This window comes from Pirellulales bacterium (assembly GCA_019694435.1).
Taxonomy (GTDB): domain Bacteria; phylum Planctomycetota; class Planctomycetia; order Pirellulales; family JAEUIK01; genus JAIBBZ01.
Map to the genome: position 1 here is coordinate 57,672 of JAIBBZ010000001.1, position 230,686 is coordinate 288,357.

At 65.8% G+C, this 230,686-nt stretch carries 189 protein-coding genes (2 of these 189 only partly in view); 65 read left to right on the plus strand and 124 right to left on the minus strand.

All coding sequences use genetic code 11. From position 1 onward, the window contains the following. Positions 1-489, minus strand: partial view of an ABC transporter permease gene (locus K1X74_00195; GenBank protein MBX7164738.1) — the 5' portion only. Its footprint begins 345 nt before the window's first position; the window shows 489 of its 834 coding nt (coding positions 1-489); it begins with the start codon at positions 487-489; its stop codon lies beyond the left edge, outside the window. A gap of 91 nt (positions 490-580) precedes the next feature. Continuing rightward, positions 581-1,291 (minus strand): DUF1698 domain-containing protein, encoded by a 711-nt coding sequence (locus tag K1X74_00200; GenBank protein ID MBX7164739.1) that lies wholly within the window; start codon positions 1,289-1,291, stop codon positions 581-583. Positions 1,292-1,590: 299 nt separating this feature from the next. Between K1X74_00200 and K1X74_00205 the strand changes: the two genes are divergently transcribed. Then, positions 1,591-2,745 carry a glycosyltransferase gene (locus tag K1X74_00205; GenBank protein MBX7164740.1) on the plus strand — a complete coding sequence of 385 codons (1,155 nt, stop codon included), beginning with the start codon at positions 1,591-1,593 and terminating at the stop codon, positions 2,743-2,745. Between the two features lie 80 nt (positions 2,746-2,825). Here the strand turns inward: K1X74_00205 and K1X74_00210 are convergent, their stop codons facing one another. The 6 genes from K1X74_00210 to K1X74_00235 all read right to left on the minus strand — a co-directional run bounded on the left by K1X74_00210 (position 2,826) and on the right by K1X74_00235 (position 13,403). Continuing rightward, complete coding sequence (locus tag K1X74_00210) at positions 2,826-3,572, minus strand: DUF1698 domain-containing protein (protein ID MBX7164741.1); 747 nt, start codon at positions 3,570-3,572, stop codon at positions 2,826-2,828. A 120-nt stretch (positions 3,573-3,692) separates the two neighbouring features. After that, on the minus strand, positions 3,693-6,497 hold the full coding sequence (locus K1X74_00215; protein ID MBX7164742.1) for a DUF4214 domain-containing protein: 2,805 nt from the start codon (positions 6,495-6,497) through the stop codon (positions 3,693-3,695). 201 nt (positions 6,498-6,698) lie between these two features. Beyond that, positions 6,699-8,345, minus strand: coding sequence for a glycosyltransferase (locus K1X74_00220; protein MBX7164743.1), 1,647 nt, complete (start codon positions 8,343-8,345; stop codon positions 6,699-6,701). A 151-nt stretch (positions 8,346-8,496) separates the two neighbouring features. After that, a complete protein-coding gene (locus tag K1X74_00225) occupies positions 8,497-10,680 on the minus strand; it encodes a S8 family serine peptidase (protein MBX7164744.1) in 2,184 nt (727 codons plus the stop codon). Between the two features lie 333 nt (positions 10,681-11,013). Further along, entirely contained in the window at positions 11,014-11,775 is a 762-nt protein-coding gene (locus K1X74_00230; protein MBX7164745.1) for a class I SAM-dependent methyltransferase, read from the minus strand. Further along, complete coding sequence (locus K1X74_00235; GenBank protein MBX7164746.1) at positions 11,772-13,403, minus strand: glycosyltransferase family 39 protein; 1,632 nt, start codon at positions 13,401-13,403, stop codon at positions 11,772-11,774. The genes K1X74_00230 and K1X74_00235 overlap by 4 nt, the downstream gene beginning before the upstream one ends. A gap of 405 nt (positions 13,404-13,808) precedes the next feature. Between K1X74_00235 and wecB the strand changes: the two genes are divergently transcribed. Genes wecB through K1X74_00250 form a run of 3 tightly spaced genes read left to right on the plus strand, consistent with a single transcriptional unit; the run spans position 13,809 to position 16,975 of the window. Then, positions 13,809-14,990: a UDP-N-acetylglucosamine 2-epimerase (non-hydrolyzing) gene (gene wecB, locus K1X74_00240; protein ID MBX7164747.1), complete on the plus strand. Its 1,182-nt coding sequence runs from the start codon at positions 13,809-13,811 to the stop codon at positions 14,988-14,990. Continuing rightward, a complete protein-coding gene (locus K1X74_00245; protein ID MBX7164748.1) occupies positions 14,990-16,063 on the plus strand; it encodes a glycosyltransferase family 2 protein in 1,074 nt (357 codons plus the stop codon). The genes wecB and K1X74_00245 overlap by 1 nt, the downstream gene beginning before the upstream one ends. Before the next feature lie 36 nt (positions 16,064-16,099). Beyond that, a complete protein-coding gene (locus tag K1X74_00250) occupies positions 16,100-16,975 on the plus strand; it encodes a glycosyltransferase (protein ID MBX7164749.1) in 876 nt (291 codons plus the stop codon). 26 nt (positions 16,976-17,001) lie between these two features. Here the strand turns inward: K1X74_00250 and K1X74_00255 are convergent, their stop codons facing one another. Next, positions 17,002-17,769 carry a hypothetical protein gene (locus tag K1X74_00255; protein MBX7164750.1) on the minus strand — a complete coding sequence of 256 codons (768 nt, stop codon included), beginning with the start codon at positions 17,767-17,769 and terminating at the stop codon, positions 17,002-17,004. Between the two features lie 637 nt (positions 17,770-18,406). Between K1X74_00255 and K1X74_00260 the strand changes: the two genes are divergently transcribed. Continuing rightward, positions 18,407-21,529 carry a sigma 54-interacting transcriptional regulator gene (locus K1X74_00260; GenBank protein ID MBX7164751.1) on the plus strand — a complete coding sequence of 1,041 codons (3,123 nt, stop codon included), beginning with the start codon at positions 18,407-18,409 and terminating at the stop codon, positions 21,527-21,529. Positions 21,530-21,580: 51 nt separating this feature from the next. On the opposite strand, the gene K1X74_00265 is transcribed toward K1X74_00260, so the two are convergent. The 6 genes from K1X74_00265 to K1X74_00290 form a co-directional block, all read right to left on the minus strand. Continuing rightward, complete coding sequence (locus tag K1X74_00265) at positions 21,581-22,183, minus strand: CvpA family protein (protein MBX7164752.1); 603 nt, start codon at positions 22,181-22,183, stop codon at positions 21,581-21,583. Between the two features lie 39 nt (positions 22,184-22,222). Beyond that, the gene (tadA, locus tag K1X74_00270) at positions 22,223-24,010 is read right to left on the minus strand and encodes a Flp pilus assembly complex ATPase component TadA (GenBank protein ID MBX7164753.1); all 1,788 of its coding nucleotides are present in this window, start codon (positions 24,008-24,010) and stop codon (positions 22,223-22,225) included. Further along, complete coding sequence (locus K1X74_00275; protein ID MBX7164754.1) at positions 24,010-25,158, minus strand: PilT/PilU family type 4a pilus ATPase; 1,149 nt, start codon at positions 25,156-25,158, stop codon at positions 24,010-24,012. The genes tadA and K1X74_00275 overlap by 1 nt, the downstream gene beginning before the upstream one ends. Positions 25,159-25,202: 44 nt before the next feature. Further along, positions 25,203-25,976 carry an imidazole glycerol phosphate synthase subunit HisF gene (gene hisF, locus K1X74_00280; GenBank protein MBX7164755.1) on the minus strand — a complete coding sequence of 258 codons (774 nt, stop codon included), beginning with the start codon at positions 25,974-25,976 and terminating at the stop codon, positions 25,203-25,205. Between the two features lie 792 nt (positions 25,977-26,768). Then, complete coding sequence (locus K1X74_00285; protein MBX7164756.1) at positions 26,769-27,371, minus strand: hypothetical protein; 603 nt, start codon at positions 27,369-27,371, stop codon at positions 26,769-26,771. Between the two features lies 1 nt (position 27,372). Beyond that, positions 27,373-28,170, minus strand: coding sequence for an isoprenylcysteine carboxylmethyltransferase family protein (locus K1X74_00290; protein ID MBX7164757.1), 798 nt, complete (start codon positions 28,168-28,170; stop codon positions 27,373-27,375). Positions 28,171-28,382: 212 nt separating this feature from the next. Here K1X74_00290 and K1X74_00295 point away from each other — a divergent pair, with 212 nt between their 5' ends. Then, the gene (locus K1X74_00295; protein MBX7164758.1) at positions 28,383-28,910 is read left to right on the plus strand and encodes a TetR/AcrR family transcriptional regulator; all 528 of its coding nucleotides are present in this window, start codon (positions 28,383-28,385) and stop codon (positions 28,908-28,910) included. Between the two features lie 369 nt (positions 28,911-29,279). On the opposite strand, the gene K1X74_00300 is transcribed toward K1X74_00295, so the two are convergent. Together K1X74_00300 and K1X74_00305 are read right to left on the minus strand one after the other, a co-directional pair. After that, the gene (locus K1X74_00300) at positions 29,280-30,314 is read right to left on the minus strand and encodes a hypothetical protein (GenBank protein ID MBX7164759.1); all 1,035 of its coding nucleotides are present in this window, start codon (positions 30,312-30,314) and stop codon (positions 29,280-29,282) included. 314 nt (positions 30,315-30,628) lie between these two features. Further along, on the minus strand, positions 30,629-32,620 hold the full coding sequence (locus K1X74_00305; GenBank protein ID MBX7164760.1) for a DEAD/DEAH box helicase: 1,992 nt from the start codon (positions 32,618-32,620) through the stop codon (positions 30,629-30,631). Positions 32,621-32,828: 208 nt separating this feature from the next. Here K1X74_00305 and K1X74_00310 point away from each other — a divergent pair, with 208 nt between their 5' ends. Genes K1X74_00310 through K1X74_00320 form a run of 3 tightly spaced genes read left to right on the plus strand, consistent with a single transcriptional unit; the run spans position 32,829 to position 35,688 of the window. Then, positions 32,829-33,719: a YIP1 family protein gene (locus tag K1X74_00310; GenBank protein MBX7164761.1), complete on the plus strand. Its 891-nt coding sequence runs from the start codon at positions 32,829-32,831 to the stop codon at positions 33,717-33,719. Between the two features lie 28 nt (positions 33,720-33,747). After that, positions 33,748-34,704, plus strand: coding sequence for a hypothetical protein (locus K1X74_00315; GenBank protein MBX7164762.1), 957 nt, complete (start codon positions 33,748-33,750; stop codon positions 34,702-34,704). Positions 34,705-34,710: 6 nt separating this feature from the next. Beyond that, on the plus strand, positions 34,711-35,688 hold the full coding sequence (locus K1X74_00320; GenBank protein MBX7164763.1) for a hypothetical protein: 978 nt from the start codon (positions 34,711-34,713) through the stop codon (positions 35,686-35,688). A 151-nt stretch (positions 35,689-35,839) separates the two neighbouring features. Here K1X74_00320 and K1X74_00325 read toward each other — a convergent pair whose 3' ends face one another. From K1X74_00325 to K1X74_00335, 3 genes are all read right to left on the minus strand, one after another. After that, positions 35,840-36,706 carry a thiazole synthase gene (locus K1X74_00325; protein ID MBX7164764.1) on the minus strand — a complete coding sequence of 289 codons (867 nt, stop codon included), beginning with the start codon at positions 36,704-36,706 and terminating at the stop codon, positions 35,840-35,842. 7 nt (positions 36,707-36,713) lie between these two features. After that, positions 36,714-36,914, minus strand: a complete 201-nt coding sequence (gene thiS, locus K1X74_00330) for a sulfur carrier protein ThiS (protein ID MBX7164765.1) — start codon at positions 36,912-36,914, stop codon at positions 36,714-36,716. A gap of 71 nt (positions 36,915-36,985) precedes the next feature. Continuing rightward, positions 36,986-37,534, minus strand: coding sequence for a hypothetical protein (locus tag K1X74_00335; protein MBX7164766.1), 549 nt, complete (start codon positions 37,532-37,534; stop codon positions 36,986-36,988). A gap of 200 nt (positions 37,535-37,734) precedes the next feature. Here K1X74_00335 and K1X74_00340 point away from each other — a divergent pair, with 200 nt between their 5' ends. Further along, the gene (locus tag K1X74_00340) at positions 37,735-38,895 is read left to right on the plus strand and encodes a Gfo/Idh/MocA family oxidoreductase (GenBank protein ID MBX7164767.1); all 1,161 of its coding nucleotides are present in this window, start codon (positions 37,735-37,737) and stop codon (positions 38,893-38,895) included. Between the two features lie 162 nt (positions 38,896-39,057). Here the strand turns inward: K1X74_00340 and K1X74_00345 are convergent, their stop codons facing one another. Both K1X74_00345 and K1X74_00350 read right to left on the minus strand, forming a co-directional pair. Then, on the minus strand, positions 39,058-39,771 hold the full coding sequence (locus tag K1X74_00345; GenBank protein ID MBX7164768.1) for a zinc metallopeptidase: 714 nt from the start codon (positions 39,769-39,771) through the stop codon (positions 39,058-39,060). A gap of 210 nt (positions 39,772-39,981) precedes the next feature. Beyond that, positions 39,982-41,451, minus strand: a complete 1,470-nt coding sequence (locus K1X74_00350) for a PAS domain S-box protein (GenBank protein ID MBX7164769.1) — start codon at positions 41,449-41,451, stop codon at positions 39,982-39,984. Between the two features lie 428 nt (positions 41,452-41,879). Here K1X74_00350 and K1X74_00355 point away from each other — a divergent pair, with 428 nt between their 5' ends. Beyond that, a complete protein-coding gene (locus K1X74_00355) occupies positions 41,880-42,974 on the plus strand; it encodes an ADP-ribosylation factor-directed GTPase activating protein isoform b (protein MBX7164770.1) in 1,095 nt (364 codons plus the stop codon). A 36-nt stretch (positions 42,975-43,010) separates the two neighbouring features. Here K1X74_00355 and K1X74_00360 read toward each other — a convergent pair whose 3' ends face one another. The 7 genes from K1X74_00360 to K1X74_00390 form a co-directional block, all read right to left on the minus strand. Beyond that, positions 43,011-43,712, minus strand: a complete 702-nt coding sequence (locus K1X74_00360; GenBank protein ID MBX7164771.1) for a hypothetical protein — start codon at positions 43,710-43,712, stop codon at positions 43,011-43,013. A 118-nt stretch (positions 43,713-43,830) separates the two neighbouring features. Next, positions 43,831-44,817, minus strand: coding sequence for a chemotaxis protein (locus K1X74_00365; protein MBX7164772.1), 987 nt, complete (start codon positions 44,815-44,817; stop codon positions 43,831-43,833). A 54-nt stretch (positions 44,818-44,871) separates the two neighbouring features. Then, positions 44,872-45,066, minus strand: coding sequence for a hypothetical protein (locus K1X74_00370; GenBank protein MBX7164773.1), 195 nt, complete (start codon positions 45,064-45,066; stop codon positions 44,872-44,874). A 217-nt stretch (positions 45,067-45,283) separates the two neighbouring features. After that, complete coding sequence (locus K1X74_00375) at positions 45,284-47,641, minus strand: tetratricopeptide repeat protein (protein ID MBX7164774.1); 2,358 nt, start codon at positions 47,639-47,641, stop codon at positions 45,284-45,286. Positions 47,642-47,722: 81 nt separating this feature from the next. Beyond that, positions 47,723-48,322 (minus strand): hypothetical protein, encoded by a 600-nt coding sequence (locus K1X74_00380; protein ID MBX7164775.1) that lies wholly within the window; start codon positions 48,320-48,322, stop codon positions 47,723-47,725. An 889-nt stretch (positions 48,323-49,211) separates the two neighbouring features. Further along, on the minus strand, positions 49,212-50,225 hold the full coding sequence (locus K1X74_00385; GenBank protein ID MBX7164776.1) for a fatty acid desaturase: 1,014 nt from the start codon (positions 50,223-50,225) through the stop codon (positions 49,212-49,214). Positions 50,226-50,532: 307 nt separating this feature from the next. Then, a complete protein-coding gene (locus K1X74_00390) occupies positions 50,533-51,708 on the minus strand; it encodes an aminotransferase class I/II-fold pyridoxal phosphate-dependent enzyme (protein ID MBX7164777.1) in 1,176 nt (391 codons plus the stop codon). Between the two features lie 74 nt (positions 51,709-51,782). Between K1X74_00390 and K1X74_00395 the strand changes: the two genes are divergently transcribed. Next, positions 51,783-53,225, plus strand: a complete 1,443-nt coding sequence (locus K1X74_00395) for an amino acid permease (GenBank protein MBX7164778.1) — start codon at positions 51,783-51,785, stop codon at positions 53,223-53,225. Here K1X74_00395 and K1X74_00400 read toward each other — a convergent pair. The 6 genes from K1X74_00400 to K1X74_00425 all read right to left on the minus strand — a co-directional run bounded on the left by K1X74_00400 (position 53,188) and on the right by K1X74_00425 (position 60,502). Continuing rightward, entirely contained in the window at positions 53,188-54,021 is an 834-nt protein-coding gene (locus tag K1X74_00400; protein ID MBX7164779.1) for a hypothetical protein, read from the minus strand. The genes K1X74_00395 and K1X74_00400 overlap by 38 nt on opposite strands. A 51-nt stretch (positions 54,022-54,072) precedes the next feature. Beyond that, positions 54,073-55,509, minus strand: coding sequence for a selenium-binding family protein (locus tag K1X74_00405; GenBank protein MBX7164780.1), 1,437 nt, complete (start codon positions 55,507-55,509; stop codon positions 54,073-54,075). 12 nt (positions 55,510-55,521) lie between these two features. Further along, positions 55,522-57,306, minus strand: coding sequence for a hypothetical protein (locus tag K1X74_00410; protein MBX7164781.1), 1,785 nt, complete (start codon positions 57,304-57,306; stop codon positions 55,522-55,524). Next, the gene (locus tag K1X74_00415) at positions 57,294-58,088 is read right to left on the minus strand and encodes an enoyl-CoA hydratase (protein ID MBX7164782.1); all 795 of its coding nucleotides are present in this window, start codon (positions 58,086-58,088) and stop codon (positions 57,294-57,296) included. Before K1X74_00415 ends, K1X74_00410 begins: the two co-directional genes overlap by 13 nt. A 52-nt stretch (positions 58,089-58,140) precedes the next feature. Then, complete coding sequence (locus K1X74_00420) at positions 58,141-59,763, minus strand: acyl-CoA synthetase (protein ID MBX7164783.1); 1,623 nt, start codon at positions 59,761-59,763, stop codon at positions 58,141-58,143. A gap of 136 nt (positions 59,764-59,899) precedes the next feature. Beyond that, complete coding sequence (locus K1X74_00425) at positions 59,900-60,502, minus strand: glycosyltransferase (protein MBX7164784.1); 603 nt, start codon at positions 60,500-60,502, stop codon at positions 59,900-59,902. Between the two features lie 594 nt (positions 60,503-61,096). On the opposite strand from K1X74_00425, the gene K1X74_00430 reads away from it, so the two are divergent. From K1X74_00430 to K1X74_00440, 3 genes are read left to right on the plus strand one after another with little or no spacing between them, the layout of a single operon-like run. Further along, positions 61,097-63,121: an HlyD family efflux transporter periplasmic adaptor subunit gene (locus K1X74_00430; GenBank protein ID MBX7164785.1), complete on the plus strand. Its 2,025-nt coding sequence runs from the start codon at positions 61,097-61,099 to the stop codon at positions 63,119-63,121. A gap of 56 nt (positions 63,122-63,177) precedes the next feature. Next, entirely contained in the window at positions 63,178-64,173 is a 996-nt protein-coding gene (locus tag K1X74_00435; GenBank protein ID MBX7164786.1) for an HlyD family efflux transporter periplasmic adaptor subunit, read from the plus strand. A gap of 52 nt (positions 64,174-64,225) precedes the next feature. Continuing rightward, on the plus strand, positions 64,226-66,463 hold the full coding sequence (locus K1X74_00440) for a biotin/lipoyl-binding protein (GenBank protein ID MBX7164787.1): 2,238 nt from the start codon (positions 64,226-64,228) through the stop codon (positions 66,461-66,463). 55 nt (positions 66,464-66,518) lie between these two features. Here K1X74_00440 and K1X74_00445 read toward each other — a convergent pair whose 3' ends face one another. From K1X74_00445 to K1X74_00470, 6 genes are all read right to left on the minus strand, one after another. Further along, positions 66,519-66,971, minus strand: coding sequence for an acyl-CoA thioesterase (locus K1X74_00445; protein ID MBX7164788.1), 453 nt, complete (start codon positions 66,969-66,971; stop codon positions 66,519-66,521). A gap of 124 nt (positions 66,972-67,095) precedes the next feature. Next, positions 67,096-68,127 carry a glutaminase A gene (glsA, locus tag K1X74_00450; protein MBX7164789.1) on the minus strand — a complete coding sequence of 344 codons (1,032 nt, stop codon included), beginning with the start codon at positions 68,125-68,127 and terminating at the stop codon, positions 67,096-67,098. A 35-nt stretch (positions 68,128-68,162) separates the two neighbouring features. Then, on the minus strand, positions 68,163-68,933 hold the full coding sequence (locus K1X74_00455) for a MinD/ParA family protein (protein ID MBX7164790.1): 771 nt from the start codon (positions 68,931-68,933) through the stop codon (positions 68,163-68,165). Positions 68,934-68,999: 66 nt separating this feature from the next. After that, the gene (locus tag K1X74_00460) at positions 69,000-69,542 is read right to left on the minus strand and encodes an FHA domain-containing protein (GenBank protein MBX7164791.1); all 543 of its coding nucleotides are present in this window, start codon (positions 69,540-69,542) and stop codon (positions 69,000-69,002) included. 189 nt (positions 69,543-69,731) lie between these two features. Beyond that, on the minus strand, positions 69,732-71,039 hold the full coding sequence (locus K1X74_00465; protein MBX7164792.1) for a nickel-dependent lactate racemase: 1,308 nt from the start codon (positions 71,037-71,039) through the stop codon (positions 69,732-69,734). 166 nt (positions 71,040-71,205) lie between these two features. Beyond that, the gene (locus K1X74_00470) at positions 71,206-72,315 is read right to left on the minus strand and encodes a hypothetical protein (GenBank protein ID MBX7164793.1); all 1,110 of its coding nucleotides are present in this window, start codon (positions 72,313-72,315) and stop codon (positions 71,206-71,208) included. A gap of 814 nt (positions 72,316-73,129) precedes the next feature. Here K1X74_00470 and K1X74_00475 point away from each other — a divergent pair. After that, positions 73,130-73,375, plus strand: coding sequence for a hypothetical protein (locus K1X74_00475; protein ID MBX7164794.1), 246 nt, complete (start codon positions 73,130-73,132; stop codon positions 73,373-73,375). 21 nt (positions 73,376-73,396) lie between these two features. Here K1X74_00475 and K1X74_00480 read toward each other — a convergent pair whose 3' ends face one another. From K1X74_00480 to K1X74_00500, 5 genes are all read right to left on the minus strand, one after another. Then, a complete protein-coding gene (locus tag K1X74_00480; protein MBX7164795.1) occupies positions 73,397-74,782 on the minus strand; it encodes an undecaprenyl-phosphate glucose phosphotransferase in 1,386 nt (461 codons plus the stop codon). Between the two features lie 114 nt (positions 74,783-74,896). Continuing rightward, the gene (locus tag K1X74_00485) at positions 74,897-75,637 is read right to left on the minus strand and encodes an MBL fold metallo-hydrolase (GenBank protein ID MBX7164796.1); all 741 of its coding nucleotides are present in this window, start codon (positions 75,635-75,637) and stop codon (positions 74,897-74,899) included. Positions 75,638-75,678: 41 nt separating this feature from the next. After that, positions 75,679-79,188, minus strand: coding sequence for a hypothetical protein (locus K1X74_00490; GenBank protein MBX7164797.1), 3,510 nt, complete (start codon positions 79,186-79,188; stop codon positions 75,679-75,681). Between the two features lie 106 nt (positions 79,189-79,294). Continuing rightward, positions 79,295-79,774: a hypothetical protein gene (locus K1X74_00495; protein MBX7164798.1), complete on the minus strand. Its 480-nt coding sequence runs from the start codon at positions 79,772-79,774 to the stop codon at positions 79,295-79,297. Next, complete coding sequence (locus K1X74_00500) at positions 79,771-80,733, minus strand: cobalamin-binding protein (protein MBX7164799.1); 963 nt, start codon at positions 80,731-80,733, stop codon at positions 79,771-79,773. Before K1X74_00500 ends, K1X74_00495 begins: the two co-directional genes overlap by 4 nt. A gap of 249 nt (positions 80,734-80,982) precedes the next feature. On the opposite strand from K1X74_00500, the gene K1X74_00505 reads away from it, so the two are divergent. Next, the gene (locus K1X74_00505; protein ID MBX7164800.1) at positions 80,983-82,152 is read left to right on the plus strand and encodes a sugar phosphate isomerase/epimerase; all 1,170 of its coding nucleotides are present in this window, start codon (positions 80,983-80,985) and stop codon (positions 82,150-82,152) included. A gap of 66 nt (positions 82,153-82,218) precedes the next feature. Here K1X74_00505 and K1X74_00510 read toward each other — a convergent pair whose 3' ends face one another. Continuing rightward, positions 82,219-83,250, minus strand: a complete 1,032-nt coding sequence (locus tag K1X74_00510; protein ID MBX7164801.1) for a glycosyltransferase — start codon at positions 83,248-83,250, stop codon at positions 82,219-82,221. A 205-nt stretch (positions 83,251-83,455) separates the two neighbouring features. Here K1X74_00510 and K1X74_00515 point away from each other — a divergent pair, with 205 nt between their 5' ends. Both K1X74_00515 and K1X74_00520 read left to right on the plus strand, forming a co-directional pair. Beyond that, positions 83,456-84,304 (plus strand): 3'-5' exonuclease, encoded by an 849-nt coding sequence (locus tag K1X74_00515; protein ID MBX7164802.1) that lies wholly within the window; start codon positions 83,456-83,458, stop codon positions 84,302-84,304. A 130-nt stretch (positions 84,305-84,434) separates the two neighbouring features. Next, on the plus strand, positions 84,435-85,001 hold the full coding sequence (locus K1X74_00520) for a helix-turn-helix domain-containing protein (GenBank protein ID MBX7164803.1): 567 nt from the start codon (positions 84,435-84,437) through the stop codon (positions 84,999-85,001). Between the two features lie 18 nt (positions 85,002-85,019). On the opposite strand, the gene K1X74_00525 is transcribed toward K1X74_00520, so the two are convergent. The 15 genes from K1X74_00525 to K1X74_00595 all read right to left on the minus strand — a co-directional run bounded on the left by K1X74_00525 (position 85,020) and on the right by K1X74_00595 (position 96,171). Further along, positions 85,020-86,945 (minus strand): FkbM family methyltransferase, encoded by a 1,926-nt coding sequence (locus tag K1X74_00525; GenBank protein ID MBX7164804.1) that lies wholly within the window; start codon positions 86,943-86,945, stop codon positions 85,020-85,022. Between the two features lie 2 nt (positions 86,946-86,947). Beyond that, entirely contained in the window at positions 86,948-87,442 is a 495-nt protein-coding gene (locus tag K1X74_00530; protein MBX7164805.1) for a hypothetical protein, read from the minus strand. A gap of 76 nt (positions 87,443-87,518) precedes the next feature. Further along, entirely contained in the window at positions 87,519-87,890 is a 372-nt protein-coding gene (locus K1X74_00535) for a hypothetical protein (GenBank protein MBX7164806.1), read from the minus strand. Positions 87,891-87,924: 34 nt separating this feature from the next. After that, the gene (locus K1X74_00540) at positions 87,925-88,785 is read right to left on the minus strand and encodes a hypothetical protein (protein ID MBX7164807.1); all 861 of its coding nucleotides are present in this window, start codon (positions 88,783-88,785) and stop codon (positions 87,925-87,927) included. Between the two features lie 33 nt (positions 88,786-88,818). After that, positions 88,819-89,205 carry a hypothetical protein gene (locus K1X74_00545; protein ID MBX7164808.1) on the minus strand — a complete coding sequence of 129 codons (387 nt, stop codon included), beginning with the start codon at positions 89,203-89,205 and terminating at the stop codon, positions 88,819-88,821. Between the two features lie 62 nt (positions 89,206-89,267). After that, entirely contained in the window at positions 89,268-89,780 is a 513-nt protein-coding gene (locus K1X74_00550; protein ID MBX7164809.1) for a hypothetical protein, read from the minus strand. Positions 89,781-89,805: 25 nt separating this feature from the next. Continuing rightward, on the minus strand, positions 89,806-90,201 hold the full coding sequence (locus K1X74_00555; protein MBX7164810.1) for a DUF3168 domain-containing protein: 396 nt from the start codon (positions 90,199-90,201) through the stop codon (positions 89,806-89,808). After that, complete coding sequence (locus K1X74_00560; protein ID MBX7164811.1) at positions 90,198-90,827, minus strand: hypothetical protein; 630 nt, start codon at positions 90,825-90,827, stop codon at positions 90,198-90,200. The genes K1X74_00555 and K1X74_00560 overlap by 4 nt, the downstream gene beginning before the upstream one ends. Continuing rightward, positions 90,824-91,045, minus strand: coding sequence for a hypothetical protein (locus K1X74_00565; GenBank protein ID MBX7164812.1), 222 nt, complete (start codon positions 91,043-91,045; stop codon positions 90,824-90,826). The genes K1X74_00560 and K1X74_00565 overlap by 4 nt, the downstream gene beginning before the upstream one ends. Before the next feature lie 55 nt (positions 91,046-91,100). Further along, positions 91,101-92,729, minus strand: coding sequence for a LamG domain-containing protein (locus tag K1X74_00570; GenBank protein MBX7164813.1), 1,629 nt, complete (start codon positions 92,727-92,729; stop codon positions 91,101-91,103). A 1-nt stretch (position 92,730) separates the two neighbouring features. Further along, positions 92,731-93,024 carry a hypothetical protein gene (locus tag K1X74_00575; GenBank protein ID MBX7164814.1) on the minus strand — a complete coding sequence of 98 codons (294 nt, stop codon included), beginning with the start codon at positions 93,022-93,024 and terminating at the stop codon, positions 92,731-92,733. 78 nt (positions 93,025-93,102) lie between these two features. Continuing rightward, complete coding sequence (locus K1X74_00580) at positions 93,103-94,275, minus strand: hypothetical protein (protein ID MBX7164815.1); 1,173 nt, start codon at positions 94,273-94,275, stop codon at positions 93,103-93,105. Between the two features lie 69 nt (positions 94,276-94,344). Beyond that, the gene (locus tag K1X74_00585) at positions 94,345-94,830 is read right to left on the minus strand and encodes a hypothetical protein (GenBank protein MBX7164816.1); all 486 of its coding nucleotides are present in this window, start codon (positions 94,828-94,830) and stop codon (positions 94,345-94,347) included. Positions 94,831-94,888: 58 nt separating this feature from the next. Beyond that, the gene (locus K1X74_00590; GenBank protein ID MBX7164817.1) at positions 94,889-95,869 is read right to left on the minus strand and encodes a hypothetical protein; all 981 of its coding nucleotides are present in this window, start codon (positions 95,867-95,869) and stop codon (positions 94,889-94,891) included. 104 nt (positions 95,870-95,973) lie between these two features. Next, positions 95,974-96,171 (minus strand): hypothetical protein, encoded by a 198-nt coding sequence (locus tag K1X74_00595; GenBank protein ID MBX7164818.1) that lies wholly within the window; start codon positions 96,169-96,171, stop codon positions 95,974-95,976. Positions 96,172-96,668: 497 nt separating this feature from the next. Here K1X74_00595 and K1X74_00600 point away from each other — a divergent pair, with 497 nt between their 5' ends. Next, positions 96,669-97,343 carry a PEP-CTERM sorting domain-containing protein gene (locus tag K1X74_00600; protein MBX7164819.1) on the plus strand — a complete coding sequence of 225 codons (675 nt, stop codon included), beginning with the start codon at positions 96,669-96,671 and terminating at the stop codon, positions 97,341-97,343. On the opposite strand, the gene K1X74_00605 is transcribed toward K1X74_00600, so the two are convergent. The 13 genes from K1X74_00605 to K1X74_00665 all read right to left on the minus strand — a co-directional run bounded on the left by K1X74_00605 (position 97,324) and on the right by K1X74_00665 (position 108,849). Then, positions 97,324-98,748 carry a phage portal protein gene (locus K1X74_00605; GenBank protein ID MBX7164820.1) on the minus strand — a complete coding sequence of 475 codons (1,425 nt, stop codon included), beginning with the start codon at positions 98,746-98,748 and terminating at the stop codon, positions 97,324-97,326. The genes K1X74_00600 and K1X74_00605 overlap by 20 nt on opposite strands. A 49-nt stretch (positions 98,749-98,797) precedes the next feature. After that, positions 98,798-100,450 (minus strand): hypothetical protein, encoded by a 1,653-nt coding sequence (locus K1X74_00610; GenBank protein ID MBX7164821.1) that lies wholly within the window; start codon positions 100,448-100,450, stop codon positions 98,798-98,800. After that, a complete protein-coding gene (locus K1X74_00615) occupies positions 100,447-100,920 on the minus strand; it encodes a hypothetical protein (protein MBX7164822.1) in 474 nt (157 codons plus the stop codon). The genes K1X74_00610 and K1X74_00615 overlap by 4 nt, the downstream gene beginning before the upstream one ends. A 6-nt stretch (positions 100,921-100,926) precedes the next feature. Then, positions 100,927-102,078 (minus strand): GNAT family N-acetyltransferase, encoded by a 1,152-nt coding sequence (locus K1X74_00620; GenBank protein ID MBX7164823.1) that lies wholly within the window; start codon positions 102,076-102,078, stop codon positions 100,927-100,929. Beyond that, complete coding sequence (locus K1X74_00625; GenBank protein MBX7164824.1) at positions 102,057-102,626, minus strand: hypothetical protein; 570 nt, start codon at positions 102,624-102,626, stop codon at positions 102,057-102,059. The genes K1X74_00620 and K1X74_00625 overlap by 22 nt, the downstream gene beginning before the upstream one ends. 134 nt (positions 102,627-102,760) lie before the next feature. Further along, a complete protein-coding gene (locus K1X74_00630; protein MBX7164825.1) occupies positions 102,761-103,117 on the minus strand; it encodes a hypothetical protein in 357 nt (118 codons plus the stop codon). A gap of 38 nt (positions 103,118-103,155) precedes the next feature. Then, entirely contained in the window at positions 103,156-103,632 is a 477-nt protein-coding gene (locus K1X74_00635) for a hypothetical protein (GenBank protein MBX7164826.1), read from the minus strand. Between the two features lie 41 nt (positions 103,633-103,673). Beyond that, positions 103,674-105,074: a hypothetical protein gene (locus tag K1X74_00640; protein ID MBX7164827.1), complete on the minus strand. Its 1,401-nt coding sequence runs from the start codon at positions 105,072-105,074 to the stop codon at positions 103,674-103,676. A gap of 21 nt (positions 105,075-105,095) precedes the next feature. Next, positions 105,096-106,136, minus strand: a complete 1,041-nt coding sequence (locus K1X74_00645; GenBank protein MBX7164828.1) for a S8 family peptidase — start codon at positions 106,134-106,136, stop codon at positions 105,096-105,098. A 43-nt stretch (positions 106,137-106,179) separates the two neighbouring features. Continuing rightward, positions 106,180-106,524 carry a hypothetical protein gene (locus tag K1X74_00650; protein MBX7164829.1) on the minus strand — a complete coding sequence of 115 codons (345 nt, stop codon included), beginning with the start codon at positions 106,522-106,524 and terminating at the stop codon, positions 106,180-106,182. Between the two features lie 39 nt (positions 106,525-106,563). After that, positions 106,564-106,911, minus strand: coding sequence for a hypothetical protein (locus K1X74_00655; protein ID MBX7164830.1), 348 nt, complete (start codon positions 106,909-106,911; stop codon positions 106,564-106,566). Positions 106,912-107,125: 214 nt separating this feature from the next. Continuing rightward, positions 107,126-108,139 (minus strand): endonuclease/exonuclease/phosphatase family protein, encoded by a 1,014-nt coding sequence (locus K1X74_00660; GenBank protein ID MBX7164831.1) that lies wholly within the window; start codon positions 108,137-108,139, stop codon positions 107,126-107,128. Positions 108,140-108,339: 200 nt separating this feature from the next. Continuing rightward, positions 108,340-108,849, minus strand: coding sequence for a MogA/MoaB family molybdenum cofactor biosynthesis protein (locus K1X74_00665; GenBank protein ID MBX7164832.1), 510 nt, complete (start codon positions 108,847-108,849; stop codon positions 108,340-108,342). 199 nt (positions 108,850-109,048) lie between these two features. On the opposite strand from K1X74_00665, the gene K1X74_00670 reads away from it, so the two are divergent. Continuing rightward, positions 109,049-110,266, plus strand: a complete 1,218-nt coding sequence (locus K1X74_00670; protein ID MBX7164833.1) for a HEAT repeat domain-containing protein — start codon at positions 109,049-109,051, stop codon at positions 110,264-110,266. 10 nt (positions 110,267-110,276) lie between these two features. On the opposite strand, the gene K1X74_00675 is transcribed toward K1X74_00670, so the two are convergent. Beyond that, positions 110,277-111,620, minus strand: a complete 1,344-nt coding sequence (locus K1X74_00675; GenBank protein MBX7164834.1) for a hypothetical protein — start codon at positions 111,618-111,620, stop codon at positions 110,277-110,279. 261 nt (positions 111,621-111,881) lie between these two features. On the opposite strand from K1X74_00675, the gene K1X74_00680 reads away from it, so the two are divergent. Then, a complete protein-coding gene (locus tag K1X74_00680; protein ID MBX7164835.1) occupies positions 111,882-112,262 on the plus strand; it encodes a CoA-binding protein in 381 nt (126 codons plus the stop codon). Between the two features lie 108 nt (positions 112,263-112,370). Beyond that, a complete protein-coding gene (locus K1X74_00685; protein ID MBX7164836.1) occupies positions 112,371-112,754 on the plus strand; it encodes a PaaI family thioesterase in 384 nt (127 codons plus the stop codon). Between the two features lie 55 nt (positions 112,755-112,809). Here K1X74_00685 and K1X74_00690 read toward each other — a convergent pair whose 3' ends face one another. Continuing rightward, positions 112,810-114,282 carry a hypothetical protein gene (locus tag K1X74_00690; GenBank protein ID MBX7164837.1) on the minus strand — a complete coding sequence of 491 codons (1,473 nt, stop codon included), beginning with the start codon at positions 114,280-114,282 and terminating at the stop codon, positions 112,810-112,812. Continuing rightward, positions 114,279-115,187 (minus strand): nuclear transport factor 2 family protein, encoded by a 909-nt coding sequence (locus K1X74_00695; protein MBX7164838.1) that lies wholly within the window; start codon positions 115,185-115,187, stop codon positions 114,279-114,281. Before K1X74_00695 ends, K1X74_00690 begins: the two co-directional genes overlap by 4 nt. Before the next feature lie 665 nt (positions 115,188-115,852). On the opposite strand from K1X74_00695, the gene raiA reads away from it, so the two are divergent. From raiA to K1X74_00745, 10 genes are all read left to right on the plus strand, one after another. Further along, positions 115,853-116,206, plus strand: coding sequence for a ribosome-associated translation inhibitor RaiA (gene raiA / locus K1X74_00700; GenBank protein ID MBX7164839.1), 354 nt, complete (start codon positions 115,853-115,855; stop codon positions 116,204-116,206). 96 nt (positions 116,207-116,302) lie between these two features. Beyond that, positions 116,303-116,779, plus strand: a complete 477-nt coding sequence (locus K1X74_00705) for a PTS sugar transporter subunit IIA (protein ID MBX7164840.1) — start codon at positions 116,303-116,305, stop codon at positions 116,777-116,779. Between the two features lie 121 nt (positions 116,780-116,900). Then, positions 116,901-117,197, plus strand: coding sequence for an HPr family phosphocarrier protein (locus tag K1X74_00710; protein MBX7164841.1), 297 nt, complete (start codon positions 116,901-116,903; stop codon positions 117,195-117,197). A 295-nt stretch (positions 117,198-117,492) separates the two neighbouring features. Beyond that, positions 117,493-119,235 carry a phosphoenolpyruvate--protein phosphotransferase gene (gene ptsP / locus K1X74_00715; protein ID MBX7164842.1) on the plus strand — a complete coding sequence of 581 codons (1,743 nt, stop codon included), beginning with the start codon at positions 117,493-117,495 and terminating at the stop codon, positions 119,233-119,235. Between the two features lie 151 nt (positions 119,236-119,386). Further along, a complete protein-coding gene (locus tag K1X74_00720; GenBank protein MBX7164843.1) occupies positions 119,387-120,016 on the plus strand; it encodes a TIGR03936 family radical SAM-associated protein in 630 nt (209 codons plus the stop codon). 80 nt (positions 120,017-120,096) lie between these two features. Further along, the gene (locus tag K1X74_00725) at positions 120,097-121,785 is read left to right on the plus strand and encodes an Rne/Rng family ribonuclease (GenBank protein MBX7164844.1); all 1,689 of its coding nucleotides are present in this window, start codon (positions 120,097-120,099) and stop codon (positions 121,783-121,785) included. Between the two features lie 154 nt (positions 121,786-121,939). Beyond that, entirely contained in the window at positions 121,940-122,254 is a 315-nt protein-coding gene (gene rplU, locus K1X74_00730) for a 50S ribosomal protein L21 (protein ID MBX7164845.1), read from the plus strand. Positions 122,255-122,450: 196 nt separating this feature from the next. Beyond that, positions 122,451-123,683 carry an alpha/beta fold hydrolase gene (locus K1X74_00735; GenBank protein ID MBX7164846.1) on the plus strand — a complete coding sequence of 411 codons (1,233 nt, stop codon included), beginning with the start codon at positions 122,451-122,453 and terminating at the stop codon, positions 123,681-123,683. Positions 123,684-124,120: 437 nt separating this feature from the next. Beyond that, positions 124,121-127,183 (plus strand): vitamin B12-dependent ribonucleotide reductase, encoded by a 3,063-nt coding sequence (locus K1X74_00740; GenBank protein ID MBX7164847.1) that lies wholly within the window; start codon positions 124,121-124,123, stop codon positions 127,181-127,183. Positions 127,184-127,513: 330 nt separating this feature from the next. Then, positions 127,514-128,320 carry a dienelactone hydrolase family protein gene (locus tag K1X74_00745; GenBank protein ID MBX7164848.1) on the plus strand — a complete coding sequence of 269 codons (807 nt, stop codon included), beginning with the start codon at positions 127,514-127,516 and terminating at the stop codon, positions 128,318-128,320. Between the two features lie 25 nt (positions 128,321-128,345). Here the strand turns inward: K1X74_00745 and K1X74_00750 are convergent, their stop codons facing one another. The 3 genes from K1X74_00750 to K1X74_00760 all read right to left on the minus strand — a co-directional run bounded on the left by K1X74_00750 (position 128,346) and on the right by K1X74_00760 (position 133,191). Beyond that, entirely contained in the window at positions 128,346-128,726 is a 381-nt protein-coding gene (locus K1X74_00750) for a diacylglycerol kinase family protein (GenBank protein ID MBX7164849.1), read from the minus strand. A gap of 13 nt (positions 128,727-128,739) precedes the next feature. Further along, a complete protein-coding gene (locus tag K1X74_00755) occupies positions 128,740-131,709 on the minus strand; it encodes an organic solvent tolerance protein OstA (GenBank protein ID MBX7164850.1) in 2,970 nt (989 codons plus the stop codon). A 225-nt stretch (positions 131,710-131,934) separates the two neighbouring features. Further along, positions 131,935-133,191, minus strand: a complete 1,257-nt coding sequence (locus K1X74_00760) for a phospholipid carrier-dependent glycosyltransferase (GenBank protein ID MBX7164851.1) — start codon at positions 133,189-133,191, stop codon at positions 131,935-131,937. Between the two features lie 180 nt (positions 133,192-133,371). Between K1X74_00760 and K1X74_00765 the strand changes: the two genes are divergently transcribed. Then, entirely contained in the window at positions 133,372-135,642 is a 2,271-nt protein-coding gene (locus K1X74_00765; protein ID MBX7164852.1) for an MMPL family transporter, read from the plus strand. A 63-nt stretch (positions 135,643-135,705) separates the two neighbouring features. On the opposite strand, the gene K1X74_00770 is transcribed toward K1X74_00765, so the two are convergent. Continuing rightward, positions 135,706-137,970 carry a DUF4159 domain-containing protein gene (locus K1X74_00770; protein MBX7164853.1) on the minus strand — a complete coding sequence of 755 codons (2,265 nt, stop codon included), beginning with the start codon at positions 137,968-137,970 and terminating at the stop codon, positions 135,706-135,708. 326 nt (positions 137,971-138,296) lie between these two features. Between K1X74_00770 and K1X74_00775 the strand changes: the two genes are divergently transcribed. The 4 genes from K1X74_00775 (at position 138,297) to K1X74_00790 (ending at position 144,664) form a co-directional block, all read left to right on the plus strand. Then, positions 138,297-139,253: a MoxR family ATPase gene (locus K1X74_00775; protein ID MBX7164854.1), complete on the plus strand. Its 957-nt coding sequence runs from the start codon at positions 138,297-138,299 to the stop codon at positions 139,251-139,253. A 67-nt stretch (positions 139,254-139,320) separates the two neighbouring features. Then, positions 139,321-140,217 (plus strand): DUF58 domain-containing protein, encoded by an 897-nt coding sequence (locus K1X74_00780; protein ID MBX7164855.1) that lies wholly within the window; start codon positions 139,321-139,323, stop codon positions 140,215-140,217. 4 nt (positions 140,218-140,221) lie between these two features. Next, positions 140,222-142,405 carry a BatA and WFA domain-containing protein gene (locus tag K1X74_00785; protein ID MBX7164856.1) on the plus strand — a complete coding sequence of 728 codons (2,184 nt, stop codon included), beginning with the start codon at positions 140,222-140,224 and terminating at the stop codon, positions 142,403-142,405. 15 nt (positions 142,406-142,420) lie between these two features. Continuing rightward, complete coding sequence (locus tag K1X74_00790; protein MBX7164857.1) at positions 142,421-144,664, plus strand: glutamine amidotransferase; 2,244 nt, start codon at positions 142,421-142,423, stop codon at positions 144,662-144,664. 14 nt (positions 144,665-144,678) lie between these two features. On the opposite strand, the gene K1X74_00795 is transcribed toward K1X74_00790, so the two are convergent. Next, positions 144,679-145,398 (minus strand): hypothetical protein, encoded by a 720-nt coding sequence (locus K1X74_00795; GenBank protein ID MBX7164858.1) that lies wholly within the window; start codon positions 145,396-145,398, stop codon positions 144,679-144,681. A gap of 144 nt (positions 145,399-145,542) precedes the next feature. Here K1X74_00795 and K1X74_00800 point away from each other — a divergent pair, with 144 nt between their 5' ends. The 3 genes from K1X74_00800 (at position 145,543) to K1X74_00810 (ending at position 149,056) form a co-directional block, all read left to right on the plus strand. After that, positions 145,543-146,001 carry a ferritin-like domain-containing protein gene (locus K1X74_00800; protein MBX7164859.1) on the plus strand — a complete coding sequence of 153 codons (459 nt, stop codon included), beginning with the start codon at positions 145,543-145,545 and terminating at the stop codon, positions 145,999-146,001. A 332-nt stretch (positions 146,002-146,333) separates the two neighbouring features. Further along, a complete protein-coding gene (locus K1X74_00805) occupies positions 146,334-147,701 on the plus strand; it encodes a hypothetical protein (protein ID MBX7164860.1) in 1,368 nt (455 codons plus the stop codon). 134 nt (positions 147,702-147,835) lie between these two features. Beyond that, positions 147,836-149,056: a tetratricopeptide repeat protein gene (locus K1X74_00810; GenBank protein MBX7164861.1), complete on the plus strand. Its 1,221-nt coding sequence runs from the start codon at positions 147,836-147,838 to the stop codon at positions 149,054-149,056. A gap of 36 nt (positions 149,057-149,092) precedes the next feature. On the opposite strand, the gene K1X74_00815 is transcribed toward K1X74_00810, so the two are convergent. Together K1X74_00815 and K1X74_00820 are read right to left on the minus strand one after the other, a co-directional pair. Beyond that, complete coding sequence (locus K1X74_00815; protein MBX7164862.1) at positions 149,093-149,542, minus strand: DUF4281 domain-containing protein; 450 nt, start codon at positions 149,540-149,542, stop codon at positions 149,093-149,095. Between the two features lie 20 nt (positions 149,543-149,562). Then, positions 149,563-150,291, minus strand: coding sequence for a DUF1028 domain-containing protein (locus K1X74_00820; GenBank protein MBX7164863.1), 729 nt, complete (start codon positions 150,289-150,291; stop codon positions 149,563-149,565). Between the two features lie 349 nt (positions 150,292-150,640). On the opposite strand from K1X74_00820, the gene K1X74_00825 reads away from it, so the two are divergent. The 3 genes from K1X74_00825 (at position 150,641) to K1X74_00835 (ending at position 154,593) form a co-directional block, all read left to right on the plus strand. Continuing rightward, on the plus strand, positions 150,641-151,915 hold the full coding sequence (locus K1X74_00825) for a hypothetical protein (protein MBX7164864.1): 1,275 nt from the start codon (positions 150,641-150,643) through the stop codon (positions 151,913-151,915). A 64-nt stretch (positions 151,916-151,979) separates the two neighbouring features. Beyond that, a complete protein-coding gene (gene cls / locus K1X74_00830; GenBank protein ID MBX7164865.1) occupies positions 151,980-153,398 on the plus strand; it encodes a cardiolipin synthase in 1,419 nt (472 codons plus the stop codon). A gap of 160 nt (positions 153,399-153,558) precedes the next feature. Further along, positions 153,559-154,593, plus strand: coding sequence for a hypothetical protein (locus K1X74_00835; protein MBX7164866.1), 1,035 nt, complete (start codon positions 153,559-153,561; stop codon positions 154,591-154,593). Between the two features lie 100 nt (positions 154,594-154,693). Here K1X74_00835 and K1X74_00840 read toward each other — a convergent pair whose 3' ends face one another. Next, positions 154,694-155,809 carry a choloylglycine hydrolase family protein gene (locus K1X74_00840; protein ID MBX7164867.1) on the minus strand — a complete coding sequence of 372 codons (1,116 nt, stop codon included), beginning with the start codon at positions 155,807-155,809 and terminating at the stop codon, positions 154,694-154,696. On the opposite strand from K1X74_00840, the gene K1X74_00845 reads away from it, so the two are divergent. Further along, positions 155,808-156,041 (plus strand): hypothetical protein, encoded by a 234-nt coding sequence (locus tag K1X74_00845; GenBank protein ID MBX7164868.1) that lies wholly within the window; start codon positions 155,808-155,810, stop codon positions 156,039-156,041. The two genes, K1X74_00840 and K1X74_00845, sit on opposite strands and share 2 nt — an antisense overlap. 272 nt (positions 156,042-156,313) lie before the next feature. Here the strand turns inward: K1X74_00845 and K1X74_00850 are convergent, their stop codons facing one another. From K1X74_00850 to K1X74_00875, 6 genes are all read right to left on the minus strand, one after another. Continuing rightward, positions 156,314-160,075 (minus strand): hypothetical protein, encoded by a 3,762-nt coding sequence (locus K1X74_00850; protein ID MBX7164869.1) that lies wholly within the window; start codon positions 160,073-160,075, stop codon positions 156,314-156,316. A gap of 314 nt (positions 160,076-160,389) precedes the next feature. After that, on the minus strand, positions 160,390-160,986 hold the full coding sequence (locus K1X74_00855; GenBank protein MBX7164870.1) for a pyridoxamine 5'-phosphate oxidase family protein: 597 nt from the start codon (positions 160,984-160,986) through the stop codon (positions 160,390-160,392). A gap of 74 nt (positions 160,987-161,060) precedes the next feature. After that, positions 161,061-162,071, minus strand: coding sequence for an alpha/beta hydrolase (locus tag K1X74_00860; GenBank protein MBX7164871.1), 1,011 nt, complete (start codon positions 162,069-162,071; stop codon positions 161,061-161,063). A gap of 58 nt (positions 162,072-162,129) precedes the next feature. Then, positions 162,130-162,504: a DsrE family protein gene (locus K1X74_00865; GenBank protein ID MBX7164872.1), complete on the minus strand. Its 375-nt coding sequence runs from the start codon at positions 162,502-162,504 to the stop codon at positions 162,130-162,132. A 61-nt stretch (positions 162,505-162,565) separates the two neighbouring features. Next, positions 162,566-163,036: a nuclear transport factor 2 family protein gene (locus tag K1X74_00870; protein ID MBX7164873.1), complete on the minus strand. Its 471-nt coding sequence runs from the start codon at positions 163,034-163,036 to the stop codon at positions 162,566-162,568. A gap of 66 nt (positions 163,037-163,102) precedes the next feature. After that, positions 163,103-163,690 (minus strand): peroxidase-related enzyme, encoded by a 588-nt coding sequence (locus K1X74_00875; GenBank protein MBX7164874.1) that lies wholly within the window; start codon positions 163,688-163,690, stop codon positions 163,103-163,105. Positions 163,691-163,907: 217 nt separating this feature from the next. Here K1X74_00875 and K1X74_00880 point away from each other — a divergent pair, with 217 nt between their 5' ends. After that, positions 163,908-165,512 carry a sigma 54-interacting transcriptional regulator gene (locus K1X74_00880; protein ID MBX7164875.1) on the plus strand — a complete coding sequence of 535 codons (1,605 nt, stop codon included), beginning with the start codon at positions 163,908-163,910 and terminating at the stop codon, positions 165,510-165,512. A gap of 1,088 nt (positions 165,513-166,600) precedes the next feature. On the opposite strand, the gene K1X74_00885 is transcribed toward K1X74_00880, so the two are convergent. The 3 genes from K1X74_00885 to K1X74_00895 form a co-directional block, all read right to left on the minus strand. Then, positions 166,601-168,109, minus strand: a complete 1,509-nt coding sequence (locus K1X74_00885) for an Nramp family divalent metal transporter (GenBank protein ID MBX7164876.1) — start codon at positions 168,107-168,109, stop codon at positions 166,601-166,603. Between the two features lie 163 nt (positions 168,110-168,272). Further along, entirely contained in the window at positions 168,273-170,534 is a 2,262-nt protein-coding gene (locus K1X74_00890; GenBank protein MBX7164877.1) for a hypothetical protein, read from the minus strand. Positions 170,535-170,712: 178 nt separating this feature from the next. Continuing rightward, positions 170,713-171,030, minus strand: coding sequence for a hypothetical protein (locus K1X74_00895; protein ID MBX7164878.1), 318 nt, complete (start codon positions 171,028-171,030; stop codon positions 170,713-170,715). A 432-nt stretch (positions 171,031-171,462) separates the two neighbouring features. Between K1X74_00895 and K1X74_00900 the strand changes: the two genes are divergently transcribed. After that, positions 171,463-172,389 carry an HDOD domain-containing protein gene (locus K1X74_00900; GenBank protein MBX7164879.1) on the plus strand — a complete coding sequence of 309 codons (927 nt, stop codon included), beginning with the start codon at positions 171,463-171,465 and terminating at the stop codon, positions 172,387-172,389. 283 nt (positions 172,390-172,672) lie between these two features. After that, complete coding sequence (locus K1X74_00905; protein ID MBX7164880.1) at positions 172,673-173,185, plus strand: tetratricopeptide repeat protein; 513 nt, start codon at positions 172,673-172,675, stop codon at positions 173,183-173,185. A 190-nt stretch (positions 173,186-173,375) separates the two neighbouring features. Here K1X74_00905 and K1X74_00910 read toward each other — a convergent pair whose 3' ends face one another. Both K1X74_00910 and K1X74_00915 read right to left on the minus strand, forming a co-directional pair. Then, entirely contained in the window at positions 173,376-174,698 is a 1,323-nt protein-coding gene (locus K1X74_00910) for a hypothetical protein (GenBank protein ID MBX7164881.1), read from the minus strand. A 300-nt stretch (positions 174,699-174,998) separates the two neighbouring features. Next, the gene (locus tag K1X74_00915; protein ID MBX7164882.1) at positions 174,999-175,865 is read right to left on the minus strand and encodes an AAA family ATPase; all 867 of its coding nucleotides are present in this window, start codon (positions 175,863-175,865) and stop codon (positions 174,999-175,001) included. Positions 175,866-176,269: 404 nt separating this feature from the next. On the opposite strand from K1X74_00915, the gene nagB reads away from it, so the two are divergent. The 3 genes from nagB (at position 176,270) to K1X74_00930 (ending at position 179,775) form a co-directional block, all read left to right on the plus strand. Next, a complete protein-coding gene (gene nagB / locus K1X74_00920) occupies positions 176,270-177,073 on the plus strand; it encodes a glucosamine-6-phosphate deaminase (GenBank protein ID MBX7164883.1) in 804 nt (267 codons plus the stop codon). A gap of 142 nt (positions 177,074-177,215) precedes the next feature. Further along, on the plus strand, positions 177,216-178,736 hold the full coding sequence (locus K1X74_00925) for a hypothetical protein (GenBank protein MBX7164884.1): 1,521 nt from the start codon (positions 177,216-177,218) through the stop codon (positions 178,734-178,736). Between the two features lie 22 nt (positions 178,737-178,758). Next, complete coding sequence (locus K1X74_00930) at positions 178,759-179,775, plus strand: hypothetical protein (protein MBX7164885.1); 1,017 nt, start codon at positions 178,759-178,761, stop codon at positions 179,773-179,775. 141 nt (positions 179,776-179,916) lie between these two features. On the opposite strand, the gene K1X74_00935 is transcribed toward K1X74_00930, so the two are convergent. After that, positions 179,917-181,170: a hypothetical protein gene (locus K1X74_00935; protein ID MBX7164886.1), complete on the minus strand. Its 1,254-nt coding sequence runs from the start codon at positions 181,168-181,170 to the stop codon at positions 179,917-179,919. A 453-nt stretch (positions 181,171-181,623) separates the two neighbouring features. Here K1X74_00935 and K1X74_00940 point away from each other — a divergent pair, with 453 nt between their 5' ends. Next, complete coding sequence (locus K1X74_00940; GenBank protein MBX7164887.1) at positions 181,624-182,079, plus strand: hypothetical protein; 456 nt, start codon at positions 181,624-181,626, stop codon at positions 182,077-182,079. Between the two features lie 289 nt (positions 182,080-182,368). Further along, positions 182,369-184,609, plus strand: coding sequence for a molybdopterin-dependent oxidoreductase (locus K1X74_00945; GenBank protein MBX7164888.1), 2,241 nt, complete (start codon positions 182,369-182,371; stop codon positions 184,607-184,609). 81 nt (positions 184,610-184,690) lie between these two features. Here K1X74_00945 and K1X74_00950 read toward each other — a convergent pair whose 3' ends face one another. Next, the gene (locus K1X74_00950) at positions 184,691-185,620 is read right to left on the minus strand and encodes a glucosamine-6-phosphate isomerase (protein MBX7164889.1); all 930 of its coding nucleotides are present in this window, start codon (positions 185,618-185,620) and stop codon (positions 184,691-184,693) included. A 188-nt stretch (positions 185,621-185,808) separates the two neighbouring features. Here K1X74_00950 and K1X74_00955 point away from each other — a divergent pair, with 188 nt between their 5' ends. Next, on the plus strand, positions 185,809-187,191 hold the full coding sequence (locus K1X74_00955) for an aspartate aminotransferase family protein (GenBank protein ID MBX7164890.1): 1,383 nt from the start codon (positions 185,809-185,811) through the stop codon (positions 187,189-187,191). Between the two features lie 37 nt (positions 187,192-187,228). Here K1X74_00955 and K1X74_00960 read toward each other — a convergent pair whose 3' ends face one another. The 6 genes from K1X74_00960 to K1X74_00985 all read right to left on the minus strand — a co-directional run bounded on the left by K1X74_00960 (position 187,229) and on the right by K1X74_00985 (position 193,355). Beyond that, the gene (locus K1X74_00960; protein ID MBX7164891.1) at positions 187,229-188,482 is read right to left on the minus strand and encodes a cysteine desulfurase; all 1,254 of its coding nucleotides are present in this window, start codon (positions 188,480-188,482) and stop codon (positions 187,229-187,231) included. A 26-nt stretch (positions 188,483-188,508) separates the two neighbouring features. Then, entirely contained in the window at positions 188,509-188,931 is a 423-nt protein-coding gene (locus K1X74_00965; GenBank protein MBX7164892.1) for an iron-sulfur cluster assembly scaffold protein, read from the minus strand. 271 nt (positions 188,932-189,202) lie between these two features. Next, positions 189,203-190,324, minus strand: a complete 1,122-nt coding sequence (locus K1X74_00970) for a c-type cytochrome (GenBank protein MBX7164893.1) — start codon at positions 190,322-190,324, stop codon at positions 189,203-189,205. 443 nt (positions 190,325-190,767) lie between these two features. Continuing rightward, on the minus strand, positions 190,768-191,355 hold the full coding sequence (locus tag K1X74_00975) for a DUF3501 family protein (GenBank protein ID MBX7164894.1): 588 nt from the start codon (positions 191,353-191,355) through the stop codon (positions 190,768-190,770). Between the two features lie 26 nt (positions 191,356-191,381). After that, the gene (locus K1X74_00980) at positions 191,382-192,815 is read right to left on the minus strand and encodes an anaerobic glycerol-3-phosphate dehydrogenase subunit C (GenBank protein ID MBX7164895.1); all 1,434 of its coding nucleotides are present in this window, start codon (positions 192,813-192,815) and stop codon (positions 191,382-191,384) included. A gap of 120 nt (positions 192,816-192,935) precedes the next feature. Continuing rightward, positions 192,936-193,355 carry a rubrerythrin family protein gene (locus K1X74_00985; protein ID MBX7164896.1) on the minus strand — a complete coding sequence of 140 codons (420 nt, stop codon included), beginning with the start codon at positions 193,353-193,355 and terminating at the stop codon, positions 192,936-192,938. Positions 193,356-193,669: 314 nt separating this feature from the next. Here K1X74_00985 and K1X74_00990 point away from each other — a divergent pair, with 314 nt between their 5' ends. Continuing rightward, positions 193,670-194,155, plus strand: a complete 486-nt coding sequence (locus tag K1X74_00990) for a VOC family protein (protein MBX7164897.1) — start codon at positions 193,670-193,672, stop codon at positions 194,153-194,155. Between the two features lie 208 nt (positions 194,156-194,363). Beyond that, a complete protein-coding gene (locus tag K1X74_00995; GenBank protein MBX7164898.1) occupies positions 194,364-194,636 on the plus strand; it encodes a hypothetical protein in 273 nt (90 codons plus the stop codon). Between the two features lie 130 nt (positions 194,637-194,766). On the opposite strand, the gene K1X74_01000 is transcribed toward K1X74_00995, so the two are convergent. Then, positions 194,767-195,759, minus strand: a complete 993-nt coding sequence (locus K1X74_01000) for an AraC family transcriptional regulator (protein ID MBX7164899.1) — start codon at positions 195,757-195,759, stop codon at positions 194,767-194,769. A 386-nt stretch (positions 195,760-196,145) separates the two neighbouring features. Between K1X74_01000 and K1X74_01005 the strand changes: the two genes are divergently transcribed. Further along, complete coding sequence (locus K1X74_01005) at positions 196,146-198,623, plus strand: arylsulfatase (protein MBX7164900.1); 2,478 nt, start codon at positions 196,146-196,148, stop codon at positions 198,621-198,623. Positions 198,624-198,731: 108 nt separating this feature from the next. Here K1X74_01005 and K1X74_01010 read toward each other — a convergent pair whose 3' ends face one another. From K1X74_01010 to K1X74_01020, 3 genes are all read right to left on the minus strand, one after another. Beyond that, a complete protein-coding gene (locus K1X74_01010) occupies positions 198,732-200,096 on the minus strand; it encodes a permease prefix domain 1-containing protein (GenBank protein MBX7164901.1) in 1,365 nt (454 codons plus the stop codon). A 3-nt stretch (positions 200,097-200,099) separates the two neighbouring features. After that, entirely contained in the window at positions 200,100-200,474 is a 375-nt protein-coding gene (locus K1X74_01015) for a helix-turn-helix transcriptional regulator (protein MBX7164902.1), read from the minus strand. 789 nt (positions 200,475-201,263) lie between these two features. Next, entirely contained in the window at positions 201,264-202,394 is a 1,131-nt protein-coding gene (locus K1X74_01020) for a hypothetical protein (GenBank protein ID MBX7164903.1), read from the minus strand. Between the two features lie 533 nt (positions 202,395-202,927). Here K1X74_01020 and K1X74_01025 point away from each other — a divergent pair. Further along, the gene (locus K1X74_01025; protein ID MBX7164904.1) at positions 202,928-203,530 is read left to right on the plus strand and encodes a hypothetical protein; all 603 of its coding nucleotides are present in this window, start codon (positions 202,928-202,930) and stop codon (positions 203,528-203,530) included. 461 nt (positions 203,531-203,991) lie between these two features. Here the strand turns inward: K1X74_01025 and K1X74_01030 are convergent, their stop codons facing one another. From K1X74_01030 to K1X74_01060, 7 genes are all read right to left on the minus strand, one after another. Next, complete coding sequence (locus tag K1X74_01030; protein ID MBX7164905.1) at positions 203,992-204,483, minus strand: dTDP-4-dehydrorhamnose 3,5-epimerase family protein; 492 nt, start codon at positions 204,481-204,483, stop codon at positions 203,992-203,994. A gap of 232 nt (positions 204,484-204,715) precedes the next feature. Then, positions 204,716-205,540 (minus strand): rhomboid family intramembrane serine protease, encoded by an 825-nt coding sequence (locus K1X74_01035; protein MBX7164906.1) that lies wholly within the window; start codon positions 205,538-205,540, stop codon positions 204,716-204,718. A 41-nt stretch (positions 205,541-205,581) separates the two neighbouring features. After that, positions 205,582-206,868, minus strand: coding sequence for an iron-containing alcohol dehydrogenase (locus tag K1X74_01040; protein ID MBX7164907.1), 1,287 nt, complete (start codon positions 206,866-206,868; stop codon positions 205,582-205,584). Next, a complete protein-coding gene (locus tag K1X74_01045) occupies positions 206,865-207,758 on the minus strand; it encodes an energy transducer TonB (GenBank protein ID MBX7164908.1) in 894 nt (297 codons plus the stop codon). Before K1X74_01045 ends, K1X74_01040 begins: the two co-directional genes overlap by 4 nt. Before the next feature lie 64 nt (positions 207,759-207,822). Continuing rightward, on the minus strand, positions 207,823-210,087 hold the full coding sequence (locus K1X74_01050; protein MBX7164909.1) for a TonB-dependent receptor: 2,265 nt from the start codon (positions 210,085-210,087) through the stop codon (positions 207,823-207,825). A gap of 281 nt (positions 210,088-210,368) precedes the next feature. Then, the gene (locus K1X74_01055; GenBank protein MBX7164910.1) at positions 210,369-211,823 is read right to left on the minus strand and encodes a zf-HC2 domain-containing protein; all 1,455 of its coding nucleotides are present in this window, start codon (positions 211,821-211,823) and stop codon (positions 210,369-210,371) included. 54 nt (positions 211,824-211,877) lie between these two features. Continuing rightward, positions 211,878-212,438, minus strand: coding sequence for a sigma-70 family RNA polymerase sigma factor (locus K1X74_01060; protein ID MBX7164911.1), 561 nt, complete (start codon positions 212,436-212,438; stop codon positions 211,878-211,880). Between the two features lie 250 nt (positions 212,439-212,688). On the opposite strand from K1X74_01060, the gene K1X74_01065 reads away from it, so the two are divergent. After that, positions 212,689-213,714 (plus strand): amidohydrolase family protein, encoded by a 1,026-nt coding sequence (locus K1X74_01065; protein MBX7164912.1) that lies wholly within the window; start codon positions 212,689-212,691, stop codon positions 213,712-213,714. A 27-nt stretch (positions 213,715-213,741) separates the two neighbouring features. Further along, complete coding sequence (locus tag K1X74_01070) at positions 213,742-215,082, plus strand: sulfatase-like hydrolase/transferase (GenBank protein MBX7164913.1); 1,341 nt, start codon at positions 213,742-213,744, stop codon at positions 215,080-215,082. Positions 215,083-215,090: 8 nt separating this feature from the next. Here K1X74_01070 and K1X74_01075 read toward each other — a convergent pair whose 3' ends face one another. Further along, entirely contained in the window at positions 215,091-216,476 is a 1,386-nt protein-coding gene (locus K1X74_01075) for a matrixin family metalloprotease (protein MBX7164914.1), read from the minus strand. 438 nt (positions 216,477-216,914) lie between these two features. On the opposite strand from K1X74_01075, the gene K1X74_01080 reads away from it, so the two are divergent. Continuing rightward, positions 216,915-218,420, plus strand: coding sequence for a DUF1501 domain-containing protein (locus K1X74_01080; protein MBX7164915.1), 1,506 nt, complete (start codon positions 216,915-216,917; stop codon positions 218,418-218,420). Positions 218,421-218,455: 35 nt separating this feature from the next. On the opposite strand, the gene K1X74_01085 is transcribed toward K1X74_01080, so the two are convergent. From K1X74_01085 to K1X74_01105, 5 genes are all read right to left on the minus strand, one after another. Continuing rightward, positions 218,456-219,730 carry a prolipoprotein diacylglyceryl transferase gene (locus tag K1X74_01085; protein MBX7164916.1) on the minus strand — a complete coding sequence of 425 codons (1,275 nt, stop codon included), beginning with the start codon at positions 219,728-219,730 and terminating at the stop codon, positions 218,456-218,458. Between the two features lie 41 nt (positions 219,731-219,771). Continuing rightward, on the minus strand, positions 219,772-220,626 hold the full coding sequence (gene panC, locus K1X74_01090; protein MBX7164917.1) for a pantoate--beta-alanine ligase: 855 nt from the start codon (positions 220,624-220,626) through the stop codon (positions 219,772-219,774). Between the two features lie 41 nt (positions 220,627-220,667). Continuing rightward, positions 220,668-221,513, minus strand: coding sequence for a 2-amino-4-hydroxy-6-hydroxymethyldihydropteridine diphosphokinase (gene folK, locus K1X74_01095; protein ID MBX7164918.1), 846 nt, complete (start codon positions 221,511-221,513; stop codon positions 220,668-220,670). A 623-nt stretch (positions 221,514-222,136) separates the two neighbouring features. After that, positions 222,137-222,973, minus strand: a complete 837-nt coding sequence (locus tag K1X74_01100) for a carbon-nitrogen hydrolase family protein (GenBank protein ID MBX7164919.1) — start codon at positions 222,971-222,973, stop codon at positions 222,137-222,139. Positions 222,974-223,103: 130 nt separating this feature from the next. Next, complete coding sequence (locus K1X74_01105) at positions 223,104-224,789, minus strand: class I SAM-dependent methyltransferase (GenBank protein MBX7164920.1); 1,686 nt, start codon at positions 224,787-224,789, stop codon at positions 223,104-223,106. A 182-nt stretch (positions 224,790-224,971) separates the two neighbouring features. Here K1X74_01105 and K1X74_01110 point away from each other — a divergent pair, with 182 nt between their 5' ends. Then, positions 224,972-225,310 (plus strand): divalent-cation tolerance protein CutA, encoded by a 339-nt coding sequence (locus K1X74_01110; protein MBX7164921.1) that lies wholly within the window; start codon positions 224,972-224,974, stop codon positions 225,308-225,310. Here the strand turns inward: K1X74_01110 and K1X74_01115 are convergent. Next, entirely contained in the window at positions 225,271-226,167 is an 897-nt protein-coding gene (locus tag K1X74_01115; GenBank protein ID MBX7164922.1) for an esterase family protein, read from the minus strand. The two genes, K1X74_01110 and K1X74_01115, sit on opposite strands and share 40 nt — an antisense overlap. 197 nt (positions 226,168-226,364) lie before the next feature. Between K1X74_01115 and K1X74_01120 the strand changes: the two genes are divergently transcribed. Both K1X74_01120 and K1X74_01125 read left to right on the plus strand, forming a co-directional pair. Further along, positions 226,365-227,831, plus strand: coding sequence for a sulfatase (locus tag K1X74_01120; protein ID MBX7164923.1), 1,467 nt, complete (start codon positions 226,365-226,367; stop codon positions 227,829-227,831). Between the two features lie 165 nt (positions 227,832-227,996). Next, positions 227,997-228,146 (plus strand): hypothetical protein, encoded by a 150-nt coding sequence (locus K1X74_01125; protein ID MBX7164924.1) that lies wholly within the window; start codon positions 227,997-227,999, stop codon positions 228,144-228,146. Between the two features lie 548 nt (positions 228,147-228,694). Here K1X74_01125 and K1X74_01130 read toward each other — a convergent pair. After that, entirely contained in the window at positions 228,695-229,573 is an 879-nt protein-coding gene (locus K1X74_01130; protein MBX7164925.1) for a hypothetical protein, read from the minus strand. A 498-nt stretch (positions 229,574-230,071) separates the two neighbouring features. Between K1X74_01130 and K1X74_01135 the strand changes: the two genes are divergently transcribed. Beyond that, a protein-coding gene (locus tag K1X74_01135) for a redoxin domain-containing protein (GenBank protein ID MBX7164926.1) crosses the window boundary here: on the plus strand, positions 230,072-230,686 show its 5' portion. 1,227 nt of this gene lie beyond the right edge of the window; the window shows 615 of its 1,842 coding nt (coding positions 1-615); the start codon lies at positions 230,072-230,074; its stop codon lies beyond the right edge, outside the window.

Below are 230,686 nucleotides of genomic sequence, written 5' to 3' on the forward strand. Positions count from 1 at the left end.
CGTCGGCAACAGCGAGGGCAGCGCGGACAGGTTGTCAAAACCCTTGAGGCACCAATTGACGACGATCAAGAAAATCAGCGCGATCAGAAAATGAAAGCTGCCGCCCAGCACGGTGCGTAAGGGGTAGATAGCCACCGGCGCCGGATGCTGGCGAATGTAGGCTTCGCCCTGGAACATGCAGTTGCAGCCCAGGCTCGCCACGCCGTGAAAGAAGTTCCAGAAGCACAGCCCCGCCAGCAGAAACATCCCGTAGCCCCAGGCGTCCATCTGCAGCAGGTTCTTGAAGGCCAGGCACATCACGGCGGCCATCGCCACGGGCTGCAACAGCGACCAGCCCAGGCCGAGGACCGAGCGGCGATACTTCGACCGCAGGTCCATGCCGACCAGCGACAGCCAGAAATAGCGGCAGCTCCACAGCTCGCCGACATAGGCGGTCACGCCGTGGGTCATCGATTGCCAAACCGCTGGCGCAGAGGATGCTTGCGACAAGTCGCGCCTCGTTAGCTCGCACTCGGGATGGATTGTACGGGGCCGGTGAACCCGGCAGACAAGACGTGCAGGGGGGCGGCAGAACCGCCGATCACTTCCAGGCGTGGACCACGATCCGGCCAAGCTGGCGCTTCTTGGCGCCCTCGACCGTATAGGGCAGATCGGCCTGCCGATTCATAATCTTCACTTTGCGGAAGCCCGCCATCGTCAGCATCGCCTCGACGCCAGCAGCATTGGGCCCGCACCAGTTCGAGATATCGCCCGCGGCCTCGATCGTCGGGTAGATGGCCATCGCCGGCCGGCCGATGTCCAACAGATCGACGTGCGTCTCGAGGATCAGCAGCTCGTTGGTCACGGCGGCGATGCGGTCGATAGCCAGTTGCGGGTGCCGCATGTGGTACAGCACGCCGAGAAACAGCACGACATCGAAGGTGCCGACGGACTCCGGCGTAATTTCGGTGACTTCCATCTCGACGTCTTCGACGTTCGAGTTGAGGATGCGGCGCGCGAGATTGAAACCGTGCTTGCCGACGGTGGGCGCCTGCCAGGCGGCCGAATCGAGGGCCACGACCCGCCGTGCGCCGCGGCGCTCACATTCGAACGAGAAAAACCCGTCCCAGGCGCCGACGTCGAGCACGCTCTTGCCGGTCAACTGCTCGGGCAAATGCACCTGGCCCAGCTTGAACTGCGAATAGTCGCGACCGGGTGTGACGATCCCGTTGCCGAGATCGATCTGGTGCCACCAATTGACCCGGGCGATTTGTTCGTGGAGATCGTCGAGTTCCGCGGCCGGTGCGAGCATGGTGCGCTCCTTCGCTGCTGTGGCCGCGCGAGCCTCTTGCTCGCCGGCTCCGCCTGTGACGCCCTCCGCCAGGATCGTCGAGCGGACGCGGCGGATGCTACCGGCTGTGACCGATTGTGACCAGAGCGCTCCGCACACATTGCCGCGACTCGACGCCGGACCGCAGCCACCGGCTTGCTAGCACGCTTTCTCCCCTTGTTTGCGCCTCGGTCACCGGTTTACGATTCGCCACGGCGCCAGCACGACGCGGCGCCGCAACCGCCTCCGACCCTGCCGAGGGACCGCCTCCGATGCCAGGCATGACGCCGCTTGCATCCGCGTCGAGCGACGCCGATTCGCTCGCCTCTTTGCCGGTCTATTTCGACGCCAATCCATTGGCCGAAAAGCACCTGACCGGCATTGCCCGGTATACGGCGCGCCTCGCCATGGCGATGGCCCGCCGTGCGCAGGTGCGGTTTTTCTGCGGCGCGTGGGAACTCGAGCTGCCGGCCGATCTGAGCTGGTCGCCCGACCAGGACTTGAAGACCTGGGCCCGCCGCGTCTCGCGCAGCCCGCGCAAGCCGTTGGCCCCGCCGTCGAATGCGTTCGGCGTGTGGTGCTGCCTGCGCCCCGTCGAGCGCTGGTTTCCCTTCGAGGCGAGCATTCTCTACGACTTCACGCCCCAGATCGTCCCGCAAACGCACACGCCGCGCGTCCAGGCGCTGTTCCAAGGCTTTTGCGCCCTGGCATTGCCCAATTCGGACATGGCCTTGGCAATCTCGCATTCGACGAAGGCCGACGCCGGCTGGCTGACCGATTTGTCCAGCGAGCGCATCGAGGTCGCCTATCCGGGCCCCAGCTTGTGCATCGAAAAACACGCGCATGTCGGCCCCGTCGAACGGCTGCCGCACGTGGGCCTGGTGGTGTCGACGCTCGAACCGCGCAAGAACGCGCCGTTCGTGCTCGACTGGTTCTTGAACACGACGACTCTGCCGGCGAATGCCGAGCTCTGGTGGGTCGGTCCCCTGGGCTGGCTCACCAGTTGGCGTCAGTTGCGCAAGTATCGCCGCACGGGCGGCCGCCGCGTGCGATTTCTCGGCGTGGTTTCCGATGCCCGGCTCTGCGAACTACAGCAGCAGGCCGGCTGGTCGATCTATCCCTCGCTCTACGAGGGCTTCGGATTTCCCGTGCTCGATGCCCTACGTCACGGCGCACCCGTGCTCACCAGCTGCAACAGCTCGTTGCGCGAGTTTCGCACGCCGGGCGTGTACTTCTTCGATCCGTGTGACGCGGCAACACTCGACCGGGCCTGGCTCAACCTGGCCAGTGCTGGCCCGATCGACACGCAGGTCGAACAGCTCGACCGCCGCTACAACTGGGACGTCGCCGCAGAAACGCTATTGGCCGGCTATCGCAAACACCGCCTGGGACAGCTCGTGCCCAGCGTGCGCCAATTCGAGCGTGCAGCCGCGTAACGCGGCGACCAGCAAAGGAAACGGCCAGTACGACAGTCGGCTCGCGGCGATCGGCCGCGGGCCGCCTCACGCTCGGGAGGTCATTTCCACCAGGCGTGCACGACCATCCGACCGTAGGTGCCCGGCTTTGCATCGCGCAGCGGGTAGTTCTCGATCGATTCATAAACGATCGAAGTCCGCTGGAAACCGACGGCCTTGAGCATCCCTTCGAGCGCCGGGCCATTCGGTCCGCACCAATTCGAGATGTCGTTGTTCAGTTCATCGCCCGGATAGAACGCGATGGCCGGCCGGGGTACGTCGAGCAGATCGACGTGCGTTTCGAGGATCAGCATCTCGCCCACGACGCTGGCCACCTTTTGCAGGGCCTGCACCGGGTTGGGCAGGTGATAGAGCACGCCCAGGAACAGCACGACGTCGAAAGTACCGATTTTCTCGGGGCCGATATCGAGCACTTCCAGCTCGACCGACTCGACCTGCGAGTTGAGAATCCGCTTGGCGAAATTGAAACCGTGTTTGCCGATCTGCGGCACTTTCCAGACCTGCGAGTCGCACGCCACGACGCGGCGCGCCCCGCGGCGCTCGGCCTCGAACGAGAAGAACCCATCCCAGGCGCCAATGTCGAGCACGCTCTTGCCCGCCAGGTTGGCGGGCAGGCAGATCGTTTGCAGCTTCTCGGGCGTGCTGTCGAGCCCGGGCGTGACGACGCCTTCGTCGAGTTGGATGCGGTGGAACCAGCAGATCCGCTGCATCTCCTCGAGATCGGCGGGCGAAAGCCGGTTCGTGGCCGGCGGCAAAACGTGCGGGGCAGTCGCTGTCAGTGCTGTCATCGGAGGCCTCCCTGCCTGCAAAGGTTCGGGCGGAAATCTAGCAGAGCCCCGCTCGCGCCAGCAAGGCGAGATTGTGCCGGGCGGGCGCAGGCCTCGCGCCAGGCTCGCCCAAGGGTCTCCCTAATTCCGCACGCCGACGCTGCGGAACAGGCCCTTGGCATACGAGCTGCGCGAGACGTATTGCGGCGACGAGAGCAGCGTGACCAGCACCGCTTCGCCCGTCGCGCCCTGCTGCCTGAGGCCCATCAAATAGCTGACCAAGGCCGGGTTGGGATTGACCGGCTGGCCGGCCGCGTTGCCGGGCAGGTTGCCGGTCCGCAGCACGCCTTGCGACTCGTCGGGCAAATAGCGGAACAGGAAATCGACCACCTGCTTGTTGTAGTACTCGGCGCTGGCCACCAGCAGCGTGGGCAGTTGGGCACGCGGCGTACCGGTCGCCAGCAGGTTGAGCCACTGGTTGAGCGCCGCCTGCGGCAACGGGTTGATCCCCGCCAGGTCGCGGAAGGCCGCCTGGACAAAGCCGGTGTTCGTGTTGCCGTTGCGGACGAAGTATTCGGGACTGCTCACCAGCGCGATGATCACGTCTTCGCGCTTGTTGAACGCGCCGTAGGTGGTGATGGCCGCCGCATCGGCCGCGCGCCCCAACAAGTTGCGGTACAGCTCGTCGACCACCACGGCCTTGGCCTCAGGCGTGCGAACCATGAAGTCGGCCATACCGGTCAGGCCCACTTCGCCGCGCTCGACCGCCTGCAACCAGAGGACGATCTCGGCAGGCCCGGCGTTGCGGTTGAGCACGTCGCGATAGAGCGTCTTCAACCAGGCCACGACGTTGTCGGTCTGGGCATAGTTGCCGCCGCTGGCGACCGTCCGCGCGGCGATCAGCTCCTCGTTGCTGCGATCGAACCGCAGGTTGAACATGGCCGACTGCAGCGCGTCGACCTGGATAGTGAACGAGCCACCGAACGCGGCCTGCACCAGGGCATTGGCATGGTTCGTCAGGTTTTCGTTCGACGTCCAGAAGAACCGCGCCGCGGCGTCGAGCCCATTGGCCGCGATGAACGAGACCCACGAGTTCACTTCGCCGGCCGAGGGCGTGCGGTGCAAGATCCGCTGATACATGAGCGTCACCGCGCCGGCCGTGGTGCCGCCGCCTTGGGCAAAGAACTCGGGAAGCACCATCATGAACACGGCCATGTTCTTCGCCGGGTTCGTGGCCAGGTAGCTCTGCCAATAGGCCCGGCCGCCGGCATCCGGCGTGCGGTTCAACAGCTGCAAGTAGAGCGTGTCGATCACGCGATTCCGGGCCTCGACGCTCGACGCCACGGCCTGGGCCAGGCGGAACAAGTCGGTGCGATTGTTGGCCAGGTTGGCGACTTCCGTGTTGCGCTCGCCGGCACTGGGATCGCGCCCCAACAGGCCGCGGTAAACGCTCGTCACGTACGATTGCAAGAAGGCCGTCGAATGTTGCACGGCCACGTTGTCGGCCGTGTGCCGGAGCATCCGCCAGGGGGCCTCGAGCGTGCTGGCGGGCAACTGAAACACGCTGACCAGCCGCGGACGGTCCGGCACCGCCGAAACGTTCGACACCGAGACGAGCTCCATTCCGCCGACGCCGTCCCATTGCCCGACGGCGGCCGCGTTGAACCGCGACTCGGGCGGGTTGCCGCCGGTGACATTCGTGAAGATCACCGTACCGAAGCGATTGAACCCGGTGAGATTGGGCCCATTGGCGGCCACGATGTCGGGCTGGCCGTCGCCGTCGATGTCGGCGACGATTGGCGAGGCGTAGCCGTCCTGCGGCGCCGAAAGCTGCGCGATCTGTTTGCCGCCGGCCCAGCCGGTCAGGGCCGTGCCTGCGCCGGTAATCACATGCAAGAAGCCGCCGCGGTCGGCGACGATCACTTCAGGAATCCCGTCGCCGTTCAGATCGGCCGCAGCCGGCGAACCGAGCACCTGGCGTTTGAGCGAGTCGTCGTTGGTGGTCTTGTAGGGCCAACCGGGCAGCAGCGCGCCGTTGTAGTCGAGCGCGTAAACGCGGTTGCCGGCTGCACGGGCACCCGGCCTGGGATCCATGTCGTCGAAGTTCAGGCCCGTGCCGACGACGATCTCGAGCGTGCCGTTGCCGTTCAGATCGACCAGTACCGGCGAGGACCACACGACCTCGTCGATGTGGTAGCGAAACTTTGCGCCGCCGGTGTTGTCGAGGATATTGATGAAGCCGCCGTGTTGGAAATAGATGCTGTCGCTGGCATCGCTGCCGAAGACGACCTCGTTGCGGCCGTCGCGGTCGAGATCGCCGATCGCGGCGCCGGACAGGATCGTGTCGTCGGCGTTGTAGCGCCACAGCAGGGTACCGTCGAGCTTGTAAGCGTCGACGAAATGGCTGAACGACGTGACGACGATTTCCGGCACGCCGTCGCCGGTCAAATCGCCGGTCGCGATGGCGCCGTATGCGCCCGACATATTGGCCACGTTGCGCGGCATCCGCAGCGGCCAGCCGGGCAGCGCTGCGCCGGTCGCAGCGTCCCAGCCATAGACATAATCGTTCTCGTAGGCGCCTGAGTTGTTCTCGTCGCGGCCCAGCGCGGCGAAGATCGCCTTGCGGCCGTCAGGCAGCGTGACCACGGCGGGCGTCGACTTGAAGTTCGACGATTGCAACGTGTCGTAGGTCTTGAACACCTGCGCCGTGCCGCCGGAATTCGAAAAGGCAATCAATCGCCCGCCGGCCGCCGCGGTGAGTATCTCCTCGCGGCCGTCGTTATTCAGATCGGCAAACACCGGCGAGCCGACGAAGGGAGTGTGCTGCCAGGTGCCGTCGGGCAGCACGACCGGAGTGCCCGCATAGGGCGTCGGCCCCGCCATGGCCAGGCGGACTTCGAGGGTCTCGCCGCGCAGCGTGCGGCGCCGGCGTCGTTGCTTCTTCACAGATGTCCCCTCTCGACGGTCGCCGGCCCCGGCGACCGCCCCACTCGCTTGCTGCCCACCGGCTGCCTGGCTCGCCACCGCGGGCGAACTCATCTTGCCGGCGCTGGCTGACCTCGGCAAGCGCGAGCGGCCGGCCACTGGCCGTCGAGGGGGGAGAAGGACGGCGGCCGACGGGCGTTCGCGCCAAGCCACCTGCGCGGCTCAGGCCGCCCAGTCGAGATCGTTCACCTTGGCGGTGGGCAACAAGCCCAGGGCTTGTCGCCACTTGTCGATCACAACTTCGCGGCATCCAAAATCTAGCATGCGCCGCCGGGCCGCGACGGCCATCGCGTCGTAGTGTTGCCGTTGGCCCTCGACCAGCGCCGCACTCTCAACCAACCGGCTGTGGAGATTCGACCACACGAGGCGATTCCACGACGTTTCCAGCCGCCGCTGCGGATCATGGGGCCAGTAAGTCGGCTCGGGATGCGTCTCGAGCACCAGCGCCACCTCAGGATCGATATAGTCGGCCAGCGCCGAATGGTCCGGCGCAATGGCCGGCCGCCCCGCCGCCAGGCACTCCTGCAGCGGCAAGCATGCCCCTTCGGCCCGGGTCGTCGTCAGGTAGTACGTCGTCCCGCGCACCAGCTCGCGCATCTGCTCGTCACTCAGGTAATCGGTGATCACCACGATCCGGCAGCGATGGCGAATGCCTAGCGAGTGATAGATGTTGCCCAAGTGGGCCAGCTCGTGAAACTCGCGCGAGGGATTCGTCGCCAGCTTCAACGCCAGCGTCACGTCCGGCCGGTCGCGAAACGCCAGCAGGAACCCCGTCAGCAGGTCCTCGAAATTCTTGCGACGGTCCGACAGGTTGAAAATGCTCGTATACACCAGTCCGCTGAGCACCAGATCGGTCCGCGGCAGCACCGGCAGCTCGGGCTTATGCCGTGTGATCAAGTTCTTGATACCGTGAATCCGCAGCACCGCCTCGACGCTCAGCCAGCGGCAAACGTGGCGATGATAGATGTCGCGGGCCAGGTCATAGCCCACGTGCTTGGTGGCCGCGCACACGCGGCGCAGCCGCCGCCCCCGACCGGGATGCGCGACGCTGGCCTGCTGGTATCCGGCACTGATCCGATCGGCCAGCCGCGGACTGATGCGGCGGCGGATGAAGGCCGTGATTCGGCTGGCCCAGGCGGCGGCCCTGCTCGGAGTCACGGGCGACGGGCTCGGCGCAGCCGCAACCGGGCACGCGGCCGCGCCCGGCTCGGGATCGGGCGGATGGCCGTGCAGCACGACATGCCGGCAGTGGAGCTTCACTTCGTAGCCCGGATCCCAGGCCGGAATCTGGTAGTACTCCGGCGCCGTCGGCACCGGGGCGACTGCGATCGGGCACTTCACACCCGCTGCGCGAAACGCCGCGGCAGTGGCCGACGAGGCGGTAATGATCAAGTCGACGTGCCGGCACATCCGCACCCAGTTCTGCCGCGTGTCGAAGCCGAAATCGCGATGCGGAATCTGAGGAAACTCCCAGAAGGGAAACAGGATCGTCGGCGCCGCCGGCGTGAAGTAGCAGTTCTGCGGTGGATTGAGGGCGATGTGCAGCGGCACACGGCCCGACTCCCGGGCCCGCTCGATCGCATAGGGCAGGCTGCTTGCCGGCCGCTCGACGCGCTGCCAGTCGCCCAGTTCTTCGAGCACGGGCACTAGCTGCTTGAGCACGAAGCCGTACGAGTAATCGGCATCGCCCAGATGCTTGGCCAGGTTGCCGGCGCAACCGGTCGTGCTGACCAGAAAGGACCACGGCCGTTTCGAACCGTGGGTTGAAGCGCCCCGCTGCCACGGGACCGTTGCCTGCGCCGCATCCATGCCGCACCGAGCCGGGTCGAGATCGTGAAGTTTTGTGCCGCGGCGACAAGCTAGTCGAACCGGCGAGCGAGGGTCAATCCTGCTTTCATTGCCGTCGTGCTAGCACGCCGTTCGACGAACGCGCCGCCACAACGGCCGGCGATTGGCGGGCTCAAATTCCCAGCCAGCCGTCGTGGAGCAGGTCGTCGGCACGATGGCAGCCGTCGAAGGCCGCGGACCCGTCGTCGTCGTGATCGAGATCCGCGAGCGAAGCGAAATCGCTTTCGCCCAGTTCGAATCCCAGCCGGTCGCCTTCCGAATCGAGGCTCAGCCAGGCCGCATCGGCCAGTTGATCTGGGTCGGCCGCGGGGACCCCGGCCAGACCCCGCATGGGCCCGACGTCGATCGTGCCCGAGTCGACCGATTCCGCGGCAGCCGCCGCGAACACGGCAGTCGAAGCGGCGCCGCTGTCGAGACTGGCCAATCTCAGTCCGGCCGAGAGCGCGTTCTGCCCGGCCGATTGGGCGAGGCTGTTGTATTCGTCCGAGCCGAGGATCAGCACATTCATCCCGGCGAGCGACATCGTGCCGCTGCGCAGGGCGTTGACCCAACCCTGGCGTCCGCTCGGATCGGCCGAGCGATCGAGCCAGGTTTGATACGCGCGATCGACCTCGCGGCCCAGGAACTCCGTCGCTCCCAGGAACGAGTTCACCACCTGTCCGCGCGTCCCTCCGCCGGCCAGGACCTGCGTCCAGAAGCTCAGGCCACCCGAGTCGGCGCTGCGGCCCAGCAGGTTCGTGTACAGCGATTGCACGAACGCGGAATTCGAGGCGAACCGGCTGTTGTACTCGGGCACCGAGGTGAAGGTGCGGATGGCGTCCAGCTCGTTGCCGCCGTTTTGCAGATAGCCGATCCATGCGGCGCGCTCGCCCGCGCCGGCGCTGCGGCCCAGAAAAGTCGCGTACCAGGCGTCGACCTGGGCGCCACGATGCTCGGTCGAGTTCCAAAAGGCTCCGGCCACCGTGGAGCGCGCAGCGCCGCCTTGAAGCTGTTGCACCCAGAAATTCACGCCGGCCGAGTCTCCGGCGCGGCCCAGCACGTCGCGGTACAGCGCGCCGACAAATGCCTGGTTTGACGTCGGATCGGTGGGCGTCGACGGGATGCTGGCCAGCGATTGAACTGCGCCCAGCAAGTTGAGTCGCCTGAAGCTCAGGTTCGTGTTGACGACGTTGTCGTTTTCGTCGTCGCCGTCGATCACGGTAACGCCCGTGTTGCGCATCAACTGCAGAATGTTGTTGGGCCCGGCCAGGGCCGTGCGGCCCGTGGCGTCGAGCGCCTGGCGAATGATCACGCTGGCCGCCGCGACGACCGGCGTGGCCATCGACGTGCCCGCCAGGCTGGCAAAGCCGTTGTTCAGGTAAGTGCTCGTGACGAGCGCGCCCGGGGCGAGGATATCGAGCGCGCTGCTGCGCTGGGTAAAACTCGTGATCCGGTCGGCGGCTGTCGAAAAATCGCGCGCACCGCTGCCCCACGAGACGCTGCCGAAGTCGCCGCTCCACACGGCGCCGACAGAGATCGTGTTGTTGCTGATGGCCGGGTATCCGAGACCCTGCGCGCTGTTGTTGCTGTAGTAGCTGTTGCCGCTGGCCACGGCGACGAACACGCCGGCATTGGCCAGGGTCGAGAATTCGTCTTCAAGAAACGTGTAGGGCAGCGTGGTGTAGTTGCCCGAGCCCAGCGACAGGTTAACCGCGACGATGTTGTATTGCGCCCGGTGCGAGGCGACCCATTGCAGGGCCGCTTCGACGTCGCCGAAGCTGCCGGAGCCATTGGTGCCCAGCACGCGCAGGGCGATCAGGCTTGCGCCCGGGGCGATACCTTTATAAGTGGCGTCGTTGCTGGCGATGATGCCGGCGACGTGCGTACCGTGGCCGTTGGTGTCCATCGGATCGGCGTCGTCGTCGACGAAGTCCCAGCCGGCGATCACCTTGTTGCCCCAGCCGCCGCCCAGCGCCGGGTGTCGATAGTCGATCCCCGTGTCGATGACAGCCACGCTGTAGCCGGTGCCGGTGTAGCCGTACGTTTGGCGCACCGTATCGGCGCCGATCTGCTGTCGCACGCGAGCATCGGACTGCGCGGCAATGTCCTCGCTGCCGGTGAGTTGCAGGGTGTCGATCGACGTGCCGAGCTGTGCGGCATCGGTGCCGTTGAATTGCAACTGGCGCCAGGCTTCATAGTCGACCGGCTGCGGCGCCACGCTCATCAGGCAGATCGGCTCGAGCTGCTCGAGCGTCAACTGCGTGTGTTCGAGCATGTGCTCATCGACGCGCATCCAGCGCGTCATTCTGCGCCACATCAAACTCATCCTGTCTACTCCCCCCGCGCGCGGCGGATTCGCCCACGAGCGAGCCCAACGTCGAATGTAGAGTCGTGACCTGCGATTGCAATGACCGGAACCGGTCGGTGCGAATGGGGAGCGGCGTCCCCGCGAGTGAAACCTAGCTTGGTGCTAGCACTCGTCAACAAGCGACGTATACCCCCGCAAGGGGATTGGGCGCCTGGAAAGGCAAACCGAGGAGCGAGTGTCGCTCGCGAGAAACGCGCGCTGTCGCGTTAGGGCCACATGTGGCGAATTGGCAGCGCCCAACCGCGGCGCGCAGCGGAGAAAACTACCCTCGAACCACGCAAATCACGCGGCCCGCCGGGTACGTGCCGTTTCGCTCGGTAACAGCCGGCACACGAAATAGACTTCGGAGTTCAACAGCAGAGGCCCCCCGGGCCAGGGGCTGCCGAAGCTCGAAACGACGGAGAATTGCCGCTCCAGCAGCCGCGCCAAGGCGCGATAGTCGAAGCCCAGGTGGTGGAAGTAGTAGCGGTGGCCGGGCCAGATCTCGGCCAACGGCCTGCGCCGCGGCGGGCGCCCCACGGCCGCCGCAAACACACCGGCCAGCCGGGCGTCGAAGCTTCGCCGGCGGCGGCGCGCGAATCGAAACAGCCCCTTGCACATCGCGGCCAGGTACAGCTCGTTCGGCACGCCGAACACGACCGTCGTGCGCCCGTCGGCAAAGGCGCGCACCTGCTCGAACAGCCGTCGCGTCTCGCGCCGCGGCAAGTGCTCCAGCACCTCGAGGCAGAAAATGTAATCGAAGCGCCGCCCGAGGAAGTCGTTCAGGTCGCCGGTGAATCGCACGTTGCTCAACTCGGCGGCACACAGTTGGGCATACTGCAACAAGCTTGGCACCGGCTCGTAACCGTAGATCTCCGCGCGGGGAAAGCGCTGGGCCAATTGCCGGCATAACAGTCCGTCGCCGGTCCCCAGATCAAGAATCGCGCCGGAGAAATCGGGCCCCGCATCGTGCAGCGCGTGCAGGCTCTGCGCCAATCGGGCCCGCTGCACCAGCCGCTTCAACACGTTGCGGTCGTCGACCGTGATGCTGGCGTAGTAGCTCACCGCCAAGTGCTCCGCTGACCCGGCAGATCGACGGCCGGAAGATGCACGACGCGCTCGCGGCGTTCGGGCCGGATCAGGATGAGCATCTTGTCGCGCGTCGGCAGGCCCACGCCCCAGTCCGAGACGATCAGTCCCAGCCGGCCCGACGCGCTGACGACGGCCTGGCAGACATCCGGATCGAGCCGGTCGATCGTCAGCGCTACGGCCTGCGGTTGCAACTGCTGGATCACGCCGATCAAGAGCTGACCATCCGTGTAAGGCACGACGGCCTGCGTGCGGGCGTCGGCATAGTAGCCCACGACGCGGACCAGGTCGTCGGTACACACCAACTGCGCATGGGGGCCCACTTCACTACGGATCCAGCGTCCCAAGTCGGCCCGCACCGCGCGGCCGCGATCGTAATGCGACATCGCATCGAAACAGCCAAACAATGCCACAGCCACGACCGGCGCGACGGGCGCCCACCGCGGCAACCCGGCGTGCGAGCGCTCGGTCAGGCGGACGCATCCGCGGACCACGCCCAACAGCCCCAGCGCCGCGCAGCGCGCCGAAACGATCACGATCGACAGCGCATATCGGCTGCTCGCCAAATGGGCGAACCAGAGGTGGATCCAGATGCCCAGCGCCACGGCCACGGTGAACAAGAACAGCGGCAGATGATCGCGCCGGTCCCACGTGCGCCGCCAGCCGATGTAGCCCACAAGCATCAACAAGGCGAACAGCGGCGTGACGCCGCGCAGCAACGTCGAGCCGAACAAGGAGGCCAGCTCGCCGAGCGACGCGTCGTTGGCGGCCGACTTGCCGCCTTCGTCGGTCGCGTTCAGCCACGATTGCAGCCACAGCTCGGCGCGCTCCCAGGGCTCGGTGCGAATCGCCTCAAACTGCGGGTGCCCGGCCAGGAGTCCTACGTTCACGAGCAACAACACCGCCGGACAGGCCGCCAGGCACACCAACGCGCCGATCCAAAGCCGGCGCCGTGCCTCGCGCAGGCTCCAAGCTCTGACGGCCACCCAGCCGATCACGGGAAACACGAGGAACAGGCCTTCGAAGCGCGTCAGTACGCACAGCGTCATGGCCGTGCCCGCCGCCAGGAACCACCGCAGCCGCACTTCGACCACGGCCCGCCACAGCCAATCGAGCGAACAGGCCAAGAGCAGCCAGAAGGTGGAATCGCGAATCAGCTCGGGACTCCACTCGATCAGCTTGGGGTGCACCGCGTAGAGCACGCCGCCGACCAAGGCCACGCGGTCGTCGAACTGCCGCCGCATCCAGTTGAACAGCGGCCAGACGGCCAGCGTCGCCGCCAGCACACCCCACATCTCGCCCCAGGTTTGATAGTCCAGTCCCAGGCGATGCCCCGTCGCCAGGATCGCCGGGTAGGTATTCAAATGCATGTGCGCCAAGGCCGTGCCGAACTCGCCGCGTTCGAGCGCCTGGGCCAGCTCGATGTACAGCACCGCATCGGGACACAGCGTGTCGACGCGCCAGGCCATCCAGATCCGCGGGATCAGACACAGCACGATCAGCGCCGCGACCAGCCGCCACGCCGGTTGGGGCCCCGCGCGGTCGGGCGCGGGGCTGACCAGCCGGTTGGGGTAATCCGGCGGCAGCGGTGCCGTGAGGGACATCCAGGAGATCATCGAGGAGGAACCGTGCGGAAGGGAGCGACCGATCGGCGCCGAGCGGCTCGGGTGCGAACCGAAAGACATGCCTGCATTCCCGCCCGCGGCGCAGGCGGAGTGATCGGCCGCAACGGGATGGCCCATTTAACGAAACCGCGCGGCTGCGACCAGAGCATTCACTGCCCGCGCTCGTTTTCCGCGCGGTTATGCCCCGGTAAACGCGCCAGCATTGCCAGTAGCGAGCAGGCTCGTTCGTGCCGTCGGCCAGCGGCCCGGTGAGGCCGCCGGGCCGAGGTTGACCGTCGGCAAGCCGGCCCGGTAGAAAGCTGCCAGCGTGCCGATCGGCAGCCTCGCCCTGCCACACGAAGTGGCCGGCCATCGATCTACCCGGCGCGCCGGCAGGGATGCATCATGCGTTTGCGCCCGTTGTTGGTCGTTGGCACGCGCGCCGAGGCGGTCAAGATGGCCCCCGTCGCGTTGGCTTGCCGCGCCGCGGGAAGCGCGATCGACGCCGCGCTCTGCACGACGGGCCAGCACGGCGAGCTGGTCGCCGACGTGCTCGCGCATTTCGCTTGCCCGGCCCAGTTCGACCTCGCGGCCATGCGCCCGCGCCAGTCGCTGGCTCAACTCACCGCGCGGCTCGTCGCACGGCTCGACCGGCTCGCCGCGCGGCTGCGGCCCGACTGCCTGGTGGCCGTGGGCGACACGAACACGGTGCTGGCCACGGCGCTGGTGGCCTGCTCGCGGCGCTGCCCGTTGGTTCACGTCGAGGCTGGGTTGCGCACGGGCAACTTGCAGGCCCCCTGGCCCGAAGAGTTCAATCGCCGCGTGACGACCTTGGCCGCGACGCTGCACTGCGCGGCCACACCGGCCGCCGCCGCGCGGCTGATCGACGAGGGCATCGCCCCCGCGCAGATACGCGTCACCGGCAACACGGCGATCGACGCCCTGCAATGGTCGCTGGCCAGCGCCGCGCGGGATCGCCGCGAGCGGCCTCCTTGGATCTCCGAGCTAGGCTCGCGGCGGCTGGTGCTCGTCACCTGCCACCGCCGCGAAAGCTTCGGCCGCACGTTGGCCGGCATCGTTCGGGCAATTCGTGTGCTCGCCAAACGGCAGCCCGATGTCGTCTTCATCTGGCCCGTGCACCCGAATCCACACGTCGTCGCTGCCGCCGGCGCATTGGAACGACTGCCCAACGTGTGGCTGCTGCCTCCCTTGGGCTACGGCGACTTTGTCGAGCTGATGCGCAGGGCCGAGTTGATCCTGACCGACTCCGGCGGGATCCAGGAAGAAGCGCCCTCGCTGGGCGTGCCCTGCCTGGTGCTGCGCGAAGTGACCGAGCGACCCGAGGCAGTCGAGTGCGGCGCGAACGAGTTGGTCGGCACGGCGCCAGAAGCCATCGTGCGGCGCTGCAGCGAACGACTGCGCATCCCTCGACTGGTCAGCGCGTCGCACGTCAATCCCTATGGCGACGGGCACGCGGCCGAACGGATCGTCGAGTGGATGCTGTCGGCGCTGCACCCCGCGCTCGCGCGCCTCGGCGGTGCCGCGCCTGCGGCCACGCCCAACAACTCCCAGGCGAGCTCGCGTTGATGAACCGCATCGCGCCCACGCCGCCCGAAGTGCTTGCAGCGCGCAGCGGACCGCATTTCGCCATGGCGTCGACCGCAACCAGCCCTCACGCGGTGCGCACGACCGTGGCGCTGATCGTCGTGCACTACAACTCCGGTCCCCATTTGTTGCGGTGCCTTGCGGCGGTGGCCGGCCAGACGCGCCGGCCCGATCGCGTGTTGCTGTTCGATAACGGCAGCGGCGACGGCGCCTCCCGCGAGGCGCAGGCCCGGTGGCCGTGGGTCGAAGTCATCCGGTCGGACCACAACCTGGGGTTCGCCGTAGCCAACAACAGGGCCCTGGCGCTCTGTCCCGACGCCGACTGGATCGCCCTGTTGAACGCCGACGCGTTTCCCGAGCCCGACTGGCTCGAACAATTGCTCGCCGCGGCCGCGGTCTCCGGCGAGCGCTGCGCGGCGCTGGCCAGCTTGATGTTGCGCGACGATCGGCCCGAGCGTCTCGATGGCGCGGGCGACGCATATCACGCCAGCGGTTTCGCCTTTCGCCTGCGCTGCGGCGAAGACCGCGCCCAGACGTCGCTCGCCGCAGGCGAGGTGTTTGCCGCCTGCGCTGCGGCCGCGCTGTATCGCCGCGCCGCGCTCGACGAGGTCGGCGCCTTCGACGAGGACTACTTCTGCTATTTCGAGGATGTCGACCTGGGATTGCGCCTGCGGTTGGCCGGCTATCACGCCCGGCTCGTGCCGTGCGCCGTCGTGCGGCACGTCGGCTCGGCCTCGCGAGGCCGCACCAGCAATTTCACCGTTTACCATGCCCATCGCAACCTGGTCTGGACCTGGTGGAAATGCCTGCCCGTGGCGCTGCTGCTGGGCTACCTGCCCCAGCACCTGCTGCTGCAACTGGTCAGCATCGGTTGGTTCGCTGCCCGCGGCCAAGGCCGTACGATCCTGCGCGCCAAGTGGCATGCGCTGCGCGGTCTGCCGCGCGTTTGGCGCCAGCGGCGATCGATCCAGGCCCGGCGTCGCGCGAGCCACGGCGAACTGCATCGCGCGATCCTGCACGGCGTGCTCGCTCCGTACCGCCGCCGGCGCGATTGAGACACCTGGCCGCATGCGCCTCTTGACGATCCGCACATGATTACCGATGCCACGAATGCCGAAGACTCGCCCGATCTCGACTTGGGCGTGATCTACACGCACGAGCAGGCGTGGATCGGCCCGCTGCTCGAATCGCTCGCCGTATCGGGCCCCGGGCTGCGCATGCGGCTATTGCTGGTCGACAACGCCTCCGGCTCGGGCGTCGACGCCTGGCGCCGCATCGTGCCCGAGACGCAAGTGCTCACCAACGCGTCGCGCCTGGGATATGCGGCCAATCTGAACCGCATTCTGGGCGCGTCGACCGCGCGGCACGTACTGCTGTTGAATACCGACATGCGCTTCGAGCCGGCCGAGCAGTCGCTCACCCAATTGGTGCAATACCTCGATGCCGAGCCGTCGGTCGGCATCGTCGGTTGCCGGCTGCATCATCTCGACGGCGCCTTTGCCTTTCCCGCCCGGCGGTTTCCCACCTGGCGCGCGATCGCGGCCCGCCGGTTGGGCGTCGGGGGACGTCTGGCCCGCGCCGCGGCCGATCATCTCTACCAGGAGCGCCGCCCCACCGAGACGTTCGATTGCGATTGGCTCTCCGGCTGCCTGTTGTGCGTGCGACGCGCCTGCCACCGCCAGCTTGGGCCGCTCGACGAGCACTATTGGAAGTACTTCGAAGACGTGGACTACTGCGCCCGGGCCTGGCAGTCGGGCTGGCGCGTCGCCTATTTCGGCCGGACGTACGTCTATCACTTCGAGCAACGCGCCAGCAAACGCTGGTTCTCGATGGACAGCGTGCTGCACCTGCGGGCCTATGCACGTTGGCTCTGGCGTTCGCGACGCTATCCACGCGCGTTCGATCGCGCCGATGCAGATCCCCAGGCGCGCAGTACGGCAAGCGTGCAAACTCATCGCGCCGCATAGTTCCGCGCGGTCTTCGATTTCGCGCATTACTCGGTCGGCGGCGCAGCCTCGATCGACTCGAGCCCCTGCATTTCCAGGCCGCTGACCGGCACGACCGTGTCCAATTTCCAGCGCCCGATGCCCGATTTGGGGTCGTAACGGCGCGAGGTGACCGTCACGAAGAAATATGAGCGCCGTCCTGCTCCCGGGTCTTCGAACGTCACGACCCAGCGATCGCACACCAGGTCCTCGTTACCCACCTGCTCGACCGAGAGTGTGTCGTAGCGCCGCACCTGCGCCTGGCGGCCCAATCCCAACAAGCTGCGCTGCACGGGCTGGTTGACGTACTGGCGCAGGTCGGCGCTTTTCTCAGGCTCCTTGCGGTACCAATTCCACAGGTTCACGTTGGCCGTCTGGCGCGCCGAAGGGAACATCTTCAACTGATGAGCCATTTGCGGCTGGCCGTCCTGAAGGAGCTTTACCCACCCCTGGACGAATTGCTCACTCTCGACCGTCAGCAGATGTTGGTAAGCCAGCATCCGGGCAGGAGCACCCGCCGCCGAGAACAAGCCGATCACCATGGCCCCTTGGGCCAGGCCGCGTCCGATGAGCTCGGGCCTGGTTCGAAGTCGAACGAGAGTCAGCGCGGCGAGGCCAACCGTGACCCAAGCCACCGGCCAGAGCAAGGGATGAAGCCAGGCCAAGGGCGAAAACGCCGCCACACCCAGGGAGCCAATCGCCAGCCGGCTGACCGAGCGATATTCCCCCAGCTCCTGCTCGGCGCCCAGCCGCGACGATGGATCACTAATCGCCACGAACTAACTCTCTGTCGCAGAAAAGGTTGCGCGACAAGGTACCCACAAAACCCGCAGCCGTGCCCGCCCTGGCTAACAGTTGCACTCGACCCTACTCAGCATGGCCCCTTGCGGTCAAGCGACCGGATAATAACGCATCCAAGAGAGGACCAGGATTCGAGCAGAGCGCAAAAAAGCGTCCACAGACGGCGACGCCAGCAGTCACGGCACGCGGTGGACGAAAGGCGTGGGTCGGCCTGATCGGTCCAACGGGAAAGAACGCGTGCTAACCACCGCGCCTCCGTCTGTGGACAGGCTGGGTCCAAAGACAGGGCCTGAGACAAGCCATAGGCTCGCCTCAGGCGACCGCAACAATGGCACGTTGCATACCGAAACCTTGGTTCGCTCGTATTTCGCAGATTTTTCACAGCCGTGGCTGTTCGATCCGCTCGTCTTGAAATTTCAGAACTCAATGCATTTCAAACGCTTACGATGGATCAAGGCCTTTGTGGAACGACAGGTCGGCGCCTTGGACAGTTGCGGCGCCGACGATTCCAGGTATTAATGTGGGCGCCGATTTGGGTGCCGATTTTTCGGCGCTGGCGATTGAATCGGCGCTCGGCGCCCAACCTCGTACTGCAACTAACTGCTTGAGCCCATGGACCGTTTGGCCGTTCGTCGATACATCCTGGTTACGATCGGCATCGCCGGGCTCCTCTATTCGAGCGCCGTTCTATGGACGGTTTGGGACCATCTGGAGTTGGGCGTCCAATGCCTGTTCGCCGATGTCCCACCGCCGGGCATCAAAGAGTCTGGGCCGCAGGTAGGGTTGGTGGATGCCGAGGCCGAAATCGTCGGGCCGCGTCCCGTACCGGGCGACTACCTCGTCCGCCTGGCTGGCGAGCCGGTGCCCACCTTCATGCACTTCAAGCATCGCGCGGCCGAGATTGACCCACCCTACGCCCTGCCGCCGGGACCGGTGCTCCGCAACAAGCAGGAGCTTTATTCGCCTGCCCGCCAGACGACCACGGCTGCCGAAGACCTGGGCGGCCAATGGCAATTGCGCGGCGACTTGCCCCCGCTCGTCGAAATCGCAGGGCAGCGTTGGGCGCAGGCCGAGTTCTTGCGCCCCGTCGAGCGCAAGGGCCAGTCCGGGGCGCAACGGATCGTCTGCTGGCTGAAGTTGCAGCCGGTCTCAACGACCCAATTGCTGCGGTCCTTCGTGTGGTTCCAGTTGGTGCTGGTGATCCTGGCCATCGGGGCGCTCGTAACCTTCAGCCGGCCCGCCGACCGTGCGACGTCGCTGTTCTTTGCCCTGTGTGGCGTGCATGCGATCACGTTCTTGGGCGCCTTTCACTGGCCCAGTCTCGTCGGCAATCGATTGCTGAGTTGGCCCTTCGTCGTGGCGGCGCTGCTGCTTGCGCCCCTGACGTTGCATTTCTACTTTCTCTTTCCGCACGCCTGGCCGCTTTTTCAGCGCTGGCGCCCGCAGATGCTCGTGGTGCTCTATGCGCTGCCCGTCGTCTGGTCGGCGCTGATGATTGTGACGATGTACCAGATCAGCCAGTCGTTCGCGGCGCAAGCGGCGACGGCCGACCTGATCGGGCAGCTCGATCGGCTGACGCTGTTGATCTACAGCTATCTGGCCGCTTCGGTCGTGATGTTCGTCATCAGCCAGGGGCTCGTCGTCTATACGTTCATTCGCAGCCAGTCGGCCGCCGAGCGCGCCGAGGCGCGGCTGTTGGTTGGCGCGTTGCTGGTCGCGAGCATACCGGTCGGCAGCTTGATCTACCTGGCGAATGCCGACCGCGCGGCGTTCGCTTACGGCCCCGTGTCGCGCTGGATGACCTTTGCGATCAGCCTGTTGTTCATCGTCTCGCACGCGATCAGCATCTCACGCTACAAGCTCATGCCGCTGGCCAAGATGCTCAACCGGGGGATGGTCTACGTGGCCATCAGCTTCGGCGTGACGGCCCTGTTCTGCCTGATGGTCGGCATGATCACGACGCTGGTGGGCCAATATTTCTTCCGCTGGGAAAACGCCCTGGCCGCTGGCCTCACCGCGATGGCGGTGGTCGTCTTGCTGGGCCTGGTGCGTGATCGCTTTCAGCAGGCCGTCGACCGCCGTTTCTCGCGTCAAAAGATCCAACTCGATCGCGCGATGCAGCGGCTCAGCGCCGCCGTCGAACAACTGGTCGAACCGGCCGACCTCGCGCGCCAGATGTTGTACTCGGCCCTCGATGCCGTCGGCGCCAAACGCGGCGCCGTGCTGTTGCGGCGCGAGCCCGGCGGCCGCTTCGAACTCGCCAGCGCCGCGGGCGCCGGCTGGGAGACGCTCGATCTGGACGGCGACGGCCCCCTACCCGCGGCCCTGCGCGGCGAGGGGGTGCTCAAGCTGCGGCCGCCGCTCGCGGCAACCTGGCAACGGCCGCTGTTGCAAGCGGGCACCAGCGTGGCCTTTGCCCTCGAGTTCGACGACCAGATCCTGGGGATCGCGCTGCTGGGCCCCAAGGACGACGAGGCCGCCTATACCGACGAAGACGCCAATTTCCTGCTGGCCTTGGCGCGCACGACGGCCTTGGCGCTGCACAGCGCGCAGGGTCGCCAGACGATCGAATCGCTGCAAGAGCGACTCGCCGACAAGATCGAAAAGATCGCCGAGCAGCAGCGCTGGATTCGCACGCTGCAGGGCGAGCTGCTGGGTAATCGCCCGCCCGCCACGCCCGAAGCCGCCGCGGCCGCCGAGTTGCCCGCCGCGAGCGAGACGCTGCAGCACGACATCCGCGGCACTGGTCCCGCGGTGCAACAGATGCTCGCGCAAGTCGCCAAGATTGCCCGGACACAATCCTCGGTGCTGATCCGCGGCGAGAGCGGCACTGGCAAGGAGCTGCTGGCGCAGGCCATTCATCAGAACAGCCCTCGAGCGGCGAGCCCGTTTGTCGCGGTGCATTGCGCAGCCTTCAATGCCGGCGTGCTCGAAAGCGAGCTCTTCGGCCACGTGAAGGGCGCTTTTACCGGCGCCGACCGCGACAAGGTGGGGCGTTTCGAGCTGGCCAGCGGGGGTACTTTGTTCCTCGACGAAATCGGCGACATCAATCTCGAGACCCAGACCAAGTTGCTGCGCGTGCTGCAACAGCGCACGTTCGAGCGCGTGGGCGGTACGCAGAGCCTCGCGGCCGACGTGCGATTGATCGCCGCCACGCACCGGCCGCTCGAACAGCTCATCCGCCGCGGACTATTCCGCGAGGACTTGTTCTACCGCCTGAACGTCATCAGCCTCGTGTGCCCCCCGCTGCGCGAGCGCCGCGAGGATATCTTCGAGCTGGCGCTGCACTTTCTGCGCAACTACGCCCCCCAGGCAGGCAAGCTCGTTGTGCGCATCGAGGACGACGCGTTCGAGGCGCTGTTGGCCTACGATTGGCCGGGCAATATCCGCCAGCTCGAGAACGCCATCGAGCGGTCCGTCGTCCTCGCCGATGGCGATGCGATCCGGCTCGAAGACCTGCCTTCCGAGGTGCGCGGAATCGAAACGCCGTCGCGGCGATCGCGCCTACGGGCCGTGCCTGCCGGGGTGGGCCGCTTGGCGGCCGGGTCGCAGCCACGTTTCGACGCGGATCAGGCCGGCCACGATTCGCTCTCCGACGAGGTGGCCACGCACGAACGGCAGCGCATTGAGGCCGCGTTGGCCGCCTGCGGAGGCAACAAATCGCAGGCCGCCAAGCGGCTGGGCATTCCGCGCAGCACGCTATTCAGCAAGCTGCGGCGGCTGGGAATCGAATAGCCCGCCTCCGAGCCTGTAGGCTCGTAACGCACCAGGGCGCGACGTCGAGCTCTAGGTGCCCCCAAAGCCCGACTTGAACTCGTATTCCTGGCGCTGCGAGGCGTATTTGATCATGTACTCGGCGCGCGGGTCGAAGCAGTCGTCTTCGCCTTCGGCGGTGAGGGGGGAGAACACCGTGCGCGACATACGTTGGGAGAATCCCAACATCAGTCGGTCCGGCCAGAACTGCAGGAACAACGGCTGCTCTGCGACGAACGAGTCCCAGAGAAAGCGCCGCGGCAAGGGCGCCGTGTGCAGCGTCATCGCCAAGAAGCAAACCATGACCCAGGCCGTCACCAGGCTCGTGGCGACGCCGAGCCCCTTGTCGATCGGCGGGGGAAATTTGAGCTTCACCCGCGACAAGGCATCGGTCGCGGCGCGCAACACGAACATCGACACGCCAAACACGAGCCACAGCGCGATGAAATCGGCCGCGTAGCGCAGCACTTTCATGTTTTCAGCCAGCATCTTGCCGACCGGTTCCCAAAAGTTCACGGCGAGCAGCGCCGCGAACACGACGTTGCAGAGCGTGAGAAAATTGCCCCACACGCCTTCGTTCAGGCTCGAAGCCACGACGGCCAGGATCACGACCGCGAAGATGATGGTCAGCGCCATGACAGTAGGTTCCGCGGGTTATCGCCGGAGGGGGTGCCGTTATTCCTTCAAGACGCGCTGCAGCTCTTGCAGCGAGGTCACGCCGCGAGCCACCAACAAAATGCCTTCTTCCTGGATCGTCCGCAGGCCTTCCTTGCGGGCGGCCAGCCGCATGGCGTCGAGTTTCGCGCCGGCGGCCATCTGGGCCCGCAATTGCGGCCCCACGACGAGCACTTCGTACATCCCAGTGCGGCCGATGTAGCCCACGCCGCCGCAGGTCGCGCAGACCTCCTCTGGCTGTTGCGGCGGACGATACAAGGCCTCGACCTTGCCCGGGGGCAGCCCCAATTTCTGCAACAAGGCCGGTTGCGGCGCATAGGCTTCGCGGCAGGTCTCGCACAGCTTGCGAACCAACCGTACGTTGACGCTGGCCGAAACGGTCTCAGCAAACTTGGCCACATCGGGCTGCATCATCAGCAACCGCGCCAGCGCCTCGACGCTGTCCCGGGCGCGCACGGTCGTCAACACGGTGCGCCGCTCCGCAGGCTGGTCCAGCAGCAAGTTCAGCGTCTCGGCGTTCACCAGGTCGCGGACCACGATCACGTCGGGATAGGCCCGCAGCAACCGGGGCAGCACGTCGAGCGGCTTCTCGCCGGCAGCCGCGTCGTAGGTGGTGACGGTGACGTTCTCGATGGCACGTTCCGGCGCGTTGACCTCGTCGATCGAGATGTAACTGCGGACGTACCGGTCGCAAGTTCCCAGTGCCGCGCCGACCAGCGCAGACAAGCCGCCGCCCGGCGGTGAAGAAAACACGATGAAACTGGGTTGGTCGAGCAACTCCACGAGCTGCTCGATTTGCTTGTCGCGCATCCCCAGTTCGGGCAGCTTTTTGAAGTGGGTCTTGCCGTCGTCGAACTGCATCACGACGCGCTCGCCGGTCTTGGTCCCTTGCGAGACGATCCGGCAGGTGTATTTCGTATTGTCGAACTCGGCGCCGAAGCTGCCGCGTTGGCGCGCCCGGCGCTCGCGCGGGTTCAAGGCCGAGATCGTCTTGTACACCGTCAGCACGGCGTCGCCCGTCTCGCGATCCTGGGCCTCGCCGTTGCTCCACAGGCCGTCGACCTCGTAGCGCACGGCCACGGCCTGTGCCGTGTAGTCCAGCATGATCGTACCGGCGCGCCGCGCCAGGGCGTCGGCCACCAGGGCCCGGGCCACTTCGTAGGCCGGGGACTCCTTGGCGGCCATCAGGTTCGCGTTGTCGTGCACGTTCGTCTCGCCGCCGCGCGCCGTGAACTTGACCGGCGGGCCCAATTGGTCGGCCGACTTGCGCTCGGCGTCGATCTTGATCCCCAGGGGAGCCAGCCGCTCGGAGAACCAGAACCGCAGATGATCGGCATTGAGCACCGTCTGCTGCGGCTCGACGCGCGGATTGCGATAGCCGACGTAGACGAACATCGGCACCAGCCAGGTCAGCACCAGCAGCGGCCACCCCAGCCAGAAGATCGGAATGATGATCAGCAGCACAGCCCCCGCAGCGAAGCTGCCCAGCGTGAGCGAGTTCCAGCGAAACGTCTTGAACTTGAACGTTTGCGCGTCCTGGTTGATCCAGTCGGCCGTGCGCACCCAGAGCAAAAACGTGACCCACGTCAGCGCCAGCTTGGTCAGGCTGAAATAGAAGCCCGGTCCGTAGGGAAACGGATCGACGTTCACCGTGGGCAGCGTCAGCCGCACTTCCTGACCCACGGCCAGACCGGGAACGAGGGCCCACAACAGCGTCGCCGCGAGCGCTGCCGCTGCGCCGCGCCACCGGGTACGGTTTGACAACAATCGCCAGGCGTCGACAGGCATCAGAGAATCCCGGGGGCCGCAACCCGAATGCCCTTGAGCGCCATCTTCAGCGCTTCGACATTCGGAGCCACTTCGAATGCGGTCGCCCGGTCGATCAAGTCGGCGTCAACCAGCGAAGTCAGGCTCATGGTGAAATCTTGCATGCCCTCGGTGGCGCACATGCGAATCGCGTCGGATAGCTTTTCGTCCGACTCCTCCAAAATCAACTTGCGCACCGTGGGATTAAACGTCATGATCTCGACGGTCGGCACCCGGCCCACGCCCGGCTTGATTGACGGCAGCAGCTTCTGCGCGACGATGCCCCGCATGTTGAAGGCGATCGCGCTGCGCAGTGCCGGGTGCATCTCGCGGGGAAACAAGTCGAGAATACGCCCGATCGTCGAAGGCGCGCTCGACGCATGAATCGTCCCGAACACCAGGTGGCCCGTCTCGGCGGCGTGGATCGCCGTCATGAAGGTCTCTTTATCGCGCATTTCGCCCACGAGCATCACGTCGGGGTCTTCGCGCACGGCGTGCTTCATGCCGATCTCGAAGTCCTTCACGTCGCTGCCGATTTCGCGCTGGTTGATCAGGCACTTTTCCTCGGTGAACACGAACTCGATCGGGTCTTCGAGCGTGAGGATGTGTTTGCGGTAGTTGCGGTTGATCCAATTGAGCATCGACGCGATCGTGGTGCTTTTGCCCGAGCCGGTGACACCGGCCAGCAGCACCATCCCCTGGTCGAATTTGCACAGGTCGACCATCGACGGCGGCAGGTACAACCCTTCGAAGTCGGGAATCCAGTTGTTCACGCGCCGGGCCACGAGCCCGACGTGCCCCAGCTGCTGCAGCATGTTCACACGGAACCGCCAGCGAGTGCCGTCGACGTCGACCGTGTAGGCAAAGTCGGCCCCGCCCGTCTCCTCGAAGATGCCCCGGTTCCGGTCGTTGAGCATCGGGAACAACAGCCGGCACATCTCCTCGTCTTCGATTGCCGGCCGCGACAGCGGGCGCAGCGAACCGTTGACGCGGACCATCGGCGGGCGCCCGACCTTCAGGTGCAGGTCGCTCCCCTTGAGCTTCACCAGGCTCCGAAACAAGACGTCGACTTCCAGGTCTTGCTTGCGGTTGATGAACCGGTCCGGAATTCCACCCGGCGTCTGCGACATGACCGTCTGTCCTCTTCCTCGAGTCACTCAGCCGCCCGCACGCTTCAGGCACACAGCCGCACGGGCAGGCCGCGCTGGTGCATGATCTGCTTGGTTTGGGCAATCGTGTATTCACCGAAATGAAAGATGCTCGCCGCCAGCGCCGCGTCGGCATGGCCGATCGCGATCGCGTCGGCCAGATGCTCGGGCCGCCCCGCTCCGCCGCTGGCCACCACCGGCACCGAAACCGCGTCGGCCACCGCGGCGGTGATCTCCAGATCGTAACCGTTCTTGGTCCCGTCGGCGTCCATCGAGGTCAGCACGATCTCGCCGGCGCCCAGCCGCTCGACCTCGAGCGCCCAGGCCACGGCTTCGAGTCCGGTGCCGATCCGGCCGCCGTTGATGTGCACTTCCCACAGCTCGCGGCCGTCGCGCTGCACGCGTTTCGGGTCGATATTGACCACGATGCACTGGCTGCCGAATCGCCGGGCGGCCTGCCGGACAAAGTCGGGATTGCGGCACGCCGCCGAGTTGATCGAGACCTTGTCGCAGCCCGCGTTGAGCAGGGCGCGGATGTCTTCGAGCTCGCGAATGCCCCCGCCCACGGTGACCGGCATGAAGCAGACCTCGGCCGTGCGGCGAACGACGTCGAGCATGATGTCGCGCCCCTCGTGGCTGGCGGTGATGTCCAAGAACACCAGCTCGTCGGCCCCCTCGGCCTCGTAACGGGCGGCCACTTCGACCGGGTCGCCGGCGTCGCGCAACTGAACGAAATTGGTCCCCTTGACGACCCGACCGCGGTCGACGTCCAGACAGGGGATCACACGCTTGGCGAGCATGGCCTCTCCGCGGGCGCAGGCAACCGGTGCCGGCGCGGCTACGCAAACGACCCAGCCAGGGCAGCGCAACGACGCCGCCCAATCAAACGCTGTTCCGGGAAGAGTGAACCACCACGGCGCCCCGCAGGACGCCGACCGGCGACGGCCCACTCAACGCCGACAGGCGACGGGCAGCCTCCGCCCGGTTCACCCCAAACCGCCACTGTAGACCGCCCCCCAGAGACGGTCAACCAGCGGTCCGAGCGTGCCTCGCCCGCCCGTTTTCCGGCAAGTTTTCAGCGTTTGGGGCCGCTCCCCACTCACCCGCGCAAGCGTCCGCCGCGCCGCCGCCAGGCGATAAGGCCCAGGCAGCCAACGACCCCAAGCACCCAGCTCGACGGCTCGGGCACGGTGACGAGGAAAACCCGGTTGCCAAATTCCCGATCGCGGATTGGCTCCGGAATCCAGGCAAGGAGACCCGTGCTGGAAATCCTCCGGAGGCGACAAGTGCAAAAGGCCCTCCGTCGATCCCCTTGGCGGGCCATCGCCAGGGTTAGGAGCTGCGCCGCCTGCAGCAGAAATGGGCTGCCAAGGAAATCTCGCCGTCAAGAATCTGCGATTTCTCGAAGTAACGATGGTGCAACCCGATGGAAGGGTCGATCGTGTTGTGTTCGGCGACAACCGCGAGCCAATGGTTCGTCCAAGACAACATTCTCCTAGCCATCGAAACTCCGCCTAAGACTTATCCCTCGCGACACAAGCGGGCGGGTCTTGTGCACGCAAGTGCTTCGTCGATGCAACCGTCTGCACGAATCAGGGCTGCAAGTGGCGCATCGGTGTGTCGCCAGACGCCACGGTGATCGCGGGTTGTTCAATCAACGAGGGCCTGGCGTTTTTTTGCCAGTGGGAAGTTGAGTGGCCGGCAAGCGAGCACGTGATCGGCGAATGGCTCGCTCGCGACACACCACATGCAGAAAAGGGAGCGGACGAAGTGGCGGACCCGCGCACCAGCCCGCCGGCACAGGGCTCCCGAAAGAAGACCTGCCACAACAACGCACGGCCGAGCGGCTCCGTCCGGTTCCAGGGCGCCACGCTGAGCAGGCGCAGCAGCGGGCAGTAGCCCACGGTGATCATGGCCGTCGTGCCGACGAGCTGCACCCCATAGATCCAACTCATCCACGGCAATGCGCCCGCTACCAGTAATACGAGGTAGGCCAGTCGGACCTGGACGGGATACGGCCGAAGCTGCTGGAGCAGCATCAAGTAGTAACCGCCGACCAGCGCGCATAGACTCGTTGCGATCAACAGGGCCCAGGCATAACCGGCCAGGTGCAGGGCGAGCAGCGGCACGGTCAATGCCCAGTGCCACCAGCTCAGGTTCTTCAAAACGTTCCAGTCGATGCGGCCGCTGGACATGTCAAGACTCCTGGTTGGCTAACGGCGCCACGGGAATGCCGGGAGCCATCCTGTTGGCCGCGCTCGCGGCAATCGGCTTCAATCGCGGCACAAACATGGGTACGCGCCGCCGATAGTCCTCGTACTGGTGGCTGAAGTGCGACACCAGGTCGCGTTCCTCGACCACGGCCGCCAGGGCCATATAGACCGTCATCACTCCCGCGAAGAGCAAATGGCCAGCGGTCATGACGGGCGTCGCCCAGAAGGCAATCGCCCAACCGACGTAGAGCGGATGGCGGACGTGCTTGTAAGCCAGCGGCTCGCGAAACGGTAAAGCCGTGTAGTCCTGCCTTCGCCAGTGCAGCCACACCTGCCGCGTGCCGAAGAGGTCGAAGTGATTGATCAGCAGGGTCACGCCCGGTACCAGCAACCAGCCGATGGCAAACAGAACCCAGGCGGCTGCCCGCAGGACCGGCGTCTGCACGTCCCAGACGACGACGTCGATCGTTCGCCACTGCCACATCAACACCATCGTCACCAGACAGGAAGCCAAGACGTAGGTGCTGCGTTCGATGGGCTGCGGTACGATTCGGGTCCAGATTATTTTGAACGCGGGCCGGGCCATGATCGAATGCTGCGCGGCAAACAGCGCCAGCAACAACAGGTTGACCACGACGGCCGCGCCAACTGGGCCCGCCGGGGCCGAGTCGATCGACTTGGGCACCAACGCATTGCCGACAAAGCCGGCCAGATAGACGAAGATCCCGAGAAAGAGCAAGTGGCAGGCGACGCCGTAAACGAGGTAGAGCGACCGCTTCATGGGAGACCCTTGAAAACAAGTGTGATCGGAACGAATGCATGCAGCTCGCGGGGCTCAACCTGGCCCGGCGTTGTCTGCTGGAATTATCGCCCCTCCCGCGACGAGCAAGAGTTCACTTCTGGTAAACTTAGGGGTTGACTCCAAGTACACCCTGCCTGGGTAGCTTGCACGCCATGCCCACCCCTACTCGTCTGCGTCTCATCGAATCAGCGGTGAGTCGCTTTTACCGCGACGGTTTCCGCAGCGTGGGCATCGACCAGGTGATCGCCGATGTCGGGATCAGCAAGACGGCTTTCTACAAGCACTTCGAGAGCAAGGATGACTTGATGCTCGCAGCGCTCGAACTGCAGAACGCCTGGCTACAAGACACCTTCCACACGATGATTCGCGAGCGAGGTGGGCCTACGGCAATCGGACAACTGCATGCAGTGCTCGACGTCGTTGATCACATCATCTCGACCGAAGGATTTCACGGCTGCATCTTTGTGAACGCCGCGATCGAGTTTCCACTGCCGCACGAACCGGCCCACATTGCGGCCGCTGAGAACAAACAGGCGATTGAGGACATACTCAACGCGCTCGCCGTCGAAGCGGGAGCGGACGACCCTCGCGCGCTGGCACAGGAGTTGTGCCTGATCATGGAGGGGACTTACGTGACGCGGCACGTCACCGGAAACAAACTGACGATCGACGTCGCTCGGCGAATCGCGAGTCTCCTCATCGCGTCGCACTGTCCCTAGCCTTGGGCAGCAACGGGTTGATCCCTCTGCGAACTCCATTTGGGCATCGAGTGCGTCTCGGCATAGCCTCTGCTTCGTCGGATTGCATGGGCGAATCGATCAAGGATTCACCTGCTTCGCCTGCCTTGACCTGCCGGCCAAGCGATCTTTGCCTGCGCCGACCCGCTCAATGCGGCACCGCGCCGCGGGCAGTACCGCCAGCAGCGGCCGGCTGTACGGTTTCGTCAGCACCCGCGGGTCGAGAATCACGACCCGGCCCGCGTCGATGGCTTCGAGGATCGCTTCGGGTCGCGCCTCTCAGAGCGGCCGGTCCGGAACGCTGAACGGCAGCCGCGAGATGATCACGCAACGCAGCGCGTCGCCCCCCTGCTATTCAGGGTCGCGATGTTTCGCTTGTTTTCGCTGTGACTCGCGCTCGCCCGCCAAACCATACTCATCGTCAAACATCGCCTGGATCGCTCCGACGAGGGCACCGTCGATGGTATGAAAGGCCACTTCACGCGAATTTCGCCCGCCGACCGAAAAAGAAAACATCGCTTCTTTGCCGTCGCGAATCCAAACAAACATCGCACGTCGGCTACCGAGCCTGCGCACATTGACGCCGGCCGCTTGATAGGTCTCAACGAACCGTTCCTCGATCTCCTGCAAGTTTTCGATTAGCTCGCTGATGGTTTCGGGCGGATCCTCCAGACTGCCTAGATACTCACCATAGCCGGGCAACTCCTTGACCCGTCTAAAGTTCTCGTCGTCCGAAGCGGTTGCCTTGTTCACACTATCGAATCCGGCCTTCATCGCGTCCGTCGCCGTAGCGCGGTCAAAGCACAACAGGCGCACATTTTTCTTATCGATCCCCTTGGGCAGCGAGACCAGAGACTGCTTCAGGGCGCGCGCCCCGACCGGATCGGAAAGGATACCGTACGCGGGAAAATCGATGAGCACGTCGAGCCGGGACTCCGTACCGGCAACGAATTTATTGAGCGCATCGATGTTGGCAGGAAAATCGCCCAGGCATTCCGTGCGATGATAAAACGCCGTACGGTCGAGGTGAATCGCCAGTGTGAACAAGAGCACCGTCACGATGATCAACAGGAACGACGCGAGCAACGCCAGGGCCGCGTTATGCCGCCGAAACCAGCGAACCACATCGACATATCGACCAATCCGCAACCAGCGAAGCAACAACGCAAACAACAGTATCCCGAGAAGCGGGATCGTGATCCAACGCAGAATGAGCGGGCTTACCAGATCATTGGCCGACATCACACGGATCAACTCGCTCAACACCTGAAGAGGCACCAAGGCGAGCGAGAACAGCCCGATCAAGGTAATGTATCCCGGTCCTGCTTCCGCCGACTCGAGCTCTTGACGAATATTCTCCGCCTCTTGCTTGACTTCGCTGGCCATTTGAAACCTCAGTGCGGATTGCACGCGAAACGACGCACACACACCAAACGATTTTTCAGAGAGAAGCGACGCTTCGCTCGAAGCCCGGATGCCCTGTCGCTCGACGGCTGTCTGTGCCCTCGAGCCAAAGTCCGCGCCTCAACAACATGTCGCACAGGCATCGCGACGCAGGCATTTTTCGTAGCGCTTAGCGGCCCATTACAGCGAAAAATTCGCGCGGTGCAAGCGATTCCCGCCAACGAAGCGCTCGGGCGCCGATTAAGCAAATCCGTCTGAGCACAGAATTTCAGGCACCTTACAGACGATCTGCTTAGCTAGTGCTTATTCCCCGCGCCGACGCGCTCGATGCGGCGCCGTGCCTCGGGCAGTGCCGCCAGCAGCGTCCGGCCGTAGGGCTTCGACAGCACCCGCGGGTCGAGGATCACGACCCGGCCCGTGTCGGTGGCCGTGCGGATCAGCCGGCCGAAGCCTTGTTTGAGCTTCAGCGCCGCCTCGGGCAATTGATAGTCGCGAAACGGCACGCCGCCGGCCTCGCGAATCGCTTCGAGTCGCGCCTCCAAGAGCGGCCGGTCCGGAACGCTGAACGGCAGCCGCGTGATGATTACGCAACGCAGCGCGTCGCCCGGCACGTCGACCCCCTGCCAGAAACTGTCAGTACCCAAGAGCACCCCGCGCGGCTGGGCCTTGAACCGTTCGAGCAGTTGCGTGCGCGGCGTGCCGTCGGCCTGCGAATAGAGCGCCAGGTCGTGCTGCGCCAGCCAGGGCGCCAGCGCCGTCGCCGCGCGGCGCAGCATGTCGTAGCTGGTGAACAGGACGAACGCATGGCCGTCGGATTCGGCGACGTAGCGGCGGATCTGCTCCCAGGCCCGTTGTTCGAAGGCCTGCGGCTGAGCGGCCGGGTCGGGCATGTCTTCCAACAGCACCAATTCGGCCTGCCGGCGATAGTCGAACGGACTACCCAGCGCCAGCGTATCGACCTGTGTCAGTCCCAAACGCGACTTGAGAAACTCGAAGCCGCCTTCCCGGCCTGCCGACAACGTCGCGCTGGTGAGCACGGCCGTCGCCCCTGCGCCGAACAACTCGCTGCGCAGCGCGGGCCCGACGTCGACCGGCGCCGCGGCGAGCGTCGTGCGCGGCCGGCCGGCGGCGGTCGTCTCGACCCAATAGACGCAGCCCTCGAATTGCTGCCGGCACCAGGCGTCGAGCTGCTGCGCCAAGGCTTCGAGCCGATCGGCCGCGGAAACAATGTCTTGGCGCTGTTCCTTGTCTTCCAGACTTTCGCCGGCCGTGGCCACGCTCTTGGCCAGCTTCTTGAGCAGCGGCCCGAGCCGGTTGGTCACCACCTCAGGCTCGTGCACGCGGCCATTCTTCGGGGCCGACTCGTCGAGCCAGGCGCGGACCTCGTCGAAGAACTCGCCCGACTCGCGGCGCGCGGCCTGCACATCTTTGACCAGGTTGTCCCAACGGTGATGCACCAGCAGGCCACGGCCGGTACGGTCGTTGTACAAACGGCTGAGCACGTACTCGACCTGGCCCGACGAGGTGCTCGCGCCCAGGTGATCGGCCGCGACGGACTCGAGCGTATGGGCCTCGTCGAATACGACCACGTCGTAGTCGGGCAGGATGCTCGCGCCCGCGCGGCGCAGGGCCAGGTCGCTGAAGAACAGCGCGTGGTTGACGATCAACAGTTGCGCGTTCTGCGCCCGGCGCCGGGCTTGATAGTAGAGGCACTCGTTGTAGCTGGGACATTGCCGGCCCAGGCAGTTGCCGTGATCGCTCGACACCTCGTCCCACACGGCCGGCGTCGGCCGGAAGCTCAGGTCCGACAGCGAACCGTCGGTCGTTTGGCTTGCCCAAGCGCCCAAGGCGCGCAGCTCTTCGAGCTGCTCGTCGTGATAGAAGATCGAAGTGGCCCGGTCCATGGCCGTGCGCCAGCGGCGCAGGCTGATGTAGTTGCCACGCCCTTTGACGAGCACCGCCGAAAACTCCAGCGGAATCACGGCCCGCAACAACGGCAGGTCCTTGCCCAGCAATTGCTCCTGCAGGCTGATCGTGTGGGTCGAGATGATCGCGCGGCGCGGGCGGCGCGTTTCCTCGTCGCCGGCCGCGACGGCCAGGATGGCAGGCACCAGATAGGCAAAGCTTTTGCCCACGCCCGTGCCCGCCTCGACAATCAGGTGGCGTTGCTCGCTGATCGCCCGGGCCACGGCATCGGCCATTTCGAGCTGTTGCGGCCGCACTTCGTAGTTGGGCAGCCGCGCCGCGACGCGTCCGTCGGGTCCCAGGATGTCGCGGGATGTGAGCATGCAGGCCAATCCTCGGCGCGTCGCGCTGCACCAGCAGCCAATTTGCTCAAGCGTAGCAAGTGCACGCGGTCGCTCCCATGAGGCCGTCGCCACGCGCGGCCGGACAGCGGGCTGGCGGCGCAATTTGGACCGCCGGCGATCAAATTGATATGCTCACCCGCGACCCGCACGGTCCGGCGCAGGATGTGAGGCAGAAAGTGATCGGACGATGAGCATCGAATTTCGCTGCCCGGCGTGCAACAAACTGCTGCGAACTCCGGACGACACCGCAGGGCAGCAGGTCAAGTGCCCGGCCTGTTCGACTCCGCTGACGATCCCGGCCATCTCGATCGTGGCCGACGACGCCGGCGGCGGTTTTCCCCCACCGCCACCGCCTCGCGGGGGCGGCGTTGACCCGGGCGACATCCCGGGCGTGTTTCCCAACTTTCCCGGCGGCTCGCCAACGAGTGCGAGCCGAACCGGCCCGCCTTGGGAGCGCGACGGCGCCTCGCTCGGATCGTTCATTGCCACGCTGCGCGAGGCCTACCTGGCGATGGGCGAGCACTTTGCCCGCATGCGGCGCACCGGCGGCTATCTCAAACCGCTCGGATACCTGATCGTCACCAACCTGTTGGCGCTCACGGTGACTTTCTTACTCGAGTCGTTGATGTTCAGCGCCGACGTGAGCGCCAAGGCACTGCTTGGCCCGTTGGGCGAAACGAGCGTCGAGCGTTGGCAAGCCATCGGCGGCGGTGGCATGGGCCTGGGCGGGTTGCTCTGCAGTGGGCTCGTCTTCACGCCGCTGGCCGCCGTGTTGAGCGCCTTACTCGGCAGCGGCATTCTGCACTTCTGTTTGAAAATGGTCGGCGGCGCCACGCAGCCCTTCGAGACGACCTATCGCACGTTTTGCTACGGCGCCGGCAGCGCCGGACTGCTGCAGTTCGTGCCGTTCTGCGGACGTTTGATTTGGGTCATCGGGCTCTTGGTGTTCTTGGTGCGCGGATTATCGGCCATGCACGAGATCTCGACGGCCAAGGCGTTGTTGGCTACGCTCCCCCCGTTTCTGGTGTGCGGTATCTGCGGCTGCGTCGGCATGGTGTTCGGCGGCGGCGCGGGCTGATTTGTGCCCTTAAGAAGGCAACTCCCTGATGAGCATTGAATTTCGCTGCACGTCTTGTAACAAGCTGCTCCGTACCGGCGACGATACGGCCGGCCGGCAGGTGAAGTGCCCCGTGTGCGGGACCGCGCTGACGATTCCCCAGCCGGCCAATGATCTGGGCAATCTGCCCAACGAACCCAACGCCGGTCCGCCGCCCCCGCCGCCGCCTGGACCGGGCCTCGGCGGCGAGAATCCGTATCAATCACCGATGACCGGCGGCGTCCTTCCCCAGCGCGGCGGCGGAGGGATGGGGCCGCCTTGGGAGCGCGACGGCGCATCGGTCGGTTCGTTCATCGCCACGGTCCGCGAGATGTACACCTCGACGGCCACCTTGTTCGGACAGATGCGCCGCACAGGGGGATATCGAGGACCGCTCTATTTCCTCATCGTCGCGTATTTGATCGCCATGCTTTTCAGCCTCGTCTATGGCATTGCGATGAACGCCGTCGGCTTCGGCTTATTCGGCATGGGCAAATTCGCGGGCATGCCCAAGATGAACGGCGCCGACGTTGGCATGATATTGGGCATGCTGGCGGGTTACGTGTGCATGGCGATCGTGATCGTGCCGGTCTTCTCGGTCATCTTGTCGTTCCTCGGCAGCGGTGTGGTGCACTTGATGCTCAGCCTGTTGGGCGGCGCGACACAGCCGTTCGAAGCCACTTACCGGGTGTTTTGCTACGCCCTGGGCAGCGCGGTGATGATGAGCGTGATCCCGATCTGCGGTCAATACTTGGCCATCATTCCGTTGCTGATTTTCCTCTCGTGGGGACTCATGCTGGTACACCAAACTCCGCTCTGGAAAGCGATCGCCGCGCCGCTGCTACCGTTCCTCATCTGCGTGGGGATCTGCTGCGGATTCTACGCGTTCATGTTCGCGGCGCTCGCCGCAGGTGCCGGCGCGGGGGGCGGGGGTGTCGGGGTGTTCGACCCTGCCATGGGCCAATAGTATCTGATGGCGACCGACGATCCTTCCAATTTGAATCCGTATGCCTCGCCGCAGGCACTGTCCTACGAAGGGACGACGGTCTCGCGCGAAGCGGCGCTGGGCCGTGGCACCTTTCTCATCGGCGAGGTGCTCGCGACGGGCTGGCGGCTGTTCTGGGCCCGCAAGTGGGTTTGCATCGTCGGCACGTTCGCCGTGATGGTGCTGTACATTGCGGCGACAATGTCTTGCACGTTTGGCTTCGTTCTGCTGTCGTCGCTGTTGCCGCTACGACCGGCGGTGGCCATGGCCTCGATGAATCTCGTCGCCCAGGCGGCCGGCTGGGTGATCCAGGCCCTGTTGTTTCCCGGGTTGTTGGTGTTTTACCTTGCGCTGACTCGCGGTCAGCCGGCTTCGCTGAACGACCTGTTCTCGGGCCCGGCCTATTTCCTGCGCGCGTTGCCCGCGCTGGTGGTGTTTGCGCTGCTGACCGGCGGTCCGTTCCTGGCACTGCAGTTCGTCAATCAGGCCTTTGGCGATTCGCCCATGGCTGTTCTGGCCGCGGCCGCCGGCATGATCGTGTGGGTGGTGCCGATGATCGTCCTCGCGCTGCTCTATTCGCAGTACCTGTTCCTGATCATCGATCGCGGCCTGCGCGTACGCGACTCGTTCCGCGTCTCACGCGAAATCACGCAAGGCAACCGCCTGCGATTGCTGGGATTGTACCTGGTGATGATGCTGGTCTACGTTTTCGCGTTCGTGCCGGTGGCCATCGGCGTCGGTTTGATGGTCGCTTCTACCGCGGTGTCAGGCACCGGCGGCAACGTCTTCATGGCTACCGGCGCGATCCTGATCCTGGCGTCGATCCCGTTGGCGATCGCCGGAATTGCCGTGGTGGCGCCGTGGTTTGGGCTGGCCTTTACCGTCGCGTATCTGAGGATGACGGGCCAACCCGTGGCTCAATTGCAAGCGCGGATCGACCTCCCCCGCGCGCCGGCGCTGGAGTAGTCGCGGCGCAGCTGGAGTAGTCGCGGTGCAACAGTCGATTCGCCAACTTCCCTGCGCAGAGGCCTGGACGCCACGGCTCGATCCGGCCTCGGCGATGCCGGCGTGCAGCGCACGACTTCCCAGGCCGATGGTCCTCGGCTTGCGAGCTGGCTCAGCGCGGCCGGCTGGGTGCGATCGTCCCTTCCTGGGGACTCGACGCCGTGGCGTAGAGCTTCTTGGGAATGCGTCCCGCGCGCCACGCCAGGCGCCCGCTTTCGACCGCCAGACGCATCGCCCGGGCCATCGCCAACGGGTCGGCCGCATGCGCGATGCCCGTATTGAGCAATACGCCGTCGACGCCCAACTCCATGGCGACCGTCACGTCGCTGGCGGTGCCCACTCCCGCATCGACGATCACCGGGTAGTCCGGATCGCCGTCCTTGAGGTACTCCAGGCAGATGCGGATGCTGTTGGGATTGAGCACGCCCTGCCCCGAGCCGATGGGGCTGCCGGCCGGCATGACACTCGCCGCGCCAGCCTGCTTGAGACGCCGGGCCACGATCGGATCGTCGCTCGTGTAGACCAGCACCTCGAAGCCGTCGGCCACGAGCTGCTCGGTCGCCTCGAGCGTGGCGATCGGGTCGGGCAGCAGCGTCTTCGTGTCGCCCAGCACCTCGAGCTTGACCCAATCGGCGCCGGGGTTTTCCAGGCCTTGCAGGATTTCGCGCCCTAGCCGCGCGACGCGCACGGCGTCGGCCGCGGTGAAGCAACCGGCCGTGTTCGGCAGAATCGTATAGCGCCGCAGATCGACAAAGTCGAGGATGTTGCGCCCCTGGGCATCGACCAGCCGTTCGCGGCGCACGGCCACGGTGATGCAATCCGCTCCGGACACGTCCAGGCACTCGCGCATCAATTCGAACGTGGCATACTTGCCGGTGCCGACGATCAACCGGCTGGCCAGCGCGTGCCGGCCAATCCGCAGGGGGCCCAATTCTGGACCCGGCGCCGCCTCGCGCGACGCGGTAACGGGCACGCTCATCGCTCGTTCAACCTCCACCCACCAGAGTCACGATCTCGACGCGGTCGCCCGGCCGCAGTTGCCGTTCGGCGTGCCGCGCGCGGGGCACCAGTTCAAGATTCACTTCGACGGCCACGAATTGCGGGCGCAGTTGCAGCCGCTCGACAAGCGCAGCGACGCTGGTTTCGTCGTCATATTCCTGGGGTTCGTCGTTGACGAAAATCTGCACGCCGCTGGCGCTCCGCAACCGGCCCGGTCTGGGTTCGGCCAACTCAGGCGAGCCGGCCCTGGCCGGTTGAATCAGTTCTGACCGCGAATCGCCGCCGTGCGAAATTGACCGACGTCGAGCTTCACGAGCGTGCCCTTGAAGCCCTGGCCCGAGTTTTGACTTTGCCGTGCCCAAGGCGCCATGTAGGCAGCCACTTTGCCCGAGGTCAATTCGGCCACGTAGACGATCGAGGCCGCCGGCTGAAGCTGGCCACCCGCGCGACGGATGTTGGCCCCGCCGGTGACCATCAAGAACCGCGGGTTTTTCGACAGGTCGATCTCGAGGTCCTGCAACACGTTGTATTCGTAGAAGCTGTTGAACTTGCCGGTCTGCACGCTGATCACCGCGGCCCGCAGGTCGCCGGTCAGAAAGTCGAGGAAGTAGATGCCCTCGATGTCGCCGTCCATCGGGCCCGTGCAGATGGCGAAATTCTCATAGCGATCGGTGGCCACGGCGTGGGCCTGTTGTGGCGCGAGCGCACCTCCCGTGATGGCGGCCGTCAGGACCCCGCCCAACAGCACACCTACGATCATGCCGCCGACCAGTCCTGCCTCGCGACTTTCCATCCACCGGTTGCGCATCGTCCTTGCCTCGTCTTGGGAAATTGCTCTGGCCCAGTTCTGCCCGTATCCTACTGGCGCTTGTTGACTTCTGCCAGTTGGCCGCCGCGCCACGGGGTGCGTCTTACGCGTGGCGGCCGATCGATGGAACGCACCCCGCGATGCCAGCTTAGAAAGAGCGAACGATGCCCACCAACGGAGCTTTGGGAAGAAAACTGCGGATGGCCCTGGTCGGCGGCGGCCAGGGGGCCTTCATCGGCCGCGTGCACGCCACGGCAGCCGTCATGGACAACCGCGCCGCGCTGGTGGCCGGGGCGCTGTCGAGCGATCGCCAGAAGGCCAAAGACTCGGCGCCCGACTACGACATTCCCGCCGCACGGGCCTACGGCTCGTATCGCGAGCTGATCGACGGCGAACTGAAACTGCCGGCCGACCAGCGGATCGATTTCCTCTCCGTGGCCACGCCCAACCACACGCACTTCGAGATCGCCAAGGCCGCGGTCGAGGCCGGCTTCAACGTGATGTGCGACAAGCCGCTCACGTTCGATCTGGCCCAGGCCGAACAACTGGCCGAGGCGGTCGACCGCTCGGGCGTGGTGTTCGGCGTCACGCACAACTACACGGGCTATCCGCTCGTGCGCCAGGCGCGGGAAATGGTCGCCAGCGGCGAGCTCGGCGAGGTCAACGCCGTCCGCTCGAACTACATCCAGGGCTGGCTCCGCACGCGGCTCGAGTCGGAGAACCAGAAACAGGCCGCGTGGCGGACCGACCCGAGCAAGAGCGGCGCCGCCGGCTGCTTCGGCGATATCGGTACGCATGCCTACAACCTCGGCCGCTATATGACCGGCCTGTTGCCGGCCGAGGTCAGTTGCCACCTGAAGACTTTCGCCCCGGGCCGGCAGTTGGACGACTATGGCCACGCGGTCGTGCGCTTCGAGAACGGAGCCCTGGGCACCGTGACCGCGTCGCAGATCAGCCACGGCCGCGAGAACGATCTGTTCATCGAGATCGACGGCACCAAGGGCTCGCTCGCCTGGCGCCAGGAAGAGCCGAACGTGATGGTCTATCGCCGCAACGGCCATCCGCACGCGCTCTACACGCGCGACCCGAATGCGGCGTATATGAACGAGTCGGGCAAGGCGGCTTGCCGGCTCCCCAGCGGCCATCCCGAGGCGTTCCTCGAGGCGTTCGCCAACGTCTATCGCGCGGCGTTCGACGCCATGGCCCAGCGGGCGACCGGCGCGGCTTTCGAACGGACCAACACGGTCTTCCCGAACATCAACGACGGCGTCGAGGGGATGTATTTCATCCAGCAGTGCGTCGCCAGCAGCCAGGCCGGCGGCCAATGGCTGCCGCTGCGCCATCCCCGGGCGCGGAAGTAAGGCCGCGGCCTAACAGCCCGTTGAAATAGGCCGTCGTGGCCTGTTTCAATCTCGCCAAGTGCGGAGCGAAGCTCCGCGCGGCTCGCAAAATCACGACTTGCGTCGTCATTTTGGGATCGCGTCCTTGCAATCCAGCAGCCCCTTGAATTCTTCAACGGGCTGCTAATCCCGGTCGCCGACCAGGCCGCCGAAGCGCATCAGATAGTAGGCCAGCGTGAGGACCGCTTGCAGCGTGGCCGCGACGTAGGTCAACGCGGCCGCGTCGAGCACGCGCCGCACATAGACCATCTGGTCGGCGCTCACGATGCCTAGCGCCTCGAGCTGCTGCTTGGCACGGGTGCTGGCGTTGAACTCGACCGGCAGGTTGATCAGCTGGAAAAACACGAATGCGCCGAACATCACGATCGCGGCGACGATCATGAACGACCCCAGCTTGGCCATGCCTGAGAAGAACACACCCAGCCCGACCATCAACACCAGCGAACTCAGGCCGCTGCCGATATTGGCCATCGGTACGGCGGCGTTGCGGATGACCAGCGGCGCATAGGCACGGGCATCCTGGATCGCATGGCCCGCCTCGTGCGCGGCAATGCCCACGGCCGTCAGGCTCGGCGAGCGGTACACATCGCTCGACAGCCGCAGCACCTTGTGGCGCGGATCGTAGTGATCGGTCATGTGACCTGGAACCTCCTCGATCGCCACGTCTTGCAAGCCGGCCGAATCGAGCACATATCGAGCAGCGCCCGCGCCGCTCATCGGCGCGCGGATTTGCATGCCGGCCGCATAGGCCGAACGAATTCGGGCCTGGGCCCAAAACGCCAGCAACAGCGCCGGCGCGATCATCACCAAGTACATCCAGTCGAAGTGCGGAAACATCATCTGCCGACCCTTCCATCCGTCTGGCCGGACCGCGGCGCGTGCTGCCTGGCGAGCAATTCCGCGCGGCGGCCGGTTCAATGATTGCTACGTAACTCGTCCCCACCCTGTTTGATCGCCGGCCGGTGCACCGTCAGCCATACTCGGCAACCGGCAAACGCGACTGCACAACCGCATTGGAATTCTAGCCTTGCGCCAGGGCCGATCAATTCACGTTTCGCCGGTTGTGACGCCGGGCCGCTCGGCTCCGGGCCGCACCAACGTGGCAAAGTGCGGGCCCAACAGGGGGCTACCGGCCTCCGAGTCGGAGCTCGGCGCGGACGACTGCGGCAACGTGAAGTAAACCGTTGTGCCGGCGTCGGGCGCCGATTCGAGCCAGGTGCGTCCGCCGTGGGCGCGGACGATCTTGCGGACGATGGCCAGCCCCGCGCCGGTGCCTTCGAACTCGCTGCGGCGATGCAAGCGGCGGAACATCTCGAACACCGCCTCGTGATGCTCGGCCGGAATGCCGATGCCGTTGTCGCGGACCCAGAACGTGGGAGTGTCCCGCACGTCGCAACCGATCTCGATGCGCGGCGCGCCGCGGTTGAACTTCACGCCGTTGGCGACCAGGTTGCGAAACACCTCGCCCAGCAAGGTCGCATCGCCGCGCACGACCGGCAACTCGGCCGGCACCTCGACCTGCGCTTGCGCACCGTGCAGCAACGGTTCGAGCGTCTGCAGCACGTCGGCCACGACCTCGCTGAGCGCGACCGGTCCCAGCTCGGGCCGGCAACAGCCTACCCGCGCATAGGTCAGCAGGTCGCCGGCCAGCCGCTCGCTGCGCAGAGCCAGGCGCTCGAGCGTTTCAAGCCGCCGCCGGCCTTCGTCGTCGAGCTGGTCGGCCGAGTCCTCGGCCAGCATCCGGCAATACGCGGCGATCCCCCGCAGCGGCTCCTTGAGGTCGTGCGAGGCGATATAGGTGAAGTCGTTCAGCTCGTGGTTGATCCGCTGCAATTCGCAGGTCTGCGCCTCGAGCGCCGCGTTGGCCGAGCGCAACGCCTCGGCCTGAATACGTAACTGGTCCTCGGCCCGTTGCCGCTCGGTCACGTCGCGCAGCACGAGGGTGTACTGGACGGGCACCAGGTCGCCGAGCCGCGCGACGGAGATCTCCAGGGCCACGTGGCTGCCATCGCGACGGCGGCCAGTTTCGGCCTGGAACGAGGGCGTCCCGTCCTGCTCGGGCCAGCGCGGCGAGATCGTCGCGGCCAGCGCCTCGCCCTCGAGCCGGGGGACCAGCAGCCTGAGCTGCGCCCCTACGACGGCCGCCGCCTCGTAGCCGAACAACCGCTCGCTGGCCGGGTTCATGCTGCCGATCGTACCGGACGCATCGATCGTCAGGATCCCATCGACGGCATGTGCGACGATCGCCGAGGTCCGCGCCTCGCTGGCCTCGAGCCGTTCGGCAAAGGGGGTAATCACCCGGAGCAGCAAGGCTCCGCCGCCAATCATGCCTAAGAGCGTGGCGGCCACGAGATTGCGCTGGGCGTTGATCAGCCGCTGGTGCAGCCAGGGATCGAAGCCAAGCGACGCCTCGACCAGGTCGCGGAGGCTCCAAACGGCAAAGCCGACGCTGGCCACCCCTACCCCGGCCATGACGGCCGTGGTGAACAGCAACAGCCGCCGCCGGTCGGGCCGCATGACGTCCATCCGCAAAGGGTTTTCGCTGCCGTCCGCCGCGCGGCGACCGCTCTCGCCTTTGCATCGGCGGCGCCGACCGGCGGAGTTTTCGGCAATTGGGCGGCCAGCAGGCTCTGCCCCCCGCTCCGTGCGACGCAATGCGTCGCGCGTGTCGGCCATGCGGACTGTGCAGCTGCCGCGCGGCGCGGCACGCTTGGCTTGGGGAGCAGGTCGGAAAAATCGCCGCGGTTTGCCTGGACCGCGCGACCGTCCTGGTCGATAGCAGTTAGGCGCGGTAACCTCACGCTGCCGCCGGTCGTTTGTCGTGGCACGGTCGCCTACGGCACTCGCTCCTGTCCAGGGACGGTGCTCCCCTTCGCGAATCTTGCTGCCGACCTATGCTCGCTCGATGCACTCTGCACCCCGCCGCTCGACGTGTACTGCCACTTGTGTTTCTGGGCCTGTTGACGTTGCCGGCCTGCAACCGCAACTCGGCCGAAACGGGAAGTGAGAACCCCACCGCGACGGCCACTGCCGAGGGCGAAGCGGCGCCCCTGCCCGAGGGCGACGCGCTGCGGCAGCGAATCGACGCGGTCATCGACTTCACGCGTGCCCGACAGATGAAGGTCGAGGAGCAGGCGGCCTGGCAGATCGTGCACGGCATCTTGTGCTTCGGCCCGCAGCTGCAGATCGAAGTGGGCGGCAAGCCCGTCTCGGCCCTCGACTACTTGCTGGGCGGCGGACAGCTCAAAGGCTGGATCATGCGGCCGGCCGATCATGGAGTCGAGGCCATTGTCGAGGCCGGTTCGAAAACCGGTCAGGGTCACAAAGACCAGTGGCTGGGCTATCTCTGCCAAAGCGGTTTGTCGATCGATCATCCGCTGCGCGTCGGCGACAAGGACTACACGCTCAAGGACCTTTTGACCCAGGCCCAATGGGAATGCACCGAGGGTATGGAGGCCAGTTGGACGCTGATGGCGACGTGCACCTGGCTGCCGCTCGATGCGACGTGGCAGGCGCGCGACGGCTCGGAGTGGTCGACTGAGCGGCTGCTGGCGATGGAAATTGCCCAGGACCTGGGTGAAAGCTCCTGCGGCGGCACCCACCGGATGTCGGGCATCACGATGGCCGTCAATCGGTGGAAGGCCGAGGGGCGCGAGCTGACCGGCACCTGGAAAGAGGCCGACGATTTGATTCAGTCGTGCCTGGACAAGGCCCGGGACTTCCAGCAGCCCGACGGGACGTTTTCGGCCAACTTTTTCGTGCGTCCGGCCGCCGCACACGAGGTGGCCGACCAATTGCACTGCTTGGGCCACACGTTCGAGTTCTGCTGCTATGCCCTGCCGCACGAGCGGCTGGCCGAGCCGTGGATGGTCAAGGCGGCCGTGCAACTCTGCGAGCTGCTGGAGCTGACGCGCGACCACTCGCTCGAATGCGGCGCGCTGTACCACGCGGCGCATGGCCTGGTGCTCTACCGCGAGCATCGCTTCGGAGCACCGGCGGCGGTGGCCGAGGCTGCCGCGCCTTCGAACACCGCTCGATAAGGCTCGATAAGCCGGCGTTCGTCCTTCCCCGGGCTGCTAGCGCGGAGCGGCCGTGCCTGTCGGTTGATCGCCGGCCGCGGCCGCATCTTGCGTGGCGGCTGGTGGCGCGGCGGTTTCCGCGTCCTCGCCGGACGCTTCGCCGCCGGCGGGCTGGTCACCGCTGGATGCCGGTTCGCTCAGCGGCTGCGCCTCCTCGGGCGCGCGAATCTCCGGCATGGGACCCGCTCGCAGGACGACGTACCGGCGGCCCTCGGCGTCGTAGATCGAGATCACGCCGTTGCCCTGGCCATCGTGTTCCAAGGCCAACAGGTGCTGGTGCTCGCCGGCGGCCGTGACGATGGCCCCGCCGCCACCAATGCCGGCGATCGTCACGCGCGGATGCGACTGTTCGTCCTTGGTCTGGAGCACGCCCACGCCCGTCTTGTCGTCGACGCCCAGGGCGAGCACCTCCTTGCCGGCTGCGTTGCGCAGGTAGATGCCGCCTCCCTCGGGCTCGACGACGATCTGCACGGCCGCCTCGCCTTGGGCGCCGTGCAGCTCGATCGCCTTGCGCACCAGCAGTTGATCGCAGGCGATCGTGCCGCTGGCCCCCAGGTCCTTGACCTTCGCCTGCGAAACCTGCAGTTCCTGGCCGACGACGACTCGGGTATCGACCCGTTGCAGCAGCTTGTCGCGCAGCGAACTGCCCAACGCGAGGAACAATAACGGGTAGAGGATCCAACGTTCACGATTCGACATGCCAAACGTCTCCGCTCACCTTGCCGACCCGACGGGCGTTCCCGGGCAGGCGGCGGCGACTGCTGATGCGGGACGCGCAGGGCGGTGAACGAGGATTGTCGCGGCGAAGCGCGGCAGGTCAACAGGCGGTTCGGACGTCCGTGGCGCCGCGTTGCTCGATCAGTTCTCGGAGCTGAGCCACGAGCGCGCTGTAACGCGGCTTGGTGACCTGGGCATCGGCGCCCACTTGTTGCCCCTTCTTCTCGTTGTCGCGCGAGACGATCGACGAGAACAAGATGACCGGCACCCGGGCCAAGGCCGGCGTCTCGCGAATTCGTCGCACCAGCGTGAGCCCGTCCATCCGGGGCATCTCGATGTCGCTGATCACGGCACCGACCAGCGCGCTTGCGTCGCCGCCGGCGGCGCGTTGGGCACAGGTCGCCAGGTGATCCCAGGCCGCTTGTCCGTCGGCAAAGGCCTGCACATGGTGGAAACCCGCTTCTTGCAGGGCATCGAGCGCCATGGCGGTGATCATCTGCGAATCCTCAGCCAGCACGATCGGCGCGTCGCAAACTCGGTCCGAAGCATGTTCCACGGACTGGATCTGCTGGTGCTCGGCCTGCATCAGGGCGCGCCCCATGCCGATCGAGGCGCCGATGGTTTCGAAGTCGAGCATCAACACCAGCCGGCCATCGAGCCGCATCACACCTGTCACCGGAACGTGGTCGGCCTTCAACGCCGGCATCGGCTGCATCTGCGTCCAGCTAATGCGGTGAATCCGCTCGACCGCGTGCACGCGAAACGCAAGCATCTCGCGATTGAATTCGAGTACCAGCAGCCGGTCGGTCGGCTGCGGTTCGGCCGCGGGCACGTCGCCGTCGAGAAACCGGCACAGATTGACCACTTCGACGACCTGATCGCGAATGCGGACTACGCCCTCGACCGCGTGTTGCGATTGCGGCAACGCCGTGATCGCGCCGACAGGCAGCACTTCGCGGACCTTGGCCACGTTGACGCCGAACCGTTGCCCCGCCAGTTGCAGCACCAGGACCTCGAGTTCGTTGGTCCCCGCTTCCAGAAGGATGCCCGTGTCGATCGCCGAACGTTTCGAAGTCGCCGTAGTCATGCTGCTTGATTCCGTCGCGGGGCTGGTGCCGGGAACAAAATGCCGTGGCGGCGCTCAGTCGGTAGCGGCCACATCCGAGCTGAAATACTCGTCGACCGTCGCCGCCGGCAGGACGGTCGCAAAATCCTGACGAACGTTGGCCAACTTGCTCTGCAACGAACGGATCCGATGCTCCAATTCGTCGAGGCGCGTCAACATGCCTTGCAGGTCGGCTTTCGACCACGCATTGTCGGTCGTTGGGATCGTCATGGCGGCTTTCTCTTTCTGCCCGCGCCTGGCGGGCCCCCCCATATCGGCCCCGGGCCGATTCCCCGGAGCGTCCAGCAACTCTAGCTGCCAAGTGGGGGTGCTGCTGCCAAACAGCCACCTGTTGTGGCGCTCGGCGCGCCCGGTGATGACGGTCGCAACGGTGAACCCGGTCGATCCGTGAACGGCCCCGGGCACGGCGACGGGCGGCGGCTGCCGGCTACGGCTGATGATAGGGCCGCCCGGCCTGGTAGAGAGCCAGCCGCGTGGCGATGTCGTCCGCCAGCGCGGCGTCGCCGGCCTGTCGCGCGAGCTGGATCGCCTGGGTCGACGCGCGCACCGCGTCTGCAAACCGGCCGGCCTCGGCATAAGCGGCCGCCAGCGTATCGAGCAAGGCCGGCGTGGCGTTCACCGGGTTGCGCGCGGCGCGCTCGGCGATGGCGACCGCCTGGGCGCCGTTGCGCAACGTCGCGTCGCGGTGGGTCGCGAGCATCCACGCCAGGTTGTTGGCCGCGTTGGCATGGTCGGGCTGCAGCTCGAGCAGCTCTTCGAGCTCGCGGATGGCGTCGCGCGGTCGACCAACCTGTTCGAAGAGCGCGGCCAGGGCCATCTTGGTTTTCAAATTGCCGGGCGTGGCGAGCAACATCTGGCGGTACAGGGCGATCACGTCGTCGAGGCGATTTTGCTTCAACCGCACTTCGGCCAGCTCATACAGCGATTTGACCGAGTCGCTGCAGTGCGCGGCGGCATAGGTCAAATCGGCGGCCGCCTCCTCGTAGCGGCCGGTGCGCTTGTAGACGCTCCCCCGGGCCAGCAACAAATCGCCCGCCGGGCCGAACCGGTCGATCGCCTCTTGGATGATCTGCAGGGCGCGGGGAAAGTCTTCTTGTTCGGCCGCCATCAAGGCCAACATCGCGGAGGCCTCTTGCGCGCCGTCGGGCCGCTCGAGCAGTTTCCGCATCAGCTGTTCGGCCTGGGCGTATTTGCCCTGTGCCGCGAGCGCCGAGGCTTCGCCGATCCAGGCCTCGTGAATGGCGTCGCGCATCGTGCGCAGCCGACGGTAATACCGCTCGGCCTCGGGATAACGCTTCGTCTCCAGCATGATCTTGGCCATGTTCTGGATCGCCAGGGCACTGTTGGGCGCGATCGCCAGGGCCTTGCGGTAATTGTCCTCGGCTTCGTCGAGCCGCCCTTGCCGGTCGGCTACGACCCCCAGCATGAACCACGACATGTAGTTCTTCGGTCCGACGACCTTGAGACCCTGGTTGGCCAGGGCGACCGTGTCGGCCCAGGTCGCTTGCTGGCGATAGGTCAACAGGCAGCAGGCCACGACGATCAATGCGGCCAAGATCGCCGCCACCTGCCGGCGCCGCGCCAACAGCGTTGCCGCCCCGAACGCGAGCAGCAGGTAGATGCCCACCATCGGGATGTACGTGTAGCGATCGGCCCGGGCCTGATCGCCCACCTGCACGATGCCGATCACCGGCACCAGCGTGCCGAGATACCACAGCCAGCCGGTGAGCAAGAACGGGTAGCGCCGGGCGAACCACAGCACCGTTCCCGAAATGACTACGAGCACGCCCAGTGCCAGCAGCGCCAGGCCGTAGAAATGGTCCCAGTCGGGCCGGTATCGCGCCGGATGCGGATAGAAAAACGCCAGGTCGAGCGGCCAGATCATTTGCCTGAGATAGATCAGGTACGAGCGGCAGGCGTTGGTTAGCCGATCGGCAAGCGACAAACCCGACACATCGACGACCGCGCCGCTGGCCCGTTGCGAGATGAACGTGATCACGCTCGACAGCACGACCAGGCCGAACAGCGGCAGCTTTTCGCGCACCAGGGGCCAAGGCGGCAGCCATCCGCGCCCGGGCCGCTGGACATCGAGCGGCCATCGTCCCAGCGGCCAGATATCCAAGAGCAACAGCACGGCCGGCAGCGTGACGGGCATCGCCTTGCACATCAGGCCCAGCGCCAGACACAGCGCCACCAGGGCATATCGCGCCCACGACTGCGCGCCGCGCACGTAGCCTGCGTAGGCCCACAGCGCCAGGTTCCAGAACAGCCCGCTGAGCACGTCCTTGCGCTCGGAAATCCAGGCCACGCTTTCGACGTGCTGGGGGTGGATCAAGAACAACGCCGCGACGACGCCGCAGCACCAGACCGGATCGATGGCCGGCACAGCGCCGCGACCGGCCGACTTGCCGCGCTTGCGCGTGTCGAGCCAAGCCGGGTCGCCGGCCAACAGCAGGGCCCGCAGCGCCCAGAACAACACCACCCCGCTGACGACGTGCACGCCCAGCGCGACCAGGTGATGCCCGCCCGGCCACTCGATGCCGAACAAGTCGACATCGAGCATGTGCGAGAGCCAGGTCAACGGGTGCCAGTTTGCGCTGTGCGACTCGCGAAACGCCCAGGCGACACTGTCCCGACTCAGGCCGTTGCGGACCATCGGGTTCATCACCACGTAGTCCGTGTCGTCGAACTCGACGAACGTGTGACCGGCGACGGGCCAGTAGCAAGCCAACGGCAAGACGACCAGCAGCGCCGTAATCCAGAGCTCTTTGCGCAAGCCGGCCATCCGCGAATATTCCCCCGCTGCCAACCGTCCGGTGAATGCCCACCCGAGAAGGTGCCGGCCACTGCCAGTGTAGCTGGCCCGTTAGCCGGCCCGAAGCACCAGCGCCGCCGCCTGACCTTGCAGCGTGTAATTCAACAGCAGTGCCACCGGCGACGCGGCCGCCTGCGGCTGCCCTTGCACGATGTCGAGCGGACACTCGGGATCGAGCGTGTCGCAGCGCAGCGCCGCGGGCACCGTGCCCTGCTGAAGCGCCAGCAGGCTGGCGGCCATTTCGACCGCGCCGCAAGCCGCCCCGAGATGGCCGAAGTAGCCTTTCAGGGCGGTAACGGGCACTCCCGGCAGCACGCGATGCAGGGCCTCGGCCTCGATCCGATCGCCGTGGCGCGTCCCGCTGCCGTGGGCGTTCACGTGGCCGATCTCGGCCGGCGCCAGGCGCGCGTCGGCGAGCGCCGCGCGAATGGCTCGTTCGATGGCGTCGGTCGCGGCCCGACCGTTGCCCGTGGCCACGGCTGCGCTCGAGCCGAAGCCCAGAATCGTGGCCAGGATCGGAGCGCCACGGCCCTCGGCCTGGCGGCGCGTCTCGAGCAGGAACGTCGCCGCGCCTTCGCCAAAGGTCGTGCCTCGGCGCTCGCGGTCGAACGGCCGGCAATAGTCGTCTCCGCGCGCCACTTCCTGAGTCAGACAGTAGCGCACCAGGTCGAGCGGGTGCAGGCGCGCCGCGGCGGCGCCAGTGAACATGCAATCGGCCATGCCGCGCTCGATCACGTGGGCCGCTTCGGCCACGGCCTCGATCGCCGAGACTTCGTTCAACTGCAAGGTGTTGTTGGGCCCGCGGGCATCCCAGGCGATGGAAATGTGCGAGCCGAGCATGTTGGGGAGCAGCCGCAGAAACTCGAGCGGAAACGACGCCGCCATGCCGTCGCGGCCAAAGCGGCTCAGGTCGAGACGCCCGTCGACGATGCACGCGCGATAGCACGGCTCCGACATGTCGAGATCGCTACGGATGCGATCAGCACCGTACACCACGCCCCAACGATCGGGATCGATCGCGCCAACTAGCAGGCCGGCGTCCTGGCAGGCCATTTCCGCCGAGGCCACGGCGAACTGCGAGTCGCGGGCCATGAGCTTGATGCTCTTGCGCGGCCGGACGTATTCCTTCGGATCGAAGTCTTGCACCTCGGCCACGCAGCCGATGGGCAGGCTGCTGGCATCGAACGTACGAATCGGATGCACGCCGTGACGGCCCGCGATCAGCGCATCCCAAAACGCCTCGCGCCCCACGCCGATGGGGCTGATGACGCTCATGCCGGTGATCACGACTTCGGGACGTTGCATGCGAGGCGAGACCGGGGCGGGAAAATTCGCCGGAGGCCACTCGTTCCTGCGGCCGCGGCGCAACGGGGGTGTCGCCCCGAAGGCTTAGCGCACGCCGGCCGGCAGGTGTTTCAATGTAGCCGCCCGCCGGGGTCCAAGTTGAGGGGGGCAGCCCAGCCGGCGCGAACCGGGGACGCGGTACGCCCGGCCGCAGCGAGACCGAGTCTCGGCAAGGCGACCGGAACAGGGCCGGTTCCTAGCCCTTCTGCTCCACCCAGATCTTGGGCAGGACAATGTTTCGGGCCAGGCCCAGGGCCGCCAGCAGGCGGATCGTCAGCCAGGTGACGTCGATTTCCCACCACATGTGGCCGTGGGCGGCCGCGCGCTGGTCGGCGTGGTGGTTGTTGTGCCAGCCCTCGCCGTTGCTGACGATGCCCACGAACCAGTTATTGCGGCTGTTCTCGCCCGTGTCGTACAGACGGTAGCCCCACAGGTGCGTCAGCGAGTTGACGCTCCAGGTGATGTGCCAAACCAGGACGGTGCGGACGAACACGCCCCAGACCAGCCAGCTCGTGCCAAGCTGCACGCCCGACCAGAGGTTACCGGTCGTCGCCCAGCCGACGCCCAGCCCCGCCAAGTAGAATACGGCCGCGTGCGCGACGTACACGACCAGCCACATCAGGTGACGTTCAAGGCCGAAGTAGAACGGGTCGCGGAGAATATCGCGGGCATAGCGATCGTAAGTATCGAGGTTGTTCACGCCACGGTTCTTGACGAGTAGCCAGCCGCAATGGCCCCAAAAAAAAGTGACCAACGGCGAGTGCGGGTCGGGCTGCTCATCCGAGTCGCGGTGATGCAGACGGTGGATCGCCACCCAGCGGGCAGGCGTGTCTTCGAGGCAGCAAACGCCCAGGATCGCGAAGATGTGTTCGAGCCACTTGGGCACGACGGCCGCCTGATGCGTCAACAGGCGGTGATAGCACAGGTTGATGCCCAGCGTGCCGAAGACGTACAGCCCCAGCAACGTCAGTACCACGCCGCTCCAAGAAAACAGCCACGGCGACAGCGCGGCCAGCGACAGCAGGTGCACCCCGCCGATCCCGACGATGTACGGCCACGACCACTGGATGGGCCGCGTGGTCTCGGGGTAATCGAGATGCAGCGACTTGGCGCCGCCGTGAATCGAACGATGGTGCTTGAGCAACGGGGCAACGGGTTCGCCGGCGGAAGCGTCAGTCGGAGTCGGCGCCATCTGAGTCGGTGCGGTCATGATGTGCTTCCCTTCAACCGGCATAAGCCCCAGATCTTATCGACGCGAAGGAATGCTCGCCTTGGGCACTTCGCGGGCAAGTCGGCGGGGCTCGAAGCTGGCGCTAGCGATGATGGTGACGGAGGAAGGCTCGACCCGGACGCACTCGATCAGAATCGGGGCGTTGCCGGCTCAAGTCAAGCGAAGCCGGCCGTCCGATTGTCGCAGCCCGCGAAAATACCGGGATTTAGTGGGCGCTTCATTACCCAAGTAGCGCAGAGAAGGCCGGCCGCGTTACACCGCCATACGTGATATCACCTAACTCGCTTCAAAGTGCAGCGAGGCCCTCCTCGATCGCATCCAGGATCGAATCGGCCGATTCGATGCCGATGCTCAGCCGCAGCATGCCGCCGTCAATGCCTGCCGCACGGCGCTCGTCGGGCGACAGCCCGCGGTGGCTGGTCGATTCGGGATGGCTGAGCGTCGTGGCCAGGTCGCCCAGCGAAGGCGAGAAAGGAATGCGCCGGGCCGCGCGAATGAAGCGCGTCGCCCCCTCCGAGCCGTCCGGCACGACGATCGTCACCATGGCCCCGTAGCGACCTTCGAACTGTCGCTGCGCCAGGACATGATCCGCGTGGCTCGATAAACCTGGATAAAGGACCTGGGCCACGCGCCGATCGCCGGCCAGGTGTGCTGCGACGCGGGCCGCGTTCTCGCCGGCCTGCGCTGCCCGCAGTGCCAATGTCGACAGTCCCCGGGCCGCCAACCAGCAATCGAACGGAGCCGCGGCGAAACCCCAGGTCGTCACCACGTGTGGCACGCGATCCCATGCCGCTTCGCAGCCGCAGAGCAATCCCAACATCACGTCGCTATGACCATTGATGATCTTGGTCAGGCTTTCCATCACCAGGTCCGCCCCCAGCGCCAACGGGCGGCAGGCGATCGGGCTGGCGAACGTGTTGTCGATCAGCAGCCGGGCTCCGCGACGGTGCGCGATCTCGGCCAGGGCCTTGACGTCGGCCACCCGCAGCAGCGGATTGCTGATCGATTCGGCCAGGATCACCCGCGTGCGCTCGGTACACGCGGCTGCGACCGCTGGCAAATCGGTCACATCGACCACGGTACTGTCGATGCCGAAGCGGCCGGCTTCGCCCGTGAACAGGTTGCCGCTGCGGCCGTAGAGCTTGTCGCTGACCACGACGTGATCGCCCTGCGTCAGCCCGCTCAACAGCACCGTCGCCAAAGCCGCCATGCCCGAGCTGCAAATCACCGCGCGATCGGCACCATGCAGCTCCCGGCACTTTGCCGCCAGCAGATCGGCGTTGGGCTGGCCGTCGCGGCTGTAGATATAGCCCTCTTCGTCGCCGGCCAGCAGCGTGGCTGCCTGCTGTGGGTCGGCGCAGCGGTAGACGACGGCCGGATAGATCGGCGGCACCAGCGGCTGGGTCGGCTGCGGCGGCACCAGGTCGAGCCGCGGACAGATATCTTCCGGACGATCGGGCATGGGTCGAATATAGTCCGCACATGGTGAGCAAGCGAACGGATGCCGCTTCCGCACGGGAGCGATATGCTGACGCCATGTCGCCGCCCACCGAAGCCCGACCGTCGACTCGATTGCAGCCCGTGCTGGGACTCTTCGGCGCCACGGCGCTGGTCGTCGGGGCGACGATCGGTACCGGCATTTTTCTGATGCCTTCGTTCGTGGCCCAGGGCACCGGCGGCTATTTCGGCCTGATTCTCACGCTATGGATCGGCTGTGGCGTGATCAATCTTTGCGGCGCCTTGGCCCTGGCCGAGCTCGCGGCGCTGCTGCCCGAGGGCGGCGGCACCTACGTCTTTTTGCGCGAGGCGTACGGCCGGCGCTGGGCGTTTCTCTGGGTGTGGGCCGAGTTCTGGGTGATGCGCAGCGGCGCCATCGCGGCGCTGGCCGTGGTGGTGGCCGAAAACCTGGTGCGGCTCGTGGCCGTCGCGCCGGGAGCCACCGCCGATCCACCGTGGTTCAAGGGGACCGTCGTCGCCGTCGCGGCCGGCACGATCGTCGTGCTGACGGCCGTCAACGTGCTCGGCACGCGCTTCGGTAGCGCCGTGCAAACCTTGACCACGCTCATCAAGGGCGCGGCCATCCTCATTCTTGCTGTGCTGCCGCTGGCGCTGGGCCGCGCCAGCACCGAGCATCTGGCACCGGTCTGGCCCGCGCAAATCGACGATTCGATCCTGGTGCAGATCGGCGTCGCACTGGCCGCCATCGCCTGGGCCTACGACGGCTGGGGTATGGTAACCGTGATCTCGGAAGAAGTTCACGAACCGGCCCGCAATGTCCCCCGCGCGCTGGTCCTGGGTGTGTTGATCGTCATCGGCCTGTACGCCGCCGCGAACACGGCCTATCACCTGACGCTGCCCAGCGAACAGATCCGCACGCTGCCCAACACGGCGGCCACCGTGGCGGGCACATTGCTGGGGCCCTGGGGTGCACAGTGCCTGCTCTCGGTGCTCGTGATCTCGGCGCTGGGCGCGCTGAACGCCAACATTCTCGTCGGCCCGCGGGTGCTGTATTCGGTGGCGGCCGACTATCCGCGGCTGGCCCTGCTCAAGCGCATCGACCCGCGATTCGCCACGCCGGCCGTGGCGATTATCAGCCTCGCGGCCTGGGCCGGGATGCTGCTGCTGGCCGACGAGCTGAGTCCCGACAAGAACAAGCGGCTGTTTCAGATCTTGATCGAATACGTCGTGTTCGGAGGTTCGATCTTCTATCTCTCGGCGGTCGTGGCGGTGTTCGTGATGCGTTTGCGCCGGCCGGACGCGCCGCGCCCCTATCGCACCTGGGGCTACCCGGTCACGCCGGCGCTGTTTGCCGCGTTCTACGTGTTCTTCCTGGGCAGCATGCTGGTCTCGTCGTTCTGGCAGGCGCTGGCCGGGCTGGGGTTCATCGGGCTGGGGGCCCTGGCCCATGCGCTGCTGTCGGCCGCGACGCCGCTGCCGAGTCCTACGTCGTCGAGCTGGGACGGGCCAGCGTCTCGTTGACGAACCGCTCGATCGTGCAGCAATAGCTCTCCAGCGGCAAATCGTCGGGATCGTCGCCGAACGGCTCTTCGACGTCTTCGGCCGTCAGCTCGACCCCCAGCAAGAACGCGAAGCCCACGGTCAGCACCGGCACGCTCCACCAACCGATGTCGTCGGCGATCACCCAGGGCGCGACCAATACGTTGAGCACGATGGCCCACCGCAGCAACGCCCGATAGGACGACGCCAGCGGCGTATTGCGGATGCGTTCGCAGGCGCCGCAGATATCCATCAGGCTGCGGGCATGCACGTCGAGCGGCCACAGGCTGTCTTTGAGCTTGCCGGCCTGGTTCCAACGGTCGAGCAACTCGTGAATCTCGCCTGCGATGCGCCCGGGCACATGACTCGTCGAAAACCGCGTGGCCAGCGAGGGGGTAACGAGGGGTTCAATCCCGCGCAGGTGATCGCGCAAGGCAAAGGCGAACTCGCGCAACAGGCAGGCCAACCGGGCCCGATCGGCGGCGTCGGGGTTGGCATGCGCCAGCGCCTTGAGCGCCAGGTTGCGCGAATCGTTGATCAGCTGGCCCCATTGCTTGCGGGCTTCCCACCAGCGCTCGTTGGCGGCGTTCACGCGCAACACCAGCAGCACGCCCAGCACCACGCCGAGCAAGCCGCCGAAACGCTCGCCGGCGTTCCACGCCGGCATGTGCGTCAACGAAAACACCAACTGGACGCCGGTCGCGTAGGCCATCGTGACCAGCATGTGCGGCAGCAGCCGCCACCGCACGTGCAGGGAGGGCCAATAGGGCAACAACATCGCTTCGTCATCCTGTACGACGGTGCTATCGCCGCGCGCCGCGGCGCACGGTCACACAAAGATATCGGACGTGCAGTCGCCCCCCGGATAGCGCATTTCGTGGGCCCGCGCCGGACCCTCCGGCTCGCGGCCGAAATCGACGACGAACCGGTCGTCGATCTGCATGCCGCCTGATTCGGGATTGCAGTCGATCTTGAGCAGCACCGAGCCGTCGCGGGCCATGTCGGGATAGAACTGGTTATCCCAGCTCGAGTACAGCGAATTGGTCACGTAGAGCCGGCGTCCGTCGAGGCTGAGTTGCAGCATCTGCGGCCCGCCGCCGAGCTGCCGGCCGGCGACCTGTTGTCCTTTGCCCAACAGCCCGCCGGTCCAAACCTGGCCGACGAGCTTCGGGGTCGCCGGATCGGAGATGTCGTATTGCCGGATGTCGCCGTGCAACCAGTTGGAGAAGTACAGGTAGCGATCGTCCATCGACACCAAGAGATCGGTGATCAGCCCGGGAATGGCGTCTTTCGCGCCGGGCGGCGTGGCGTTTTCGACCGCGATCACCTGGTCGGCCCGCCAGCGATCGCCGGCCTGGTGAAAGTGCCACATCGTGCTCGACAGTGCCGCGCCGACGAAGCCGTGTACCGCGTCGGGATCGTGCAGGAACCGCACCTCGAGCGGAATCCGTCCGGTGTCCCCCAAGTCGATCGATTGGGTGATCGCTCGGCGCTGCCAATCCCAGAAATGAATCTGGTGTCCGAACTTGTCGGCGGCGACTTCTTGAGGGTTGAAACCCAGGCGATAGGTATTCGGGGCGGCCCATTCGCTCGACACCATCACGTTGTGGCGCGGCTGATACCAGTAATCGTAGTTGAACTTCATGCCTGCCGCGTCGCGCTCCCAGCGCCCGGCCACGTCGAACTTCTCGTCGAGCAGCAAGAACCCGCCGGGCCCGTTGCCTTGGGCGTCGCCGAGCATCGAGATCATCACCTGGCCCGTCGGCAAACAGTGCACCGTGTGCGGCGCGCTGAGACTGGTCTTGTCGGCGATCTCCTCGGGCTCGATCACTTTGTGCATCCGCGGCGCCGCGGGGTCCGAAGCATCGACGATGTGAATCCGGCTCGAGCGCTGACCCGGCACGATCAAATACTGGCGCGCCTTATCTGGATCGGCATGGCAACTACTGCAAGTGTTCCAGCCGAAGTGATGCAGCTCGTCGCCGACGTTCGGCATCGGCAGCCGGTGAATGACCTGGCCATAGCGCGACGACTCAGGATCGGCGTCGACCGTCGCCAGATAGTCGGGCTTGTTGACGGGCGTGCCCGCGTACAGCGCCACGACGTACAACAGTTTTTCGCGCGGGGCACGGATCGCTTCAGCCGGCGTCGCGAACCCGGGCCCGCAGAGCTGCCCGTGATGATGGCCGGCCATGGCGCGCAGCGGCGCGAACGTGGCACCTGCGGTCGCGGCGGCGGTGAGTTGCAAAAAGTCGCGGCGTCGCATCAGGAGATCTCCTTAGCTCGAAGGGACGGGTCTAGCGCTCCGGCGCAGGACGATGCGCACGCCGGGCAATCCGTGCGGAAAGTGAAAGGCAATGAACTTGCGATAGAACACGAATGCCTGATCGCTGTCGACTTCGAATTCGACAGTCTGGGACTGCTGCAGTCCTTGGCGAGAATTATCGCGAAAAGTTACCGCGAGTCGATGCGCGTCAAGCTCCAGCGTCTCCCATTGCCGCAACACCGGATCGCTGCCGGCGGCGCGTAACGCCGCGAGCGCGGCCTGAAAATCGTCGTCCGTATAGCGTTCGGCGCACGTGACCTGGACGCGACCGGCAATCCGGCGATGTAGGCACTCGACCACCGTCGACAGTTTTGGCACATGCGGTCGGCCCAGGGGGATTTCGAGCAGCCGCACTGGATGGCCCAGCCGGTCGCCCTGCCCGGCCAGCGCCATCATGGCCGGTTGGTATTCGCGCACCTGCTTCTCGATGTCGCGTTCGATTTCGGCAAACCGTTCGCCGCTCGAACGCGCCAACCCCACCTGAACCCAGGCCAACCAAACCAGGGCGCCGACGGCGGCTAGCGCCAGCGCCGTGCGCAGCCGTTCACCGCGACCGGCCCAGCGGACGGCCGCGCGGTCTGCCAGGAGCGCGAGCACCCCACACCAGGCCAACGTGGGCACATAACCGTAGCGCCCCCAATCGAGCACGTTCTCGGCCGGGATATCCAGCCGGGCCAGGTGCACCAGAATCGTGTACGGCAGACACAGCACGGCCAGCACGGCCAGCAGCCGCACGTTTACGCGCAAGTAAATGGCCAGGGCCGCGATCAAACCCAACACGAGAACGGTCTCCATGGCGAGTTGCGCCGTCGGCGGGATCGGTCGCTGGCCGATCCACAGCCGCGTCCACGCGACGGCGAAGTTCGCACACGCGCGACCCACGGCCTGCACGAGTGCCGCGGGTTCGATCGGCAGGTGGTGTGCCGACGGCGCGGCAATCGCGAGCGGAACCGTCCAGGCGCCGAGCACGAGAAACGTCACCAGCCAAACCGCCAAGGGCCAAGACCGCCTGGCCCGATCCCCAGGCGCGTGCGCCGTTCGCCGTTCGAGCAGCAGCGCCTGAACCGGCAAGACGAGCGTGACGAGCCATAACGTGCCCATGGTGGTCACTGCGCCGACCATGCAAACGCCCAGGGCCAGCGCCCATCGCCGCGGCCGCGGCCCCGCGCAGCGCGTCTGGCAAACCATGGCGCCCACGATCCAGGCGAGCCCTAACGAAAGATGCGAGGCGGAAATCCACAACAACGGATTGTCGATGCTGCCGATCGCGGCCAGCAGCCACACGCAGGCACCCGCCGCGGCCGCCCGGGGATCGCTCAGATAACGGCGCAGCAACACAAACAAACCCAGCCCGATCGCCAGGTGCGCGGCCGACATGGCCACGTGCCACGCGGGATCAAAGTCGCGAAACCAGGTCCAACTGGCGTAGTACCACAACCGCCACAGCGGAATGAAGTGCTCGTTGTGCGGCGCCCAGACAAAATCGCCCAGGCTACGGTCTCCCCGGGCGACCTGCTGCAACAGGGCTCGGTGTTCGAAGTCGTCGTAATACGGGCCGGCGGCGAAATAGAAGCTGTGAACGATGCACATCCCGGCAACGGCCAGGGCGACGGCGAACCGCGCCACGCGCGCGGGCGAGCGCATCGCAGGCGCGGCTTGGGGCAACGGCGACCGATCGGTGGAGCGCACCGGGCGGCGCACCGGGTCGCTCGCGCCCGGCGCGCTTAACTTGTCCATCGCGGCGGCCGCTTTTCGAGAAACGCGCGCATGCCTTCCTGGGCATCGGTTGTTTGGGCATTGCACACCATCGTGCAGCCCGCGGTCGCATAGGCCTGCGGCCGATCGAGCGCCAGTTGCTCGTAGAAGGCGCGCTTGCCGATGCGGAGAGTCTCGCCGCTGGCCGCCGCGATTTGCTGGGCCAACGCCCGGGTCGCAGCGGTCAATTCGCCGGCCGCCACCACGCGATTGACGAGGCCACAGTCGTGCGCTTCGGCCGCCGACAACGGGGTGCCCGTCACGAGCATCTCCAGGGCTTTCTTAGCCGGCACCGCGCGGCTCAGCGCCACTGCCGGGGTCGAGCAGAAGAGTCCGATCTTCACGCCCGGCGTGGCAAAGCTGGCCGTATCGGCCGCCACGATCAGGTCGCAAGTCGCGGCCAACTGGCAGCCGGCGGCCGTGGCGAGCCCTTGCACTTCGGCCACGACGATCTGCGGCCCCAGACGCACCGCTTCCATGACCTCGGTGCAGAGCGCGAAAATCGCTTCCAATTCTGCGGGCGAGGCCGCGCTCAGCTCGGCCAGATCGTGTCCGGCAGAAAACACCGGCCCGGCCGCAGCCAGGACGACGACCTTGATCTCGCGGCGCGGCGCCAACTCGGCCAGCTCGTCGCGCAGCGATTGGAGCATGCGTCGCGAGAGCGCGTTGCGCCGCTGCGGACAGTTGAGCAGCAGCCGGACGACGGCGCCGTCCGTCTCGCGGCTCACCAGCGGTTCGTTTGCCGTGCTCAAGGTCTGGCTCAACGGGTCCTCCCCTGGCCTTGCGGCCGCAGCCCAGATTTGCCCGTGAGGCATTTTACAGCTTGGCCGCCTGCTCGCGCAGCACGTATTTCAGCACCTTGCCCGTGGACGTTTTCGGCAAGGTGCCGAACACGACCGTTTTCGGACATTTGAAATGCGCTAGGTGTTGGCGACAGAAGCCGATCAGATCTTCGGCCGTGGCCTGGGCCTCGGCCTTGAGCGTGACAAACGCGCATGGCGTCTCGCCCCAGGTCGCGTCGGGCCGGGCCACGATGGCCGCCTCGAGCACGGCCGGGTGCTGATAGAGCACCCCTTCGACTTCGATCGTCGAGATGTTCTCGCCGCCGGAAATGATGATGTCTTTCGAACGGTCGCGCAGCTCGATGTAGCCGTTGGCGTGCATTACGCCCAGGTCGCCCGTATGGAACCAGCCGCCGCGAAACGCTTCGGTCGTGGCGGTGGGATTCTTCAGGTAGCCTTTCATCGTGATGTTGCCGCGCATCAACACCTCGCCCATGGTCCGTCCGTCGGCCGGCACCGGCGCGAGCGTCTCGGGATCGGCCACGGTCAGCCCCTCTTCAACCGGGTAGCGCACGCCCTGTCGAGCCTTGAGCGCGGCCTGCTCGTCCAGCGGCAACCGATCCCACGCGTCGTGCCACTCGCAAACGACGGCCGGCCCATAGACCTCGGTGAGCCCGTAGACGTGCGTGACGTGAAAGCCCATGCGTTCCATGCCGGCGATCACGGCCGGCGGCGGGGCCGACGCGGCCGTCATCACCTCGACGGTGCGGTCCGTCGCGCGGTGCAACCCGGGATCGGCGTTGATCAGCATGTTGAGCACGATGGGCGCGCCGCACAGATGCGTCACCCCGTGATCGGCAATCGCCGCGAACACGCTCTCGGCCGTGGGCCGGCGCAGGCAGACGTGCGTGCCGGCCACCAACGAGATCACCCAGGGAAAGCACCAACCGTTGCAATGAAACATCGGCAGCGTCCAGAGATACACCGGATGCTGCGGCAGATGCCACACCAGGGCATTGCCCACGGCGTTTAGATAGGCCCCGCGGTGGTGATAGACCACGCCCTTGGGATTGCCGGTGGTACCCGAGGTGTAGTTCAGCGCAATGGCGTTCCATTCATCCGTCGGACCTCGCCAGGGATAGTGCGGATCGCCCTGCGCCAGAAACTCTTCGTACTCTACGTCGCCCAAAAGTTGCTGACCCTGCAAGAACTCGTCGTCGCGAATGTCGATCACCCGCGGGCGCCGTTCGACGAGCTGCAAGGCGGCTTCGATCGTCTCGAAGAACTCTGGATCGACCAACAGCAGCTTCGTCTCGGCATGGTCGAGCATAAAAGCGATCGCCGCCGCGTCGAGCCGCACATTGAGCGTGTTGAGCACCGCGCCAGTAGCCGGCACGCCGTAGTGCGCTTCGAGCATCGCCGGCACATTCGAGGCCATGATCGACACGGTGTCGCCCGGGCCGATGCCGGCTAACGCCAGCGCCGAGGCCAATCGTCGCGACCGGGCAAAGAACTCGGCATAGCTGGCCTGCCGCTGCCCGTGCACGTAGGCCAGATGCTCGGGAAACACGGCCGCGGCGCGCTCCAGCAGCCCCAGCGGCGAAAGCGGCACATAGTTCGCCGGGTTGCGATCGAGGTGTTGTTCGTAGGGATTCATTCCGGCCCTCACCGCGCAAGAAAGAAGCCATCGACTTTCGACCAAGTGCCGCCAAGAGTCGCACCTGAGCGGGCGGCAATCAAGAGACGCGAGCCGCAGGCGACCCGCTTTCGCTGCCGGCGGAACCCCCGGCGACTTAGCCGGAGGCGGCGGTCATCCAGCCGGAGAATTCGCCGCAGCGCGCCTCGCGCACCTGGCGATAGGCGTGGGAAAGCTTCGTGGGGCACGCATAGCGCAGCGGCCCGATCACCGTGGTCGGCGTCTCCAGCTCGGGCAGCACGGCCAGCAAGCGCTCGCTGGCCGTGGCATCGGCCACGAACAGCCGCCCGGCGTTTTCGGCGGCCTGGACGATCAATTCTCGCTGCCGCGCCAGGGTGTCGACCCGCACCAATTCGCCGCCGCGCACGCTCGACACGTAGGGGACCCCGCTTTCCAACGCCAGGTAGGCCAGCACCCACAGCCCATCGGTGTGGATCACGTCGGGATCCTCGGCCACGATCAAGTCGTCCAGCCGCCGGCGTGCCAGGTGCAGATACTCGGCCAGCAGGTCGTCCGACCAGGCGGCCGGCCACGCGTCGAGCGGGGGGAATGCCGCCCCGGTCAACGCAGTCAACTCGCGCTCGGCATCCCACAGCCGCACGTCGTGTCCCCGCGATCGCAAACGCTCCGCGAGCGCGCCCGTGTCCCAGGCGTCGTCGGCCCGGGCAGGCGATTCGTGACAGGCTAACAGGATTCGCATGAATGACTCGCGCGCTGGCGGCGGCCCATACGTATCAATATCGGCCGTAACGACCTGGACTCTGCGTGGGGAGGTGAAACTTCGCGGTCGCGAAGCAACGGCTGGGAAGCAACGCAAGCAGTCGCGGGGAGGACCGGAAAACCGCCGGGAACGGCTCCGGCCCAAGGGGTGGGTGCGAATTCTTACTTTCTGCATGATGACAGCGTCAAGCCGAGCCTCCAACGGCCGCGCCGACGCAAGCAGCCTGCTCCCTGGCACGTCCGGCGAGAAGAAGCTGGAGAAGCTTTGACGGATGTGCCGAAGATGACGCTGGCGCTCCGGCCGCGGGTCGCCCGGGCGCGCCCCCCAGGACGTGCTAGCCTTGAAAAGCGCCGGAAAATCTCGCTAAACCGCCGGACACGACTGTTTGTGGACGAGCCGTGAGAAAGCCGGTAAGGTGAGCAGACCGAGCAACTGGGGCACACACTTCCTTCGCCGTTCGCTGCTATCGCTCGATCAGGCCGCCTTGCTGGCAACGGTCGCGGCGCGCTCGGGCCATAAATCTTTCAGTCTCTCGGTCACCGGAACGACGTCTCCGCGACGCACGATCAACGCATGAGTACCGAGCAACCCATTGACGAACGGCTGCTGGAAGAAACCAAGCAGCAGATTCGCGGACTGGTCAATGAGATTGCGCAGCTCTCGCGCACCGACGCCAGCCCGCAGGAGTTCTACGACCAGTTTCTCAGCCGCGTGGTACAGGCATTGGCCGCCGTCGGCGGTGCCGTCTGGATGGTCGGGGACAGCGGTGCGCTGGAGTTGAAATTCCAGATCAACCTGCGGCAAACCAACCTGGCCGAAAACCAGGAAGACCAGCGCCGCCATGGACGCATGTTGCAGCAGGTGCTCGCGGCCGGGCAAGGTCGACTGGTGCCCCCCTACTCCGGCGCCGAGGGCGCCGAAGACGCCGGCAACCCGACCGAATTTTTACTGGTCATGGGCCCGTTGCACAGCGGCCAGGATGTCGTGGGCCTGGTCGAGGTGTTCCAGCGCGCGGGCGGTAACCCTTCGGCGCACCGCGGGTACCTCCGCTTCTTGCTGCGGATGTGCGAGCTGGCCAGCGACTTTCTCAAGACGCGCCAGTTGCGCCACCTGGGCGATCGCCAGGCCTTGTGGTCGCAGCTCGAGGCGTTTACCCGCGCTGCGCACATGACGCTCGATCCGAGCGAAACAGCGTTCACCTTGGCCAACGAGGGTCGCCGGCTGATCCAGTGCGACCGGGTCACAGTCGCCTTGCGGCGCGGCCGGCATTGCACGATCGAAGCGATCAGCGGACAAGACACCTTTGATAAGCGGTCGAACACCGTGACGATGTTGGCCAAGTTGGCCACGGCCGTGGTCCGCACCGGCGAGCCGATGTGGTACACGGGCGACATGTCGCAGTTGGCCCCGCAAGTCGAAGAGGCGCTCGACGCTTATCTCGACGAGGCCCACTCGAAAACCGTGGCCGTGTTGCCGCTACGTCGGCCCCTGGAAGAGGTTGCCGGCGCCGAAAAAACCGAGATACCCGAACCGGTTGGGGCGCTGATCGTCGAGCAGATCGAAGACGCCCGGCCGCGCGAGGGCATGTTGCAGCGCGTCGAGGTGGTGAGCGAACATGCCGGCGCTGCGCTCGCCAATGCGATCGAGCACCACAGCTTGTTCTTGATGCCCCTGTGGAAGGCGATCGGCCATTCGAGAGTGCTGGTCAAGGCCCGCAATCTACCCAAGACGCTGGCCGCCGTGGGCGGCGTGCTGGCCCTGATCGCGGCGCTGCTGCTGGTGCCCTGGGACTTCACGGTCAAGGGCGACGCGACGCTGCAGCCGGCCGAGAGATATCAGGTGTTCGCCGCGGTCACCGGCGACGTCGACGAGGTGTTCGTCGATCACGGCGATCTGGTGAAAGAAGGCCAACTGCTCTGCAAGCTGCATAGCGTCGAGCTGAACCTGCAGATGAATCAGCTCGAAGAAGAGCGTGTCACCACGCTGACCTCGATCCAGACGCAAGAGCGCGTGAAGGGTAACAACCGGCTGCCGCCGGAAGAACGGCGCCGCGCGGAAGTCGAGGCCAACATCCTCAACGCCAAGCTGGCGAAGATCGAAGAGCAGATCGACATCTACTCCGAGCGCCTGCTGGACCTCGAAGCGATCAGCCCGCATGACGGCCAGGTCATCACCTGGGACCTGCGCCACCGCATCGAGCATCGCCCGGTGCAACAGGGCCAATTGCTGATGACCGTCGCCAATCCCAAGGGCGAGTGGGAGCTGGAGATCCGCATGCCGGAAGACCGCATGGGCTTCGTCTACGAGGCCCGCGAGGAGTTCGGCCCCGACCTGCCGGTGGAATACATCCTGGCCGAGGACCCCGGCCGGACGCTGCAAGGGAAGATCCGCGAGATCGACTATGCCGCCGAGGTCCGCGGCGACGAGGGCAACACGGTGATCATCCGCGTGGCCGTCAACAAGGCCGATTTGAAGGACCTGCGTCCTGGCGCCGGGGCGACGGCCAAGGTGCAATGCGGCAAATCCTCGCTCGGCTATTTCCTGTTCCACGACGTTTACGCGTGGTTCCAATCGAAGGTCTTGTTCCCGTATTTCTAAACTGCGCGGGACCGGCGCGAGCCGTCCTGCCGCCTGCCCCTGAGGGGAGAGCTGCCATGCACATGCCTCACACTCGAATCCGCGCGGCCGGTCCGCTCGTTGTCGGTGGCGCCCTGGCCTGGCTGCTCGCGGCACCGGGCGCCCTGGCGCAGGAAATCACCATTCCCCGCTGCCCGCTCGATTTGATCGAGGAGCGCGACGTGCCCGCCCAAGACGCCGGCATGTTGCTCGAGCTCGATGCGCGAGAAGGCGCGGTCGTCGAACAGAACATGCGGCTGGGAGCCATCGACGATCGCGAGGCGCAAGCCGAGCTGATCGTGGCCCAGCGCGAGTACGACGTCGCCAAGGAAAAGGCGGAAAACGACGTCAACGTCCGTTACGCCGAGGCCGCGGCCAAGGTGGCCGAGTACACCTATCTGCAAAACAAGAGCGCCAACGACAAGGTGCCGGGCACCGTCTCGCAAACCGAGGTGCTCAAAACGTTGTTCGACTGGAAGCGGTCGAAGCTGCAGATCGAACAAGCGCAGTCGGAAATGGCGATTGCGGCGCTCGAGCTCAAGGCCGCTGAGGCCAAACAGAACGCCATGAAGGTCAAGGTCGATCGCCGGCAGATTCTCGCGCCGATCAGCGGCATGATCACCAAGGTCGAGCGCAAGCCCGGCACCTGGGTCAATCCCGGCGACCCGATCGTGCGGATCATCTACCTGGAGCGGCTACGCGTGAAAGGCCACGTCGAGTCGGCCGATTACTCGCCCAGCGTGATGCTCGGCCGCGCGGTGAAGGTCAAAGTACAGTTGCCGGCCGGCCCCCGTGGATTCACCGGCAAAGTCGTGTTCTGCAACCCGGAAATCGACCTCAACGGCAAGTTCGAAGTGTGGGCCGAAATCGACAACCCGCAGGAAGACGGCCGCTGGACCTTGCATCCCGGCCTGACCAGCGAGATGTCGATCGACATGTCGGGCGTGGCCCCGCCGGTCGCGCCCGAGGCGGCGCAGACGCCGGTCGGCGCGACGCCTTCGACGCGCCGCACGGCAACCAAGCGCTCGCGATAGTTTCTCAGCCCTGGCCCACGCGCGCCGCTCGCGGCGCGCAGCACAGCACGCCGTGCCATCCCTTGCCGACAGCCTGGTTTCGAGTTCGGCCCGCAAGCTGGCGCTGCGGGTGCGCCCGGAGCTTTCGGCCCGGCGCCATAAGTACCAAGGCCGCACCTACTGGGTGGTCAAGGAACCGGTCGGGCTGAACTACTTCCGGTTCCAGGAGGAAGAGTACGCCATCTTGCGGATGCTCGACGGGACGGTGAGCCTCGACGACATCAAGGAGCGTTTCGAGGCCCAGTTCCCGCCGGAAAAGATCACCGTCGAGGAGATTCAGCATTTCATCGGCACGCTCCACCGTAGCGGGCTGGTGATTGCCGACGTACCCGGCCAGGGCAAGCAGTTGCTCGAGCGGCGCAACGAGCGCCGCCGCAAAGAGCTGCTGCAAATGGTCGGAAACATTCTGTCGCTACGGTTCAAGGGTATCGACCCGGACCGGATTCTGAACTGGCTCTATCCCAAGGTGAGCTGGTTCTTCACGACCTGGTGCCTGGCGCTGTGTGTGCTGGCGGCGGCGTCGGCGCTGTTGCTGGTGCTCGTGCAGTTCGACGAGTTCCAATCACGGCTGCCGACCTTTCACCAGTTCTTCAGCGCCAAGAATTTCCTGCTCCTGGGCGGCACGCTGGCCATTACGAAAATTCTCCACGAGTTCGGCCACGCGCTGACCTGCAAACATTTCGGCGGCGAATGCCACGAAATGGGCGTCATGATCCTCGTGTTGACGCCGTGCCTGTACGTCAACGTCTCGGATAGCTGGATGCTGCCCAACAAGTGGCATCGGGCCGCGATCGGCGCGGCCGGCATGTACGTCGAACTCTGCATTGCCACGATCTGCACGTACGTCTGGTGGTTCAGCGAGCCGGGCGTGCTCAATCACTTGTGCCTGAGCACGATGTTCGTCTGCTCGGTTAGCACGTTGATCTTCAACGCCAACCCGCTGCTCCGCTACGACGGTTACTACATCCTCTCGGACATCCTCGAGATCCCGAACCTGCGGCAGAAAAGCTCGACGATCCTCAGCCGCACCTTGAGCGAATGGTGCCTGGGGCTCGAGCCGCCCGACGATCCGTTCCTGCCCGAGCGCAACCAGTGGCTGTTCGCCACCTATACCGTGGCAGCCGTGATCTATCGCTGGGTGGTCGTGTTCTCGATCTTGTTCTTCTTGAACAAGGTCTTCGAGCCGTACCGGTTGAAGATCATCGGTCAGATCATCGCGATGGGCTCGGTGTGGGGACTGCTGGGCCAGCCGATGGTGCAATTGTTCAAATTCATGCGTGTTCCGGGGAGGACCCGCCAGGTGAAGAAGCTGCGTTTGCTGGCGACCGTCGGCGTCGTCGCCGCCGTGATCGCGGCGGTCTGCCTGATCCCATTGCCGTATCGCGTCAATTGCACCTTCGAAGTCAAGGCCCGCGATGCCTCGAACGTCTATGTCGACACGGCCGGCATCCTGAGCGAACTGAACGTCCAGCCGGGCGATCGGGTCGAAGAGGGCCAGGTGTTGGCCGTGCTGCGCAATCCCGAAATCGAACTCGAGATGAACAAGCTCGAGACGCAACTGGCCGAATGCGATGCCCGGACCCAAAACCTGCAAGCCATCGCTTTCGACGATCCGACCGCCTCGGGCGACATCGCCGTCGAGGAGGAGAAACGGCCCCTGATCGTCCGCCAGATCGAAGAGAAGCAGCACGATCTCGATTCGCTGGAGCTGCGCGCCCCGGCGGCCGGCTTTGTGCTGCCGCCCCCGGAGACGCCTGCTCGGCCGCAGCAAGAGGAAGAGCAACTTCCCGGCTGGATCGGCACGCCCCTCAAGGAACAGAACATCGGCGCGATGCTGTCCGAAAGCACGCTGTTCTGCCAGATCGGCGATCCGACCAAGATGCAGGCCGTGCTCGTGATCGACCAGAGCGACTTGCTGTTCGTCTCCCGCGGACAGGACGTCGACCTGATGCTCGAACAAATGCCGGGCCGGGTGTTCTCGACCAAGATCGAGGACATCGCCAATCTCGATCTGAAGCAGATGCCCAAGCCGCTGTCGAACAAGGCGGGCGGCGATCTGCCGACCAAGACCGACGAGGCCGGTAACGAACGCCCGATGAGCGCCAGCTACCAGGCCCGCGCGGCGTTCGACGGACCGACCGACGCCCTGCGATTGGGCCTGCGCGGCCAGGCGAAGATCTACGCTCGCCCGCAAACCTTGGGGCAGCGGCTCTACCGGCTCGTCGTCAAGACGTTCAACTTCGACCTGTAAGGCCCGTGCGCGGTGCAGCGGACAGGTCCGGAGCCACGGGCCCAACCAGCCCACTTCAACCGCGTGGCAGCCAGCCGGCGTGATCGATCTGCTTGCCGGGCGCGCCGCGCTGCAAGATTTCGCGCAAGTGGCCGGGAATCGGCGTCTTGTCGAGCGTCACGGCATCGACCATCACGTACACCGTCTCCGACGTGGCGATGACGTCGGTCGACCCCGCCCGGCGGAACTCGCAGCTCGCGCTGAACGACGTGTTGCCCAGGTTCAGCGTGCGAACCGAGATTTCCAGCACATCGTCAAAGCGGGCCGAGGCCCGCCAGTCGATCGATTGCCGCACGGTCTTGTAGTCGAACTGTCCGGAGATCATCGAGTCGCCCAGCGCCATCGCCCGCAGGAACTCGGTCGTGGCCAGGTCGACATACTCCGAGTAGCGCCCGTTATAGACGATCTTCTGCGCATCGCATTCGCTGTAGCGGACGCGCAGGTAATAGCGGAAATCGACGTCGGTCATCAGGGACGCACCGCACGAGGATAGCAGCACGCGCAAGGGTGCACGCGGCTAGCGGGTCCGGAACTATAACCCGACGCCGCGCACCTCGCTATGGCCGAGTGGCGCTCGCAGCGTTTCGCGTCCATTATCCCCCGCGGCGCGGCTGCAGCTCGCCGGCGAGCAGTTCGCTGCCGGCGTTCGACTCGAAGGCGTGCAAGCCGAATCTCGCCGAGAGTTCCTGGCAGAGTTGAACTCCGCGGACGCTGTTGCCCTTGGCGTCGAGCCGGGGTGAAAACACGCCGATCCCCAGCTTGCCCGGCACCACGGCGACGACGCCACCGGCCACGCCGCTCTTGGCCGGCAGGCCCACGCGGAAGGCCCATTCGCCGGCGTAGTCGTACATGCCGCAGGTCAGCATGATGCTGAGCAGGTCCTTGACGTACTCGGCCTCCAGGGCGCGCACGCCCGTGATGGGATTCACGCCGCCGTTGGCCAGCGTGGCCCCCATCACGGCCAGGTCGTGACAGGTGACCATCACCGAGCACTGCTGGAAGTAGAGCTCGAGCGAGTCCTCGAAGTGCTCGCCCACCATGTTGAAGTTGCGCATCAGGTGCGCGATGGCCCGATTGCGATGGCCCGTGGTGCGCTCCGACATGAACACGGTGTTGTCGATGTAGACGTCGCGACCGCAATAACGGCCGAACATGGCGATCAGCCGCGAGACGCGCTCGGGATAGTCCTTGCCGGCCACGAGGTCGGCCGTGGCGATCGCGCCGGCGTTGACCATCGGGTTGAACGGCCGGTTCGAGGCCTCGTCGAGCACGATCGCGTTGAACGCTTCGCCCGTGGGCTCGACGCCGACGCGCCGCAACACCGCGTCGCGGCCGTGGTCTTCAAGCGCCAATCCGAAGACAAACGGCTTCGAGACCGACTGAATGCTGAAAGTCTGCTGATAATCGCCGACGTCGAACGATTGACCGGCAGCGGTGACGATGCTGATGCCGAACCAGTCGGGATTGGCCTTCGCCAATTCGGGAATGTAATCGGCCACGGTGCCGTCGTTCACCGGGGCAAACTGTGCGTGCAGTTGCGCCAGCGTCTGCCGCAACGGAGCGGCGGCCGACTTCATACGGCTGACCAGGGCGTCGATCTCATCCGGACCGTCCGAGCGTTGCATGGCGCAAAATTCTCCGCAGGTGCACTCGCGAGACGCTATTGGGCCAGCCGGTCGGCAATCCGCTGCAGCTCTTGCGCGAGCGGATGCTGAGGATGGCGATTGACGAACAGTCCGCTGGAGGCCAGATGGGCCATTTCCTCGGACAGCGGCAGCATGCCCACGACCGGCGCCTGGTAGGCGTCCTGCACGCGTTGGGCCAACGCCTCGGTGTGCAGTTTGGCCGGAACCTTGTTCAGCACCACCAGCAGCTCGCCCACCTCGAGCCGCCGCGCCAGCTCGACCGTGACCGACGTACCTTGGAAATCCTGGTTGTCGGGCCGCAGGATCAGCAGGAACACGTCGGAGATGGCGATCGACAGCAGCGTCTCTTCGTTCACGCCCGGATGCGTGTCGATCAGCAGGTAGTCGAGATCGAGCACCTGGATCAAGCGCTGAAAACCCTCGTTGAGCAAGGCCACGTCGTAGCCTTCGCGAATCACCTTGGCGATGGCCCCCGTGTCGATGCTCGAGGGAATGAGAAACAGCTTGGTCCGCGGGCCATACTGGTTGGGGTTGCCGAAGGCCGCGTCGGTCACGTCGTAGGCGGCCTGCTCGATGCGGGCCTTGCCCCAGAGGAAATCGTTCAGGGCGTACTGAAAATCGCCCGGTCCCTTGGCAAAGATCACGTGGATGCCGGGCGATTGGATGTCGGTGTCGATCACGCCCACGCGTTTGCCGCGGCTGGCCAACAGCACCGACAGGTTGGCCGTGATGTTCGACTTGCCGGTGCCCCCGCGAAAGGAATGGATCGAGATCGTCTTCGGCACCAGCGTGGTCCTGTAAGTGTGGGAAGGCAAAGACAAAGTCAGACAACGACAACGCCGGCGTGCAGATCAGGTCGCGACTTTGCCCGCTTTCAGTTGGCGCGCCAGATGTTGCAGGTTCTTAAAATAGTCGCCGCCGGCGATCTCCTCGACCTCCGCGTCGCGCCGGCCGACGTCGAGAGCGAGAAAAGTGATCTCGGTCGAATCGACCGACAGCGTGCCGAGCTGCTCGTCATCGTAGTTCGCGTCGAAGGGCACCACACGCAGGCAAGGCCCCTGCGGCGCGACTTGAAACACGGTTCCCTCGCCGAGCAGGTGCGATTGGACGCGCCGCCCGTCGACGAAGACGCCTTTGTCGCTGACCACGGACAGCTCCCAGTCCCCCTCCCGCGGCCGTAACACCGCATGTGCCCGCGATACGAAAGGGCTGGTGAGGACGACGTCGTTGTCCGGCGCGCGCCCGATCCGGATCGCGGTCTCCGGGGTGACTTCGAAGAATTGCCAACGCTGCAAGGCATGGACCCGGGATGCATCCAGTAACTCGAGCGCAATCGGCGGCGAGGGAGCGGACATGTGCGGGAGGTCCGGCCGGGGGGTGATTGCTTCGGTCAAGTCAAAAACAAAGCAGCGGGTAGCAAATTTTGTTCCGCGAACGGGAACAAGTATCCGAACCAGATGCCGGACAAACAGTTACAGATTCTCGCTGCCTTGGGGCCGCGGAATGTCTGCTAGCCGTGCGCGCAGCGCCTGCCGGCCCGTTGCCACGACTATGCGCAGCCAGCCGCGGGGGGGTTCCCCGGATCAGGCCGACGCAGCCGTCGCCTCGTGCTCCAGACTGCACATGACGGGCAGAAAATCGACGAGATCGCCCGACGCGTCGAACTGGATTGCGCGCGGCTCGGTAAGAATGTCGAGGTCGGCGCGCGAACGGGCCTCGTCGAGATAGGCAGTCGAGCATTCGACCTCGCCGAGATGCAGCGTGTTGCGCGCCCAGAGCACCCGGGCCTGGGGCGGCTCGACCAGCCCGACGGTCGAGAGCGCCTGCAGCAGCATCTCGCGTTCGGTGTCGTAGTGGACCGGCAGCATGGCGCCGGTCGGATGGCCCCCCGTCAGGCAATTGATCTTGGTGATGTGATAGTCGAGCTTGTCGAGCAGGCGTTGGGCGCAGAACTCGGCGATTCCCAGGCCGGCCCCGTTGCCGTGAGTCTCCGGCGTCAGGTCGCGGATGGCGATCCGCTTGATCTTGGGCCACTCGTCGTCCTGGGCCTTGTGATCGTTGTACTTACGCCCGACCACGTTGGTGTCCATGCCGGCCCCGCTGATGTTCTTGCCGATCTGATCGAGGATCAGCAGATCGGCCCGCTCGAACGGCAGCCGCGGCATCCACCCGCGAGCGATGCGCAGCAGCTCTTTCTCGCGGCGTTCGAAGTCGGCCGGGGCCACGGCGTCGATCAAGGCCGTTTCGTCGTAAGCGTTCTCCACGATGCCCACGCCGCACAGGATGCGGCATTTCTCGAGCACGTGGCCCGCCACGATGCGCAGAATCTGTCCGAAGCTGTAATCCATGATGGCGCGATGATAGATCTTCGCGCCTTCATGCTTGCCGAGCCCGATGAGCATCATCTTCATCAGGCCGCTTTCGATATCACCGACGAAATTGGTGTGCGGCTTGATGCGTCCGCACACGACCGTGTGATCGGCCTCGGCGGCAAAGCGGTCGAAATGTACCGGGAAGCCCTCGGCGGTTTGACAGACGACGACCGTCTCCATCGTGGCGCGGATCGGGCAGCCGAGAAACTCCTCGGTCATGCCATACCCTTCGACGATCGCCCGCTGACCGGCGGCCGTACCACCGCCGTGGCTGCCCATCGCCGGCACGAGAAACGGCTTGGTACCCAACTCGCGCAGGTGATCGACGATCGCCTTCATCACCAGGTGGATGTTGGCGATGCCGCGGCTGCCCGCGGTGACGGCGACGCTTTGCCCGGGCCGAACGCGCTGCCCCAGATCGAGACCCGCCAGGCGATCGCGCGTCTCGCGATAAGGATCGGCCAGCCGCGAACCCTCGAACCGCTGGCGGACGCGAAACATCTGGGGCAAAGTCGACATCCAACATCTCCTCGACAGATCCGGCAATGGCTGCGTCGATCTTAGTCCTCGCCGTCGGCAGGGTCCATCGAAGCCGGCCGCGTGTTGCACGGCCATCGGGCCCAAAACAAGCCGGCGGCACCATTCACGGTGCCGCCGGCAGGAAGGACAGTCGGTGTCGGCTCGTTCAGCCCGCCTGACGGTGCGGGGTGGTCGGCGCCGTCAAGTGCTCGTGAGCGAGCGTCTCGTGCAGGATGCCGCGCTTTTGGGGAAAGAACAGCTCGACGAACGTCAGGAACGATTCGTATTGGCTGTGCGGCTGGCCGCCCGCGACCAGTTCCGTGGCCAGCTCGCGAATCACGGCATGACCCTCTGGCCAACGCACCTGCATCATCGCCCCCAGGTCAGCGAGCATCTGGTAGACCCGGGCTCGGGTGAGGCCCAGCTCCTTCGCCGCGTCGCGCACGCTGAGCTCGTCGCCCGACACGCCCAGGCGCCGCGCAGCCAGATCGGCCACCTGGTCGCCGAGGTCGATCCGGGCCTGTTGCAGCAGCGGGTCGATAATCTGGGTCCGCAGCGTTTCCGCCGTCGGCAACTCGGCGTGAGCCGTGCGGCCGTAGAGCCAGTTCTCGATCCGGTTGACGAATTGCGGCACGATCCTGGGCGCCAAGGTCGCCTGCGGCGTCACATGGCCCAGGAACAGGTACAGGTTGTGGAACACCTCGAGCACCGCGGCGATGCGCTTTTCGCCGTGGGTCTTGAGGTCGCGAATCTCGGCCAACGACAGGCCCGTGTAGGTCGACAGCGGCGTTTGCCAGACGACTTTGGGCAAGTCGGCCAGCGTCGTCGCATAGCGTCCCAGCGGCTCGTCGCCGAGGTCATGCCGCACGACGGTCTGTCGCCACAAGGCCCAGGCGCTTTCGGAGATGGCCGAGGCGTCGAACGTCTCGGCACCCTGTTCTTCGGTAGCCGCAGGCGCAACCGGCGCGGCGGGTGCGATTGGCTCCAACAACGGCTCTTCTTGAACGGCCCGCTGGAGCAGGCCGATCAACGAGCGGATCTTCTTCTGGCCCACGCCTGGGGTGGCATAGAGATCCTCAAAGGGAGTGCCGAGCAGATCCTTGACCGTTCGGTTCATGAAGGCCAGGGGCAGCCGGCGGTCCTTGGGGAGCACCCAAAAGGCCAGTGGCTTGTCGAGCAGACCCGTCGACTCGCGCTCGGCAGCGACGCGTCGCAGGCGCTCGAAATTGGACAGCAACTTGTACTCAACAACCGCTGAAGTCCTATTCAGCTTCATCGATCGCCTCCTGCGACACCTCAGGCAGGTCCGCCCGACTACCGCTCGGGAAGTGGGGACGAATTCCTACGAAAAAGCGTCGACCGCGAAAAAACGAGTTCCCTGTGGTTACCTTCGATGCCCGGCTCAAGCGGTGCGGCTATTCCTGAACCGCACCTCGCCGGACGATCGAGCCTCTTCTCAAACCACGCACAAGCCTCGCGTCGGTCGATCTTCCTGCCCCCACTTGCAAGAAGGCGCCCGCTGCGGCGTACCACACCCGTTCCGGGCGTTTGCATCCTGCAGGGTAAACCCCACCGCAATCCTCGGAATCTATACGCAAGCAGTGGCCATGATGGTTCTACGGGCCAGCAGCCCCCTCGACTGTTCCAGGGTGCGAGGGGTCTGCCTTCCGGCTTTCCATCGTGCACTTGCGCCCCGGCCGCTGGCAATTGCCCAAAACCGATTGACTCCGCGACAAATTGTCGCAGAACCCCAAACCAGGGACAGTGGCCAGGCGCGTTAACCATTGCTACCAATTCGGCCGAACAAGTGTCAAGAGGAAACAGGAATCGGGGGGAGAAATTGAAAAGTATCTGCCAATCGGTCGCTTGCTAGCGATTATTGGGTAGTTTGCGGGACTTTCGCAGGTGGCGGTAATCGCAGAGGGGGGGAACAAATGGCGGCGAATCGCCATAACAGCAAATTCAATACCAGGAAATTTTCGACTACGGGAATAACTCGCTTTTTTCCCGTTTTTGAAAGCTTTTGGAGCTAGAGTTGTTCGGGACCGATGAGTTTTTGAACAGCCCATGTTGAAAAGGTGGGCAGTGCCATGGAACCGAACCGCCAATCCAGCCCGGAACAAGCCGCCCGCGAACTCATGGACGAGTTGCTCGAGCTGCGGCGTGCCGTGGCGTCGGCGCTGGGCCGGGAACAGTACATCCACCAGGTGCTCGACGAGGCGATCGAAAGCCAGTATCAGCCGACTCTGATCGAAGCCCTGTCCGAATTCGACCGCCAGCCGACCGAAATCAAGACCCGGATCCTCGAGGCGGCCCGCCAGCGCGACGAGTGGTAAACCGCCGGTCGAGGGCGCGGCTCAATAGGCGTGGCGGTGGCGAAATCCGCGCCACAGCGTGAGCCAGAGAATCTTCACGTCGAGCCCTAGCGACCAGTTCGCCACGTAATAGAGGTCGAACTCCAGGCGCCGCCGGACCGAGGTGTTTCCCCGCCAGCCGTTCACCTGGGCCCAGCCCGTCATCCCCGCCTTGACCCGGTGCCGCTGCACATAGCTCGGCAATTGGGCGGCGAATTGGGCGATGAACGTGTCGCGCTCAGGCCGAGGGCCGACCAGGCTCATGTCGCCAGCCAGTACGTTGAACAGGTTCGGCAGTTCGTCCAGGCTCCAGCGGCGCATCAACCGACCCACTGTCGTGCAACGATCGTCGTCGCGCACGGCCCAAACCGGACCGCTGCGCAGCTCGGCGTCGACCCGCATGCTGCGGAACTTGAGCAGCGAGAAGCTCCGGCCGCCTTGGCCGATGCGCTGCTGCCGGTAAAAGACGGGCCCACCGTCGGTCAGCTTGATCGCCGCGGCCAACAGGGCCATCAGCGGCGCAAAGCAGGCCAGCGCCACGGCGCCTCCGGCCAGGTCGACTGCCCGCTTGGCCAGGCGATGCCATAGATCGTTCGGGTCCTGTCGCAAACTCAGGAAACTGAGCTGGTCGATCTCCAGGGCCTGCAAGCGCACGCCCGCCAGGTGTGGAATTTGCGGAACGAGTTGAACGTCGACGAGCAGGCCGTCGAGCGCCCGATAGACCTGCGGCAACTCGCCGTAGCGCGCCAGCGGCAACGCGACGAACACATGATCGACGTCGTGCGCGCCAATCACCTGGGCGATTTGATCGAGCCGGCCCAGCCAGCCTTCGTCCGAGGCGTCGCGCCGCGCGCGGTCGACAAAGCCGACGACTTCGAGGCCGGTCCAGGCATGCCGGCGGATCGCCTCGGCGACGAGCCGGCCCGTGCGCCCGCTGCCGACGATCAAGGCGCGTCCATAGTTCAGGCCGCGGCCGCGCAGCCGCTTCAACCACCACCAGAGAGCGCGACGCGACGCGGCCAGCAGCACGACATTCGCGCCCAGGAACAGGGCCAAGGCCAGCCGCGATTCGTAGTCGTCGCGGCGATAGAACGTGGCGGTAATGCTCAGCAGAAAGAGCAGTCCCGCGGCGCGGACGATCGTGCCCAGCTCGCGCGGTAACTGCCGCAGGCGGTGGATTTCGTAGAGGCCGCAGAAGCGATACGCGATCATCGCCAGCAGCAACACGAACGGCAGGTCGTCGGTGACCTTGGCCAGGTGCGGCACGCCGTGCGGCGACGGCCAGCAGGCGAACCGCAGGCCATACGCGCCAAGCCAGGCAACAGCGGTCACTGCCAGATCGCAGGCCGCGAAGACATAGGCCAGCTTGTTGCCGTGACGGCGGTACATCCTGGGACCGCTTTCCGCTGGAATCGCAATTGGAACCGTCGCGGCGAAACTTCTATTCCGAGCGGCCGGCCAGGGTCAAGACCGGCCGCACCCCGGCCACTGCTGCTGGCGCTGCTAGAACTCGATCACCTGGTTGTCGAAACCCAGCTCGGTGTTGGGAAAGATGGCCCGGGCCACGTCGAGGCCCACCGGGTCGCCCTCTTCCACTAACGGGTTGAGGTGGATCAACACCAGCCGTTTGACGCCGGCCGCCGCGGCCACCTGGGCCACGGGTGTCGTATGACTGTGGCCCGTGCGCACGGCGAGTTCGCGCTCGGCGTCGGTAAAGTTGCACTCGTGCAGCAACAGGTCGACGCCGCGAATCGCGTCGACATACGGCGCGTCGACCGCGGCCGTGGTGTCGGTCACATAGGCCAGCGATCCTCCCGGCAGATCGAGCCGGTAGCCGACCGAGCCGCAGGGATGCGCCAGCGGAAACCAGCTCAGCCGCCCGTCACGGCCCACGCGCGTCTCGTGCGCCAGCTCGCGATAGTCGCAGGGCAACGCCACGGGAAACAACTGTTCGTCGAGCAAATGCGCGTTGATTGCCCGCAGCTTGTCCGGCGCGGCATGGACCGACACGCGCGCCAGCGGCGTGTCTTTCTTCACGTCGAACAGGAACGACAGCCCGAAGCAATGATCGAGGTGCACGTGGGACAGAAAGATGTCGAGCTCGGTGGTTTGCAGCCACTCGCGCACGCGGAACATGCCCGTCCCGGCGTCGAGGACGACGCCCAACTCGGGCAACAGAAAGCACGCCGTGTGGCGCCGCGCGTTGGGGTGATAGCCGGCGGTTCCCAGGAGCACGATGCGCATAGCAAGTGGGTCGCCGGATAGGACAACGCGGACCGGGGCCTTTACCGCGGACGGATCAAACGATCGAGCTGGTTGTTCATTTCGTTGCGCAACGAGTCGACCGTCGCATCGCGGAGAAACTGAGCGCTGGCCTGTTGCAGGGCCACCTGGTCGATCACCGGTTTGCTCAGCGTACCCGCAATCGGCAGCCGGATGGTCTGGTTCTGCAGCGCCGCGCCCAAGGAATTGTTGCCGATCCACTTGGGCGGCACCGGCATCTCGGCCATCAGCGCCAGCGACTGGTCCAACCCGACCGAGCCGTAAGTGCGAATCGTCAGGTCCGGAAAGACCAATTGCAAGTTCTGGTGGTAGATGCGCCCCTGCACCATGCGGAACGGCACGACCGACTCGCGCGACAAACGGGCCGTCGACGGCCGCTGCAGCACGATGGTCAGGGCCTCGACCAAGGGACCGGCGGCGACTTCGGCCGAATGGATCGTCGCCTGACCGGCGATATCGCCTTGGCTCGGCGCGGCAACCGGAATCCGCCCCCCCTGCAGGTCGATTGAGAATTGCCCACTGGCGGTACCGACGTCGGCCATCACCGGGGCGATGTATTTCAGGAACCGCTGGCACATCTCGGGCGAAATCCTGGCATGGTCTAGCGCCTTGCCCGCGGGGAGCGTCACGAGCATCGGCCGCGGCTCGACGATCACGACCGGTTGCAGGTTGAGCGTGCCGCCGCTGAGCGGAATCTTGAGCAGGTCGAGTTGCAGCTTGCCCTCGAGCAGCCGGGCCTGAAGCTCGCCCTTACCCAGATCGAAGCCATACAGCGAGCCCGACTCCCAGCCGAGCGCCCCGCGGCCGTCGAGCCGCGCCAACGAAGTGGCCGCCAATTGCGGCTGGTCCTTGCGGCTGTCGTACGCCGGCGTGCCCAGGGGTCCGTGGAGGCTGAACGCGCGGCTGTCGCGTCCGCGCAGCTCGACCTCGGAGCCCAGATAGGTGCCCACCAGGGCTGCCAGCGCGCTGAGGTCGTAGTCGAGCTTGCCGTCGAGATCGATCTGCCGCGTCGACTTGAACTGGCCGATGGCTCCCTGCGTGACAAGGGCCAGGCCCTGCGAACGGATTTCGCAACGGTGCAACTGCAGGCGGTCGGCACGATTGTCGTATTCGAGCGAGGTGGCCAGGGCGAGCTGATTCTCGCGCCACAGGTCCTTGCCGCTTTGCCGCGCCACGAGGTTCTGCACGGTGCTCTGCAACTCGGCCTTCGTGGCCTGCGCCGTGCGCGTGATTTGCGCCTGGCCCTGGAGCTGACCCGCCCAGGCGACCTGCGCCTCGGCCGCGGGGTCGAGCCGCCAACGCATCAACTGGGCCAGGTCGCCGCGATAGTCGATCTGGCCGGCCAACGACGGCGACCCTGCGGCCGGAAACTCGTAGCGCAGCGCGCGGGTGCCCAGCTCCAGCGCCTGGCTGTTGATCGTGAGTTGATCGACGGCCGCGCGGTGCTGCGGCGCGCTCCAATTGGCCTGTACCGCCACGCGGACCAGCGGATCGTCGATGAACCAGCCGTTCCCCCAGGCGTGCAGATTGGCCAGCGACACTTCGGTGGCCACGAGCGCCAACTCGTCCGACGAGACATGCACACGGCCTTTGAGCCGGCCCTGTCCGGTGATTTCCCAGCCGTCGAAGCCGCTGGTGACCGGCGCCAGCCGCGGCAGCCATTGGGCGATCTGCCCGTCGGCCGTCACGTCGAGCGGCCAGGTCGTCTGCCGGCTGACCGGGGTGACGGGCGCCACGAGTCGGGCCTCGAATCGATCGAGCGCGCTGTCCATACGAATCTGGGCCGTGTCGACTCGGGTCCATTGATTCACCGCGTCGGCCGTGCCCTTGAGCGTGGCCAGGGCCACGAGATTCTCTTCGCGCCATACGCGCCGCTCGGGCAGGGCCACGATCAATTGGCGAATTTGCGTCTCGGCGTTCGCCTCGAAGCGGCCGTCGGGCTGGCGCTGCCACTTCAGATAGCTCCAGCCGTCGCCGTCGAGTTGGGCCTGGCCCAGATCGAAGAACTGGTTCAACTCCTTGCCGAGTTGCTTGAGATCGTACGTCGCCGAGACGGCAAACAGGTCGGGCGCGCCTTCGGCGTCGACCTGCAAGAAGCTCGATTCGCAATGCAACTCGTCGACGTGCATCCCCTGCTCGACGCGATGGGCCGCGAACTTCGCCTTGAGCGGCTGCTGCCAGGTGATGTCGCGGCCGTTCTTGGCGGCCACCAGGTTGCTCGTCTCGAGCATGCCGTTCCAGGTCGGTACGCCGTTGTTTTGCGCGCTGGCGAGCCGCAGCCGCAGGCCGCCGGCCTTGATTTCGGTGCCCGCACGCACCCGGACCGTTTCGGGCAGCATCCGGGCGAGGCGTGCCAGGTCGACATCGCCGGTGACTTCATAGGCCTGGCTCGTCAGCGAATTCACCAGTCCGCTGGCCGTGTCGATGCTGCCCGAGTAGGCGACCTGACCCACGTCGCAGTGCAGCGCCAATTGCTCGACATCGAGTCGCGAACCGACCTGTCGCAGCCGACACGGCGCGTCGAGCCGGGCCAGGCGGATTTCGTCGCGGCCCAACCACGGTGCGGTCACGTGCAACGCGCTGGCCACGAGCTGCCCGTCGACCTGAAACAACGACGGCTGCTCAGGCGTCGCGGCGCGGGCCTGGCAGACCATTTGTGCGTCGATGCGGCCCGTGGCATGCGTTCCCGGCGAAGCCTGATCGATCCACCAATTTGCCAACTCGACCGGGATGCCTTCGGCGTGCACCTGGCCTTGACCGACGTATCCCCCGGTGGCGGTGCGCTGGAACGTTGCTTCGACGCGGGCCTTTGAAGGACGGCCCAGGTCGACCAACTCGGCGCTGGCCTTGAGCGTGCCGGGCGCCTCGCGTTCGGCGGGCAGCGTGGTCCACAGCTCGACGTGATCGAATTGCCACTGTTGATCGCGCGGCTGATCGACGATGCTCACTTGTCCGTCGATCACGTGCAGTTCGATGGCCGTGCCCACCGCTGGCTCGGCAGCCGAGTCGTCGACCGGTAGCTTGGCCTCGCTCAGGTAGGCGGCCAGAATTTTTTCGGCATTGCTGCGATGGCTGTCGAGTGTCAGCACCACTTGGGGGCTCTGCACCTTGACGCGGCCCAGGTCGCTGCGGCTGGTGAGCAAGCCCCACAGCCCGCGCTCGCTTTCGATCCGCGTCACGCGGACGAAGGGCTGGCCGTCGGTGCCGCGCACCTCGAGCCCGCGAATCACGCTGGGCGAGAACCATCCGAGCGAGGCGCTGCGTGCCTGGACGCTGCCGTCGACGTCGGCCGCGACAAACGCCAGCACACGATTGAACACCATCGATCGGCTGACAATCCAAGGCAACGCGACGATCAACAGCACGAGCGTCGCGGCCATGACCGCCAAAGCATAGCGCGAACGCCGCCGGCGCCGGCGTAACGGGCGATCTTCGTCAAAATCTTCTTCACGACGTTTGCGGCGCAGCGGTTGCTTGCGCCAACGCGAGACGGTGCGAAACTTGATTGCCATGGCGAGTCCCTGCCGGCGGTGGTACCGAGTCCCTGGAAGCGGGCGGCGAATTCTAAGGCTGCGCACTCCTGGCGCCCTAGAGCGATTTTGGCCGGCGTGCCGCGTGCTAGCACCGCTCGCGAAGGACCTGCTCGAGCACGGCCCGGAGCTGCGCTTGGGTCGCCGGGTCGCGCGCCGCACCTTTGAGCGGCCGCAGGCTCGCATGCAGCGAAACGACGTGTAGACGTCGCCAGGTGACCCGCACCAGGCAGGGCTTCGCCTGGCCCGCGGCGGCCCAGATCAACACGCGCCACGGGCGGATCGGCGTAGGCGCACGATCGTGGCGCCGTTTCCACACCAGGCCGACGCCCTCGGGCAGCGCTGGCGCCAGGTTGTTTTCGATCACGTTGTTCCAATTCGACCGCGGCGAGACGACGAGGTAACTCCAGCAGGCGCGGCGGCGACAATGCAACCTGAGGATCAGGTAATCGCCGATCTGCTCCAACAATACCAGCGGCAAGGTCACCAGCGCCACCGCCAGCACCAGCGGCAGCGCCACCACCACGAGCAGCACTTGCAGGACGAGCTGAAGCCACGGCCGGTTCATGCCTGCGGCTCGATGCGCTGCCAGACGGTTTGCGGCCATAAGACGCAAGCGGGCGCCGCCACGCGTTCCGGGTGCACCAGGTGCGCGAGGATTTCCAGGCTATCGAGCATCCGCGGGCCTGAACGATTGAAATATGCATTCCCATCGACGGCGTACAGCCGGCCGCGCTGCACTGCCGCGAGTTGCTTCCAGCCCGGCATGGATTCCAGACGCGGCAACTCGGCCAACGTGCGTTCGAGTGAGAAGCCACACGGCATTACGATCAACACCTCGGGGTCGTATCGAACGATCTCCTCCCAGGGCGTGTAGGTGCTGTGCCGCCCGGCTTGGGTTAGCCCCGGTGCGGCACCGGCCAGCTCCAGCAGCTCGGGCATCCAGTTGGCCGCCACCATCGGCGGGTCGATCCATTCGAGACACACCACGCGTGGACGATCCTCGCGGCGCAGAGCGCTGGTCTGGGCGGCGATCGCCTCGCGCCGCGCGCACAGTTGCGCCACCGCCGCCGCGGCCCGATCGGGCACGCCCGCCGCGGCACCCACGGTGACGATATCGGTCAGAATCGCATCGAGCGTCATCGGGTTGAGCGCGACGACGTGCGCCGGTTGCAGCTCCGCGCGGCTCGCCACGGCATCGAGCACGTCGGCGTAGCGCACAGCGCAGACGTCGCATTGGGCCTGCGTGACGATCAGGTCGGGGGTCAGTTGCGCCAGGCGCTCGACGTCGATCTGGTACAGCGCACGGTTGTCGGCCACGTGGGCCTGCACCTGGCGATCGATTTCGGCGCTCGTGGCCTCGACTTCGACGGCGGTCGAGGTCAGTCGCGGCCGGTCGAGAACCTGCGGGGGAAAATCGCACTCGTGGCTGATGCCGACAAGCCGTTCCGCCAGACCCAGAAGGGCCACGATCTCGGTTCCGCTGGCCAACAGCGAAGCGATGCGCTGTGCGGGGGCACGCGTCATAGGATGGAGACTCGCTGGGACAAAGAGCTTGCCACGATCGACCGGTCCTGGCGCCGACGCCGCTAGTCTACCTCCCGACGATCGACCGGCACCCCTGGTTCGGCCGCGCGCGGCCGTTTGAATCCTCGGAAACGGCCCCTTACAATCCCGCCCAGATTTGGGCCTGCCCAGATCGTTCTCAGGGGAGAGTTTTCCGCGCCGCGCCTGCTCGCGGCGTGCCGTCCACACATCTTCGAAGGTCAACGTCACGTGGGTCATCATCAAACTGCCCAGCATCGCTCCGGCAAGCATTCTCATCATCAGATCGGACTGGTCCGCGGCCAATTCGGCAATGTGCCCGAAGACCAATGGCTCGACTGGATTGCCCGGACCGGGTTCGACGGCTGGGAAGAGGCCTCCTGGGAGCTCGACCTGGCCCGGTGCGGCGACGATGCGGGCGCAGAGAGCTATGCTCGCGAGCGCGTGGCCAAGGCCCAATCACGGGGTCTGGAAATCTTTTCGCTCGCGGCGCACCTGCAAGGCCAGGCCCTGGGCGACGAACCCAGCGCCAAGACGTTGCAGTTCCTCGGCGGCGAATCGGTCGAGGCCTATGCCGCGTGGCGGGCCAAGGGCCACGCCCCGCCGCGCACCAATCCGTATTTCGTGCCCGATCACGTCGCCGAGATTGCCCAGCGCCAGGCGGCCACGGCGCTGGTGAATACCGTGCGTCTGGCACACTTCATCGGCAAGCTGGAAAACCGCGTCGTACCGGTGTCGGGCTTTGTCGGCTCGCCGGCCCACTGCTGGAGCCATTGGTTCTTGTTCCCGCCGTTGCCCTCGTCGCTGGGCGGTCATCCGATTCCGAACGTGTTCGAAGTGAGCCTGGAGCTGCTCGTCGAACGCTTCGGCCCGGTGTTTCAGGCCTGCCTGAAATACGGCACGACGTACGACCTCGAGTGTCACCCCAGCGAACGCGCGATGGGCGATCTGGCCAGCGCGGGCGATTACCTGGCTGCGGTCGATCGCGCCGGGTTCGCGCAGGCGGCCGGTTTCAACTTCGATTGCTCGCACATGGAATGGCAAGGCGTCTCGGGCGTCGACTTCATCCGCGCTTACGGCGACCGGATTCACTGTGCGCACATCAAGGGCGTGCAGGTCGCCTCTGGATACACGCGCAACGGCCGGCTTGGCGGTCACAAACCGATGGGCGACAAGCACAACGGCTGGAACTTCGTTACGGCCGGCACGGCCCGCGATGCGACGTCGACCGAGATGCTCATGGTCGAGCTGAATCGGGCCGGCTATAGCGGCGCCGTGTCGATCGAATGGGAAGACAACGACGTCGAGCAGCACGCCGGTGCCAAGGCGGCCTTGGCCAACGTGCACCGCGCCGATCAGCCGCCGAGCTTGATGCGGCATGACGAGCAGTTGAAGGCCTGAGCAGGCGCGGATTGGGCCGGGCCCCCCCACGCACAGAACGTGAGGGAAGCATTCTCCCCCAGGCTGCTACGGACGAACGCGCCGCGCGGCCGGGACATTTGCCGTGTGCGTACCGGCCGGCGCCGCGCCATGTGCAGCATCCAGGCGCAGATGCGGCCGGTTTGCCAGCGGCGCAGGGCCCTGGGCCTGCAGTTGCCGACGTACGAGCAGTCGGGCGTGATGCCGGCGCATTTGCGGCCACTCGGTCCAGGCCGCTGCGCGCCCGGCCAGCGCGGCCGTGGCCCGCAAAAGGCGGCCGCTCAACCAACCGTCGGCGGACGCGATGCATGTCGCATGTGCGAGCAGGGCCCGCGTCCAGCCCACCACGGGCGCGGATCGCAGGAACAATCGCTCGGCCTGGCGCCCGGCAGCAAACGCGAGCGTCCGGCTCGGCGTCGCGCCGGGCAGATACACGCGGGAGCGCGGTTCGCAGACGCTCGTGAACCCGGCGCCGCGCAGTTGCATCGCGACGTCCACGTCGGCCAGCGCGTCACCCACGCCGATTTCGAAGGCATCGTCCTCGTCGGGCACCAGCAATTCGCGGCGATAGAAAGCCGCCGCCAGCACTGGACCGACGACGTTGCCGGCCAGCTCGGCGGCATCGAGCAGGTCGGTGCCGGCGCCGCGCTCCAGCCTGCGCCCGCCGGCGCGATAGGTCAGCCCTGCCGACACGACCGTTTGCCGGTCGGCGGCATCGATCACCACCGGCGCCACCGCCCCCACGCGCGGATTGTCGAAATGGGCCAGCGCCGCGTCGGTCCATTCGGGCGTCGCCTCGGCGCCGCACGCCAGCACGTGCACGATCGCCGCGCGGCAGTGCCGCAGACCGACGTTGAGACACTCGACGAGCCCCGCCCCACGTGCGGCCTGCACAAAGACGGCCTCGTCCTGCAGGTCGTACGGGTCGGCGTAAGGCCGGTTGAAGGCGAGCACGATCTCGCAGCGGTCGGGCCGGTTTTCCAACACCGACACCAACCCTTGCTCCATCGCGGCAAAGTCGCCTAGCACGGGAATCAGAATCGACAGCCGCGGCTCGGCAGAAACCATGTAGCGTGCCATCCCTGCGCGCGTTGCGATCGCCGCCGCCTGCGGACGCATTTCGTCAGCCGCAACCGGCGCCGTTGGTCCGTCGGTTTATGTCGGCTAGCACAACCACGGAGGTTTACGTAACTTTGGCGCAATCGATTTCGTGGCGCTAGGCGCATTGCCGTGCTGGCAATGCTGGCGCGCGGGCGCCATGCCGCAAACGCGGAGGTCTGCTCCCATGCCACCGGTGGTTCGCTTCCTGGTGTTCGATTGCGAAAGCGTGACCGACGGTGAGTTGGTCAACCGGATTCGCTACGGCGGTGAGGAACGCACCGCCCAGGCGGCAACGCGCCGCTATCGCGACGAGTTGCTGGCCAAGTACGACAGCGACTTCGTGCCATACACCTTCCAGGTGCCCACGGCCGTGGCCGTGGCCAAGATCGCCACCGACTACACGCTGTTCGATCTCGTCGCGCTCGACGAACCCGAGTTCCGTCCGCACGTCATCACGGAGCATTTCTGGCGCGGCTGGGAAAAATACAAACAACCCACGCTGGTCAGCTTCAACGGTCGTGGATTCGACCTGCCGCTGTTGGAATTGGCGGCGTTTCGCTACGGCATCGCGCTGCCGGGCTGGTTCACCACCGCGGTGCCCAACTACAAGCAGCCGCGCTATCGCTACAACGTCGACGCACACATCGACCTGCAAGAATTGCTGACCAACTCCGGCTCGACGCGCTTCACCGGCGGACTGAACCTCGCGGCCAACTTGTTGGGCAAGCCCGGCAAGATGGACGTCCAGGGACACATGGTCCAAGACCTCTACGACGCCGGTCGGCTGCGCGAAATCAACGAGTACTGCCGCTGCGACGTGCTCGACACATACTTCGTCTTTTTGCGCAGCCGGGTGTTGGTCGGCGCACTGACGCTCGAAGAAGAGCACCGCTTGATCGCCGGTACCAAGCAATGGCTCGAAGTCCGCGCCGCCGAGGTGCCCGCCTACCGCGACTATCTGGCCAAGTGGGGCGACTGGACGAACCCCTGGAGCGCGGCGACGGCGGCCAAACCCAAGCCCAAGCCGGCCTGATGCGGACGCCGCTGCGCGGACCGCCATCGAACGGGGAACAGGAGATTTTTTCCGCAAACGGTTGACATCGCCGGGAACACTATCTATACATGTGTTCATTATCCTGAACCAGAGCCCCCCGGCTCCCTCCATGCTCATGTTTGCCGGCGAGCATCGACCGAACGTCGCGGCCAATCTCCGCCGGCTGATGGCGCGCCTCAACCTCACGAATCTCGACGTGGCCCAGCGCTGCGGGCTCGATTTGCGTACGGTCAAATCGATCCTGGCCGGGCGCCGCCAACCGCATCCCCGCACATTGCATCGACTTGCGACGGGGCTCGAAGTCGACGCCGACGAGCTGTTTCAGACGCCGGCGCTGTTGGCCCGGCGCTACTTCGACCGCTGGACCAACCAGGCGGTCGACGACGTGATCGCGGCCGAACCGCAGTTGGTCGTGGGCTGGACGCCGGCCGACTTCGAAGAGCTCTATAGCCGATTTGGCACCGGGGGACCGCTGACACGCGACGGGGCGCGTCAGGCCATTCAACTGGCCAACCAGAAGCGCAAGCTCCGCGAGAAGATCGACCTCGTGCTCGAAACCGACCAGGCCGACGTCCTCTGCGCCTTGGTCGAAACGCTCTACAACAAGGTGCTGCTCTCGCCGGCTGGCGAGTTCGACGCTGGTGAGCCGCCTCCCGGCGAGGACGGCGCCGAATAGCTGCGCACCGCGCATCGGTTATGCGCCGCCGCCGCGCCACTCGAGCCGGAAAGTGCCGTCGTCGTGCGCGGGCCGCTTGTCGGTCAGCCACGTGAGTTGCGCCGCGGGGAATCGTCGCGCGACCAGCTCGGCCAATCGCGACCGTCCGCCGTGATATTCGCCGACCATCGTCCCCACGCGTCCCCCGTCGCCCAGACTCGACAGCACGTCGGCTTCGCTCCCTTCACAGTCGAGTTTCACCAGGTCGACTTCGGACCAGCCGAGCCAGTCGAGCAGCGCGTCGAGCGACCAGACTTGCCGCACGGGATGCCCCGGGCCGGTCCCATTCGTCAAGCGCGCGTTGCTGGGGGCACGGCGCTCGTCCGGTTCGACCAGCCGCCACGGACCGCCCCCGCACGCCACGGCGGCCTCGAGCACCTGGGCGCGCCCGCCGAGGTTGCGCGCCAGCGCCGCTTGCGCCTCGGGATGCGGTTCGATACAAACGACTTCCGCGTCAGGAAAACGCTCCAGCAGCCGGGTCGTGAAGCTCCCGATGTGCGCGCCGACGTCGAGCACCCGCCGGATCGGTCCGCGCAGCTCGTCGAGCCGATACACGTCGTCGCGCCAGATCTCGGCCACGTTCGCCAGGTCGTCGTCCCGCGCGTCGGGGCGAATCCAATGACCGGCCTCGTACTCGAGCGTCGGCGGCGCCAGCCGCTCGACGATCGAACCGCGCGCGAGCAGCTCGCCGACCAGTTCCGGCAGCGCGACCCGCAGATGCCGTTCGGCCACGACGTAGCGATAATGTCGCCGAAAGAACTCGCGCCCCGCGTCGGCAGCGGCGCGCAAGGCGCTGGCATGCGTCCGTGGCACGACGTGAATCACGTGCTCGGCCGGTGGAAAATAGTGCAGCGGATGCAGCGGTCCGGCGCGCCAGGCGATCAACGTCGGAGTGCCCACTTGTTCGCCGGCCATCACGTGTCCCGGACCGCTGTCGATGCCCACGCACAGCCGCGCGCGATGGGCCAGCGCGGCGATGGTCGCCGCGTCGCCGTGGGTTGCAGACGGCCACAGCGGATGCCCCAAGCCGGGACCGAACACTTCGCGCCCGTCGATCAAGCGGCTGCGCTGCGGCGATTCAAAATCCAATACCACCGGCATGCAACCCGCTGCCCGCGCTCGACGGCACACCTCGGCCACGATCCGCTCGTCGAGGTTCTTGGCCTGTTGCACGGTGCGCCCTTGGTAATGGATCAGCACCACGCCCGCATGCGCCGGCAGCGCGCGATAGTAGGCATCGACCCGGGCCAGCTCGGCGCGGCCAAACGGCGTCCAATAGCCGCATTGCTCCAATCGCGGCACAATTCCGAACGTCTCGCGCAGGCAGCGCTCGGCCTTCGTGCTGGGAGCATCGGCATAACACCGATCGGGCTCGAGAAACGGCAGCCACACGTCGAGATCGTAGTCGAGCGCCAGGCCACGGCCGGCCAATTCCGCGTGGCTGTCGGCATGCACATGCGGCAACTCTCCTTCGAACGCGTGGCGCACCAGCCCGCGATAGAGCGACGCCCAACCCGGCTTGACCAGCACGTCGACGTCCCAATCGGGCTGCAACAGGCGCAAGTGCCGTAAGACGACGGTCAATTGCACGGCGTCACCGAAGCCGTGCGCAAAGCGCAGCAACAGCCGCGGACGGCGCTGCCAACCGAGCCACCGCGCGACCGGCTGCGCCAGGCGCGCCACCGCGTCGCCCGTACCTGGCAGCAGGCGATTCAACCATTGCCGTCGCGCTGCGCAGGGCGCACAGTTCGCCGGCAGGGCGAGCCGGAGCTTTGCCGGGCAAGGGCCCGGATGAATTCGCCCGACCGGATGCGGCGTCACGCCGCCGTGACCGCAGTCGGGACAGCGCCAGCGGTTTCGTCCATCGGGCAACCGCTCGACAAGTTCGATACGGCAGACATCCATCGTCAAATCACCGTCACCGTGGCCCGCGCAGATCGAAAATCGAAGAAGATTGGCGACAGCCAGGTGACCCCGACCGTGAAATCGTCGAACACCAGGCCGTCGAGCACCGCGAAGCAATCGGGCGGATGCAGGGGATCGGCCGGCCCGACAGGGAGCAATTGCTCCACGACGCGAACCTGCCGATCGAACGAGGCGCTGACCGCCGACATCGACAGCCTGAAGAGATAGAAACCACCTTCGTTTCTCAGCTCGAGGAGGATCGCCAGCGGATTGCAAGGCAGCTGGTCGTTGAGACTGATGATGTACGACCAGGAGCATGACGTTCCGCGCACGGACAACACCCAGGTCTGGTTCCAGGCCTCCTCGTTGCGGCAACCGAGAAAATGATCACCTTGCTCGACGCCCTCGAGGACCAACTGCAAATGCGTCGGCGCGCGGCGGTCCACGCACAGATTGCACAGCACCGAGGGCCTGCTCGAACCGACCGAGCCGGGCATGCTCGAAGTGCTGCCCGCCGTCTGACAACAACAGGGATATCCCCCGGCCACCTTCCTCCTCCACCGCGGCTTCGACTCAGCCGCATTCCAGTTGCACGACTTCCCATCGCCCCGAGCGCGGGCTGAAATAGCACCAGCAGCGATCGCCCAGGCCGCCGCTCTTGTCGCCCAGCGAGTCGTAAACCTCGGTCGTCGGGCCCGACGCCGCGGTCCAACTCGTGCCTTGAAAGACGAGCCGCCGGGCCGTCGCCTGACTGCCGGCCGCCAGCGACGCGGTCAATTCGAACAGCGCCAACGTTTCGACGGCCACCGGCGCCAGCCGCAGCCCGGCCGCATCGTGTCCGGCGACCGTGTTTGCGCCGCCGACGATCTTGCGCAGCCAGGCCAGTTCGCGGGTCACCGCGGCGGCCCAATCACGCGACAACGGTGTGCTCGTGTCGATGCTCATCCGCTCCACCTCGCTCGAAGTCGCGTGGTCCGCTTCAGCCGAAGGCAAACAGGCCGTCGAAATCTCCCGTCGCGTACAAGCGCCGATTGCCGTCGTCGACCACCCGCAGCCAATGCTCGCCCCCGAATGCGGCGCCGCGCCAACGATGGTTCCAACCGAGCTTGGTTGTCCCGTTGGCCGTCGACGTCACGGTCCGGGCCTTGAAGAAATAATCGAGGCGCCACAAGCCCGTATCGATGAACTGAAAATCGCGCCGCACGCGGGCGCCGAGAAATATCAAGGTCTCGGCCGGGTAGCCGACAAAGGTCGACGCGTTGAGCTTGCCGCGCAGGTCGACAATCGCCGACCAGGGCGGCGACGGCACGCGCTGCCAGCTCAGCCGCAATTCATCGGTCGGTACCAGGATCGGCAGTGCCGTGTCGTCGTCGACCATGGGCGAGCCGGCGACGTCCCAGCGAAAATGCCGCGCTTCGGCACGCTCCAATTCGCTCGACAGGTCCGCCTGAAACAACAAGATCGTTCCGCTCGGCACGTTCGGCAGGTCGTTGCGCCCGCCGGTCAGCGACCACAGCGGCTCGTAAGTCACCGTCACCCGCGCACCCGACGGATACGAGTTCAGGCCCGTGGTCGAAGTCAACACGGCTGGGCCGACCGGATGGCCCGGGTCGAACGGCTCGATCCGCACGTCGGTCGCGACGGCCCCTGAAACGCCCGGAAACGGCGCCGGCGGCGTGTACACGAACGTCGCTCCGACCAGCCGGTAGCTGCCCCACAACTCCGCGACCAACGCAGGCCAGTCGTTCCATGCAATCCGCAACACGCGCGTGGCCGTAAAACCATCGAGCGTCTGCCGCATGGTGGGCGAACCTTCGAGCTCTTCGACGGCAACCGGCATCGTGCAACCTTTCTCGTTTCCCGGGGTTTTGCGTCAGGTCCAATTCGGCTCGGTCCACGCACCGTCGCTGGTGAATTCGGCCTCCCAGCCGGTCACCTCGTCGCGCTCGACGTCGACCACCAGCCGCAGGGCGTCGATCACCGCCGGCACCTGGTAGTAGTGTGTGGGCGAAAGATGCAGCCGCAGCACGACGGTGTCTCCTTCGGCAAACGCCTCATGAATCGCGGCGCCGCGGTCGAGCTTGCCTTGCAGCTTGCCCTGGCCGTGGCGGGCCCCGCTCGTGCGCCGGCGAAAGCCCGCCGTGGCGCTGCTGGCATACGTCTTGCCTTCGGCGCGCGTCATGAAGTGCCAGCCGCTGACATCGGCCACGGTCGCGCCGCCCACCAGCACCTTGCCGTCTCGGCCCGAGAGCAAAGCCATGGCTGCCCACCTCCCTGGAATCACGCACCCGCAAGCCAGCCCGACGCCACCGCGCGACGGGACTACACACCCAGCACCACCACGCGATACGCGATCGGCCCGGCCGTCGCGTTGGCAATGCGCAACACGTCGGCCGCGCCGGCGGCGACCGCCCACCCCGTCGACGGATGAGCCATCAACAACGGCGCCCCGGCGGGCAGCACGACCTGCGCCGTGGAACTGCCGTTCCACGGTGCCGTGAACGGATCGCTCGCGGCGCCGCCTACCAGCAAATCGTCGCCCGCCGCCGTTGCCAAATTGACCAGCAGCAGCGCCTTGACCGCCGCCAAGACCTGCGCCGCCGCCGCGCCGAACATCGTGGTTGCCAGGTTGCTCAGCACCAGGTCATCGTGCGCCCCGGCGGCAATCGTGCGCTCGTCGTGCCAGAGCTTCTCCACCTGGCCGGCACCGGTGCCGTGGGCCATCGTCATCGCAAACTCCAGCCGCGCCGCGTCGATCACCGTCGACAGCGACTGCATGTCTTGCAGCGCCCAATCGATACTGGCCCGCAGCTCGGCCGTCAGCGAGTTGCTCATGGTTGGTTCCTTGCGTTCGTCTGGTTCACGTCGCCGCGGGCACCTGCAGCCGGACTCGCCAGCGTGTCACGCCACGCCAGCGCGCATGATCGGCCGGTTCGATCCAAGCCTCGGTCAGCAGAAACCGCACGCTGGCGTCGCCCGTCGCGAGTTCCACGCCGTCGAAGGCCGCCTGGCTCGCCGCCAGCACCGCTGCGCACGCGTCGTAGCGGTCGCCCCACGCGATCAGCTCCCACTGCGTCGTATCGATGCGATGATTGGTCGTCGTCGCCGGCGGTTGCGCACCGGACGGTCGCAGCACGACGTACGGTAGCGCCGGTATGCCGGCCGCTTGGGCCGTAAACACCCGCTCGGCCGGCACCAGCGACGTTAGCTCGGCCGTCACCGCCCACTGGGCCTGGATCACGCTCGCCACGATCACCGGACTTCCTCCACTTCGAGCTCGGGCAGACGATCGAGGCGCTCGAGGCCGGCGACCTGCAGCACGCGCAGCGTGTGGCCCGCATACAGCACCCGGTCATCCACCTCGACCGGCAACCGCGCGCCCAGGTGCACGCGAATGGTGCGCAGGCCGGCGCGTTCGTTCTGATCGCTCGCGGCGCGTTGGTCGATCACTGTGACCCGGGCGGTCACCGCCGTGGCATACGTCGTATAAGTCGCCACCGGCGCGCCACAGGCGTCCGCCGCCCACTCGGGCCGTTGCAAGTCGATTTCGATTTCTTCGCCCTCGATCGACAGGGCCCGCGTCGAGCAACGCCACCGCGTGCTCAACGTTTGCAGCTCGACGGCCAGCACCGTCCACGTGGCGCCGCTGTCCTCGACGATCAGGCTGCCCAAGGGCGGTCGCTCGGCCACCAGCGCGACCGGCAGGTGCCAGACCACGTCTGCCTGGAGCACCTGGCCGGCGGTCGGCGCCGATTCTTGACGGGCAATCGGCCCCCGCAGCGCGCCCGCCACCGTCACCGGCTCGCTCGCGTCGCGCGGCCACAGTTCCACGGTCACCAGGCCGTCGAACGTCGCCTGATCTTCCCCCGGATCGAAGCTCACGCGCTCTCTCCTCGTGTCTCGATCTCGAACGGCTCGGCTCCGGCCAGCTTTTCGTCGCACCACTCGACCGTCCGCCGCAATTGGTCCAGGTACGCGGCCCACATCACGGCCTGTCCATCAATCTTGTAGCTGGGCTTCGGCATTGCTGTAATCGCCGCGATCACGGCCAGCGTCTGGCTGCGGATCGCTGCAAGTTGTTCCGGATCGGTCGGTGGCATGTTGTTCCCTTCTCTTGCTTCTCGTTGAGCTGCGCCAGCGCGTCGCGCGTGGCGCCTACCCTGTTGCCAGCGCGATGCCCCACTTCGCCGCCAGATGCGCCCGCAGCTTGGCGCGATTCGCCTCGGGGTGGGCCACGTTGTACTTGACGACCTCGCCCAGGTAGCCGTCGAGCCAGAAACCCGGGTTGCTCAACGGTCCCATGCCGTCCATCGAGAAGATGTGTGTGTTGGTGACCGTCGTGCCTGCACGTCCATCGACGCTGGATTCCCACACGTCGGCGTCGCGCGTGAATTCGTAAATGTGCCAGGCCTCGCCCGCGACGGGCGCGCCCACCCCGTCTTCGGCTCCCAGAAACGGCAGCCCGGAGCCGGCCTCGGGATGCACGACAAACCGTTCGTTGTTGCCGCCTAGATATCCGCTGCCCGTCTGCACGACGTACTGCGTACCGGTCAGGTAATGCGACCCGAACGCGACGTCGTTGTTCTTGGCCACGATGAACACGGTCAGTGCGGCGCCCTTGCACCACGAGAAAAAATTCAACTGGTCGTCCGCGCCGTCGAATTGCACGGCGGCCAGGCCATTCTTCGTGTTGGGTCGAAAGGCGGGGCGCGTCCCGTTGTTCGCTCCGGCCGTTGCGTCGCGCGCCAGCGCCGCCCCGCCCCGATGCTCGACCGCGCCGACCGGATCGCCGTCGTTCGCCACCGCCCCGGTTCTTTCGAGCTGCTGAAACAGCGCCGCCGCGACGCTGAAGTCGTAATGCGTGTGGCAGTGCGAAAGCTGCTGCGGCGCGAGCGCCTCGCCGCCGGCGAGCACCTTCGCCGTCGCGCCGCCGGAGCGCCCCGGTGAGGCCGACGCATACAGGGCCACCTGCACGTCGCTGAGCGACTGATTGCACAGCACCAGTTCGCCGAGGTTGCCGTGCCAGTAATTGCCGACGGTATTGCTCACGCTGCCGATGTGCAGATCATCGGTCGCCGGCGTGCCCGCCGCGGCCGGGCTGCCCGACACGCTGAACCCTTCCGGCGTCTTGCTGCCGATCTGGATCGTACCGGTGCTGCCGTTGCAGCGCACGACGATCAACTGCCAACCGTCGGTGACGCGCAGCGTGGCCGTCGTCGTCCGGTTCACCAGCGCCGTACCGGCCGTGCCCTTGAGCACCAACAAGGTCAGCGTGTTGCCACTGGCGTTACGCCCCAGGTAGAGCCCGAATTTGTCGGTGCCGCCGCCGCGCGCCGTATCGAGCAGCACCAGGTTCGTGCCGTCGCTGGCCACTTTCACCCAGGCCAGCAACGTGAACTGCGCCGTCGTGTGCACGTAGGCGAAGGCCTGCCGCGAGTTTTCGACCGTCAGGAAGTCGTTCACGCCGTCGAAGACCAGAAACGACGCGCGCCCGCCGCCCGAGCCCAACAGCGGCTCGCGGCCCGCGTTGCCAGCCGTGGCGCGATGCGCATCGGGCCCTTGATCGTCGATCTGCCCGACCGTGTGCCCGTCGGTCGTGGCCCGCATCAACGGCGTGCCCACCAGGTTTTCCTGCCAGAGCGCGTCGGTCAGATGCGAGGGCAACCACAAGGTCACTCCCGACAATTGCGTCGGCGTAAAGACCGGGGTCGCCGGACGGCTCGTCCATTGCGAACCGAACGACCCGGCTTCGCGCTGCGCACTGAGAAACCTGCTGCCCCGCATGTCACACCACCAGGTATTCGACTTTTTGTCCCGCCGCCGAGGCGATCAAGTACACCTTGGCCGCGTCGTCCACTTTGACTAGCAAGCCTTCACCGGCCGCGAGGCCGAAGCCCGTCGCAGCCGTCACGGTCGCGTCGCGCCCGACGTACACAGTTCCGGTGTTCGTCGCCGCCGCTTTCAATTGCACGCCCCGCGTCGCGTGCAGCGTGCTGGCCACCAGCGCCACCGCCGAGGTGCCCACCGTCTGCTGGCCCGTGACGAAGGTCCCCGTCACGTCGTCGCCCAATCGCGTCATCGTTGTCTCCTTGTCTCCATGTCTCCGGGTCCCGGACCTGGGCACGGCGGCGCTGGCGGCCGCCGCGCCCGCGCTTGGTCAGCCGGTGTTCTTGATCACGTACCGCGGATTGATCACCGCCGCGGCGCCGCGTTCGCTGGCCTTGAACCGCACGACGATGTCGTGCGTGAAGTCGGCCTCGCTGCCCACCGGCGACTGCGTGACCGTGATCGGCCAGTTCTCCATGTAGGCCAGCGCCTTGCGGAAATCGCCGATAAACCACAGCTTCTTCGCGCTGTCGGCCGCCAGGCCCGAGGCGATCGCCCGCCGATAGGCCAGCCGGCTTTCGAACACCTGATAATTGCCCAGTGGGTTGGCCACCGTCGTCGTCGTCTCGGCACCACTGCCGGTGTAGGTCAGCTCGGCGGCATTGAACACGCGATGCGCCGCGTGCCGGTACGCCGGCATCACCAGCACCGTCGTCCCCCGCACCAGGACCGGCTCGCCCGTGTTCGGATCGAGCATCTCGGCAAACAATTGCTCGGCCGCGTCGACGTCGGTCCAATCGACCAGCTCGTTGTTGGCCAGCAGGTTCTTCCAGGGATGCGTGCCGGAGCTGCCGTCGTAATAGGTGCTGTAGCTCGTGCCGCGCCACTTGTAGTTGTTGGTCACGCCGAGCAACAAATCGAGCAGCCGCTTTTCCTTGTTCAGGCCCAGGATCTCACCCACCTCGGCCGCCCGCGCGAGCACCAGGTGCGTGCGATCGAAGAACACCGCCTCGCGCGTCACCGGCACGATGAAACCGCGCTTCGTCGTCGATGGCGTCTCGATATAGTCCTCGCCATACCCCACGCTCGGGTACGGCATGCCCGGGTGCACGTCGAACGCGCCGTCGGCCGCCCGCGCCACGCCCGGGATCTTTTCCCCGTCGAGCCGCGTGGGAATCGTCTCCACGAGCTTCGCCAGCACGAAGGCTTCCTGCTCGTAGGCCTCGAGGATCTTCGCGTAGATCACCTGGCTGGTGATGTTCAAGAACGCCGTGACGTCGACCCCTTCGCTCTGTTCGAGCACGCTTACGCCGCCGCTGGCGCGCGGGTCGAGGCCGCGGACCCAGTGATGCCCGTCCGGCACCAGGGCCTCGGCCAGGTCGCGCAGACTGAAGTCCTCCGGTCGCAAGTGCCGCTCGCGCAGCGCTTCGCTCAAGTGTCGCGTCGTAGCCGCCGGGCCATCGAGTTCGTATCGTCGTTTCAGTTCCCGATATTGGATGCTCACCGCACCGGTCTCCTGTTGAAGTTCGTTGACTGGGGCCACTCCCCGCCCGCGCTGGTCGGGCACGCCGCCTCAGGCCGCGGCCAGCGGTCCCGCGTGCGACACGGTCGACACGATGTCGACCAGCACCTTCGAGCCCGCCGGGTTCAGCCGCTTGGCCACCCGGCCGACGGCTAGGTTGGGCGTCGCCACGGCGATCACCTTCTGGTTCTCCAGCGCCGTGCCGGCCGCCGTGTCGTCCACGCCCACCAGCGCGCCCACTTCCAGCGTCGTGCTGGCGAGGTCGAACTCGAACACGCCGCGCGTAGCCACGCGAATCGGCGTCGTGTCGCCCGCCCGCGAGCGCTGCATGGCGATGCCCGCGAACTTGTCGTGAAACGCCTCCTGCGCCGCGGCCAGGTTCGCCGCGCCCCCGCCGCCGATCGTGATCAGGCCGGCCGGTCGCGCGTCGTCGACCTCCAGCGTCACCAGATCGCCAATCTCGATCACCGTGGCCGCATCCACCGGCAAGACCACCGGGCTGGTCTCGCCATATCGCCAACGCATCGTGTCTGACATTGCCTCGCATCTCCCGAACGTGTGAGTCGTCGCCTCGCGCCCCGTGCGCGACAGCGCACTAGCGCCTTCCCGAATCGATCGCCCGCGCCCATTCGGCCGTGCTGGTCGCCCGCGCGGCCGGCAGCTCGGCCCAGCGCTGATCGCGGCTGGTCGGCCTCCGCACGCGCCCGGCCCCCCGGCCGATCGCCGCCAGCCAAGCAGTCCGCTCCTCGATCAGCGCCTTGACCGTCGCCAGATCGTGCACCTCGGCCAGCAGCTCGCCGAACCGCGGACCCTCGCGCCGCGCCGCCGGCCATTCGCGCTCGAAAGCCTCGAGCCCGCTCGCCTCGAGTAGTTGCGCAATCGCCACGTAGTGCCGGCGCTCGATTTCACCGGCCTCGAGTTCGGCCACGCGCTCGCGCAACCGCGTTGTTTCACTGTCAGCCGCCGCCAGATCGGAGCCGTCTACAGGCTCCGTCGTCTCGCGGTCCTCCGCTGCGTCGGGCTCGGCGTTGTCGGCCGCCGGCGCGGCGCTCTCCGCGCCGGCCGCCTCGAACAGCCCGCGCGTCGTCGCCGGATCGGCCACCAGGTCGACGCTCTGCACCCGCAGAATCGCTTCGACCACGGTCTGCTCGCCCTGCCGCGACGTGCGCGCCTCGACGTTGTGCGACAGCCCGACGTTTTCGGGCGCATGCTGCGCGTCCCACAGCAGTTGCTCCGCCAGCGCATGCCGCGGGTTGAAATACAAATCGCCGAACAGCCCCTGCCGCGGCTGGTAGGCAACGTGCCGGAGCACGCCCAGCCGGTCCTGATAGTCGCGTGGCTCGTGCGGGGCCCGCTTCGGGTGATTCACGTTCACCTTCGCGCCTTCGTACAATCCCGCGGCCGCGCTCAGCGCCTCGGGCAGATACGTTCGCCCGTTGCGCGATGTGGTGCCGAGCACCTTGACCCCGCGAATCACGCCGGCCGCTTCGTCGATTCGCGACACGCCGCCGCGCCAGTCGCACAGTTCCTGCAGCCACTCGGTCATCGCTGCCTCTTGTTTCGCTTGAAGGTCCATGAAAAAAGCCTCGACGAACCGTGCGCCCGCTCGCGCACCTTCGTCGAGGCTCTTCGAGTACCCGCTGTTCGGCGGGCCCCGTCGATACCGTGAATGGTTCCGCTCTACCGCTCGCTCCGCTCCAGCCGCCGCCGTAGGTTCTGGATCGTCCCGTCCTGCAATTGCACTTCGAGGCTCACGCTGCCGAAGAACCCGCGCTGCAAGGCCTCACCCAGCAGCTCCTGCCAGGCCCGCTCGCACCGCGCGACCCAAGCCCGGTTCGTCTCTGTCCCGTTCACCGTACCCGCCATCGTTCGCGTCATGTGTGTGAAATTATTCTTCCTGCCGGCTGATTTCGATGTCAGTTTTTTTCGCGCTCGTTAACGATTCCTCTTGCGAGAGAAAACTCGCCGCGCGTCTCGTTCGGCCCACCCGCTACTCTGTCCCTAGGGGCAAGCCCACGTCGCGTCCAAGCCCCCAGCTGCGCACGATCACAGCCCGGATTTGACCCGGCCTCCGGCGTGAATTAACATCGCCACCCGAGCGACTTTCACTCTCAGAAACGCCGCCAGGGGCCGCTACTGAACGCTTCATCGGACGCGCCGCGCGTTACCTCGCGAACGGACCTCGCCTAGGCGTGGCGCGACTTCTCAGCTTGTGGTTTCGGCGCACGACCCTTGCGCTCGCCGCCGCACGCCCCTGGCCATCCTCTGCTCGCCGAGCGCGGCCTCAGCACGGCCCATCGTCGCTTTCTTTCCATAGTTGGTTGTTAACATCGGGAGCTTCCCTCGTGAAATTGCCACTTGATCTTGCCTGCGGCGTGGCCGTCCTGATCTTTACGATCTGCGCCTCCGAGACATCGCGCGCGGCTTCCGTGGGCGTGACGGATTACCGCCAGATCTCCGCACGCAACTTCGCCGACTTGCCCGCCCACAATCTCATTCCCCTCGTGCAGCTTGGTCCGGCGACGATCGCGACCACGCCGAACCTGACGACCGGCAGCTTTGCCAGCTTCCCCTTGGGCGGCCCCGACAATCCCGGAGGCGGCGACGGCTATCTCAGCCGCAGTCTCGGTGTCGGCATCCCCCTCACCCACGTCACCGTCGACTTGAGCTCGCCCGTGGCGGCCTTCGGCGCCACCTTCGCCCACAACACGCAAAACGGTCTTCATCTTTCCGGCTCGTTGACCGTCTACGACGGGCCCGCTGGCACGGGCAACATCGTCGGCTCGATCCTCTCGTCCGGCTTGCTCGACGGCCAAACGAGCAACATCGATTTCGTGGCGATTTGGAGCGACGCGGCGAACATCCGTTCGGCCGTCCTTACCGGCATCGGCGACGATCACGCCTTCGCGATCGATGGCTACGGAGCCTCCTTGACGCCGACCCCAGAGCCCGCCTCGTGGGTGCTCCTGGCGATCGGCTCTGCCGGCCTGGCCCTCGCCGCGCGACGCAGCCAACGTCGGGCATTTTCCGTCAGACCGTGCGCCTTGTGAACGATGCGCTCGCTGTTCCCGGTGCCGACTGCGCCCGCGCTGCATCCCAGTTCGCTTGCTCTTGACGGTAGTCGAGCCCCCGCTTCTGGCTCCATGTCTGCGGCGAGAGAATCCCGTGTTCGTGCTCGATCGCGAACGCCTGCACCTCGTCCAAGTGGCTCCGACCCGCCAGCGAAGGTGCCTCAATCTGCACGTCGACCAGGACCCGCGACTCGGCCGGCAGCCGCCCTGCCTCGATGGCGAACCCGATCACCCGCGCCAAACAATCGCGATCGTCGGCCATCTGCTGCGCCTGCAGCCGCGCGAACATCCGCATCGCCGGACCCTCGGCCACCAGCGTCGACGCGTAGTTCGCGTTCGACGCGTCCGAGGTGAGCATGAACTCGGGCATCACCAGCCGCGAAGCGATCGCCCGCAGCTCGGCCTGCAGCACTGTCACGAAGCTCGCCGCGTCGATCGAGCTGGCCGGGAACTCGTATTCCACGCCCGCCGGCGCGTCGAGAATCGTGCCCGCCCCGTAGCGCCGATAGTGTGCGACGCGCCCCGTCGTCGGCGAAGTCGCCGTCGCGTCGGCCTGTTGCGCTGCGAATTCCTGCACGCCGCCGCGCGTCGCCCCGCGATGTTTGCGGATCAAGGCGATCGCCGATTGCACCTCGGCCACCACGCTCATGTTGCGCAGCAGCTTCTCCGCCCGGGCCAGGTTCTTGCGCACCGGATAGAACAGCGGCAGCCCGCGTTTGACGTTGGCGTCGACATGCGCCTTGCGATGCTGGATCTCGTCGGCCGGTACGCGGACCCCGTCGATCCAGTAGTACCACACCGTCTCGACGTCCAACGGATCGGTCTCGATGCCGCAGCTCGCCGCACCGTCGCTGGCCTGCCCGGTCGGTGCCGCCACCTGGCCCGGCTCGACGAAGCGCACGCGCGTCCGCCCCAGGTCGTCGACGAAGAACCGCAAGAACGCCTCGCCGTCGCGGTCCATCCGCCGCACGATCTCCTGCTGCCGGCGATGCCACTGGTTCAGCGCCAGGAACTCGTCGATCACGCCCTGCGTCGCCTGGACCAGCTCGTCGCTGGCCGCGCGTCCCGGCCGCGCCGCGGCGCGATAGGTGTAGCCCGTGCCGACGATGTAGCTGATTCGATTCTCGTGTCCGTTGATCGCAAACTCGTTCGTCGCGGCCAACCGCCGGCATTCGCGCCGTACCTCGGCCAACTGCCGCTCGTTCGCCAGGCCCGCGAGCCCTGCCTCGTCGGTCGCAGGGCCCACGCTCGGCCACAATCGGCCGTCGTCGCCTGCCCACGCCTCGCGTGGATCGACAAACGAGTCCCACAATTCGCCCCAGGCTTCGCTCAAGCGTTCGTCCAATCGTTCGATCACCGTCTCGGCTCGATCTTCTGCGTGCATGACTCTCTCCTCGTTGAATCGGATCGGTAGGTTCGTCGTCAGGTCCGCCTCACGGCCCCGCCACGAGCCGCTCGCCCAGCCCGTCATCGACCGTGGCTTCGTCCTGCAATTGGGCCGCCAGCCGCAGCGCCATTTCGAGCGCGTCGGGGCCGTCGTCGTGATCGCCGCAGGGAAAATCTCGCAACTGGTCGACCAGCAGCCGCGCCCCCGCGCTCGCCGCGCGAAATCGCAGCCGCCGCTCGGCCAACAGCGGCCCCAGCCGGCGAATGCGCACGCGCTTGTTCACCTGGTTCGCCAGCAACCACAAGCCCACGGTGGTCCGCCCCTGACGGCGAAACTCCGCCGTGAACTCGCCCGCCAGCAGCTCCTGGTACTGGTTGGCCTCGATCGCCATCGCCTGCGGCTGAAACTCCAGAAACGCCGCCACGCCGTCGGCCACGAGCTGCGAGGTCGGCCGCCGCGCCAAATCGGCATCCACGTGGCACACCCCCGCCGGGTCGACCGCCAGCCGCACGATCGCCGAATAATCGCCATGCCGCGCGTCGGTCCCCTTGCTTGGGTCGATGGCCATCACGCGCAACCCCGCCGCCGGCCAATCGTTGAACCACAGGCCCCGCCCGAAATATTCCTCAGGCCACTCGCATTGCGCCGGATCGTGCGGTACGCCTTGTTTCTCGCGCTCGAACGTCGCGCGTCCACCCTCGACGCGCATCCGCATCAGCGTGTAGAGGTCCTCCTGCTCGGGCCACTGCACTTCGGCCCCCTGGTGCATCGACACGCGATGCGCGCGGTAGAACTCCGCGGCGCGCTGTTCGCGCAACGGGTCGTCCTGGCTCGTATACAGCGTCTCCCACGCTTGCCACAGATCCATCCGCTCCGGCCAGTGGACGATCGCCGGGAACTGGCCCACGCGCCAGCCCGGCGTGCGCGTCAATTCGATGGCCAGCGCCTCGCGATGCAGGGCCGTCGCCAGGTGTACGAGATTGGTCCGCCGCGTCCCCGCCTTGAGCAGCGTGCCGTAAAACCACCGCCGCGATTGTTCGCGTCCGCGGGCCGACTCGATGTGCCGCTCGCTCTGCAAGTCGTCGGCCACGATCAGCGTCGGCCGCGCCTCGCGCCGCCGGCGACCGCGCAAATGCTGCCCCGTGCCATACGCCTCGATCGTCACGCCGTTGCGCAGCACCAGTTGATCGCAGCGCCACCTCGGCCCGCGCCCTGTGGCCTCGGGATAGTCCTCGCCCAGCGCGGCGTTGTGCATCAGCTCGCTCTTGATGTGCTCCAGGTGCGTCGCCGCTTGCGTCCGCGTGTCGCTGACGATCCAGATGTAAGGCTCCCAACCCTCGACCGCAGCCCGCAACACGTACGCCAGCGTCGCCACGGTCGACTTCGCGTGTCCGCGCGGCCCGATGCAGTTGATCTTCACGCCGCGCTCCTCGCCGCGCAGGGGCAACTGCCGGGCGAGCCAGCGGTGCATCGCCGACGGCGGCAGCGAAAAATGTTGCGGCAGATAGGCCCGTGCCCAGGCCAGCAGTTCCGGCAATCCCTCGCTGGTTGGCGTCTCGCGGCGCTGCTGCCGTTGCAACTGCTCGCGCACCGCGCGCTCGATCACCCGCGCCAGGCTCGCCGCGCGCCACAGCCCGACGCCCGTTTCTTGAGCCAGGTGCGTTACCAGTCCGCGCCGCCCAGTTCGCGCCGAAATCATCGCCCGGTCTCCCGCCTGCGTTGCGGCGCATCGACCGCCCGCTCCAGATCGCTGGCCAGTTCACTCAGCCGATCCAAGACCCGCCGCCGATCGCCCGCCTCGCGCACCTCGCCCGCCACGACCTCGGCAAACCGCGCCACCAGCCGCGCCAGGTGCTGGCCGTTGACTTGCTTGGGATCGCGCTTGCTGTACGTTTCCGGTAGCCGCCGCTCGAGCAGCCATGCGGCCGCCTGCCACGAGCGCTCGGCCGCAGCCTGGATGTTCGTCAACTGCTTCAGCTCCCAGCCGTGCTCGCTCTTGCGCAGCTTGTCGGCGAACCGCGCGTCGCGCAGCGCCGTCTTGCGGATGGTCGCCACCGCGCAGCCGACGTATTGCGCCGCCGTCTGCCGGCTGCAGCCCATCGCCACGATCGCACAGATCGCGCTTTGCTTGGCCTCGTCCAGTACCGGTCTCCGCCCCGTCTTGGCCATCGGGTTTCAGTCGCCCTCGCCGCGCGCGTTCCGCGCCGCTCGATACTCGAACGACGCCACCGCGCGCCCCACCGCCCCGCGATAGTCGCGGTACGTACGCCGCGGCGCCGCGGCGCACCGCTTCCAACCCACCGCGCGCCACAGCGGCGAGCGCCGGCAATGCGCGATCATCGCCGGGTGGCTCGTGGTGATGTTGCACCGCTCGCCCCGTTGCCGGTGCCAGGCGGCCACCGCCTCGGCCACCGCCGCGCCGATCCCCAGCCCCTGAAAGTCGGGCAGGGTCACCAGCCGGCTGATCCGCCACCGGCGGCGCAGTCCTACCAACGACACCGTCGCGCAAAATGCCACCGGCGCGTCGCCCCAGGCCGCCAGGAAGCACCGCGCCGCCGGGCTCAACGCGCCGCTCAAATAGTGATGCGGCGCAAAGGCGCCCCACGCCGCACGCTCGCAACGAAACAGCTCCAGCTCAATTGCGGGTCGCCGAAGACACCCTCGCGAAAACTGCCGCGTGGCCATGTCCAGCGTCCAGTCGGGCGCCAGCCATTCCGCCACGTCGTAGTGACAGGTCACCGCCACGAACCGGCAATGCACCTGGCCCCCGCGGATCGCCTTCGACAAGGCAGCCGCGGCCGTCCGCGCCGCCGTTCGGTCGACCACGCTTGTAAACTCGTCGAACACCACCGTGCGCGGCCGCGCCGCGCCGATCGCGTCGGGCCCCTTTGCGTTAGGCCCAGTCGCGTCAATCCCCGTAGCCTCGGCAATCGCTCGCGCCAAATCACATCGAAATCGTTCGCCGTTGCTCAGCGCCCAATATGGCTTGATCCATCCCGGCGGCGAACCGAAGCCCACCGCCGTCAACAGTCCCGTCACCGACCGCATCGACGCCGCGCCAAAGCCGTCGACGATCGCGCGGTCCGCGGCCCACGCCTGCGGCTCGGCCACCGCCTCGCCAAACCACTGCCGCACGATCGTCGACTTGCCGCTGCCCGACGGCCCCACGACTAGCCCGATCTGCCAGGCGTCGCCCAGCTCCGGCACCTCGACCGTAAACCGGCTCGCCGCCCGCTCAGCAAGCGGGATGTCAAACATCCCTGCCACCTGCTGCACGCGAAACGAATCGTGCACGGGGCAATCGACTACAACGTCAAGACGCGGCACCGATAGCCCTCCTCGTTCAGCCGCTCATACAGCGACTCCTGATCGGCCTCGTCGCGACACTCGACCACGAGCTGATGCGATGTCGCCGGCAGCCGCGCCTCGGCCGGCGGCTCCGGATCGCCGTTCGCCGACAAATCCAGCGGCTTGGCGCGTTGCGCCAGCTCGCGCACGAGCGATTCCAAAGCCTCGTGCTGCGTGTCGAAGTCGGCCAGCAATTCCCGCAACCGCTCCCCGTCGGTTTCGGCCATGCCGGCCAGCGGATCGAGCACCGCCAGCAACTTGCCCGCCTCGTGCTCGTCCACGTCGACGACCAGCACAGGCACCAGCGCGTCAGGCGTCGATTCGGCGCGTAGATGCCCGTCGATCAATTCCAGCGAGCCGTCGGGCAGCTCTCGCGCGAGCAGCGCGTCGGCATAGCCGATCTCGGCCAGCACCCCGCGCAGCGCGTCGCGCTGCCGCGCCGGGTGGGTCCGCCAATTCCGCGGATTGGGGCGCAACTGCGAAGCCGGCACCCGCCGCAGTTCGCGAACTCGATCCCGAATGAGCATCGCCGCTCCTTCCAACGCGAGGTGTGAACCCTGGAAAAAATGGCGCCGCGGCGGCGGCCCCTCTCGAGGATGCGCAAGACGCCCCCCTGCATCGTGCGCATCGGCCGACTGCGCCGCGGCGCCCCGCCACCGCCCTATCGCACTACCGAGCGCACCCGCACGACGGAGCGGCTCCGCGCCCGGCCGCCGAACAGACCCAAGCGGCGCGCTGCACACGCGCTTTGCACCACGACTGGCGCGGCGCTCGCCTGCACGACCGTGGCCACCGGAAACGCTGCCGCGGCGCACGCCGATCCCTCCACGCATACCGGCGACGCCACCGCCGAAACCGCGACGGGCACCGTCGTCAAACCCACCGCGGGCACCGCCAAGGTCGCCAGCGGCGCCGCCGTCACGACTTGGCTCGATACAACCACGTCGCACGCGCAACCGCTTGCCGGCGTCACCGCCCCCGCGCCGATTGCCAACCCGCCGAGCACAATTCTCCACATGGTTCTGCTCTCCCTGTCGTGCACATCCCGCGCGGCGATCAACGCGATCGCTCGCTCAACTCCTGCACCATCCGTCCGATCTCGCTGGGCGACAGCAACATGCCCCGCGGCATCCGCACCTGCGGATCATCGCTCACCACCCGCCGTACCGCCTCCAAGCGCTGCTCCGCGCTCAGCGCTCCCAGATCGGTCAGCACCAGGTCGCCCTTGGCTGCCTCTCCCTCGTGACAGCGCGCACAGCGCTGCCGCACCAGGCCCTCGCCGCCCAACGCTTCTTGCACGGCAGCCGACTCGCCTGCCGCATCGCTCATTACGCTCGTGCTCGCGGCGCCGCGCCACGAATACAACACCGCGGGCGCCTGAATCGTCGCCACCGGCACCGCGACCGGAACGGCGAACGGTACGACCACCAGCCCACTCGACGCGACCGCCACCTGGGCATGCCGCAATCCGGCTCCGCAATCCCCTGCCCACGCGCCCGCCGGCATCGCCAGCAAGACCAACATCGTTGTCATGCGTTGCATCACGTACCCCTTTCGGTTTGTTCCTCGCGACCTCACGGCGTCTCCGCCGACCATCGCCCCGCCGCGCGCAGCGCCGCCTCGGCAAAACTCGCCTCCCAGGCCGCGCGCTGCACGCTCATCCCCGCCGCCAGCGCCAGCAACACCGGATCGGCGCTGCCGCGCAGCACCGCCAGCGCGTCTCCTGCGCGCTCGGCGGCGGTCTCGACACCTGCGCTCAACCCCAGCTCGCGCGACGCGCGGTGCGGCGTTACCAGCTCGTAAACCTGCCGCCGGTACGTCGCGGCCAGCGCCTCGGCCGCGGCACGCGCCTCGACACCCGTCGCCGCCTGCACGGCCGCCGCATAGTCCTCGCGATCGCGCGGCAGCGCCTTGGCCAGCCGCGCGCCGGCATAAAACTGCGCCAACCGCTCGGCGCGCGCGGCCGAGTCGGCCAGCACGTCCAAGCCCGCCTCGAGCAGCAGCCGCTGATCGTTGACGAACGGCCGCAGCCCCCCTTCGACATGGCAGCGCACGCACGAGATCATCGGCGTCACCAGCCCGTCGCCGTGCGGATCGCTCGTGTCCCGCGCGATGGCCGCCGGTACGTCGTTCTGCCGTTTGCCCGCCGCGTCGAACAAGGCATAGACGTGCAGCCCGTTGGCCTTTGCCGCAATGTGCTCGCCAGCGTCGTACGCGAACGCGAACAGGTTGCGAAACGGGTCCGATTCGGCGGTCGATTCCGCCACGTCGAAGGTTTCCCAGGCCCCGCCCAACGGCCCCTGACGCCGCACGATCCGCCGCACTTGCCGCGTGACGTTCGAGCGCAGCAGGTTCGCGCCCTCGTCGCCGCCCAGCCGGTCGATCTCCACCGCATCGATCCCCAGCCGCCGCAAGAACTCGGTCCGCGTCTCCGGTACGCCTGCAAACGCGTAGTAATGCGGCGGCGCGCTCAGCTTCGCGATCAGCCAATCGCCGCGCATCAAGGCCCCCGCCGAACCGCTCATCGCCCGCAGCCGCGCCGCCTCGGCCAGTCCCACCCAGCCGCCGTCGGTGAACACCTCGCGTGGCTGGCCCCCTGCCGGATCGATCACGCGCGTCCGCACGTGCCAATACGGCTCTTCGCTGGCCAACTGCTCGTAAGCCGTCCCCCAGGCCTGCAAGTCTTCCGCCCGCGGCGCGTATTCATCCAGCCGCCACCGCCACAGCCGCGTACCGTGCACGCGCTGCGGTCGCCGCACCGCGCTCGCCCGGCTCGTAGCGTTGAGCACCAGCGCCAGCGCCGTCTCCGCCTCGGCCAGTTCGGCCTCGTCGAGATGCGCCAGCGAGGCATACCGCGTCGTTGCTCGCAGTGCCGCGGGCTGCGCCGTCAGGTCGGCCGTCGCCGCGCGTAGCTCATCGGCCGGGTTCCATCCGACCAGCGCCGCCCAGACCAGTGCCGCCACACCGCTTGCCATGCCTCGCCCCCGTCGCATCGCTCAACCCACACTGAACAAGTCACCCGCCCGTGCCGGCACATACAGCTTGAATCCGCCCCAGGCAAACACCGGCTGTGGCTCCGGTGGCGCGGACGGCTCGGCGAGCATCGTCCCCGGGTCGATCAACCCATATCCATAGGCGTCGTCTTTGCCCGTCTCGCCCGCGTCGCGCGCCGTGTGCCGCAATTGCTCGCGCAAATCGGTCAAGGTGCGCATCGGAGCCGCCGTCTGCCCCGCGGCGCGCTGCCGCGCCAGCACCAGCGCCACGACGCCCGCCACAAAGGGCGTGGCCATGCTCGTGCCGCTCAGCCGCGCATAGCCGCCGCGCAAGTACGTGCTCAGCACGTTTTCTCCCGGCGCCGCGATGTCGACTTCCGGTCCGCGGCTTGAGAATCGAGTCACGCGCCCCTGCGCGTCGACCGCGCCCACCGCGATGCTGTCGCGGTCGGCGTGCGGACGCCCCTTCCACCGCGCGGGATAGTTCACGTCGTCGGCCCGCCCACTGTTACCCGCCGCGCAGATCACGAACTTGCCCTTCGCCGTGGCCCGTTCGATCGCCTGCCCGATCTGCTCGTCCGGAGCCGGCGCGCCGAGCGACATGCTCAGGATGTCGGCCCCCTCGTCGCAGGCCCAATCCATCCCGTTCGCGATCCATTCCCCCAGCCCGCTGCCGCCCGCGTCGAGCACTCGCGCGACCAGCAGCCGGCACGCCGGCGCTACGCCGATCATGCCCACGTCGTTCTGCCGCGCGCCGATGATCCCCGCGCAATGGGTGCCATGACCGTTCGCATCGCTCGGCCCGCGCCGGCTGCTCGTAAAATCGCGCGCGTCGTCGATCGCCTCGACCAGGTCCGGGTGGCGCTCGTCAATGCCCGAATCGAGCACCGCCACCCGGACCGTTTCGCCGCGCGACTGCCGCCACGCCTCCGGCACATGACACAACTGCCAACCCCAATCCACTGTTTCAGCCAGGCTGGTCAGCACCTCCTGCACTCGAAACGGCGGCAGTCGAAACCGCACTCCGCGCTGCCCGTCGCCCATTGCTCGCGCCTCCCCTTGACGGTTCCTTTGCGCCGGCCTCGCCTCAAGCAGCCGGTTGTGGCTGCGGCTGCGGCGGGTTGAACCGCCGGATCAGCTCGAGCACCAGCTTCACGATCGCCAGCAGCGTCGGCAGGTCGATCGCCTGTGCCGTCGGTTCGTCGGCCAGCGCTTCGGCGCAGGCCGCCTCGATCTCGGCCACGGCGGCCGGCGTGCTCGGCGGCAACAGCCCGATTTGTTCGAGCAACGGCAGCACCTGCTTCAACAGCTCGAGCACCTTGCCCAGATCCACGTTGGCCAGCAACTCGCGCAGCTTGCGAATCGCGTCGACCAGCCGCGGCCGGTCCCCCGTCTTGAGTGCCTCGCTCAGTTCTCGCGCCAGATCGCTCATTCTGCACCCCCCGTTTTTCTGCTTGATGAATTGCCTGCTTCAAGAACTCAGACTTCGCCACGACTCGTAGCAGGCCGTCAGTTGCTCCTGCCACATCCCCAGCTCGACCAGATGCTGTTGCCGCTCTTCGGCCAGCGTCTCGGCGAACGTCGTTCGCTGACGCGCTAATTCCTCGCGGAATTGGGTCCGCGCCTCGCTCAACTCGACGCGCTGCTCGCGCAACAGCCGCGGGACGACGCGCGTGGCGTTGTGCCAGGCATACCACGCCAGGATCGCCACGCTCGACGCCTCGCTCGCCCCCGGCCAGAACTGCTCGCCGGCGCTCGCCTGTGCCAGCCACACACCCAGCACCGCCGCCCCTGCACTGACCAGCGCGCTTGTCGACATATCCGCCTCCCGCCCGCGCAACGAAAAAGCCCGCGGTCGACCCATCGGGGTCGGCCTCGGGCTCGTCGTCGATACCTGCGCGTCAGCGTCGCGCGGCGCAGCTCGCCGCACGCTTCGTCGCCGCTCAGGCCACAGCGATACCTCGCCAGGACAGCCGCAACCTTAGACCAGCGGCTGGCTCATTTGCAAAGCAGAATTGCCGCGCACTCGTACTTCAGCGCACCGGCACCAGCGGTCCGCTGGCCACCGGTCCCGCCGGCGCAGGACCCCAACTCGGCCCGCCGGCCGAGCCACCTTCTTGAATGGTGAACTCGCCCCAGATCGGCAAATGATCCGACACCTCAAGCGCCTGCTCGAGCGACAGGCGGTATTGATTCTGCACGTCGAACACGCCGGCCCCGCCGCTGAACTCGCGCGTCGCCTGCGCCGAGAACACCAGGTTGTCGTATTCCTTGTTTCCGCGCGTGTTGGTGGCGATGTCGCGGATCGCCACCTGGACGTCCGGCATCCGCCCCAGTTCACCCAAGTGCCGGTGGTCGGCGTTCAGATCGCCCAGCAAGATCACGTCGTCTTCGCCGCGGCCGTCGTTGCGCACCGCCCGCACCACGTCGTCCAGCACGTTGACCTCGGTCGCCACCTCGTCCGGGTCGGTGTGAATGTTCACCAGCGTGAACGTGAACGCCTGCTCGGGCACCGGACCCCGCACGCGAAAGCCCGCCACCAGCGGCTCGCGGTGCAGTAAGTCGTCCGGGTCGTCGACCGTGTACACACTCGATGCATCGAGCTCGATGCTCAGCGTGTTGTAGACGAACGCGTATTGCTCTTTGCTCGACGTCCGACCCAACCGCGGGCCCAGGACATAGTTGTAGCGCCCGCCTGCCGCGTTCACCATCGCCACCAGTTGCCCGACGACGTCGGTCTGCTGCGCGCGCACTTCTTGGATGGCCACCACGTCGAAGCGCCGCACTACGTCGGCCAGCACTTGCATCACCCAGGTCTTCGACGCCTTCTGCTCGCCGAACACCTGAATGTTGAACGACGCGATCCGCACCACCGGCCCGACTTGCGCCGGCAACGGAGGCGCGGCGGGCGCCGCGGTCGGCCGTTGGCCAGCCTGCTCGCGCAGCACCATGCCCAGCTTTTCCAGGCCTTCGATGCGATAGCGCGACAGCAGCAGCCCGCCGACGATCAGCGCCAACAACAACGTCGACGTCGTTCCGCGTGGCACGTCAACCCTCCGTGTGCGTGCACCTCGCTTGGCGCGCAGCCGGATCGCTCCTTCATGGCGATCCACCCACCAGCATTACGCTGCGCGCAAAGACGCTAACTTCACGGCGCGAAGAATAAACCCGCCCCCCGACCGGACTCCAGAGCGCTTTCCGCGACTCCCGTCCGAACCACGCCAGCCCTGCTAGCAGCCAGCACGCGCTATCGCCGCGCCTCGCGCACCAGGTGGCCCAGCTCGGGCAGAATCACCTGGTTCATCGCCAGCCGCACCCCCGCCGGCGATCCCGGCATCGTCAGCACGACCTTGTCGCCGATCAGCCCGCCGACCGCCCGGCTCAACATCGCCGCCGGGCCAATCTCCTGAAAGCTCAACATCCGGAACAATTCGCCGTAGCCCGGCAGCGGTTTGGTCAGCATCGTGCCGATGGTTTCCGGCGTCCTGTCGCGCCGGCTCAAACCTGTCCCGCCGGTCAGCAGTACCACCTCGACCTCCACCCGGCCCAACAGCCCCATCAGCAGCGCCCGCATCGTCGACGGCTCGTCGGGCACAATCTCCCGGGCCACCACTTCGTGCCCCGCCGCCGCGAGCAGCTCGACGACGGTTTGCCCCCCCTTGTCGGTTTCGAGCGTCCGTGTATCGCTCACCGTCACCACGGCGCAGCCCAACCGGCAGGGGCTGGCCGCGCGATGCGCCTCGGCCGATTCACTCATCGTTGACCTCGCTGCGAACTGTCCACTTGGCCTCGCCCCTACCCGTCATCCCGCGTGCCCGCCGAACGTTAGGACCCCTACCGCCGGCCCTCCCCGGGGACCGCCCGCCCCCGGTCCGGTTGCCCCCGGCGGCGCAGGCCTTCCTATACTAGAGGTGCAGCCCTCGCCACGGAATCCACGATCTCCAGCGGTACGCGCCGTGATCCTGCGCCCCTTCTCGACCATGGTGTTCGTCGTCTGCGCAATCCTTGCGCCGACCACCGCCCCGGCCGAGATCTTCAAACTCGCCACCGGCGGTCAGGTCCAGGGCCAGCTGCTCAACCCCGACGAGTCGCCCCGCAAACAATACCGCCTCGAAACCGCCTCCGGCATTCAGCTCACCCTCGATCCCGCGCAGGTCGTCGAAGTCGTTCATCAGCTCCCGGCCGAAATCGAATACGACAAGATCCGCGCGGGCTATCCCGACACGGTCGACGGCCAATGGCGGCTCGCGCAGTGGTGCCGTGATCATCACCTGCCCGATCAGCGCGCCGTCCATCTGCAACGAATCATCGAGCTCGAGCCCGATCACGCCGAAGCCCGCCGCGCGCTCGGCTATAGCCGCTACGAGGGCCGCTGGCTTACCCGTGACCAGGTCATGACCTCCCGCGGCTGGGTCCGCTACCAAGGTCAGTGGATGTTGCCCCAGCGCAAGCAGATCCTCGTCAATCGTCACGAGCTCGATGTGGCCCGCAAGGCCTGGCTGCAAAAACTCCGCCGCTACTGCGATTGGCTCGACGGCTCCAAGGCGCCGCAGGCCGCAGAGGCGATCCGCGCCATCGACGATCCAATGGCCCTGTCGGCGCTCCACGAGTTGCTGACTGGGAAGAACAGCATCTCGACCCCGCCCCATCGTCTGTTGCTCATGGAAGCCGTCGCGCGCATCAACACGCCGGCCGCACATGCCACGCTCGTCCGCTGTTCGCTCGACGATCCGACCGAAGAGGTCCGGCTCACCGCGCTCGATCACTTGTCCGGCGTCGACGAGCCCGAGGTGCTCAAGCTGTACACCGCCGCGCTGCAGAGCGAAGACAACGAAATCGTCAATCGCGCCGCGGCCAGCCTCGAAGCCCTGAACAACGCGGCGGCCATTCCCGCACTGATCGAAGCCCTCGTCACGCGCCACAAATCGGTCTACTCCGACGGCTCGCAGCCCGGCCAGACCACTTCGACTTTTGGCAACGGTCCCGGCGGCGGCGGTTCAAGCTTCACCGCCGGCGGCGGACCCAAGCTCATCATCCGCGACGTGCGTAACACGGCCGTCCTCGACGCCCTCGTCGGTCTGACCGGCGTCAATTTCGACTACGACGAACAGGCCTGGAAAGGCTGGTACGTCAAGAACAAGCCGCAGACCAACATCAACACCCGCCGCGATTAGCCCCCTCGCGCTAGAACGCGCCCCAGCGAATCCCGCGCTGCACGCTGGTCAGCGTCAAAGGGGAAATGATCAAGTTCGTCGTGGGCTGCTCATACAGTTCCGGCGCCGGATCGAGGATCGCGGGATCCTCGGCCAACGCTTCAAAGAATCCATCCAGCGCCAGCACGTCCTCGCCCCCTTCGACGAGTTCTTCGTCCCCCGTCAACAGGCTCTCGGGATCGTCCCACAGCTCGTTCGACGAGTCCGCGTCCAGCGGCTCGCCCAGGTACAGGTCGCTCCACAGCGCCGCATCTTCGTACGCTTCGATCGCAGGCTCCCAGTCCTGTGCAGCGGTCGCCGCCAGGCCCGCGCCTTGCGCGTCGTTCTCGTACATCTCGATCCACGAGGCCGAGTAGCGCTGGGCGATGAAGCGGTCCAGTCCCAACGTCAGGATGATGTCGCCTTCGGCCGGGTTGTAGTCGTAGATCCCCTGGCTGCCCGTATCGATCTGGCCGTTCAGGCTGCGATAGCGTTCGAAGAAGTAATCGCGCCCGCGCCCGCCGATCAACTTGTCGAAATCGCCGTCCGAGTTGCCGCCGAAATGCAGGAAATACTCGAACCCGTACAGGTAGTCCTCGCCCCCTTCGCCGTTGAGCTGGTCCGAGCCTGCCCCGCCTTCGAGATGATCGCTGCCCGAGCCGCCGAACAGCGTGTCGTTTCCCTGACCGCCGAACAGGTCGTCCATGCCGCCGCGACCCTCGGCATAGTCCTCCCCGTCCTCGCCATAGATCAAGTCGGAGCCGCTGCCGCCGTAGAATCGATCGTCGCCCGCGCCGCCGAAAGCGATGGCCCCGTCTTCATCGCACTCGATCGTGTCGTCGCCGGCGTTGCCATAGATCATGTCCAGGCCCGCGCCGCCCCAAATCTTGTCACCCAGGGCGGTCCCGTTGATCGTGTCGCGCCCGGCGCCGCCGTAGAACTCGGCGATCGCCAACTTGCCAGCCGTCAGCACGTCCTCGCCGTCTTCGCCGTAGACGAAGCAATGGCCCCAGCCGCCGCTCAAGGTGTCATTGCCCGCACCGCCGAACAAATACGTCGTCGCCGACGAGGTGCTGTAGAACGAGTCGTTCCCGCCGTTGCCATAAAAATGAATATTGGGACACTTGCTGCTCTCGATGTACGAAAAGCCCAAGCCCGTCGGTCGCGCTGCGAAGATCGACACGATCCCGTTCTTCTCGGTCACCTCGATGTGATCGTCTTCCTCGGTGCCGACGATGTAGATGCCTTCACGATCGGGATACGCCACGCCCTGCTCGTAGCCGTCATGGTAGAACACGTCGACCGCCATCAACTGGCGGTGTTCGAGCGGTTGCATTCCCAGCCGCCGCATTTGCTTCGGCCGCGGACGCCGCGTTTTTCGGGAACGACAGACCTTCGCGAACGCCTGGGATAATTGCTGGAACATGGCCGCGATTCCACTTCGAGGTCACAGGGGGGGTCCAAGCCGCTGCTCTAGGAAGCGTTGCCACGCCCGCCGGTGTTACCCGACCGCCGGCAAAACCGTAAAATTGCCCGCCAGGCCGGCGCCGCAGTCCGGTCGTATCGGCCCCCTGCTTCCGCGCACTTCGAGGCCCCCATGCCCACGGCCGTGATCCTCGGCGCCAGCGCCGATCGCTCGAAATTCGGCAACAAGTCGGTCCGCGCCCACCTGGCCGCCGGCTATCAGGTGTTCCCGGTCAACGCCAAGGGCACGCCGGTCGAAGACTTGCCGACCTACCAGAAGCTGAGCGACGTCCCCGTCCGCCCGGTCGATCGGGTCAGCGTCTATCTGGCCCCGGCCGTCGGCGAGCAGCTCCTACCCGAGATCGCCGCCCTGGGCTGCCGCGAGCTGTGGCTCAATCCCGGCGCCGAAAGCGCGTCGCTGGTCAACAAGGCCCTCGAGTTGGGCCTCAACCCGATCCTCGCCTGCAGCATCGTCGATCTCGGTCTGCGACCGAGCCAGTTTCCCGACGTCTAGCAGCCCGGGAAAGTATTCGCCGCGCTGCTTGCCCGTCGCTACATTCGAGCGCCGCACATCCCCGGCGCACCCATCGGTGCGCGTCACCCTTCACTCAGGCGCACCAACATGGCCGACATCGCCGCGATTCCCTTCGCCCACTCGATGGGGGTCGAAATCCTCGAAGCCTCGCCCGAGCGGATCGTCGGGCTGCTCACCGTCCGCGCCGATCTGTGTACGGCTGGCGAGATCCTGCACGGCGGCGCCATCATGGCCTTTGCCGATACGCTCGGCGCGATCGGCGCCTATTTCAACTTGCCCGAGGGCGCCACGCGCACGACGACCATTGCCAGCAGCACCAGCTTCGTCGCCGCCGCCAAGCTGGGCGAGCAAGTCCGCGCCGAATCGACCCCGGTTCACCTGGGCCGCCGCACCAGCGTCTGGCAAACCCGGCTCACGGTCGAACCCAACCGCACCGTCGCCGTGATCACCCAAACCCAGATGGCGATTTAACGCAAGCCCGCAAGCGCAGCGCCTCGCCCGTCACGCGTCCCTTCACCTGCGCGCCTTACTTCTTCGCGGCTTGCGCCGGCGCCCCGTCCTCCGGTTCCATCCGCACCAGGAACCACCGTTGCGTGGTTCCGTCGAGGAAGTGCACCAACACCGGCGTCTCGTCGAGCGTCAGGTTGAACAAGCCCACGTCGAGCACCGCGTTGCGCCGCTCGCGACCCCAGATCGCCACGCGCTGCTGCTGAAAATCGGTGCTCCCTTCGAGCATCTGGCTCAGGCCCGTCGCCTTGCTGTAGGCGGTGCCCGCGATGATGCCGTCCTTGCGGATCGCCAGCTCGGCAAAAATCTTGGGCTTGTCCGTCTCGTCGCGGCCCAGCGCAAACACACCCAGCGACCGCCATTGCGCATCGAGCGCCGACGGATCGGCCGCCTGACCGCTCGCCGAAAGCAGCGCGTCGTCGCCGGCCTGCGCCAGAGCCAGGGCCTGCTGCGCATAGGCCTCGGCCGTCGCGATCGCCTGGCCGTTGTAGAGCACCTGGTCGTTGTCGTAGACCAGGTTGGTGCCATACGACAAGTAACGCGGCTCGGGCGCCACCAACTGCTTCGGATCGTTGTCCGAAGTGGCCAGGGCCCATTCCATCAGCGCCGCATATTGCGAATTCTCAAACCACCAATACGGCATCGCCCCGTCGAACTCGCCGGGCAGCCCGCGTCCGGCCAACGGGTTCTGCCGCCGCCATTCCTGCCCGAAGACCTGCGGGATGCCCTGCGCCCGGTCCGTGCGCATGTCATTGCGCACATGATCGCCCCAGGCCCGCTGCAACAGCGCATCGCGCTGCAGCTCCTGGGGCCATTTCTTCCAGCCCTGCCCGGCCAGCTGCGTAAGCCGCCCGTCGTAGCGCTGAGCCAATTGCGTGCGCGTCTGCTGCGGCAACTTATCCCATTTCGCCGCCACGTCGCGGCCAAACTGCGGCGTGAGCTTGCGCGAGGCGATCGGCGCCAGCGGCCGTTGTTGTTGCGCCGCCGCCGGACGGTCGCCGGCCCGCGTCGCCGCAATCGCCGGCATCTGGTTAAAGGGCCGCGGCTGCGTCCGCGCGACCCGCGTCCCCGGTTGGCCCGTGTGGACGGTACCCATCAGGCCCCCCGGCGCCCGCCCCGCGATCTGCGGCCGCACGGCCCCGCGTTGTGGCGAAATCGGCGCGCTCCGCGTGCGCGCCAACGGAGCACGATAATTCTGTCGTTGCCGCGCCCGGGCAAATTCGTAGCTACCGTGATAGCTCGGCTCGATGCGCCGCCCGAAGGTCTGCCCGCCACGCTTCATCGGGTCGACGCGCCGCGCCGAATAGCCGCCAAACGACGGCGAACGGTTGCCCATCGTCCGCCCCCCCATGAACCGCATCGGCGCAATCCCGCCGTGCGGAATCCCGCCAAAGCCGCGCCCGCCGCCGAATCCGCGGGCCGGCACTTCGTCGCAATTCAACAGCAGCGCCGCGGCGACCGCGGCGCATCCAAACAGTGGTCCGCGCTTCATTTCGCCGCCCCCTTCGCCGCGGGCTGCCGCACCACCTTTACGGGCTCGATATCAGGCAGCATTTCACCGTCGACTTCGCGATCGCGGGATTCCCAGGTGTAAGTGCTGTCGTCCACCTTGGAGTAGGTGTTGACCGACGCCGCGAGTCCGCCGTCGGCCGTCACGCCCGTCGTGGTCACCACCCAGCGATCGCCTTCCTGGGCCCAACGGCCCTCGCCGAACCCGCCTTCCGAATCGAAGACCCACGAGCGAATCTCCTGGGCCAGCGGATCCCAGCCGATGATCTGCATGCCCGTCATTTGGACGTCTTCGCCCTTCATCAGGGTGAACTGCGCCGTGAGAAAACTGCGGTTGCCGGCCCATTGCACTTCGTGCTTCACCGTCGCTTCCGCGTCCTGGTCGATCCACGTACCGACCAGCCAGTCGAGCGCCGCCAGCCGCTCCTCGCGACCCGCCGTCTTGCCCGGCAAGTCCTCGACGTGGACCAGCAGCCATTTGCCGCCGCGACGGGCATACATCGCGACATACGCGCCCTGCTCGACCGTGCCATCGACCAGTGTGACGACCGTCGCCCCGCGTTCGATGGCCACGTCGGCCGAAACGACTTGAATCGAATCGATCTTCAGCTCGAGCTTGGCCTTGGGGTTCGCCTTGAAGAACGCCGCCACGCGCTCGAGCACCGCAGCCTTGCCCTGCACGGTTTCGCCTGCGCTGGTCACATATTCGACGTCGTCCGCAAACGAGGCGCCGAGCTTGGTTGCATCACCCGTGTTGAAGGCCGCTACATAGGCCTGTGCCGCGGCACGCACGGCCTGCACCTCTGCCTGTGATTTGGCCGCATCCTGCGCCATGACGCCGCGCGCTGCGGCCGACACCAAAGCCGCCATCGCCATTGCTCGCCACACGCCCATCATCCTCGCTCCCCTCAACGATTGACTTCGATTCGCCCCGTTCACCCCCCCATACCCGACGCCTGCGCGCCGGGGAAATTCCACTGTGACCGATCTTCGCCGGACTTGCCATCACCTTTTCGAGAGTCACATCCTTGCCGTCGATCCCTGCCGACGGCGGCACGGGCCCGGCGGCCGGTGGGCGGCACCGTCCTCGCGGCAGCCCCAGGGTTCGCCTGGCTGCCAGGGTCGCAGGGATACGCGCCCAGAATCGCGAAACACTCGGAAATCTCTGCCAGAAGCAAGCAGCTCGGCCGCGACGGGGCCGCGGGAAAAAGCGTGTCACGAGGATCTGCGTCCCCGGGACAGCAATAGCAAGATTGCTGTTGCCCGGCATAAGCAGCACTGATGAGCCCACCGCCCCCAAACACTCAAAAAATCGCCGTTCGACCAAATCTGTTCCCCCGCCGGATGCCGGCCCTTACACCCCAAGGCAAAACGGGTAAACTACGCACCGGGTCGATGCGTCTTCGTATGGCGCGCCGCTTTCGGTCCTGTCAGGACGCCCGTTCCCGGTCCTTGGTGCCTTGCGCAGCCCGGCATGAGAATCGCGCGGGTCGGCCGTTCGGCCGATCGCGCAACTTGAGACCAGCTGCAAGGTTAGTAATAGGAGGCTCGCGGTGCAGATCAGCGTTTCGGCACGCCATGGGCATCTCAGCGAAGCCAACCAGGAAAAAATCAGGGCGAAGGTCGAAAAGCTGTCCAAGTATTTCGAGCGGCTCGCCGCGATCGAAGTCACTGCTAACCTCGAACGTCCCGATCTGGTCGAAGTCGAAATCCTCGTTTCGGCCGAGCACAAGCACGATTTCGTGGCCACCGACAGCGCTCCCGAATTGATCGCCGCGGTCGATGCCACGATCCACAAACTCGAACAACAACTACGCAAATACAAAGAAAAGGTCCAGGATCATCACCGCAGCCCGGGGCTTCGCCAGTCGGGCACCTCGGCCACGCTGCCGGGCGAAGGTGACTGATCGCCGCTGTCGGAACGCGAGCCGTGGTCCCCTGAGGTGCCCGGCCCATCACTCCCGGCCAAGGACCCCAGCACCCATGGGAAAGGAGAAGGCCACATGAAGTTTTCCGACTTCGTGTGCCGTGACGCCGTCAGGGCCGAGCTGCAAGCATCCGACAAAGAGGGCGTGATTCGCGAGATGGCCCGTTCGCTGATGGAGGCCGGCAAGGTCGCCGCCGAACAATACGAAAGCATCGTCAAGGCCATCCTCAAACGGGAAGAACTCGGCAGCACCGGCATCGGTCGTGGCGTGGCCGTGCCGCACACCAAGCACCCCAGCGTCGATCGACTCCTGGGCACCATCGCCGTCAGCAACGAAGGCATCGATTTCGACAGCCTCGACGGCGAACGCGTGCAGCTCTTCTTCCTGCTTGTTTCGCCCCCGGATCGCCCCGGCGACCACCTCCGGGCCCTGGAAAACATTTCGCGCCAACTGCGCGACGACACCTTCTGCCGCTATTTGAAACAAGCCAAATCCATCGAGGAAATCCTGCAGTTGCTCGACGAGGCGGACAACAATCAATTCGGTCACTAAGCCAGCATTTCGATCAGGTCCGGGCCGTTCGGTCGCTGTCCGGCGATTCGACCGCCTGCCCGCGTGGTCGCCCGAGTTTCTTGCAGTCCGCGCCCGTCGCCGTGCACGTCCCCCGATGCCCATGAGTCCCCAGCAAGCCGAACAACGCGTCACCATCGTGAATACCCATGGGCTGCACGCGCGTCCGGCCAGCGAATTCGTCAAACTAGCCCGAGGATTCACCGCCGAAATCCGCGTTCGCAACCAGACCATCGAGGCCGACGGTAAGGCCATGATGCACCTGCTCAGCCTCGGCGCCTGCCAAGGCACCGAGCTGATCATCACCGCCGCCGGCGACGACGCCGAAGCCGCGGTGGCGGCGCTGGCGGCCCTGGTCGCTGGCGGATTTCCCGAACCCAACGACGCACCGTCCAACTGATCGCAGTTACCAATCGACGCAGTTACCAATCGACCACGGATTGAATAGGATCGTTTGAGCATTTTGGGCAGTCGCCGGCCCGCGCCTTGCTTCTGGCAGGTCGCGTGGCGCCGTGCTGCCCCGGACTCCTTCGCGCCGGCCTGGCCGGCTGCTCGCCGTCGCGAGCAGACCGGCGATGAACCCCGGTGACAGGGCGTCCCAAGGACTCGCGCCCCCGCCACGCGGATGGCCCCAAAGGGGACGCGATTCTTTGTGACGCCGGGCTCTCGGTTGAGCCCGCGAGCGAAGGATGTCCATGCAAAAACTTCAAGGTTTCGCGGTTTCGCCCGGCGTGGCGATCGGCGAAGCGCTGGTCCTCGACCACGAGGGATTTCGCATCCCGCGGCGGTTCGTCGACCGCGACGTCGTGGCCAGCGAGATCGCTCGTCTGGAGCGCGCCATCGAAGCGGCGGGGCAAGAGATTGTCCGCCACCGCGATACCGTCGCGCGCGAACTCGGTCCGCAATGCGCCGCGATCTTCGAAGCGCATCTCCAGATGCTCCACGATCGTCCCTTGCGCAATGAGCTCGAGGAGATGATCCGCGAACGGCATTACACGCCCGAATATGCCGTCAGCCGGACCTTGCGCCGCTATGCCAAGGTCTTTCAGTCGCTCGACAACACCTACCTCGCCCAGCGCGCCAGCGACGTGTTCGATATCGAGCGCCGCCTGCTTCGCTACTTGCTCGGCGAGCGACGCGAAGAAGTCGCCTACCTCACGTCGCCGGTGCTCGTGCTGGCCCACAATCTCACGCCGAGCGAAACGGCCAACTTGAATCGTGAGTTTGTCCGCGGGCTGGTTACCGAAGAGGGCGGTCCCGGCAGCCACACCGCGATCCTCGCCGGCGCGCTGGAAATCCCGGCCATCGTCGGCACCGGTCCCTTTCTCACCGACGTCTCCGGAGGCGATCTGGTCATCATCGACGGCGATCGTGGCCAGGTCATCCTTCACCCCGATGAAGAAACCATCGCCCGCTACACCCACGAGCAGCAGCAGCAACGCTCCCACGCCGTCCGGCTCGAGTCGCTGCGCGATCTGCCCGCGCAAACCGCCGACGGCGTGCGCATCCAGCTCATGGGCAATATCGAGTTCCCTCACGAGGTGCAGCACTGCCTCGATCGCGGTAGCGACGGCATCGGCCTCTATCGCACCGAGTTCCTCTACCTCGGCTCGAGCACCGAGCCCGACGAAGAGACTCACTACGCTGCTTACAGCCAGGTGGTCCAAGCCATCGGTAACCGGCCGGTGGTCATCCGCACGCTCGATCTCGGCGCCGACAAGGTGCCCAGCATGCCCCACCCGGCCGACGAGCGCAACCCGTTCCTCGGCCTGCGCAGCATTCGCCTTTCGCTGCGCAATTTGCCGCTGTTTCGCACCCAGCTCCGCGCCGTGCTCAGGGCCAGCGCCCTGGGCGACGTGCGCGTGATGTTTCCGCTCATCTCCACGCTGCTCGAATTGCGCCAGGCCAAGATGCTCCTGGCCGACGTGATGGAAGATCTCGACGAAAACGGCATCCCGTTCAATCGAAATCTCGACGTCGGCATGATGGTCGAAGTGCCCGCCGCCGTGATGATGATGGACCAGTTCGCCGCCGAGGTTGATTTCGTCAGCATCGGCACCAACGACTTGATCCAATACACGCTGGCCGTCGATCGGGGCAACAAGGACGTCGCCGCGCTCTACAACGCCAGCGACCCCGCCGTACTGAAGCTCATCCAGCGCGCCGTCGAAGCCTCGGTCCGCGCCGGCATTCCGGTCAATGTCTGCGGCCAGATGAGCGGCAGCACCACCTACACGATGTTGCTCCTCGGCCTGGGCCTGCGCCAATTGAGCGTCACCCCCTCGTCGATCCCCGAAGTCAAGAAGGTGATTCGCAGCGTGAACATCCCGCATTGCGAGGCCGTTGCCCGCCATGCGCTCACGCTCGAACACGCCCGCGACGTGAAGAATTACCTCAAGGGCGAACTGAAACGCTTGTTCCCGGAGCTGGCCGAATGACCTGCCCTGGGTTGTTACCGACCGTTACTCCGTCGGCCGCACGCGGCACGGCGCGCTTGGCGCGCTGTGGGGCGCCGGCTGTGCGGAACTTGTGGACCCGTTTACGATCCGCGGCCCCGTCATGACGGCAGTGACAGGGCCCCCGAACCCGATGGTTCGACACCGCATCCAGATACGCTTTGCGAAGGAAGGAGATTTACGGCTGATCAGCCACCGCGATCTGATCAGGACCATGGAACGACTGTTGCGGCGGGCCGGGCTTCCCCTGGCGCGTACCGAAGGCTTTCATCCGCGCCCGCGGATGAGTTTTCCTTCGGCGCTGTCGGTGGGAATTTCCGGTGCCCGGGAAGTGCTGGAGATCGAGCTGGCCGAGCAGCGTCCGCCGGACGAATTGCTGGCCGCGCTCGCCGCCCAGGCCGTGGCCGGCCTGCGGTTTTTGAGCGTCGATCCCCTGCCTTCCGGTACCCGCGCCGCCCAGGCCGTGCAAGCCGTGTATGAGATTCCCGTGCCCGCCGAGCGTAGCGCCGGCCTGACAACGCGCGTCGCGGCCCTGTTGGCCGCCGAGCGCTGGCCCGTTCGCCGCCCGCACGACGACCGCGAACTCGACTTGCGCGCCGGTCTGTTGGACCTGGCGTTCCACGACGGCACCCTGCAGATCCGGTTGGCCATCGAACGACAGGCGAGCGTTTCGCCGCGGCTGGTGCTCGAAGCCCTCGAACTGGGCGATCTCGAAGCACTCGGCTGCCGGCTGACGCGTAGCGACCTCGTTCTGGCCAGTTGAGGGCCTGATCCCGCGTCTCTCCCCGCCGCGTGCATCACGATGCGTTACACCACCATGCCGGAGAAAGCACCACTGCATCCATGAAGCAGGAAATGTTGATCAACGTATCGCAGCCGGAAGAATGCCGGATCGCGATCGTCGAAGATGGACTGCTCGAAGAGCTCTACATCGAACGCGCCAGCGCCGACAACTACGTCGGCAACATCTACAAAGGCCGCGTCGTCAATCTCGAACCCAGCATTCAGGCCGCCTTCGTCGACTTTGGCGTCGGCCGCAACGGCTTCTTGCACATCAGCGATATCGAGCCGCAGTACTTCCGCCAAGGCGGCTACGATCCCCACACCCCGCTCGAAGCCCCCGGCTCGCGCAATGGCGGCGGCCGCGTTGCCCCCGACGAACATGGCGCCGACGTCGACCTGCTCGACGACGACCTCGACGGCGAACCCCCGGCCCGCAACCGCCAGCGCCGCATGCGCCCCGGGCTGCGTCCCCGCGTCAAGCCGCCCATCCAGAACATCCTCCGCCGCGGCGACGAGGTCCTCGTCCAGGTCATCAAGGAGGGCATCGGCACCAAGGGCCCCACGCTCTCGACCTACATCAGCATCCCAGGCCGTTACCTGGTGTTGATGCCGGCCCTCGGCCGCGTCGGCGTCTCGCGCAAGATCGAAGACGACGACGTCCGCCGCAAGCTGCGCGACACGATGCTCGAACTCAACCCGCCCAAGGGCCTCGGCTTCATCGTCCGCACCGCCGGCATCGACCGGACCAAGAAAGAGCTTTCCCGCGATTTGGCCTACCTGCTGCGGCTTTGGAAGGTGATCGTGCGCCGCGTGCGGAAATATCCCGCGCCGATCGACATCTACGAAGAAAGCGACATGATCATCCGCACGATCCGCGACGTCTTCACCTCGGACGTCGACTCGATCTACATCGACGAGCCCACGGCCTACGAACGGGCCAAGGAGTTCCTGCAGATCGTCATGCCGCGCTACGTCAACCGTCTACAGCTCTACGAAGGCCGCGAGCCGTTGTTCCACAAGTACGGCATCGAGGATGAAATCGCCCGCATCCAGCAACGCAAGGTGCCGTTGCAGCAAGGCGGCTCGATCGTCATCGATCAGACCGAGGCCCTCGTCGCCATCGACGTCAACAGCGGCAACTTCCGCGCCGATGATTCGGCCGAGGAAACCGCCTATCAAATGAACCTCCTGGCCGCTCGCGAAATCGCCCGCCAACTGCGCTTGCGCGATCTCGGCGGCGTGATCGTCAACGACTTCATCGACATGCGCAAAGAACGCCACCGTCGCGGCGTCGAGCGCGCCCTGCGCGAGGCCGTCCGCCGCGATCGGGCCCGTACCAAGATCCTCCGCACCAGCCCCTTCGGGCTGATCGAGATGACCCGGCAGCGGATCCGCCCGAGCCTCAAGCGCAGCGTCTACAAGGAATGCCCCGAATGCCTGGGCACCGGCGTCGTCAAGACGGCCGAGAGCATGGCCATCGAGGTCGTCCGCCTGCTGATGCTCGCTTCGCACCAGGAGGACATCGAGCGCTTGGCCGTGACCGTCTCCGAAGAGGTGGCCACCTACCTCAACAATCGCAAGCGCCGCGAGCTGGCCCGGCTCGAGGACGAAGGCAGCATGAGCATCCAGGTGTTCGGCCGCGAAAACGTCTCGCCCGAATACATCCACCTGGAATGCCTCGACGGCACCGGCCGCGAGGTCAAATTCGCCCACGCCCCCCACGAACCGGCCCCCACGGCCCGGCGATAACCCCAATTTCCGCCTCGCTCAGCATGGAATCGCCCGTCTGGACGACCCGGAGGCAGTCCGGTAGATTATGGGGCTCGCACCAGAGACCGGTCGGCGGCCTGCCCGCAGGCGGCCGGCCTCGTCCCTCCACCTCCAAAAACCGTTGGGTACGGCCATGTACGCGATCGTCGACGACCGGGGAACGCAGATCAAAGTCGAGGAAGGCCAGGAACTGGTCATCGATTACCTCGACGCCGCCGTCGGCAGCGAACTGGCCTTCGACCGTGTGCTGCTGGTCGGCAACGATCAGGCCACGCAGATCGGTACCCCGGCCGTCCCCGGCGCCAAGGTGACCGCCGAGGTGGTCGGCGTCGTCCAGGGCCCCAAGCTGGTCGTCCAGAAGGCCCGTCGCCGCAAAAACATGCGCCGCAAGAATGGCCACCGGCAGATCTTCTCCAAGGTCCGGGTCAAAGCCATCTCGGCCGGCTGATAGGGCCGTCTCCGCAGGCTAACGGGGCCGCTTTGGCCGTCTGGCCGTCGCGCGCTCGCCTCGCGAAGTCCCCTGTTCGTGGCCCTGCCGGCACCGCACGCCTCTCAAAGATTGCCGCGCCAGCCGCGAATACCTGGCCACGGGGCAAGCGTCGCAAGTTGCGCACGCGCCCACGCCCGAACCGCCCGGTCCGCGCATGCGAGCTCGCCTCAAGCGAATTGCGCTCTTCCTCCTGGCCACGGTGCTGATCGTCTATGGCCTGCTGCGCTGGGCCGTCGAGCTGCCCGGCCCCAGCGGTCCGCACGCCGTCGGCGAAGCCTCGCTGGTCGTCGCCGACACCGCCCGAACTGATCCCTGGAGCGGTCACACCTCGCGCGAGCTGCTGCTCGAGGTGTTCTATCCCGCAGCTTCGTCGGGACCGAGGGCAGCCTGGTTTCCCCAGCTCGGCCACGTGGCCCACAATTTCGAGGGCCCCGACGGCTACCTGGTGCGTTTGCTGCCGCGGTTTCTCTCCGCGCACAGTTCGCTCGACGCCCCCGCGGCGGCGACTAAGGCTCCCTGGCCCGTCGTGCTGTTCTCGCCCGGCGCGGGCACACCCATCTTTTGCTACCGCACGTTTCTCGAAGACCTGGCCAGTCGCGGTTACGTCGTCGTCGCCGTCGAGCCGACCCACGAGGGCGTTGGCCAGGTGTTTCCCGACGGCGTGGTGCGCGAACCGCTGTCGAATCGCTACGAGCCGCAAACGCCAGACCGCGCTCAGGCCGATGCGTTCTTTCGCCGGCGCATCGACGTGCGTGCCGCCGATCTCGCGTTCGTCGTGCGCGCGCTCGAGGCTCGCGCTGCGGCCGCCTCTGCGGACCCGTGGAACGGCCAGCTCCGGCTCGATCGCTGTGTCGCGTTTGGCCATTCGCTGGGGGGCATCGCCGCGGTCGAGGCGGCCCGTCGCGACAGCCGCATCGTCGCCGCGGTCAACCTCGACGGCCACTTCCTCGACGCCCCTTGTCTGCCCGACGAATCGCCGACGGCCCCGCGCGCGGCCATGCTGGTCATCGAAGACCTGCCCCCTGGTCTCGACCCTCCCGATCCGGCCGAGTGGAAAAAAACACGCGTCGAATCGGTCGAGCAATGGCGCCAGCGCCAATCCGACATCGACGGTCTGCTGAGCCGCGTCTTCGGCCGCCACGAACGGTTGCAACTCGCCCCGGGCCGCCACTCCGACTTCAGCGACGAGCCGTTCTACTACCCGCGCTGGCGTCCCGCTTCGTCCGATCCGGCCCTGCAGCGACTGGCCAAGCTTCGCAACGCCCTGACCGATTTTTTCGCTCGCTCGCTCGGCGAGTCGTCCACGGTCGTTGATCCCGGGTTTCGGGCCCTTCCCGCCGAGCCGCTCGATCGCGAGGTCTCCTCGAAACAGCATCTCGCCCCCTGAACGCAGGGTCCGATAAAATCGATTTTGTGTTCAGGTTTTGCTAGCGTCGCAGCTAGCTGCTGTCGGCTCATAAGCGCCGTTGTTGCCCCGGGTTAGGACTCGATTTGGAAATTCTGATTGACGTCGGGACATTCGGCAGTATGATTCTCCCCACACCTGATGTTGTGGTTTCCAGGGCATCTGCCACAACATATTGGTGTTCTCGCTCAATTCCGGACGATTAAACCCCAGGACCAAAGCGGCAGTTCTGCACGCTCGGCGACCTCGCGAGACCAAGCCACCGGCAATGACAGCCGGGCATGTTTTTGGCCCCTGCGTCGCCCTATAAGACTGGTTCGAAGCCTCGGTTGAGTGTGGTATACTAACGTATACCGACCGTGTATCCATCCTAATTGGCAGCGGATGCCCCACGCGTTTTGTCAGCACAAGGAGGTCGAATGATGGCCGATACCGGAGTCGGGTTTGCAGGAGAACGAGTCGCTATGGCTGCTGACTCCTCCCTCGCCAAGGCAGATCGTCGCCTCGGGCGCGGCTTGGTGATCGAATCGGTCTTTTGTCCGGTCGAAGTCGCCGACCCGTTCGAGACCGTCGCCTGGGACCAGCGCACCGCCGCCATCCGCGGCGAATCGGGCGAGGTGTTGTTCGAGCAAACCGACTGCGAGGTACCCGCCTTCTGGACCCAGTTGGCCACCAACGTCGTGGTCAGCAAATACTTCTATGGCGAAGTCGGCACGCCGCAGCGCGAGCGTAGCGTCCGCCAGTTGATCCACCGCGTCACCCGCACGATTGCCGACTGGGGCGTTCAAGACGGCTATTTCGCCACGCCCGACGACGGCGAGCGTTTCTACCGCGAGCTCACCTGGCTCTGCCTGCACCAGCACGGTGCCTTCAATTCGCCGGTCTGGTTCAACGTCGGTCTCTGGCACCAATACTCCGTCCGCGGCGCGCAGTGCAACTGGCACTGGGACGCCACCGCACAAACGGTCCGCAAGCCCGAGAACCCCTACGAATACCCGCAAGCCTCGGCCTGCTTCATCCAGAGCGTTCAGGACAACATGGAAGACATCATGGAGCTCGCCCGCAGCGAGGCCATGTTGTTCAAGTTCGGCTCCGGCACCGGCACCGATTTGTCGACCTTGCGGTCGTGCCGGGAAAAACTCAGCGGCGGCGGCAAGCCGTCGGGCCCCCTGTCGTTCATGCGGGTCTACGACCAGATCGCGGCGGTCGTGAAAAGCGGCGGCAAGACCCGGCGCGCCGCCAAGATGCAGTCGCTCAAGATCTGGCACCCCGACATTCTCGACTTCATCGAATCGAAGGCCAAGGAAGAGCGCAAGGCCCGGATCCTCATCGGCGCCGGCTACGACGCCAACTTCAACGGCGAGGCCTACGGCTCGATCCTATTCCAGAATGCCAATCTCTCGGTCCGCGTGACCGACGAATTCATGCAGGCCGTGGTTCAGGACAAGCCCTGGACCACCCACTGGGTCACCGACCCCACGCGCAACGGACCGACGCACCAGGCTCGCGAGCTGCTGGCCAAAATGGCCGAAGGCGCCTGGTACTGCGGCGACCCGGGCGTGCAATACGACACGACGATTAACCGCTGGCACACGTGCCCGAACTCGGGGCGGATCAATGCCTCGAATCCGTGCTCGGAGTACATGTTCCTCGACGACACGGCCTGCAACCTGTCCAGCATCAACCTGATGAAGTTTCGCCGGCCCGACGGCACGTTCGCCGTCGAACGGTTCCAGGCGGCCTGTCGGTTGTTCTTCCTGGCCCAGGAAATCCTGGTCGACCACGCCAGTTATCCGACGGCGCGGATCGCCGAGAACAGCCATCGCTTCCGCCCGCTGGGGTTGGGCTACTCGAACCTGGGCAGCCTGCTGATGGCGGCCGGCCTGCCGTACGATTCGCCCGCCGCACGCGGCTGGTGCGGGGCCCTGACGGCCTTGTTGCACGGCGCCGGCAACCTCTGCAGCGCCGAGATGGCTGCCGCCGTCGGACCGTTCGAAGGCTTTGCCGACAATCGCAAGCCGATGCTCAACGTCATGCAAATGCATCGCGACGCGGTCGACAAGATCGACGAAGCTTGCCCCGCGTATCTCCGGCAAGCCGCCCGCGAACTGTGGGACGAGGTGCTGGCCTTCGGCCGACGGTTCGGATTCCGCAATGCCCAGGCCACGGTCCTCGCCCCGACGGGCACGATCAGCTTCTTGATGGACTGCGACACGACCGGCATCGAGCCCGATATCGCCCTGGTCAAGTACAAGCAACTGGCCGGCGGCGGCATGCTCAAGATCGTCAACCAGACCGTGCCCCTGGGCCTGCGGACGCTCGGTTACGACGAACCAGCGATCGAGGGCATCCTGGCCTATATCGACAAGCACGAGACGGTCGAAGGCGCCTCGGGTCTGGCCGCTGAGCATCTCGGCGTGTTCGACTGTGCCTTCGAGCCGCGCAACGGCAAGCGCTCGATCCCCTGGCAAGCGCACATCAAGATGATGGCCGCCGCGCAGCCGTTCCTCTCGGGTGCCATCTCGAAGACGGTCAACATGCCGCGCGACACGACCCCGGCCGATATTGCCGAGGCGTATCTCGAAGGCTGGCGGTTGGGGCTCAAGGCCCTGGCCGTCTATCGCGACGGCTCGAAGGAAAGCCAGCCGCTGTCGACGTCGAGCGAAACCGACAAGGCGGCCGCCAAGCTGACCGCCGCCCCGCGGCGCGAGCGGCTGCCCGACACCCGTCGTTCGCTGACGCACAAATTCCGCGTCGGCGGCCACGAGGGCTACATCACCGTCGGCCTGTACGACGACGGCCGCCCCGGCGAGCTGTTCATCACCATGGCCAAGGAAGGCAGCACGATCGGCGGCCTGATGGACTGCTTCGGCACAGCCGTGTCGATGAGTCTGCAGTACGGCGTGCCGCTCGAGGTGTATGTGAACAAGTTCTCGCACACGCGTTTCGAGCCGATGGGCTACACCAGCAACCCGGATGTGCCAATCGCCAAGAGCATCGTCGACTACATCTTCCGCTGGTTGGCCAACACCTTCTTGCCCGGCTACCGCGAAGCGCAGCAGGGCAACTACCCGGCCGAGTCGGCCGGAGGAGGTTCGGCCACGGCGGCCAAGCAGGAGGACACGGAAAACGAGAGTTCGCCCGCCGCCAAGACGGCCGGTGGGCAGGTCTCGGCGCAAGGAAGTTCGGCTGGCACGTCGACCGGCAAGGCTGCTACGGCCGCGTCCAACGGCACCAACGGCCATCACGGCGAGCCCCTCGCCGTGGTCAAGCCTACGGCGTATCTGAGCGGCAAGGAGGACAACCTGGCAATGCTCGAACGGGCCGGCGTCGGACCGCTCAAGCAGGGCACCCTGCGCAGCGAGCAATTCGCTCGCTTCCAGACCGATGCCCCGACTTGCGACAACTGCGGTTCGATCACCGTCCGCAACGGAAATTGCTACCTGTGCCACAACTGTGGCAACAGCATGGGATGTTCGTGATCGGGTGACCGGGCCAGGTCCGGGGGCGGCCGTCGCGCGTGGTCTGCGACGGTCGCCGGATCGGCCCCGCACGCGGTCGCTCCGCTCTTTCGGGGTTGCTCGCGACACGGACGCCGGGAAGGAAACCCGCGAGCAACCTTATCTTGTCCTTCCCCGCAACGCGGGCCCGATCGTCAACCCGATTCGGCCCGCGTTGCTGTTTTTTGTATGGCCCGCTGCGCTACCGCGCAGACTGGGCCGCAGAGACGGGGCCACGCCCTGGCTCGCCGCGATGCCGCGCCGGCGATATCCTGGGCACAATCTTGCCACGTCTTATCGGGAGTCTTCGTCATGCGCGTCCCTCGCATCCTCGCACTGGCCATCTGCTCGCTGCTCGTCCCCCGCGCGCTCGACGCGCAAGACTGGGCCAAGGCCCGGCTCGAGAACTCGCCCCGCCACCTCGAATGGGTCACGGTCGAGCACGGCGACCGCAAGGTCGACAGCTTCATCGTGTTCCCTGAAGTGGCCGACAAGGCCACGGCCGTGCTGGTCATTCACGAGATCTTCGGCCTCAGCGATTGGGTCCGCAGCCTGGCCGACGAGCTCGCCGAGGCCGGCTACATCGCGCTGGCTCCCGATTTATTGTCCGGTACCGCCCCCGGCGGCGGAGGCACCAAGGAATTGGGCAGCGGCGATGCCGTCCGCCGCGCCATCTCGTCGCTGCCGCCCGACCAGATCACGGCCGACTTGAACGCGGCGGTCGAGTACCTGCGCAAGCTTCCGGCCGCCAATGGCAAGGTTGCCGTGTGCGGCTTCTGCTGGGGTGGACGCGAGTCGTTCCGTTTCGCCACGAACAACGATTCGATCGCCGCCGCGTTCGTCTTTTACGGCAACGGGCCCGAAGACCCGGCCCAGATCAAGAAGATCACCTGTCCGGTGTATGGCTTCTACGGCGGCAACGATGCCCGTGTGAATGCCACGATTCCGCAATCGACCGAGCTGATGAAACAGGCGGGCAAGACTTACGTACCGGTTCAATACGCCGGCGCCGGCCACGGTTTCATGCGCGCCGGCGCCGCACCCGACGCCAGCGCCGAAAACCAGGCCGGCCGAGCGGCCGCCTGGAAGCGCTGGAAAGAGATCCTGGGCAAGCTGTGATCCGCGGTGCGGGCGACGGCCACGCTCACCACAGCAGCGCCAGCAGCCGCGGGCCGAAGATCAGCAGGCCCACTAGCACGGCCCCGACGGCGGCCATCAGCACGCCGCCGCTCCCCACGTCGAGCGCCGCCTTGACGGCCGGGTGATATTCCTCGGTCACCGCCTTGGCCAGGTGCTCCAGCGCCGTGTTGAACATCTCGGCCACCAGCACTCCCGCAATGCACAACAGCAACACGCTCGCCTCGACCAGCGAGACCTGCAGCACCACGGCCGCCGCCACGACGGCCGCGGCAAAGAAATAGTGCACGAAGAAACTGCTCTGCCCACGGAACGCCGTCTTCACCCCGCGAAACGCGTGGCCGAACTTGCGCCGCCAGTGTTCGCGGTCCGGGCCCTGGTCGCACATACCGCTTTCCCGTTTACTCGAGCCCGTACAACCCGGCCATGGGAATTGCCGCCCCACCGGCGCCCAGGGTCCGCGTCCGCGGCAAGAATCGCGGCTCGATCGAGATGTTGAAGCCGACGATGTCCTTGCTCGAGTTGTTCGTCACGCCGATGGTAAACAACAGCGACTCGCCGATCCGCGTCAGCCCCAGCATCTGCCCGTAGTTGTTGTTCGTGATGTCGATAAAACTGCCCATGGTGGAAATCCACTTGGGGCTCATGTGGTAGCTGTACGTCGCGATGACCGCGTTGCTCGTGAACGGCCCCTCGAAGTGCCGGAACTGCAGCGACAGGCCGCCGCGGGGCGGACGAATCAAGTGCCCGCCCACGGTGATGATCTTTTGCCCGTCGTCGAAGAAGTCGAACAGACCGCTGCTCAACATCGTCAACTGATCGCCGACGTGCCAGCGGAAGTCATAATCGGTCAGGCCCACCGCCTCGCCGAAATTGTCTCGATCCGGATTGGCGTAGAACGTCGTGCCGGTATCGAGCACGATCCAATCGATGATCCGCCGCCGTCCGGGATAGCCGCGCTTGGTTTGCCAGCGCTGGTTCAGCCCCAGCCGCGCCGCGGCCAGGTCGTCGGCAATTTCGGACGACGGCGACGTGACGTTGCTCGCCAGCCCACTGCGCAACGCATAGAACCGCTCGTCGAATTGAATTGGCGTCACCCCGCCGAACGTGTTGATCCCGAAGCGGCTGCGGAAATGCTCGATATTGTCGTCGTCGACGGGCTCGTAGAGCGGCAACTGGTCCAGATCGGCCGACGATTCGGCCACGAACACGTCGGCGTCGAATGTCAGCTTGTGCGCGATGCCGTGCACGTTGAACAGGCCGCTCTCGGCATTCGGATAGACCTTCCAGAACGGGATGCTCGCCCGCAGGCCGGTCTGGCCATACAGCCGATCGAGCGGGTTGCCGTTCAAATCCTCGCCCCAGTGGTCGAACGCGCCCAAGACATAGGGCGTCAGCCTGAACGGTCCGAACGGCAGCGGTAGATCCAGCTCGTGCTTGGTCGAGAAGCGCTCGCCCTGCGAAGGCACTTCCCACGGCAGGAACTGCCACTGCGCCGCATCGGTCGGGTCCTTCGGCGTGCTGGCGACGCCCAGCTCCTGGTAGCCGCCAAACGTGTGCTCGAACCAGGTGACCCGGTCCGAGAACAGTTCCTGGCCCAACAGGAAATGATCGGCCCGCGCCTGGGTCGTCTGCGTGAAGAAGTCGTTGACCCGCCCATCGCCCGTGATGCTCCACGAGCTGTTTTCCTGCAGCCGCTTCAGCTCGATGCCGGTCGTATAGTCTTTCGAGTTGTCCCATTCGTTCTCGAAGAACGACTCCAGGAAGTTGCGGTCGCTGATCAGTCCCAACTCGGCCGTCACCCGGTAGTTGTCGGGCAGGAACTGGCGATGCCGGAGAAAATTGCGATAGCGCGTCCGCGACTCGGGCACGAGTGCCTGCCGCCCCAGACCCAGATTATCCAGACCGCTGTCGTGGAGCCCCCAAACATCGAACGTGCCCGCATAACTGCTGGGCACGCCGAACAACGAGTCGGCGCGGTTGTAGCGGAACGAAGTCCCCCCCGCCAGGCCGCGCTTGCTGAGATAGTCGACCGAGAAATCCCACTTCGTGCCCTTAGGCCGATTGCGAATTCCCAGCACCTCGTAGGCGTCCAGGTCGACCAGCACCTGCGTGCCGAAGATCTGGTCGTTCTTCACGCTGAACCCGTCGACATACAGCGTCGGATCGGTCAGATCGGTGGCAAACGTCGGCCAGTAGAAGACCGGCACCGGCCCCAGGTAGACCAGGTTGTTCCGCGCCGTCGCCAGGCGATCGTGCGTGATGACCGGCTCGTTGGTTTGCGGATCGATCGCCGGTCCACCCGTGTAGGGATCAATCACCGGCCGTTGATGATCTTCGAAGAACACCTGGCCCGACTGCAGTCGATAGCCTGGTTGCCCGATGCGGCTCGAGGTGATGAAGCCGTCCTGCGCGTAGAACTGGTCGCGGTTGACCTGTTGCAGCACGTTGGCCTTCAGCCGCAACAGCCCCAGATACTCCGGCACCGGCGTCAAGACTTCGGCCCCCAGCACCGTCCCGCGTTGGTTCGTGGCGTCGTAGTACATGCGCTCGGCATAGACGACCCGTTCCCCTTGCCGGAAGACGATGTTGCCTTCCATGTAGATCTCGAGCGGAGTGTTGCCCGATTGCGCCACTTGTCCCTGCAGGTCGGGCTGATCGAGACCGCGCGTCCAGATCACAATCCGGTCGGTCGTGATATCGACCGAGCCGAGTTCGTCGATTCCATCGATGATCAGGTTGATGCCCGAGTCGACCGTCACGATCCACTCGCTGCCATCGGCACTCGGGAAATAGCGCGCGTTGACCGGCACACTGCTGCTGCGCGGATAGGCCCGCAACCGGCGCGTGCCGGGCGGCAGCGGGTCGTTTTGCACAGCGCCGCCATCGAACTGCGCGAATTGCGCCTGTTGCAGCGCGTCGCGCGCGTACGGATCGCGCTTGGCCATCGCGGCGTGCCACACCGCCGGCTTGGTTTTCGGCTCGGGCCCGGGGTTCGCGACGCGCACCTCGATCGGCGACACCGACGAAAAGCGCCCGAACCAGCTCCGCTCGACGATGCGCGTCGCCTGGCCGTCGACGTTCTGCTCGATCTGCACGTCGCCTTCCAGGTAGACGATCGCCCGGCTCAGCTCGGGCGAATCGGGCGCTGCCTGTTCGACCCAGATCACCGCTTCTTGGCTGCGCGCGTAGGTTAGATCCTGCTGCACCAGGCAGTGCCCGCGCAGCAGCCACACGTCGTAGGCGCCTTGGCGCCAATGATTGGCCGTGTCGGCGCTCACCACGATCGGACCGTCCAGACCTTCGGTCGTCAGCTCGATCTGAGCGCACGCGCGCGGCACGTGCGCGACCGACGACGTCAGCCACAGCATGGCGACGATCCACGCGCGCGCAGGCACGCGCCGACGCACTGAGCGTGTTGGATAAACGGTGAGCAGGACGGGCTTCCTTGCCCGCTCGCACGCGTTGAGGGAACCCTCGGCGAGCGGTCACAACCTGAAATGCGCCAAATCGTTGGGACGTGGGATTTGGACGCGCGGATTCTAGTCACGCTCGATTCGGCCGGTCAAGGCGGCTTGAGCGCCGACCGGGTGTCGCTAAATGCTTGCGCCATCGCTCGTTGCGCGGGCCGTTTCGCCTGGGCGACTGCCCCGCCAGCCAACGCTCGCCAACAGGGCGATGCCGACCGTTAACGGAGCCCGCATCCGCAGATCGCTCCAATAAACCGCATGCGTTGCCGCCAGTGCCAGCGCCAGGAGCAGCGTGCTGCGCCAGGGTTCGCTTGCCCATGCGCCGCGCAATAGCCAAAGCCCGTACAGCGCCGCAGCAAACTCGAACGCGTAGAACACGGCGATTGCCCAGCGCAACGCCCTGCGTGATAGCGACTCTGTGCTGCCGACACGATGCGGCAACGGGCTCCAGAACCGACCTAACCGGACCAGGCACGACCAGGCGAACATCGCCGGCTCGCGCTCGATGTGCTCGCGCGCCATGCGATAGGCCCGTTCGTCGCTCGCCAGCTCTGCTTGCGTGGTCGCGCGGCGCAAGCGCGGAGTGACCTCGGCATTGAATCGGGCCGAATCCCAGACCTCGCCCCAGGGTGCCGTCCGCAGATGCGCATAGAACTCCGGGTTGTTCGCCAACAGCAGCGTAAAACCGCCGTGCGTTGTCCCCACGATAGGCCTACCCAGCGCTGCCCGATTGCGCGCGACCCAGGGACCGAGCACGATCGCCAGTCCCACGACACACGCGCCGGCGCGGACCCAAGCTGCGGGCGGCCTCACTGCAGCCGGCCTCAAGACGGCCGCCGCTCCCAGCGCCAAGATCTCCAACCCCGTCCAAGCCAGGAACGTCGGCCGCGCGAGCACGGCCAACCCCAGCGCTGCGCCCAGCGCGAGCGCGCCGATCGTCCCGCGGCGCTGTGCAAACGTGGCCACGACCAACACTAGCGCCGCGCAGAACGCCGCCAGCGTCTCGGTCATCACGACCGTCGATTGCCGCAACAAGATCGGATCGACCGCCACGAGCAGCATGGCCGCCGGCGCGAGCTCGCCGCGCCCCGCCGCCCGCGCGAGCAGCCCCGCCAAAATCACTGTGCCTGCGCCCAGCACGAAGTGCAGGCCGGCGATGCCCCGATCGCCTGCGCCCAACACCGGCGCCAGCAGCAGCGGATACAGCGGCGGCCGGAACGCGGTCGGCCGCTCGCCGTTGCCCAGCACACCATGCTGACGCAGGTTCGCCGCCAAGGCGCGATACGCGTCGGGATCGGCCGCCAGTGTGCCAAATTCGACGACCAGCACGCCCGCGCGCAGCACCAAGGCCAGGCACAGAATTCCCAGACACTTTCGAAGCACGTGCGCGGTGGTCCTGGCGGCTGAACGAGGCGGTCCGCCGCCTTCTGCGTCGTCGCTGTCGCAATTTCGGCGGACGCTAGGCGGTCTGCGGCTCGATTGTACAATGCCGACGAGCCGCGGCCGGCGTCGGGCTCCTTCTGCCGCGCCGGCAGCGGTTTCTCGGCGTAGAGGCGGTGTCTCTTGCAGCAACGTTCGGACCACTCGGACCTTTCACCGGCGGTGAAAGGTTTTGCCGCCCACCTCGTCGCTTGGCGCAATGTCCTGCTCGGCATCGGCGTGATCATCGCCGTCCTGTCCGTCGAACCGGCCAGCCGCCTGCGCTTCGACCGCAGCATGGAGAACATGTTCGCCGAAGACGACCCGGTCCTGATTCCCTACCGTCGGGCCAAGGAGATCTTCTCCGACGACGAGATCGCGCTGGCCGCCTATCGCGATCCCGAGTTGATGACACCCGCCGGCATTACCCGCGTCGCCGAAGCTACCGAGCGGCTCAGCGCCGTTCCCGGCGTCGGTTCCGTGCTCAGCCTGAGCAACAGTCCCTTCGGCACCGACATCATCGATCAGTCGCAACCCCTGCACCAGTCGTTCGTCGAGCTGTTCGAGAACTACACCGTCAGCACCGACCGCCAGACGACAGCGCTGGTCTGCCTACTCAAACCCGAAGCCGACAGCAAGGTCTCGCGCGAAGAAACCGTCGACCAGCTCCGCGCCGTGATCGACGACTATCCCGGCGGCGTCGTGACCGGCGAGCCGGCGATGATCGTCGACGGGTTCCGTTATCTCGAAACCGACAGCGTCGTGCTCGGCAACACGGCGACCGTGCTGTTGGTGATCACGATTCTGGTCAGCTTTCGCAGCTTCCGCTGGGTGATCGTGCCGCTGGCCACGGTTGTCTTCACGCTGCTGGCGACCAAGGCCCTGCTGGTCCTCGGCAATTTCCGCCTCACGATGGTCAGTTCCATGCTCTGGGCCATCATCTTCGTGATCGGCATCAGCGCCACGGTGCACGTCATCATCCGCTTTCGCGAAGAGCGCCATGCCGGCCGCAGCCCGCGCGATTCGCTCTACTTCTGCGCGGCCACGTTGGCCTTGCCCATTCTCTGGACCTGCTTGACCGACGCGGCCGGCTTCGGTTCGCTGCTCTGGGCCAAGGTCGGACCGATCCGCGATTTCGGAGTGATGATGCTCTGCGGCTCGCTGATCGCCATCGTCAGCATGTGCATCATGATTCCGGGCCTGTCGATTCTCGGTTCGATCGACGCCGATCCGCGCCGCGCCTGGGGCGAGCGCGGGCTCGACTTTGGCCTCGGTACGATCATCCATTTCATTAACCGCTGGCCCAAGACGATCGGCGTTTTCGCGGCCCTGGTCGCCGGTACCGCCATCTACGGCTCGCGCTGGGTGCAGGTCGAAACGGATTTCACCAAGAATTTTCGCGCCAGCAGTCCGTTGGTGCGTTCCTACCAGTTCGTCGAACGCGAACTCGGCGGCGCCGGCGTTTGGGACATCTTCTTGCCGGCACCTGCCGAGCCCGACTGGAACTTCGTCGCCAAGGTCCGCCGCCTCGAAGAGCGGTTACGCACCGAGACGCAGGTGCCCGACGAGCAGGGTCTCGCCCAAGAAGGCCTGACCAAGGTGTTCAGCGTGGTCGATGCCATCGACGCTTTGAACCTGGGTTCCCTGGCCGACAACTTCTCGGTGCCCATGCTCATGGACCAGATGCGCGGCCAAATGCCGGCCATCATGAACGTGCTCTGGGGACAAGACCCCGGCCCCGGCGCCCAGCATTACCTGCGGATCATGCTCCGCGCCAAAGAGCGCCAGCCTTCGGCCCAGAAACAACAGCTCATCGATGAGGTGCTGCGGATCAGCCGCGAGGAGTTCGGTTCCGAGGCACAGGTCACCGGGTTCTTCGTGCTGCTGACCCAACTGATCAACAGCATTCTCCGCGACCAGTGGGTCACCTTTCTGATCGCCAGCTCGATGATCGGTGCGATGATGCTGTTCGCCTTCCGCAGCCTGCCCGTGGCGATGGTCGCCATGATTCCCAACAGCCTGCCGATCATGATCGTCAACGGGCTGATGGGCTGGCTGGGCGTCGACGTCAACATGGGCGCCGCGATGATCGCCGCCGTATCGATGGGCCTCTCGGTCGACTCCTCGGTGCACTACATCACCGAGTATCTCGATGCCCGCCGCTCAGGCTACGGCGTCAACGAAGCGCTCGCCATGGTCCACCAGCGCGTCGGCCGTGCGGTCATTTTTTCGACCGTGGCCCTCGTCTCCGGCTTTAGCGCCCTGATGCTCAGCCAGTTTATCCCGTTGGTCTATTTCGGCGCCTTGATGGGACTGACCATGGTCGGCGGCTCCATCGGCAACCTCGTCGTCCTGCCCCTGTTGCTGAAACTCGTCGAACGCCTGTTCGGCATTCGCGGCGCGGCACCAGGGTGAATGCACCCCTTCAAGGGCGCCCAGAACGGTTGCCCAGAGCAACCGTCTTGGCGCCGCCCGTGCTCACTGCTGCAGCGAGTACAGCACCACGTTGATCCCGATCCGGGCAGCGTCTTCCGGCGTGTAACCGGCACATTCCACCGAGTTGTGCTTCTCCAGCGCGCAGCTCAGGTCGAACCGCGAAAAGATCACCGCGTATCGTTCGCCCTGCCGTATGCCCTCCAAGTCGGGCTCGACGCTACGGGTCACTCCGCGCAGAGCGCCGTCGCCCGCCTGTGGCTCGCGCCGTTGTACCTGCTTCAGGTCGAAGCCGCCCAGTTCGTTCGTCAGCAACGGATTGCCGGCGGGTACCCGCTCCAGCGGCGTTTCTGGAAACGTGGCCTCCATCTCGCGGCGAAACGCTCGGGTGAACTCTTCGCTGCCGCACACGCTGTCCGCCAACAGCGTTCCCCCACGCTCGACAAAGGCCCGTAGCTGCTGGCGCTCGGCCTCGCTGAATCGGAAGCTGTTCCGGCCATGCATGAACAACAGGTGAAAGTCGTAAATCCGCGGATCGGTCAAGGGAAACTCGTGCGGCGCCGAATCGATGCGGATCTTCAGCTCCCGCGCCAGGGCCCGCCCCAGGTTCGACAGCGCCGTCGGGGCCACGTTCCAGCCGCCAGTGTGTTTCAACTTGCCGATGGCCAACTTGCCGCGGGCCACGCGATCGTCGGCGCCCGGTTCGCGCACCGCGGCCAGCAACTCATCTTTCGATTTCAGTTCCCGGTTCGTCGCATAAGCGAGCACGTTGATGCCCAGCGCGTTGGCCGCCGCAACCTCGACGCGCACCGCCGGCGGCAGCTTCGTATCGCGCCCCGGCCGACTCAGTTCCCAGTAGCACGACAAATCGGCCGGACAATAAATCACGCTCGTCCGGCAACCCACGTCGATGCCCCACAGGGGCCGCACGTATTTCGGATCGACCGGCTCCTCGGCCCGCCACACCGGGTGCTCCGGCGGCAACAGGTGCAATTGATGCTCCGGCTCCGGAAACAGGCGCTGCACCAGCGCGCGAAATCCCTGGTCGAACGCATCCCCCTCACAGCAGGCTTCGGCAAAAATGAACCCACCTTGGTTCACGTACTCGCGCAGCCGCGCGACCTCTTCGTCGCTAATGACCGGCGCTTCGCGGCCGTTGAAAAACAAGACGGGCGCTTGCAGCAGGTCGACCGTCTTGGCCGTTCGCGCTTGGACCACCTGCCAGGTCATCTTTTGCCGCCATTTTTGTCCCGCGTAGTGCGTCAGGTTGGCGATGTCGTTGCGATGCCGGTTCCAGTCTCCCTCGGGCCCATGGGTCAACTTGCCCACGAGCACCGGCCAGCGCCCCTTCGACAGGAACAACAGCACGAACGACGTCGCGACGACCTCCGGCCCGTCCTGGTCGCCGCGCCAAAAGCCCGAAAGCTGGTCCTGCTCTTTGAGCATCTCGGCCACGCCTTCCCGGTACCAATCGTGATCGCCGATGAACCGTTGCGCGGTCAGCCGTCCGACGCGTTCGAGCGCGTACAGGTAATACAGCCTCCGGCCCCCGGCGCCGGGATTGATCTCGACCGAAAAGTTTCGTGCCAGCCAGCTCAGCCCCCGCTCGATCGAGTCGTTCACCTCCTGCTGCTGGCAACACAGGGCCCTCCCCCCCTCGACCCGCGCGTCGCCCTGTGCCAGGCGTCCGGTGCAGATGACCATCGAAGTGATTCCAGCACAGGTCATGCTGCCGGTTCCCGCCCCCCCGGCGATCGTATAGGCCCACGACCCATCCCCGTTCTGACATTTGGACCAGTACTGTTGGGCCAGCCGCCAGGTCGTGTCGTTCGCAGCGACCCCCACTTCTTCCGCGGCATGGAGCGCCAAGAGGGCGAACTGTGAGTTGGAATTGTCACCCGGCCCTTGCGGATACGACCACGACCCGGCCGTGGGCCCGTTGCGAAACTGGTTCGACTCGAGCCATTGCACGTTCCGCCGGATCAGCAGCAGATCCTTCTCCGGCTCCGCCTCGCAAAACGCCATGGTTTGCAGCGCCACGGCATAGGTGCCGTCGGTTTCGATCTTGCGCAACACCGACAGCGCCCGCTGCACGCGCGGATCGCTCGGCGGTAGTCCGCCGTTGAGCAGCGCCAACGTGCACAGCGCGGTGACCCCGCCCTCCTGCGAGGGCCAGTCTTTCCACGATCCGTCGCGCAGTTGTTCGCGCAATAAGTATTCCATGCCCCGGGCAATGGCCGCGCGTACCCGTTGCGGGTCGATGTCGGCCTGCGCCTGGGCCGTACGTACGGCCGAAACCGCCAGGGCCAACGCAATCGCTACAACTTGACAGCCCCTGCGGAACGTGTCCCGTCCGCGCGCGCACCGGCGGACGTCGCCCGCGGTCCTGCGCATAAACACCCCATTCGCCTGCCGGTCCGCGAAGATTCGCTGTAACGCCGGCGGTGTGCGAATTGCTGGCACTTTCCTCGACCGATAGAATTTTGAGCGTGGCCCCGGGTCGAACGACCCTGCTGCACGCAACTCTTGTCATCCTATCGCTTTTCGCGTTGCCCGAGCAAGCAAGGACCAGCGTGGCCACGAAATCCCGCAGCCTCGGCGACTTCCTCCAGGAATTCGCCCAACACCGGCGGCTGATGCAGGAAGAACTGCAAAAGGTCATCGTCGGCCAGGACGACGTCATCGAGCAATTGTTTGCCGCGATCTTCACGCGCGGCCATTGTCTGTTGGTCGGCGTGCCGGGCCTGGCCAAGACGCTCCTGGTAAGCACGTTGTCCCGAATCCTCGACATCCAGTTCAAGCGCATCCAGTTCACGCCCGACTTGATGCCCTCCGATATCACCGGCACCAACGTCCTCGAAGAAGACGAACATCGCCGCCGCCACTTTCGCTTTGTCGAAGGCCCGGTGTTCACCAACATCCTCCTGGCGGACGAGATCAACCGCACCCCGCCGAAGACGCAGGCCGCCTTGTTGCAGGCGATGCAAGAGCGCGAAGTCACCGTCGGCCAGCAGACCTATCCCCTGCCCGACCCGTTCTTCACCATCGCCACGCAAAACCCCATCGAGCAGGAGGGCACTTATCCGCTGCCCGAGGCCCAGCTCGACCGCTTCATGTTCAACGTGCAGGTCGATTACCCCTCGCTGGCCGAGGAAGAGCAGATCCTGGCCAGCACCACGCGCAACGAAAAGCCCGAGGTCCGTAAGGTCCTTTCCGCCCGCGCGATCCTGAATCTGCAAAAGCTCGTCGGCTCCGTGGCCGTGAGCGAATACATCGTCAAGTACGTGGCCGCGCTGGTCCGTGCCACGCGCCCCAAAGAACCGAACGCACCCGATTTCATTCGCACGTGGGTCGATTGGGGCGCCGGCCCCCGCGCAGGACAATTCCTCATCCACGGCGGCAAGGCCATCGCCGCGATGGACGGCCGCTTTTCCGTGGCCATCGAGGACGTCCGCCGCGTGGCGGTGCCGGTCCTGCGACATCGCGTGAGCACCAACTTCCAGGCCCAGGCCGAAGGCATGACCAGCGACGACGTCATCAAGCGGCTCGTCGCCGAAATCCCCGCCCCGGCCATTCCCAAGTTCGAGTCGTAAAGCCGCTTCCGCCCGCGACCGACGCGCGGCCTCCGCGCGCTCGCGCCGCTCTGCGAGGCTCGCCGCTATGCCCAGTGCCGAGAGCTATCTCAAGCCCGAGGTGATCCGCCAGATCGGCCGGCTCGATCTGCGGGCCCAGTTCATCGTCAAGGGTTTCATGCACGGGCTGCACGCCAGCCCGTTTCATGGCTTCTCGGTCGAATTCAGCGAGCACCGCAAATACACCCCCGGCGACGACCCGCACGACATCGACTGGCAGGTCTTTGCCCGCACCGACAAGTACTACATCAAGAAATTCGAGGCCGAGACCAATATCACCGGCTACCTGGTGATGGATCTCAGCCGGTCGATGGGCTACACGTTTCGGCAGGAGCTGACCAAGTTCGAGTACAGCATCTGTCTGGCCGCTGCGCTGGCCTACCTGATGGTCCACCAGCAAGACCCGGTCGGCCTGGTCACGTTCGACGAGAAGATTCGCGATTGCATCGCGCCGCATTCGCGGCGCACGCAGCTCTCGACCATTCTCTCGGTGCTCGCCCGGCTGCGGCCGACCGGCACGACCGACATTGCCCGCTGCCTGGGCCAACTGGCGGCGATGCTCAAACACCGCAGCCTGGTCATGCTGTTCAGCGACCTGCTCGCCGAGCCCGAACCCGTGCTCGCCGCGCTGCGCCGGCTGCGCCACGGCGGCCACGACGTGATCGTGTTCCACGTCCTCGACGAGGCCGAGGTCCAATTCCCCTTCGAGGGCCTCGTCGAGTTCGAGGAGCCCGAATCGCAAGACCGTTTGCGGGTCGACGCCGCCGGCCTGCGGGCCGAATACCTCGAAGAGCTGGCCGCGTTTCGCCAGACCTATCGCGACGCCGCTTTCAAGTCGGGGATCGACTACGTACCGCTCGATACGAGCCAACCGTTCGACAAGGCGCTGACCGAGTATCTCATCAGCCGTCGGGCCAGGTGCTAGCGCGATGGAATTCGTCAATCCAGCGCTGTTGTGGGGCGCGGCCCTCGTGGCCGTCCCGATCGTGTTGCACCTGTTGTTGCGGCAAAAGCCCCGTTCGCTCGAGTTTCCCGCGCTGCGGCTCGTCGCGCGGCGTCGCGAAGCCAACCGCCGCAAGCTGCGCTGGCGCCACTGGCTGTTGTTGCTGTTGCGCTGTGCGGCGATCGCGTTGCTGGCGTTGGCCTTCGCCCGCCCCACGATCAAATCGTCCGGCGCGATCGCCAACCAGGCGCTGCCCGTCGCCGCGGCCTTGGTCTTCGACACTTCGCCGCGGATGGAGTACCGCTTCCAGAATCAATCCCGCCTCGCCCAGGCGCAGGACATCGCGCACTGGCTGTTGGGCCAATTGCCGGCCGACAGCCAGGTGGGCGTGCTCGAATCGTCACTCGGGTCGGCCGTGTTCCAGGTCGATCTGGCCGCCGCCTTGGCCCGCGTCGATCGCCTGCAAACCACCTGGCAGCCGCAACCGCTGACGGCGCAGCTCGAAGCCGCCGTGCAACTGCTCGCCGGTAGCGAGCTGGACCGCAAAGAGCTCTACGTCTTCACCGACCTGGCCGCCGCGCAGTGGAATGCCCAGCCGGCGCCGCGACTGAAAGAACTGTTGTCCCGGCTGCCCGGCCTGGGCGTCTACCTGATCGATGTCGGCCAACCACAGCCGCGCAATCTCACGCTCGGCACGCCCCAGTTAAATGCCTCGGTGCTCACGCCCGGCGCAACGCTCCACATCGACGCCCCCCTCGCCGCGCAAGGGCTCGGCGGCTCGCGCACCGTCGAGCTGTATCTCGCCTCGGGCGACGCGCCGCCCGAAAAGCGCCACCAGGCCATGGTCGAAGTGCCGGAAAACGGCAGTGCCGCGGCCGCGTTCAGCCTGGCCGGATTGAGCGAAGGCCTGCACCAGGGCCATCTGCGCGTCTTGGGTGAGGATGGCATCGCCTGGGACGACATTCGCTATTTCACGGTCCAGGTGCGCCGTCCTTGGCCCGTGCGGATCGTCGCGGCCGCGCCCGAAGATCAGACGGCGCTGTTTCTCGCCGAGGCGCTCGCCCCCGCCCAGTTCCGCACTGATGGCCGCGCGCGCTTCGTCTGCGAAACGGTCGACTGGGAGGCGTTTCGTCCCGAACAGCTCACAGGCGACGCCGCCGTCTGCCTGGTCGATCCACCGCCGCTCCAGGCGCCCCTTTGGAATCAGCTCCAAAAGTACGTTGCTTCCGGAGGCGGACTGGCAATCTTTCTGGGGCCCGCGGCTACGCCGCTCGAAGCGTTCAACGCTGCCGCGCCTCAAGAGCTCTTGCCGGCGCCCCTGCGCCAACAGGCGCGTTGGCCCGACGGCGATCAATACCTCGCCCCGTCCAATCTGCAGCACCCTATTTTGGCGCGATTCCGCAATCTCGATCCCGGCCCGCCCTGGGATCTGTTCTCCGTTTACCGCCATTGGCAATTGGGCGAGCTGCACTCCGGCGCCTCGACCGTCATCACCTATCGCGACGGCGAGCCCGCGCTCGTCGAGCGACCGATCGGGCAGGGCCGTACGCTGACGTTCACGACCTCGATCGCCTATCGACCGCGCGGCAAGGCCTGGAACCTGCTGCCCGAGTTGGATAGCTGGCCCTTCGTCGTGCTGACCAACGAGATGCTGCTATATCTGGTCGGCAATGCCGACGACCGCCTGCAATACGAACCCGGCCAGACCGCCTTGGTGCGCCCCGAGCGCGGCGAACGCATCACCAGCTATTTGCTCGTGTTGCCCGACGGCCAGCGCACCCGCCGCACGGCCGATGCATCGCAAGCCTCGATCGCCATCGCCGAGACCGATGAGCCTGGCCAATACCGGCTCGAGTCGGGCGGCGCCGCCGACGGCTTTCGCCGCGGCTTCAGCGTCAACGTCCCGCCGGCGCAAAGCGACCTGGCCCGCGCCACGCCCGAGATGCTCAAGGCCCTGCTGGGCGACACCGAGTTTCGCGTGGCAGCCAACCGGACCGAAATCAACCGCACCATCGCCGTCGGTCGCGTCGGCCGCGAGCTCTTCGGCTGGATCATCGTCGGGCTGGTCCTGGTGATGGCTTTGGAACATTGGCTGTCGAACCGCTTTTACCGCGAGCCGGCCGGCGCAGGCACCACGTCGACCGTGCCGGTGCCGGCTACCGCCTCTTAAAGGACCCCACGCGTCGTGCGCCTGTCGCTGTCACCCGTCGGCGGCTACTGGCTCGTAGCCCTCGTCGCCTGCGCCCTGGTGGTGCTGCTGTGGCGCGTGGCGCCGCGCGCGCAGACACCGTTTCGGCGCCGTGTGCTGACGGTGCTGCGTGTGATCACCGTGGCGCTGGTGCTGCTGGCCATGCTGCGGCCCACTCTGGTCCACACCACGACGCGCCGCCAGTCGGCCACGCTGCTCGTGCTGGCCGATTGCTCGCGCAGCATGAGCGTTGCCGACGGCTTGAACAACCAGTCGCGCTGGAACACGCTCCGCGCGACGCTCGACGAATCGCTGCCCGCCTTGCGCGAGCTGGCGCAGGACCTGCAGGTCAAGCTGTTCGCGTTCGACGCCGAGGCCCGCGCCGTCGAGCTCGCCGACCAGCTCGATCTACCCGCCGCGCCCATCGGCGATCAGACGGCCCTGGGCGCCGTGCTCGACGACTTGCTCCGCCGCGAGTCGGGCCAGCGCTTGGCCGGCGTGATCTTGCTCACCGACGGCGCGCAGCGCGCCTACGCACCCCGTGACACCGCGCCGCAGACCGTCGCCCGCCGGCTCGCCGACCTGGGCTACCCGTTGCACACTGTCGCCTTCGGCCAGGCCCGCGGCACCGGCCAGACGCGCGACGTGTCGCTCGCCGACCTGGCGGTCAATCCCACGGTGTTTGCCAAGAATCAGCTCGTGGTTGCCGCCGCCGCACGGCTCAGCGGCTTTGCCAACCAGGACGTGCCCTTCGAGCTGCTCTTTGAAACCGCGCCCGGCCAGATGACCCGCGTCGCCGACACGAGCCTGCGCGGTGACGACGCTGGCGATCCGGAGCCGGTCTCCCTGAGCTATGCGCCGCCGGTCCCGGGCGAATACAAGCTCACGCTCGCTGCGCCGCCCCAGCCCGGCGAACTGGTGACCACCAACAACACCCTGTCGACCTTTGTCACTGTCACCAAGGGTGGCCTCAACGTGCTCTATCTCGAAGGCGCCTTGCGTCCGGAACAGACGTTTCTGACGCGCTCGCTCGACGCCTCGGACGATATCAAGTGCGACTACCTGCGGCTCGATGCTCTCGAGCGCGATTCGCGCCCGCCCGACCTGGCCGAGCGGTTTCAACCGGGCCGCTACGACGTCTATCTGCTCGGTGACGTCGCCGCCGACATCTTCACTCCCGCCGAGTTGGCAAGCCTCGCCGCGGCGGTCCGCGGCGGCGCCGGACTGATCGCCATTGGCGGCCTGTACAGCTTTGGCGGCGGCGGTTGGGACAGCACCCCGCTGGCCGATTTGCTCCCCATCGAAATCAGCCCGCTCGATCGCCAAAGTCCCGACGAACCGGTCCGTGCCGATCTGCATCTCACCTCACCCCCGCAAATGCTGCCCACGCAGATCGGCGAGCGCCATTTCGTCATGCTGCTGACCGATGCCGCGCACAACCGCGCCGCCTGGCAGGCGCTACCTCCCTTGCGCGACGGTGCCAACCGCTTCCGCGGGCTGCAACCCCGCGCCGTGGTACTGGCCGAATCGGCACAAGGCGAGCCGCTCTTGGTGGCGCGCGACATCGGCGCTGGCCGCGTGCTGGCCTTCGCCGGCGATTCGACCTGGCGCTGGTGGATGGCGGGCCATGCCGACGAACACCGCCGCTTTTGGCGCCAGGTGATGCTCTGGCTGGCGCACAAAGAAGACGCTCACGACGCCGGTGCGTGGGTCCGGTTGGCGCAGCGCCGCTTCGCCCCCGGGCAACGCGTCGAGTTCACGGCCGGTTACAAGTCGGAGAGCGGCAACGCCGCTGCCGTGCAACTCGAGGCTCAGGTCGCACTGCCAGACGGCCGCAACCAGCCGGCGCGGCTCATCAAAGACTCGGCCACCTGGACCGGCAGCGTCGACGAGGCCCGCGCGCCGGGCGACTACACGCTGACCGTCACGGCGCACGATGCGGCCGGCAACGCGTTGGGCACCGCCAAAGCGCGGTTCCTCGTCTTCGAGCAAGACCTCGAGCTCGACAATCCCGCGGCCGATCCGCAATTGCTTGCGAGCCTCTCGGCGATGACCGACGGCGACTCGGTGCCGCCCGAACAGTTTTCGAGTCTGCTGGCGCGGCTGCGCAACCAGCCGCTCGATCTCGAAGTCGCGACCCAATCGAAAGTCGAGCTCTGGGACAACGGTCCCCTGCTCATCTTGATCGTCGGCCTGTGGAGCCTCGATTGGTTCTTGCGCAAGCGCTGGGGCCTGGTCTGACGCGCGCCGTCGACTTACAGGCGGTTGTTCCACGCTTCCTGGCTGTAACGCTCGGCGACCAGGCGCTCGGTCAGCTCCAGCGGCAATTCGCCCGGGAGCGGCTCGGCGCCCGACGCCTCGACGAGCGCCGCGCACAACTCGTCGCGCTGTGCCGGCAAATTGGTCAGAAACGCGCCGTGTGCCCGGCCGTCGCGATATGTTGGTTGCCGCGGCGGCATCCTTAGCCAGCGTTCGACGCTCGCGAGGTCGAACCCGTACAACAGCGTCCCGTGATAGAGCACGTGCGTGCGCCGCACGCGCAGGCTGTTGCCCGAGAATTTCCGTTCGTGCCAGGCGAGGTCGCTGGTGCCCCGGCGCGCGACCCCGGGCCAGCGCCGCGCGAGCGCCTCGACGAGCCGCCCGAGCACCAGGCGGTGGGCCTCGGCGACGGCCTGCACCTCGGGTCGCAGCGCGGTGCTCAGCACGACCGCGTACATCAGGCATCCGCGCCCCGCGACGATCGCCGCCCCGCCGCTGGCGCGCCGCACGATCGGCGTGCCCGCCGCCAGGCAAGCCGCCTCGTCGACCTCGTCGGCCACGCGCGACGATCGCCCGACGACCACCATCGGTGTCGCGGATTCCCACAGCCGCAGGTATTCGACCGGCGCCGGCGCTGCTTCGGCCGCCATCAGCAGTGCCTCATCGAGCGCCACATTGGCCGCCGGTCGTTCGAGCGTGCAGTCCATCCAGCGCATGCGCGATCTTGTCATCCTCCGGCACGGCCCTCGCGGGGGTTGACCCCTCGCCAAGCGTACCTAGACTTCACACAGTTGTCGCCCTGGAGCCTCGTGGTCCGCGGCTTTCTGGCCCGCGGAGTATTCCCTTGAGGAGATCACGTCATGGCCGCCTCGAACGCAGAAGTCATCGCCGAGCTGAGTCGATCGTACGAGATGGAATTGGAGACCGTGGCCAACTACCTGGCCCATAGCGTCAACCTCGACGGCGTTCGCGCCGAAGAGATCAAGAAGTCGCTGGCCGCCGACGTCGCCGGCGAATTGGGCCACGCACAGCAGATCGGTCAACGCATCAAGCAGCTCGGCGGCCTGGTGCCCGGCTCGTTGTCGTTGAAGTTCGACCAGAAAATGCTGCAGCCGTCGGGCGACACGACCAACGTGGTCGACGTGATCAAGGCCGTGATCGCCGCCGAGGAAGGCGCAGTCGCTCAGTACAAGAAGATCATCCGCGCCACCGAGGGCGAAGACTACGTCACTCAGGATCTCTGCATCCGGCTGCTCACCGACGAGGAAGCCCACCTGATTCAATTCCGTGGGTTCCTGAAGGAATATCAACAGAGCTAAGCGGCCCCAACCCGCTGTACCGGGGGACTGCCGCGGGCACCGTTGTGCTCGGCCCGCGCGCCCCCCCCGAACCGACCGGTCATTCCGGTCGTGTCGGCCGGCGACAGACGAAACTTCAACGAAAGCCATCGACCGTAAGCCCTTACTCGACAATCACTTCTGACGCGATATTTGGGGCTGTTAAACTTTTCCGTTTGCAGCCCACCTTTTCGTTCGCCAGATTGTCGTAACGGGGTTTGTTGACCCCCTGCGGCGCTCCGCGCCCCCCAGCGGCCGGGTGCCAATGGCCGTTTTGCCACACCACGATTGAGCACACACTTCGGGTAGTCGTCATGCGATTCACATGGGCAGCGTGCGCAGCGCTTTTCGGTCTGAACCTCGCGGCCTCGACGCCGGTTTCTGCGCAGGTCTACGAAACCTATCGCCTGGAATACGAAACGCTCTACGAAGAGCAAGCCGTGACGGCGTACCGCGTCGAGTACGAAACGGTCTACGAAGACCGCAAGGTGACGTCGTACCGCCCGGTCGTGGAAACCCAGATGCACGAGCGCCGCTATACGGTCGCGCGCCCCGTCGCAGAGACCGCCGAGCGTGAAGAGCGCTACTACGTGAGCCGCCCGGTCTGGGAAACGCAGATGCGCGACACCAGCTACGACGTCGTGCGTTACGTCGCCGAGACGTCCGAGCGCGAAGAACGCTACACCGTGTCCCGGCCGGTCGTCGAGACCGCCGAGCGCGAAGAGCGCTATATGGTTCGCCGCCCGGTAATGGAGACCGTCGAGCAGCAGCAGTCGTATACCGCGCTGATGCCCGTCACCAGCTACACCACGCAGTATGTCGACCAAGGCGGCTGGCAGGCCCAGACCGTCTATCGTCCCGGCCCGGTGACCAATCGTCTGCAATGGGTCCCCGGCCAATGCGTCGTGAATCCGGCAACCGGCCTTTCCGCATGGCAGTCCGGGACGCTCGCTTGGGTGCCCAACCAGCAGCCCGGCACCTATCAGACGAACTACGCCTGGCAACCCAACGTTGTTGCGCAACAAGTTCCCGTGACCACGTATCAGCAGCAGGTCGTGACGCAAAAAGTGCCGGTCCAGGTCTGCCGCTATGTCGATGAAGAAGTCGTGCGCAAGGTGCCCGTCACCACGACCCGGATGGTCTGCGAAGAGCAGGTGCGCAAGATTCCGGTGACCACCTATCGCCCGGTGACCGAGCGCGTACAGCAGCAAACGCCGGTGCAGGTCTGCCGCTATGTGCAGGAAGAGCAGGTGCGCAAGATTCCGGTGACCACCTACCGCATGGTCGAGGAACAGCGCGTCGAGCAGATTCCGGTGCAGGTCTGCCGGCAGGTGGCCGTCGAGGAGACGCTTCGCGTGCCGCACGTCGTCGAAAAGCGCGTACCGGTTACGTACACCCGGCGTATCCCCCGCACGGTCGTCCGCAAGGTGCCGATCAATCCCTGCGATCCTTGCGGCGGCGACGCTCTGATCATGCCCGCGCCGGCGTCCGGCGGTTCGATCGCGCCGCAATCGACCTACCGCGGCCCGACGCCGGCCGCGCCCGAGGGTTCGGCCGAGCCGTCCCCGCCGGCCAACGACACCAATCCTCCGGCTGCCGAGCCGGAGACGGACAAGCCCGAACTGCCCCCCGGTGAGCAGCCGGGTCCGATCAACGAGAACAAGACGTCGACCAGCGCCTAACCGCGCCGCACGATTCGACCAGCGCCCGGGGCGCGAGCCGTTGGTTCGGCTCGCGCCCCGTTTCTTTGACGCGGCCTCGCTACAATCGCGAAGAGAGACCGCTTGATCGACTTCGCGATCCGCCTCGACGTCCCATGAACCAGCCCCTGCCCCATACCGAGCCGTCCGCGCTGGCTGGCAGGCGCGTTTTCCTGGCGGGCAAGCTGGCCGGCATGTCGAAGCGCGAGGCACAGGCCCAGGTCCGTCGTCACGGCGGCACGCCGGTCGAGCGCACGGCCTCGGGCATCGATCTCGTCGTGATTGGCGAGGCCGAGCTGCTCCCTTCACCCGGCGTTGCTCCCGACTGGCTCGACGATTCCCTGCGCGCCGCGGCCGACGAGGGTACGATCGAAATCATCACCGAGACGCAGCTCTGGCAGCGGCTCGGACTGGTCGACGACGATCAGGACGTGCGCCGACTCTACACGCCGGCGATGCTGGCCAGCCTGTTGAACGTACCGGTCGGAGTGATCCGCCGCTGGCATCGGCGCGGGTTGATTCGCCCGGTTCGCGAAGTGCGCCGCTTGCCTTATTTCGACTTCTCCGAGGTCGCGACCGCCCGGCGACTCGCCGAGCTGTTGGCGGCCGATGTTTCGCCGGCCGCCATCGAGGCTCAGCTCGCCGCGCTGCACCGCTGGCTGCCCGACGTCGAGCGCCCGCTGGCGCAGCTCTCGCTGATCGTCGAAGGCAAGCATCTGCTCGTTCGTCACGATGACGGCTTGATCGAGCCGGGCGGGCAGAAGCGATTGGATTTCGACGCCTCGGCCAGCGACCGGCCCGCGCAGGCTGCCGAGGAGGTGGCCAGCGTGCCGGTCGGTGTGTCGCCGGCGGCTGACCGTCAGCCGCTCACGGTGACCGAAATGCTCGACCTGGCTGCCGATTGCGAGGACGAAGGCCGACTCACTCCGGCGGCCGAGTTCTATCGGTCGGCGCTCGCGGCCGGTGGGCCCGACGCCGAGACGTGCTTCCGGCTGGCCGAGGTGCTCTACCGTAGCGGCGATCTCTCGGCGGCTCGCGAGCGTTACTTCATGGCCACCGAGCTCGACGCCGATTATGTCGAGGCCCGCGCCAATCTCGGCTGTGTGTTGCTCGAGACCGGCGACAAGGAGCTGGCCGTCGCCGCGTTTGAAGGGGCGCTGGCCTTCCACCCCGAGTATGCCGATGCCTGGTATTTGCTGGCCCGCACGCTCGACGAGTTGGGCCGGCGCGACGAAGCCTTGCCGCGTTGGCGCCGCTTCCTCGAATTGGCCGCCGGCGACAGCCCTTGGACTGCCGAGGCCCGCGGGCGCCTCGACGAATCGTTGCGACCGCAGTGAGCGCGGCGTATCGGCTGCGCGGTACGAGCGACGCCGTTACGCCGCGGCCCCGCCGCGCTCGAACGACAGGAAGTACTCTCCGCGCACCCACCGACACACGAAGTAGGCGAGCAGGCCGACGGGCCCCAGCATCAAGGTCAAGAATAAACACGGCACCACCACGAGGTGCGGAACCCCAATCCGCCGCGCATCGCGCACTTCCCAGGTGCCGATGAACAGATCGAACACCAGGTAGTGCACCCAACCGGCCAGCAGCACCTCGCGGTCGGCGAACAGTTTCGCGATCCCGTCGAGCGAGCCAAAATCGCCCTCGGCTCCGTTCAGATTGGTGGCAATCAGCACCAGGTACAGCGCTGCCAGCGCCAACGGCACCGCGCACGATCCCACGATCCAGTGCGTCACCTTCCAGCCCGGCGCCAGCGCCAACAGCAGCCAAATCGGCAACACACTCGAGTTGGCAATGCTGAACAGCGTATCGGTCGACATGCGCACGGCTCCTGTTGTGGTTACGGCTGATTCACGTCGGGCTGCCAATCGCCCCGCGCTTCGTGTTCGAGCTTTGCATATTGCCGCACCAGCTCGCGCACCGCGTCGTCGCTGCGATCGACGTGCAATTCGAGCCAGTAGCCTTCGTGCCCGCGCCGGCAAACGCGAATGCCCGCGGCAAGCCGGCCGCGATGATCGCCCCCCGCGCGGTCGCCCGCCCACAGGGCCGCGACCAGCCGATCGGCAAAACTGCCCGCGGTGCTCTCATAGCCCTGGGCGATCGCCGCGATCACCTCGCGTCCCGTGAGCGTATTCCCCTGGCAGGCGTAGTACCGACCCGTTTGACCGCCCCAATAGCGACTGTCGGCCGGCGCCTGGCTGGGCTGATGCACCGCCGTGCGACCGGCCTGATCGATCATCGCCAGTTGCCGCTGCTCGGGCCGGTCGTCGCCGGCGAGCAACTGCTCGAGCACACCGGCCGGTGACTGCCCGGCGGCCAACAGATCGAGTGCCCGCGAGCGCCACTCCGGTACGTGATAGTGCTGCGTGCAGATCGCGCCCACGCCGGCCCTCACCTCGGGTACCACGCGCCCGACGGCCGGGTACTTGCTCGCCACGGCCGCGCCCAGCAATCCCGCCTCGGGATCGGCAGCCACGATCGAAAAGGTGGCCGTCTTGTCGGCCGCCGGGTGCTGCCCGCGCACTGCGGAGCCTGGCCAGCAGACCCAGACGATCCAGACCAGCAACATTAGCCGGCGCATCAGCGAGCCCCCGGGGGACCTGGAAACCGCCCCAGCGTAGCCGCCTGGACCGTATCTCGCCACCGTGGCGGGTAGCGCACAGAGGATGTCGACGCCCGGCGCAAGTCCTCGACGCTTCGAGCTTTCCGGCCCGCCGCACGGCTCGCCGCGCGACCGATCAGCCTTGCAAAAATGCCCCGTTCTTCTACGCTGAGCGTTTATCGATCGCCTCCCCCGTCGGGGGCGTCTTTCGAGTTGCGCGCGGTCCGTACCAGCCAGTTTCGTCCAGCCGTTCAAGGCGCAACGCATGGGCCGAGTGCTCTACGACTGGCAGATGAATCCGACGACCTGGGCTTACCTGGCGTCGATGATCACCATCGCGGTCTATTTCAAGTTCAGCCGCTTGTGGAGCATCCGTAACTTCGACCTGGTTGGATTGCTCCTGTATGCACCCGCCTTGCTGCTGATCGCCAAGGACGGTACCCCCGCCATCCTAGGTTACGCCTGGCTGTTCCTCGTCAGCGCGGGCTTCCTGGTGCGGATGCTCTGCGACCCGATGCTTGTCCGCCGGCCGCTGCTCGAGGCCAACCTGTCGCCCGGCGGCCTGGTTTTCATGGGCGCTTCGCTGCTGGTCTTCCTGTTCACCAACGTCATCACGGCCGAAATCACCGATAGCGATCTGCGCGGCGCGCGCCGGCTCGACCAGATGCTCAGCCGCGTGGCCACGCCTGCCGATCAGACCGATCTGGTCGAACACGGTCCCGGCTATCCACTCTTGCACATCATCGGCAGCATGCCGAGCAAGGCCCTCGTCGAAATCGATCAGGCCGTGCCCGAGGATCAGCGCCGCGCCGTCATCCACACCTCGACCACCCGCACGATGGCGATCCTTTCGCATCTGGCCATCGTGTTCGGCATGGTGCTGATGGGCTCGCTGCATTTCCACAACGTGCGTACGGGCGTCTCGGCCGCGGCCCTCTACCTGCTGCTGCCCTACACGGCCCACATGGTCGGCCGCGTCGATCATGTGCTGCCCGCCGCGCTCTTGGTCTGGGCCGCCGTCGCCTATCGCCGGCCGCTCATCGCCGGACTGCTGATGGGCCTGGCCGCAGGGGCCATTTACTATCCGATTTTTCTCTTGCCCTTGTGGATCAGCTTTTACTGGCAGCGCGGGTTGACGCGGTTCACTCTGGGCTTTGCCGTGACGCTGTCGCTGCTCATCGCCAGCCTGGCGCTGACGTCGATCGATTTTGCGGCGTTTCTGGCGCAGGCCCGGCAGATGCTCGGCTGGACCTCGTTGTTACCCGAGGCGGCCGATGGCTTCTGGAGCGGTGGCCGCACCGATTTGCGCTTGCCGGTGTTTGCGGCGTTCCTCGCCATCGCCGGCAGCCTCGCCATGTGGCCGACGCAAAAGAACCTGGGCACCCTCCTCAGTTGTTCGGCCGCGATCATGCTCGGCACCCAATTCTGGCAAGCCCATCATGGCGGCCTCTTTATCGCCTGGTACCTGCCGCTGTTGCTCCTGGCCGTGTTTCGGCCCAATCTGGAAGATCGCGTCGCGCTGAGCGTGCTGTCCGACGGCTGGTCGCCGCGCAGCCGCGCGCAGCGCAACACAGTGATCCGCGCCGCATAACCCCGGCGCGGTCCGCTGCCCCGCTTCGCATCGTTCGTCGCACCTCCTGCAGGCGCCGCTTCCCGTGCTGAGCACCACGACGCTTTACTATCTCAGCGAGTGGGTCATCCGGCTGGTGATGCTCGTCTACGTGCCCCAGCGGCGCAATCCCGCCGCGGCGCGCTCGTGGCTGCTATTCATCTTCATCCTCCCCTGGCCCGGACTCGTGCTCTACGCGCTGTTCGGCCGGGCCTATCTGCCCCAGCGCCGGCTGCAGATCCAGCACCAGGTGAGCCAGCTCATCCGCGCGGCGGGCCACGGGTTCTTCAGCCCGTTCGCCGTCCATCCGCGCCTGCCCGAGCGCTACGAGCAGGTCGTGATGTTGGCCGAAAACCTGGGCGATTTCCCGATCGTCGACGGCAACCAGATTGAGCTGCTGGCCGATTACGATGGCGCGATCGACCGGCTCGTCGCCGACATCGACGCGGCGCAGCATCACGTCCACCTGCTCTACTACATCTTCGCCGACGACCGTGTCGGCCGCCGCGTGGCCGATGCCCTGATCACGGCCGCCCGGCGCGGCGTCGCTTGTCGCGTGTTGTGCGATGCCTTCGGGTCGATCTCGGCGTTTCGCCGCCTGCGCCGCGAGCTCCGCGCGGCGGGCGTCGACGTTCGCGCCGCGCTGCCGGTCAAGCTGTTCCGTCGCAGCGGCGCGCGGTTCGATCTGCGCAACCACCGCAAGCTGGCCCTGATCGACGGCCGCGTCGCCTATGTCGGCTCGCAAAACATCGTCGCCGCCGATTTCAAGCCTAGCCTGGTCTATGAAGAACTCGTGGCCCGAATTCGCGGCCCGGTCGTCATGCAACTGCAGGCCGTGTTCCTCACCGACCGCCTGCTCGAGACCGAAGAAGACCTCGTCCGCACCGAGCTGTTTCCCGATCCCCAGGTCGACGGCGAAATCGCCGCGCAGGTGCTGCCCAGCGGCCCCGGCTATCAGCAGGCCAACCTGCCGGCGCTGATCGTCGCGCTATTGCACGCCGCGCGACGGCGAATCGTCATCACCACGCCCTACTTCGTGCCCGACGAGGCGCTGTTGCAAGCCCTGCAATCGGCCGTGATGCGCGGCGTGCAGGTCGATCTCGTCGTCCCGCGTTCGGCCGATCAATACCTGGTCTGCTTCGCGCAGCGCTCGTACTACGAAGACCTGCTGCGCGCAGGCGTGCGCATCTTCGAATATCAGCCCCGGTTCCTGCACGCCAAGCACATCACCATCGACGACGACGTGGCGCTGATCGGCTCATCGAACCTCGACCTGCGGTCGTTTCTGCTCAATGCCGAGATCACGCTGATCGTCTACGACCCGCAAGTCGCCCAGCAGCTGCGCGAGATCGAAGAACGCAACATCGCGCTCTCGACCGAACTCACCCTCACGCAATGGAACCGCCGGCCGCTGCCGCGCAAAGTGCTCCAAAACATGGCCCGGCTGATCGACGCGCTGTTGTAACGCACAATCCGCTCCGCCCGGCTCGAAGCCGGACAGCCCTCCCGCGGCTTGAAACTGGCCCGCAGACCAGCTTGTCGTCCCCCCTGGCCCGTGAAGACAATGGTTCCATGCTCCCCGGGGGGGCGACCGCACGTAAAGGTTGACGAAAGCGTGGCGCCGGATGACGCGTGAGCATCGAGCACTCCTGACCATCGCGCGGGTCGCACTATGGATCTTCGCTTGCTGCGCGCCGGCCGCATATGCCGTCGACGAGCCGCGGCCCGCGACCGGCTTCTTGCTCGAATGGGGCCAACGAGGTTCCGCCCTGGGAGAGTTCGATTTTCCCATTGGCATTGCGATCAATTCGGCCGACGAGGTGTTCGTCACCGATTTCTACAACGCACGCGTGCAACAGTTCTCCGATCAGGGCGCGTTCATCGCGGCCTTCCCGGTGTCGCCTTTCCCCGGCGGAATCGCGCTGGATCGTGAAGGCAACGTCTTCGTTGCGCATGGGGGCATTCCCCCCTCGCGCTACGACCAGCCGAGGCAACGCGACAAGATCGCCGTCTACTCGCCGCAGGGCAAGCTGCTGCGCGAATGGGGAAAATTCGGCACGGGCGATGGCGAGTTCGACACGCCCGGCGGCATCGCGATCGACAAGGACGGCCGCGCCTACGTCTGCGACCAGTGCAATCGCCGCGTGCAAGTCTTCGATACTCAGGGCAACTTCTTGACGAAGTGGGGCCAAAAGGGCTTCCAACCGGGCGAGTTCGGTGGCGACCCGCACCCGAAGGCGTTCTTTGCCGGCCCGACGTTTGTGGCCTTGGACGGTCAGGGCCATGTCTACACGACCGAAGCCATTCTGTGTCGCGTGCAGCAATTCAGCTCGACGGGCAAGCCGCTGGGCCATTGGGGCAGCACCGACGCGAAACCCGGCGGGTTCGGCGACTACTTCACGGCCTTCGAGCGACAGATCATGCGCGGTCCGACCGGCATCTGCTTCGACGCCACCGGCCGGGTTTGGGTCAACAGCATCGGCGGGCGCATCCAACAGTTCTCCGCCACGGGCGACTACTTGCAGGGCTTCGGCCAGGAGGGAACCGAGGCCGGCGAATTCTACGCCCCGCACGGCCTCGCGATCGACAGCCACGGACACTTGTACGTCGTCGACGCCTTCAACCACCGCATTCAAAAGTTCGACGTCAGTGGACCCTAACTGCCCGTTGAAGTAATCAACGGGCTGCTGGTAGCACCTGACCGTTCGGGACCCCTGCTCTCCTGCCTGTCGTTCGCTGCGCCACGGGGCCGACGAACCGCTATTCCTTGAGCGGCGTGACGTCCTCGATGTCTTGCGATTTCTGCTTGTCCAAGGGCAGACGGACCAAGTCTCTCAGTCCGGCGAAATCGATCTTCTTCAAGTCGACCTGGCGGACGCGGCGGTTGTGCTGGGTGTGGTATTGCATGACCAGGTTCTTGGTGTCGTAGCCCGTCGTCCAGATGGTCGCGCTGCGCATGCCTTTGGTATTGCCCGCACCTTCCCCTTCGGCCGCCCCCAAAGGGAGGTTGAAGTTGTCCAAGATGCGCAACAGTTCGTACATCGTCTCCGCACCGGTGTCGGTTGGGCGGGCCGATTTGGCGAACGCCACGGCGCGTACGAACCGCGACGGAGGAGTAAAGTCTCCCGGCAGCCCGATCATCCCGCTACCGCCGCCCAACGGCCTGAAATCCAACTCGTCGATCTGCTTGTCGGGCAGAGCGACCGGCGAAAGGTTCAGGTAGTTGCGCAGGTTGATCATGTGCCAGTCGTAGTTCGGCGCGTTCGTAATGACTCCCAACGGTGCGTCGTGCACTGTCGTCTTACCCTGGGTGAATTCGACGACGATCGCCTTGCCGCCTCTTTCCGTAACGATCAGGTGGATGGGCGGGGCGATGCCGATAGCGGGCTCGAGCACCCCCACGACGGTCACCTCGGCCAGCGCCCGCCGGACTTCGGCGACCGTCGCGCAGGTGGTCAACAGATACTGGCACAGGTCCAGCGTCTCAATCGTCGTGGCGGCCTTCGATGGGTCGAGCTTCGCGTACTCGGCGAATCCCGGGTGATAGAAGACGTTGACCGCCAGTCCCTGCTCGTTCATGCCGTCGACGAGATGGTCCTTTTCGAGCACGTCCAGCCCGACCGCTCCGTACACCGTTTTCCAGACGCGGCCGACCAGCTTGTCTCCCAGGTGGCTCTGGTACTCGTGCCCGCGCGGAACGAGGACGAGCCGCGATTTCAGGTCGAACGTCCCCCACTCCAAGGTCCGGCCAAACACGACCGCGCCGTCCTTGGCGATCAGCGTGATGCCGGTGCACGCGGTCACGTGTTGTGCCACCGCCACGATGGCCATGAGAGCAAGCACGATGGTCGCCGACGGTCTACGAAGCCGCATCATGAAAGCACCTCCGCATTTCGTGAGAACACACAAGCCCACTTACGCGCAGGTATTCGGCGGCCCTGCGCAGCAGGAAACCGCCGTCCCCCCGTCAATTGCGGCAACCAGTTTACCCGTACGTTTGAACCGCACGACCATCAACGCGAGCCTGACCGTGACCGCCTCGTCCAATCTTCACCGGCGATCATTCCAACTTCATGCCAAATTCAAGCTCAGCGCCGATGCCTTGTAGGAACCTCAGCATCTGCCCGACGACGACCAAAGTAATCTTGCGCTCACGGCCGAACTCCCCCCCACCCCACGAAAACCACTGCCCCCTCAGACGCCCGCTTCGGCCAACCGCCAACCGCAACCACCGAAAACAAGGCCTGGCCATGCACTCGATCTAGGCGACCAAAGCGGTTTCCCTGCCTGGCGGTCGCGATTCCAGCAGGGTCCATCCTCGCCGAGCAACACCGCTTGTTGAGCGATTGCGTTGCACCACTGCGGCCCCGAAATCGAGATTTATTCGGCCCGGAGCAAACGCTGTGCCTGCTCGGAGACCTGCTCCGACGAAGATCTGGCCCACTTTTCGACTTGGGGTCGCAGGGCGTCGGGTAGCGCACGCAGCGGTGCGAGAATTTGCAGTAGCGCCAATTGCGTGTTTGGGCTTTCGTCGCCGGCATGCCTGGCCACGAGCTCAACCACCGCCCTTGTTCCGGCGCGGTCGAACACCTCGAGGGCTTCGCTGCGGCGGTCGTCGACTTGCTGCTTCCATTGCTTTCTTGCCTGCTCGTCACCGGGACCCTGCCCTGGATCGGCCAGCTTTGCCAGCTCTTCGAGCGCGGCAGGGAAACCGCGTTCATCTCCGCGAAAAGCAAGTGCGGCCGCCAATCGCAGCCGATTGGACTTGCGGTTCGAGACTTCTGGAATCTCGCGACCATACGCTTCGCGCAACACGTCGACGGCGTCCGGCGATTCGAGATTGCGCAGATACCTGATCGCGTCATGCCAGACGTCGGCGCTGGCCTGAGATTCGAGCAGGACACGGACAGCAGGCACGAAGTCCGCCCGACTGGTATGCGCCAGCGCGTAGATGGTATCGATATCGCCGCGGCGCACGCGGCGGTCGATGAAATCGAAGGCCGCGTCGTCGTAGCCGAGAATGGCAGTCAGGTATCCATGGACCTCTCGATAGCCGTCGAAGTCTCGGCGAGCTTCGAGGCGATCGATCGCGTCGGTCAAGATCTGCACGTTTCTTGCATCTTGAAGGTTGCCTAACAACGTCGCCAGCTGCTCGGCACGGTGGCCCGTTCCTGCAAGTTCCCGGCTGTGCTCGGACTGGACAACCGTGGCACCGTCGATGTAAGCGTTCATCATCCCTTGCACCAGGCGCACGGATGCATCACTGCGAACGGTGGCCAAAGCGACGAGCGCTTGCCCGGCCACAGCGATCTGGGCAAAACGGCCAGGATCGTCGGCCGCCGATTCCTGTCGGGTGAGCATCGCTTCGATTTGACCAAGGCCTTCGTCGCGACGCAGCAGACACAGGGCGATTCCCGCCGCAGCTCGTACATTCGCGTCTTCATGCTCGAGCAGTCGCAGCGAGGGCGCGGCGACCCGCTGGTCATTCGCAAAGCCAAGCAGCCGGATCGCGGTCGCGAGCATGGCCGGCTCGCGCGCGCGATCGACGATTTCCAACAAGCGATCCGCGTACGGTTGCAGGAGATCGACCGGCGCTTCGTGCTCGACCGTTTGCCGACGCCAACGGCCCGGCGTGTTGAACAGGCCGTCATCGAGCGTCTCGACGAGCTGCGAGTCAATTTCCTGAAGCGCCGCTCGCCAACAACCGGGATCGTCGGCAGCCAGCAAGGTTTCCAGGGGAAACACCAGACCGCGGTCGTCCAACATGCCCCACAGGGTTCCCACGGGGGCGCTGGTTGTGTCCCCCCGGCTCAGGCCGATGGCCACCGTGCTGACTCTGTCGTCCCCAAACGGTCTGGGCAACGCGACGCCCCAGGTCGCGTCGACAAGGTAATCTACGACTTTCACTTTGTCGCTTTTCGCGCCGGCAGAAAGCAGCCGGCCGGCGGGATCGAAAACAGCGACAGACGTCTCGAAGACGAACTCATTCATTCGGTCACGAGAAGCGAAATGAACGGCGGCGACGAGCCCTCCGTCGCGTTCCGTTTGCAGCGCGACATCCACCAGCCGCGTCTCGCCAGAAGCATCAGCAACCGCGCGCAACGGCACTGCGCCGGCGCCGACCACGGGTCGACACGCGGCCAAGCGGCGCAACTCGGCATCGGGCAGCTGCGACGTGTCTCCGAGACCGTCGATTACAAATCGAGCTACCGCGCTCAACGCGCGCGAGCGGCCAAACGACGCCACGGCGGTGAACTGGTCATTCTCGTCGGCGAAAACGCCCTGGGCCGCCTGAAGCAGTCGATCGTCCGCATCCAGCAGCAGGACGCGCACGGTTTGTCCGGCGGTAACTCCCTTGCGCTCCGCCTTGCATCGTAGGATCAGATTCCGCTGCGCGTCCAACGTAAACGCGGCGGAGGCCGGGCCGATGGTCATCTGCCTGCCCAACCTGAACGTCAAGGTATTGACGGTCTGAGTTACAGTGTTGTCGCCTCTCGCATCTGCCTCGAATACCTCGCGGTAGGCCTGCACCTGTCGCTCGACATCGTCAGCCAGCGTCGACTTCCCGTCGATTCGCGCGACATTCACCGTACCGCGAACCTGTTCACCGGACGAAAACGAGGCCGCGACGGTTTTGAGCAGCCATTGTCGCCCAGCGACCAATTGGAAATCGTAGTGACACGCGAAGTAATCCTTCGATTCGACGTCGATGCCCAGCGGCACGAGCGAACCGGCTTCGCCGGCGACCGGCGTGTACCCTGCAAAGTCGATCTCAAAGCGTCGATCATCCCGATCGCAGACGAGCGTTTCGTGCAGCGGCACCAGCCGCTGCTTGTCGATGTAAAGCACCTCGTACGCCGGCCGGAGATCATGCAAGTAGCACCGTGAGCTGAAACCGAGCATCACACCGCAACCGAGCCGCGCCGATCGCGGGTGCGAGCTAATCGTGGCGACGTGACAGGGCGTGCCGTTCCATTGGCCGTCGGCGATTTCGACGCGGCAATCGTCGAGCATGCGCCCTAGCTCGAATAGCGGCAGATCGAACCGACAGCCCATGAGCGCATTGCGGCGGAGCCGAGTGTCAGCCTCCGGGTTCCGCGAATCGGCCAAGGCGGCGTGAACAAATGCCCGCGGATCATTGCGATGCGCTTGTCCAGTGCGGCCGTCGGGGAGCACGATCCGGCGCTCGCCGGATGGACTAGCTTCGAAGACCACCAGCCCGTCGCGCCTGAACACACACGTTTCGGTGACGTCGTCTCGCTCGACGTGAAACTCGTATTCGAGCGTGTCGAACGCCGCCGCGGGAGCGAGCCAGGCGGCGTTCTTCTCCAGCATCTGGCGCAGGATGCGCCGGCCTTCGTTCTGCCGACGCTCACCTTCCGAGTGCTTGGCAACGACGCGATCGTCGTTGATCTGTACATCGCTCGTTCGGGCCACGAGCGTTACGCGGCCATCTTTGACAGACTCGGCAGACTCCAGCAGCCACGCCGCGTTGCCTTGCCAGGCGAAGTGCATTCGAAAAACGATGTCGCCGCGGTGGACGACGATCAATTGCGGCACCCATCGGTCGGCGCCCACTTCTCGCCAACTCAGAAATTCGTATTGCGAGTCGTCATGGACTTCGCGGCGCGGCAAGAGCGTCTGCGAGTCCAGTTCGAGGCGCAGCTCGCTCGACGAATGACAGAAATATCCGTGCCATTCGCCGTCGATACCATGACCCACCTCCAAGTGAAACGGCGCGACGGCGGCTTTGGGCCGAACGGTCAGCTCCAAGTGCGGTTCGGCCCCTTGTGGCTGGCCGTCGACGCGCTCGACTTCGACATCAAACTGGTTCGGCGCTCGCAGAACTCTCGTGAGGCCGGTCAAGAGCGTGGCTCCTTGCCACATGCTGGCTCGATGTTTCGAGCCGCCGGATACAAGCTCAACGATTCGATCATCGTTCCCAAGGTGGTAGACGTACCTTAAGGACTTCAGATCGCGCGAAGGCTGTTGGATCCACGGCCGGCACCGAGCCGCCAGGTTGTTGACTATCTCCTGACCGTCGAGACCGCCATCGGCAGGGCTGCCCAAGGCGAGCGCGGATTGCAGCATGATCAGCGACCAGCACACCGTCACGCCGCATCGCGAAAGATATCGAGCCATCGCTGCACTCCTCGATGAGCCACTGTGAGGCGTCGCCAGAGATGCTGAGTATATAGCCTGACCGCCAGATATCCCTAGACGTTCTTACCGCTGATGGATAATGCGCCAGTCGTAGTTCGGTGCGCGGGTGATGCCCCCGCGGCGCGCCGGGCATCCACGTCTCTCGCTGCGAGATTGCGGCAGGGGGTTCGCCAACGCGCGCGTGCTGCACAGCAATCCCGTCGAAGTCGAGCCGACCTCTGCAAGACAGGACCGGTTCCGACGTAGGCCTGATCGATATCGATCGTTGGCGCAGACGCGGTAACTCGTGAAGCTCACGCTTCGCCAAGCCGCGCCTTCAGTTCCCTGATCTGTTGTTGCAGGCGCGTAATTTCCGCCTGGACCTTCGACTCAGGCAGGCGTCGGTGGATGTGTTGAGGACAGTTGGCGTCCCAGGCCTGGATCGCGAAGACGATGGCCCTCTCGACGCGTGCCGGGTATCCCTTGTCTGTGAGCCGCTGGAGCAACCGTGGGTCGTCTTCGACCACGCGTGCCTTGCCCCAAACCTTGATACGCTGCTGACCCTCGTAATCCATCAGGAACAAGAACGCCTTCGGATTGTCCCGCAGGTTCCCGAGCGTGATGTATTGGCGGTTCCCGCCGAAGTCGGCAAACGCCAAGGTCTGCTCATCGACAACTCGCAGCAAGCCTGGCGGTCCCCCACGGTACTGGATATAGGGCTGGCCCTCGGCGTTCGCTGTCCCCAGATAGAACATGTCGAGTCGCGCCAGGAAGGCGTCGAGTTCCGGCGTGACCCTGGTCTGCCAGCCGCCCCGCTGTTCCATCTTGCCGTAAGCAACTCGCGAGCCCTTTTCCTGCTGGATCGCCTTGACGATCGGCGTGAAGGCGACGTCGCTTGAATAACGTGTCATGGCGTTCTCCGGTTGAAGTGTTCCGCCCCCGGGCGCGGCTTGCCCGAGGGCGGCGATCATGACGGTCGTCGATCCTACGGGAGCGTCGACACCTGGGAGCGCGAAGCGTGGTCGTTGGAGAGCTCCGTCCGCGAAACCGGGGCGGGGCTGCCAGCTACTCTGCGGTCGAGGAAGTCGCCCATCAGCCGGGCGATCTCGGCGCCATCTTCCTCCAGGGCGAAGTGCCCGGTATCGAGCAGATGGAATTCGAGATCCTTGAGGTCACGCTTGTAAGGGTATGCGCCTGCGTCCGGGAAGATCGCATCGTTCTTTCCCCAGACGATGAGCGTCGGCGGTTGGTGCACACGCAAATACTCTTGCCACGCGGGGTACAGCGGCGGGTTGCTGCCGTAGCTGTGGAACAGGGCGAGTTGGATATCTTGATTGCCTGGGCGGTCCAACAAGGGCTGGACGTGGTCCCAGGTGTCCGGATTAATCGCTTCGACGTCGCGGACCCCGTGCGTGTATTGCCACTTCGTCGCGTCGATCGTGAGCAACGCTCGCAGGGCGTCGCCATGCTCTGGAGTGCGTTCCGCCCAATACTTCTTGATCGGCTTCCAGAAGTCGTTGTCGATCCCTTCCTCGTATGCATTGCCGTTTTGGATAATGAGCGCGTCGACACGCTCTGGCGCCGCCGCTGCGATCCGGAAGCCGATAGGCGCGCCGTAGTCCATCAAGTAGAGAGAGTATCTCTCGACCCCGATCCGCTCGATGAACGTCCTGACGATCTGGGCGAGATGTTCGAAGGTGTAATCAAACTTTTCGACGGGCGGCGCCGAGCTGTAGCCGTATCCTGGGTAGTCAGGCGCGACGACGTGATATTTCTTGGCGAGCTGAGGGATCAATTCGCGGAACATATGCGACGACGTCGGGAAGCCGTGCAGCAGCAGGACCGTGGGCGCGTCCCGTGGCCCGGCCTCACGGTAAAAGATGTCAAGTCCGTCGATCTGGACGGTTCGATAGCGAACGTCAGCAGGTGCAGCGGCGAATGCCGAACTTGCCAGACAGAGTACGAGCGAAGCGACGAACAGTTGGGTGCGAGTCATCTTGATTTCTCCGTGTTTCTCCCGGCCAGGCCGAGCCATGATTGCGTTCGGTTCAGGGTCAGAAAGTCAGCACGCTGTAGCCGTCGCCCACGAGTTGCGCAACGCTCGGCAGCCCGGTCGTGCCGGGCACCTGGTTGTCCGTGATCAGGTCGAAGCCGTGCTTCACCGCGTCGTCGCGGGCACCGAACACGTCGGCGCACCCGCAAGAGACACCCGCGATACGATCCTTGACCGCCTGGTAGAGCCCGTGGCCGGCGTGCTCCGGGTTCAGCAGTTGGGCAGGCCATCGCGTGCCCGCTCCTTGGAAATAGATGCGGACTTCTTCGTTCCGCTGCTTGAAGTCATAGGCCGCAGCCAAGGCGTTGAACAAACGCCCCAGTGCCTCCTGGGAGCCAGCCTGAGGGTCCGACAGGACAACGATGGCAGTCTTCATGGTTCTTTCCTGATCAACGGTTTTGCAGCGATTGGCGGCGAAACGCTCGCCGAACCTCGAATCAAACGAGACTCAGAACTGCGGGCAGGTCGGCCGGCCGTGGTTTGCCGAGTGGCCAATGGAATTTCCGATCTCCGTCATTGATCGCGAGGTCGTTGATGCTCGCCTCACGGCGACGCATGAGACCGTCGGCATCGAATTCCCAGAGTTCGTTGCCGTAAGCTCGCCACCACTGCCCCGACGAATCGTGGTATTCGTACTGGAAGCGGACCGCGATCCGGTGCTCGCCAAATACCCACAGGTCCTTCATTAGGCGATAGTCGAGTTCCTTCGCCCACTTGCGGGCGAGGAACGCTTGAATCTGCTCGCGGCCCTCCAGGAATTCACTCCGGTTCCGCCAGATCGCATCCTCGCTGTACGCGAGCGACACGCGGTAGGGGTCGCAAGAGTTCCACGCATCTTCGGCTGCGCGGACTTTGGCGATCGCCGTGTCGCGGTCGAACGGAGGCGTTAGTGACTTCGAGCTTGCCATGACATTGCTCCGGGCGAGTTGCTTGAAAAAGATCCGGGCCGGCGCAGGTGCCGGCCCGGGCGTGACTCAAGCGGTACCGCCGCAGTCGGTCGCGCAGGCCGCAGGCTCTTGCGCCGTCAGCGGCGCCGCCGCAGGGAAGTCGATATCGGTTTCGACGAGATTGTTGAAGAAGTTCGTCAGCACATTCAGCGCGACGTGCCCGACGATCTCGGCAACCGCGTCGTCACCGAAGCCCGCGCTGCGGAAAGTCTCCAGATCGGCGTCCGACACGCGTCCGCGCGACTGGAGGATCGATCGGGCAAAGCGAGCGACCGCACGGCCGGCGCCATCGACGCCGTCGGCACGACGGGCGGCTTCGATAGCGTCCGGAGTTAGCCCGACCAGCTTGCCAATCGTGGAGTGAGCGGCAAGGCAGTACTCGCATCCATTCGCTTCGGCGACCGCCAGCGCGATGATCTCCCGTTGCTGGGCGTTGAGTCCTTTCCCGGTGCCCAGGGCACTCGAGAAATCGAGGTAGCCGCGAAGCGCGGCGGCCGAGTTGCCCAAGGCCCTCAGCAGGTTGGGGACTCGGCCGAGCTTCGATTTCACGGCCGCAAACAGTTCTGCTTGCTGGGGGTTGGCTCGTTCGGGGTCGATTTGCGTGAGGCGCGGCATGATCGAGTCTCCTTCAGCTTCTGAGGTGGACGGTTTCGGCGAGTTACTACTCGTCGATCAGCGGTAAAACACATTTCGTGCCAATCCAATGCAAATTCCGCAAAGCATTAATCCAAAGGCACTTACCAAAAGCACACACAACTCAACCCATCAACGACATTTCGTTGAATTACGACTTTTCGTTGAGTCACTGCGAAAAATCGTTATTCTGGCTTGAATGACGAAACTGACCGAAAGCACGCCGCTCTTCGACGACCCCAAGCGACTCTTGTTGGATCTGGCCCAACAGCGCGAGCTCACCTCGTTGCTGGACCTGTTGGTTTCGCGGATCGCCGGTTCGGACGCAGTCGCCCTCACCCGGCTTTGGCTCGTGCGGCCTGGCGAAGGCTGCGAGACGTGCCCCATGCGGAATGAATGCCCCGACCAATCGCAGTGCTTGCACTTGGTCGCGAGCAGCGGACGCTCGACGGTTACCCCGGAACTCGACTATTCGCGGCTCGACGGCCGCTTCCGACGATTCCCAATCGGCGTGCGCAAGGTCGGACGCATCGCGACGACGGGCGAGGCGATCGAAGCCCCCGACATGGCCGAACTCCCCGCCTGGGTCGCCGAACCCGAATGGGTTCGTGCCGAAGGGATTCTCGGTTTCGCGGGGCAGCCGCTGAGCCATCGCGGAAAAGTGCTCGGCGTGCTCGCCGTCTTCAGCAGGGTGCGGATCGGCAACGAGTGCCTCGATTGGCTGCGGATGATCGCGGACCATGCGGCCGCCGCCATCGCTCACGCCCACGCTTGGGACGAGGTGCAGCGACTACGTGCGCGGCTCGAGGAAGAGAACGAATACCTTCAGCAGGAGTTCGCCGCGGAGCAAGGCTTCGGCGAGATGCTCGGCGTGAGCCCCGCTTTGCGCAACGTTAATCACCAGATCAACCTGGTCGCTCCAACGGGCTCGACGGTTTTGATTCTCGGCGAGAGCGGTGCCGGCAAGGAGCTTGTCGCGCGCGAGCTCCATCGACGCAGCGACCGGGCAGACCGGCCACTCATCAAGGTGAATTGCGCGGCGATCCCCCGCGAACTGTTCGAGAGCGAGTTCTTTGGGCACGTACAAGGGGCCTTTACGGGCGCACTCCGCGACCGCCTCGGACGCTTTGAACTGGCGGATGGGGGCACCCTGTTCCTCGACGAGGTCGGCGAGGTGCCGCTCGATCTCCAGAGCAAGTTGCTACGCGTCCTCCAAGAGGGAGAGATCGAACGCATCGGCGAAGAGCGGACGCGCAAGGTCGACGTACGCGTCATCGCCGCGACGAATCGAGATCTTCGCCATGAGGCCCGCGAACGACGGTTCCGCGAAGACCTCTACTATCGGCTGAGCGTCTTCCCGATCGAGCTTCCGCCGCTCCGGGAGCGCCGCGACGATATCGCGATCCTGGCCGAGCACTTTCTCAGTCAAGCTGCCAAACGCTTGGGGATTGCCCCGCACCGCCTCACCCAGGCCGTTGCGCGACAACTCGAGCGGTACGACTGGCCCGGCAATGTCCGCGAACTTCAGCACGTACTCGAACGCGCCGTGATTCTTTCCCGCGGCGGCCCTCTGAGAATCGACTTGGACGACGCGTCCCAAGCGGCACCTCGCCCTTCGACGCACGGCCACGAGGAAATTCTGACCGACGCCGCGGTGCGTGAGTTCGAACGAGCCAACTTGCGGCGCGCCCTGGAAGCCTGCGGCGGCAAGATCCACGGCCCGGGCGGCGCCGCGGAGCTCCTCGGCATCAAGGCGACAACACTCAGCTCGAGACTGCAAGCAATCGGTCTCAAGGGCAAGTGAAAGCCGCAGTAGGAACCTGCGTTTCCAGGCCCGCGCGGCCGAACTCGCCCGCACGCCATGCAGCCGCCGCCCGCACTCGCGCCAGGCACCGCAAACATGGCGCATCGGAACACCGCCCACCTGCACAGGCTCCAGCGCCTCAAGGGACTGCCAATCGCCGTCGACACGCCCTGCCCTCAAGCTCCGTCCATGCGATCCAAGCGGATTCCCAGACACCTGAAGTTGAACCAGGACGGCTCGACGTGAGCGCATAACGAAGAAAAAGTCAGCGGATGGTACGAAGCCAACCGCATCTAAGCAGGATGCGAGTTGTCGCCGCGGATCGGCGAAGACTCGGACCGAGCGGTGGAGACCAACACCTTGCCGCTGAACCGCCTGCAAAGTCAGCCGGCTATTAGGCGATTGGTAGACCACTTTGCCTCTTACTTTAGGACAGCGACCAATGCCGCGGCTGCGCTGAGGCACGAGGCAATCGCCGATATTACCGCGAGCATCCACAGCCTCGATTCTCGAACGCTGCGCTCAGCGTCTAGAACTCGTCGCTGAAGTTCGAAATCTGGTGCCCGCCTGGCGCGGCCGCTCGTGCTCGCGGTGCGTTCATCGCCTGAAATATCGACGCCAAGCCTGAGCGCTCACTGCTCCAGCTCACTGCCTTGCGGCATGAGTATTCGTGTCACTCCCTGTTTCGCGCACTGGGACATAGGAAGTTCCGCATTTCATACGCCGCAAAAAATGCGGCCTAACTCGCCGGCGGCTGGTTGTAGATCACATCCTAGACGTCACTTGTCTCAATGTCAGGCGGTTCTCCGTGCGCTAGTCCCTTATGCTTGTTGCACAGGCGGACTCTAGCCCGTCGGCGTGGCTTATCGATGTACTCGCATCGAAGTGAGTAAAGAGGGCGCATCCTGTGCGCAAGCAGCGCACTTCCATCTACTACGGCACGACGCGCCGACGAAAGCGGCAAGCTCCCCTATCGCCGCTGTTGAACTACGCTGCGGGAGCGATCGTCAGCACTTTTCCGGACGGTGTCAGACCGGCGTCGCCTAACCACTCAAGCGCCGGCGCGCGTTTACAGCGATTCAAAGGAATCACTTCGCCACCAGCTCATACACCACCCAGGCCGCGAAGCCGCCGTAGAACAGTATGCCCCAGGCGAGCCACAGGGCGCGCCACCACGGCGTTCGCAGGTCGGCGGGCAGCCGGCGGCGGTTCAGATACAAGAGCGTCGCGCAATACAAGAACATCACCGCGCCGTTCAGACCTGAACTGAGTTTGAACATCGCAAACGCGCTCAGTTTCTCCTCGCCCACGAGCAGGATCAGCGCGCCCATGGCGATCGTGCCCCACAGGAATAGGTAATACAGCCGGCTCTCGCTCCAGCGCGGCTGATCTTCGAGCCAGTTCACCTTGACGATGTCGGTCGAAATCCGGCTGGTCAGGTCGAGCACGCCAAACTCGGTGGTCAGCAAGGTCGCCAGGCCCATCAGCAAGAAGGCGAACTTCGGAATGCCGCCCCACTGCGCGTCGACCGCCTGCGCCTCGGCCCAGACGAAAGCCAGATCGTCCTTGAACGCCGGCAGGCCCGGCTTCAGCGTCCCGTCCGGCTCGTAGAAAATGCTGTATGCCAGCAGCGTCAAGAGCGTCAGGCAGACAATGCACGTGACGAAGAAGCTCAAAAAGTGCTCGATGCACGTGGCCCTCCACCACTGGCGCCAACGGGCCAGATTCTCGGGCGTGTGCGGAAAGTGATAACCGAATTCGGCGACCGGCTCCTCGCGCCCGGTGATGGGACTGGTGATGCGGCCGATATACCGGCCCATCCCGTAGCCCTTGTCCTTGATGTAGTTGCTCTGGCCGAGGTTCAACGTGCCGCCCGCGCCGGCAAAGGCGAGCGCCCCCAAGAGCAGCCCCGGATGAATCTGCTCGTCGAACGGCGGCAGTTGCCCGACGCTCGTCAGTCCTGCGAGCATCGCGCCGACCGCGTCGGCGCGGACCATCGCCGCCGCCAGGATCACGACGATCACCATGATCAACGAGACGAGGACCAACTGGATCTTCTCGACCGTCTCGTAGACGACCGGCCCGGCCGTCAGCACGAGCCCGCACAAGACCAGCCCCCCGATCGACAACCAGGTGAGCGCCGCTCCGCCCGGGGTGCCGGCCGTCTCGGGCCAGATCAGCCAGCAGACGATACTCGCTCCGCCCTTGGCCCAGGCCGGGATCATCCACGGCACGACGTTCAGAAACAAAAACGCCCCGGCCCAATGCCGGCTCTGCCGGCAAAACCCCGTGATCGCGCTTTCGCCCGTGGCCAGCGTCCAGCGCTCGATCTCGAGATTGACGAAGTACTGCGTGGTCACGCCCAGCACGCAGGCCCAGAAGAAAATGAACCCAGTCTTGTAGGTGATGTACGGCCAGAGAATCAGTTCGCCGCTGCCCAGCGCCAATCCGGCGAGCATCACGCTCGGCCCGATCATCGCCTTCAAGGGCACCGGGTCGGGCAGATCGCGCCAGCGCAAGGGGGGCAACTGCCCGCGCGGGATCACCGAGTCGGGTACCGTCTCGCCGGGATCAACGTCCGCTTCGCGCTCGATCATCGGCCGCCTCTCCGCTGCTGCGGGCCGGCCGTTGGCGGCCGTACCCGGAAAAGGCCGCCAGTCTAACAACGCGCCGCGCGCTTGTCGCCGCCGCGCCGGTGCTAGGGTCGCCGGCGTACAGGGCTGGCTTCAGCCAGGCCAGTTCGCGCGCGACTGCATCGGTTTAGGCGTCGCCCGGCAACGGCTCCTCGGCGGCGGCGGGCGCCTTACCATAGCGGATCTCACCCTTCTTCAGCTTGGTGCGCCATTTCTGCGCCGCCTGCTGCCTGCTCTTGGGCGACTGCTCGGGCTGGTAGTACATCGTCGCTCCGGTAATCTGGCCCAGATTCCAGATCGCCAACCGTCGCACGCACAAGTCGTCGCTTTCGAGCGCGTCGATCAGTTGTGCATCGGCGCCGGCCGTAAGCTGCTCGTTCGAAAATCCCCACAGCAGCCGATACGACTGCTTGCCGGCCGCGCCGAACTGCCGGGCAAACGCCTCGGCCACGCGCTGCGTATCGGCAGGACTGCGGCAGGTGGCCGCGATCAACGACATCGCCAGCCCGTCCCAGAACGACTTGGCATCCTTGTCGGCGAGCAACCGCAGCGCCGCATCGAACTCGCTGATCTGGCACAAGCAACGCGCCGCCAGCGCGCGAACTTCGATTTGCGGTCGGTCGGCCGCCTCTTTGAGGGCCAACACGATGTTGCTCTCGGCCACCAATTGCTCGCCGATCTCTTTCGCCGCCCGGCGATCAATCAGCGCCGAAGTCTCGCTCGAAATCCAAGTGGGCAGGCCCGTTGCCACGGGGCCCGACGGCAACGACGGCGTGACGATCAGCTTTGGCCCGACGAATTTCTGCGGCGCCTCGTTGCTGCCGGGCGTGGCCATTTCGACCTGGCCCGACACCGCATAGACACCGATCACGTCGAGCGGCCGCACCTGCTCCGGATCGTCGCCCGGATTGTGAAACAGACCCAGATCGAGCGCTGCCACGCTCTCGTCGTTCGCCAACGTCAACAGCGCCTCGTGCTCGGCCAGCGTGATCCGCAGCCGCGAACCGGCATGCCCCGCGGCGAGAATCTTGACCTGTCCGTATTTCAACTGGATGCCAGGCACGCCCTCGGCGTCGGGCCCCGTGAGCGTGCAGTCGGTCGGCCCGACCAGTTCCAACAACACCCCGCTTTGCAGTTGCACGACTGGGCGAAAGACCGGCAATACGAGCAATTGCTCGTCGCTGCGAATCTCGTCGCCCGACGCCAGCCGCTGCCATCCCGGCGCGGCGCGGTCGAATCGCAGCAATACGGCTTCTTCCTTCATCAACCGCGCCACGCTCACCGGCGCCGCCGCGGGCCGCGCGCTGGGCTGCGGTTCGCCTTCGGCAGGCGTCTCGTCGGGCAGTTCGACCGGTGCGCCGGCGGGTGAAGCCGGGGCAGGCACCTCCGCGGGCGGCGTCTCGGTCGGCAATGGCGGCTCGCCAGGAACGGTGTTCGCCGGCAACGGTGCGGCATCCGACCCATCGGTATTCGGCGCGGAGGGAGCGGCCGTGCCAGATTCGCCGGCGGGCTCGCTGCCCGTGGTGTCGCTGCCCGCTGCATCACTGGACGGCGCCGCGTCGCCCGCCGTTGTGCTGCCGGCATCGGTCGCGCTCTCGGTCGAGCTGGAGGTCTCGGCCGCTTCAGACTTTGTTTGCGCGGAGGTGGCAGGCTTGTCTTTGGCTAGATCCTGCTTGTCCGGCCCCTCGGCGACCGTTAGCCCGCCGAGCAGGTCCGACAAAGATTGACCCGCCACGGCGAAATACAGCGCGCCGACGAGCGCCCCCAACAACACCGTTGCGGCCACGAGCGGCCACCATTGCGACTGCCGCTCTTCGCGCAAATACTCGGGCACCTCGCGTTGCCGCCGCTGGGGCGTCGACAGCAGCGGCGCCGGCTCGGTTGTCGGCGGGGCAGCCTCTTCGTCGACCGCGACGATGGCCGGCGTTTCGCCGCGAGCGGCCGGCACGCTTTCGAGCGCCCCGGCCGCGACAGCCTCGGCTTGGTGAGCCTCGGGGGTCGTGACTCGTTCGACCAGCTCGTAGATTTGCTGCCGCATGCCGGGTTCAACTTCGGCCTGTTCGCGTAGCACCAAGGCCAGGATTTGATGACTGCCGGCCACCTCGGCCAGATGTACGTCGGATTCGAGGCAGGCCCGTTCGAAGTCGGCCACCTTGGCTGCCGACATCATGTTGTCGAGATACTCGGCCACGTTGTTGGCGTCGCCGGCCAGACCGCGCTCGCTGACTTTCGGCGCCCCGATCCGCAACCGTCGCACCACGTCGCGCACTCGGTGCAGGATCGACGCCGCCTGTTCGTTCTGGTCGAGCTTCTCGCGAATCGCGGCCGCATCGGCCGGCTCGAGCATTTCGTCCATATAGGCCAACAGCGTGCGCAAAGTCAGGCGCATGGTTCGCAATCGCTTTTGGGCAAAGAGGGCCAGCCGGAGGGCTTTCGCTTCCCCCTTTGGGAAGCCGGCCGCCGCTGCGGAATCTCTACCCCTATTAGTGGCGCGCGGTGGCTTGCGCCGTAGAAGTTTTCCTCGCCCGGCGCGTGGCGTGCCCGCTAAGCGGCGAACGTCGAACGACTTAACGTTCGGTGGGCGAACCTGTCGCAGCCTCCGAGCCGACAGACTGGGGCCGTTGCGGCAAGCCGATCAGGGCCAGCATCGATGCCAGCAGCACCAGCATCGCCACCAGGCCCGGGTGCAAGTTCGGCTGATAGAACTCGACCGGCGGCTTCCAGGCTTCGATCGGCTCCCAGCCCTGCTCGGTGCGGCGCCATTCGACGCGCTCGACGGACTGCTTGCCGGCTTGCGCACGGCGCGGCTCGACCGAGCTGGGTACCTCGCTGGCGATCCAGCCCCCCAGGGTCAGCAGAAACAGCAGCCAGCCAATGGAACGCACGCACGGCACCCGCGAGAGGAGACGGCGATCGTGCACTCGCCGCGTGCCCAATTCGACAAGTCGGGGAACAATCCCCGGGGCACGGCACGTCGCGCCGTGATCATGCGAAACGCAAACCCAAGGCCTGTTCCTTAGCGGCGCCCGCGTCTTGCGGCGCAACTTGAAGTGGCCCAGCGGCCTACGAAGGAAAGGGGCGCCCGGTCGCGGAGTTGCCCATGTTGCTTTTCGTCTACAAGGCGGCCGTCGGACGTCGCCGGACGTCAACACGCAGGTCTTCCGTCAGGATTACACGCGTCACAATTGCCCACGGAAATAGCTGAAATAGCGCGTGGCATTCGTTTGCCGACGTTCCGGGGCTGGCCTAGGGTTTCTTTGCCCGGCGGCCCACGCGCGGTGCCCGGCAACCGGTGCTTTTTTTGCGGAGAATCCGCCATGAGTCAGGCAACCCCGACGCCTCCCCGCAGTATCGACCATTTGATCGCCGACGGCGGCCTACCGGCCTTGCCGCAAAGCGCGATCCAGATCTTGTCGCTGTCGCAGAACCCCGCCAACGGCCCTGCCGAATATGCCCTGCCGATCGAGGCCGACGCCGGCCTGGCGAGCCAGGTGCTGCGGTTCGTGAATTCGTCCTACTTCGGTTTTTCGCGCGAGATCGCCAGCGTCAAGCTCGCCATCTCGCTCGTCGGCGTGCGGACGATGAAGAACTTCGTCCTCTGGAGCGCCGTGTTCAGCCTGATGCCGAATCCCAAGTGCGGCCCGTTCGACCTGAAGCTCCTCTGGCAGGACTCGTTCCGCCGTGGGCTGCTGGCCCGAGCCGTTGCCCGGCTGCTCAAGTGCGAACAGCCCGAGGAGTGCTTCGCCGCCGGCCTGCTGCAGGACATGGCGATCCCACTGCTGGCCCGCGAATTTCCGGCTGAGTATGCCGGCTTGCTGAACTCCCGCCAGGGCGGCCAGTTGCGGCTCTCGGCCTTGGAGCGTGAGAATTTCGGCTGGACGCATGCCGAAGTCGCCGGCCGCATCGCCCAGCGTTGGAACCTGCCCGAGTCGCTGACGAATCTGCTCCGCCAGCACCTTTCGCTCGACGCATTGCTCGCCCAGCCCGAGGCTCCGCGCGGCGCGGCCGCGGTGGCGCTTAGCGCCTTGCTGCCTCCGGCGATTGACGAGCAATGGCACGAATGGCCGGCCTTCGAGATCGGATATCGCCGGCTCTGCCCGACCGGCCCCAGCGCCGCGGCGCTGCTGGCACAGGTCGACGCCGAGTTTGCCGAGTTCGCGCCGATTCTCAAACTCCCGATGCCCGCGCAGACTCTCGCGCAGCGCATCGCCTCCGTCAGTCCGACCCCCGCGACGGTCGCCTGAACGGCCGGCGCGGCAATCTAGCGGCCGGTCGATGCTGCGAATGCCCGCTGCTGCGCGGCGTTTGCTTGGCAAATTGGAACTGTTTTGCCAAGCTTAGTGCCGACAGCACCACGATTTAGCACAAGTTTGTCGGGCACCGATCTGGAATCGAGCAGCCACGGGCGAATAGAATACTAGTGGAGTAGGTGCCAAGCCCGCTGGATCGAGGCTTCCTCTCTTCACTCCCCGGATTGGCGGACGATCCGCGACCCGGGCGCGATAGCAGCGCGGGAGTTTGGACGCGGTGGCCAGCAACGATCGCATCCGCACGGCACGCACGATTCGCGCGGCCGAGGGCTACCTGGAGCTGAACCTGCCCCAGTACGCTCTCGAAACGCTCGATCGTTTGCCGCGCGGCCACATGCCCAGCCGTGCTTTGTATCTCAAGGGCGAGGCTCTACGCAGCCTGCAGCGCTTCGACGCGGCCATCGAGCCCTTGCTTCAGGCAGCCGAGTTGGACCCCGAAGATGTTCGCGTCTGGCTGGCCTTGGGGTGGTGCTACAAGCGCACCTCTCGGCTCGATCAGGCCATCGACGCCCTCGAACACGCCTTGGCGGCCGACTCCAGCGAGGCGGTCGTTCCCTACAACCTGGCCTGCTACTGGAGCCTGGCCGGCAACAAGCAGCGGGCGCTCGAATACCTCTCGACGGCCCTGGCCCTGAACGGCGACTTCCGCGATCTGGTAGGCGAAGAGTCCGACTTCGATACGCTGCGCGACGACCCCGACTTTCAAGCGCTCGTCAGCGTCATCGTCTGAGTCATCGTCATCCTGGCCATGCTGACGCCGCTCGGCGAGCACGGTCGGCATGAACGCCCCGAGCCAGGCGGCCCCCGGACACACGCATCAACACCAACGGCTCAGGATGCTGGCATCCTGAGCCGTTTTCGTTTCAAGCGTCGGGCACCTGCTGCGCCGCGATATGGCCCGCGGTGCGGGGCGAGCCGCTCTAGTAGTTGAACATCATCCCGAAGAACGCCCCGTGCAGGAACAATCCACCGTTGGTGTTCACGTCGAGGATTTCGTCGGTGAAGTGCACGTTGCCTTCGATCTGGTCGTCGGCCAGGCCGATGCCGCTGATGCCCAATACGCGGTAGCCCCCGAACACCGAGCACCAAGGCGTCAGGGCATAGTTCAACCCGGCGTCCAATTCACCTAGCACGGCCACTTGCCCGTCGGTGCTCTTCAGGTCGAGCGCCGTGAGCCCGTCGCCGCGATAGATGAGCGTGTGCTGCTCGACGACGTTGCCGAGGATGCCGACTTTCGGCGACAGGAACACGCCCAGACGCTCGGTCGCCGCCCACAAGGCCCGCGCCCCCACCTGGCCGCCGAACAGGTCGTTTTGAGCACCGAAGTTCATCCAGGCCTCGTCGAGACCGCCGTTGCCGCCAAACGTACCGCCCGGCCGTAGCGAGCCGTAGCGGAGCGTCTCGTCGAAATGGAAGTAGCGAAAACCACCCAGCAGCCCCAGGGCCAGCCGGTTTTGGCCGCCCGGGGCGGTGACCCAGTACAGGCCGTTCGCTTCCGCGTTGTAGATGTCCGAGTCACGATGCAGCCGCTGAGCCTGGGCGCCGTCGAACCAGAAATCCAGCGTGTTGCCGCCGAGCATCAGGTTCGGACCGCCGCTGGGGTTATCCAGGCCGATCGTCGTGTTGAGGAACTGGCCCGGCAGAATCGTGTCGATGCAGCTCTCGCCGCTGTCGACCGCCCAGAAGGTGCCTTCGACGGCGCCGTTACCGCAGCAGCCGACGCGACGGCCCAACGTCACCTGGCCGCCCCAGTTGTCGCCGAACAATGCCGGATCGTCCGAGCGCATGATGCACACGCCCGGCGTGGTCGACTCGAAGTTGAAATGGAACGGATCGGACTGGGCGCGGAACAACACCAGGCCCGCCGCGCCGCCATACCAGGGCGACCGGCAATCGGTCGGGCAGCAGCCCGTGTTGCATGCGCCGCTCGCGCAACCCGTTTGCGCCGGCATGGCTGTCGGGGTGTCTTGCCCCGTCGCCATCGGATCTTGATAGGCCAGTGGAAGCGCCGGAACGCCGGCGGCCGGGTTATAACCGGCAGCGCTGTAGTTCGGCGCGGCCATCACCGGCGACGCGGTCGGCATCGCGCCCGAGTAAGCGTTATACGGGTAGTAGCCCGCGCTGACCGGCGCGGCCGGGACATAGGCGGGGACGGGCAAGAGCGACGGTCCTTGGGCAAGTACCGTCGAGACGCCGCTCGCCAAACCGAGCGCAAGCGCCAACCTGAAACAGGTGGTCTTCATCGATGTGCACTTTCCGTTGTGCCAGCGCCAGGCCAGGTGCTCCGCCACTTGGTCCCGACGTGCTCCTTAACGCAGCCACGAATCCCCGTGTGCCGCGGCACCCAACAGGGCGATCCCTGCCCCGCAACTTCGGGTGCACATCCAAGAGCATCGGGAAGCGAACAGGATGAACTGCGCCGGATTCGGCCCCCGCGTCGAGGAGAATGCCGCGGTGCGCTCGGCACGACCGCTACTGGGGGCAAGAATTGCCCAGAAAGCACAACCGCCACGCCGGCAAAGGATGGTCGCAGAAGGCAGGCATCAGCCCGCCTTCGAGGTCGTCCACGCTAGCACCTGGGCCTCGGAGCCGCCCGCAGCGTGCTGCTGGTCGGGCATGGCCCCCAGCCGGGTCAACACCTCTCGGGCCAGTTGGCGATAGTCCTCGGCGCCGTGCGAGCTGGGGGCATAGCTCAAGATCGATTGCCCGAAGCTCGGCGCCTCGGCCAGCCGAATGTTGCGGCGGATCCGCGTCTGATAGGCCTGCGCATGGTCCCAGGGCGTGCGCCGGCCGCGCGATTGGCCAAAGAACTGTTCGACGTCGCGGCTGACCTCGGCCGCCAGCCGCGTACCCGATTCGTACATGCACAAGATCACGCCGTTGAGCCGCAAGCTCGGATTCAATCGCTGCGACACCAGGTCAATCGTTTCCAGCAACTTGCTCAACCCGTGCAGCGCGAGGAAGTGCGGCTGCAAGGGAATGAACACCTCGTCGACCGCGGCCAGCGCGTTGAGCGTGAGAATCCCCAGCGACGGGGGGCAATCGACCAGCACAAAATCGAACCGGTCTTCGACGCGGCGCAACTGCTCGCGCAAGATCACCTCGCGCCCGACCACGCCGGCCAGCTCGACCTCGACAGCCGCCAGGTCGATGTGCGCGCCGGCCACCCAGAGATTGTCGCTCACGCTCCGGGTCACCGCCTCGAGCGTCGTCTGCCCGACGAACACGTCGTACATCGAGAGATCGTTGCGCTCGGGGCTTTGCCCCAGGTGCAACGAGGCGTGCGATTGCGGATCGAGATCGATGAGGCAAATCCGCTGGCCGGTCTCGGCCAGCGCGGCGCTCAAATTGACCGCGGTCGTAGTTTTACCCACGCCGCCTTTTTGATTCAAAATCGCGATCTTTCGCATCGGAATTCCCTTCCCGAGGCGCGAATTCTCCACCGGCGCCTTTCGTTCGGCACGCGAGTATAGGCCTGCAGTTGCCGCCGAAGCCAGACGAGTCTTCCGCGGCCCGCGGCGCGATAAATTCACCGCAAGACCCCCAGCAGCCCGTTGATTTTTTCAGCGGGCTGTGTGACCGCAAGGATGCGGTCTCAAAATGGCGACGTAAGTCGTTATTTTGCAAGCCGTGCGGAGCTTCGCTCCGCACTTGGCGAGGTTGAAATAGGCCACGAAGACCTATTTCAACGGGCAGCCAGCCCCCCTGAAATTTACAGCCGCTTGGGCTACAGTCGGTATGCGCCGCCTGCCGCCTGACAGCACTGCCAGCGGGGGTCGCCGAACGCCTGAGATGGCCGGAGCGAAGTGCAGCGATGCGGGTAATTGTCGAACGCGACCTGGAAACCGTCTCGCGGCGCGCGGCTCAATTCGTCGCCGAGCTCGTCCGCCGCACGCCGACCTGCGTCCTCGGCCTGGCGACGGGGAGCACGCCGATCGGTCTGTACCGCGAGCTGATCCGCCTGCATCGCGAGGAAGGGCTCGACTTCTCTCGCGTCGTCACCTTCAACCTGGACGAGTACGTCGGCCTGGGGCCGAACCATCCCCAGAGCTATCGCTACTTCATGCAGTTGAATTTCTTCGATCACATCAACATCGACGTCCGCAACACCCACGTACCCGACGGCCGCGCCCTCGACTTTTCCACCTACTGCGAGCAATACGAGCGGCTGATCAAGGACGAAGGCGGTATCGATCTCCAGGTGCTGGGCATCGGCGGCGACGGCCACATCGCCTTCAACGAGCCCGGCTCGTCGCTGGGCAGCCGGACCCGGCTCAAGACCCTGACCGAAGAGACGATCCGCGACAACGCAAGGTTCTTCGGTTCCTACGACGCCGTGCCCCGGATGGCCATCACGATGGGCGTGGGCACCATTCTCGAAAGCCGGCAATGCCTCCTGTTGGCCGCCGGCGAGGCCAAGGCCCGCGCCATCCGCGATTGCATCGAGGGCCCCGTCACGGCGCAAGTCACCGCCTCGGCCCTGCAACTGCACCGCGACGTGATCGCGGTCGTCGACGAAGACGCGGGCCGGCTGCTCGAGCGGCGCGAGTACTATCGCCAGGTCGAACGGGCCCAGGCTCAGCTCAAGCCCGGCCTGCTGCAAGCAAAGCAGTCGTAACCACGCTGCCTGCGTTGCCCGCGCCGCGTTGCCTTCGCTGCAACCGGCAAACTCATGCCCGCCGCGGCGCGGGGCCGATACTGGTCGATATCCAGCCCCCGCTGCGCGCGGGGATCGTCTTGCCAGCAACAGGGACGTTGCCATGCTCGTGATCATCAGCGATCTGCATTTGACCGACGGCACGAGCGGCGCCACGATCTCGCCGGGCGCCTTTCATATCTTTGCCGAGCGGCTGGTCGACCTGGCGGTCAACGCGTCGTGGCGTTCCGACGGCAGCTATAAGCCGATCGATCGCATCGACATCGTGCTGCTGGGCGACGTGCTCGACTTGATCCGCTCGGCACGTTGGGCTCAGCACAACGAGCTGCGTCCCTGGAGCCATCCACAACGGCCCGAGTTCCTCGATCTCATCACCCGGATCACCAACGACGTGCTGCGTCACAACGACGACGCGTTCGGCGTGCTGCGCTCCTTGGCCCTGCAGGGCGACATTTCGCTGCCGCCGGCCGATCGCCAGGGCCGCCCGGTGGCCGCGGCCGAGGGTTTGCCCGTCGCCGTGCGGATCTGGTACATGGTCGGCAATCACGACTGGTTCCTGCACCTGGCCGGACCCAGCTACGATCTCATGCGCCAATCGATCGTGCGGCACCTGGGCCTGGCCAATCGTGCCGATCACCCCTTCCCGCACGATGCCGCCGAGAACGACGAGCTGTCCGACGTGTTTCGCCGCCATCGCGTCTACGCCCGGCATGGCGACATGTACGACCCGTTCAATTTCGAAGGCGACCGCGATGCCAGCAGCCTGGGCGACGCGATCGTTGTCGAGCTGCTGAGCCGGTTCGCCACGGCCGTCGAAAGCGAGATGGCCGCCGATCTGCCCACGGCCACGCTGCTCGGCCTGCGCGAGCTCGACAACATTCGCCCCTTGCTGTTGATTCCCGTCTGGATCGACGGCCTGTTGGAGCGCACCTGCCCGGTCCCGGCGCAGCGCCGGCACGTGAAACAGATCTGGGACAAGCTGGCCGATCGGTTCCTCGATCTGCCCTTTGTCCGGCAGCGCGACACCTGGAACCCGGCCGACCTGGTTGACGGCCTGCAGAGCGCCCTGAAATTCAGCCGCCGCGTGTCGGTCGGCTGGGCCAGCTCGATCATCACCTGGCTCAACGAGCTGCGCGTCCCTAGCGAGGGCACGTTCTTCCGCTATGCGCTGGCCGAGCAGGAATTCCGCAACCGCCGCGCCAAGCACATCGTCTACGGCCACACACACACCGCCGAATCGGTTCCGCTCGACGCCAGCTATGCCGACGGCTACGCTCTGCAGCAGGTGTATTTCAATTCCGGCACCTGGCGGCGGGTCTATCGCCAAGCGCAATTCGCGCCCAACGAACACGAGTTCGTCGCCAGCGACGTGATGACCTACATCGCGTTCTTCCAGGCGGACGAACGCGGCGGACGGCCGTTCGAGTCGTGGTCCGGAAATCTGGGGCTCGCGCCGTCCGACGAACCTTTGCTGCGTCTCGACCCGGCTCCCATCCGCCATGCCCCCGGACAACCGCTTTCGGCCTCAGCCCTGCACGGCCGAGCCCCCCACTTCAACCTGGCACCTGCTGACGCCCCGGCCGGGATCATCCCCACCCGTCGGGTCGGACGAGTTTCGTCGTAGGCTCCGCGCGGCGGGCAGCCGGTTGCGCGCCGGCGGCGTCGGCGCGATCTACCTCGTTCACGGCACCTTCGTCGGCACCGATGCTTTCGGCCTGCTGGCCACGCTGGCCCTCGCGGCGCCCCCCTTGGCCGCGCAGTTGCAGCCGCTCGGCAAGCGCTGGTTCGACGACCTGCTCGACGAGGCCGGCAACTACACGCCCAACTTCGCCGACCGCCTGGCCGATGCCTTCCACACCGACGACGGCGCCGACGTGCCCGTGCGGATGTTTCACTGGTCGAGCGCCAACAATCACCTGGGCCGCGCCCATGCCGCGGTCCAATTGCTCGACACCTTGCTCGCCGCGCCGCTCCCCTCGGGCCGACGGGTCATGCTTTGGGGTCACAGCCACGCCGGCAACGTCTTTGCCTTGCTGACCCATCTGTTGGGCAGCGACGCCGCGACGCGCGAGCGGTTCTTCGCCGCGGTGCGGCCGCATCTCGAAGAGTTGTACCTGCCCGCCGACGTTGCCGCGTGGCAGCGCGTCGAGCAGTGCCTGGCCGCCGGTGCCACGCCGCTGGCGCACACTCCGCTCGATCTGGTCACCTTTGGAACGCCGCGACGCTACGGCTGGGAAACGCGCGGCTACGCGCGGCTGCTACATTTCAGCAATCACCGCCCGCAGCCGAATCGTCGCGCCGATCAGGCCCCTTATCCGATCTCGCCCGACGCCCTGTTGGCCGGTCGCGGCGGCGACTACATCGAGCAGCTCGGCATCGCCGGCACCGATCTGCCGCCGGGCCCCTTTAGCTACGTCAAGGCAGCCGCCTGCCGTGCGCTGGCCGAGCTGATCGAGCCCGAGGTCGGCGTGCTCGACCTCTTGGGCCGCGTTGCGAGAACGACCCGCGTGCACGACGACGGCCTCAACCTGCTGGTCGACTACGGCGATCCGGCCGGCACGATCGCCGATCACTTCGCCGGCCACGCCATCTACACCCGCAGCGAAGCGCTCACCTTCCACCTCGAACAACTCGCCGAGCACTGGTTCCCACCGAGCGACTGACGGCCACCGAGCCTTGCGGCCTTCCAGCGGCCGAACATCGTGCGAAACAGCAATCGCTCGGATCGGCCGCGACGCCGTCAGCGGCTTGCCCGACCAACTTGAGCGCGTTACTGATTTCGCTGTGCGATTTGGCTGTTGCTGTCAGGTATCAAACTGAAAGGCACTTTCGTACGAAGCGTCCGTCAGGTCACCCCTTGCATGTACCACGGTCGGGGACCAGTCACGGGAGAAGCCCACCGCGATCGCTCCTTCCGTGTACTCTGGCAACCTACCATGCGACAGCAATTCAACTTGCTTCCAAATCTCGGCGGCTAGTGAGTGAGGCACTGGCGGCACGACGATTACCAGCTTTTCCGGTTCGCACATCGAAAAGACTTTCTCAACTTCTTTTGCCAGGCCCGGCGATTTCTGGGGGGCTCCCATGATCAGGACGACCAATCTCGCCTCAACGAGTATTTCATCAACTGCTTCCTCCCAGTGCTCCGCATCGAGCCACAACCGCAGACCCCCTAAGGGTGGCAACACCTCTGCTGGCCTGCGGACGGCAATGACCGGACCGTGCCCCGAGAAGATGGCCGCAAGGACTTCTTCAAAGGTCCGCGATTCCGGCATCGTTAGCACACCGTACCACGGTCTGCTTGGTTCGACGTTCTTGATGCGCATTTGATCGTCTGCAAAAGCCCTCAGCAGAATTACCGGCGCCTTGAGCTGGCTCATTCGAATTGCACTGCGTGGGACAGCTCTCAATCTCCTGCTAAATCGCTCCATTAGTACGGCCAGGCCACCCAGCAGGCATACGGCTGCAATCCACACTTGACCAAGGTCGCCACGCATAACTTGGTTCAAAAGGCTCAATCCTGCGAATGCAGGAATTAGAATCACGCCCCATACCACATATCCCAAGAATGGAAGCACGATGTTAAAAGCGCCGTAATTGCTACTGGCAATGTATCGGCGCCAATTCCCAGCAACGGGAGAACTCTCGACCTTGGAAAGTCGAATCACGCGCCGATCAGCCGTCATCGAAGCCAATTGCTTTGCCTGGCGGGCTTGCTCGGCCTCGTCGGTCAGAAGCATCACCAGTCCGATGCCCAAAAAAGCTACAGAAATCAGCGTCAACAGCGTCAGCAGCGGCGCCATCCAGCGCAGTTCGTGCCACAAAGACTGCACTGGATCTCTTCCAAATACGATTAACGTGACGGCACTGGCCGCACTTACTAGACCAATCAAGATGGCGACAGCACCGTGCCAACGTGGCGTTGGTAGCACGTACCGCGCGCCGCAATTGGAACACAAGCGGACGTTGTAATTCAGCTCACCTGCCTGGATGGTAAATGCAGCAGAGCCGCATTCTGGACAAACTCGGCCGACAAGAAGAACATGAAGGTCGGTCATGGCACCTAACCTTTCTCGGGTTCCGACACTGGGCCAGAACTGCTCCACAGGAAATCCCGCCGCGATTGAGAACCACCACGTTCAACGTGATCATTCGCCGGCAACATCCGCGGTTCTGCGAGGGGTAATGGCGAGTTCGTAGTGCCGATCCCAACAGCCGCGTGAGTATACTGCTGACTGTTTCGACCTGCCACTCATGCGTGTAACGCACGTGCAGAAACCATTCAGCAACCGGGCCAAGCCTGCTCTGTAGACAACCAGCCTTGCGACGCCTCGCTCGTAGCAAGTTCGCAGATGGTAGTCGCTGTTTTTCGAGAGATGCGGAGAATCGGCCTCAGTCAGCACGAACTGATGCGATCAGAACCAGGCGCTTTTTACAAATCAATTCTGACCAGGCTTCTGTTCTGACTAAACACAGAGACATCTCATTCGACTTCGGCCGTGACGGGCAGAATGCAATATTCCCTGAGAACATTAGCCTTGATTGTTGGCGGCATTGCTTTGTTCTTGAGATACCTGATTTCGAAGGAGGGTCCGAGGGACGCGGCAACATTCCTCGGTATCGCAATTCCGTTTTACGTCATCGCCTGCGCCTTGGCGTTTTGGATTCGTCGGCCCGTGGTTTGTGCAGCTCTTTGGCTAATCCTGCGAATTGTCGCTACGCTTCCGTTTGTCGTAGCTGGTTCGATGGTCGGTGGGGATGAAGGGTTTGTAATCTTTGCGTGGAATTTTCTGTTCGACGTTCCTCTCATGCCGCTGCATGATCTGCTGCGGTGGCTTGCAATGCAGCTTGGCGCCGACATCGACGAGGAGCTGTATTTTGTGGTCGGGATTTGTTGGTATCTGGCTGGTGGATATTTCGTTGCCCGGTTTGCTCGCAAAGACCGAGTTGAGTATCGAGACAGATAACGGGTAACGTCTTATCTTCGTGCCCGTTACTCGTCTCCCTGTTGCGAACGGAAACCGGGGTCAGAACTGTTTATCGTTCCCCCCGCCCTTGCTTCGCCCGCCCGGGTGACTGGCTGTTCGCCGCGCGGGACTCGTGCTCCGGGATGCTGGTCGCCCCGGAACCCACCGCAAACCTGCATAGCGGCTGTGTTCTGTCCTCCCCCGCCTCACCGCCCTCGCTCGATTTGGCCCGCCGCATCGGCTAGCGGTACACTGGCCAAAGCCACCTCCTCTTACGGAGCCTGCGATCATGGCCCGAACCGTCTTTCGCGCGTGTCACTTGTGCGAGGCCGCGTGCGGCCTGGCGATCGAGGTCGAAGCCGACCGCATCGTCGCGGTCCGCGGCGATCAGGACGATCCGTTCTCGCAGGGCTACCTCTGCCCCAAGGGCGCCTCGATCGCCGGCATTCACGACGATCCGGACCGCCTGCGCACGCCGATGCGCCGCACGGCCGACGGCCGCTTCGAGCCGATCTCCTGGGGCGAGGCCTTCGAGCTGGTCGGCAGCCGGTTCAACGCCATTCGCCAAGCGCACGGCGCCGACGCGCTGGCGCTCTATGCCGGCAATCCGCTGGCCCACAACCACGGTCTCCTCGCCCTGCGCAACAGCCTGATTCGCGCCCTGGGCACGCGCAACGTGTCCGGCGCCAGCTCGCAAGACACCGCGCCGCGGTTCGCCACGTCGTACTATCTCTACGGCGCGTCGCTCGTGGTGCCGGTGCCCGATATCGATCGCACCGACTACTTCCTCTGCATCGGGGCCAATCCCCGGGCCTCGAACGGCAGCTTCATGACGGCGCCCGACGTGCGCCGCCGGCTCAAGGCGCTGCGCGATCGCGGGGGCAAGCTCGTGGTCGTCGATCCGCGCCGCACCGAGACGGCCCGCGAGGCCGACGAACACGTCGCCATCCTGCCCGGCGGCGACGCCGCGTTTCTGCTGGCGATGATCCACGTGCTGCTGGTCGAAGGCCGCGTCGACCGCGCCGCCATCGCCCAACAGGCGACCGGCTGGCACACGGTCGAAGAGCGCATTCGGTACTTCGCGCCCGAGCGCGTCGCGCCCCACGTCGGTCTCGATGCCGGGACGATCCGCCGGCTGGCCCGGGAATTTGCCGCCGCGCCGACCAGCGTCGCCTACTCGCGCGTCGGCGTCTGCAACAACCGTTACGGCACCGTGGCCACGTATGCCACCGATCTGTTGAACCTCGCGGCCGGCCGCTTGGGCGCCGTCGGCGGTTGGATGTTTCCCCGACCGCCCTTCGACAACGCGCCGCTGTTGAAACTCACCGGCGACGGCCATGCCCGTTGGCACAGCCGCGTGCGGCATCTGCCCGAGACGCTCGGCGAGCTGCCGGCCTCGACGCTGGCCGAGGAAATCGAAACGCCCGGGCCAGGCCAGGTCAGGGCGCTGCTCACCGTGGCGGGCAATCCCGTGCTGTCGACGCCCAACAGCCGCCGGCTCGACGCGGCGCTCGGCCGTCTCGAGTTCATGGCCAGCGTCGACATCTACATCAACGAGACCACGCGCCATGCCGACGTGATTCTGCCGCCGGCCTGGGGGCTCTGCGAAGAGCACATGGACGTGATCTTCAGCATGGTCGCCGTGCGGCAGGTCGTGCGGACCTCGCCGGCCGTCGTGCCGGTGCCCGACGGCCAGTTGAACGACTGGCAAATCGTGCTCGAGCTCATCTATCGACTGGGCGGCGGGCCCACGGGCATCGCGGCGATCGACCGTTGCTATCGTCTCGCCCATCGCCTGGGCCTCGATCGCTGGCGGCCCGAGCCGACGCTCGATCTGCTGCTGCGCATTGGCCCTCATGGCGATCGCTTTCTGCCGTGGTCGCAGGGTCTCAATCTCAAGAAGCTCCGCCGCGCCGAACACGGGCTCGACCTGGGGCCGCTCAAGCCGGGTGTGGCGCATCGCATCCTGCACCACGACAAGACGATGCACGTCGACGCGCCGCCGCTGTTGGCCGCCGTCGATCGCCTGGCCCAGGAACTGCGCGAGCCGCCCGCCGGCGACGAGCTGCTGATGATCGGCCGGCGCGATTTGCGCTCGAACAATTCCTGGATGCACAACGTGCCGGAGCTGGTTAGCGGCCGCGAGCGGTGCGTGCTGTTGGTGCATCCCGACGATGCCCGCGAGCGTAATCTGCGCGACGGCGATCTGGCCGTGTTGGAAAACCACGTCCACCGCGGCGAGGTCCGCGTCAAGCTTTCCGACGACATGCGGCCCGGCGTCATCTGCCTGCCGCACGGCTGGGGCCATGCCCCGGCGGCCGAGTGGCAACGGGTCGCCGGCCAGCACCCGGGCGTCTCGTTCAACGATTGGGCCGACGACCAGGACGTCGAAAGCGTCGTCGGCGAGTCGATCCTGAACGGCGTGCGCATCCGGCTCTCGGCGGCGCTCCCGGTTTCGGCCGAGCCGCTGCACAAAACGCGCCCCGCGGTCACGAACCTGACGGACAAGCTGTTCGCCGCCACGCGCTAAACCGGTCGCAGTGGTTGTCGCCCTTGGCGAGGCGCAGCTTCGCCGGGGAACATGCAAGTCGAGCCGAGGCGCCGGCCTCGCTCAATGCATCTCTGCAGCGCAACTGCCGATGCCCGGCCGGTAGTAGTTGAACTGCACGTTGGGATGCTCGCCCAACAACGACATCGGTACTGCCGTGTCGACGATCTTGCGCGAGATCATCCACGCCGTGAGCCGCTGGCCGAACGGGTTGTCGTGCGTGCCGGCGTGCCAGATGCTCACCTTTTCGGCCCGCCACGTCTCGGCCGGGCCCACGGTGATCGCCTGCCGCGGCACCAGCGCCACGTTGCCGCCGCCGCTGGTGCGGGCATTCTGCACCAGGGTCAGCGGATGCAAATCGACAACCCGCGTCCCGAGCTGGCGATACTCGGCCGCCGGCGGGGGCGCGTCTTTCCAGGCCCCGCTGCGTGGCAGGGGGTCGTTGAACGCCCAGTGCTTCACCTCGCCTTGGCCGCCCTGCATCACCGCACAGCGCGCCTGCTTCCAACTCTCGACGTACGGCCGCACGTCGGCCTTGGGAAAGTGAATGTTCGCCTCGGGCATCCGCAGCTCGGGCCGGATCCGGTCGAAGCACAGCTCGCGATCGGCCCGGGCAAACGACAACGGGTGCGACTCGGGCGCGTCGCGGCCATCGAGAAACCACTCGTCCATGCCCCAGAAATGCGCATGCCGCAGGTTGATCTCCAGGTCGTTCACCAGCCGCGCCACGAGCGGCAACTGTTCGGTCGGCCCGATCGGCCCGCAGATTCCGACCGGGTCCGACTCGGTCGCCCGGCGCCATGCGTTGACATACTCGAGCGCCTCGGCCAGGTAGAAATCCTCCAGCGAGTCGTACAGCACGACGCGAAATCCATCGCGCGACAAGCCGGGAAAATCCTCGGCCTCGAGCCGCGCGGCGTCGGCCAGGATCTCGTCGTCCAGGGTCGTATAGTCCCACCAGTCGGGCGCAATCGAACTCAAGCGTCGGGCCATGGAGTGCTCCTTGGGTGTGCCCGCGTTTGTACCAAGCCGCCCGGTGCCGTTCAAAGCCGGGCATTTTTCTCGTCGGCGAGGCGTCTGTGCGGCCGGTCGACGCCGATGCGTTTTGCCAGTCTGCGCGTGGGGCGACTAGAATTCTGCCTCACGCCCTTTGCCACCCCCCAGGCCACCGCCACCGCCCCATGCCCCAACCGCGCCGCGATCTCTCGCACGCCAAGAGCGAAGGCGATACGAACGTCTCGCCGCGCCGTCGTGCCTGGCAGCAGGAGCACCTCGGCCCCGAGACGCAGGAGCTGTTGGCGGAAGATGCACGCTGGTTCTTGCACCAGTCGCTCTCGACGCCGTGCCTCAACGCGATCCGCAAGGCCGAGGGCATCTGGATCGAGGACGTCGAGGGCCGCCGTTATATGGATTTCCACGGCAACTACGTCCACCAGGTCGGGTTCGGCAATCCCGAGGTGATCGCCGCCATCAAGGCGCAGCTCGACGAGCTGCCGTTTTGCACGCGCCGCTACACGAACGACGTCGCCGTCGAGCTGGCCCGGACGCTGGCCGAGCTGGCCCCCGGCGATTTGAATAAGGTCCTGTTCTGCCCCGGCGGCACGAGCGCCATCGGCATGGCGCTCAAGCTGGCCCGCGTGGCGACCGGGCGCTACAAGACGATTTCGATGTGGGACTCGTTCCACGGCGCATCGCTCGACGCCATCAGCGTCGGGGGCGAAGAGGTGTTTCGCGGCGACATCGGGCCGCTGCTGCCGGGCACCGAACATGTCCCGCCGCCGGACAGCTATCGCTGTCTTTGGGACTGCCATCAGCGCGGCGGCTGCGATTTGAAGTGCGCGGCGCTGGTCGAGTACATGCTCGAAAAGGAAGGCGACGTCGCGGCCGTGGTGGCCGAGCCGGTCCGCAGCACGCCGTACATCCCCCGGCCCGAGTATTGGCAGCGGATCCGCGCGGCCTGCGATCGGCACGGCGCGCTGTTGATCTTCGACGAGATTCCGCACGCGCTGGGCCGCACCGGCCGGATGTTCACCTGCGAGCACTTCGGCGTCGTCCCCGACGTGCTGGTAATCGGCAAGGGCCTCGGCGGCGGCGTGCTCCCCTTGGCCGCGATCGTGGCGCGCGAGGGGCTCGACGTCGCCGGCGACCGCGCGCTGGGCCATTACACCCACGAAAAAAATCCCGTGTGCTGCGCCGCGGCGCTGGCCACGATCCGCTATCTCCAGCAGCACGACCTGGTGGCGCGCACCGCGCGGCTCGGCGAATGGGCGCTGGCGCGGCTGCGGGCCATGCAGGCGCGTCATCCGCTGATCGGCGACGTCCGCGGGCTCGGCTTGCTGCTGGGCATCGAACTGGTCCGCGATCGCACGACGCGCGAGCGCGCCAGCGACGAAGCCGATTCGATTATGTACCGTGCCTTGTCGCGCGGCCTGAGCTTCAAGCTCACCATGGGCAACATACTCACGCTCTGCCCGCCGTTGGTGATCAGCGAGGCCGAGTTGGCCCAGGCCTGCGACATCCTCGAGGCCTGCATCGCCGACGAAACGGCAGCCCGCGGCGGCTGAATCCCCGACCAACGAATGCACGATGCTGACGCGTTCTTCACCGCACGCGAAACACGCGTTTCGCGTCGATCAGCGCGTCGACAAACGTGTCGACCTCAGCCAGCGTGTTGTAGAGATAGAAGCTGGCCCGGCTGCTGGCACTGACGCCCAGCCGCTTGTGCAGGGGCATCGTGCAATGATGCCCGGCGCGAATGGCGACGCCCCGCCGATCGAGTAGTTGGGCCACGTCGTGGGCGTGCACGCCATCGACGACAAAGCTGACGATGCCGGCCTTGAACTGCGGCGCTGGCCCCAGAATTCGTACGCCGCCCACCTCGGCCAGCCGCGCATGCGCGTGCTCGACCAGCCGCCGCTCGTGTTCGTGAATCGCGCCCAGCCCCACGCGCTGTAGGTAATCGATCGCCGCGCTCATCCCGATGGCCGGGACGATCGGCGGAGTGCCGGCCTCGAACTTCGCCGGCAGATCGGCCGGCTCGAAGCCGTCGAGCCGAACGCGACGGATCATGCTGCCGCCGCCCAGGAATGGCGGCATCCGCTCGAGCAGCGTGCGCCGTCCCCAGAGGATGCCCACGCCCGTGGGCGCCAGCATCTTGTGACCGCTGAACGCCACGAAGTCGGCGTCCCAGGCCTGCACGTCGGTCACGTCGTGCGGCACACCCTGCGCCGCATCGACCAGCACCACCGCCCCCGCGGCGTGCGCGCGATCGACGATTTCCCGGATCGGGTTGATCGTGCCCAACACGTTCGACACGGCCGTCACGGCGACTACTTTCGTCCGCTCGCTGAGCAGCGTGTCGAGCAGGTCGAGCCGCAGCCGGCCGTCGTCGGTGATCGGAATATACCGCAGCACGGCGCCCGAGCGCGCGGCCAACTGCTGCCAGGGCACCAGGTTGGCGTGGTGCTCCATCTCTGTCAGCAACACTTCGTCGCCGGCGCGAATCGCCAGCTCGCCGTAGCTCCGCGCGACGAGGTTGATTCCCTCGGTCGTGCCGTGCGTGAAGATGACTTCTTCGCGGTGCGGCGCGTTGAGAAAGGCGCGAACCTTTTCCCGCGCCTCTTCATACAGATCGGTGCTCTGATCGCTCAGCCAGTGGATACCGCGATGAACGTTGGCATATTTCGACTCGTAGACGTCGACCAGCGACTGGATCACCTGCCGCGGTCGCTGCGTGGTCGCGGCGTTGTCGAGGTAGCACAACGGCACGCCGTCGTGCAGGCGCGTGGCCAGGATCGGAAAATCGCCCCGCAGCTGTTCCGGGTCGAGCGTCGAAATCGCGTCCACTGCGTGCATGGTCTTCACTCGGGGCACCGTCGTCGTCAGCCGGGGCCGTCGCTGCCGCGGGAATCGTCTGGCCGTACGTCGTCCAGCGACCCGAATACCGCCGCCTGCATCACCCGCCACGACAGTAGGCAGCACTTCTGTCGATTCGGGGTGAGCCGCGCGCCGAACAGCTCGAGCATGTCCTGCGCCGAAAACTTGCGCACCTCGTCGAGCGACTTGCCTTCGAGCTTTTCGACCAGCATCGAGGCCGAAGCCTGGCTGATGCAGCAGCCGTCCCCGTCGAACCAGGCCTCGGCGATCCGGCCCTCGGGCGAGACGCGCAGCTCGATCCGCACGACATCGCCGCACAGCGGGTTATCGTCCTCGTGCGCGTGCGTCACGCCGGGACACTTGCCCCGGTGATAGGGGTCTTCGTAATGATCGAGCACGTGCTCTTGATAGATTTCGGCTTCGTCCACGGCAACACTCGCTGCGGCACGGGGTCAAACGCCCCGGGCCCTTGCGCGCCTACTCGGTCTCGGTGAGACCGGCCCCCAAAAAATGGGTGCTCTTTCGCACATCCTGAGTCACCCCATGCTATGCCACGGGCCGCCCTGCGGACAGGGGCCAGGCTCTGGCCCGAGCGCCAGCCGGCCGGTCTCCCCCGACCCGCTCAACGCAAGCAGCCCCCGGCCCGTCGAGCCGGAGGCTGCATGAGAGTACACGACCTGGCGAGATCGCGCCGCCGCCTTACTTCGGCAGTCGTCCCGTGGCAATCTTGGGGAATTCGCCCGTACAGGCCTTCATGAACTCGACCAGGTCCTTTTTGTCCTGATCGGTCAGATCGAGCTTCTTGATCCGTGAACTGAGGTGCGGATTTGCCAACCCGCCCTTGACGTACCAATCGACGACTTCTTCCAGCGTCGCGTGGCTGCCGTCGTGCATGTAGGGCGCCGACAGGGCCACGTTGCGCACCGTCGGCGTCTTGAACGCGCCCTTGTCGGCCTCGTCCTTGGTCACTTCGTAGCGTCCCAAGTCGGGCTTCTCGGCGTCCATACCCACGCCCAGATTGTAATACTTCTCGTCGGTCAGGTTCGGGCCGACGTGGCAGGCGCTGCAATTGCCCTTCTCGCTGAAATAGATGTCGCGGCCGCGCTTCGCGCTGTCCGACATCGGGTGGGCTTCGGCCGCGGCCTTGGCCTTTTCATACTCGGCATACAAGTCCGGGTCGTTCTCCTTCAGGTCGTCGAGGTCGGCATCGGCGAACTTGCGCAGCTCTTCGCCGTAGTCGTACGGCGACGGACCCGACACGATCATCCGCTCGAAGGCGGCGATGGCCTTGCCGACCGCTTCGATGCTGACTTCGCCGAAGATCGTCTCGAACTGCAGCTTGTAACCCTCGATGCCCGCCAGCGTCTTGACGCACTGCTCGTGGGTGTTGGCCATCTCGATCGGGTTGGCGATCGGGCCGACAGCCTGCGCTTCGAGCGAATCGGCGCGGCCGTCCCAGAATTGCAGCGTGCTCAAGATGCGGTTGTAGCTCACCGGCGAGTTGCGGCCGCCTTGCTGACCGTTGACGCCGATGCCGAACTGCGTGTGCTTGGCAAAACCCTCGGCCGGGTCGTGGCAACTGGCACAACTGATTGTGTTATCGCTCGACAGCCGGGTATCGAAATACAACTGGCGTCCCAGCTCGATGATCGCACGCGAGGTGTGCGGCATCTGCAATTGCGCCGCGCCGACCGACAGACCCAAAGGCAACACAAAGTTGGGCCGCACGTGATGCTGCGGGTCGTCGAGCCAGGCCTGGATCTGCTCGATCGTCAACGCGCCCTCGCCAGGAATCCCTGCCAGCAGCGCGTCGCTCGGCAGTTCGAACGTCTCCGGTACCGGTGCCGCGGCGACGAGCGTTTCAGCCGAGCTGTCGCCGTCGGTCGTGCCGGACGTCGATTCCGTGCTCGCGCTCGGTGGCGCCGGGGCCGCCTCCGTGGTCGTCTCGACCGGAGCCGCTTCGGTCGTACTGGGGGCCACCTCGGCAGCCGGCGTCGCCGCGGGTGCCGGTGTTGTCTCCGCGGCCGGGGTCGATTCCGCCGTGGGGGCCGTATCGGTCGGCGGCGGATTCTGCGGCTTGCAGCCGACCAAGGCCAACGCACCGCCGAGCACCAGGCTCAGCATTCCCCGATATTGCCAGTTACGCATTGCGATCTCCCTCATCGTGGATTCGTGGCGAAGTTCAAGGTGTTCAAAAAATAAACGCCCGCACCGCGTTTCGCTACCCGTCGGTACCGAGCCCTTTTGATGAATTCAACCGACTTCTACGCCGCCAGGTCGCGGGCAATCGCCGCGCGGGTCTCCTCGCCCAACACGGCCTGGGCCACGTAGTGCGGATGATCGATCACCAGCCGCAACACCGTGCCCGACGTCGCGATCAAGCGCTGGGCTGCATCCGTGAGCGGAAAATGTACGAACTGCACGCTGCTCACCTTGTGCTCGTCGATCTGGCCCGCGTCGAACTCGCCCGCGATGCGCGGCAGCTCGCCGACGACCAGCCAGATGTGCCGATCAATCCCCACGAGTTTCGGCAGCTCGATCTGCCGCTCGTCCTCCGTCGGGTACTCGAACATGAACGTCACGCTCAGGCTGTCGGCCCGCGTGATCAGGGGGTTGTACGCGTGCAGCTCGTCCTCGATCGCTTCGAGGTTGCCGAACGTCCCCTCGGCCCGGAGCATTTCGTGCACCTGATAGCGCATGATCTCGCGGTTCTCGATATGCGCCGAGCAGTTGCTGCCGATCAGCACCCGCCGTGGACGCTTCTCGACCATGATCTTGCGACGGTAATCGGGGCGAATCGCTTCGTACTCGTCGCGCGAGAGGATGTCGTCGAACGTGAGTAATTCAGCCATCGTCAAATCTCGTAGTTTGCCCAAGCCTATCCGAGCGTCGACCCGGACGCATCATTTCCACCCGCCGGCGGCGACAATTTTTCCTCGGTCGGACGGTCTGCGATCCGCCCGGCAAATCCGTCGGCCCGATAGGCCCGCGCCAAGACCTGCACCGGGTGCCACGGCTTGCGCCCCGTGGCCTGCTCGAACTGCACGGCGGCCAACGGGCAGTCGCTCGCCCAGACCTCGGCCTCGACCTCGCGCATCTCGTCGAACGCCTTGCGGCCATTCTGCATGGCCAAGGTGAAATATTCGGTTTTCATGGCCCACGTGCCGTCGTGGCCGCTGCATTGATCGACCGGCTTGACCTTCACGCCCGGAATGCGCCGCATCAATTGCATCGCCGGGTAGCCGATCGCCTGACGCTTCAAATGGCAAGGAATGTGATAGGCAATCGAACCCGCCGGACGGCTGGCAAATCGCTCGTCGAACTGCCCCGCCTTGCGCCGCGCGAACAAGAATTCGCACACGTCCATCGTCGCCGCCGCCACGGCTCGGGCACGCGGGGCTAGGTTGGCGTCGTAGCGTTCGTCCAGCAGCGTGGGATACTCGCTCTTGAGCATCAGGCTGCACGTCGGGTTGATCGCCACGACGGCATATCCCCGCTCGACGAACGGCGCGAGAATCTCGACGTTGCGCCGCGCCTGGCGCTGTGCCGACGGGATATCGCCGCCGTCGAGCGCCGGCATGCCGCAACAGGCCAAGGCCGGCACCGCCACGCGGCAATCGTTTCGCTCGAGCACCTCGACCGCGTCCTGCCCGATCTGCGGGTTGTTCCAGTTCACAAAACAGGTGAAGAACAGGACCACTTTCTGCGTGCCCGTCGCGCTTTCGCGCCGGCCGTCGGTGCGGCGCTCGAACCACTGTTCGAACGTCGGGCTGACAAAGTCGGGCAACAGCTTGTCGCGATGCACGCCCAGCGTCTTCTCCATCGCCACGCGGAACAGGCGGTTCTTGTTGGCCGCGTTGCTCAGCACCGGCAACAAGGTGCCCTGCCGGCCCAACCGGTCGGGATCGGCCAGCATCCGCTCGCGCAGCGGCACACCCTCGCGCGCCACGCGCTGCGCCTTGGCCCGCAACATCAGCGCGGGGAAATCAAGCTGGAACTCGTGTCCCTCGCCGGGCGTATAGGGGCAGTTCACATAGCACAGCTTGCAGCCGAAACACTCGTCGACGACCTGGCGCGCGACCTCGGCCTCGAGCGTCAGCGCGTCGCCGTCGTTGGCGTCGACAGCCGAGAACAGCGTGGGAAACGACTGGCAATATTTGAAGCACAGCCGGCACGAATGACACAGGTCGAACGCGCGGCGCAGCTCGCCGGCCAGCGCCGCCTCGTCGAAGTACTGCGGATCGTTCGGGTTGTAGCTCAACCCGGGCGTCGGCGAGAACGGTTGCGAGCTGTTGGGATTCACAGCGGACATCGCATTGCACCGGACAGCTGGGGCGATTGACCCCGCGCGCACGCTCTCTATTCTTTTCCGCCGGGGAAAAGACTCAGCGGCGCGAGACTTCCCCACGCGGCAGCACGCCGCGGCGAACGCTTAGCCCAACTCGGTGAGCGCCGCCTGGAACTTGCCCGCGTGGCTCTTTTCGGCCTTCGCCAGCGTCTCGAACCAGTCGGCGATTTCCTCGAAGCCTTCTTCCCGGGCCGTCTTGGCGAAGCCGGGATACATGTCCGTGTACTCGTGCGTCTCGCCGGCCACCGCCGCCTTGAGCATCTCGCCCACGTCGCCGATCGGCAGGTTCGTCGCCGGGTCGCCGATCTTGCGCAGATAGTCGAGGTGGCCATGGGCATGGCCCGTTTCGCCTTCGCCCGTCGAACGGAACAGGGCGGCGATCTCCGGGTAGCCTTCGACGTCGGCCACCTTGGCGAAATACAGATAGCGCCGGTTCGCCTGCGATTCGCCGGCAAAGGCATGTTTCAGGTTATCGTGCGTCTTCGAACCCTTGAGCTGCGCCATGTTTGATCGCTCCCGTCGTTCCCGACCGTGTTGGATGGCTGGACTGACCGCGCGGCAATCGTCGGCCGCCCGGTTCGCTGAGGCAGTCTATCAATAATCATTATTGATTCAACCCCCGCGACAAAGCGGTGCGGATCGGGGGCATTCGCCTGCCGCAGTCGGGCAATAGCCCCGGTCCGCTCACGGCCAGGTCGTCCTCGGGCCAGGCAGTAAAATGGCCCGCGCCCTTCGAGCAGCCCCGCCGGCCCGATCGCTCGGTCAGGCTGGCCAAGGCCGTCCTCAGGCTTCCACCCCATCACGCCGAGACCTTTCCGATGCTTCATCCGGCCAAGAACAAGATCTGCCTGTGGTATGTCCGCGACGCCGAGGCGGCGGCACGGTTTTATGCCGAGACGTTTCCCGATTCGTCCGTCGGAGCGGTGATCTACGCACCGAGCGAACATCCTTCCTCGCAGGCCGGCGACGTGTTAACCGTCGAGTTCACCGTGATGGGTATTCCCTGCATCGGGCTCAACGGCGGGCCCGGCGTCGAACACAACTGGGCCTTCTCGTTTCAGGTCGCGACCGACGATCAGGCCGAGACCGACCGCTACTGGAACGCGATCGTCAGTAGCGGCGGCGAGGAGGGCCAGTGCGGCTGGTGCAAGGACCGCTGGGGCGTGAACTGGCAGATCACGCCAACCGCCCTGACCAACGCCTTCACCCTTCCCGACAGCGCCGCCACCAAACGCGCCTTCGACGCGATGATGAAGATGCAAAAAATCGACATCGCCACGATCGAAGCCGCCGTGCGCGGATAACGTTTCATCGACCAGCACGCGGGCATCACTCCCCGCCTCGCGTCATCAGACGGATGCGGATGTCGGCAGTCTCGCCACAAGGTTATCCCATTCTTGTAAGTGCGTGCTGGGCGATAAAATGCGTCAAGGAGCCCTGAGAAAAAAGTCGTGTAGAGACGAGTCCGGACCCATCAACACTCGCATTAACAATCCACGCGAGGAGGGTGTTATGAGCGGAACCATCGCAGCGAAGAAGGTCTTCACTCCCCCATTTATCTTGATGATCTGCGCCCTCTTCGTGCTTTACAGTCTGCCGCGATACGGCAGTACCGCAGAGATGGTTGGCTGCGCCAGCATCTTGTCGGCGTACGTCGCGGTTCTGCCGGAGCTGTTCCGCAGCCGGAGCGGATCGATGTTGACGGCATTCTGTTTGGTCTCAGCCATGTGGGTGGCAGCAACGGTCATCGTCGTATTGACCCTGATGGGAGAGATTCAAAGTTGAGCAACGCGCCGAACTAGCTGGTCAACCCGAGCGGCGGACCCGCCGGGTTTGGAATTCCGCGATTCTCGCGCGCCGCCCAGTTACCCTTCGCTGCGCTTGCGACACCGCCCTCGGTTGTGACACCTCGCCCTCAGCCGCTCAGGATCTTGCGGCGATAGTTGCCGGGCGTCAGGCCCGTCATCCGGCGAAAGCTCCGCACGAAGTTGTTCGTGCCGAAGTACCCGAGCTCGTGCGCGATCTCGTCGAGCTTCATCTGTGGAATGGCCAGCATTTCGCAGGCCGTGTCAAAGCGCAGGCGGTCGAGCAGTCCTTGGTAGGTCGTGCCCTCGGCCCACAATGCACGCTTCAGCGTGGCCGGGCTCACACCCACGATCCGCGCGACGTGATTCAAGGTCGGCAACAGGCGATACGTGAAGCGCGAAGCGACGAGGCGATACAACGAGTCGAAGACGGGTGCGCAATCGGCCGGAGCTGAAATCCAGGCGCCGTGTTCAGAAACTTTGAACGCTGGTAGACGCCGGCTCAGGAATCCTGTGGGAAAACCCAACGCGGTGTCGTGAGGATGGACGCGTACTTGGCAGTCGCGAAAGGTCTCGATGCCGCGGTGGCGCTCGCTCAGCTCGCCGCAGAGCAGAAGCTGGGACGGCCGCCAGTCATCGTCGACCAAGGCGCAGACCAGACGATGATAGACCGTCAGCGTCATGTCGGGAATGAACATTTGCCCCAGCGACGCGCTCTGGGGCTCCCGGTAGCAAAACCAGGTCGTGTCGCCGTCGGACCTGAGGAAGTACTCGTTCCCCTCGTAAGCGGCGTTTCCGAGCAAAGCACAAGTTTCCAGCGCCTCTTTGACCGTCTTGCATCTCCACATCGCGGCTTCGATCGGGCCAAGATGCCGCAGCTCGAATTGAGAGTACGCCGCGTACACGGCGTCCGCGCGGCGAGAACGCTGAACAACGTCGAACGTGAAGTCGTAGGCCTGCTTCTTGGTGATCCATCCCCCGCCCTGAATCAGCTCGCCAGGAATCCGAGCCCGGTCGAGAAAGGCCTCGCTGCGGACGCCATTGGATTCAAGGAACCGGACCAGCGGCGCCAAAATCTGGGCGTCAAATAAGTCGATCCGCATGGTTGGTCGGCCCAGGTAGGGGATGAGCCCAAATGAGCGCCGCCGAATCATTCTAAGTCTCCCACGGCAGCGGTACCATGACCAGCACTTGTCCTGGCGTACAGTCTCGCTCGCCAGTCGTATTCATGCTTGGGAGACTCGACCGATGTGCAGCTTCCAGCTTCTCGTCTGCGCTACTCGGCCGCTCTTGATGAGCGCTCCTCTCAAAACCGTCGGCGGCGGGGCTCACCTACGTCCGCCGGTCCGCTCCGACCGAGACGGATCTCGATAAGGCCTGGACGCTGCCGGATGGCGACTTCGTCGCATCGATCTCTGCGTCGCTGGTCGCTGGTTATTCAAACTCGACCGCAACTACTTCTCTCATCGCTCGATCAGGAGATGCAGCCATGCAAACTAGAGCTACTTTGGTTGCTGCAATCGTCATCGCGTTTGCCGCCTTCATCGGCTGGTTGACCGCTCCCGGCTGGTCGACGGCGACTGCTCAAGCACAAAACCCGCCGGCGACGAACACATCCGACGTCCTGCCCAAGCCCGAGCCTCCGTTCAAGGGCAAGATCGGCCGCACGGCCAAGGAGTCGACTCCGGACTTCCCCAAGGGCATCGAGGCCCCCAAGGGCGCTCCGAATGTCTTGCTGATCCTCACAGACGACGTTGGCTTCGGCGCGTCATCCACGTTTGGCGGGCCAATCCCGACGCCCAACTATGACAAGTTGGCGAAGTCCGGGCTCCGATACAACATGTTTCACACGACGGCACTTTGTTCACCGTCGCGGGCAGCCCTCATCACCGGGCGCAATCACCACACGTGTGCCACGGGCGTCATCACGGAGTTCGGGACCGGCTTCCCCGGTTACAACTCGGTGATGCCGAAGAGTTGCGGCCCGGTAGCGGAGATTCTGAAACAAAACGGCTGGAACACCTCATGGTATGGCAAGAACCACAACGTCCCCGATTGGCAGTCGAGCCAGGCCGGGCCGTTCGACCTGTGGCCCACGGGACTAGGGTTCGAATACTTCTACGGCTTTATCGGCGGCGACACGGACCAGTGGCATCCGGCTCTGTTTGATGGCACCAAGCCTGTCGAAGCTCCGCACGACCCGAAGTATCACCTCGATGCCGACCTGGCCGACCATGCGATCGCGTGGATCCGGCAGCAACAGGCATTGGCACCGAACAAGCCGTTCTTTGCCTACTACTCTCCAGGACTGTGCCACGCTCCGCATCATGCACCAGCGGAATGGATCGCACAGTTCAAGGGGCAATTCGACCAAGGGTGGGACAAGCTACGAGCGGAGACGCTGGCACGCCAAATCAAGCTAGGTGTCGTCCCCGCGGGCACGAAGTTGACGCCCCGACCCCCAGAAATTCCGGCTTGGGACTCGCTCACCGCCGACCAGCAGAAGCTCTTCGCCCGCATGATGGAGGTCTACGCCGGGTGCCTAGCATACTGCGACAGCAACATCGGCCGTGTCATCAAGGCCGTGGAAGACACCGGCGAACTCGATAACACGCTGATCATCTACATCATGGGCGACAATGGTGCGAGCGGCGAAGGCACACTACAGGGACTGGCCAATGAAGTGGGAGTAGCCGCGAATGGCGTCGAAGAGACGATCTCCTACCTCACTTCCATCATGGATTCGCTCGGCGGCCCGTTGAACTACAACCACTACCCGGTTGGCTGGGCTCACGCGATGGATTCACCCTTCCAGTGGACCAAGCAAGTCGCGTCGCATTTCGGCGGTACGCGTAACGGACTGGTCGTTTCCTGGCCCCAGCGCATCAAGGAGCAAGGCGGAGTACGCAGCCAGTTCTGCCACATCATCGACATTGTGCCGACGATTCTCGAAGCAGCCGGAGTCACGGAACCGACGATGTTGAATGGCGTCAAGCAAACGCCAATCGAAGGCACGAGCCTGGTCTACACGTTCGACGATGCCCAAGCGCCAACGCGTCACAACACCCAGTATTTTGAAATGCTTTGCAACCGGGGCATCTATCACGACGGCTGGATCGCGAGCACGAGTCCAATGCGACTGCCGTGGGCCAAGGCCGAACCGGGCGCTGCCGGGGCCGAACCGGATGATTTCAAGTGGGAGCTGTACCACGTCGCGGAAGACTATTCGCAGTCGAATGACCTGGCGGCGAAGAACCCGGACAAGCTGAAAGAACTGCAAGCCATCTTCGACCAGGAGGCCAAGAAGTATCACGTGTATCCGCTCGATGCGACCTTCGCCGAACGTGCCGACGTGTCCATCCGCCCGAGCCTCACACGCGGACGCGACACGTTTACCTATTACCCGGGGACATTTCGCGTGCCCGAAGGGTCGGCCCCGGACACCAAGAATCGGTCGTTTTCCATCACCGCGGAAGTCGAGATTCCGGAGCACGGGGCAGATGGCGTCGTGATTACGCAAGGAGGGCGATTCGGCGGCTGGGCGTTGCTGCTGCTGGATGGCAAACCGGAATTCGATTATGCGCTCTCGAACCAGAAGCAATACAAGTACCGCGTCACGGGTAAGGACAAGCTCGCGGCGGGAAAGCACACCATCAAAGTCGACTTCCAGTACGACGGCGGAGGGTATGGAAAGGGAGGGACGGGCACCATTACGGTCGATGGCAAGGAAGTCGCTCAGGGCAAGATCGAACGCACGATTCCCGTGCGGTTTTCCTTGGACGAAACCATGGACGTGGGCAGGGACACCGGCACGCCCGTCGTCGAGGACTATCGCGACAAGATGCCGTTCGAGTTCACGGGCACTCTCACGCGAGTCGTGGTTGAACTCGGCAAGAGCGGCCTCGCAGCCTCCGACGAACAGGACTTGAAGAAGCTCGCCCACAATGCGGCGCATGCGGTCGAGTGACGCGGCACGCTCTTGAGAGCTGGCGGCGTCTGGCGACCCGAAGCGTCGGCCGCCGTAGTCGAGACGGGTGGCAGCAGGCATCGCAGCCCTGGCGATGCCTGCGCGGGCTCAGCGGAACCCGAACAGCGGGGGAAACACAATCACGACAATCGCCGCCCACACGAAGTACACGGGCAGATAGCTGGTGAGCCACTGTTCGAGGCTCTCGAAGGAAGTCTGCCCGCGGAGGAAGCGGATGTAGAGTGCGACGGCCCAGGCCAGATTGACCAGCAGAATCAGGTTCTCGCCGAGGGCCGCGACGCGGTTGGGGCTGAAGCCGAACTCGCTGATGCGGGCAGCGATGGCCCACAGGGCGACCGCGTCGGCCATGAGCGCGCTGAGCACCAGCACCACCTGGACGAAGTCAAAGGCCCCCGGCGGCGACCGCGGGTCACGCGCGGAGACCGCATAGAGCAACAGGCCGAGCACCACCGCCAGCAGCAGATCGAAGGCGATGAGCACGTCGCGCGAGATGTCGATCGCACGGCCGGTCCACAGCACGATCGCGAGAAACGAGATCAGCAGGATCGCGAATAAGGGAGTGAAAAGGCGCGTCAGCACCGGGGCCATGTTTTCGATCACGCTTTGCTTGGCCTCGACCAGCCAGGAAGCGACGAATACGGCGCCGGCCGCTCCGCACGGCATGATCCATTCGGCAATCGGGTCGGGATCGATCCCGATCGCCTTGAAGAGCATCGCCAGGAAGGCCATGAACACGCCGCCACCCAGGGCGATCAGGACGTAATAGATGTACAACTCGCCCGAGAAGCGAATGAAATCCATGCGGCCGGCGACGTCGCGCCAACGGACGCCTGCATAGGCCATGCCCACCACCAGCCACAGGGCAATCGGCAGATGCAGGGCCAGGAGCGCCTGGGTGTGGCCTCCTTTCACAAAGGGATAGACGTTGGCAAAAAGGCCCGCCACGACGAACACCGCGGCCAGTTGCAGGGCCCTGCCGGCCGTGAGCCGCCGCCGCCAGACGAAATAGACGGTCAACAGCGGCAGCGTGAAAAAACTCAGGTTCCTGAGATAAAACTCCTCGTGATCCGCGAGACTCAGTCCAAACAGCTCGGGCAGCTTCGTGAGGCCCGCCGCCACGACCCCCAGCGCGACCGCGACGAGGCCCTCGGTCTGAACCGTGCTCCAGGTCGGGTCGGCGCTCGACGAAACGACGAGCTGTTTCCAGAGTCGTTCCGCGTGCTCTCGGGCAAACTCGCAAGACAGCTCATCGAGCGCGCCCATCCGCTTTACGGCCACCAGGAACGCTTCATCCGCGGCAAGCCCTGCGCCGCGGAGAGCGCCGATCTGCTCGCGGAGATTGTCTTCCAGCTCGGCCACATCGACCGCGTCGATCGCCTGGCGACGGCGGAGGTAGTTTCGCCACTGGTCGATTTGCGCTTCCAGGGACCACGAGGGATCGGTCGTCGACATCGCCTAGGCTCCCCCGAAACAGGGTCGGGCCGACGGCCGCGCGCTGACGGATAGCAACTGCCAGACGTCGCGCAAGGCCGTGTCGACAACCTGCCATTGCCTGCGCTCTTCGGCGAGCTGTTTGCGTCCCTGCGCCGTGATCCGGTAATACTTGCGACGGCGACCACTTTCGGCCGCTTCCCACCGCGCCTTGATGTGGCCCAACCGCTCGAGCCGGTGCAGCACGGGATAGAGCATCCCGTCGGTCCACTCCAGGCGTCCGCCCGAGAGCTCGCGAACGCGTTGAATGATCGCGTAACCGTAGCTGTCCGCGTCCGCCAGGATGGCGAGCACCAGGGGAATCGTCGAGGCGGCGGTCAGCTCCTTGTTGATCTGCATGGTCGACCTTCAGCAAGCGATGCGCAGCCACCACTCGGCTATGCATAGCATCATTATGCATAGCAGTATTAGGTATGCAAGAGCAATGCACGGTCGTGCCGTTACGGGGAGCTGATCCCTGACCAATGCGTCGTGGCTACGGCCAGCATGCGTTGCTGGACCGGATCGACCCGGAAGCGAGCCTTGCTGGACGGCCGCTGACACGCGTCGGCCCGACAAGCCGACGCAAACTTCGGCCGCTCACCAGTGCGGATGCTCGCCCCCGATCGCACCGCAGCCGCAAACGGCGTATCGCGCGCCCGGCAACCCCGCGCTCGCAGCAGGCCCGACCGCGCACACTCGCCTCGGCAACTTCGGTCGACGCGACCGGGACCGCCTTCCGGCGATCCATTCGTGACTCAGGACGGTTCGACCCGGGCGCGGCCATGAGTGATCAACCGCTTCGGTGCATCGGACTGAAGCAGGATCGGATTGCTTGCGATTGGTCCCATCTTCTCTCCGATCCTCGCGCCGCGCGGGAACCTTAAGTTGGCCGAAACTCATTCTAGGCAAGGGTTTCGCCCTGTAAGCTCCTCCTCGGATCTTAGTGGCGTAGGAAATTCCACACGGAGGGAATGTCGAGAATCGCGAAGAGGACTCGCGTACACCTCGAAAACAATCGTGCAGGCCATACGGAGGTCTTGAATTCCCAAGCAGCCTCTTTGCCTGCGAGTTTGGAGAGGCTCTCACGAGCGAAAGTGGTCACCTTGCGAGACATCTTTACCCCCCGACAGATTCTAAATTGCAATCCTACCTTTTTGGGGCCATTCTTCGCCGTGGACTGAGCCTCCGGCGAAAACCGCCTCCACCTCCCGCTTTCTTGCTGGCCCCGTTTCCCTTCGCGAGGCTACCAACGCTAAGCGCGTAATGCCATTGGCACTCCATGATCGCCTTTCTCGCGCGTTTGCGATGGTCGGCCCACCACGCAACTGCCAAAACGGTCAAGCCGGTAGCTGCCAGTGCTGTGAGATTGACGTACGGAACAAGCATTGTCGAAGCCAAGAGAGTTGGCACGCTAATTGCCATCGCGTTTTTCGCACTCGCGACCCTTTCTTCATCCAGGACGGTTTTATAGTTGCGCAGCGAACGCTCAACCTCCTTCTTAGCCGCATATACCGCCTCCTGTGCCTCGACTGTCGACTTAGCTTCGGTCAATATGCCGCCAACCTTTTCTACGGCAACGCGAAACGCGCTGAGCTCATCCATGCGTTTGGCCCGAAAGCCGAGAATTTTTTTCATAGAAATGTCACGGACTGAGTCGGCTGTTGGAAACTCGATCCCGATACGCGACAGGACATCCCGATTCACTACGTCTTTCCGTGCCCGTGGCGGTTTACCGAATAGACAATACTCACCCGACGGACTGAATTCGTCTTCATCCGTGACAAGAGGGAGCTTTGTGCGTTCCGCCATTTCTGAGGCCAGGCAGACCATATAGAGTGAGGCCATTTTGTTCGGCAACACCACCCAGTCCCCATGGCTCCGCGCTAGACGCGATTCGGTCAACTCATCTAGTAGGAGCTTTGACAACTTGTCGCGATGCACGAATGTGCCGCGATAATCTGCGGTGGGCATAGCCAGAATCGCCTCAGCTTCCTTCTGAATGTTCTCTTTTCTACTCAGTAGAATAGGTAGCACTCTTTTTCGAAAACTCGCGGCGGCCGTTTCGACGTAGTCTTTTGCCGGAGTATTAATCAACAGCTCGTTGTCGCGCGCGAGCTTGGCTCCTTCCGAGTCATCGGCTGCTACGTCGTATTCAGCCTCAACCGGAACGATTCTCCGCACGCGGTCCCAATAAAGCAGGGAGACTTTGAGCCAATCCTCATTCACGTTCAAATACGGATAGTATAGCGCAGTGATCGGCGCGGCAGGATCGGTCATAGAAATGTCCCTAGCAGTAGTTACTTGAAGGCACCAAAGCTATCTGCCGACGGCCGCTTTGCACCCTGCAGCACGGTTGAACTCTTCGTAGTGTCGCTGCGTCCGAAAAACGCTTGCTCGCGTCATTCGAGACACTCACACACGGTCGTACGATTTTCTGGTACCTTCAGGCCGGGCGCAACGAAGCGATTTCAGACACGCCATTTTTCTCAGTTGCAAGTACGCAAAGCAAGGTCGATATGCTCAGGAATGCGCGTGTCGCGATTTGCAGAATGGTGAGCTGAACGCTTGGCAGCACCGAGGCCGGTCGCGCTTCCGTCAAAGACCGATTGGACGCTCAGGAGGGCGTGACCGGAGCTTTGTGTTCGGGCAGCCGGACGGTTCGTCCGGGGCAAGCAAGACGGTCGATCCTATCCGTTCGTAAGACGGTGATGTACGCATTAGAATCGGCAGTCAGCCAGTCGCTTTGGCGGGTAGTCGTGGCAGTTGTCGATGGCAAGGGAATCGAACGCGAATGGCCTGGGAAGCTCGTCATGCGACGCATCATTAGTAGTGTGTACCTTGTTCTGCTGATCGCCATCGCCCTGGCGGTGCGCGCCGACGCCGCCGATAAAGACACGGAAGCCGCGTTGGCGGCGGTCGCGGCCGCTCCGGAAACTCAAACGGTGCGCATCGGCGACAAGGCGCCGCGAACGATCGGCGGCGTCATGTGCCATGGCAGTAAGGTGGATACCGCCGACTTCGGCGGGAAGTACGTGCTGGTGGTCTACTGGTCAGAATCCGACCCAAACTACAAAGCATGGGACGCCACACTTCGCGAGATTCGCCGGAGCTATACAAACAACACCGATTTCTTGATGTTGAGCATCTGCATGGATGGCGACTTCGCGAAATGGAAAGACGATCTCGAGCAGGCAAAACCGATCGAATTGAAGGGCAAGCAAATCGCGCTATTTCGGGATCGGATTTGGTGGCATGCGGTCGATGATGACTGGCCTGTTCCTCAATCCGTCGTTGACAGAGAACATTTACCCGTCGCGCACCTCATCGGGCGTGACCTGCATTTTCTCGCGGTGCGAATTCCACTCGATGAGCTAAATACCACCGTCGAATCGCAGGTCAAGCCGGTCGAGTGATGGGATTGCCGCGAGCTGATCGGGTTCTGGTGTCAGTCGGTGCCTATCCCTCGACGGCGTTGAGCTGATCTTTCGACCGGCGGCCGCAAACGACGCAGGCGGGCGTGCCCTGAGCGTCCAATCGAAGGGAGCAACCTGCTCCGGTCTGACACGGCGAGGCAAGCGATTGGCGCTCGCGAGAGCGCTAGTTCGCCTGGCAAGCCCGCGCTTGCGGGTTGCTCGAATAATCCGTTCGAGGACGACCCGCAAATTCATTGCGGAGAGGCGGCAGGCCAAAGTCCCGCTTGCGGTGCTGAGGGCACGTTCGCAGAACGTCCTCGGCTTAAGATCGCCGCTGACGGTGGTTGCACCGTCGCGTCGCGCAACGTCTTCGGAATGCTGCCGCGTTTCGCGACCAATAGCGCCAACCGCGGCTTAACTGGTCCAGCAGCAACGGCACTCAGCCCGACAAGAACGGCCGCTCAGTCCAGCAGAAACGGGCTGTCGACCAGGTCTTCGTGGCGGATCTCGTCGACCGGCTCTTGCTTGCCGTAGCCGGCGTACAGCCGGTTCGGGCAGTTGAAGACCCAGCCCGAGCGATCGCTCACGTTCTTATAGGCGTGCACCACCCCCGGCGGGATGATCACGGCATGGCGATTCGATTCGCCGACGATCATCGTCAGGCGATGGCCATAGGTCGCGGCCGACTCACGCGTGTCCCACAGGTAGAGCTTGAAATCGCCGGGGCCGACGAAGGCGAAGTAGTCGGCCTGATCGACGTGCTCGTGCGGGCCCCGGGCCACGCCCGGCAGCGTCTCGCTGACATAGGCCATGACCGGGTGGTTTTCAGCGGGCAGATCGTCCTCGCGGTACAACTCGACGAGCCAGCCGCGGTGATCCTTGAACTGCTTGAGCGGGCGGATCACGACGCCGTCGATCGGTCCCTCTTGAAAAGTCACACCTTCCTCCGTCATCGAGTTCTCTGTCGCAGCCAGGGAGGTTCCAGGGACTTGCGGTTCGACAGCCGGCGAGTGCATGCGTGCGTTCCCGAGAAAACCAAGTTCACGTGTGACATTAGTGGCGACCCGTGGCGGCCGCAAGGACCCCCGGGATGCGATCCGCTCAACTCTAGGTCACACAACCTGGCCACTGGCCGGTTTGCGCAGGGGGCAGCGTCCAAGAACTCTGAATTCGGCCGTAAACCCACTATTTTTCGACACTTATCTCCGCATCTTCCAACCCTGCCCCGGGTTCCTCCCCGGCGGTCTCGCCGGGCTCGAGCTCGACGCTCAGGGGCTGCATCTGGTGGCGATATTTCGCCGCGGCGCGGTTATAGCGAACGAGGCGATAGCCCGGGTGCCACGGGGCCCAAAACAGGCCGATCAGCGGAACGACCGTCGCCAGGGTGAAGGCGCCGATCCAGGCGGGCCGTCGCCGGGTATCGATCAGAACCATGCCCGCCAACACGCCCAGCGCGAGCCCCCAGCCGTGGGCCACGTTGGCGACGGGCATCCAGCCCAGGTAGGTCGCCGCGATGCAGAAGAAGAACCAGACCATCATCACGCGGACCGTCTCGTCGTTGACCACGACGCCCCAGTACGGCTCGCGCCGCCGGCCGACCCACATCATGCCGAACAGCCCATACACCGCCCCCGACAGCCCGACCGCCGGGTGCATCACCACGAGATAGTCGAGCAGCACCGGCACGTAGCACAACACCAGCAGCAGGCCCGCATAGCGCAGCGCGCCGATCCGTCCTTCGACGATCGGGCCCAAGACGAGCATCCAATAGATATTGAACCCGGCATGCAGCAGGTTGCCGTGCAGCAGGGTGGTGGTCAGCGGCCGCCACCACTCGCCCTCCCAGATTGGCCAGGAGATCACCAACCGCCAATCGACCTGCAAGGCAAAGCGGCGGTCCATGTCCGGGCTGGGATCGAACGTGCTCACCACCTCGAGCGCGAGCGCCACGGCCGTCACCAACAATGTGACCGGCGTACTGCGAAAGTCGATCTTGAGAGCAGGCAGCATGACCGTTCACGGGACGAATGGCGCAGAACTCAAACGCGAACTTACCACAGCACCAGCGATTGCTCGAAGAGCCGAATCAGTTCCGGCTCGCTCGCCGGGCGCGGCGCGAGCTTCGTCACGCGGTGTTGCGGCAGCGTCCCCCGCGCCAATTCCGGCGCGTCCTGCGCGGTCAGACCGATCGCTGCCAGTCCCGAGGGAATCGCCAGCCGGCGCATGTACTCGATGATCCGCCGCGCGAGCACCTCGCCGGCGTCGCACTCGGCGACGTCGCGCATGTCGGCCCCCAGCATCGCGGCCGCTTGCAGATGGCGCTGCGGATCGGCCGGCGCCGTGAAGCGAAACACGGCCGGCGCCGTCAAGATCACCGAGACGCCGTGCGGCACGAACGGGTGATCGTCCGGGTAACCCGGCGGGTAATAGTCGCGCACCATGCCACTGATCGGGTACGACATGCCGTGGCACAAGTGCACGCCGGCGTTGCCGAAGCCCATCCCGGCAAAGGCGCTGGCCAAGAGCATCTGGGCACGGGCTTCGTCGTCGGCGGGGTCTTCGACCGCGCGGAACAGATAGCGATCGACCAGCCGCAACGCCGCTTCGGCCCAGACGTCGCTGATCGGGTTGTGGCCCTGGTAGGCCGGACGCAGGTTGGGGCGCTCGGGCCGTGGCCGCTGGTCGTAGCGAATCGCGGTGTACGACTCGAGGGCATGGCACAGCACGTCGAGCCCCGTCGAGGCCGCCACGAGCGGCGGCATCGTTCGCGTATTCTCCGGGTCGACGATTCCCAAGGTGGGCTTTAATCGCCGATGCGCGATGCCCGTCTTTACCCGCGTCGCCGACAGGTCGAAGATCGACACGCCCGTCGTCTCGCTGCCGGTGCCGGCCGTCGTGGGAATGGCGATCAGCGGTCGCAACGGCCCAGGCACCGGCCGGCCGGCGCCCACCGGAGCGTTGACGTAATCCAGAAACGCCGCCGGCCACGTCGTGTACAGGTTGGCCGCCTTGGCCGTGTCGATCACCGAGCCGCCGCCGACGGCCACGAAACCGTCAAACCGCCCTTCGCGGGCCACGTCGATCGCTTCCTGGAACGAAACGTCGGTGGGCTCGACCCGCACGCGGTCGAACAACTCGAACTCGATGCGCTCGGCCCGCAAGGCTTCGCACACCGTAGCCACCGGTGCCAGCCCGGTCAGCCGCGGGTCGGTCAGCACCAGCACGCGGCGCAGGCCCAGGTCGGCCGCGTCCATCCCCACCTCGCGCGTCGCCCCCGGACCAATCCGAAGGTTCGACGTCGCCATCTCGAACACACGATCACGCTCGATCTCGGTCATGACGAACCGCTCAACGAAAAACGCACGGGAAGCTTGCCGACCCACGGCACGGGCCGGCCCTCGGCTACGGCCGGCGCAAACCGCCAGTTGCGCACGGCGCTGGTTGCAGCCTCGTCGAGCAATTCGAACCCGCTCGAATCGGCCACTTCAATTGTTTTCACCGCGCCGTCGACCGCAACGGTCAGCCGCAAGATCACGGTACCTTGCTGCCGCGCCCGGCGTGCCGCCTCGGGATACAAGGGCGGAGGGTTCGACAGGGGCCGCGGTGCTGTCGCCTCGAAACCCACGCTCTGCACAGAAGGCGCCGACGCCACCGACGGCATACTCGCCGCGGGAGCCGTGGCTTGAGCCTCCGCGCCCTGCTGCGGTGTTGCGCTGGGCGGCTGGGCCGGGGCGCTTTGTTCGTCGGCGCTTGGAACCGGTTGCGGCGCGGCCGCTTGGGACTCCGGGCTGGCTGGATGTTGCCCAAACGTTGCCTCGGGCAAGGCAGCCGGCTCCGGCGGGGCCGGCTCGGTGTGCGGCGCGAGTGCGACCTCGACCGATGGCAGCTCGACCTCGTTCAGGACCGGTTCCGGGCGCTCCACGGCCTGGACTCGTTCCAGCTGCGCGACGATCGGCAACTCGCTGGGCGACAGCTCCGCGACGCGCCAGTCGGGCGATTGAATCGACAGCGCTGCTTGCAGGCTGGCGACGCTCTGCTGGCCCGCCAGACTCGGTCCGGGCAAGCGCGTCGTGGTCCATCCGACCGCCAGGGCCCCGAGCACGCCGGCGTGGGCCGTCAGCGATACGAACCATGCCGACGGCCGCGAGACGGCCGCGATCAGCCCACGTTGTAACAGCCAGGAGAACAAATTCGCACGCTCGACCGGAAACACGGGACGCGCCGCCAAGCGCACACGGCCAGGCGGTACAGCTATTATCGTCGCGTCCGGCCCGAATGGACATACGCCGCGGCTACCGCACCCATTCGTAGCCCAGCAGGAAGTTGATCCCTGGCCCGTCAACCCCCGAGCCGAACACGCGATAGTACTTGTCGGTCAGGTTTTCCGCGCCGAGCGTGACGCGATGATGTCCGGCCTCGTCGAGAAACCGGCCTGCCCGGGCATTGAGCGTGGCATAGCCCGGCTGGCCATCGGGCGGGAAGCGGGCGTCTCCCGCGTTGAGCGATGTGAGGCGGTCCTGCCGGCGAACCATCCAGACGAAGATATCCAGATACCCGGACAGCTCGGGCGCGCGCCGCCGCATGCCCAGATAGCCTTGCGTTGGCGGAATCCGGTTGAACGGCTCCGCCTGCGTCAGGTTCTGGCCAAACGTGTACCAGAAATTTCCCCACAGGCTCCAGTTGCCCTCGAACAGGTATTCGCCGGCCAGTTCGGTACCGTTGATGCGGGCATCGACGTTGCTCAGGATCGCGTTGTTGCTCGCATCGACCGTGCGCGTGATGTAGTCCTGAAAGTCGACCCAGTACTCGATCATCTGCCCGCGGAACCGCGGGGTATCGAGCTTGAAGCCGCATTCATAGGTGTTGGCAAATTCCGGCTGGACATTGAACGTGCCGATCACAGGGAACTGCTGGCCCTGCTGCGCGAACGTCTTGGTCGACACCAGGTCGTCGACGTTCGGTCCGCGGAAACCCTCGTAGTAGCCGCCCACCAGGTTCAAGTTCGGCGTCAGCTCGTACACCGCGCCACACGAGCCGATCCAGGCCTGATAGGTGCGATCCAGGGGGACGTTCGTGTTGACCCCGTTGATCGTGACGGTCGGCGTGCCCGAGACGTTGATGTTTTCGTACCGCGTACCGGGCAAGAGCGTCAGCCGCTCGGTGATGTCGACGTCCCATTGCAAGAAGCCGCCGGCGCGATCGTAGATGCTGTCGTCCGGATATTGCGGGATCTGCGGGGAAATGAACGCGCCCGTGTTGCGATTGAAGCGGTTCTTGAAGGCGTCGATATCGTCGTAGTAGTAGTCGGCGCCGTAGGCCACGTTGCCCAACAGCCCCAGGTCGCGCGAAAACAAGAGCGTGCTGCCGAACGTGTTCACGTCGAACTCGCCGATATCGCGCCGCTGGGGATTCGTCGTCAGATTGTCTTCGATCAAGCCCTCCTTGGTCCGCTGGTACGACACGGTCGCCGAATAGTTGTCGAACAGCGTGCTCAACGACGTGCCTTGCATTCGCACGTAAGCCAACTCGCGCTGCTGCGGGTCGAAGAACGTCGGCCGCTCGGCGGCGCTCGGGTTGTACTGATTGACGAACGGGCGGAAGCGGTCGCTGCGCGGGACGCTGTCCTGCTGAAAATGCTGCACGGCGAAGGTCAACAGTTGATCGTCGTCGACCAGCAGGTTGAACTTCACGTCGCCGGCGTTCTGGTCGTAGTTGGTAAACGGCTGCCGGCCGAAATTTCCGCCGCGATCGAGATCGTTGACGTTCATGTAACTGGCCCCGCCGTAGACGCCGGTCGAGCCGACCCAGGCCTCGGTCGTCACGCGCGAATACGAGGCCATGTCGGACGAGCTGAAATACTGAATCGCCCCCGGCCCGCCGTAGTTGGCCCGCAGTGGGTCGGCCGAGCGCGTCACGATGTTGATCGCGCCACCGATGGCGTCCGAGCCCCACACGACCGAGCTGGCGCCACGAATCACCTCGATGCGGTCGACCAGGCCCGGATCGACCGTGTTGAAGTACTGGTTGGGCCCCGCCCTGAGGACCGAGTTGTTCATGCGGATGCCGTCGATCAGCACGACGATCTCCTGCCCGGTGACACCACGCAAAAAGGGCGACGCCTGTCCCCGGGCCGTCGTCTGCACCATCACGCCCGCCTCGGTTTGCAGGGCCCGAACCATGTCCAGCGATTGCCGCTCGCGCAATTCCTGGTGCGTGGTGATCGAACCGAACTGCGGCGTGCCGAAGATCGACTCGCCGCCGGGCATCAAGCTGTTCAAGCCGCCGAACGATTGCCCGGACAGCGAGGGAAAGGCCACGCCCCCGCCGCCTGCGCCCAATCCTGCTCGGCTCGCGCCCGCGCCGCCCTCGAACGGCGGCAACGGTGGCGAAGCCGGTTCGGCCGGCGCCTCGGGCGTGACGACCACCTCGGGCAACGTCGGCTCGGCGCTCGTGGGCGGCTGGTAGAGGACGAACCGGATTTCGCCCGGCTGCTGCGCGTACCCTTCAGCCGCTGCGCACAACGCCGCCCCGACGCAGACGCTGATCCATGCGCGCATGGCGAACCTCCGGCGATGAATCGCAAGATCGAAAAAGAATCAGCACCCTGCGCTAGCGGTAGGCTGGGTCGGGCGGGGCTGCCTGGCGGGTCATGCGAGGGCAGATCGTGGTGCTTCCCACGGCGTATCGTCGCCCGAGCAATCGCTCATTGACCGACGACCGCCCCCTCCGCGCAACTCGACGCAGCTTCCCGAGCGTGGGGGGAGACAGTGAGCCTGCTGCTGACTGCATTCTGCAGCGCAGCCAAAGACTGCAGCGGCGCTGCTACCAGATCAGCGACCTACGGCTGCTCCGGCGCCATATTGGCCGCGTCGGCCGGGTGACCGCCGCCGGGCGGCGCTGCACTCGACGGCTGCGACGCAACCTGCAAGACAAACAGGACCCGCCGTTGCGCGGCGCCGGCCTGACCTGCGTCGGTTAATTCGGCGGGCGCTTCCGCTTGCGATGTTTGCGGCAGCTCTTGCAATTGCCGGCCCCCGCCTTGCTGCATGCGCCGCGCCAGGCCGCGAACCTGCTTCGACAGCGCGAACCCCTGCTTGGGTGTCGCCGCTGGACGTTCCTCGCGAGCAGCCGCGGGCGCGTCAGGTGCGGGCGGCGACTCGGCCGCCGCTGATTCCGTCGAGGCCGGCGCGCCGGCCACTTCAGGAGCGGCCCCAGTCTCTGGCGTCGGTGCAGCCGCTGATTGGTCGGTCGGCGCGAGGTGGAAGAACTCTAGCTGGTCGGCGTCGTCGGCCACGACGACGTTGCCGAACCACTTGGGCTCCGCAGTCAGATCGGCCAGCATGGCATCGAGCTGCGCTTCGCTCGCTTCGACGAGGAACACGTCGACCGGCGGCGTCTCTTCTCCGGCCGGCGGACTCCCCGCTGCCCGATCGTGCTGCTCAGCCCGTGGCTCAGCTTCATCGGCGAGTACCGGAGCCTCGGCGGGCAGTTCTTCGGCCAGATCGATCGCGTTGCGCGCCAAGACTTGGGCAAATTGGCCCGTGCGCGCGGCCTCGGGCGTCAGCTCAACCTGCACCACGGCGACGCGCTCGGCCGGCTGCTGCTTGATCCGGTTCTTGTTCAATGCGAGCTGTTGATAGCGCAACTGCTGGATGTCCCCGGTGACCAACTGTCCTTCACCGGGCACATCGGCCGTATCGAGCTTGCCCATGACGCGTGCCGAATCTTTGGCCGCCGCGATGCCCAGCGACTGTTCGCTCGTGCGGCCGAGCACGTCGTCGGGAATCCGGTTGCCGCTGCCCGGCGCGCCTCCCTTGGCGACCTGGACATCGAACCCAGCCTGCGGCGCGTCGCCGCCCGGCCGCGCGTCTTGAACAGCGACCTCCGAGCGCTCGGGGCCCAATTGTCCCGGCAGCAGCGTGAACAGCATCACCGCGGCCGCCATCGCCACGGCCGCCCACAACATCGGACGCAAGCTGCGACCGCCGCCATTTGCGGTATCGCGCTGCAGCGGCGCCGGTCGCTCGTCGATCGAGATCGTCGCCCGCGGCGCGTCGTCGGCACCGGTCAACATTTGCCGCTCGGCCTGCCGCAGCACCCGTTCGGCGAAACCGCCGTCGAGCGCCTGCTTGGGCAGTCGCTGCAGGCTGGTCCGCAACGACTGCAGCTCCTCGAGCAACTGCTGGGCCGCGGGGTTCTCGGCCACCCAGGCGCGCACCTGTGCCGCTTCGGCCGGCGACAGCTCGCCGTCGATCAGGGCACTCAGCAGCTCTTCTTGAGGAACGTTTTGCATGACCCGTAACCGTTTCAACCGTGCACAGACGCCGCGCGTCCCGCGCACAAAAACCTACATGTCTGCCTGAAAAACCTCTTTCAATTGATCGCGCAATTCCAGTCGCGCCCGGTGCAACCGGCTGCGCACCGTGCCGACGGGTACCTCGAGCACCTCGGCAATCGCCTCGTAATCGAGACCATCGATTTCTCGCAACACAATCACCGTCCGATGCTCCTCGCTCAATCGGGCCAGCGCTTCGCGGACCTGGGCATCGCGCTCGCGCCCTTCGATCCGCTCGCTCGGCGCGGGACAGTCGTCGACCGGCTCGATGCCTGCTGCATCTCGGACCTGCTCGATCGAAGTCACCACGCCCGGCCGGCGCCGGCGGGTCATCGCCAGGTTGAACGCAATGCGGTACAGCCAGGTGTAAAACTGCGAATTCTGCCGAAACGTCTCCAGCTTGACGAACGCCTGGACAAAGGCGTCTTGCGCCACGTCACGGGCATCCTCGGCCGAGCCGACCAGGTGGACCAGCGTGTTGTACAAACGGTCCTGGTATCGCTCGACCAGGCGGCCAAACGCGTCCGAACGGCCCCGCAAGGCCTCGGCAATCAGTTGGGCGTCGTCGTTCAACGTTCGCTCGGCTCGCGCTCGAAACTTAGGACGCTACCGGCCCGGGAGAAGTTCCGCGAAATTCTCCCCCTCGACCGGTGTAGAAATCCACCGGCGAAAGGGCCCTTTTCCAGCGGCAATCTTCCTCGATTTCCCGGCCCGCTGTCAAACTGCAGCCCCACGGCCAACCTGTTATCATCACCAGACTTGCGGCGAACGTACCGGCGCAAAGTGCGGTCGCTGCCAGCAATTCGTGCCAGGAGCATCCGTCGTGCAACCGCCTTTCGAACCCTCAGGTCCCGTGCAATCCGACGTCCGAATTGCCGCGTCCGCCCGGCGCGTCCCTCGCCGCGAGGTCCTCTGCACGACCACTCGTCACCTGGCCAGCCTTGCGCTCGCGGCAACGTTCGATCCGGCGCAGCGCACGTTGGCTCAAGCCGCCGAGCCTGCAGCGGAAGACCACGGCTACGTCGATGCCCACGTTCACGTCTGGACGCCCGACACGACGCGCTATCCGCTCGCCGGCGGCTACCGGCGCGAAGAGATGCGCCCGGCCAGCTTCACGCCCGAGCAGCTTTGGAGCCATGCGCGGCCCTGCGGCGTAACGCGCGTCGTGCTGATCCAGATGAGCTTTTACGGCTTTGACAACTCGTACATGCTGGATTGCATTCGCGAAGCTCAAGGTGCGTTCGCCGGCGTCGCCGTCATCGACGACGACGCTGCCAACGCCGCCGCGACCATGCGCGACCTGCTCCCGCGCGGCGTCCGCGGCTTTCGCATCTACCCGCGCAATCGACCGGTCGACCGCTGGCTCGACGGGGCGGGCATGCAACAGATGTGGCGCACGGGCGCCGAATCCGGCCAGGCGATGTGCTGCCTCGTCAATCCCGGCGCCCTGCCGGCTATCGACCGCATGTGCGGCCAGTTTCCCGACACGCCGGTCGTGATCGACCATTTCGGCCGAGTCGGCATCGACGGCCAGATCCGCGAGGCCGAACTCGCACAACTTTGTGCCCTGGCGCGGCATGCGAAGACCTACGTCAAAGTCTCGGCGTTTTACGCGCTGGGCCGCAAGCAGCCGCCTTACACCGACCTGGTCCCGATGATCCGCCGGTTGGTCGACGCGTTTGGCCCCCAACGACTGATGTGGGCCACGGACTGCCCCTACCAGGTCGATAGCCACACCTACTTGCAATCAATCGAGCTGGTGCGCGACCGGCTGGATTTCCTCTCCGCCGCCGATCGACGCGCGCTGCTGCATGACACCGCGGCGAAGCTGTTTTTCGCCGGTACCTGACCGCCGCCGAAGACGAGAGACCCGCTCATGTTTCGCATCTTGCTTGCGGCGTGCGGCCTGCTCCTGTCGAGCGTCCTGGCGCAGGCGGCAGCGCCGCGCCCCAACATCCTCTTGCTGCTGACCGACGATCAGCGCGCCGACACGGTCCACGCCCTGGGGGGCGCGTTCGTTCAGACGCCGCACCTCGACCGTCTCGTCGAGCGCGGCTTCGCCTTCCAGCGGGCCTATTGCCTGGGCGGCAACAGCGCGGCCGTCTGCCTGCCCAGCCGCAACATGCTGCTCTCGGGCCGGACCTGGTTTCGCTTTGGCCAGGCGGCCCGCGCCGAGGACCCCAATTTTCCCGCGGTGTTCAACGCGGCCGGATACGTCACCTATCACTACGGCAAGCGCGGCAACACGGCGCCGGCGATTCAAGCTTTGTTCCAGACCAATCGCTACCTCGACAACGACGAGACCGATCGTCGCTCGGGCCAGCCGGGCCAGGCCATCGCCGACGCCGCGGTCGAATTCCTGCGCGACAATCGCCCGCGTTTCGAACGACAGCCGTTCTTCATGTATCTCGCCTTCGCTTCGCCGCACGATCCGCGCGTGGCGGCGCCCGAGCTGATGGCCCGATATCGGCACGCCGCGCTGCCGCTGCCGGCGAACTTCCTGCCGCTGCATCCCTTTGACAACGGCGAAATGACCGTCCGCGACGAGCGTCTCGCCCCGTGGCCGCGCACGCCCGACGAAATCCGCCGACATTGGCACGATTATTGCGCCGTCATCACCGGCCTCGACGCGCACATCGGCCGGCTCCTGGCCGCACTCGACGAGCTCGAGCTGACCGAAAACACGATCGTGATTTTTTCGTCGGACCAGGGCCTGGCGCTGGGCAGCCACGGGCTGCTGGGCAAGCAAAACCTGTACGAGGCCGGGATGCGCGTGCCGCTCGTCATCGCCGGACCCGGCATCGCCCACGGCAGCTCGCCGGCGCTGGTCTATCTGCACGACCTGTTGCCGACGTGTTGCGATCTGGCGGGGCTACCGACGCCGCCCGACCTCGACGGCCGCAGCCTGGCCCCCCTGCTCACCGGGCAGGCGCCGCGCGTGCGCGAGACGCTGCTGCTGGCCTATCGCGACGTCCAGCGCGCCGTCTGCGACGAGCGTTTCAAGCTGATTCGCTATCCGCAGATCGACCGCACGCAACTCTTCGATCTGCAGGCCGACCCGGACGAGATCGACGATCTGGCCGGGCGCCCCGAGCACGCGGCCACTCTGGAACGCCTGCGCGGCGAGCTGCTCGCGCTCGAGGCACAATCGGGCGACACTTGCCCCTGGACCGTCGCCCAGCCGCGGAGCGGCAACTGGAAGCCCCCGACCGATTGAGCGCAGGCCTAAAGCCGACGGCGCCGCCGCAGGGCGAGCCCCAGCGCGGCGACTCCGCTGACGGCCAACACCCACGTACTCGGCTCGGGCACGATCGCCTGGGCGAAGATCGTGCCGCGTGCGCGGATCGTCACGGGCACGTCGCCGATCGGCGAAGGCAGGTCGAGTGTCGTTTCGACGCGGATCGGCAACTCGAGATCGACCACCGAGCCGTTGCGCGTGAGGTGGCCGATCTGCCCATCGTCGAACGGCTTGAACGACTGCGGACCCGCGCCGGTCGTATTGACGTACTCGAAGTTGAACAGGCCCGACTCGTCCAAACCCAGGATGGCCGATTGTACGTCGTAGCTGGCCTCGCCGCCGACGAGCCCCAGGATCACGGCCAGCGGCGAGAAATTACCTCCGACGACCGGCGTCAAGTGGCCCGACGGACCGAACCAATCGGTGCTGAGCAGATCGCCCTCCAGCCCGCTGAACAGCACCTGGGCCTGGATGGCCGAAGTATTGACCGTGAATGTCGTGTCGGTGAGCGCGGCGTCGGCGCCGTAGACCGTGAAGGCGCTGGGCGAGCCATCGCCGGCCAGTACCAGCCCGGTATCGAGCGACCCGCTGATGCGCGTCGTACGGGTCAAGTTGATGAACGGATCGAGCTGGACCTGTACCCGGAGACTGCTGCTCGGCAGGATCGTGAACTGCGTGATGTCGCCGGGCATGTAGTCGCTCGGGTCGGAACCGAGAGCCGGGCCATAGACGGCCTGAATCGCCGCGACGTCGGTCGGCAGCAAGCCTTGAAAGGCGTTGGTCACGTGGTGATCCATCCGCGCTAGGATCCCCGGCGGATGCAGCAGGCCGATCGCATGGCCCAGCTCGTGCATCGTGATCTCGCGGATGTTGTTCGTCCCGTCGGGGTTGATGTACCAATCGTTGCCCGAGTCGAACCGCACGCGGTTGTAGCCGGCGTCGGGATACGTGGCATTCGCGCCGACCGACCCAGGCCCGTCGATCGCGCCGCCGACCAGCCGCAAGTCGCCGCCCGAGGGCACCTCGACAAATTGGATGTCGGCCACGTCCGACCAGGCCGACAGGGCTTGACCGATGTACGTCCGGTAGCCGGCCGGCATGAAGCTGTCGAGCGCGACTTCGCTCCCCTGGCTGGTGTCGTAGCTGTACGTCACCACGGCACCGGTCCCCATCGTCGCCGAGCCCCACTTCGATCCCTGGATGAAACCTGGCGGAACGGCGAGAGCCGACTCGAAGGCGGGCACATTGACGATCGGCGGATCGCCCGCGTCGGCCAGCGCCCGCTGTGCATACAGCGGGCCAAGAAGCATTACCAGGCCTGCGAACCAGGCCCCCAGAAGAATCCGTAGCGCCACCGCGCGACCGTCGGTCATTTGCTTGCTCCCCAGAAAACGTGCGATCCGTAACCGCCAGCGCACCGAACGGCGAACGATCGAATTGCAGGGGGAACATGCGGGCGAAACCGCGCGAGCCTCCACGACAGCGCGATTTGCGATCCGGACACCGATCGACCGGCAAGCTGGACACGGGCCCTGGGGCAACCGCGCCACCGGCAGAACGAAGAAGTTGGCAGTCCCCTAGCAGGTCCGCCAGATCGGTGTCACGAGCGTCTCTCCTCGGTCCCAGGGCGGGTCACCGCGACCTTGTCGCGATGCCTCGCCGCAAGAAGTCCCATCCTAGGCCGGCCCCGGACCCGCTGCAACTTTTTGGGGGGCCTCATGCCACCGGCCGTTGACCCTCGACCGGCTTCACTGGTCCAGGCCTCGTGGCCAGTGGTACGATAGGGGGCAGCCCGCCTCGGAAACCGCCCTATGTTTCGCATTCTCGGTTCGACGCGCACGCTTTGCGAAGGCCTGACCCGCCGCGATTTGCTCCGCGCCGGCGGCTTGGGGCTGGCCGGCCTGGCGCTGCCCGACGTGCTGCGTTTGCAGGCCGCGGCCGCCACTTCGAACGAGCCTCGCCCGGCGACGTTCGGTCGCGCCAAGGCGGTCATCCTGATCCATCTCTACGGCTCGCCCAGCCAATTGGAATGGGCCGACATGAAGCCGCACGCGCCCGTGGAGATCCGCGGCGAGTTCGGCGGCATTCCTTCGAGCCTGCCCGGCTGCGACGTGTGCGAGCTGTTGCCCAAGCTGGCCCGGGTGATGGATCGCACGACCGTCATCCGCTCGATGACGCACCCTTACCCGATCCACGGTGTCGCCTTTGCGCTGACCGGCATCCCGACGATGGAAGTCGCCATGGAGCTGGCGCCCAACGATACGCGTCATTGGCCGTTCTTCGGCTCGGTGGTCGACTACGTCGAACAGCGCAACGACACCACCAGCGGAGTGGGCCGGCCGCGCGCCGTGCCGCGGAACATCGCCCTGCCCTTTCCGATGAGCACGCGGCGCATCGGCGAGGTGCCACGCGCGGGCCCCTACGCGGCGTTTCTGGGCAAGCAATACAACCCGGTCTGGACCGACTATGTCGGCGCCGCCACGCGCGGGCTGCCGATGGTGCTCAACCAGTTGCGGTTCAACGACAACGATCCCTACATGGGCCTCGCGCCGGACAGCTATTTCTACGTCCCCTCGGCCACGGCCCTGGCCGACGACGTGACGCTCGACCGGCTCGACCGCCGCCGTTCGCTGCTCGAGCAACTCGACCACACGCGGCCACGCGTCGAGGCCACCGCGGCCAGCACGCAGCTCGACCGCTACCAGCAGATGGCCTTCGCCATGCTGCAATCGCCACAGCTCCGCGACGCGCTCGACCTGCGCCGCGAGGCGCCCGACGTCCGCGAGCTGTACGGCCACACGCTTTTTGGCCAGGCCTGCCTCGCCGCGCGCCGCCTCGTCGAGGCCGGTAGCCGCGTCGTGACCGTCTTTTGGGACGAGTTCGGCCTGGCAGGCCACGCCTGGGACACGCACTACAACCATTTCGAGCGGATGCGCAAGGCCCTGTGCCCCGGCTTCGACCACGGCTTCTCCGGGCTGCTCCTCGATCTCGAGACCCGAGGTCTGCTCGACGACGTGGCCGTGGTCTGTACGAGCGAACACGGGCGCACGCCGCAAATCAACGGGCAGGCCGGGCGCGACCATTGGTCGAGCGTCTACACTTCGATGATCGCCGGCGCCGGCGTCAAGCGCGGCTTCGTGCTCGGCGCATCGGACAAGCGCGGCGCCGAAGTCGTCGATCGCCCGGTGAGCCCCAAGCAACTCCTGGCGACGATGTATCACCTGCTGGGCATCGACCATCGCCAGATTGTTCACGACACGCTCGGCCGCCCGCTGCCGCTGGTCGACGCCGAGGTGATCGACGAAGTCCTCGCCTGAACGTGTGGACGCGGCACTGCCCTCGGCTGGCGATCTCAAACCGCCGGCGTCAGCGCTCGCACCGATCCGAGCGGACGCGTGCGCAGCAACAGCCACAGCCCCAGGCCCACCAGAAACAGGGCCAGGCTGATGTTCTGCGACACGGTCAGGCCCGTGTTCCAAATGGCCGATTCGTCGTCGCGTAAGATCTCGACCAGAAAACGCTCGATCGGATACAGCGTCGCCAGCCAGGCCAGCAGCTCGCCGTCACGGCGGCGCAGCGGCTCGTAGGCGAGCAAGAACAAGCAGATCAGCGTGCCGCCGACGACGCTATAGAGCTGGGTTGGATGCACCGGCAGACTGGCGCTGGCACGGGGCGCCGATTTCCACGTGTACGCCAATCCGCGCCCCGCGGCGCGCACCTGCAACGTCGCGCCGGCATCCCCGGCGCGCAACAAGGCTTGCCAGGCTTCGCGCGTTTCGCGAATGGGCACGCCGTTGATCTCGACGATCTGCTCGCCTGTCTGCAACCCCGACGCCGCGGCGGGCGAACCTGGCGCGATCGCGCGCACGATGGCGGGGCCCGTGTACGGCAGCTCGAGTTTCAAACCCTCCAAGAAGGCCTGACCGCTTTTCACCTGTGCCATGTGCGCCGGGCTGCCCTCGGGAAACCGCACCGCCCACGGCAGATCGGTTACGCCCCCATAGCAACAGCCGTTGAGGAAACAGCCGACGCGCCCTAGCCCGATGCCCAGGGCCACGCTCGGCGCGATCAAGTCGCCCAGCGCCAGCGTCGGCAAGTTGAACAACCGTACGAACACCAAGGCTGCGATCGCGCCGCCGATGACCGAACCGTAGAAGACAATGCCACCCTGCGCGATGTTCAGCAGATCGGCGAGCGTGCTGGCGATCCCTTCCGCGCGAAAGTCTTCCCAATATTCGACGATGTAGAAAATCCGCGCGCCGAGAATGCCCGCGATGCAGACCCAGAACGCCAGCGAGTAAATCACCTCGGGGTCCCAGCCGCTGCGCCGCGCGCGCCACGTCGCCAAGGCCACGGCCGAGACGATCGCCAACAACAACATCGTGCCGAACCCGCGGATCGGCAGCCCCTGGGGCTGAATCAACCGCGGACCCAGCCAGCCGATCGCCGCCCCGACCAGCAGCAACACCGGCAGCCAGCCCCAGGTGTCGGGCGTCCAGCCTTGCCGGCGCACCGCGCGGACCAGCACGATCACGCTGAACACGGCCCACACGGCCAACAACCAGCCGAAGCCGAATAGCGGAATCCCGCTCAGCTCACGCGGAATGAACAACAACGTCTGCTGCATGGCTCATCCGTGGGTTCAAGAAAACTCGCCCGGCGCACGGGTCACACGATCCTGGCGCCGGGCTCCAGCACCAGGTTGTCGATCAGCCGCGTTCCGTGCACGCGCACCGCGACCAGGGCCACCGTCCGCGCGTCGATCGTCGCGACCGGCGCCAGCGTCTCGCGATCGGCCAGCGCCAGATAGTCGATCTCGACCTGCGCGAGCCCGTCGTAAAGGGCCCGCATCCGCGCCAGCACCGCTTCCGGGCGCCGCTCGCCGGCCGCCACGAGGTCCGCGGCCAACTGCAGGCTGCGCGACAGAACGAGCGCCTTTTGACGCGCCTCGCCATCGAGATACGCGTTGCGCGAGCTCATGGCCAGGCCGTCCGGCTCGCGCACGATCGGGCAGACAATCACCTCGATTGGCAAGTCGAAATCAGCCACCAGCCGCCGGATCAACAACGCCTGCTGAAAGTCCTTCTGGCCGAAATAAGCGCGGTCGGGCTGCACCCGGTTGAACAGCTTGAGCACCACCGTCGCCACGCCGCGAAAATGGCCGGGCCGACATTCGCCTTCGAGCGGCTCGGTCACGCCCCCGACCTCGACATACAGCGCATGTCCAGGGCCGTACATCGCGTCGGCGGCCGGCGCGTAAACCAGGTCGGCACCGTGGCCGGCAAGCTTGCGGCAATCGCTGGCCAGCTCGCGCGGATACTTGGTGAAGTCTTCGTGCGGGCCAAACTGCGTGGGGTTCACGAAGATGCTGACCACGACGAATTCGCAATCGCGCCGCGCCGCTTCCACCAGGCTGACGTGCCCGGCATGCAGCGCCCCCATGGTCGGCACACAGCCGACGCGGCGTCCCGCCTGCCGCGCTGCCTGCACCGCGGCGCGCAGCGCCGGCAGCTCGTGCACCACCTCGGGCAGCTCTCGCTCGCTCACTTGCACCACCCTGCGTCTCAGCTCTCCGGCACGGCCGCCTGCAGCGCGGCCACGAGTTCGATCACGGCTTGCTCGCGTTCTCCGGGCGCCAATCGTAACAGCGGCCCCGGGGCGCGCAACACCCCAGCCTGATCGACCACCAACGGCACCGCGTTCGCCGCCGGCGCATCGGCCACGAACGCGCACAGCACCGGCCAGCACCGCTCATCCGCGGGCAAGTCCGCTGAGGCGCCCGGCCGCCAATCGCTGCACAGCGACCAGCGATCGACGCCGCTAGCATCGGACCAGCTTCCCACTTCGGCAACGGCAACGTGCCGGCCTCCGATGGCCGCCGCGGCTCGTTCGGCCAATTCTTCGCATTCGGTGCGCGTGGGGCCAATCACGGCCGCCCAACGGGGACGCCGATCGAGTGCCGCGCGCAGCTCGTCTAGCGACTGCCGGCAAACGGGATGCAGCATCTCGGCCGCCACCTCGCACGCCGGATCGAGCACGAATCGCCGGAACGACATCCGCGGATGCGGCACTTCCAACCGCGGCGTCTCAATCACCACATCGCCATAGAGCAGCAAATCCAGGTCGAGCGTGCGCGGTGCCCAACGCCGGTCGCGCGTGCGCCCCAGCCGCTGTTCCACGACTTGCAGTCGCCCGAGCAACTCGTGCGGCGTCAGACTGGTCTCGGCCACGAGCGCGCCATTGAGAAACTCGCTCTGTGGAGCGGTCCCCCCCACGCCGCGCGTCGCCCACCACCGGCTGCATGCCAGGACGCGCAGCCCGGGCACTTCCTCGCAGGCGGCAACGGCAGCGTCGAGCGTGGCCGAGCGGTCTCCCAGGCTCGATCCAAGGGCCACCAGGGCGCGAATCATCGCGACAGCCGCCCGATCTCAAGAGACGCGCGCCTGAACCTCGTCAGGGTCAGGCAAAAAGAACTCAGGGGGAGCATCCATACCACGGGAGCGAAGGATCGCTTCCGCCGACTGCCGTCCCTTGCTCCGGCCCCCCAAGCTTTTCGCTCGAAGAACAGTGGCTCGCGTCGCCCGCGCCTCGGCGGGCTCGCTCCTTGCGGAGCAAACCTCGCGGCACATCCAGGGGCCACGCTCCCTGCATCCAGGGACCGACAGTCGTTGCGGGCGCATCGCGAGCGCCACGTTACCGCTTCCCGCAGTCCTCGCGAGGACTGCGAAAGCCGTAACCGTTCGCCAAACAACCCGCAATATTCGTTATCAAAAACCGCACACTCGGGCGCGGTCTTCGGCGTAACTCAAACCTGTCGTGAGCGTCGGGTCGTATTGTCTAGCGCTGGTCAACGTTGTCAAGAATCCGTTTGCCAGAAAAAACTTACGTGCAGAAAAATTGCTGTCGCGGCCTTGCAATCGGCGCGTCGTGCGTTCCCTCGGCGCACTGTGCGGCAGTGGCCGCACGCTCGCTCGCGATTCGTTTACACGACTGGTATACGAATTGAACCCTAACAATCGGCGCGCTATGTGAGTCAGTTCGCGCCGTCGATCGATCGAGTGGCCGAGATGCGTCGATGCCGCAGCGCCGGGAGCCGCTCGCGGATGCTCGCCTGCCGCGCCAGGTCGATCTCGGCGATCGCCAGACCGACGCCGTCGCCCGCGCAGGCCAGCACCGTCCCCCAAGGGTCGACGATGGCCGACCGGCCGAAAGTCGCCGGGCCGGCCGGGTGACTGCCGTGCTGATTCGCGGCGATCACAAACAGTTGATTCTCAAGGGCCCGGGCCCGCAGCAGCACCTCCCAATGATCGCGGCCGGTGCCCTCGGCAAAGGCGCTGGGCACGGTCAGCAGCTCGGCTCCCCGATCGACCAAGGCCCGAAACAACTCGGGAAACCGCAGGTCGTAGCAAATCGACTGCCCGAGCTTTCCCAGCGGCGTTTCGGTCACGCTCAGCCGGTCGCCGGGCGACACATAATCGCTTTCGCGATAACAGACCCTGCCAGGCACATCCACGTCGAACAAATGCAGCTTGCGATAGCTGGCCACGCGCTCGCCCTGCGCATCGAATACCAGGCTGGTATTGAATATCTTGCCGGGCACGTCGGACGGTTCGCCGATGCTGCCCGCCACGAGCACGATCTGCAGTCGCCGGGCGAGCGCCGCCAGCCGCGCGGCTGCCCGGTCGAACCATTCCCCGGCGATCGCGACCATTTCGGCGGCGGGGGCCAGGGCGAGAAACATCTCCGGGAGCACGACCAATTGCGCCCCGCGCCGCTGCGCTTCGCCGGCCAGCGCTTCCGCCACGGCCAGGTTTGCCGCGGGGTCTGCCTGCGAATTCATTTGCACGGCCGCCGCGAGCAAGCGTTCCATGATCCTGGCACCTCACTGGAGAACCGAAGACGGCGCCGCAACTGGACCGGCGCGGCGCAGCAGGCGCTTCACTGTAGCCGAGATCGCCCAGCGCGGCAGTGTGCAAGCGCCCTGCCGCCGCGCGGCGCGGTCATGCGGCGCGCCGCCGCGGCGCGCCGCGATCGGTCGAAGGGTCGATGCCGACGTCGGCCGCCGCGCGTTTGCGGCCGGTCCACGCCCAGAACAGTCCACGGCCCTCGCCGCGCGGACCGTGCTCCAGCGGCCGCGCAGTTACGTCGTCGCAATACCGCGCGAGCCATTGGCTCAACTCGCCGGGCACGAACCACCGTTCCCACGACGCATGTTCGCTCGCCCGCCAGCACGCGGCGTCCTTGTCGATCACCAACACGCTGCCGCCGGGGCGCACGATGCGGCACATTTCGGCCACCGCACGTTCGGGCAGCAACGCGTGCTCGAGCGATTCGACGGCCAACACCGCGTCGAATTCGCCGTCGTGCGCCGGCGCGCGTAACAGGCTGCCCACGCGTCGCTCGGTAGCGCCCTGGACGGAATTCAACAGTTCGGGGCTCAGATCCATCGCCGCAACCGCCATTCGCGGCCGCGCCTCGCGCAGCAGCGCCAGGTAACGCCCACGGCCGCAGCCCAGGTCGGCCACGCGTGCCGTCGGGGCCAGTTGTGCGCTCCAGGCCAGCACCGCCGCGGCACGGCCGTCGCGCGGATCGATCTTCGACGGTATGGCTTCGGCAGCCGCCGCGAACTCGGCCTCGACCCGCGCGTGCACCGCGTCGAGCAGCGCCAGCGCCGCACCGGTGACCGCACGGCCCGGAAAGTAATTCGCCTGCCAGCCCCAACTGCCCGGCAAGGCACCGCCCGGCAACTGATGCGTCACGAGCGCTGCGAGCGCCGCGTCGGCGCGCGCGACCTGTCCCAACCGCGCCCAGACTTGTGCCGCCAGTGCCAAGCCAGGCGCCGAGGTCCAGCGTACGTCGCGTCGCGCACGGAGCGAACCGTCGCGCCCCATCGCGGCGACCAGCGGCAGCATGGCGGTCTTGGCCAAGGTGTGCATCCGCATCTGCACCAACGCCAGCACCAGCCAAAGACCCAAATGGGTCGGCATCTGCCAGGCCGTCACATCGTGCGTGCGCAACAACCGGCTCACCAGCCGCTCGCCCGCCACGCGCCAGCGCGGCTCGCCGGCCCGCTCGGCCGCGGCCAACAGCGCCGGCGCCCACGCCAGATGGATCGTCGGGTGCGCCCAGGAGTCGATCGCGCCCCCTTGTCGCTTGGGCAGCAGCAGCCGGCCGCGCAGATCGACGCGCGCGGCGAGGAACGCGGCCGCGCGCTGCCAACTCTCCTGGCACGGGAACCAATCGCCGGCCGCCAGCGCGGCTTCGACCAGCCAGCCCGTGTTCACGAGCGAAACGACTTGACCGGTCGCATCGGGCAGCGCGCCGTCGGGTCGCTGCAGCCCCACGAGCGACTCGGCCAGCGCCCGGGCCAGTTTTTGCTCGCCGAAGGTGCTCAGCGTGGCCAGTGCCCGGGCCGTCGTACCGGGACACACGACCGGGTCGCCCAATCCCGGTGCGTAGCTTTGCGCCAGCCCGCGCGGCGTGGCGAATTTGCGCAGCCAATCGAGCGCTCGATCGGCAGCACCGGCCAGATCAACCGCGGCACCGTGCCAACGTCGTGCAGAGTGCCACGCGCGGCGCCACAGGCTCGCCTGCTTGAACTCCCGGGCCGCCTCCGCGTCCCACGCGGTCGCAGGATCGCCAAACGACAGCAAAACGACACCGTCGTCCCCAACGGCTTCGGTCATGCGTGGCTCCCTTGCGCTACGCGGTCGAACATCGGCTTCCCTGCCGTGCCGCGGGCCGATTATGGCGCGACGGAGCGCGTGCAACCAACGTCACTTGAGCGCCGCGGACACGGCCGGCACTGCGCGGCCGTCAACGCCGTAAGCTGGGCGAGCGCGTGCCTGCGCGGCTATGCTAGCAAGCGATGGCCGTACCCCCACAACCCGAGTATCTGCAAGTCGTCACGACGCTGCCCGACCAGGCGGCCGCCGAGCAATTGGCCCGGCTGCTCGTCGATCGCCGGCTCGCGGCCTGCGCGCAGATCTCCGGCCCGTTGACGAGCATCTATCGCTGGCAAGGCGCAATCGAAAACGCCAGCGAATGGCAGCTCGTCCTGAAGACGCGGCGCGCGTTGTACGACGAGCTGGCCCGGGCAATCGTCGCCGCGCACCCTTACGAAGTGCCCGAGGTGCTGGCCTTCCCAATCATCGCCGGGCACGCGGCCTACTTGGACTGGGTTTCCGTCGAGACCACGCCGGGATAGTCGCGCCACAGCCAGCGCAGCGAGTCGGGCAGGATGGCCCCGCCGTGCTTGCCGTTGTGGCCTTCCTCGCCAAACTCGAAGCGATAGTCGTACTTGGCGAACTTCAGCGCCGCGGCCATCTCCTGGTTGGCCAGGGGCCAATTGCCGTGCTCGTTGTCCAAGTCCTGCGCACCGCCTTGCAGGAACACGCGAATCGGCTTCGGCGGCGTTTTGCGCACCAGCGCCGGATAGACATGGCCGCCACGGATGTTCGTGAAGCTGCCGACGTGGCTAAGCACTTTGCTGAACGCGTCGGGCCGTTCCCAGGCCACGGTCCAGGCGCAGATGCCTCCCGAGCTGATCCCGCAGATCGCCCGGCCGGCCGCCTGGTCGGTCAACCGGTATTGCTTGGCGACCTCAGGCAATATCTCCTCGAGCAGGAACCGCGCGTACTGATCGCTCAGCGTGTCGTACTCGAAGCTGCGGTTCCTGGTCGGCTCGCCGCCGGGCTGCTTCGGCGGAATCACACCGGGGTTGATGAAGATGCCGATCGTGACCGGCATCTCTTTGCGGTGGATCAGGTTGTCGAACACCACCGGCACGCGGAAATCGCGCTCTTCGTTCACGTACCATTCGCCGTCCTGGAAGACCATCACGCACGCCGGCTGCTGGCCGTCGTATTGCGCCGGCACGTACAACCACCAGTCGCGCTCGGTGCCGGCGAACACGTTACTCTTCCAGGTGTGCTTGGTCACGGTGCCGCGCGGCACACCTTCGTGACGCTGCGAGTCGGCCCCCAGTTCGTAGGTCGCCGCTCGCGTCATTCGAGGCTGTCCCAGCAATCCGGCCAACACCGCCACCCAAATCGCGCCGCGCATCGATTACTCTCCCCGGAGTGGTACTCTTGCCCAAGCGACCGTCGAGCTTAGCCCGCGCCGGCGCCGATTGCCAACGCCCCGGCTCGCCCCGCGCGGCGCGTCGGGCTATGCTCTCAAGCGCCGTCGATCGCCCCGTCCTGGTTCGAGCTCATCGTTTGTCGAGGATACCGGTCATGCTGCGTACCGCCTGGCTGCCGATGCTCGCCGTCGCCCTGGCCCTGTTCGTCGAGCCCGTCGCTGCCGCCGAAGCGCGGCCGAACATCCTGTTCATTTTCTCCGACGACCACGCCGCCCAGGCGATCAGCGCCTACGGCTCGAAGCTGATCCAGACGCCGCACCTCGACCGTCTGGCCCAAGAAGGGATGATCTTTCGCAACTGCTTCTGCACGAACTCGATCTGCGCGCCCAGCCGTGCCGTGGTGCTGACCGGCAAGCACAGCCATCTCAACGGAGTGCTCGACAACAGCAAGCGGTTCGACGGCAATCAACCGAACGTCGCCAAGTTGCTGCGCGCCGCCGGCTATCAAACGGCCCTGATCGGCAAATGGCACCTCAAGAGCGACCCCACCGGCTTCGACCAATGGGCCGTGTTGTCGGGCGCCGGCGGCCAAGGCACCTATTACAACCCAGAATTCAAAACCGATCACGGGCCCGAAAAGATCGCCGGCTATACGACCCAGATCATCACCGACCGCGCGCTCGACTGGCTCCAACAGCAGCGTGATCCGGCGAAGCCGTTCTTTCTTTGCTACTGGCACAAGGCCCCGCATCGCGAATGGACCCCTGGTCCCGAATACTACGGCCGGTTTCGCGACGATCTGCCCGAGCCGCCGACATTGTTCGACGACTACGCCGGGCGCACGACCGCGGCCCGGCAACAGGAAATGATGATTGCCCGCGATCTCAACGAGGTCGATCTCAAGCTCAAGCCGCTGGGCAACCTCACGCCCGACGAGCGCGCCGCCTGGGACGCCGCCTACAAGGCCGATAACGAGAAGTTCCGCGCCGCGCCGCCCGAGGGCCAGGCGCTCGTGCGTTGGAAGTACCAGCGCTACATCAAGGACTATCTGCGCTGTGTCGCGGCCGTCGACGACGCGGTCGGCCGCGTACTCGACTATCTCGACCGCACCGGATTGGCCGACAACACGCTCGTGGTCTACAGCTCCGACCAGGGCTTCTTCCTCGGCGAACACGGCTGGTTCGACAAGCGCTGGATGTACGAGGAGTCGTTGCGGATGCCGCTGTTGGTCCGCTGGCCCGGCCAGGTCAAGCCAGGCAGCGAAGACACGCACCTGGTCCAGAATCTCGATTTTGCCGAGACGTTTCTAGCCGCCGCCGGTGCCGCCGTGCCCGACGACATGCAGGGGGCCAGCCTGCTGCCCCTGTTGCGCGGCGAGTCGCCGGCCGATTGGCGGCAATCGATCTACTATCAGTACTACGAGTTCCCGGCCGTCCACATGGTGCAGCCGCACTATGGCGTGCGCACCGCGACGCACAAGCTGATCCGCTACCCGGGCCTCGACGAGTGGGAACTATTCGACCTGCAAGCCGATCCCGACGAGCTGTCGAGTGTCTACGGCCAGCCGGCCGTTGCGGAAATCCAGGCCCAGCTCACCGCCGAGCTGGCCCGACTGCGCCAGTCTTACCACGTGCCCGAGAAATAAAATGAAACGACCCCCGGCCGTGGCCACGGTCAGGGGTCGATCGTCAACCGGTTACCGGTCGTCGCGGACACGGCACATGCCCGCGCCGCGTGCTCCCGCGTCACTCGCTACCGACAGCGGCAACAAGGCGCGGGATAGTGGTGATGATGCGCTGGTGTTCCCTGCATGGTGGCCGCCGGTTGCGGCGCGGCCGTCGGCGCCGACGGGTCGACCGAGAAACTCTGCCGGGTCGAGGGCGCTTGCGCCACCGTTGCCGGCGCGGCCGGAGCGACCCGCACCACCATCGGCGTCGTGGTCGAATACGACCGCGGATAAGCGCGGTTGGCATACGAACCACGGCCTCGATTGGCGTCCATCATCCGCGGATACGCACCGCGCATCTTGGCGCCCGCATCACGCATTCCGAATTGCTGTTGAGCCAGGGCCGACGATCCCAACATCCCCCCAAGCAACAGCGCCCCGCAAGCGATCCAAACGTTCCTCCACATAACCCAACCGCCTTTCTGAGAAGTTGCCCCATTGAGAGCAGAACCTTGCCAGTGACCGAGGGCGCAATGCGTCGCAGAACGGCGACAGACGAACGCGCGGTGCAAGAACACCGATAGACAAGCCGGCCACGCACCCAGAAATGCGGGCCTCGACCATCACCCCACCGGGCCAACGACCCGGGGCGATACGCCAGGACGCAAACAACTCGACGACCCCCAGGTAGTCGAGCCCCTCGAGCTATCGACCATTATTTTTCGCCCCCGGGAGTCGAACAAGCACAGACTGGGGGAACGGCCGTTAAATAGTCTTCAGCTAGGCTTCGCCGGCCGGGGAAATTACCCATACAGCGGCAAGGGGAAGGTGATCGACCGCGTTTATTGGCGAGAAACCGCCTGGGGTTCCGTCATGGCAACCTGCCGCTGGCCGAGCCGCGCGTCGGCCCGCCATTGCCGCTCCCAGGAAGCCGCATCGGTAATCGCGTAATGCCGGCGCAGCGCGGCGTCGTAACCCTCGGCCCTGGCATGACGTAGGAACGCGACAAATTCCGGTCCGCTCGAACGCTCGACCAGCCAACGGACCAGCGACAGGCTCTGCCCGTAGATTGTCCGGCGATCGTGGCGGCTGAAATTCTCCAGCGCCAGCAATTCAACCACGCTTGGACAGGCGCCGCGGTCGAGCGCCGAATCGAGATTGTCGAGGTGCTGCGTTTGCTTTGCAGCAGAGTCGGCCAGCAGTGCCATCCCTTCGTCGGCCCACGGCACCAGGTCGCCTTCGGCGAAGAAATCGGCCAGCACGCAGTGCACCATCTCATGCGCCAGCGCCTCCTCGATTCCCGCGGGCCGATCGCCCCGCAGGTCGATCCGCCGGCGGCTCACCTGGGCCTGGTGCACCTCGACCGTCGTGCAGCCCAGCGTACCCTTGGCTCCCGCACCGACCGCCGCCAGGTAGGCCGCCTCGTGGCGATGGACCACGACCCGGCAACGCTCGGTCCAACTGACCGTATCGCAGCCGAGCCACTGCCGGCTCAGCTCGGCCGCGAGCCGCTCACAATGTCGAGCGACCGGCTCAGGATCGACGCCCGTCGAATGAACCTCGAAGTTCTTCGAATGGGTCGAGCGCGTCGCACATGCCGGGGCCGCCGGGCCAGCCGCAGTTGCCCGGACCGCTTGGCCTCGGACCTGATCACCGTGGACCAAGCCGGCGAGCACGATCAGACCCGCCATCCACTGCTGATTACCGATCCCCGGAACCATGCCACACGACCCTTGAATGCAGGACGCAGCGAAACCGCTGCCCCGCCTGAAGCGAGTCGCATGCCGGATTCCCCCGGGCGGCAAGGCCCAACGTCTCCCGACAGGTCACAACCCTACGTCGTGTCGGTAGTTACAGCCCGATGGACCGACTCGGACCTCGTTTCGGTCGATCGCGGGCCTGCTTAAACCTCCGGCAGCGCTGCCCAGATATGCAGCGATTGCCGCACAGTCGCAGCGGTCAGCGAAACTCGGCGGATCGCGCGCTGGTATCTCCGGGAGGCTGCCCCGGCGCAACCGGTAATTCGGCGGATGGGCTGCGGAAAAGTTGCGGCCGCGTTCGACAAGCACCTAGAATGCCCGCTTGCTTGCGGCGCCCAGACGGACCGCTTCCGAGTCCATGGCCGGACCACCTAGCGCCTGGGGACATTCTCGCGCTATTTTTTCGGTCCCACCCATCGGTCGGATAAGGCCACACGTCTGGAAAGGGAAAGCCTCGTCATGCGCTTTCGCATTCGCCCACGGCTCGCTGCGTTCTGGTTGCCGTGCCTGGTTTCGTTGGGGGTCATCGCCGCCGGATCGGCCGGCCACGCTGCGGAAGACCCTCTCGTCGGCCGCGCGATCGCCGGCTTCACGCTGCCCGACTTTCACGGCCAGAGCCGTTCGCTGGCCGATTGGGACGACAGCAAGCTCGTCGTCGTCGCCTTTCTGGGCAACGAATGCCCCCTGGCTCGCACCTACACCCCACGGCTGATGAAGCTGGCTGACACGTACGGCCCGCAAGGCGTCGCCTTCGTGGCGATCAATGCCAACGTGCAAGACACGCTCACAGAAATCGCCGATTTCGTCCACGCGATCAAGCTCGACTTTCCGCTGCTGAAAGACGCCACGGGCGAGGTGACCGACCTGTTCGGCGCCCAGCGCACGCCCGAAGTCTTCGTGCTCGACCGCGAGCGCGTCGTCCGCTACCACGGTCGCGTCGACGATCAGTTCGGCGTCGGCGTGCATCGGGCCAAGGTCCAGCGCGCCGATCTGGCCGCGGCGCTCGACGATCTGCTGGCCGGCCGCGAGGTGCAGGTCGCCGCGACCGAAACTCCCGGCTGCTACATCGGCCGC

Coding starts and splice junctions, on each gene's coding strand:
- K1X74_00995 (MBX7164898.1), top strand. CDS start 194,364: ATGAGCGGAACCATCGCAGCGAAGAAGGTCTTCACTCCCCCATTTATC.
- K1X74_00250 (MBX7164749.1), top strand. CDS start 16,100: ATGATTACCGATGCCACGAATGCCGAAGACTCGCCCGATCTCGACTTG.
- K1X74_01085 (MBX7164916.1), bottom strand. CDS start 219,730: ATGCAGCAGACGTTGTTGTTCATTCCGCGTGAGCTGAGCGGGATTCCG.
- tadA (MBX7164753.1), bottom strand. CDS start 24,010: ATGCCTGTCGACGCCTGGCGATTGTTGTCAAACCGTACCCGGTGGCGC.
- K1X74_00335 (MBX7164766.1), bottom strand. CDS start 37,534: ATGCGCAACCGGTGGATGGAAAGTCGCGAGGCAGGACTGGTCGGCGGC.
- K1X74_00235 (MBX7164746.1), bottom strand. CDS start 13,403: ATGTCCCTCACGGCACCGCTGCCGCCGGATTACCCCAACCGGCTGGTC.
- K1X74_00820 (MBX7164863.1), bottom strand. CDS start 150,291: ATGTTGCTGGTCTGGATCGTCTGGGTCTGCTGGCCAGGCTCCGCAGTG.
- K1X74_00565 (MBX7164812.1), bottom strand. CDS start 91,045: ATGCCACCGACCGATCCGGAACAACTTGCAGCGATCCGCAGCCAGACG.
- K1X74_00940 (MBX7164887.1), top strand. CDS start 181,624: ATGCAATATTCCCTGAGAACATTAGCCTTGATTGTTGGCGGCATTGCT.
- K1X74_00205 (MBX7164740.1), top strand. CDS start 1,591: ATGACGCCGCTTGCATCCGCGTCGAGCGACGCCGATTCGCTCGCCTCT.
- K1X74_00445 (MBX7164788.1), bottom strand. CDS start 66,971: ATGACCGACGTCGATTTCCGCTATTACCTGCGCGTCCGCTACAGCGAA.
- K1X74_01050 (MBX7164909.1), bottom strand. CDS start 210,087: ATGCGCGCATGGATCAGCGTCTGCGTCGGGGCGGCGTTGTGCGCAGCG.
- K1X74_00985 (MBX7164896.1), bottom strand. CDS start 193,355: ATGGCGCAGCTCAAGGGTTCGAAGACGCACGATAACCTGAAACATGCC.
- K1X74_00480 (MBX7164795.1), bottom strand. CDS start 74,782: ATGTACCGCCGTCACGGCAACAAGCTGGCCTATGTCTTCGCGGCCTGC.
- K1X74_00430 (MBX7164785.1), top strand. CDS start 61,097: ATGAGTACCGAGCAACCCATTGACGAACGGCTGCTGGAAGAAACCAAG.
- hisF (MBX7164755.1), bottom strand. CDS start 25,976: ATGCTCGCCAAGCGTGTGATCCCCTGTCTGGACGTCGACCGCGGTCGG.
- K1X74_00575 (MBX7164814.1), bottom strand. CDS start 93,024: ATGACGCGATTGGGCGACGACGTGACGGGGACCTTCGTCACGGGCCAG.
- K1X74_00875 (MBX7164874.1), bottom strand. CDS start 163,690: ATGCCGCGCCTCACGCAAATCGACCCCGAACGAGCCAACCCCCAGCAA.
- K1X74_00625 (MBX7164824.1), bottom strand. CDS start 102,626: ATGCTCATTCGGGATCGAGTTCGCGAACTGCGGCGGGTGCCGGCTTCG.
- K1X74_00515 (MBX7164802.1), top strand. CDS start 83,456: ATGCCACCGGTGGTTCGCTTCCTGGTGTTCGATTGCGAAAGCGTGACC.
- K1X74_01080 (MBX7164915.1), top strand. CDS start 216,915: ATGTTTCGCATTCTCGGTTCGACGCGCACGCTTTGCGAAGGCCTGACC.
- K1X74_00835 (MBX7164866.1), top strand. CDS start 153,559: ATGACGCGTGAGCATCGAGCACTCCTGACCATCGCGCGGGTCGCACTA.
- K1X74_00870 (MBX7164873.1), bottom strand. CDS start 163,036: ATGGCAAGCTCGAAGTCACTAACGCCTCCGTTCGACCGCGACACGGCG.
- K1X74_00690 (MBX7164837.1), bottom strand. CDS start 114,282: ATGAAGCGCGGACCACTGTTTGGATGCGCCGCGGTCGCCGCGGCGCTG.
- K1X74_00595 (MBX7164818.1), bottom strand. CDS start 96,171: ATGACGCGAACGATGGCGGGTACGGTGAACGGGACAGAGACGAACCGG.
- wecB (MBX7164747.1), top strand. CDS start 13,809: ATGCGTTTGCGCCCGTTGTTGGTCGTTGGCACGCGCGCCGAGGCGGTC.
- K1X74_00535 (MBX7164806.1), bottom strand. CDS start 87,890: ATGAGCATCGACACGAGCACACCGTTGTCGCGTGATTGGGCCGCCGCG.
- K1X74_00630 (MBX7164825.1), bottom strand. CDS start 103,117: ATGTGGAGAATTGTGCTCGGCGGGTTGGCAATCGGCGCGGGGGCGGTG.
- K1X74_00680 (MBX7164835.1), top strand. CDS start 111,882: ATGCCCACGGCCGTGATCCTCGGCGCCAGCGCCGATCGCTCGAAATTC.
- K1X74_00590 (MBX7164817.1), bottom strand. CDS start 95,869: ATGGACCTTCAAGCGAAACAAGAGGCAGCGATGACCGAGTGGCTGCAG.
- K1X74_00815 (MBX7164862.1), bottom strand. CDS start 149,542: ATGTCGACCGATACGCTGTTCAGCATTGCCAACTCGAGTGTGTTGCCG.
- K1X74_01130 (MBX7164925.1), bottom strand. CDS start 229,573: ATGGTTCCGGGGATCGGTAATCAGCAGTGGATGGCGGGTCTGATCGTG.
- K1X74_00490 (MBX7164797.1), bottom strand. CDS start 79,188: ATGGCAATCAAGTTTCGCACCGTCTCGCGTTGGCGCAAGCAACCGCTG.
- K1X74_01030 (MBX7164905.1), bottom strand. CDS start 204,483: ATGACGGAGGAAGGTGTGACTTTTCAAGAGGGACCGATCGACGGCGTC.
- rplU (MBX7164845.1), top strand. CDS start 121,940: ATGTACGCGATCGTCGACGACCGGGGAACGCAGATCAAAGTCGAGGAA.
- K1X74_01010 (MBX7164901.1), bottom strand. CDS start 200,096: ATGTCGACGACCGATCCCTCGTGGTCCCTGGAAGCGCAAATCGACCAG.
- K1X74_01025 (MBX7164904.1), top strand. CDS start 202,928: ATGCGACGCATCATTAGTAGTGTGTACCTTGTTCTGCTGATCGCCATC.
- K1X74_00500 (MBX7164799.1), bottom strand. CDS start 80,733: ATGACGCGTGCCCCCGCACAGCGCATCGCTTCGCTGTTGGCCAGCGGA.
- K1X74_00640 (MBX7164827.1), bottom strand. CDS start 105,074: ATGGCAAGCGGTGTGGCGGCACTGGTCTGGGCGGCGCTGGTCGGATGG.
- K1X74_00610 (MBX7164821.1), bottom strand. CDS start 100,450: ATGATTTCGGCGCGAACTGGGCGGCGCGGACTGGTAACGCACCTGGCT.
- K1X74_00395 (MBX7164778.1), top strand. CDS start 51,783: ATGTCGCCGCCCACCGAAGCCCGACCGTCGACTCGATTGCAGCCCGTG.
- K1X74_01075 (MBX7164914.1), bottom strand. CDS start 216,476: ATGACCGACGGTCGCGCGGTGGCGCTACGGATTCTTCTGGGGGCCTGG.
- K1X74_00840 (MBX7164867.1), bottom strand. CDS start 155,809: ATGATGCGGCTTCGTAGACCGTCGGCGACCATCGTGCTTGCTCTCATG.
- K1X74_00800 (MBX7164859.1), top strand. CDS start 145,543: ATGGCCGCCTCGAACGCAGAAGTCATCGCCGAGCTGAGTCGATCGTAC.
- K1X74_00775 (MBX7164854.1), top strand. CDS start 138,297: ATGCAGGAAGAACTGCAAAAGGTCATCGTCGGCCAGGACGACGTCATC.
- K1X74_00845 (MBX7164868.1), top strand. CDS start 155,808: ATGAAAGCACCTCCGCATTTCGTGAGAACACACAAGCCCACTTACGCG.
- K1X74_00655 (MBX7164830.1), bottom strand. CDS start 106,911: ATGTCGACAAGCGCGCTGGTCAGTGCAGGGGCGGCGGTGCTGGGTGTG.
- K1X74_00880 (MBX7164875.1), top strand. CDS start 163,908: ATGACGAAACTGACCGAAAGCACGCCGCTCTTCGACGACCCCAAGCGA.
- K1X74_00605 (MBX7164820.1), bottom strand. CDS start 98,748: ATGCACGCAGAAGATCGAGCCGAGACGGTGATCGAACGATTGGACGAA.
- K1X74_00435 (MBX7164786.1), top strand. CDS start 63,178: ATGCACATGCCTCACACTCGAATCCGCGCGGCCGGTCCGCTCGTTGTC.
- K1X74_00975 (MBX7164894.1), bottom strand. CDS start 191,355: ATGGCTGAATTACTCACGTTCGACGACATCCTCTCGCGCGACGAGTAC.
- K1X74_00795 (MBX7164858.1), bottom strand. CDS start 145,398: ATGCGCTGGATGGACTGCACGCTCGAACGACCGGCGGCCAATGTGGCG.
- K1X74_01110 (MBX7164921.1), top strand. CDS start 224,972: ATGGCCGTACCCCCACAACCCGAGTATCTGCAAGTCGTCACGACGCTG.
- K1X74_00525 (MBX7164804.1), bottom strand. CDS start 86,945: ATGGATGTCTGCCGTATCGAACTTGTCGAGCGGTTGCCCGATGGACGA.
- K1X74_00810 (MBX7164861.1), top strand. CDS start 147,836: ATGAACCAGCCCCTGCCCCATACCGAGCCGTCCGCGCTGGCTGGCAGG.
- K1X74_00955 (MBX7164890.1), top strand. CDS start 185,809: ATGCCCCAACCGCGCCGCGATCTCTCGCACGCCAAGAGCGAAGGCGAT.
- K1X74_00865 (MBX7164872.1), bottom strand. CDS start 162,504: ATGAAGACTGCCATCGTTGTCCTGTCGGACCCTCAGGCTGGCTCCCAG.
- K1X74_00315 (MBX7164762.1), top strand. CDS start 33,748: ATGAGCATTGAATTTCGCTGCACGTCTTGTAACAAGCTGCTCCGTACC.
- K1X74_00365 (MBX7164772.1), bottom strand. CDS start 44,817: ATGACTACGGCGACTTCGAAACGTTCGGCGATCGACACGGGCATCCTT.
- K1X74_01005 (MBX7164900.1), top strand. CDS start 196,146: ATGCAAACTAGAGCTACTTTGGTTGCTGCAATCGTCATCGCGTTTGCC.
- K1X74_01070 (MBX7164913.1), top strand. CDS start 213,742: ATGTTTCGCATCTTGCTTGCGGCGTGCGGCCTGCTCCTGTCGAGCGTC.
- K1X74_00465 (MBX7164792.1), bottom strand. CDS start 71,039: ATGTCGACTTTGCCCCAGATGTTTCGCGTCCGCCAGCGGTTCGAGGGT.
- K1X74_00545 (MBX7164808.1), bottom strand. CDS start 89,205: ATGGCTTTGCTCTCGGGCCGAGACGGCAAGGTGCTGGTGGGCGGCGCG.
- K1X74_00945 (MBX7164888.1), top strand. CDS start 182,369: ATGGCCCGAACCGTCTTTCGCGCGTGTCACTTGTGCGAGGCCGCGTGC.
- K1X74_00425 (MBX7164784.1), bottom strand. CDS start 60,502: ATGCGAATCCTGTTAGCCTGTCACGAATCGCCTGCCCGGGCCGACGAC.
- K1X74_00320 (MBX7164763.1), top strand. CDS start 34,711: ATGGCGACCGACGATCCTTCCAATTTGAATCCGTATGCCTCGCCGCAG.
- K1X74_00390 (MBX7164777.1), bottom strand. CDS start 51,708: ATGCCCGATCGTCCGGAAGATATCTGTCCGCGGCTCGACCTGGTGCCG.
- K1X74_01020 (MBX7164903.1), bottom strand. CDS start 202,394: ATGACCGATCCTGCCGCGCCGATCACTGCGCTATACTATCCGTATTTG.
- K1X74_01100 (MBX7164919.1), bottom strand. CDS start 222,973: ATGGAACGCTTGCTCGCGGCGGCCGTGCAAATGAATTCGCAGGCAGAC.
- K1X74_01000 (MBX7164899.1), bottom strand. CDS start 195,759: ATGCGGATCGACTTATTTGACGCCCAGATTTTGGCGCCGCTGGTCCGG.
- K1X74_00325 (MBX7164764.1), bottom strand. CDS start 36,706: ATGAGCGTGCCCGTTACCGCGTCGCGCGAGGCGGCGCCGGGTCCAGAA.
- K1X74_00900 (MBX7164879.1), top strand. CDS start 171,463: ATGAGTCAGGCAACCCCGACGCCTCCCCGCAGTATCGACCATTTGATC.
- K1X74_00860 (MBX7164871.1), bottom strand. CDS start 162,071: ATGACTCGCACCCAACTGTTCGTCGCTTCGCTCGTACTCTGTCTGGCA.
- K1X74_00225 (MBX7164744.1), bottom strand. CDS start 10,680: ATGTGGCGCAGAATGACGCGCTGGATGCGCGTCGATGAGCACATGCTC.
- K1X74_00385 (MBX7164776.1), bottom strand. CDS start 50,225: ATGACCGCACCGACTCAGATGGCGCCGACTCCGACTGACGCTTCCGCC.
- K1X74_01120 (MBX7164923.1), top strand. CDS start 226,365: ATGCTCGCCGTCGCCCTGGCCCTGTTCGTCGAGCCCGTCGCTGCCGCC.
- K1X74_00375 (MBX7164774.1), bottom strand. CDS start 47,641: ATGGCCGGCTTGCGCAAAGAGCTCTGGATTACGGCGCTGCTGGTCGTC.
- K1X74_01055 (MBX7164910.1), bottom strand. CDS start 211,823: ATGCAAAACGTTCCTCAAGAAGAGCTGCTGAGTGCCCTGATCGACGGC.
- K1X74_00890 (MBX7164877.1), bottom strand. CDS start 170,534: ATGCGCCTGACTTTGCGCACGCTGTTGGCCTATATGGACGAAATGCTC.
- K1X74_00570 (MBX7164813.1), bottom strand. CDS start 92,729: ATGCGGGGCAGCAGGTTTCTCAGTGCGCAGCGCGAAGCCGGGTCGTTC.
- K1X74_00400 (MBX7164779.1), bottom strand. CDS start 54,021: ATGTTGTTGCCCTATTGGCCCTCCCTGCACGTGCGGTGGCGGCTGCTG.
- K1X74_00210 (MBX7164741.1), bottom strand. CDS start 3,572: ATGACAGCACTGACAGCGACTGCCCCGCACGTTTTGCCGCCGGCCACG.
- K1X74_00340 (MBX7164767.1), top strand. CDS start 37,735: ATGGCCCTGGTCGGCGGCGGCCAGGGGGCCTTCATCGGCCGCGTGCAC.
- K1X74_00530 (MBX7164805.1), bottom strand. CDS start 87,442: ATGCCCGGCTCGGTCGGTTCGAGCAGGCCCTCGGTGCTGTGCAATCTG.
- K1X74_01040 (MBX7164907.1), bottom strand. CDS start 206,868: ATGACCGAGATCGAGCGTGATCGTGTGTTCGAGATGGCGACGTCGAAC.
- K1X74_00850 (MBX7164869.1), bottom strand. CDS start 160,075: ATGGCTCGATATCTTTCGCGATGCGGCGTGACGGTGTGCTGGTCGCTG.
- K1X74_00725 (MBX7164844.1), top strand. CDS start 120,097: ATGAAGCAGGAAATGTTGATCAACGTATCGCAGCCGGAAGAATGCCGG.
- K1X74_00220 (MBX7164743.1), bottom strand. CDS start 8,345: ATGGATGCGGCGCAGGCAACGGTCCCGTGGCAGCGGGGCGCTTCAACC.
- K1X74_00260 (MBX7164751.1), top strand. CDS start 18,407: ATGGACCGTTTGGCCGTTCGTCGATACATCCTGGTTACGATCGGCATC.
- K1X74_00200 (MBX7164739.1), bottom strand. CDS start 1,291: ATGCTCGCACCGGCCGCGGAACTCGACGATCTCCACGAACAAATCGCC.
- K1X74_00735 (MBX7164846.1), top strand. CDS start 122,451: ATGCGAGCTCGCCTCAAGCGAATTGCGCTCTTCCTCCTGGCCACGGTG.
- folK (MBX7164918.1), bottom strand. CDS start 221,513: ATGATTCGCGCCCTGGTGGCCCTTGGATCGAGCCTGGGAGACCGCTCG.
- K1X74_00420 (MBX7164783.1), bottom strand. CDS start 59,763: ATGAATCCCTACGAACAACACCTCGATCGCAACCCGGCGAACTATGTG.
- K1X74_00750 (MBX7164849.1), bottom strand. CDS start 128,726: ATGTGCGACCAGGGCCCGGACCGCGAACACTGGCGGCGCAAGTTCGGC.
- K1X74_00665 (MBX7164832.1), bottom strand. CDS start 108,849: ATGAGTGAATCGGCCGAGGCGCATCGCGCGGCCAGCCCCTGCCGGTTG.
- glsA (MBX7164789.1), bottom strand. CDS start 68,127: ATGCAACGCTCGGACGGTCCGGATGAGATCGACGCCCTGGTCAGCCGT.
- K1X74_00585 (MBX7164816.1), bottom strand. CDS start 94,830: ATGTCAGACACGATGCGTTGGCGATATGGCGAGACCAGCCCGGTGGTC.
- K1X74_00485 (MBX7164796.1), bottom strand. CDS start 75,637: ATGCGCATCGTGCTCCTGGGAACCGCCGGCTATCACCCCAACGCGCGG.
- K1X74_00285 (MBX7164756.1), bottom strand. CDS start 27,371: ATGTCCAGCGGCCGCATCGACTGGAACGTTTTGAAGAACCTGAGCTGG.
- K1X74_00925 (MBX7164884.1), top strand. CDS start 177,216: ATGCTCGTGATCATCAGCGATCTGCATTTGACCGACGGCACGAGCGGC.
- K1X74_00910 (MBX7164881.1), bottom strand. CDS start 174,698: ATGAAGACCACCTGTTTCAGGTTGGCGCTTGCGCTCGGTTTGGCGAGC.
- K1X74_00360 (MBX7164771.1), bottom strand. CDS start 43,712: ATGTCGAATCGTGAACGTTGGATCCTCTACCCGTTATTGTTCCTCGCG.
- K1X74_00245 (MBX7164748.1), top strand. CDS start 14,990: ATGAACCGCATCGCGCCCACGCCGCCCGAAGTGCTTGCAGCGCGCAGC.
- K1X74_00885 (MBX7164876.1), bottom strand. CDS start 168,109: ATGATCGAGCGCGAAGCGGACGTTGATCCCGGCGAGACGGTACCCGAC.
- K1X74_00935 (MBX7164886.1), bottom strand. CDS start 181,170: ATGACCGACCTTCATGTTCTTCTTGTCGGCCGAGTTTGTCCAGAATGC.
- K1X74_00805 (MBX7164860.1), top strand. CDS start 146,334: ATGCGATTCACATGGGCAGCGTGCGCAGCGCTTTTCGGTCTGAACCTC.
- ptsP (MBX7164842.1), top strand. CDS start 117,493: ATGCAAAAACTTCAAGGTTTCGCGGTTTCGCCCGGCGTGGCGATCGGC.
- K1X74_01115 (MBX7164922.1), bottom strand. CDS start 226,167: ATGCGCGGCGCGATTTGGGTGGCGGTGTTGGCCGGATTGCTGGGACAG.
- K1X74_01125 (MBX7164924.1), top strand. CDS start 227,997: ATGGTGGCCGCCGGTTGCGGCGCGGCCGTCGGCGCCGACGGGTCGACC.
- K1X74_00645 (MBX7164828.1), bottom strand. CDS start 106,136: ATGGGCGACGGGCAGCGCGGAGTGCGGTTTCGACTGCCGCCGTTTCGA.
- K1X74_00950 (MBX7164889.1), bottom strand. CDS start 185,620: ATGGCCCGACGCTTGAGTTCGATTGCGCCCGACTGGTGGGACTATACG.
- K1X74_00475 (MBX7164794.1), top strand. CDS start 73,130: ATGGAACCGAACCGCCAATCCAGCCCGGAACAAGCCGCCCGCGAACTC.
- K1X74_00510 (MBX7164801.1), bottom strand. CDS start 83,250: ATGGCACGCTACATGGTTTCTGCCGAGCCGCGGCTGTCGATTCTGATT.
- K1X74_01105 (MBX7164920.1), bottom strand. CDS start 224,789: ATGACCGAAGCCGTTGGGGACGACGGTGTCGTTTTGCTGTCGTTTGGC.
- K1X74_00290 (MBX7164757.1), bottom strand. CDS start 28,170: ATGAAGCGGTCGCTCTACCTCGTTTACGGCGTCGCCTGCCACTTGCTC.
- K1X74_00350 (MBX7164769.1), bottom strand. CDS start 41,451: ATGCGGCCCGACCGGCGGCGGCTGTTGCTGTTCACCACGGCCGTCATG.
- K1X74_00520 (MBX7164803.1), top strand. CDS start 84,435: ATGCTCATGTTTGCCGGCGAGCATCGACCGAACGTCGCGGCCAATCTC.
- K1X74_00745 (MBX7164848.1), top strand. CDS start 127,514: ATGCGCGTCCCTCGCATCCTCGCACTGGCCATCTGCTCGCTGCTCGTC.
- K1X74_00275 (MBX7164754.1), bottom strand. CDS start 25,158: ATGTCGCAGACGCCGGGTGGAATTCCGGACCGGTTCATCAACCGCAAG.
- K1X74_00980 (MBX7164895.1), bottom strand. CDS start 192,815: ATGTCCGCTGTGAATCCCAACAGCTCGCAACCGTTCTCGCCGACGCCC.
- K1X74_00370 (MBX7164773.1), bottom strand. CDS start 45,066: ATGACGATCCCAACGACCGACAATGCGTGGTCGAAAGCCGACCTGCAA.
- K1X74_00345 (MBX7164768.1), bottom strand. CDS start 39,771: ATGTTTCCGCACTTCGACTGGATGTACTTGGTGATGATCGCGCCGGCG.
- K1X74_00740 (MBX7164847.1), top strand. CDS start 124,121: ATGATGGCCGATACCGGAGTCGGGTTTGCAGGAGAACGAGTCGCTATG.
- K1X74_00495 (MBX7164798.1), bottom strand. CDS start 79,774: ATGAACCGGCCGTGGCTTCAGCTCGTCCTGCAAGTGCTGCTCGTGGTG.
- K1X74_00310 (MBX7164761.1), top strand. CDS start 32,829: ATGAGCATCGAATTTCGCTGCCCGGCGTGCAACAAACTGCTGCGAACT.
- K1X74_00675 (MBX7164834.1), bottom strand. CDS start 111,620: ATGCAACCGCTCGAACACCGCCAGTTGATGGCGGTCGACGTGTTCTAC.
- K1X74_00710 (MBX7164841.1), top strand. CDS start 116,901: ATGAGTCCCCAGCAAGCCGAACAACGCGTCACCATCGTGAATACCCAT.
- K1X74_00300 (MBX7164759.1), bottom strand. CDS start 30,314: ATGGCCAGCGAAGTCAAGCAAGAGGCGGAGAATATTCGTCAAGAGCTC.
- K1X74_00650 (MBX7164829.1), bottom strand. CDS start 106,524: ATGAGCGATCTGGCGCGAGAACTGAGCGAGGCACTCAAGACGGGGGAC.
- K1X74_00635 (MBX7164826.1), bottom strand. CDS start 103,632: ATGACAACGATGTTGGTCTTGCTGGCGATGCCGGCGGGCGCGTGGGCA.
- K1X74_00540 (MBX7164807.1), bottom strand. CDS start 88,785: ATGCCGGTTGCCGTCGAAGAGCTCGAAGGTTCGCCCACCATGCGGCAG.
- K1X74_00705 (MBX7164840.1), top strand. CDS start 116,303: ATGAAGTTTTCCGACTTCGTGTGCCGTGACGCCGTCAGGGCCGAGCTG.
- K1X74_01035 (MBX7164906.1), bottom strand. CDS start 205,540: ATGCTGCCTGCTCTCAAGATCGACTTTCGCAGTACGCCGGTCACATTG.
- K1X74_01015 (MBX7164902.1), bottom strand. CDS start 200,474: ATGCAGATCAACAAGGAGCTGACCGCCGCCTCGACGATTCCCCTGGTG.
- nagB (MBX7164883.1), top strand. CDS start 176,270: ATGCGGGTAATTGTCGAACGCGACCTGGAAACCGTCTCGCGGCGCGCG.
- K1X74_00915 (MBX7164882.1), bottom strand. CDS start 175,865: ATGCGAAAGATCGCGATTTTGAATCAAAAAGGCGGCGTGGGTAAAACT.
- K1X74_00410 (MBX7164781.1), bottom strand. CDS start 57,306: ATGGACAAGTTAAGCGCGCCGGGCGCGAGCGACCCGGTGCGCCGCCCG.
- K1X74_00550 (MBX7164809.1), bottom strand. CDS start 89,780: ATGAGCAACTCGCTGACGGCCGAGCTGCGGGCCAGTATCGATTGGGCG.
- K1X74_00855 (MBX7164870.1), bottom strand. CDS start 160,986: ATGACACGTTATTCAAGCGACGTCGCCTTCACGCCGATCGTCAAGGCG.
- K1X74_00305 (MBX7164760.1), bottom strand. CDS start 32,620: ATGCTCACATCCCGCGACATCCTGGGACCCGACGGACGCGTCGCGGCG.
- K1X74_00470 (MBX7164793.1), bottom strand. CDS start 72,315: ATGAAGCTGAATAGGACTTCAGCGGTTGTTGAGTACAAGTTGCTGTCC.
- K1X74_00405 (MBX7164780.1), bottom strand. CDS start 55,509: ATGCGACGCCGCGACTTTTTGCAACTCACCGCCGCCGCGACCGCAGGT.
- K1X74_00990 (MBX7164897.1), top strand. CDS start 193,670: ATGCTTCATCCGGCCAAGAACAAGATCTGCCTGTGGTATGTCCGCGAC.
- K1X74_00960 (MBX7164891.1), bottom strand. CDS start 188,482: ATGCACGCAGTGGACGCGATTTCGACGCTCGACCCGGAACAGCTGCGG.
- K1X74_00685 (MBX7164836.1), top strand. CDS start 112,371: ATGGCCGACATCGCCGCGATTCCCTTCGCCCACTCGATGGGGGTCGAA.
- K1X74_00780 (MBX7164855.1), top strand. CDS start 139,321: ATGCCCAGTGCCGAGAGCTATCTCAAGCCCGAGGTGATCCGCCAGATC.
- K1X74_00785 (MBX7164856.1), top strand. CDS start 140,222: ATGGAATTCGTCAATCCAGCGCTGTTGTGGGGCGCGGCCCTCGTGGCC.
- K1X74_00265 (MBX7164752.1), bottom strand. CDS start 22,183: ATGGCGCTGACCATCATCTTCGCGGTCGTGATCCTGGCCGTCGTGGCT.
- K1X74_00615 (MBX7164822.1), bottom strand. CDS start 100,920: ATGGCCAAGACGGGGCGGAGACCGGTACTGGACGAGGCCAAGCAAAGC.
- K1X74_00720 (MBX7164843.1), top strand. CDS start 119,387: ATGGTTCGACACCGCATCCAGATACGCTTTGCGAAGGAAGGAGATTTA.
- K1X74_00755 (MBX7164850.1), bottom strand. CDS start 131,709: ATGCTGTGGCTGACGTCGTCGGTCGCGCACGTGCCGCGCGCGTGCGCT.